This is a genomic window from Sulfitobacter sp. AS59 (genome assembly GCF_038899995.1).
GTDB lineage: Bacteria > Pseudomonadota > Alphaproteobacteria > Rhodobacterales > Rhodobacteraceae > Sulfitobacter.
In genome coordinates this window covers 287,542-511,588 of the sequence record NZ_JBBMQK010000002.1, presented here as the reverse complement: position 1 = coordinate 511,588, position 224,047 = coordinate 287,542, and the positions used below count along the sequence as shown (strand labels likewise).

Annotated in this window: 231 protein-coding genes, 2 tRNA genes and 2 riboswitches (2 of these 235 running past the window's edge); of the genes, 134 read left to right on the top strand and 99 right to left on the bottom strand. The window is 58.1% G+C overall.

The window, feature by feature from the left end; translation table 11 throughout:
• Window positions 1-62, top strand: the 3' end of a protein-coding gene (locus WNY39_RS06800; protein ID WP_342844860.1) for a F0F1 ATP synthase subunit epsilon. It extends 376 nt beyond the left edge of the window; 62 of the gene's 438 nt are visible here — the last part of the coding sequence; its start codon lies beyond the left edge, outside the window; its stop codon occupies window positions 60-62.
• Window positions 63-189: 127 nt separating this feature from the next.
• Complete coding sequence (locus WNY39_RS06795) at window positions 190-531, top strand: H-type lectin domain-containing protein (protein WP_342844959.1); 342 nt, start codon at window positions 190-192, stop codon at window positions 529-531.
• A gap of 24 nt (window positions 532-555) precedes the next feature.
• On the opposite strand, the gene WNY39_RS06790 is transcribed toward WNY39_RS06795, so the two are convergent.
• The gene (locus WNY39_RS06790; RefSeq protein WP_342844859.1) at window positions 556-1,575 is read right to left on the bottom strand and encodes a ribose-phosphate pyrophosphokinase; all 1,020 of its coding nucleotides are present in this window, start codon (window positions 1,573-1,575) and stop codon (window positions 556-558) included.
• 109 nt (window positions 1,576-1,684) lie between these two features.
• Between WNY39_RS06790 and WNY39_RS06785 the strand changes: the two genes are divergently transcribed.
• Window positions 1,685-2,284 (top strand): 2-hydroxychromene-2-carboxylate isomerase, encoded by a 600-nt coding sequence (locus WNY39_RS06785; RefSeq protein ID WP_342844858.1) that lies wholly within the window; start codon window positions 1,685-1,687, stop codon window positions 2,282-2,284.
• Window positions 2,281-3,063 carry an alpha/beta hydrolase gene (locus tag WNY39_RS06780; protein ID WP_342844857.1) on the top strand — a complete coding sequence of 261 codons (783 nt, stop codon included), beginning with the start codon at window positions 2,281-2,283 and terminating at the stop codon, window positions 3,061-3,063. Before WNY39_RS06785 ends, WNY39_RS06780 begins: the two co-directional genes overlap by 4 nt.
• A gap of 9 nt (window positions 3,064-3,072) precedes the next feature.
• On the opposite strand, the gene WNY39_RS06775 is transcribed toward WNY39_RS06780, so the two are convergent.
• The 6 genes from WNY39_RS06775 to WNY39_RS06750 form a co-directional block, all read right to left on the bottom strand.
• Entirely contained in the window at window positions 3,073-4,110 is a 1,038-nt protein-coding gene (locus tag WNY39_RS06775; RefSeq protein ID WP_342844856.1) for a beta-eliminating lyase-related protein, read from the bottom strand.
• Entirely contained in the window at window positions 4,110-4,580 is a 471-nt protein-coding gene (locus WNY39_RS06770) for a YcgN family cysteine cluster protein (RefSeq protein ID WP_342844855.1), read from the bottom strand. The genes WNY39_RS06775 and WNY39_RS06770 overlap by 1 nt, the downstream gene beginning before the upstream one ends.
• Window positions 4,577-5,509 (bottom strand): bifunctional riboflavin kinase/FAD synthetase, encoded by a 933-nt coding sequence (locus tag WNY39_RS06765; protein WP_342844854.1) that lies wholly within the window; start codon window positions 5,507-5,509, stop codon window positions 4,577-4,579. The genes WNY39_RS06770 and WNY39_RS06765 overlap by 4 nt, the downstream gene beginning before the upstream one ends.
• Window positions 5,510-5,650: 141 nt before the next feature.
• Window positions 5,651-6,094, bottom strand: a complete 444-nt coding sequence (locus tag WNY39_RS06760) for a MaoC family dehydratase (RefSeq protein ID WP_341233953.1) — start codon at window positions 6,092-6,094, stop codon at window positions 5,651-5,653.
• A gap of 91 nt (window positions 6,095-6,185) precedes the next feature.
• On the bottom strand, window positions 6,186-7,058 hold the full coding sequence (locus WNY39_RS06755; protein ID WP_342844853.1) for a TIGR01459 family HAD-type hydrolase: 873 nt from the start codon (window positions 7,056-7,058) through the stop codon (window positions 6,186-6,188).
• Window positions 7,059-7,142: 84 nt separating this feature from the next.
• Window positions 7,143-7,715: a TetR/AcrR family transcriptional regulator gene (locus tag WNY39_RS06750; protein WP_342844852.1), complete on the bottom strand. Its 573-nt coding sequence runs from the start codon at window positions 7,713-7,715 to the stop codon at window positions 7,143-7,145.
• A gap of 101 nt (window positions 7,716-7,816) precedes the next feature.
• Here WNY39_RS06750 and WNY39_RS06745 point away from each other — a divergent pair, with 101 nt between their 5' ends.
• On the top strand, window positions 7,817-8,383 hold the full coding sequence (locus WNY39_RS06745) for a carboxymuconolactone decarboxylase family protein (protein ID WP_342844851.1): 567 nt from the start codon (window positions 7,817-7,819) through the stop codon (window positions 8,381-8,383).
• Between the two features lie 89 nt (window positions 8,384-8,472).
• On the opposite strand, the gene WNY39_RS06740 is transcribed toward WNY39_RS06745, so the two are convergent.
• Window positions 8,473-9,393, bottom strand: a complete 921-nt coding sequence (locus tag WNY39_RS06740; RefSeq protein ID WP_342844850.1) for a manganese-dependent inorganic pyrophosphatase — start codon at window positions 9,391-9,393, stop codon at window positions 8,473-8,475.
• Between the two features lie 134 nt (window positions 9,394-9,527).
• Here WNY39_RS06740 and WNY39_RS06735 point away from each other — a divergent pair, with 134 nt between their 5' ends.
• The 4 genes from WNY39_RS06735 to WNY39_RS06720 all read left to right on the top strand — a co-directional run bounded on the left by WNY39_RS06735 (window position 9,528) and on the right by WNY39_RS06720 (window position 13,355).
• Window positions 9,528-10,208, top strand: coding sequence for a DUF2161 family putative PD-(D/E)XK-type phosphodiesterase (locus WNY39_RS06735; protein WP_342844849.1), 681 nt, complete (start codon window positions 9,528-9,530; stop codon window positions 10,206-10,208).
• A 176-nt stretch (window positions 10,209-10,384) separates the two neighbouring features.
• On the top strand, window positions 10,385-10,672 hold the full coding sequence (locus WNY39_RS06730) for a co-chaperone GroES (protein WP_093915555.1): 288 nt from the start codon (window positions 10,385-10,387) through the stop codon (window positions 10,670-10,672).
• A gap of 74 nt (window positions 10,673-10,746) precedes the next feature.
• Entirely contained in the window at window positions 10,747-12,396 is a 1,650-nt protein-coding gene (groL, locus tag WNY39_RS06725) for a chaperonin GroEL (RefSeq protein WP_341233959.1), read from the top strand.
• Between the two features lie 110 nt (window positions 12,397-12,506).
• Window positions 12,507-13,355: a DMT family transporter gene (locus WNY39_RS06720; RefSeq protein ID WP_342844848.1), complete on the top strand. Its 849-nt coding sequence runs from the start codon at window positions 12,507-12,509 to the stop codon at window positions 13,353-13,355.
• Here the strand turns inward: WNY39_RS06720 and WNY39_RS06715 are convergent.
• A complete protein-coding gene (locus WNY39_RS06715; protein ID WP_342844847.1) occupies window positions 13,321-13,773 on the bottom strand; it encodes an NUDIX hydrolase in 453 nt (150 codons plus the stop codon). The genes WNY39_RS06720 and WNY39_RS06715 overlap by 35 nt on opposite strands.
• A gap of 71 nt (window positions 13,774-13,844) precedes the next feature.
• Here WNY39_RS06715 and WNY39_RS06710 point away from each other — a divergent pair, with 71 nt between their 5' ends.
• Together WNY39_RS06710 and WNY39_RS06705 are read left to right on the top strand one after the other, a co-directional pair.
• Window positions 13,845-14,648 carry an alpha/beta fold hydrolase gene (locus WNY39_RS06710; RefSeq protein ID WP_342844958.1) on the top strand — a complete coding sequence of 268 codons (804 nt, stop codon included), beginning with the start codon at window positions 13,845-13,847 and terminating at the stop codon, window positions 14,646-14,648.
• Window positions 14,635-15,777: an alpha-D-ribose 1-methylphosphonate 5-triphosphate diphosphatase gene (locus WNY39_RS06705; protein ID WP_342844846.1), complete on the top strand. Its 1,143-nt coding sequence runs from the start codon at window positions 14,635-14,637 to the stop codon at window positions 15,775-15,777. The genes WNY39_RS06710 and WNY39_RS06705 overlap by 14 nt, the downstream gene beginning before the upstream one ends.
• Here WNY39_RS06705 and WNY39_RS06700 read toward each other — a convergent pair.
• The 3 genes from WNY39_RS06700 to WNY39_RS06690 all read right to left on the bottom strand — a co-directional run bounded on the left by WNY39_RS06700 (window position 15,767) and on the right by WNY39_RS06690 (window position 17,611).
• Complete coding sequence (locus tag WNY39_RS06700; protein ID WP_342844845.1) at window positions 15,767-16,834, bottom strand: 5-(carboxyamino)imidazole ribonucleotide synthase; 1,068 nt, start codon at window positions 16,832-16,834, stop codon at window positions 15,767-15,769. The two genes, WNY39_RS06705 and WNY39_RS06700, sit on opposite strands and share 11 nt — an antisense overlap.
• Window positions 16,827-17,315, bottom strand: a complete 489-nt coding sequence (gene purE / locus WNY39_RS06695; protein ID WP_342844844.1) for a 5-(carboxyamino)imidazole ribonucleotide mutase — start codon at window positions 17,313-17,315, stop codon at window positions 16,827-16,829. The genes WNY39_RS06700 and purE overlap by 8 nt, the downstream gene beginning before the upstream one ends.
• 71 nt (window positions 17,316-17,386) lie before the next feature.
• On the bottom strand, window positions 17,387-17,611 hold the full coding sequence (locus WNY39_RS06690; protein ID WP_342844843.1) for a DUF465 domain-containing protein: 225 nt from the start codon (window positions 17,609-17,611) through the stop codon (window positions 17,387-17,389).
• Between the two features lie 163 nt (window positions 17,612-17,774).
• On the opposite strand from WNY39_RS06690, the gene WNY39_RS06685 reads away from it, so the two are divergent.
• The 3 genes from WNY39_RS06685 (at window position 17,775) to WNY39_RS06675 (ending at window position 19,376) form a co-directional block, all read left to right on the top strand.
• Window positions 17,775-18,191 carry an Hsp20 family protein gene (locus WNY39_RS06685; protein ID WP_341233966.1) on the top strand — a complete coding sequence of 139 codons (417 nt, stop codon included), beginning with the start codon at window positions 17,775-17,777 and terminating at the stop codon, window positions 18,189-18,191.
• 1 nt (window position 18,192) lies between these two features.
• Window positions 18,193-18,411 (top strand): DUF1150 family protein, encoded by a 219-nt coding sequence (locus tag WNY39_RS06680; protein WP_219579607.1) that lies wholly within the window; start codon window positions 18,193-18,195, stop codon window positions 18,409-18,411.
• A gap of 104 nt (window positions 18,412-18,515) precedes the next feature.
• Window positions 18,516-19,376 (top strand): glycosyltransferase family 10, encoded by an 861-nt coding sequence (locus WNY39_RS06675; protein WP_342844842.1) that lies wholly within the window; start codon window positions 18,516-18,518, stop codon window positions 19,374-19,376.
• Between the two features lie 42 nt (window positions 19,377-19,418).
• Here the strand turns inward: WNY39_RS06675 and WNY39_RS06670 are convergent, their stop codons facing one another.
• Window positions 19,419-21,131 (bottom strand): bifunctional sulfate adenylyltransferase/adenylylsulfate kinase, encoded by a 1,713-nt coding sequence (locus WNY39_RS06670; protein ID WP_342844841.1) that lies wholly within the window; start codon window positions 21,129-21,131, stop codon window positions 19,419-19,421.
• Between the two features lie 167 nt (window positions 21,132-21,298).
• A complete protein-coding gene (gene trxB / locus WNY39_RS06665; RefSeq protein ID WP_342844840.1) occupies window positions 21,299-22,303 on the bottom strand; it encodes a thioredoxin-disulfide reductase in 1,005 nt (334 codons plus the stop codon).
• A gap of 228 nt (window positions 22,304-22,531) precedes the next feature.
• On the opposite strand from trxB, the gene WNY39_RS06660 reads away from it, so the two are divergent.
• Window positions 22,532-23,032, top strand: a complete 501-nt coding sequence (locus WNY39_RS06660) for an Lrp/AsnC family transcriptional regulator (RefSeq protein ID WP_341233970.1) — start codon at window positions 22,532-22,534, stop codon at window positions 23,030-23,032.
• Window positions 23,033-23,045: 13 nt separating this feature from the next.
• Here the strand turns inward: WNY39_RS06660 and WNY39_RS06655 are convergent, their stop codons facing one another.
• The 5 genes from WNY39_RS06655 to lgt all read right to left on the bottom strand — a co-directional run bounded on the left by WNY39_RS06655 (window position 23,046) and on the right by lgt (window position 27,199).
• On the bottom strand, window positions 23,046-23,735 hold the full coding sequence (locus WNY39_RS06655) for a Hint domain-containing protein (protein WP_342844839.1): 690 nt from the start codon (window positions 23,733-23,735) through the stop codon (window positions 23,046-23,048).
• 336 nt (window positions 23,736-24,071) lie between these two features.
• The gene (locus WNY39_RS06650; protein ID WP_342844838.1) at window positions 24,072-24,215 is read right to left on the bottom strand and encodes a hypothetical protein; all 144 of its coding nucleotides are present in this window, start codon (window positions 24,213-24,215) and stop codon (window positions 24,072-24,074) included.
• 286 nt (window positions 24,216-24,501) lie between these two features.
• Window positions 24,502-25,257: a peptidoglycan editing factor PgeF gene (gene pgeF, locus WNY39_RS06645; RefSeq protein ID WP_342844837.1), complete on the bottom strand. Its 756-nt coding sequence runs from the start codon at window positions 25,255-25,257 to the stop codon at window positions 24,502-24,504.
• The gene (locus tag WNY39_RS06640) at window positions 25,254-26,318 is read right to left on the bottom strand and encodes an SAM-dependent methyltransferase (protein WP_342844836.1); all 1,065 of its coding nucleotides are present in this window, start codon (window positions 26,316-26,318) and stop codon (window positions 25,254-25,256) included. The genes pgeF and WNY39_RS06640 overlap by 4 nt, the downstream gene beginning before the upstream one ends.
• Window positions 26,315-27,199 carry a prolipoprotein diacylglyceryl transferase gene (lgt, locus tag WNY39_RS06635; RefSeq protein ID WP_342844835.1) on the bottom strand — a complete coding sequence of 295 codons (885 nt, stop codon included), beginning with the start codon at window positions 27,197-27,199 and terminating at the stop codon, window positions 26,315-26,317. Before lgt ends, WNY39_RS06640 begins: the two co-directional genes overlap by 4 nt.
• 96 nt (window positions 27,200-27,295) lie before the next feature.
• On the opposite strand from lgt, the gene WNY39_RS06630 reads away from it, so the two are divergent.
• From WNY39_RS06630 to WNY39_RS06610, 5 genes are all read left to right on the top strand, one after another.
• A complete protein-coding gene (locus WNY39_RS06630; protein WP_342844834.1) occupies window positions 27,296-27,538 on the top strand; it encodes an accessory factor UbiK family protein in 243 nt (80 codons plus the stop codon).
• Window positions 27,539-27,876: 338 nt separating this feature from the next.
• Window positions 27,877-28,377: a YbjN domain-containing protein gene (locus WNY39_RS06625; protein ID WP_341233975.1), complete on the top strand. Its 501-nt coding sequence runs from the start codon at window positions 27,877-27,879 to the stop codon at window positions 28,375-28,377.
• A 37-nt stretch (window positions 28,378-28,414) separates the two neighbouring features.
• The gene (gene proC / locus WNY39_RS06620; RefSeq protein ID WP_342844833.1) at window positions 28,415-29,230 is read left to right on the top strand and encodes a pyrroline-5-carboxylate reductase; all 816 of its coding nucleotides are present in this window, start codon (window positions 28,415-28,417) and stop codon (window positions 29,228-29,230) included.
• Window positions 29,223-29,561 (top strand): tRNA-binding protein, encoded by a 339-nt coding sequence (locus WNY39_RS06615; protein WP_342844832.1) that lies wholly within the window; start codon window positions 29,223-29,225, stop codon window positions 29,559-29,561. Before proC ends, WNY39_RS06615 begins: the two co-directional genes overlap by 8 nt.
• Window positions 29,558-30,508 (top strand): D-glycerate dehydrogenase, encoded by a 951-nt coding sequence (locus tag WNY39_RS06610; protein WP_342844831.1) that lies wholly within the window; start codon window positions 29,558-29,560, stop codon window positions 30,506-30,508. The genes WNY39_RS06615 and WNY39_RS06610 overlap by 4 nt, the downstream gene beginning before the upstream one ends.
• Here the strand turns inward: WNY39_RS06610 and WNY39_RS06605 are convergent.
• The 5 genes from WNY39_RS06605 to WNY39_RS06585 form a co-directional block, all read right to left on the bottom strand.
• The gene (locus tag WNY39_RS06605) at window positions 30,505-31,083 is read right to left on the bottom strand and encodes a thymidine kinase (RefSeq protein WP_342844830.1); all 579 of its coding nucleotides are present in this window, start codon (window positions 31,081-31,083) and stop codon (window positions 30,505-30,507) included. The two genes, WNY39_RS06610 and WNY39_RS06605, sit on opposite strands and share 4 nt — an antisense overlap.
• A gap of 101 nt (window positions 31,084-31,184) precedes the next feature.
• A complete protein-coding gene (locus WNY39_RS06600) occupies window positions 31,185-32,309 on the bottom strand; it encodes a beta-ketoacyl-ACP synthase III (RefSeq protein WP_342844829.1) in 1,125 nt (374 codons plus the stop codon).
• A gap of 330 nt (window positions 32,310-32,639) precedes the next feature.
• Window positions 32,640-33,710: a RelA/SpoT domain-containing protein gene (locus tag WNY39_RS06595; RefSeq protein WP_342844828.1), complete on the bottom strand. Its 1,071-nt coding sequence runs from the start codon at window positions 33,708-33,710 to the stop codon at window positions 32,640-32,642.
• 213 nt (window positions 33,711-33,923) lie between these two features.
• Complete coding sequence (carB, locus tag WNY39_RS06590; protein WP_342844827.1) at window positions 33,924-37,256, bottom strand: carbamoyl-phosphate synthase large subunit; 3,333 nt, start codon at window positions 37,254-37,256, stop codon at window positions 33,924-33,926.
• A 194-nt stretch (window positions 37,257-37,450) separates the two neighbouring features.
• A complete protein-coding gene (locus WNY39_RS06585) occupies window positions 37,451-38,215 on the bottom strand; it encodes an alpha/beta fold hydrolase (RefSeq protein WP_342844826.1) in 765 nt (254 codons plus the stop codon).
• 54 nt (window positions 38,216-38,269) lie between these two features.
• Between WNY39_RS06585 and WNY39_RS06580 the strand changes: the two genes are divergently transcribed.
• Window positions 38,270-38,644, top strand: a complete 375-nt coding sequence (locus WNY39_RS06580; RefSeq protein ID WP_342844825.1) for a hypothetical protein — start codon at window positions 38,270-38,272, stop codon at window positions 38,642-38,644.
• Here the strand turns inward: WNY39_RS06580 and WNY39_RS06575 are convergent.
• Entirely contained in the window at window positions 38,635-39,036 is a 402-nt protein-coding gene (locus WNY39_RS06575; protein ID WP_342844824.1) for a cupin domain-containing protein, read from the bottom strand. The two genes, WNY39_RS06580 and WNY39_RS06575, sit on opposite strands and share 10 nt — an antisense overlap.
• A gap of 192 nt (window positions 39,037-39,228) precedes the next feature.
• A complete protein-coding gene (gene glyA / locus WNY39_RS06570) occupies window positions 39,229-40,506 on the bottom strand; it encodes a serine hydroxymethyltransferase (protein ID WP_342844823.1) in 1,278 nt (425 codons plus the stop codon).
• 169 nt (window positions 40,507-40,675) lie between these two features.
• On the opposite strand from glyA, the gene WNY39_RS06565 reads away from it, so the two are divergent.
• Window positions 40,676-41,431, top strand: a complete 756-nt coding sequence (locus WNY39_RS06565; RefSeq protein ID WP_342844957.1) for an NAD kinase — start codon at window positions 40,676-40,678, stop codon at window positions 41,429-41,431.
• Window positions 41,432-41,540: 109 nt separating this feature from the next.
• Entirely contained in the window at window positions 41,541-41,741 is a 201-nt protein-coding gene (locus WNY39_RS06560) for a CsbD family protein (RefSeq protein WP_341233986.1), read from the top strand.
• Between the two features lie 67 nt (window positions 41,742-41,808).
• Here WNY39_RS06560 and WNY39_RS06555 read toward each other — a convergent pair whose 3' ends face one another.
• The gene (locus WNY39_RS06555) at window positions 41,809-42,051 is read right to left on the bottom strand and encodes a peptidase (protein ID WP_341233987.1); all 243 of its coding nucleotides are present in this window, start codon (window positions 42,049-42,051) and stop codon (window positions 41,809-41,811) included.
• 172 nt (window positions 42,052-42,223) lie between these two features.
• Between WNY39_RS06555 and WNY39_RS06550 the strand changes: the two genes are divergently transcribed.
• Window positions 42,224-42,916, top strand: coding sequence for a DUF4336 domain-containing protein (locus WNY39_RS06550; protein ID WP_342844822.1), 693 nt, complete (start codon window positions 42,224-42,226; stop codon window positions 42,914-42,916).
• 57 nt (window positions 42,917-42,973) lie between these two features.
• On the opposite strand, the gene WNY39_RS06545 is transcribed toward WNY39_RS06550, so the two are convergent.
• A complete protein-coding gene (locus WNY39_RS06545; protein ID WP_342844821.1) occupies window positions 42,974-44,866 on the bottom strand; it encodes a propionyl-CoA synthetase in 1,893 nt (630 codons plus the stop codon).
• Between the two features lie 274 nt (window positions 44,867-45,140).
• Here WNY39_RS06545 and WNY39_RS06540 point away from each other — a divergent pair, with 274 nt between their 5' ends.
• Window positions 45,141-45,269, top strand: a complete 129-nt coding sequence (locus WNY39_RS06540) for a malic enzyme (RefSeq protein ID WP_341233990.1) — start codon at window positions 45,141-45,143, stop codon at window positions 45,267-45,269.
• Window positions 45,270-45,329: 60 nt separating this feature from the next.
• Here the strand turns inward: WNY39_RS06540 and WNY39_RS06535 are convergent, their stop codons facing one another.
• Window positions 45,330-47,603 (bottom strand): NADP-dependent malic enzyme, encoded by a 2,274-nt coding sequence (locus WNY39_RS06535; protein WP_342844820.1) that lies wholly within the window; start codon window positions 47,601-47,603, stop codon window positions 45,330-45,332.
• 228 nt (window positions 47,604-47,831) lie between these two features.
• On the opposite strand from WNY39_RS06535, the gene WNY39_RS06530 reads away from it, so the two are divergent.
• The 5 genes from WNY39_RS06530 (at window position 47,832) to WNY39_RS06510 (ending at window position 52,877) form a co-directional block, all read left to right on the top strand.
• On the top strand, window positions 47,832-48,227 hold the full coding sequence (locus tag WNY39_RS06530; protein ID WP_342844819.1) for a cytidine deaminase: 396 nt from the start codon (window positions 47,832-47,834) through the stop codon (window positions 48,225-48,227).
• Between the two features lie 3 nt (window positions 48,228-48,230).
• Entirely contained in the window at window positions 48,231-49,535 is a 1,305-nt protein-coding gene (locus tag WNY39_RS06525; RefSeq protein WP_342844818.1) for a thymidine phosphorylase, read from the top strand.
• Window positions 49,535-50,728, top strand: coding sequence for a phosphopentomutase (locus tag WNY39_RS06520; protein ID WP_342844817.1), 1,194 nt, complete (start codon window positions 49,535-49,537; stop codon window positions 50,726-50,728). Before WNY39_RS06525 ends, WNY39_RS06520 begins: the two co-directional genes overlap by 1 nt.
• A gap of 146 nt (window positions 50,729-50,874) precedes the next feature.
• Window positions 50,875-51,516: a uracil phosphoribosyltransferase gene (upp, locus tag WNY39_RS06515; RefSeq protein ID WP_341233994.1), complete on the top strand. Its 642-nt coding sequence runs from the start codon at window positions 50,875-50,877 to the stop codon at window positions 51,514-51,516.
• 92 nt (window positions 51,517-51,608) lie between these two features.
• Window positions 51,609-52,877, top strand: coding sequence for an SPOR domain-containing protein (locus WNY39_RS06510; RefSeq protein WP_342844816.1), 1,269 nt, complete (start codon window positions 51,609-51,611; stop codon window positions 52,875-52,877).
• A gap of 3 nt (window positions 52,878-52,880) precedes the next feature.
• On the opposite strand, the gene WNY39_RS06505 is transcribed toward WNY39_RS06510, so the two are convergent.
• On the bottom strand, window positions 52,881-53,603 hold the full coding sequence (locus tag WNY39_RS06505) for an SGNH/GDSL hydrolase family protein (RefSeq protein WP_342844815.1): 723 nt from the start codon (window positions 53,601-53,603) through the stop codon (window positions 52,881-52,883).
• A 9-nt stretch (window positions 53,604-53,612) separates the two neighbouring features.
• The gene (locus WNY39_RS06500) at window positions 53,613-54,626 is read right to left on the bottom strand and encodes a hypothetical protein (protein WP_342844814.1); all 1,014 of its coding nucleotides are present in this window, start codon (window positions 54,624-54,626) and stop codon (window positions 53,613-53,615) included.
• Between the two features lie 108 nt (window positions 54,627-54,734).
• On the opposite strand from WNY39_RS06500, the gene WNY39_RS06495 reads away from it, so the two are divergent.
• A complete protein-coding gene (locus WNY39_RS06495) occupies window positions 54,735-55,208 on the top strand; it encodes a GNAT family N-acetyltransferase (protein ID WP_342844813.1) in 474 nt (157 codons plus the stop codon).
• A gap of 54 nt (window positions 55,209-55,262) precedes the next feature.
• On the opposite strand, the gene WNY39_RS06490 is transcribed toward WNY39_RS06495, so the two are convergent.
• The gene (locus WNY39_RS06490) at window positions 55,263-55,769 is read right to left on the bottom strand and encodes a DUF992 domain-containing protein (RefSeq protein ID WP_342844812.1); all 507 of its coding nucleotides are present in this window, start codon (window positions 55,767-55,769) and stop codon (window positions 55,263-55,265) included.
• 201 nt (window positions 55,770-55,970) lie between these two features.
• Window positions 55,971-57,593, bottom strand: coding sequence for an AMP-binding protein (locus WNY39_RS06485; RefSeq protein ID WP_342844811.1), 1,623 nt, complete (start codon window positions 57,591-57,593; stop codon window positions 55,971-55,973).
• Window positions 57,594-57,726: 133 nt separating this feature from the next.
• Between WNY39_RS06485 and WNY39_RS06480 the strand changes: the two genes are divergently transcribed.
• A complete protein-coding gene (locus WNY39_RS06480; protein WP_342844810.1) occupies window positions 57,727-58,383 on the top strand; it encodes a sulfotransferase family 2 domain-containing protein in 657 nt (218 codons plus the stop codon).
• Between the two features lie 83 nt (window positions 58,384-58,466).
• Here the strand turns inward: WNY39_RS06480 and WNY39_RS06475 are convergent, their stop codons facing one another.
• The 8 genes from WNY39_RS06475 to WNY39_RS06440 form a co-directional block, all read right to left on the bottom strand.
• Window positions 58,467-60,668 carry a 3-hydroxyacyl-CoA dehydrogenase NAD-binding domain-containing protein gene (locus WNY39_RS06475; protein ID WP_342844809.1) on the bottom strand — a complete coding sequence of 734 codons (2,202 nt, stop codon included), beginning with the start codon at window positions 60,666-60,668 and terminating at the stop codon, window positions 58,467-58,469.
• Window positions 60,669-60,693: 25 nt separating this feature from the next.
• Window positions 60,694-60,993 (bottom strand): acetyl-CoA acetyltransferase, encoded by a 300-nt coding sequence (locus WNY39_RS06470; RefSeq protein WP_342844808.1) that lies wholly within the window; start codon window positions 60,991-60,993, stop codon window positions 60,694-60,696.
• Window positions 60,993-62,204: an acetyl-CoA C-acetyltransferase gene (locus WNY39_RS06465; RefSeq protein WP_342844807.1), complete on the bottom strand. Its 1,212-nt coding sequence runs from the start codon at window positions 62,202-62,204 to the stop codon at window positions 60,993-60,995. The genes WNY39_RS06470 and WNY39_RS06465 overlap by 1 nt, the downstream gene beginning before the upstream one ends.
• Window positions 62,205-62,222: 18 nt before the next feature.
• The gene (locus tag WNY39_RS06460) at window positions 62,223-62,861 is read right to left on the bottom strand and encodes a glutathione S-transferase (RefSeq protein WP_342844806.1); all 639 of its coding nucleotides are present in this window, start codon (window positions 62,859-62,861) and stop codon (window positions 62,223-62,225) included.
• Between the two features lie 292 nt (window positions 62,862-63,153).
• On the bottom strand, window positions 63,154-63,366 hold the full coding sequence (locus WNY39_RS06455) for a hypothetical protein (RefSeq protein WP_342844805.1): 213 nt from the start codon (window positions 63,364-63,366) through the stop codon (window positions 63,154-63,156).
• A 50-nt stretch (window positions 63,367-63,416) separates the two neighbouring features.
• Window positions 63,417-65,198 carry an acyl-CoA dehydrogenase C-terminal domain-containing protein gene (locus WNY39_RS06450; RefSeq protein ID WP_341234006.1) on the bottom strand — a complete coding sequence of 594 codons (1,782 nt, stop codon included), beginning with the start codon at window positions 65,196-65,198 and terminating at the stop codon, window positions 63,417-63,419.
• A gap of 49 nt (window positions 65,199-65,247) precedes the next feature.
• Entirely contained in the window at window positions 65,248-65,649 is a 402-nt protein-coding gene (locus WNY39_RS06445) for a MerR family DNA-binding transcriptional regulator (protein WP_341234007.1), read from the bottom strand.
• Between the two features lie 294 nt (window positions 65,650-65,943).
• Window positions 65,944-66,318 carry a MerR family DNA-binding transcriptional regulator gene (locus WNY39_RS06440; protein WP_342844804.1) on the bottom strand — a complete coding sequence of 125 codons (375 nt, stop codon included), beginning with the start codon at window positions 66,316-66,318 and terminating at the stop codon, window positions 65,944-65,946.
• Between the two features lie 118 nt (window positions 66,319-66,436).
• Between WNY39_RS06440 and WNY39_RS06435 the strand changes: the two genes are divergently transcribed.
• The 3 genes from WNY39_RS06435 to WNY39_RS06425 are packed head-to-tail and all read left to right on the top strand — an operon-like array spanning window position 66,437 to window position 68,725.
• The gene (locus tag WNY39_RS06435; protein WP_341234009.1) at window positions 66,437-66,859 is read left to right on the top strand and encodes a PaaI family thioesterase; all 423 of its coding nucleotides are present in this window, start codon (window positions 66,437-66,439) and stop codon (window positions 66,857-66,859) included.
• Window positions 66,856-67,368 carry a PaaI family thioesterase gene (locus WNY39_RS06430; protein WP_341234010.1) on the top strand — a complete coding sequence of 171 codons (513 nt, stop codon included), beginning with the start codon at window positions 66,856-66,858 and terminating at the stop codon, window positions 67,366-67,368. Before WNY39_RS06435 ends, WNY39_RS06430 begins: the two co-directional genes overlap by 4 nt.
• Window positions 67,369-67,426: 58 nt before the next feature.
• Window positions 67,427-68,725: an MATE family efflux transporter gene (locus WNY39_RS06425; protein ID WP_342844956.1), complete on the top strand. Its 1,299-nt coding sequence runs from the start codon at window positions 67,427-67,429 to the stop codon at window positions 68,723-68,725.
• Between the two features lie 48 nt (window positions 68,726-68,773).
• Here the strand turns inward: WNY39_RS06425 and arsC are convergent, their stop codons facing one another.
• From arsC to WNY39_RS06405, 4 genes are read right to left on the bottom strand one after another with little or no spacing between them, the layout of a single operon-like run.
• Window positions 68,774-69,121 (bottom strand): arsenate reductase (glutaredoxin), encoded by a 348-nt coding sequence (gene arsC, locus WNY39_RS06420; RefSeq protein WP_342844803.1) that lies wholly within the window; start codon window positions 69,119-69,121, stop codon window positions 68,774-68,776.
• Window positions 69,118-70,161 (bottom strand): quinone-dependent dihydroorotate dehydrogenase, encoded by a 1,044-nt coding sequence (locus tag WNY39_RS06415; RefSeq protein WP_342844802.1) that lies wholly within the window; start codon window positions 70,159-70,161, stop codon window positions 69,118-69,120. Before WNY39_RS06415 ends, arsC begins: the two co-directional genes overlap by 4 nt.
• Window positions 70,158-70,589, bottom strand: a complete 432-nt coding sequence (locus tag WNY39_RS06410; RefSeq protein WP_342844801.1) for a DUF1330 domain-containing protein — start codon at window positions 70,587-70,589, stop codon at window positions 70,158-70,160. Before WNY39_RS06410 ends, WNY39_RS06415 begins: the two co-directional genes overlap by 4 nt.
• The gene (locus tag WNY39_RS06405; RefSeq protein WP_342844800.1) at window positions 70,586-70,930 is read right to left on the bottom strand and encodes a DUF952 domain-containing protein; all 345 of its coding nucleotides are present in this window, start codon (window positions 70,928-70,930) and stop codon (window positions 70,586-70,588) included. The genes WNY39_RS06410 and WNY39_RS06405 overlap by 4 nt, the downstream gene beginning before the upstream one ends.
• Window positions 70,931-71,095: 165 nt before the next feature.
• Between WNY39_RS06405 and WNY39_RS06400 the strand changes: the two genes are divergently transcribed.
• Entirely contained in the window at window positions 71,096-72,652 is a 1,557-nt protein-coding gene (locus WNY39_RS06400) for a bifunctional metallophosphatase/5'-nucleotidase (RefSeq protein WP_342844799.1), read from the top strand.
• A 76-nt stretch (window positions 72,653-72,728) separates the two neighbouring features.
• On the opposite strand, the gene WNY39_RS06395 is transcribed toward WNY39_RS06400, so the two are convergent.
• The gene (locus tag WNY39_RS06395; RefSeq protein WP_342844955.1) at window positions 72,729-73,010 is read right to left on the bottom strand and encodes a helix-turn-helix domain-containing protein; all 282 of its coding nucleotides are present in this window, start codon (window positions 73,008-73,010) and stop codon (window positions 72,729-72,731) included.
• An 83-nt stretch (window positions 73,011-73,093) separates the two neighbouring features.
• Between WNY39_RS06395 and WNY39_RS06390 the strand changes: the two genes are divergently transcribed.
• Complete coding sequence (locus tag WNY39_RS06390) at window positions 73,094-73,918, top strand: alpha/beta hydrolase (RefSeq protein WP_342844798.1); 825 nt, start codon at window positions 73,094-73,096, stop codon at window positions 73,916-73,918.
• 41 nt (window positions 73,919-73,959) lie between these two features.
• Here WNY39_RS06390 and WNY39_RS06385 read toward each other — a convergent pair whose 3' ends face one another.
• Complete coding sequence (locus tag WNY39_RS06385; RefSeq protein ID WP_342844797.1) at window positions 73,960-74,307, bottom strand: hypothetical protein; 348 nt, start codon at window positions 74,305-74,307, stop codon at window positions 73,960-73,962.
• Window positions 74,308-74,401: 94 nt separating this feature from the next.
• Window positions 74,402-75,295 carry a LysR substrate-binding domain-containing protein gene (locus tag WNY39_RS06380; protein ID WP_342844796.1) on the bottom strand — a complete coding sequence of 298 codons (894 nt, stop codon included), beginning with the start codon at window positions 75,293-75,295 and terminating at the stop codon, window positions 74,402-74,404.
• A gap of 99 nt (window positions 75,296-75,394) precedes the next feature.
• Between WNY39_RS06380 and WNY39_RS06375 the strand changes: the two genes are divergently transcribed.
• Window positions 75,395-76,618, top strand: coding sequence for an acyl-CoA dehydrogenase (locus WNY39_RS06375; RefSeq protein ID WP_341234020.1), 1,224 nt, complete (start codon window positions 75,395-75,397; stop codon window positions 76,616-76,618).
• Between the two features lie 154 nt (window positions 76,619-76,772).
• A complete protein-coding gene (locus tag WNY39_RS06370) occupies window positions 76,773-78,953 on the top strand; it encodes a thiamine pyrophosphate-dependent enzyme (protein WP_342844795.1) in 2,181 nt (726 codons plus the stop codon).
• A gap of 6 nt (window positions 78,954-78,959) precedes the next feature.
• Here the strand turns inward: WNY39_RS06370 and WNY39_RS06365 are convergent, their stop codons facing one another.
• From WNY39_RS06365 to WNY39_RS06325, 9 genes are all read right to left on the bottom strand, one after another.
• Entirely contained in the window at window positions 78,960-79,529 is a 570-nt protein-coding gene (locus WNY39_RS06365; protein ID WP_342844794.1) for a CatB-related O-acetyltransferase, read from the bottom strand.
• Window positions 79,530-79,532: 3 nt separating this feature from the next.
• The gene (locus tag WNY39_RS06360; protein WP_342844793.1) at window positions 79,533-80,771 is read right to left on the bottom strand and encodes a mandelate racemase/muconate lactonizing enzyme family protein; all 1,239 of its coding nucleotides are present in this window, start codon (window positions 80,769-80,771) and stop codon (window positions 79,533-79,535) included.
• Window positions 80,772-80,961: 190 nt separating this feature from the next.
• Window positions 80,962-82,167, bottom strand: coding sequence for a TCR/Tet family MFS transporter (locus WNY39_RS06355; protein ID WP_342844954.1), 1,206 nt, complete (start codon window positions 82,165-82,167; stop codon window positions 80,962-80,964).
• Window positions 82,168-82,171: 4 nt separating this feature from the next.
• Window positions 82,172-83,497, bottom strand: a complete 1,326-nt coding sequence (locus WNY39_RS06350; protein WP_342844792.1) for a lyase family protein — start codon at window positions 83,495-83,497, stop codon at window positions 82,172-82,174.
• 3 nt (window positions 83,498-83,500) lie between these two features.
• Window positions 83,501-84,211, bottom strand: coding sequence for an alpha/beta fold hydrolase (locus tag WNY39_RS06345; protein WP_342844791.1), 711 nt, complete (start codon window positions 84,209-84,211; stop codon window positions 83,501-83,503).
• Window positions 84,204-84,992: a 3-oxoadipate enol-lactonase gene (gene pcaD / locus WNY39_RS06340; protein ID WP_342844790.1), complete on the bottom strand. Its 789-nt coding sequence runs from the start codon at window positions 84,990-84,992 to the stop codon at window positions 84,204-84,206. Before pcaD ends, WNY39_RS06345 begins: the two co-directional genes overlap by 8 nt.
• Window positions 84,993-85,013: 21 nt before the next feature.
• Complete coding sequence (locus WNY39_RS06335) at window positions 85,014-85,985, bottom strand: threonine/serine dehydratase (protein WP_342844789.1); 972 nt, start codon at window positions 85,983-85,985, stop codon at window positions 85,014-85,016.
• Complete coding sequence (locus tag WNY39_RS06330; protein WP_342844788.1) at window positions 85,982-86,806, bottom strand: alpha/beta hydrolase; 825 nt, start codon at window positions 86,804-86,806, stop codon at window positions 85,982-85,984. Before WNY39_RS06330 ends, WNY39_RS06335 begins: the two co-directional genes overlap by 4 nt.
• Complete coding sequence (locus tag WNY39_RS06325; protein WP_342844787.1) at window positions 86,806-87,492, bottom strand: haloacid dehalogenase type II; 687 nt, start codon at window positions 87,490-87,492, stop codon at window positions 86,806-86,808. Before WNY39_RS06325 ends, WNY39_RS06330 begins: the two co-directional genes overlap by 1 nt.
• Window positions 87,493-87,677: 185 nt before the next feature.
• Between WNY39_RS06325 and WNY39_RS06320 the strand changes: the two genes are divergently transcribed.
• Complete coding sequence (locus WNY39_RS06320; protein WP_341234029.1) at window positions 87,678-88,106, top strand: peptidylprolyl isomerase; 429 nt, start codon at window positions 87,678-87,680, stop codon at window positions 88,104-88,106.
• Between the two features lie 129 nt (window positions 88,107-88,235).
• Window positions 88,236-89,348 carry a class I SAM-dependent RNA methyltransferase gene (locus WNY39_RS06315; RefSeq protein ID WP_342844786.1) on the top strand — a complete coding sequence of 371 codons (1,113 nt, stop codon included), beginning with the start codon at window positions 88,236-88,238 and terminating at the stop codon, window positions 89,346-89,348.
• An 82-nt stretch (window positions 89,349-89,430) separates the two neighbouring features.
• On the opposite strand, the gene WNY39_RS06310 is transcribed toward WNY39_RS06315, so the two are convergent.
• The 3 genes from WNY39_RS06310 to fabA all read right to left on the bottom strand — a co-directional run bounded on the left by WNY39_RS06310 (window position 89,431) and on the right by fabA (window position 92,100).
• On the bottom strand, window positions 89,431-90,222 hold the full coding sequence (locus WNY39_RS06310; protein ID WP_342844785.1) for an enoyl-ACP reductase: 792 nt from the start codon (window positions 90,220-90,222) through the stop codon (window positions 89,431-89,433).
• Window positions 90,223-90,231: 9 nt separating this feature from the next.
• Window positions 90,232-91,461 (bottom strand): beta-ketoacyl-ACP synthase I, encoded by a 1,230-nt coding sequence (fabB, locus tag WNY39_RS06305; RefSeq protein ID WP_342844784.1) that lies wholly within the window; start codon window positions 91,459-91,461, stop codon window positions 90,232-90,234.
• 129 nt (window positions 91,462-91,590) lie between these two features.
• Window positions 91,591-92,100 (bottom strand): bifunctional 3-hydroxydecanoyl-ACP dehydratase/trans-2-decenoyl-ACP isomerase, encoded by a 510-nt coding sequence (gene fabA, locus WNY39_RS06300; protein WP_341234033.1) that lies wholly within the window; start codon window positions 92,098-92,100, stop codon window positions 91,591-91,593.
• A gap of 161 nt (window positions 92,101-92,261) precedes the next feature.
• On the opposite strand from fabA, the gene irrA reads away from it, so the two are divergent.
• Both irrA and WNY39_RS06290 read left to right on the top strand, forming a co-directional pair.
• The gene (gene irrA, locus WNY39_RS06295) at window positions 92,262-92,681 is read left to right on the top strand and encodes an iron response transcriptional regulator IrrA (protein ID WP_093915628.1); all 420 of its coding nucleotides are present in this window, start codon (window positions 92,262-92,264) and stop codon (window positions 92,679-92,681) included.
• A 60-nt stretch (window positions 92,682-92,741) separates the two neighbouring features.
• A complete protein-coding gene (locus WNY39_RS06290; protein ID WP_342844783.1) occupies window positions 92,742-93,530 on the top strand; it encodes a phytanoyl-CoA dioxygenase family protein in 789 nt (262 codons plus the stop codon).
• A gap of 105 nt (window positions 93,531-93,635) precedes the next feature.
• Here WNY39_RS06290 and WNY39_RS06285 read toward each other — a convergent pair whose 3' ends face one another.
• Window positions 93,636-94,439 carry a hypothetical protein gene (locus WNY39_RS06285; RefSeq protein WP_342844782.1) on the bottom strand — a complete coding sequence of 268 codons (804 nt, stop codon included), beginning with the start codon at window positions 94,437-94,439 and terminating at the stop codon, window positions 93,636-93,638.
• Between the two features lie 175 nt (window positions 94,440-94,614).
• Window positions 94,615-95,484 (bottom strand): hypothetical protein, encoded by an 870-nt coding sequence (locus WNY39_RS06280; protein WP_342844781.1) that lies wholly within the window; start codon window positions 95,482-95,484, stop codon window positions 94,615-94,617.
• Between the two features lie 114 nt (window positions 95,485-95,598).
• On the opposite strand from WNY39_RS06280, the gene miaB reads away from it, so the two are divergent.
• From miaB to WNY39_RS06200, 16 genes are all read left to right on the top strand, one after another.
• The gene (miaB, locus tag WNY39_RS06275) at window positions 95,599-96,918 is read left to right on the top strand and encodes a tRNA (N6-isopentenyl adenosine(37)-C2)-methylthiotransferase MiaB (protein ID WP_342844780.1); all 1,320 of its coding nucleotides are present in this window, start codon (window positions 95,599-95,601) and stop codon (window positions 96,916-96,918) included.
• A 239-nt stretch (window positions 96,919-97,157) separates the two neighbouring features.
• A complete protein-coding gene (locus tag WNY39_RS06270) occupies window positions 97,158-97,733 on the top strand; it encodes an OmpA family protein (RefSeq protein ID WP_341234037.1) in 576 nt (191 codons plus the stop codon).
• Window positions 97,734-97,739: 6 nt separating this feature from the next.
• The gene (locus WNY39_RS06265) at window positions 97,740-98,063 is read left to right on the top strand and encodes a hypothetical protein (RefSeq protein ID WP_341234038.1); all 324 of its coding nucleotides are present in this window, start codon (window positions 97,740-97,742) and stop codon (window positions 98,061-98,063) included.
• A 160-nt stretch (window positions 98,064-98,223) separates the two neighbouring features.
• On the top strand, window positions 98,224-99,201 hold the full coding sequence (locus WNY39_RS06260) for a PhoH family protein (RefSeq protein WP_342844953.1): 978 nt from the start codon (window positions 98,224-98,226) through the stop codon (window positions 99,199-99,201).
• 70 nt (window positions 99,202-99,271) lie between these two features.
• Window positions 99,272-99,787 (top strand): rRNA maturation RNase YbeY, encoded by a 516-nt coding sequence (ybeY, locus tag WNY39_RS06255; protein ID WP_342844779.1) that lies wholly within the window; start codon window positions 99,272-99,274, stop codon window positions 99,785-99,787.
• Between the two features lie 29 nt (window positions 99,788-99,816).
• Window positions 99,817-100,722, top strand: a complete 906-nt coding sequence (locus WNY39_RS06250; protein WP_342844778.1) for a hemolysin family protein — start codon at window positions 99,817-99,819, stop codon at window positions 100,720-100,722.
• Window positions 100,722-102,209: an apolipoprotein N-acyltransferase gene (gene lnt / locus WNY39_RS06245; RefSeq protein WP_342844777.1), complete on the top strand. Its 1,488-nt coding sequence runs from the start codon at window positions 100,722-100,724 to the stop codon at window positions 102,207-102,209. Before WNY39_RS06250 ends, lnt begins: the two co-directional genes overlap by 1 nt.
• A 38-nt stretch (window positions 102,210-102,247) precedes the next feature.
• A riboswitch (SAM-SAH riboswitch) is annotated at window positions 102,248-102,295 on the top strand.
• 4 nt (window positions 102,296-102,299) lie between these two features.
• Window positions 102,300-103,484 (top strand): methionine adenosyltransferase, encoded by a 1,185-nt coding sequence (gene metK / locus WNY39_RS06240; protein WP_341234042.1) that lies wholly within the window; start codon window positions 102,300-102,302, stop codon window positions 103,482-103,484.
• 149 nt (window positions 103,485-103,633) lie between these two features.
• On the top strand, window positions 103,634-104,335 hold the full coding sequence (gene trmB / locus WNY39_RS06235) for a tRNA (guanosine(46)-N7)-methyltransferase TrmB (protein ID WP_341234043.1): 702 nt from the start codon (window positions 103,634-103,636) through the stop codon (window positions 104,333-104,335).
• A gap of 136 nt (window positions 104,336-104,471) precedes the next feature.
• Window positions 104,472-105,824, top strand: a complete 1,353-nt coding sequence (gene aroA, locus WNY39_RS06230; RefSeq protein WP_342844776.1) for a 3-phosphoshikimate 1-carboxyvinyltransferase — start codon at window positions 104,472-104,474, stop codon at window positions 105,822-105,824.
• On the top strand, window positions 105,824-106,438 hold the full coding sequence (locus WNY39_RS06225) for a d(CMP) kinase (protein ID WP_342844952.1): 615 nt from the start codon (window positions 105,824-105,826) through the stop codon (window positions 106,436-106,438). Before aroA ends, WNY39_RS06225 begins: the two co-directional genes overlap by 1 nt.
• A 116-nt stretch (window positions 106,439-106,554) precedes the next feature.
• Window positions 106,555-106,932: a rhodanese-like domain-containing protein gene (locus tag WNY39_RS06220; RefSeq protein WP_342844775.1), complete on the top strand. Its 378-nt coding sequence runs from the start codon at window positions 106,555-106,557 to the stop codon at window positions 106,930-106,932.
• A 450-nt stretch (window positions 106,933-107,382) separates the two neighbouring features.
• The gene (gene rpsA, locus WNY39_RS06215; RefSeq protein ID WP_341234047.1) at window positions 107,383-109,059 is read left to right on the top strand and encodes a 30S ribosomal protein S1; all 1,677 of its coding nucleotides are present in this window, start codon (window positions 107,383-107,385) and stop codon (window positions 109,057-109,059) included.
• A 271-nt stretch (window positions 109,060-109,330) separates the two neighbouring features.
• Window positions 109,331-109,615: an integration host factor subunit beta gene (gene ihfB, locus WNY39_RS06210; RefSeq protein WP_176249680.1), complete on the top strand. Its 285-nt coding sequence runs from the start codon at window positions 109,331-109,333 to the stop codon at window positions 109,613-109,615.
• Window positions 109,615-109,965, top strand: a complete 351-nt coding sequence (locus tag WNY39_RS06205) for a LapA family protein (protein WP_341234048.1) — start codon at window positions 109,615-109,617, stop codon at window positions 109,963-109,965. Before ihfB ends, WNY39_RS06205 begins: the two co-directional genes overlap by 1 nt.
• A gap of 34 nt (window positions 109,966-109,999) precedes the next feature.
• Window positions 110,000-110,656: a phosphoribosylanthranilate isomerase gene (locus WNY39_RS06200; RefSeq protein ID WP_342844774.1), complete on the top strand. Its 657-nt coding sequence runs from the start codon at window positions 110,000-110,002 to the stop codon at window positions 110,654-110,656.
• Here the strand turns inward: WNY39_RS06200 and kdsA are convergent.
• From kdsA to WNY39_RS06175, 5 genes are all read right to left on the bottom strand, one after another.
• Window positions 110,653-111,486: a 3-deoxy-8-phosphooctulonate synthase gene (kdsA, locus tag WNY39_RS06195; protein ID WP_341234050.1), complete on the bottom strand. Its 834-nt coding sequence runs from the start codon at window positions 111,484-111,486 to the stop codon at window positions 110,653-110,655. The genes WNY39_RS06200 and kdsA overlap by 4 nt on opposite strands.
• Complete coding sequence (locus WNY39_RS06190; RefSeq protein ID WP_342844773.1) at window positions 111,483-113,240, bottom strand: capsule biosynthesis protein; 1,758 nt, start codon at window positions 113,238-113,240, stop codon at window positions 111,483-111,485. Before WNY39_RS06190 ends, kdsA begins: the two co-directional genes overlap by 4 nt.
• The gene (locus WNY39_RS06185) at window positions 113,218-113,877 is read right to left on the bottom strand and encodes an ATP-binding cassette domain-containing protein (protein ID WP_341234052.1); all 660 of its coding nucleotides are present in this window, start codon (window positions 113,875-113,877) and stop codon (window positions 113,218-113,220) included. Before WNY39_RS06185 ends, WNY39_RS06190 begins: the two co-directional genes overlap by 23 nt.
• Before the next feature lie 227 nt (window positions 113,878-114,104).
• Window positions 114,105-115,022, bottom strand: a complete 918-nt coding sequence (locus tag WNY39_RS06180) for a cation diffusion facilitator family transporter (protein ID WP_342844772.1) — start codon at window positions 115,020-115,022, stop codon at window positions 114,105-114,107.
• Window positions 114,994-115,377: a MarR family transcriptional regulator gene (locus WNY39_RS06175; RefSeq protein WP_342844771.1), complete on the bottom strand. Its 384-nt coding sequence runs from the start codon at window positions 115,375-115,377 to the stop codon at window positions 114,994-114,996. The genes WNY39_RS06180 and WNY39_RS06175 overlap by 29 nt, the downstream gene beginning before the upstream one ends.
• 110 nt (window positions 115,378-115,487) lie before the next feature.
• Here WNY39_RS06175 and WNY39_RS06170 point away from each other — a divergent pair, with 110 nt between their 5' ends.
• From WNY39_RS06170 to WNY39_RS06150, 5 genes are all read left to right on the top strand, one after another.
• On the top strand, window positions 115,488-116,075 hold the full coding sequence (locus WNY39_RS06170) for a uracil-DNA glycosylase family protein (RefSeq protein WP_342844770.1): 588 nt from the start codon (window positions 115,488-115,490) through the stop codon (window positions 116,073-116,075).
• A complete protein-coding gene (locus tag WNY39_RS06165) occupies window positions 116,068-116,853 on the top strand; it encodes an SseB family protein (protein ID WP_342844769.1) in 786 nt (261 codons plus the stop codon). The genes WNY39_RS06170 and WNY39_RS06165 overlap by 8 nt, the downstream gene beginning before the upstream one ends.
• Window positions 116,854-116,863: 10 nt before the next feature.
• Window positions 116,864-117,409 (top strand): N-acetyltransferase, encoded by a 546-nt coding sequence (locus tag WNY39_RS06160; RefSeq protein ID WP_342844768.1) that lies wholly within the window; start codon window positions 116,864-116,866, stop codon window positions 117,407-117,409.
• A gap of 94 nt (window positions 117,410-117,503) precedes the next feature.
• Entirely contained in the window at window positions 117,504-118,328 is an 825-nt protein-coding gene (locus tag WNY39_RS06155; protein WP_342844767.1) for an MBL fold metallo-hydrolase, read from the top strand.
• Window positions 118,329-118,368: 40 nt separating this feature from the next.
• Window positions 118,369-119,790 carry an FAD-binding oxidoreductase gene (locus WNY39_RS06150; protein WP_342844766.1) on the top strand — a complete coding sequence of 474 codons (1,422 nt, stop codon included), beginning with the start codon at window positions 118,369-118,371 and terminating at the stop codon, window positions 119,788-119,790.
• Between the two features lie 71 nt (window positions 119,791-119,861).
• Here the strand turns inward: WNY39_RS06150 and WNY39_RS06145 are convergent, their stop codons facing one another.
• Both WNY39_RS06145 and WNY39_RS06140 read right to left on the bottom strand, forming a co-directional pair.
• Window positions 119,862-120,392: an adenine phosphoribosyltransferase gene (locus tag WNY39_RS06145; protein WP_341234060.1), complete on the bottom strand. Its 531-nt coding sequence runs from the start codon at window positions 120,390-120,392 to the stop codon at window positions 119,862-119,864.
• A gap of 108 nt (window positions 120,393-120,500) precedes the next feature.
• Complete coding sequence (locus WNY39_RS06140) at window positions 120,501-121,373, bottom strand: S-methyl-5'-thioadenosine phosphorylase (protein WP_342844765.1); 873 nt, start codon at window positions 121,371-121,373, stop codon at window positions 120,501-120,503.
• 183 nt (window positions 121,374-121,556) lie between these two features.
• Here WNY39_RS06140 and WNY39_RS06135 point away from each other — a divergent pair, with 183 nt between their 5' ends.
• On the top strand, window positions 121,557-123,218 hold the full coding sequence (locus WNY39_RS06135) for a SulP family inorganic anion transporter (protein WP_342844764.1): 1,662 nt from the start codon (window positions 121,557-121,559) through the stop codon (window positions 123,216-123,218).
• Between the two features lie 63 nt (window positions 123,219-123,281).
• Here WNY39_RS06135 and WNY39_RS06130 read toward each other — a convergent pair whose 3' ends face one another.
• Window positions 123,282-123,887 (bottom strand): flavin reductase family protein, encoded by a 606-nt coding sequence (locus WNY39_RS06130; RefSeq protein WP_342844951.1) that lies wholly within the window; start codon window positions 123,885-123,887, stop codon window positions 123,282-123,284.
• 93 nt (window positions 123,888-123,980) lie between these two features.
• Here WNY39_RS06130 and WNY39_RS06125 point away from each other — a divergent pair, with 93 nt between their 5' ends.
• On the top strand, window positions 123,981-124,460 hold the full coding sequence (locus tag WNY39_RS06125) for an N-acetyltransferase (protein WP_342844763.1): 480 nt from the start codon (window positions 123,981-123,983) through the stop codon (window positions 124,458-124,460).
• Window positions 124,461-124,510: 50 nt separating this feature from the next.
• On the top strand, window positions 124,511-125,290 hold the full coding sequence (locus tag WNY39_RS06120; protein ID WP_342844762.1) for an EcsC family protein: 780 nt from the start codon (window positions 124,511-124,513) through the stop codon (window positions 125,288-125,290).
• A 12-nt stretch (window positions 125,291-125,302) separates the two neighbouring features.
• On the opposite strand, the gene modC is transcribed toward WNY39_RS06120, so the two are convergent.
• From modC to modA, 3 genes are read right to left on the bottom strand one after another with little or no spacing between them, the layout of a single operon-like run.
• Window positions 125,303-126,391, bottom strand: coding sequence for a molybdenum ABC transporter ATP-binding protein (modC, locus tag WNY39_RS06115; RefSeq protein ID WP_342844761.1), 1,089 nt, complete (start codon window positions 126,389-126,391; stop codon window positions 125,303-125,305).
• Complete coding sequence (modB, locus tag WNY39_RS06110; RefSeq protein WP_342844760.1) at window positions 126,388-127,077, bottom strand: molybdate ABC transporter permease subunit; 690 nt, start codon at window positions 127,075-127,077, stop codon at window positions 126,388-126,390. The genes modC and modB overlap by 4 nt, the downstream gene beginning before the upstream one ends.
• Window positions 127,074-127,805, bottom strand: coding sequence for a molybdate ABC transporter substrate-binding protein (gene modA, locus WNY39_RS06105; RefSeq protein ID WP_342844759.1), 732 nt, complete (start codon window positions 127,803-127,805; stop codon window positions 127,074-127,076). The genes modB and modA overlap by 4 nt, the downstream gene beginning before the upstream one ends.
• Window positions 127,806-127,913: 108 nt before the next feature.
• Between modA and WNY39_RS06100 the strand changes: the two genes are divergently transcribed.
• The 15 genes from WNY39_RS06100 to WNY39_RS06030 all read left to right on the top strand — a co-directional run bounded on the left by WNY39_RS06100 (window position 127,914) and on the right by WNY39_RS06030 (window position 144,606).
• The gene (locus WNY39_RS06100; RefSeq protein ID WP_341234068.1) at window positions 127,914-128,384 is read left to right on the top strand and encodes an NUDIX hydrolase; all 471 of its coding nucleotides are present in this window, start codon (window positions 127,914-127,916) and stop codon (window positions 128,382-128,384) included.
• 74 nt (window positions 128,385-128,458) lie between these two features.
• The gene (locus WNY39_RS06095) at window positions 128,459-128,914 is read left to right on the top strand and encodes a DUF1178 family protein (RefSeq protein WP_342844758.1); all 456 of its coding nucleotides are present in this window, start codon (window positions 128,459-128,461) and stop codon (window positions 128,912-128,914) included.
• A gap of 147 nt (window positions 128,915-129,061) precedes the next feature.
• Window positions 129,062-130,300: an aspartate kinase gene (locus tag WNY39_RS06090; protein WP_342844757.1), complete on the top strand. Its 1,239-nt coding sequence runs from the start codon at window positions 129,062-129,064 to the stop codon at window positions 130,298-130,300.
• Between the two features lie 161 nt (window positions 130,301-130,461).
• The gene (gene ptsP, locus WNY39_RS06085; protein WP_341234071.1) at window positions 130,462-132,723 is read left to right on the top strand and encodes a phosphoenolpyruvate--protein phosphotransferase; all 2,262 of its coding nucleotides are present in this window, start codon (window positions 130,462-130,464) and stop codon (window positions 132,721-132,723) included.
• Window positions 132,724-132,843: 120 nt separating this feature from the next.
• Window positions 132,844-133,011: a hypothetical protein gene (locus tag WNY39_RS06080; RefSeq protein ID WP_342844756.1), complete on the top strand. Its 168-nt coding sequence runs from the start codon at window positions 132,844-132,846 to the stop codon at window positions 133,009-133,011.
• 50 nt (window positions 133,012-133,061) lie between these two features.
• The gene (locus WNY39_RS06075; protein ID WP_342844755.1) at window positions 133,062-134,228 is read left to right on the top strand and encodes an efflux RND transporter periplasmic adaptor subunit; all 1,167 of its coding nucleotides are present in this window, start codon (window positions 133,062-133,064) and stop codon (window positions 134,226-134,228) included.
• Window positions 134,225-137,287, top strand: a complete 3,063-nt coding sequence (locus tag WNY39_RS06070) for an efflux RND transporter permease subunit (protein ID WP_342844754.1) — start codon at window positions 134,225-134,227, stop codon at window positions 137,285-137,287. Before WNY39_RS06075 ends, WNY39_RS06070 begins: the two co-directional genes overlap by 4 nt.
• 135 nt (window positions 137,288-137,422) lie before the next feature.
• Complete coding sequence (locus tag WNY39_RS06065) at window positions 137,423-138,583, top strand: iron-containing alcohol dehydrogenase (protein WP_342844753.1); 1,161 nt, start codon at window positions 137,423-137,425, stop codon at window positions 138,581-138,583.
• Entirely contained in the window at window positions 138,583-139,017 is a 435-nt protein-coding gene (locus WNY39_RS06060) for a thioesterase family protein (protein WP_341234075.1), read from the top strand. Before WNY39_RS06065 ends, WNY39_RS06060 begins: the two co-directional genes overlap by 1 nt.
• Before the next feature lie 166 nt (window positions 139,018-139,183).
• Window positions 139,184-140,344, top strand: coding sequence for a glutamate 5-kinase (gene proB, locus WNY39_RS06055; protein ID WP_342844752.1), 1,161 nt, complete (start codon window positions 139,184-139,186; stop codon window positions 140,342-140,344).
• A gap of 150 nt (window positions 140,345-140,494) precedes the next feature.
• Window positions 140,495-140,568, top strand: a tRNA-Cys gene (locus tag WNY39_RS06050).
• A 123-nt stretch (window positions 140,569-140,691) separates the two neighbouring features.
• A complete protein-coding gene (locus tag WNY39_RS06045) occupies window positions 140,692-141,387 on the top strand; it encodes an FkbM family methyltransferase (protein ID WP_342844751.1) in 696 nt (231 codons plus the stop codon).
• Between the two features lie 188 nt (window positions 141,388-141,575).
• Window positions 141,576-142,229 carry a protein-L-isoaspartate O-methyltransferase gene (locus WNY39_RS06040; protein WP_342844750.1) on the top strand — a complete coding sequence of 218 codons (654 nt, stop codon included), beginning with the start codon at window positions 141,576-141,578 and terminating at the stop codon, window positions 142,227-142,229.
• Between the two features lie 56 nt (window positions 142,230-142,285).
• On the top strand, window positions 142,286-143,722 hold the full coding sequence (locus tag WNY39_RS06035; RefSeq protein ID WP_342844749.1) for a TolC family outer membrane protein: 1,437 nt from the start codon (window positions 142,286-142,288) through the stop codon (window positions 143,720-143,722).
• Window positions 143,723-143,799: 77 nt separating this feature from the next.
• Window positions 143,800-144,606, top strand: a complete 807-nt coding sequence (locus WNY39_RS06030; protein ID WP_342844748.1) for a hypothetical protein — start codon at window positions 143,800-143,802, stop codon at window positions 144,604-144,606.
• 149 nt (window positions 144,607-144,755) lie between these two features.
• Here the strand turns inward: WNY39_RS06030 and WNY39_RS06025 are convergent, their stop codons facing one another.
• Window positions 144,756-145,076, bottom strand: a complete 321-nt coding sequence (locus WNY39_RS06025; RefSeq protein ID WP_093915679.1) for a DUF6280 family protein — start codon at window positions 145,074-145,076, stop codon at window positions 144,756-144,758.
• A gap of 220 nt (window positions 145,077-145,296) precedes the next feature.
• Here WNY39_RS06025 and efp point away from each other — a divergent pair, with 220 nt between their 5' ends.
• The 3 genes from efp to WNY39_RS06010 all read left to right on the top strand — a co-directional run bounded on the left by efp (window position 145,297) and on the right by WNY39_RS06010 (window position 148,601).
• Window positions 145,297-145,860, top strand: a complete 564-nt coding sequence (efp, locus tag WNY39_RS06020; RefSeq protein ID WP_093915680.1) for an elongation factor P — start codon at window positions 145,297-145,299, stop codon at window positions 145,858-145,860.
• A gap of 243 nt (window positions 145,861-146,103) precedes the next feature.
• Complete coding sequence (locus WNY39_RS06015; RefSeq protein WP_342844747.1) at window positions 146,104-147,729, top strand: amidohydrolase; 1,626 nt, start codon at window positions 146,104-146,106, stop codon at window positions 147,727-147,729.
• Complete coding sequence (locus WNY39_RS06010) at window positions 147,726-148,601, top strand: GTP-binding protein (RefSeq protein WP_342844746.1); 876 nt, start codon at window positions 147,726-147,728, stop codon at window positions 148,599-148,601. Before WNY39_RS06015 ends, WNY39_RS06010 begins: the two co-directional genes overlap by 4 nt.
• A 62-nt stretch (window positions 148,602-148,663) precedes the next feature.
• Here WNY39_RS06010 and WNY39_RS06005 read toward each other — a convergent pair whose 3' ends face one another.
• Window positions 148,664-149,407 (bottom strand): folate-binding protein, encoded by a 744-nt coding sequence (locus WNY39_RS06005; protein ID WP_342844745.1) that lies wholly within the window; start codon window positions 149,405-149,407, stop codon window positions 148,664-148,666.
• A gap of 66 nt (window positions 149,408-149,473) precedes the next feature.
• Here WNY39_RS06005 and WNY39_RS06000 point away from each other — a divergent pair, with 66 nt between their 5' ends.
• Window positions 149,474-150,148, top strand: coding sequence for a TIGR04283 family arsenosugar biosynthesis glycosyltransferase (locus WNY39_RS06000; RefSeq protein ID WP_342844744.1), 675 nt, complete (start codon window positions 149,474-149,476; stop codon window positions 150,146-150,148).
• 12 nt (window positions 150,149-150,160) lie between these two features.
• Here the strand turns inward: WNY39_RS06000 and WNY39_RS05995 are convergent, their stop codons facing one another.
• On the bottom strand, window positions 150,161-152,017 hold the full coding sequence (locus WNY39_RS05995; protein WP_342844743.1) for an ABC transporter ATP-binding protein: 1,857 nt from the start codon (window positions 152,015-152,017) through the stop codon (window positions 150,161-150,163).
• Window positions 152,018-152,179: 162 nt separating this feature from the next.
• Between WNY39_RS05995 and WNY39_RS05990 the strand changes: the two genes are divergently transcribed.
• Window positions 152,180-153,388, top strand: coding sequence for an aminotransferase class V-fold PLP-dependent enzyme (locus WNY39_RS05990; RefSeq protein WP_342844742.1), 1,209 nt, complete (start codon window positions 152,180-152,182; stop codon window positions 153,386-153,388).
• A gap of 39 nt (window positions 153,389-153,427) precedes the next feature.
• Here the strand turns inward: WNY39_RS05990 and WNY39_RS05985 are convergent, their stop codons facing one another.
• On the bottom strand, window positions 153,428-154,531 hold the full coding sequence (locus tag WNY39_RS05985; protein ID WP_342844741.1) for a pyridoxal phosphate-dependent aminotransferase: 1,104 nt from the start codon (window positions 154,529-154,531) through the stop codon (window positions 153,428-153,430).
• A gap of 96 nt (window positions 154,532-154,627) precedes the next feature.
• On the opposite strand from WNY39_RS05985, the gene WNY39_RS05980 reads away from it, so the two are divergent.
• Complete coding sequence (locus WNY39_RS05980) at window positions 154,628-154,792, top strand: Tat pathway signal protein (RefSeq protein WP_342844740.1); 165 nt, start codon at window positions 154,628-154,630, stop codon at window positions 154,790-154,792.
• Between the two features lie 60 nt (window positions 154,793-154,852).
• Window positions 154,853-155,644 (top strand): crotonase/enoyl-CoA hydratase family protein, encoded by a 792-nt coding sequence (locus tag WNY39_RS05975; protein ID WP_342844739.1) that lies wholly within the window; start codon window positions 154,853-154,855, stop codon window positions 155,642-155,644.
• Window positions 155,645-155,852: 208 nt separating this feature from the next.
• On the opposite strand, the gene WNY39_RS05970 is transcribed toward WNY39_RS05975, so the two are convergent.
• Window positions 155,853-158,990 (bottom strand): valine--tRNA ligase, encoded by a 3,138-nt coding sequence (locus tag WNY39_RS05970; RefSeq protein ID WP_342844738.1) that lies wholly within the window; start codon window positions 158,988-158,990, stop codon window positions 155,853-155,855.
• Between the two features lie 185 nt (window positions 158,991-159,175).
• On the opposite strand from WNY39_RS05970, the gene WNY39_RS05965 reads away from it, so the two are divergent.
• Window positions 159,176-161,473 (top strand): xanthine dehydrogenase family protein molybdopterin-binding subunit, encoded by a 2,298-nt coding sequence (locus WNY39_RS05965; RefSeq protein WP_342844737.1) that lies wholly within the window; start codon window positions 159,176-159,178, stop codon window positions 161,471-161,473.
• Between the two features lie 94 nt (window positions 161,474-161,567).
• On the opposite strand, the gene WNY39_RS05960 is transcribed toward WNY39_RS05965, so the two are convergent.
• Window positions 161,568-162,053 (bottom strand): PaaI family thioesterase, encoded by a 486-nt coding sequence (locus WNY39_RS05960; RefSeq protein ID WP_342844736.1) that lies wholly within the window; start codon window positions 162,051-162,053, stop codon window positions 161,568-161,570.
• A 72-nt stretch (window positions 162,054-162,125) separates the two neighbouring features.
• Entirely contained in the window at window positions 162,126-162,992 is an 867-nt protein-coding gene (metF, locus tag WNY39_RS05955) for a methylenetetrahydrofolate reductase [NAD(P)H] (protein ID WP_342844735.1), read from the bottom strand.
• A 95-nt stretch (window positions 162,993-163,087) separates the two neighbouring features.
• Between metF and WNY39_RS05950 the strand changes: the two genes are divergently transcribed.
• Complete coding sequence (locus WNY39_RS05950; protein WP_342844734.1) at window positions 163,088-163,993, top strand: LysR family transcriptional regulator; 906 nt, start codon at window positions 163,088-163,090, stop codon at window positions 163,991-163,993.
• 33 nt (window positions 163,994-164,026) lie between these two features.
• On the opposite strand, the gene WNY39_RS05945 is transcribed toward WNY39_RS05950, so the two are convergent.
• A complete protein-coding gene (locus WNY39_RS05945; protein WP_341234110.1) occupies window positions 164,027-165,067 on the bottom strand; it encodes an NADP-dependent oxidoreductase in 1,041 nt (346 codons plus the stop codon).
• Between the two features lie 184 nt (window positions 165,068-165,251).
• On the opposite strand from WNY39_RS05945, the gene WNY39_RS05940 reads away from it, so the two are divergent.
• Window positions 165,252-166,037: an inositol monophosphatase family protein gene (locus tag WNY39_RS05940; protein ID WP_341234111.1), complete on the top strand. Its 786-nt coding sequence runs from the start codon at window positions 165,252-165,254 to the stop codon at window positions 166,035-166,037.
• 89 nt (window positions 166,038-166,126) lie between these two features.
• On the opposite strand, the gene WNY39_RS05935 is transcribed toward WNY39_RS05940, so the two are convergent.
• Window positions 166,127-166,870, bottom strand: coding sequence for a rhomboid family intramembrane serine protease (locus WNY39_RS05935; protein WP_342844733.1), 744 nt, complete (start codon window positions 166,868-166,870; stop codon window positions 166,127-166,129).
• Window positions 166,871-166,930: 60 nt separating this feature from the next.
• Here WNY39_RS05935 and WNY39_RS05930 point away from each other — a divergent pair, with 60 nt between their 5' ends.
• Window positions 166,931-167,554, top strand: a complete 624-nt coding sequence (locus tag WNY39_RS05930; RefSeq protein WP_342844732.1) for a hypothetical protein — start codon at window positions 166,931-166,933, stop codon at window positions 167,552-167,554.
• A gap of 5 nt (window positions 167,555-167,559) precedes the next feature.
• On the opposite strand, the gene putA is transcribed toward WNY39_RS05930, so the two are convergent.
• Window positions 167,560-170,979: a bifunctional proline dehydrogenase/L-glutamate gamma-semialdehyde dehydrogenase PutA gene (putA, locus tag WNY39_RS05925; protein WP_342844731.1), complete on the bottom strand. Its 3,420-nt coding sequence runs from the start codon at window positions 170,977-170,979 to the stop codon at window positions 167,560-167,562.
• 128 nt (window positions 170,980-171,107) lie between these two features.
• Between putA and WNY39_RS05920 the strand changes: the two genes are divergently transcribed.
• The 22 genes from WNY39_RS05920 (at window position 171,108) to WNY39_RS05815 (ending at window position 190,239) form a co-directional block, all read left to right on the top strand.
• The gene (locus tag WNY39_RS05920) at window positions 171,108-171,563 is read left to right on the top strand and encodes an Lrp/AsnC ligand binding domain-containing protein (RefSeq protein ID WP_219579913.1); all 456 of its coding nucleotides are present in this window, start codon (window positions 171,108-171,110) and stop codon (window positions 171,561-171,563) included.
• Window positions 171,564-171,594: 31 nt separating this feature from the next.
• Window positions 171,595-172,149, top strand: coding sequence for a hypothetical protein (locus tag WNY39_RS05915; protein ID WP_342844730.1), 555 nt, complete (start codon window positions 171,595-171,597; stop codon window positions 172,147-172,149).
• A gap of 41 nt (window positions 172,150-172,190) precedes the next feature.
• Window positions 172,191-172,277: transfer RNA gene (locus WNY39_RS05910), tRNA-Leu, on the top strand.
• 184 nt (window positions 172,278-172,461) lie between these two features.
• A riboswitch (TPP riboswitch) is annotated at window positions 172,462-172,560 on the top strand.
• Between the two features lie 58 nt (window positions 172,561-172,618).
• The gene (thiD, locus tag WNY39_RS05905) at window positions 172,619-173,425 is read left to right on the top strand and encodes a bifunctional hydroxymethylpyrimidine kinase/phosphomethylpyrimidine kinase (RefSeq protein ID WP_342844729.1); all 807 of its coding nucleotides are present in this window, start codon (window positions 172,619-172,621) and stop codon (window positions 173,423-173,425) included.
• Window positions 173,425-174,420 (top strand): FAD-dependent oxidoreductase, encoded by a 996-nt coding sequence (locus WNY39_RS05900; RefSeq protein WP_342844728.1) that lies wholly within the window; start codon window positions 173,425-173,427, stop codon window positions 174,418-174,420. Before thiD ends, WNY39_RS05900 begins: the two co-directional genes overlap by 1 nt.
• Window positions 174,404-174,601, top strand: coding sequence for a sulfur carrier protein ThiS (gene thiS / locus WNY39_RS05895; protein WP_342844727.1), 198 nt, complete (start codon window positions 174,404-174,406; stop codon window positions 174,599-174,601). Before WNY39_RS05900 ends, thiS begins: the two co-directional genes overlap by 17 nt.
• Window positions 174,602-174,604: 3 nt before the next feature.
• Window positions 174,605-175,378, top strand: a complete 774-nt coding sequence (locus WNY39_RS05890) for a thiazole synthase (RefSeq protein ID WP_342844726.1) — start codon at window positions 174,605-174,607, stop codon at window positions 175,376-175,378.
• Window positions 175,375-175,971 carry a thiamine phosphate synthase gene (locus WNY39_RS05885; RefSeq protein WP_342844725.1) on the top strand — a complete coding sequence of 199 codons (597 nt, stop codon included), beginning with the start codon at window positions 175,375-175,377 and terminating at the stop codon, window positions 175,969-175,971. The genes WNY39_RS05890 and WNY39_RS05885 overlap by 4 nt, the downstream gene beginning before the upstream one ends.
• Entirely contained in the window at window positions 175,950-176,966 is a 1,017-nt protein-coding gene (locus WNY39_RS05880) for a HesA/MoeB/ThiF family protein (RefSeq protein ID WP_342844724.1), read from the top strand. Before WNY39_RS05885 ends, WNY39_RS05880 begins: the two co-directional genes overlap by 22 nt.
• On the top strand, window positions 176,963-177,901 hold the full coding sequence (locus WNY39_RS05875; protein ID WP_342844723.1) for an ABC transporter substrate-binding protein: 939 nt from the start codon (window positions 176,963-176,965) through the stop codon (window positions 177,899-177,901). The genes WNY39_RS05880 and WNY39_RS05875 overlap by 4 nt, the downstream gene beginning before the upstream one ends.
• Complete coding sequence (gene tenA, locus WNY39_RS05870; protein ID WP_342844722.1) at window positions 177,901-178,581, top strand: thiaminase II; 681 nt, start codon at window positions 177,901-177,903, stop codon at window positions 178,579-178,581. The genes WNY39_RS05875 and tenA overlap by 1 nt, the downstream gene beginning before the upstream one ends.
• A complete protein-coding gene (locus tag WNY39_RS05865; protein WP_342844721.1) occupies window positions 178,578-179,303 on the top strand; it encodes an ATP-binding cassette domain-containing protein in 726 nt (241 codons plus the stop codon). The genes tenA and WNY39_RS05865 overlap by 4 nt, the downstream gene beginning before the upstream one ends.
• On the top strand, window positions 179,300-180,049 hold the full coding sequence (locus WNY39_RS05860; RefSeq protein WP_342844720.1) for an ABC transporter permease: 750 nt from the start codon (window positions 179,300-179,302) through the stop codon (window positions 180,047-180,049). The genes WNY39_RS05865 and WNY39_RS05860 overlap by 4 nt, the downstream gene beginning before the upstream one ends.
• A 97-nt stretch (window positions 180,050-180,146) precedes the next feature.
• Window positions 180,147-180,989 (top strand): hypothetical protein, encoded by an 843-nt coding sequence (locus WNY39_RS05855; RefSeq protein WP_342844719.1) that lies wholly within the window; start codon window positions 180,147-180,149, stop codon window positions 180,987-180,989.
• Window positions 180,986-181,927, top strand: coding sequence for an adenosylcobinamide-phosphate synthase CbiB (gene cbiB, locus WNY39_RS05850; RefSeq protein ID WP_342844718.1), 942 nt, complete (start codon window positions 180,986-180,988; stop codon window positions 181,925-181,927). The genes WNY39_RS05855 and cbiB overlap by 4 nt, the downstream gene beginning before the upstream one ends.
• Before the next feature lie 10 nt (window positions 181,928-181,937).
• Window positions 181,938-182,927: a threonine-phosphate decarboxylase CobD gene (gene cobD / locus WNY39_RS05845; protein WP_342844717.1), complete on the top strand. Its 990-nt coding sequence runs from the start codon at window positions 181,938-181,940 to the stop codon at window positions 182,925-182,927.
• A gap of 274 nt (window positions 182,928-183,201) precedes the next feature.
• Complete coding sequence (locus WNY39_RS05840; RefSeq protein WP_341234129.1) at window positions 183,202-184,149, top strand: D-ribose ABC transporter substrate-binding protein; 948 nt, start codon at window positions 183,202-183,204, stop codon at window positions 184,147-184,149.
• A 70-nt stretch (window positions 184,150-184,219) separates the two neighbouring features.
• A complete protein-coding gene (locus WNY39_RS05835) occupies window positions 184,220-184,870 on the top strand; it encodes a DUF2291 domain-containing protein (protein WP_342844716.1) in 651 nt (216 codons plus the stop codon).
• Window positions 184,867-186,408, top strand: coding sequence for a sugar ABC transporter ATP-binding protein (locus tag WNY39_RS05830; RefSeq protein ID WP_342844715.1), 1,542 nt, complete (start codon window positions 184,867-184,869; stop codon window positions 186,406-186,408). The genes WNY39_RS05835 and WNY39_RS05830 overlap by 4 nt, the downstream gene beginning before the upstream one ends.
• Window positions 186,408-187,469, top strand: a complete 1,062-nt coding sequence (locus WNY39_RS05825) for an ABC transporter permease (protein ID WP_341234132.1) — start codon at window positions 186,408-186,410, stop codon at window positions 187,467-187,469. Before WNY39_RS05830 ends, WNY39_RS05825 begins: the two co-directional genes overlap by 1 nt.
• Before the next feature lie 8 nt (window positions 187,470-187,477).
• Window positions 187,478-188,494, top strand: a complete 1,017-nt coding sequence (locus WNY39_RS05820; RefSeq protein WP_342844714.1) for a Gfo/Idh/MocA family oxidoreductase — start codon at window positions 187,478-187,480, stop codon at window positions 188,492-188,494.
• Window positions 188,491-190,239, top strand: a complete 1,749-nt coding sequence (locus WNY39_RS05815) for a hypothetical protein (protein ID WP_342844713.1) — start codon at window positions 188,491-188,493, stop codon at window positions 190,237-190,239. Before WNY39_RS05820 ends, WNY39_RS05815 begins: the two co-directional genes overlap by 4 nt.
• Here WNY39_RS05815 and nanR read toward each other — a convergent pair.
• Together nanR and WNY39_RS05805 are read right to left on the bottom strand one after the other, a co-directional pair.
• Window positions 190,236-190,961, bottom strand: a complete 726-nt coding sequence (gene nanR / locus WNY39_RS05810; RefSeq protein WP_341234135.1) for a transcriptional regulator NanR — start codon at window positions 190,959-190,961, stop codon at window positions 190,236-190,238. The genes WNY39_RS05815 and nanR overlap by 4 nt on opposite strands.
• Before the next feature lie 79 nt (window positions 190,962-191,040).
• Window positions 191,041-191,868: a phosphogluconate dehydrogenase C-terminal domain-containing protein gene (locus WNY39_RS05805; RefSeq protein ID WP_342844712.1), complete on the bottom strand. Its 828-nt coding sequence runs from the start codon at window positions 191,866-191,868 to the stop codon at window positions 191,041-191,043.
• A 1,239-nt stretch (window positions 191,869-193,107) separates the two neighbouring features.
• Between WNY39_RS05805 and dctP the strand changes: the two genes are divergently transcribed.
• The 3 genes from dctP (at window position 193,108) to WNY39_RS05790 (ending at window position 196,111) form a co-directional block, all read left to right on the top strand.
• The gene (gene dctP / locus WNY39_RS05800) at window positions 193,108-194,151 is read left to right on the top strand and encodes a TRAP transporter substrate-binding protein DctP (protein WP_342844711.1); all 1,044 of its coding nucleotides are present in this window, start codon (window positions 193,108-193,110) and stop codon (window positions 194,149-194,151) included.
• Between the two features lie 83 nt (window positions 194,152-194,234).
• On the top strand, window positions 194,235-194,801 hold the full coding sequence (locus tag WNY39_RS05795) for a TRAP transporter small permease subunit (protein ID WP_342844710.1): 567 nt from the start codon (window positions 194,235-194,237) through the stop codon (window positions 194,799-194,801).
• Window positions 194,798-196,111, top strand: a complete 1,314-nt coding sequence (locus WNY39_RS05790; protein ID WP_342844709.1) for a TRAP transporter large permease subunit — start codon at window positions 194,798-194,800, stop codon at window positions 196,109-196,111. Before WNY39_RS05795 ends, WNY39_RS05790 begins: the two co-directional genes overlap by 4 nt.
• Window positions 196,112-196,184: 73 nt before the next feature.
• On the opposite strand, the gene WNY39_RS05785 is transcribed toward WNY39_RS05790, so the two are convergent.
• The 9 genes from WNY39_RS05785 to WNY39_RS05745 form a co-directional block, all read right to left on the bottom strand.
• The gene (locus tag WNY39_RS05785; RefSeq protein WP_342844708.1) at window positions 196,185-197,282 is read right to left on the bottom strand and encodes a C45 family peptidase; all 1,098 of its coding nucleotides are present in this window, start codon (window positions 197,280-197,282) and stop codon (window positions 196,185-196,187) included.
• 1 nt (window position 197,283) lies between these two features.
• Window positions 197,284-198,378, bottom strand: coding sequence for a PHB depolymerase family esterase (locus WNY39_RS05780; RefSeq protein ID WP_342844707.1), 1,095 nt, complete (start codon window positions 198,376-198,378; stop codon window positions 197,284-197,286).
• 29 nt (window positions 198,379-198,407) lie between these two features.
• Complete coding sequence (locus WNY39_RS05775) at window positions 198,408-198,824, bottom strand: CopG family transcriptional regulator (RefSeq protein ID WP_342844706.1); 417 nt, start codon at window positions 198,822-198,824, stop codon at window positions 198,408-198,410.
• A gap of 77 nt (window positions 198,825-198,901) precedes the next feature.
• The gene (locus tag WNY39_RS05770; protein ID WP_342844705.1) at window positions 198,902-200,323 is read right to left on the bottom strand and encodes a UdgX family uracil-DNA binding protein; all 1,422 of its coding nucleotides are present in this window, start codon (window positions 200,321-200,323) and stop codon (window positions 198,902-198,904) included.
• Entirely contained in the window at window positions 200,323-201,558 is a 1,236-nt protein-coding gene (locus WNY39_RS05765; protein WP_342844704.1) for a putative DNA modification/repair radical SAM protein, read from the bottom strand. The genes WNY39_RS05770 and WNY39_RS05765 overlap by 1 nt, the downstream gene beginning before the upstream one ends.
• Window positions 201,559-201,665: 107 nt before the next feature.
• Complete coding sequence (locus tag WNY39_RS05760; protein WP_342844703.1) at window positions 201,666-202,037, bottom strand: response regulator; 372 nt, start codon at window positions 202,035-202,037, stop codon at window positions 201,666-201,668.
• Entirely contained in the window at window positions 202,037-203,128 is a 1,092-nt protein-coding gene (locus tag WNY39_RS05755) for an HWE histidine kinase domain-containing protein (RefSeq protein WP_342844702.1), read from the bottom strand. The genes WNY39_RS05760 and WNY39_RS05755 overlap by 1 nt, the downstream gene beginning before the upstream one ends.
• Window positions 203,129-203,365: 237 nt before the next feature.
• Window positions 203,366-205,078, bottom strand: a complete 1,713-nt coding sequence (gene metG, locus WNY39_RS05750; RefSeq protein WP_342844701.1) for a methionine--tRNA ligase — start codon at window positions 205,076-205,078, stop codon at window positions 203,366-203,368.
• 56 nt (window positions 205,079-205,134) lie between these two features.
• Entirely contained in the window at window positions 205,135-206,373 is a 1,239-nt protein-coding gene (locus WNY39_RS05745; protein ID WP_341234148.1) for an MFS transporter, read from the bottom strand.
• A gap of 162 nt (window positions 206,374-206,535) precedes the next feature.
• Here WNY39_RS05745 and WNY39_RS05740 point away from each other — a divergent pair, with 162 nt between their 5' ends.
• The 6 genes from WNY39_RS05740 to WNY39_RS05715 are packed head-to-tail and all read left to right on the top strand — an operon-like array spanning window position 206,536 to window position 212,174.
• Complete coding sequence (locus tag WNY39_RS05740) at window positions 206,536-207,576, top strand: aldo/keto reductase (protein ID WP_342844700.1); 1,041 nt, start codon at window positions 206,536-206,538, stop codon at window positions 207,574-207,576.
• A 22-nt stretch (window positions 207,577-207,598) separates the two neighbouring features.
• Entirely contained in the window at window positions 207,599-208,507 is a 909-nt protein-coding gene (locus WNY39_RS05735) for a 3-keto-5-aminohexanoate cleavage protein (RefSeq protein WP_342844699.1), read from the top strand.
• On the top strand, window positions 208,504-208,998 hold the full coding sequence (locus WNY39_RS05730; RefSeq protein ID WP_342844698.1) for a lipocalin family protein: 495 nt from the start codon (window positions 208,504-208,506) through the stop codon (window positions 208,996-208,998). The genes WNY39_RS05735 and WNY39_RS05730 overlap by 4 nt, the downstream gene beginning before the upstream one ends.
• Window positions 208,995-210,470: a carnitine 3-dehydrogenase gene (locus tag WNY39_RS05725; RefSeq protein ID WP_342844697.1), complete on the top strand. Its 1,476-nt coding sequence runs from the start codon at window positions 208,995-208,997 to the stop codon at window positions 210,468-210,470. The genes WNY39_RS05730 and WNY39_RS05725 overlap by 4 nt, the downstream gene beginning before the upstream one ends.
• On the top strand, window positions 210,467-211,213 hold the full coding sequence (locus WNY39_RS05720; protein WP_342844696.1) for an SDR family oxidoreductase: 747 nt from the start codon (window positions 210,467-210,469) through the stop codon (window positions 211,211-211,213). The genes WNY39_RS05725 and WNY39_RS05720 overlap by 4 nt, the downstream gene beginning before the upstream one ends.
• 43 nt (window positions 211,214-211,256) lie before the next feature.
• Window positions 211,257-212,174: a DMT family transporter gene (locus WNY39_RS05715; RefSeq protein WP_342844695.1), complete on the top strand. Its 918-nt coding sequence runs from the start codon at window positions 211,257-211,259 to the stop codon at window positions 212,172-212,174.
• A 69-nt stretch (window positions 212,175-212,243) separates the two neighbouring features.
• On the opposite strand, the gene WNY39_RS05710 is transcribed toward WNY39_RS05715, so the two are convergent.
• Window positions 212,244-212,939, bottom strand: a complete 696-nt coding sequence (locus WNY39_RS05710; protein ID WP_341234155.1) for an NUDIX hydrolase — start codon at window positions 212,937-212,939, stop codon at window positions 212,244-212,246.
• 49 nt (window positions 212,940-212,988) lie between these two features.
• Window positions 212,989-213,390, bottom strand: a complete 402-nt coding sequence (locus WNY39_RS05705; RefSeq protein WP_341234156.1) for a DUF983 domain-containing protein — start codon at window positions 213,388-213,390, stop codon at window positions 212,989-212,991.
• A gap of 203 nt (window positions 213,391-213,593) precedes the next feature.
• On the opposite strand from WNY39_RS05705, the gene WNY39_RS05700 reads away from it, so the two are divergent.
• The 6 genes from WNY39_RS05700 (at window position 213,594) to WNY39_RS05675 (ending at window position 217,523) form a co-directional block, all read left to right on the top strand.
• Window positions 213,594-214,169, top strand: coding sequence for an EF-hand domain-containing protein (locus WNY39_RS05700; protein WP_342844694.1), 576 nt, complete (start codon window positions 213,594-213,596; stop codon window positions 214,167-214,169).
• Window positions 214,170-214,224: 55 nt separating this feature from the next.
• Window positions 214,225-214,824, top strand: coding sequence for an RNA polymerase sigma factor (locus WNY39_RS05695; protein WP_342844693.1), 600 nt, complete (start codon window positions 214,225-214,227; stop codon window positions 214,822-214,824).
• Window positions 214,811-215,158 (top strand): hypothetical protein, encoded by a 348-nt coding sequence (locus WNY39_RS05690; protein WP_341234159.1) that lies wholly within the window; start codon window positions 214,811-214,813, stop codon window positions 215,156-215,158. Before WNY39_RS05695 ends, WNY39_RS05690 begins: the two co-directional genes overlap by 14 nt.
• 3 nt (window positions 215,159-215,161) lie before the next feature.
• Entirely contained in the window at window positions 215,162-215,668 is a 507-nt protein-coding gene (locus tag WNY39_RS05685; RefSeq protein ID WP_342844692.1) for a periplasmic heavy metal sensor, read from the top strand.
• A gap of 78 nt (window positions 215,669-215,746) precedes the next feature.
• Window positions 215,747-216,265, top strand: a complete 519-nt coding sequence (locus WNY39_RS05680) for a hypothetical protein (RefSeq protein ID WP_341234161.1) — start codon at window positions 215,747-215,749, stop codon at window positions 216,263-216,265.
• Window positions 216,266-216,473: 208 nt separating this feature from the next.
• Window positions 216,474-217,523 (top strand): Hint domain-containing protein, encoded by a 1,050-nt coding sequence (locus tag WNY39_RS05675; protein ID WP_342844691.1) that lies wholly within the window; start codon window positions 216,474-216,476, stop codon window positions 217,521-217,523.
• Between the two features lie 65 nt (window positions 217,524-217,588).
• Here WNY39_RS05675 and WNY39_RS05670 read toward each other — a convergent pair whose 3' ends face one another.
• Genes WNY39_RS05670 through WNY39_RS05660 form a run of 3 tightly spaced genes read right to left on the bottom strand, consistent with a single transcriptional unit; the run spans window position 217,589 to window position 220,115 of the window.
• On the bottom strand, window positions 217,589-218,146 hold the full coding sequence (locus WNY39_RS05670) for a hypothetical protein (protein ID WP_342844690.1): 558 nt from the start codon (window positions 218,144-218,146) through the stop codon (window positions 217,589-217,591).
• Window positions 218,146-218,685: a TadE/TadG family type IV pilus assembly protein gene (locus tag WNY39_RS05665; RefSeq protein ID WP_342844689.1), complete on the bottom strand. Its 540-nt coding sequence runs from the start codon at window positions 218,683-218,685 to the stop codon at window positions 218,146-218,148. Before WNY39_RS05665 ends, WNY39_RS05670 begins: the two co-directional genes overlap by 1 nt.
• Window positions 218,682-220,115 (bottom strand): pilus assembly protein TadG-related protein, encoded by a 1,434-nt coding sequence (locus WNY39_RS05660; protein ID WP_342844688.1) that lies wholly within the window; start codon window positions 220,113-220,115, stop codon window positions 218,682-218,684. Before WNY39_RS05660 ends, WNY39_RS05665 begins: the two co-directional genes overlap by 4 nt.
• A 347-nt stretch (window positions 220,116-220,462) precedes the next feature.
• On the opposite strand from WNY39_RS05660, the gene WNY39_RS05655 reads away from it, so the two are divergent.
• From WNY39_RS05655 to WNY39_RS05640, 4 genes are all read left to right on the top strand, one after another.
• Window positions 220,463-221,893: a Glu/Leu/Phe/Val dehydrogenase gene (locus tag WNY39_RS05655; RefSeq protein ID WP_341234166.1), complete on the top strand. Its 1,431-nt coding sequence runs from the start codon at window positions 220,463-220,465 to the stop codon at window positions 221,891-221,893.
• A 150-nt stretch (window positions 221,894-222,043) separates the two neighbouring features.
• Window positions 222,044-223,297 carry a sarcosine oxidase subunit beta family protein gene (locus WNY39_RS05650; protein WP_342844687.1) on the top strand — a complete coding sequence of 418 codons (1,254 nt, stop codon included), beginning with the start codon at window positions 222,044-222,046 and terminating at the stop codon, window positions 223,295-223,297.
• 77 nt (window positions 223,298-223,374) lie between these two features.
• Window positions 223,375-223,647 carry a sarcosine oxidase subunit delta gene (locus tag WNY39_RS05645; RefSeq protein WP_341234168.1) on the top strand — a complete coding sequence of 91 codons (273 nt, stop codon included), beginning with the start codon at window positions 223,375-223,377 and terminating at the stop codon, window positions 223,645-223,647.
• On the top strand, window positions 223,644-224,047 hold the beginning of the coding sequence (locus WNY39_RS05640) for a sarcosine oxidase subunit alpha family protein (protein ID WP_342844686.1). 2,530 nt of this gene lie beyond the right edge of the window; 404 of the gene's 2,934 nt are visible here — the first part of the coding sequence; it begins with the start codon at window positions 223,644-223,646; its stop codon lies off the right edge, out of view. Before WNY39_RS05645 ends, WNY39_RS05640 begins: the two co-directional genes overlap by 4 nt.

Here is a 224,047-nt window from a genome sequence, read left to right as displayed (position 1 = left end):
TGTCTGACATGGTCGCCCTTGGGGATCACATCGGGTTGTCGAGCAAGCAACCTAACCTCTGATCTTCTGATCGCATAAATGATTAAAGGGCCTCGCAATGCGGGGCCTTTTCTATTTCCGATGATAACACTAAGCTTAGCTAACCTATTGGATTATCGAGCTAAGGCGAAGTGGCACTGCATGAAACGGATGGATGGAAATACTGTAGGCGTCGAAAGCGGGGACACATTGCTTTTCTCGGATTTCGAGGATGGCGGCGAGATGTGGACCGGCACCGGCGAACGTGAACGCCGCCAACGTATTTTATTTTCCACGCCGTTTAAATCACCCCCAACCGTTCAGGCAGCACTGTCCCTGTGGGATGTTGACGCCGGTACGGTGATGCGCGGTGATTTAAGCTCTGAAAATATTGCCGAAGAGGGTTTTGATCTGGTGTTCAAAACTTGGGGTGACACGCGCTTTGCCCGTGCAAAGGTTTCGTGGCTTGCGATCGGGCCGCTGCCCCGTGAGGATGATTGGGACCTTTACTAAAGGCCCCAACAGCCGCCCGCCCGCTTAGCTCGGGTTGTACATACCGTCATAGATCGGTTCGAGGGATTCAGCGTCAAACAGCGACGACACTGAGGTGCCGTTCCAGATGTTCAGGATCGCTTGGGCAAAGATCGGTGCCGTTGGCACGATCCGAATGTTTTCGGCCTGTTTGACAGCATCGGTGGGCTGGATGCTGTCGGTGATGACCAGCGATTTCATGACCGAATCCTTGATCCGCTGAACGGCAGGGCCGGACATGACGCCGTGGCTGATATAGGAATGTACTTCCTTGGCACCGGCCTCCAGCAGTACCTCGGCGGCCTTACAGAGGGTACCAGCCGTGTCGCAAATATCGTCGACGATCAGACATACCTTGTCGGTAACATCCCCGATCACGGTCATTTCAGAGACTTCGCCAGCTTTCTCGCGACGCTTGTCCACGATGGCGAGGGGGGAGTTGATGCGTTTGGCCAATTCGCGGGCGCGCGCAACGCCGCCCACATCGGGCGAGATGACCATCAATTCGTCCATGCGGTCCTTGAACTCGTTCTTGATATCAAGGGCAAAGACCGGCGACGCGTAAAGGTTATCAACCGGGATGTCGAAAAACCCCTGAATTTGCGCGGCGTGCAGATCCATTGTCAGGATGCGTTCGATGCCTGTGCCGACCATCATATTGGCCACCAGCTTGGCTGTGATGGGCGTGCGGGCCTTGGTGCGGCGATCTTGGCGGGCATAGCCAAAGTACGGCAGGACAGCCGTGACACGTGCCGCCGACGACCGGCGCAATGCATCGGCCATGACCAGCAGCTCCATCAGGTTGTCATTGGCAGGGTTCGATGTTGGCTGGATGATAAACATATCCTCGCCGCGGACGTTTTCGAAAACCTCGACGAAAACCTCGCTGTCGTTGAACCGTTCCACCCGCGCATTGACCAACCCGACGTTCACACCGCGGTGCAGAGACATCCGCCGTGCAATCGCTTTGGCCAGTGGCATGTTAGCATTACCTGAGATCAGTTTCGGTTCGGTTGTTTGAGCCATGTGCAAAGGGTCCCCGGTTGCATAACATGTGACAGAATCGTGACGTTGACACCGCTTAACATGACCTTACGGTCTGGCAAAGCTACCCGGGACTGGATCGGAGACCTTAATGCCCCATATCGACTATTTTTTCGCGACTCTTTCGCCATATGCCTATTTGGCGGGAAATCGTCTGGAAGAAATCGCGTCAAAGCATAACGCGACGATTACCTACAAGCCGTTCGATCTGATCACGGTATACGGGCGTACGGGGGGGCAACTGCCCAAGGATCGCCATCCCAGCCGTCAGGATTACCGCGCGGTTGAACTGCCTCGTCAGGCCAAGAAATTGGGCATGCCGTTCAAGCTGCAACCGGCATTTTGGCCCACAAATGGTGCCCCGTCTTCCTATGCGATTATTGCAGCGCAAAACGAGGGTGGCGGCGATGTCGGAAAACTGTGCCAGCTGATCATGCAGGCCGTCTGGGTCGAAGACCGCGATATCGCCCAAGACGACGTGGTGCGTGACTGCCTGACCAAGGCCGGGTTTGACCCCGCCGTCGCGGACAAAGGGATGCTGCAAGCGGCCGACACCTATGCCCGCAATCTGGAAGAAGCGATGGACAAAGGCGTGTTCGGTGCGCCGTTCTATATCCTTGATGATGGTCAGAAATTCTGGGGCCAAGACCGGCTGGAAGACCTTGAAATGTGTTTGGATGGCCGTTTGTGACGCTTAAGACTTTTTCGCGCAGCTTTGGGCATGGTCCCCGCCGCGCATTGGCAATTCACTGTACGCTGGCCCATTCCGGCGCGTGGCGCGGCGTGGCCGAGGCGCTGTCTGATGACCTGACCCTGCTGGCCTATGATCTGCCCTCGCACGGAAAATCTGGCGATTGGGACGGGCAGGGCAATGTGCATGACGTCGCCACCGATATGGCCCGTGCGCTGCTGACCGAGCCGATGGACATTATCGGCCATTCCTTTGGGGCGACCGTGGGCCTGCGTCTGGCCATTGAAAGCCCCGAGCTGGTGCGCAGCCTGACCATGTTCGAACCTGTCTATTTTGCCGCCGCCCTGATCGATGATCCTGACCGCGTGCGCGCAGGTGATCGCAACAGCGCCGCCTTCAACGCCGCCTACGAGAGCGGCAACACGATGGAGGCCGCGCGCATTTTCAACACCGGCTGGGGCGATGGCAGTGGCTGGGAAAAGACCCCTGAAAAGCTGCGTCAGTATATGGCCGACCGCATCCATTATGTTCCGGCCAGTCAGCCGTTCCTGCGCGATGACAGCGCGGGTTTGCTAAAGCCGGGAATGTTTGAACGCGCCACCATGCCGGTGCTGCTGATGGATGGCGAAACGTCGGGCGATATGGCCTTTGCGATCAATGAATCCTTGGCCAAGCGGTTGCCGAATGTCACCTGCCGCACGATTGCAGGGGCAGGGCACATGGCCCCGTTGACGCATCCGGCGGCGGTCGCCGATGAAATCCGGACGTTTCTGGCATAAACCTAGCGGTTAGAAATGCGAAAGAAACTGGTCGATCGCAGGTTTGCCGATTGACCAGTCGCAGACCAGCCGCGCGCCAAGGAATTCTTCGGGATCATCGCCTTCGAGCGACCCGTTCCAGATGTAGTATTTGGCCCCTGCGTCATGCAGCTTTTGATGAATGCGGCGCGGCCAGCTGGCGAAAACCATATTGGCGTCGGGCTGGTGCAGGAACATTGCCCCCGCCGCGCGCAGCCCGGCGACAAGATGCGCCGCGTTGTCGTTGGCCTGCTGTGCCATCTTCATCCACAAATCATCCTGCAGATAGCCCGCCATTTGCGCCGACAGATAACGGTGCTTGGAAAACAGATGCGCCCCGCGTTTGCGGCGCAATTCGAATTCCCACGCTTTGGTGGGATCAAAGAAGACCACCGCCTCGACCCCCATGCAGCCATTCTTGGTGCCGCCAAAGCTGACAACGTCAACGCCCGCTTTCCAGGTCATTTCCGCTGGTGTGCAGCCCAAGGACACCAGCGCGTTGGCAAAGCGTGCCCCATCCAGATGCACGGGCAGGTCATAGTCTTTTGCCACGGCCGTTAGCGCACGGATTTCGTCCAGCGTATGCACCGACCCGCGTTCGGTCACTTGGGTGATCGACACCGGCCCGCGCTGCGCGCCGTGCACATTGCCGTCGGGGTGTTTCTCAATGGCGCGGCGCAAGGCGTCCGGCGTCATTTTGTCGTCTGTGTCGATTACGGTCAGCTTTGCCGCTCCGGCATAGAACTCGGGCGCATTACATTCGTCTTCGTTGATGTGGGATGTCGTTGAACAGAAAATCGTCTGCCACGGCTGGGTATAGCAGGCCAGCGCCAGCGCATTGGCAGCCGTGCCGGTGGCGACCAGATATACCTCTGCCTGAGGGGCCTCAAACGCGGTGCGGATGGCATCGCGTACCTCGTCCATGATCGCATCCTTGCCATAGGGCATCGCGTGCCCCTCGTTGGCTTGCGCCAGCCGCGCCATGATCTGCGGGTGAACGGGGCCTGCGTTGTCAGAGGCAAAAAACATCAGGTCGGCTCCTCAATAATGTGATCTTCCCATTCCTCGAACGGGGTGTCGAATTCTGAAACAGTATCATATTGCACCGAAATACCGGCGGTATGCACGCTGTCCGGATCGCCGGAAATCAGCGGATGCCAATCATACAAGGGCTTGCCCTGCCACAGCAGGCGATAGGCGCAGGTCAGCGGCATCCAATAGGCATGAGTATCCAGATTTTCAGGCTTAAGCACGATGCAATCGGGCACAAACTGATGGCGGTTTTCATAATGGGTGCAGCGGCAGGTGGAATCGTCCAGCAACCGGCAGGCCACGCGAGTCAAAGCGACCTCTTGCGTGTCCTCGTCCTCCAGTTTGTTCAGGCAGCATTTGCCGCAGCCATCACACAGCGCCTCCCATTCGGTGGGGGACATCTTGGCAAGTGGCTTCTTCTCCCAAAACCGTTTGGCCAACCCTTTGGCGGCAATCGGATCGGTCATAGCGCGGCCAAAATGGCACGGGCCTGGGCACTGTCGGCATCCATCTGTGTGATCAGCGCATCAAGCCCGTCAAATTTTTCTTCACCGCGTAAATGTTCAACCAAGGCGACAGAGACATGCTTGCCATATAAATCACCCGAAAAATCAAAGATGAACGTCTCAAGGTTGGCTTTGTTTTCGCCAAACATCGGGCGCACCCCAAGGCTGGCCACACCATGATAGCGCCCGGCTTGCGGCCCTTCCAGCACATCGACCAACACGGCATAGACGCCAAAGGCAGGCGGGTGCAGCCCGTCGATTGACATATTCGCGGTCGGGTAGCCCAATTCGCGCCCCCGCTTTTCGCCGTGCAAGATCGGGCCTTCGACACGGTGCCAATGGCCCAGCATGGCGGCGGCCTCACGGGGTTTCCCGTTTGACAACGCAGTGCGAATTGCCGTCGATGACACGGTGCTTTCGCCCTTTGCCATCAACGGGGCGACGGTCACGCCAAACCCCATCTCGGCCCCGAAATCACTCAGCATCTCGGCGGTGCCGGCACGTTTCTTGCCAAAGCAAAAATCGGCACCTACCACGACATGACGCAAGCCCAACCCATCGACCAAAACATCCTTGGCAAAGCCGCGCGGGCTTAGCGCCGATAGGGCGGCGTCAAACTGCAACTCATACAGCTTTTTCACCCCAAGCTTTTCCAACTGATGCGCCCGCGCTTCGGCACCCATCAGGCGAAAGGGCGGGGCAGAGGCGGCGAAAAACTCGCGCGGATGCGGCTCGAACGTGACAACGCCCAAGGGGGCATCGGGGCAGGCATCACGGGCAAGGTCAATCACAGACCGATGCCCCAGATGTACGCCGTCAAAATTCCCGATCGCCGCCGAGGCCCCGCGATCAGACGCGCTTACAAATTGATAATCTCGAATGATATCCATGGCCAAGGTCGTAGCCCCGTCTGACCTGACTGACAAGCGGCGGCCCTGCTTCTCTGGCTCAAAAATATCCCGGGGGTGCGGGGGCTGGCCCCCGCCCGGCGCAGAATTTGCAAAACGGTCCGTAAACGACCTTGGTCGCGATCAGTCGAATTTGCGCGAGGGTGCCAGAACTGTTGCTTCGCCTACCAGAACCTTCTTGCCCTCGACGGCACAATGGCAGTCCAGCCTGACCCGACGCTTGGCGACATCAATGTCGATCACCTTGACCTCGGCATATACCATGTCACCGGGGCGCACGGGGGCCAGAAACTTCAGCGACTGGCCCATGTAAACCGTGCCATGACCGGGCAGTTGTTCACCAATCACGGCCGAGATCAGGCCGGCGGTCAGCATTCCGTGGGCGATACGCCCCTCAAAGATCGTGTCTTGGGCGTAGTCGTCATCCAGATGCACCGGGTTCCGATCGGTGGAAATCTGCGCGAACATTTCGATATCTTCGTCCGTCACGACCTTTTGCAGGTAGCGGGACATGCCCATTTCGATGTCTTCGATACAGATCGTTCCGCGCGGAAGGTTATCCAACATGCTACACCCTTCAAGTAATAAAGTGACGCGCCCAAGGGCGTTTGAGACACTTAATTACTTTGCAGGCGCAGAAAAGCAAGCGAAAAATGGCTTAGCGCAGGTGCCCGATGGTATAGGTCGGCGATGACATTTCTTTTTCCAAATAGCTGGCCAACGCTTCAGGATCGGGTTGGGTTGTGGTTTTCGTCTCGGTTGCAGCCAAACCGCCCGAGATGAAAAGCGAATCGATATCTTCGCCCATCGCCCCTTTGACGTCGGTTTGGGCACCATCGCCAATGGCCAGAATATCCTTGTCGGAAATATCGCCAGCCACGGTGAACAGCCTGCGCCGCGCCAGATCATAGATGGGCGGATGGGGCTTGCCGAAATACAGGCTCTCGCCGCCCATTTCGGTATAAAGTGCAGCAACAGCGCCGGCGCACCATTCGCGGACATCACCCCGGTCCACCACGATATCAGGGTTCGCGCAAAGCAGCTTCAAGCCCTTTTGCTTGGCGAATAGCAGCTGTGGGCGGAGCACGCTGGGGTCTTCCATCGGGTCAAAGGGCCCCGTGCAAACGATTCCTTCGGCCTCTTCAAGCGGGACTTTGTTAATCGTCACGGGGTTTTCGAGAATGGCGATGGGATCAAAGAAATGTTTGTCCTGTGGTGGCCCAAGGTGCCAGATATTATTGCCCACGGTGCCACGGTACATCGCTGCGCGTGCAGAATCGCCCGAGGTGGCGATGTCATCCCATGCGTCTTGAGGGACGCCAAATTCGGTCATCTGCTTTTCCACACTGGCGCGGGGCCGGGGGGAGTTTGTGACCAAAATCACCTTGCCGCCACCCTTTCGATAGGCCTGAAGCGCTGCAACGGCGTCTGGCAGCGCTTTGACCCCGTCATGCACGCAGCCCCACAGATCGACAAACAGCGCCTCGTAGCGGTCCGAGATTTCGAAGAGGTTGTTGATGATCTGGGTCATTTGGGGCGTTCCGATCTGCAATGTATTTTTACCGCAGAAAGCATACATACCAAGGCGGGGCAACAAGATGTGCGGCCCTTGGGGTCAGAGTGTCGCCAGATTATCCGCGATCTCGGTTGCGATAGCGTTGGCATCCACGCCGTCGCGTTCCGCGGAAACGCGCAAACCCAAAACGTCGGATTGATACCTGCGCGCCAAACTGCGCGGATCACGTGCCGCGCTAATGTCGCCAGCGGCTTGGGCCTGTTCAAACAACTCCGCGAAAAGCTGCTCCATCTTTAACAAATGCTGGTTCGCCTCTTGAGCGAGGGGGTGATTATGCGCCTGAAGCTCAAGCAGGGTTTTTGACAGCATACAGGCCTTGGCCGGGGCTTTTTCGTTGCCGATGGCCATGGCCGGAAAACGCTGTAGCGCCTCAAGGGGTCCGTATTCCTGGGCGAGTTGTTTCAGGCGTTCGGTCCCATCCGAGGCATATTTATTCAAAGCCAGCGCGAACAGGGCATCCTTTGATCCGAACGCCGCGTAAAAGCTGCCGGGTTTCATTTTCAGTGACGCTTCTAGATCCTTGAGGGACGTGCCCGCCCATCCGCGCTGCCAAAACAGATCGCGGGCGCGGTCGATAAGGTCGTTGCGGTCATAGTTTGGTTTGCGTGGCATCAAATCACCTAATTTTGAATGATCACTCAATTATATACTTGAGTGATCGCTCAATAAAGCCTAAATGGACATAACCGACATAAATTAAAGGATGCCGTAAAATGACTTTCCCTTCCCACGATCTTGATTCCGCCCCCGAAGCGTCCAAACCGCTGTTGGAACAATCGCAAAAGGCGTTTGGCCGTTTGCCCGGCCTGCACAAGGTTCTGGCCGAAAGCCCGCAGGCCTATGAAGGCTATCAGGTGCTGCACAAGCTGTTCACCGAAACCGATTTCGATGCCGAGGAACTGACCGTTGTCTGGCAGGCGATTAACGTCGAGAACGAATGCCACTACTGCGTGCCGGCCCACACTGGCATCGCAAAGATGATGAAAGTGTCCGAGGAGATTTCCGAGGCGCTGCGCAATGAAACACCGCTGCCCACGCCCAAGCTTGAGGCGCTGCGCACCTTTACGGTGCAGATGTTCCGTGAACGTGGCAATGTGACCGACGCGCAAATGCAGGCGTTCTTTGATGCGGGTTATGGTCATCGTGCGGTGCTGGACGTTATTCTGGGGATGGCGCAGAAAACCATGTCGAACTACGTCAACCACGTTGCACAAACGCCCGTTGATGAGGTGTTTAAACCCCTCGCATGGACCCGTGGCGATACACCACTCAAGGTCTAATCACGGCGCTGTACCAGCGCTAAACAAACAAAAGGCCCCTTCGATCCGAAGGGGCCTTTTGCGTTTAGCTCGTTAGATTGTCTTGGATATCAGACCTTAAGGTTCGGGATGATCTGCTTTTTGCGGCTCATGATGCCGGGCAGAACGACCGTGTCGCCGGTGACCGTCGCGCCAAAGCTTTTCTCGGCCACGGCTTTTGTCAGCTCGTTCGGGATCAGCATTGTGGCTTCCTCGTTCAGGATATCGACCACGAACAGCAACACCTGATCGGCACCGTCTTGGGTGGCCACGCCGGGCATTGCCGCCATTAGCGCATCTTTGCGGTCCAGCACAGTCTTGGGCGACGTGGTTTCCAGAACCGAAACGCGGAACTGCTTGCCGCCAACTTCGTATTCCTTGCTGTCCATCCGCAGCAATTCAGCCTCGGAAAAGGACGAAACGTCAGATTTCGCGGCAAACATCTGTGCCGCGTATTCTGCGATGTCGATGCCCAGATCTTTGGCCAGCGCATGGGCGATTGCCTTGTCTTCCTGCGTTGTGGTCGGGCTGCGGAATTCCAGCGTGTCGGACAGGATGCAAGTCAGCATCGCGCCTTTGATGTTTGTGGGCATCCGCGCGATGTCGTCGCCGATTAGCTTGTACATGATCGTGGCGGTACAGGCCAACGGCTCCATCGTGATGCTGATCGGGCCTTTGGTCTCAAGCCCGCCCACCAGTTTGTGGTGGTCGATGATCGCCTTGATGTCCGCGTCATTGATGTTGTCGGGCAGCTCGGCTGGGTTGTTGGTGTCTACGATCACGACGGGTTGGTCGGCTTCGACGCCCGAAATGATCTGTGGCTTTTCCAGCTTCCAGTGGTCCAGCATGAACAGCGCTTCGGTGTTTGGTTCGCCCAGCAGGGCAGGGGCGGCATCGACGCCTGCGACCTCGTTTAGGTACCACGCCCAGATGATCGGGCTGCCGGTGCTGTCGGTGTCGGGGGATTTATGGCCAAAAACGAGCGTTGTCATATGCGGTGTCCTGCAAAGGGGAGGGTTGGATTTTCGCGCCTTATAGGGGCAGGTCGTGCACTTGTCACCACCTTGAGCATCTGCACCGTCTTGGGGGTTCTCAGCACCAATGGAATACTGCTAGCAATAGCATCATGAGCACCCCGCGCGAAACCGATCTTTACCCGCCTGTGAAATCCTTTCTTGAGGATCAGGGATATGTGGTGAAAGCCGAAGTTGGTGCCGCCGATGTGGTGGCGATCCGGGGCGAAGAGCCGCCGGTGGTGGTAGAGCTGAAGCTGGGGTTTTCACTGGCGCTGTTTCATCAATGTGTTGAACGGCTCAAGGTCAGCGACGATGTGTATCTGGCCGTCGCGCATAAACCCGGCAAGCCGTTCTACAAAGCGGTCAAGGCCAATACCGTGTTGGCGCGGCGGTTGGGGCTTGGGCTGATGACGGTGCGGTTGTCGGATGGGCTGGTGTCGGTGCATTGCGATCCGGGGCCTTATGCGCCGCGCAAAAACGCCAAGCGCAAGGCGTCGCTGTTGCGGGAGTTCGCTCGGCGGCAGGGTGATCCGAATGACGGCGGGCAAACCCGTGTCGGGTTGATCACGGCATACCGGCAAGACGCGTTAAAGCTGGCGATATACCTGTTCGAAGTCGGTGCCAGTAAAGGGTCAGACGTCGCCCGCGAGACCGAGGTGAAGCGCGCAACAGCCATGATGCGCGACAACCACTATGGCTGGTTTGAAAAGGTCGAAAAAGGCATCTATGGCATTTCGCCCGAGGGGGCAGAGGCCGTTGCGACCAGCGGCCGTGTTCTGGGGTCCGGCTGATAATGGCCGTTCGATCCGACCCGTTACAATTTTTCACAACACAATGGTTGACTAGGACAGGGGACATCCTTAGCTAAACATCGTTAGCACTCAAGGCTACTGAGTGCTAATGGCCACTTCCTCGAACGGGGGAACGTGGCTTGGGAGAATAACTTTGAGCCTTAAGGAGCTGAAAGATGGCATTAAAACCGCTTCACGACCGCGTGTTGGTGCGTCGCACCGAAAGCGAAGAAAAAACCAAGGGTGGCTTGATCATCCCTGATTCCGCAAAAGAAAAGCCTGCTGAAGGCGAAATCGTTGCTTGCGGCGAAGGCGCACGCAAAGACAGCGGTGAACTGATCGAGATGGCTGTAAAAGCCGGTGACAAAGTTCTGTTCGGCAAATGGTCCGGCACCGAAGTCACGCTCGACGGTGAAGAGCTTCTGATGATGAAAGAAAGCGACATCATGGGGATTCTGTCCTGATCCTAGGGCAGACGGGTCATTTCTGACCCCTCACATGACGCTGACATCAAAACAAGAATTTAGGAGAAGACACTATGTCTGCTAAAGACGTAAAATTCGGGACCGACGCCCGTAACCGTATGCTCAAGGGTGTGAACATCCTTGCCGACGCGGTAAAAGTCACGCTGGGCCCAAAAGGCCGTAACGTGGTTCTGGACAAATCCTTTGGCGCACCGCGCATCACCAAAGACGGTGTATCCGTAGCCAAAGAAATCGAACTGGAAGACAAGTTCGAGAACATGGGCGCACAAATGGTCAAGGAAGTTGCTTCCCGGACCAATGACGAAGCAGGCGACGGTACAACAACCGCGACTGTTCTGGCCCAAGCCATCGTTAAAGAAGGCATGAAATCGGTTGCCGCTGGCATGAACCCGATGGACCTGAAGCGCGGCATCGACATGGCGACATTGAAAGTCGTCGAAGCGATCAAAGCAGCAGCACGCCCTGTCAACGACAGCGACGAAGTTGCTCAAGTTGGTACGATCTCTGCCAACGGCGAATCGGAAATCGGTCGTCAGATCGCTGATGCGATGCAAAAAGTCGGCAACGAAGGCGTTATCACTGTCGAAGAAAACAAAGGTCTGGAAACAGAAACCGATGTTGTTGAAGGCATGCAGTTCGACCGCGGTTACCTGTCCCCTTACTTCGTCACCAACTCCGACAAAATGACTGTCGAGCTGGAAGACGCGATCATCCTGTTGCACGAAAAGAAACTTTCGTCGCTGCAGCCAATGGTTCCTCTGCTCGAGCAGGTCATCCAGTCGCAAAAGCCACTGTTGATCATCTCGGAAGATGTTGAAGGCGAAGCGCTTGCAACACTCGTTGTGAACAAACTGCGCGGCGGTCTGAAAATCGCAGCGGTCAAAGCACCTGGTTTCGGCGATCGTCGCAAAGCCATGTTGCAAGACCTTGCAATCCTGACAGGCGGTCAAGTGATCTCCGAAGATCTGGGCATGAAGCTTGAGTCCGTTACAATGGACATGCTGGGTTCCGCCAAGAAAGTAACCATCACCAAAGACGAAACAACAATCGTTGATGGCGCTGGCGAAAAGGCCGAGATCGAAGCACGTGTTGCTCAGATCCGTAACCAGATCGAAGAAACCACTTCCGATTACGACCGTGAAAAACTGCAAGAGCGCGTTGCCAAACTGGCCGGCGGTGTTGCTGTGATCCGCGTTGGCGGCATGTCCGAAATCGAAGTGAAAGAGCGCAAAGACCGCGTTGACGATGCATTGAACGCGACACGTGCCGCTGTTCAAGAAGGTATCGTTGTCGGTGGTGGTGTTGCTTTGGTTCAAGCCGGTAAAAAGCTTGAAGGTCTGACAGGCGACAACGCCGATCAGAACGTTGGTATTGCTATCGTGCGCAAAGCACTGGAAGCACCGCTGCGTCAGATCGCTGAAAACGCTGGTGTTGACGGTTCCGTAGTGGCCGGCAAAATCCGCGAAAGCGACGACCTGAAGTTCGGCTTTAACGCCCAAACCGAAGAATATGGCGACATGTTCAAATTCGGCGTTATCGACCCTGCCAAAGTTGTCCGCACCGCGCTGCAAGATGCAGCATCCGTTGCTGGCCTGTTGATCACAACAGAAGCCATGGTTGCTGATCGTCCGTCGAAAGACGGCGGCGCAGCAGGCGGCATGCCCGATATGGGTGGCATGGGCGGCATGGGCGGCATGATGTAAATCACGCCGTAGGGTTCACGAACCCTTCGCTGACAGAATTAAGGGGCGCATCGTTTTGATGCGCCCCTTTTTCGTTGGCGCGTCCCGTGTCGCTGGCCTAAGCAGGCGTCATGCGTATTTTCCTTTTGACCGCCCTTGTGATGATCGCCTTTGCCGCGAACTCTGTCCTGACACGCTTTGCCATTGCAGGCGGGTATATCGACCCCACGGGTTTTGCCGTGGTGCGGGTCGTTTCCGGGGCTGCGATGCTATGTCTTGTTCTGCTGCTGCAAGGCGCGCGGGTGCAGCTTTTCAACCGTCAACGTGCCTTTGGCGCGCTGACCTTGGCAGTTTATATTATCGGATTTTCGCTGGCCTATCTGACGCTGGATGCGGGGCTGGGGGCGCTGATCCTGTTTGGCGTGGTGCAAATTGCGATGTTCGCCCATGGCGCGCTGTTTGGCGTCACGCCTACGGCGCGTAAGATGATCGGTGCCGCTGTCGCCTTTGCCGGCTTGGTGCTGGTTTTGTGGCCCAGCGCCGCTGTGCAGGTTGACACCCTTGGTGCGGTGCTGATGATCGCGGCGGGCTTGGGCTGGGCTGCCTATACGATTATCGGCAAAGGCTCTGCCGATCCGCTGGCGAACACCGCTGGAAATTTCCTGATCTGCACGCCGATTGTGGCGCTGTTGATGCTGGTGCAGCCGACGTTTTACACCCCGACGGGCCTTGCCGTCGGTATCCTGTGCGGCGCAGTGACATCGGGGCTCGGCTATGCGCTGTGGTACGCGGTACTGCCGAAACTGATGCAATCCACGGCGGCGGTTGTGCAGCTTTCGGTGCCGGTGATCGCGATACTGGCGGGAGCTGTGATCTTGGCCGAACCGCTGGATATCAAGGTAATTGTGGCGACCGTGCTTGTCCTTGGCGGGATCGGGCTGGCGGTCAGCGCACGATCAGCTCAAGCGGGTCGTAGCTGATCGGGGCATCGCCGAATGCGACGTCGATCAAGCTGTCAGGTTTCACCCTAAGCTGCGCCATCTCGCCTTTCGTGACCCAACGCCTGTCCGACACGATATTTTCAATGTCCTGCCATGCGGGGTCGATCTGGGTTGATCCGATCACGGTGCAGCGGAAATAGAAATCAACTTGATGAAACCCACGTGTCGGGTCGTGGAATTCGTTCACCAGACAAGGCGCGCCCACATCAATCCGCAGGCCCGTTTCTTCGAACACCTCGCGGGCCAAGTTGTCGGGCAAGGATGCGCCCACCTCGACCCCGCCGCCGGGTGCGCACATCAGATCGCTTGTGCCGTCAGGATAGGCATTAACCAGTAACAAACGACTGTCGTGCATAATCACAGCTCTTACCGCCAGACGCGGGCCATTTTTCGCCATTTCACGCTCTTTCCGTTATCGCTGCTGTCAAAGCATTTCACATGTCGGAATTTCAGTCTATCTGCACAGATATGAAAATCGTTCTCGCCCTCTTTATTCTGCTCTTCGGGTTCAGCGGTTGCGTCTCTGCGCAATCTGATCTGGCGCGGGCTGGCGAGGGACGCTGCGTTGTGCTGTTGCATGGGTTGGCACGCACCGAAACATCGTTCGCCGTCATGGAAGCATCGCTGGAAAGCGAAGGATACAAGGTCGTGCGCCCCGGCTATCCGTCGACCGAGGCTCCGGTAGAAGAGCTGACCCGTCGCACGTTGCCCGACGCGGTTGCGGCCTGTGGCACCGACAAGGTAGATTTCGTGACCCATTCCATGGGCGGTATTTTGCTGCGGCAATGGGTGTCTGAGGTGGGCGATGCGCGGGTCGGTCGTGTGGTCATGCTGGCCCCGCCCAATCAGGGGAGCGAGGTCGTCGATGCCTTGGGGAATATTCCGGCCTTTGACTGGATGAACGGACCTGCGGGCGCGCAAATGGGGACGGGCGAAAACTCACTCCCGCGAAGCTTGCCGCCGGTCACATTTGATCTGGGCGTGATTGCGGGCACCCAATCCCTGAACCCGTATTTTTCGTCGATCTTGCCGGGTCGTGATGATGGCAAGGTGTCGGTGAAATCCGCGCGGGTCGATGGTATGCGTGATTTTCTGATGCTGCCGGTCACCCATACATTTATCATGATGAACCCGACGGTGATTGCGCAGACGATGATCTATCTGAACACGGGCAAGTTTGATCGGTCGCTGACCTTTATCGATGCGGTTCTGGATTCAATTGGATGTCCCGAAGGGGGCTGTTTGCCGGGGGTTGATGATGTTGAACCTTGATTTGGTCGGGGCGAGGGTGCTGGGGGATGGCGGTCTTGAGGATCGCCCCTTGTCTGTATCAGGCGGGGTGATTGTGGACGCCGCACAGCCACGTCAGATTGATTTGTCAGGCTATATGATCCTGCCGGGTATCGTTGATGTGCATGGCGACGGGTTCGAGCGTCATCTGGCCCCGCGCCGCGGCGCGATGAAGACACTCTCCGAAGGGATGGTCGCCGCTGAAGCGGAATTGGCGGCCAATGGGATTACGACCGCTGTGCTGGCCCAGTTCGTAAGCTGGGAAGGCGGGCTGCGCGGCCCTGAATTCGCCAAACAGGTGTTTGAAGCGATGCGCAAAACGGCACCTGGGTTGGTCACAGATCTGCGCGGGCAGTTACGGTTCGAGACCCATATGCTTGATCTATATGCGGAAATTCCCACGCTGATGCAGGAATATGGGCTGTCTTATATCGTCTTTAACGATCACCTGCCGCATGGGCGGCTTGCCGAGGGGCGCGCGCCGAAACGGATGGTAGCCCAAGCGCTCAAGGCCGGGCGCAACCCTGATGCACATCTAAAACTGATGCAGGAATTGCACGGGAACCGCGACGCGGTGCCTGCTGCCTTGGATGATCTATGCCGCACGCTGGCCGCTATGGGCATTCAGATGGGTAGCCATGACGACACCACCGCGCAGGGCCGTGCTGATTGGCGGGCGCGCGGCGTTCAGGTGGCGGAGTTTCCTGAGACATTAGAGGCAGCCGAAGCGGCAGCAGAGGCCGAAGACCTTGTGGTGCTGGGATCCCCGAATGTGGTGCGTGGCGGGTCGCATAATGGCAATGTGTCTGCGGTCGATTTGATCACAATGGGCATTGGCGCGGCGCTGGCGTCGGACTATCACTATCCGTCGCCCAGACGTGCTGCCTTCATGTTGGCCGACAGCGGCGTTCTGCCCTTGCAGGATGCATGGCGGTTGGTATCCGCCGGACCCGCTGGCGTTCTGGGGCTTGCAGATCGCGGCGATCTGGGCCTTGGCAAAAGGGCCGATCTGGTGGTGCTGGATGCGAAAACGCGCCGCGTCGCCATGACGATGTCAGGCGGGCGCGTCAGCTATATGTCGGGCGATATCGCGCTGCGCTTTACCGCTTGATAATATTGACGTGGCCCATTTTACGGCCCGCTTTTACGTCCGTTTTTCCATATAGGTGCAGCGCTGTATCACGCTGTTTTGCCAGTTCCGGCACGCGGTCCATATCGTCACCGATCAGGTTTTCCATGACCACGTCGGCATAGCGGCTGCCGTCGCCCAAGGGCCAGCCCGCGATGGCGCGAATGTGCTGTTCGAACTGGTCAATGGCGCATCCATTCTGGGTCCAGTGGCCGGAATTATGCACGCGCGGGGCGATCTCATTCACGATAAACCCCTGGGGTGTCACGAATAATTCGACGCCTAGCACGCCCACGTAATCAAGCGCATTCAAAATTTTGGCCGCCATCAAGACCGCATCCATCCGCAGGGATGCAGACAGCGTTGCAGGCACAGTCGTCGTGTGCAGGATACCATCGCGGTGGACGTTTTCACCGGGATCAAAGCAGGCGACATCGCCCGATGGACTGCGGGCCGCGATGACAGAGACTTCGCTGGTAAAGTTGACGAACCCTTCCAAAACCGCAGGGCTGCCTGCCATATCATCAAGCGCCGTTTGCGCGTCATCGGCAGAGCGCAGCCGCGATTGGCCCTTGCCGTCATAGCCAAAGCGGCGGGTTTTCAGGATCGAAGGCGTGCCGATCGTATCAAGCGCCGCGTGCAAGTCAGCGGGGCTGGCGATGTCGGCAAAGGGGGCGACGCGCAGGCCCAGCCCCTCGAGAAAGGTTTTTTCGGTCAAGCGATCCTGACTGGTGCGCAAAGCCTCGCGGTTGGGGTGAATGGTGCGGATGGTTTCAATCACATCCAACGCTTCGGTCGGGATATTCTCAAACTCATATGTGACGACGTCCACGGCGTTGGCAAAGGCCTTGAGCGCGTCGATATCATCATAGCCGGCGGTGGTCACTTGATGGGCAACATCCGCTGCGGGCGGGTTCGCGCCGGGTTCAAAAATATGCGTGCGAAACCCCAGTCGTGCAGCCGCGACAGACAGCATACGGCCCAGTTGGCCGCCGCCCAAAATGCCGATGGTCGCACCGGTTGCCAAAGGATCAGTCATCAACAGGCTCCTGCGGGATAGAGGCGCTGAGCGCGTCGCGCCAAGCTTCAAGGCGTTTGGCCAGCGCATCGTCCCCAAGCGCCAGGATACCAGCGGCCATCAGCGCGGCATTTGCTGCACCTGCGGCACCAATTGCCATGGTGGCAACGGGGAAACCACGTGGCATCTGCAGGATAGAATATAACGAATCGACACCCGACAAAGCTTTGGTCTGAACCGGAACGCCGATCACGGGCACGCGGGTTTTTGACGCCATCATGCCGGGCAAATGCGCGGCCCCGCCAGCACCTGCAATGATCACCTTCAATCCACGATCTACGGCCGTTTTGCCGTAATCCCACAACCGGTCGGGCGTGCGATGGGCGGATACGATCTTGGCCTCATAGGCAATGCCCAATTCATCCAGCAGGTTCGCGGCCTCGCGCATCGTGCTCCAATCGGATTGAGAGCCCATGATGATACCGACGGGGGGATTTTCCATATTGGATATGCCTTTGCTAGATCGCCTAAGAAGCGCGTACTATAGCCATCATAGGTTGGGTGGCAATCGGATCAGGCCGTAATATCGGGTGTAAGGCGATCTTCGATCTGGGCGATCAAATCTTTCAGCCGCAGCTTGCGCTTTTTCAGCCGTTGCAGCGTTAAGGCATCCGCCGTCCCCTTTTCGCCAAGCGCTTGGATTTCATCATCAAGATCGCGGTGTTCACGGCGGAAAACAGCAAGCTCGACGCGCAGGACGTCGTCGTTTTTCATCGACAGGTCAGTTGGGGCATTCATATGGCTAGATGATTCTTCATTTGATCAGGTCTTATAACATAAGCGTTAGCCAATCATTGGCATAGCCCTTGCTTATGCCACGTCTGCTCCCCATATTTAGGAGGTAGGTCGCCGCAATAGGGGCCGCAATGACTGACTGTCGCTTGACTTAAGGACGTGTCTTATGACGAAATTAACACTAGCTTCGTACCCGCATATGCTGGGTTTTGAGCAACTGGAACGGGTGTTGGAGCGTACTGCAAAAGCAGGAAACGAAGGGTATCCCCCTTTCAACATCGAACAGACATCTGATTATAGCTATCGCATCACGCTTGCGGTTGCAGGATTTGCCGAGGACGATCTGTCGATCACCGTCGAAGATCGGCAATTGGTGATACGAGGCCGCCAAACCGATGGGCCGGACGACCGGATTTTCCTGCATCGCGGGATCGCGGCGCGGCAATTCCAACGGTCATTCGTGTTGGCCGACGGGGTCGAAATCGGCGAAGCCTTGATGGAGAACGGTTTGCTTCATGTGGATCTAAGCCGTTCGAAGCCGGAAAAAGTAGTTCAGACGATTAAAATCAGAAAAGGGGAATAAAATGCACAATACAGAAACGCATCTTAAGGACCGGACCGTATACGTGAAAACGATTGCTGTCTCGGACCTGCCCCTTGAAGTGCGCGAACAGGCCGAAGGGCTTGAGCAGCTTTACGCGGTTCACGATGCAAAAGGTCAGCAATTGGCGCTGGTCGGTGATCGCAAGCTGGCGTTTAGCTTGGCCCGCGACCATGATTATGCGCCGGTGATGGTACACTAAACCCCATTGCTGACGACACAAACGGAATGGCCGCGCATCTGCGCGGCCTTTTCTATTTGTGATGCTGTGGTTAGGTATGCGGAAACGTATCTTGAGGTGCCGCGATGACTGAACCTGCGATAGCTGTCTTGCCCTATGGCAGCAAATTGGGAAAAGCGTTGGCAAACCGCAATCTGGACGATCTGGTTTGGCCGTTGGGTCGCCCGGAACGGCTGGCACAGGGGACGGTGGCATCACTGGATGCAACAGATCACCTGATCATTTTCCCTAAAACCAACATGCATTTTCTGCCCAACCTAGGGACAAAGGCGCATATTTCGCCCCTTGTTGTTGAGCCGGCGATTATTCACGCGCGCCATTTACGGTGGCTGCGCTGGACCTATCGACGTTTCTTTAAGGTCTTGGCGTTTCATCAAGAGCTTTTGGAATGCATTCCAAACGGGTTGTTTTTGGCATTCGGAACAACTTGGGTGCCGGAATACAAAGATATATCAGTCGCCAAAACCAAACATATGTCACTGATTGCATCGGGAAAGCGCGACTACGAGGGGCACCTGTTGCGCCATAACTTGGTTGAGTATGTTCAGGGAAAAGGCCTGGACGTAACGGTTCTGGGCAGAGGCTATGCGCCGTTTGAGGCAAAAAGCGACGGGCTGGCCCCTTACCGGTTTTCGGTTGTGATCGAAAACATCCGCGAACCAAATTATTTCACCGAAAAGCTGGTTGATGCCGTGCTGTGCGAGACGGTGCCGATCTATTGGGGCTGCCCGAATATCGGCGACTTTATCGATACGGATGGGATGATCATCTGCGACAGTCAAGAAGACCTCGAGCGCGCCGTCGCGGCTGCATCGGATGAGCAATATGAACAGCTTGTGCCCGCTTTACGTGCGGCGAAATCACAGGCTGCGTCCTTTGCCGACCTTGAAAGACGTGCCGCAGAAACGTTGAAGGCCAGCCTGTAACGGCTGGCTTTCGGAATTTTAGTTCTACCAAGTTCGGTACGCTTACCCTTTAATCAGCCCCATGCTTTCCAGCTTGAGCAACACCTGATGGGCACAGTTGTCGACGTCGACGTTTTCCGTCTCAACGGCCAGTTCCGGGTTCTCGGGCACATCATAGGGGTCTGAGATGCCGGTAAATTCCTTGATCTTGCCTTCGCGTGCCAGCTTGTACAGCCCTTTGCGGTCGCGGCGTTCGCATTCCTCGATAGATGTGGCGACGTGGATCTCCACGAAAGCGCCGAAGGATTCGACGTCTTCGCGCACCGCGCGGCGGGTGGTGGCGTAGGGGGCGATGGGCGCGCAGATCGCAATGCCGCCGTTTTTGGTGATCTCTGATGCGACATAGCCGATGCGGCGGATGTTCAGGTCGCGGTGTTCTTTGCTAAAGCCCAGCTCAGACGACAGGTTTTTGCGGACGATATCACCATCCAGCAACGTAACGGGGCGGCCACCCATCTCCATCAGCTTGACCATCAAGGCGTTTGCGATGGTAGATTTGCCCGAGCCTGAGAAACCGGTGAAGAACACGGTAAAGCCTTGCTTGTTCCGCGGCGGACGGGTGCGGCGCAGCTCTTCGACGACCTCGGGGAAAGAGAACCATTCGGGGATCTCAAGCCCCTCTTGCAGGCGGCGGCGCAGTTCTGTGCCCGAGATGTTCAGGATGGTGATGTCATCTTTGTCTTTGATCTCGTCAATGGCCTCGTATTGGGCGCGTTCCTGCACCCAGACCATGTGTTTGAAATCGACCATTTCGATGCCCATTTCCTCTTGATGCTCGCGGAACAGGTCCTGCGCATCATAGGGTCCATAGAAATCTTCGCCTTTCGAGTTGTTGCCGGGACCCGCGTGATCGCGACCGACGATGAAATGCGTACAGCCGTGGTTCTTGCGGATCAGACCGTGCCAGACTGCCTCTCGGGGGCCAGCCATGCGCATGGCAAGGTTCAGCAGGCTCATCGAGGTGGTGGCGGCGGGGTATTTGTTTAGCACAGCTTCGTAGCAGCGCACGCGGGTAAAGTGATCGACATCGCCGGGCTTGGTGAGGCCAACAACAGGGTGGATCAACAGGTTCGCCTGTGCTTCGCGCGCGGCGCGGAACGTCAATTCCTGATGCGCGCGGTGCAACGGGTTGCGGGTTTGGAACGCCACAACCTTGCGCCAGCCCATCTTGCGGAAATAGGTGCGCAGCTCGTTCGGCGTGTCGCGACGCGCCTTGAAATCATAGTGAACAGGCTGCTGGATGCCGGTGATCGGACCGCCCAGATAGACGTTGCCCGCAGTGTTGTGCAGATAGTTCACGGCAGGGTGGGCACTGTCATCGGCACCGAACACCTTTTCCGCCTCGTTCGCCTTGTTCGGCGTCCAGCGGTCGGTGACGGTCATGATGGCAAGAATGACGCCTTCCTGATCGCGCAGGGCGATGTCTTGGCCAATCTCAAGCCCTTCTGCGAATTTGTCGGACACATCCAAGTTGATCGGCATCGGCCACAGCGACCCATTTGCCAGACGCATGTTTTCGACGACGCCGTTATAGTCTTCTTCGGTCAAGAAACCCTTAAGCGGGTTGAAGCCACCGTTCATCAACAGCTCAAGATCGCAAATTTGGCGCGGCGTCAGGTCATGGCTGACCAATTCGCCCGCTTCCACCTTCAGCTTTTGCGCCGAATCGTAAGAGACATAAAGTTCGGGGATCGGTGCTAGGTTCGGCGTCTGCATATGAGTCTCTCAATATATTAGTACAAATGGCTGTTTTGCCGGGGTTTAGACCAGTGCGTTTGGCCTAATCAAGGCTTGCGGGCTTTTTGCGTTAAATTACGGACAGTAACGTGATTTTTGTTGCGAAACAGCAATTGTTTCCCAACAAACCATCACCAACCCGAAAGTTAGACGCCCTCTTTTACCTCGGCACCGTATCCCAAGGGCAACGATGTGTCTTTACCCTCGTCATCGCCGACCTCGGCGAGGAAGCGTTCCGCCTCGAGCGCGGCCATACAGCCCATCCCGGCGCTGGTCACAGCCTGCCGATACTTATGGTCGGTTAGATCGCCTGCGGCAAAAACACCGGGGATAGAGGTTTCGGTGCTGTCAGGTTTCGTGACGACATAGCCGCCCATATGGGTTTCCAGCACATCTTTAACCAACTCATTGGCGGGGGCGTGACCGATGGCGACAAAAACGCCTTTGGCAGGGATGTCCGTAATCTCGCCGGTTTTGACATTCTTAACCTTAACGCCTTCGACGCCGAGCGGCATGTCGCTACCATACACTTCGTCAAGCTGATGAAACCACATCGGCACGATTTTCGGGTTCTTCTCAAGACGGTCAATCAGGATTTTCTCGGCGCGCAGTTCATCGCGGCGGTGGATCAGTGTCACTTTCGAGGCAAAGTTCGTTAGGAACAGCGCCTCTTCGACAGCGGTGTTGCCGCCGCCGATGACCACAATCTCTTGATTGCGATAGAAGAAACCGTCGCAGGTGGCGCAGGCCGATACGCCGAAACCTTTGAATTTCTCCTCGGTTTCAAGGCCCAACCATTTCGCCCGTGCACCCGTCGCAAGGATCACGGCATCAGCAATATAAGTGGTGCCGCTGTCGCCCTTGGCGTGGAAGGGGCGGCTGGACAGATCAAGATCGTTGATTATGTCGCCAATAATCTCGGTGCCCATTGCTGCTGCGTGCTCTTGCATGCGGATCATCAGGTCGGGGCCTTGAACTTCGCTGTCACCGGGCCAGTTTTCGACTTCGGTTGTGGTGGTAAGTTGGCCGCCCGGTTCAATCCCCTGAACAAGGATGGGGTTCAACATGGCGCGGCTGCCATAGACTCCGGCGGTATATCCCGCAGGGCCTGAGCCAATAATCAAAAGCTTGGTTTTGCGAGTCTCGGCCATGATAAGCCCCCTGAATTGAGTGATCAAAAATTGTTAAGCGCAATATAGCGACGCCTAGGAGGGCCTTAAACCCCATGATTACATAACGGTCGGTAACTGTTTGCTATTTCCCGGCGATGCAACGAAAAGCACGAACAGACATCAGAATCATATTGTTGCGTGCTGGCGAAAGAATATTGCGCCTTACTGCGTGGGTGTTATAACAATCGGAAATAAACTGGGGGTTTTATGGCGGGTACGCGGCTTGATCCGATCGACCGGAAAATTTTAGCCGAATTGCAGGCAGATGGTCGCATGACCAACGTTGAGCTTGCGAAACGTGTTGGCATATCTGCGCCCCCCTGTTTGCGGCGTGTGCGCACACTTGAGGAAAGCGGCTATATTCGTGGGTATCATGCCGACGTAAATGCGCGTGATCTGGGTTTTGAAGTGCAGGTGTTCGCGATGGTCGGACTTGCCAGCCAAGCCGAATCAGACCTGACCACTTTCGAGGAAAAATGCCGCGGTTGGCCGCTGGTCCGGGAATGTCACATGCTGAACGGTGAGGTGGATTTCATCCTGAAATGCGTGGCACCCGATTTGTCGAGCTTTCAAAGCTTTCTCACGGGGCAATTGCTGACCACACCAAATGTTGCCAGCGTCAAAACCAGCCTTGTGATACGGCCTGCCAAGGATGAACCCGGCGTGCCCTTTGACGTGTTGGAAGATAGGTTAAGCACTAGTCCTTAAAGAGGTTAACCCCTTAAGCGGACAGTGCCATGTCTGATCTGGCCGGCGCACGCGGATGGCACAGCGCGCCAAAGTCAACTTCGCTTCTGATATGTGGAAACATTCCCAAAAACTGGTCGCGGTGACGTATTGGGACCTCGCGCAGAAAATCCATGCCAGGGTGGAATGTCTCAACGTGCAGGCCGCCCACTGTAATGGTCGCATGATCCTCAAGGCAAAGATGGTACAGGCGAACGGGCGTCGGCGGCGTAATCTCGATCACATTCACACCATCAACCAGATCGCGCACCGACGTAAGCACTTCAGTCTGGGTGCCGTCGCCGCGCATGTCTAATGGCGTGTGCAAAATCCGTGCAGCTGGACCAAAGGTTAAAAAACCCGCAGGACGTCCGGCCCCAAGGCTGTCAGCCATGACCCGCACCAAGGGCGTGCGCTGACCTGTATCTGCCGGTACGAATGAACTGGACCCGATCCACAGCAGGGGTGCCGCAGTGCCATCGCTCTTCATGATCATGTCACCGGGGTGCAGGTCTTCGACGGGAATGTCGCCGTCGGTCGTGAGGACAGGGGACCCATGGGCAAAAGCAGCGAACGCGTTCTCAAAAACCGGAAGGGCAGGTGCCTGATCTTGACCGATAAACACAGTTCCATCGGCGCGCTTGGCAACGATTTCGTAGCTTCGGCAAGGCTGTTTTATCTGCATTTTCGGCCCTCGTGTTAGGTAAGAGGTATAATAGCCTCGTGCGCTGATGTCATTAGAGAGCGAAATTCGTTTAGATACGATTGAGGGGGATGTCGCGTTCTGTATCATTGTGTCACTTTCGATTTAGGCATCGCATGGGTTAGGCCCGCGCGGGTTCGCACGATAAGAAATATGCATGAAAGGGTGCTGGCTCTTGCATTCGACCCCAAGGCAATTGCGCGGGGCGCAATGCATTGGCGTCGAAGTACAGATGGCTTTTCAGCCGATGCGCCAAACCTTGATCCGAACGCGCCTTGCGCGGCGTGGGTGGTTTAGCGCCTTAGCGGGTGTATTAACTTATGCTGTCTTGCGCACAGGTTGGGGTGCATTGCGTGATGCAATAAAGGCTGCCCGACGTGCACCGCGTGCCCAAGGCATTTGCGTTGTTTCTTTGGCTGCGGCAGCAACTACGGATTTGATAAAGCGTGTGTTCGTCTTCATGATCGTATCCCCTTCGATTGGTGGCGTCTGTTCGTTGGGACCAATATGCAAAGGCTTTTGGGCAGGGATAGGGCGTGAAAAAAGTTCTTTTTCTGTAATTGAAACGCCCGCAGTTAGATTTGTGACGATTTCGCCCCAATCGCATTGATCGCTATGTTTTGTGGGTGATTTCGTCGCCTGCGGTCGCCGGGCTGCGGACCGTCGAGGGCAGGGGGATGGGCAACTGATGGGGTATCTGGCAAAACCATGGCAGATATCCGCCGCATTTTCGTCAAATTATCCCTGCTCAGAGGGTGATTGCCGCGATCAAACGACCATAGTCAGCTTCTTTTGAGTGAGTCGTGCGGCGGTAGGAATAGAATCGGTCGGGATCACCATAGGTACAGTGGCGCGTCCATTCCGCATGGCCCACGCCTGCAGCGCGCAATCGGTTCAAGCCAAAGCCAGGCAGATCAAATTGCATGCGATCATCTGCACCATTGGCGAAATATCGGGCATAGTCTGGATCTTCTGCAAGGAAATCCTCGATAAACTCGGGCCCGACTTCGTAGGCCCGTTGGCTGATGCAGGGGCCGATGACGGCGCTAATGTTGTCGCGCTGCGCGCCCAAAGCCTCCATCGCTTCGACGGTGGCCGCCAGAACCCCATCCAGAGCCCCGCGCCATCCGGCATGGGCGGCCCCGATCACGCCTGCGTCACGGTCGGCAAACAAAACCGGTTGGCAGTCGGCCGTCAAAACCGAAAGCGCAATCCCCGGGGTGGCAGTGACCAAAGCATCGGCCTGCGGCTTTTCATCAAGCGGCCCATCGACGGTGATCGCCGTTGCTGAATGGATCTGATGCACACCGACCAAATGGGTTTCCGGCACGCCCATGGCATCCGCTACCCGGCCCCGGTTGATCTGCACGATCTCGCGCTGGTCCGAACTGCCATAGCCGCAGTTCAACCCGGTAAAGACGCCAGAAGACGCCCCGCCGCGGCGCGTGAAAAAGCCGTGTCGCAGGTCACCCAGACAATCGGATGTTAGAATTTCAAGTGTCATGGTTCCAATCCCGGTGGCGGTATCTGTGTCGGTGGATACACCCCGATTACCTTGAACAGGTTTCCCATTTCAGCCGGGTGCGTCAAGCGCCGATGTGCGGCAATATGCGCCTCAAGCGTGGGGCCGTCCATCGTCTTGGCTAAATCTTGCGCACGCTGCGTGATGCCAAGCCTTTCAAGGAAAACACCCTGCGGGGTCACGCGGGTATGCAGGGCGGGGGATGCGGCTGCGGCCAATTGTTCAAAGTCGACATGCGCGGTCAGATCACTGGTGCCGGGGGCCGTCAGCGGGTTGGTCTTTTCATGGGCGTGTAGCGCTTGGAACGTATCGCCCAAACTGCGCCAATCACCATAGTCTATAATAATGGCCGCCCCATCATGCGTGGCAATACGGGTCGAGAGTGCGTGCATGATTGGCGCAATTTGTGCGCAATCTTCAATCAGGTCGCCCTCGGCAGTATCGTCAAGGCGTTGGGCAAGGGCGGGCTGCGGCATCACTGGCCCCAGCCCAAAGCTGAGCGCACCGTCTGTCACACCGATTTGCCGTTCGCGCCAGCCATCGCCGCTGCGGATGAATTGACGGATGGGCAGCGCGTCAAAGAATTCGTTCGCGACCAAGTAAAGCGGTTGATCGGGCAGAGCATCTGCGGTGTCGGCCCAGCCAACCTTGTACCCCGCCAATGTGGCGGCTTGGATGTCGCGCAGCTTGGGCGACGCTTCGACCAGCGTAATCTGGGCCGCATCAACAAAGCCGGGCACATTCCGGGTCGCGCGCAAGATGTCTGACATCAATGTGCCGCGTCCGGGGCCCAGTTCGGCCAAGGTGAACCGCGTCGGCGCCCCTTGGGAAAGCCATGTCTGGGCAAGGCACAGGCCGATCATTTCGCCAAACATCTGGCTGATTTCAGGGGCGGTGGTGAAATCGCCCTGAACGCCGAACGGGTCGCGTGTGGTGTAATAGCCATGGGTCGGATGCAGCAGGCAGGTCGCCATATATTCGTCGACACGCATGGGGCCATTGGCGTGTATCTGGGCTTTTATATGGTCCAGCAGGTCGCTCATGCGGCGCGTCTGGCCCGCAGAATGAAAAATGCCCCGACCGCAATCATTGGCAGACACAGGATTTGCCCCATGGTCAGACCATAGCCGCCGACCTCCCACGCAAGACCCAGCGGATTACCGGGGGTGATGAACTGCGCATCCGGCTGGCGGACAAATTCGACCATGAACCGCGCAATGCCATATCCGGCCAGAAACGTGCCACCGATCAGGCCGGGGGATTTCAACGCACCGCGCCGCCATGCCATGTACAATAGTAACGTGCCGAGGATCAGCCCCTCGAGCAGAGCCTCGTAGAGTTGCGAGGGGTGGCGGGCGCAGATGCCAAGTACATCGGGACAGTCTTGTGCGGCAACGGTTGGGAATGCCACGCCCCATGGCAGATCGGTCGGGCGTCCCCAAAGCTCTGCATTGATGAAATTGGCCAAGCGGCCCAAAAACAACCCCGGTGCGAGGCCAAGGGCCACCATATCGCCAGTTGAAATTTTATTCAGGCCGTGGCGGCTGGTGAAGACGAACAACGCAACAAGCACGCCAATTGCGCCCCCGTGGAAGGACATCCCGCCCTCCCAAATCCGCAGGATCTGGAACGGATTTTGCAGATAATAGGCAGGCTGATAAAATAGCACATAGCCAAACCGCCCGCCCAAGATCACGCCCAAGATGACCCAGAACAACAAGTCTTCGACCCGTTCTTTGGTCATGACCGGGGTCGCGTCTTTCCAATATTCGGGGTGGTTGACGGTACGCACCACGATGCGCCACCCGATCAGGATGCCTGCAATATACGCAAGCGCATACCAACGCAGGGCAAAGGTCATGCCAAATAATGAAATCGAGAAAATCTCGGGCGATATATTCGGGAAGTCGATCATTGCGTTCATGGAGGCGATTGAGCCTGCCCGTGCGGCGAAGTCAACCTTGCGAGAACACGAATTGAACACCATATAGAGAGTAACCGCTGATCAGGAGAGACCAAAATGCAAACCCGCAACAAGATTTTTGACGATATTTCGCAGATGATGACCAATGCTATGGGCGTCGCACAAGGGGCCAAAACCGAGGCGGAAACCGCCATGAAAGGTATGATGGACCGTTGGTTGGCCGACCGGGATTTCGTAACCCGCGATGAATTCGATGCGGTGCGCGCGATGGCCCAGAAAGCCCGTGAAGAGAACGAGGCGCTCAAGGCACGTCTGGACGCGATGGACGCCAAAGGCTAATCGCCGCTTTGAGTTCCGTTTGAATTCAGCAAAAGGCATCCGGATTTGCGTTCGGGTGCTTTGATTATTTTGTGGGCAGGGCGGTTTCGCGGCGTATCTGCCCCACATCGGCGCGCAAACCTTTGTTAACCATGAAATTTTTGTGACGTTATCCACAAATAACTGCGGTTATCCCCCAGCTTTTGCATCTATCCCCAGAAAAAGACTTGCCAGACCGGCATCATATGCGCACCATATCTTGTATAGGGTGCGGAAATATTCCCCACCCTATAGTGAACTCACCCAAGTATAGAGGTGCCATTGGTGCTGATATACCCAAGAAGATACGAGGTGGTAACATGGCCCTAAGCGAGCAATACCTTGACGACGAAATCCATCCCATCGACATCGTCGAAAATCTGGCTGCTTTCAACGACTGGGATTTTGACAGAATATCCGATGAACAAATCGCAATGGCTGTCGAGGGCCAGTGGCGGACCTATTCGATCACGCTTGCATGGTCCGCCTATGACGAAACACTGCGGTTGATCTGTTCGTTCGAAATGGACCCACCAGCCGAAAAACTGCCCGAGCTGTATCATCTGTTGAACGATATGAACGATCAATGCTGGGCGGGTGCGTTTACCTATTGGTCCGAACAAAAGACGATGATCTATCGCTATGGTCTGGTGCTGACAGGCGGGCAAGAGGCGTCTGCCGAACAGATCGACACGATGATTGGTGCGGCTGTTCTAAGTGCGGAACGTTACTATCCTGCTGTTCAACTTGTGCTTTGGGGCAACCAAACGCCCAAGCAAGCGCTTGAGGTTGCCATTGCAGAGGCCTACGGCCACGCGTAAGTGTTGCCCCCAAATGTAAAAATTGGGGGCTATCGCGATGAAAGATACACGTATTGCTAAAGACGGCTTGGTTCTGCTGGGCTGCGGCAAGATGGGTTCGGCGATGCTGGCCGGTTGGCTGGCACGTGGTTTGCCGAAATCATCGGTTTGGGTCATCGACCCATATCCATCTGACTGGCTGAAAGATCAGGGCGTTCAACTGAACGTCGATCTGCCTGCCGCACCGGCCGTCGTTCTGGTCGCTGTGAAACCGCAGATGATGGGCGATGCCTTGCCGACGCTGCAGGCGATGGGCAACGGTAAGACCGTGTTCGTCAGCGTCGCCGCCGGTACCACAATCGCAACTTTTGAAAAAACCTTGGGGGCGCAAACGCCGATCGTGCGCGCCATGCCCAACACGCCCGCCGCCATCAGCCAAGGTATCACCGCCATTGTTGGCAATGATCATGTCGGGGCCAAGGGGATGGACGAGGCCGAGGAACTGCTAAGCGCCGTGGGCGATGTGGTTCGATTGGACGAAGAGGCGCAGATTGATGCGGTCACTGGCGTCAGCGGCTCTGGACCGGCCTATGTGTTCCACATGATCGAAACCATGGCGGCTGGCGGTGTGGCCCAAGGGCTAAGCCCTGAACTGGCGTTGCAACTGGCAACCGCGACTGTGGCGGGGGCAGGGGCCTTGGCCAAAGCGGCGGACGAAGACCCCACGCAATTGCGCAAAAACGTGACCAGCCCAAATGGCACCACACAGGCCGCGCTCGAAGTATTGATGGATGAAGCAAACGGTTTTCCGGCCCTGCTAAAGCGCGCTGTCGCTGCTGCTGCTGATCGGTCGAGGGAGCTGTCACGTGACTGAGATCAGCTTTGACGACTTTATGGCCGTTGATATCCGGGTTGGTACGGTAACACGTGCCGAACCTTTCCCCGAGGCGCGTAAACCCGCCATCAAGATGTGGATCGATTTCGGGCCGGAGATTGGCGAGCGTAAGACATCTGCGCAGATCACGGTCCACTATACGCCCGACGGTCTGGTCGGCACCCAAGTCATGGGGGTCGTGAATTTTCCACCACGCCAGATCGGGCCGTTCATGTCCGAGGTGTTGGTGTTGGGACTGCCTGATGAGAACGGGGCAGTTGTGCTGACGCGGCCCGCGCAGCCCGTCCCAAACGGAGGACGGATGCATTGACCAAACTCTTGATTGCCCGCCCGGCCCCCGACGAAGTGCGTGCAGCGCTTGCTGATTTTAACGTGACATACCGCGATATCGACACGCCGATGTTGGCTGATGAAATGCGCGCGGCGCTACGTGAGTATGATGGTGTTTTGCCGACATTGGGGGACATGTTTTCCGCCGAGCTGTTCGCGCAGGAAGAAAACCCGCGCTGCAAGATCCTCGCAAATTTTGGCGTTGGGTATAACCACATCGATGCGGCGGCCGCCAAAGCCAGCGGCATCCAAGTGTCCAACACACCCGGTGCCGTGACGGATGCCACCGCAGATATCGCCATGACTCTGATGCTGATGACAGCGCGCCGCGCCGGCGAAGGCGAACGGCTGGTGCGGTCCGGCGCGTGGACGGGGTGGCATCCATCGCAGCTGTTGGGGATGCATTTGACGGGCAAGACCGTTGGTATCGTTGGCATGGGCCGGATCGGCCAAGCGGTGGCGCAGCGTTGCCATTTTGGGTTTTCGATGCCGGTGAAGTATTTTAGCCGCAGCGCCAAGGACCTTGCCTATGACGCCGAACATATCAGCGACCTAAAGGCGTTGGTTGCCGCCGTTGATGTGGTCGTGATTGCCGTTCCGGGGGGCGATGAGACGCACCACCTGATCAACGCCGATGTGCTGGCAGCGATGCAACCTCATGGCCTGCTGATCAATATCGCCCGCGGCAACATCGTCGATGAAAACGCGCTGATTGATGCTTTGCAGGCAGGGTCCATCGGCGGTGCGGGTTTGGACGTTTACGAATTCGAACCGGCGGTTCCAGACGCGTTGCGCGCCTTGGACAACGTGGTTCTGTTGCCGCATTTGGGCACAGCGTCCCACGAGGTGCGGTTGAATATGTGGATGATGGCGGTCGATAATCTAAAGGCCGGTGTCGCAGGGCAAACGCCCCCGAACGCAGTTTAGCGCCCGACGGCCGCGCGCCAGTGGCGACGGCAGAGCGAGACATAAGTCTCGTTCCCGCCAATCTGCACCTGCGCGCCCTCTTTGATGGCTTGTCCCTGTGCATCCTGACGTACCACCATCGTGGCTTTCTTGCCGCAATGGCAGATGGTGCGCACTTCGCGCATTTCATCCGCGAGCGCGAGCAACGTGGCAGAACCGGGGAACAACAACCCCCGAAAATCGACCCGCAACCCGTAGCACATGATCGGCACGCCTAAATCATCGACGGCGCGGGCCAATTGCCAAACTTGTTCTTCGCCCAGAAATTGCGCCTCGTCGATAAAGATGCAGGCGCAGGGGCCTGCCTCCAGACGGTTCTTGATCTTTTCAAACAGGTCTTCGTCGGTGCCGAATGTATCAGCCTCTTGGCCGATGCCGATGCGTGACGCGATACGCCCGTTGCCCGCACGATTGTCAAATTGCGCCGTGAGCAAATACGGGACCATGCCGCGCTCCACATAGTTATGGGCGGCTTGCAGCAGCACAGTGGATTTGCCTGCGTTCATGGTCGAGTAGTGAAAATAAAGCTTTGCCATGGGTCCCTTTACAGGCAGTCGGGGCGGGCGTTCAAGATGGGGGTGGCGAATTGGCGCGTTGGTGACTTGCGGTCACAAAAACCGTAGATATACGCCTGCGCTTACCCGTGGCGTTCAACCAGTACAGAGCCGACGGAATATCCCGCACCAAATGAACAGATCAGCCCGACATCACCTTCGGCCAAATCGCTGGAATATTTGGAAAACGCGATGATGGATCCGGCGGATGATGTGTTTGCATAGTCTTGCAGAATGTTGGGCTGTTCGCCTGCCTCTGGTGCGCGGCCAAGCACTTTGCGCCCGATGAAATCATTCATCGATTTGTTTGCCTGATGCAGCCAAAGCCGTTTCAGATCAGCGGCTTCAACCCCGTCGTCGGCCATGTGGCCAGCGATGTGATCGGCGACCATGGGCAGCACTTCCTTGAACACTTTGCGCCCGTTTTGCATGAATTGCATGTCGCGACGGTCCGCAACACCATCGGGGCGCGACCGGCGCAGGAAGCCGTTGTTGTTGCGGATGTTGTTCGAGAACTGCGTGGCACAGCGTGTCGATTTAATCTCGAAATAGGGGCCGGTGGCATCCTCTGCCCGTTCAATCAAAACGGCCGTGGCAACGTCACCAAAGATGAAATGGCAATCACGGTCGCGCCATTCCAAATGCGCGGAACAAATCTCGGGGTTCACGACCAGCGCCGACCGGATCGATCCGGACCGTATCATGTCGGCTGCGGCCTGAATGCCAAAGGTGGCCGATGAACAGGCGACGTTCATGTCAAAGGCAAAGCCGTTGATTTCCAACAGGTCCTGTATTTCAATCGCCACCGCAGGATAGGCGCGTTCCAGGTTAGACGCGGCGCAAATCACCGCATCTACATCCGCCGCCGTCTTGCCCGCATCAGCCAATGCCTTTTGCGCGGCGTCCAGCGCCATTTCGGCCATTATCCCGGGTTCATCATCCGACCGTTGGCGCAGCAGCGGGTGCATCACCTTTGGGTCCAGAATACCGGTTTTGTCCATGACATAACGTTGCTCAATGCCCGACGCCTTAAATATAAACTCTTCCGAGGAATGATCCTTGGCCGCAAGGGTGCCCGCTGCGATCTCGTCCGCATGTTCGACGTTATAAAGATCGGCATAGGCGTTAAAGGCGACAACCAGCTCGGCGTTGGTGATAACCTGATCCGGCGTGAAAATCCCGCTACCGGTGATGGCTGGTGTGTACATGATGAACCCTTTCTTGCAGACCACCGATAAAGCCCAAAACAAGCAGTAAGGTCAAGCTGAAGCGCCCCGCTTTGCGCCCGTATTCGTGATAAACGGTTGTCATGTCGGGGGCTTGATTGCACTGTCGTTTAAGCCCTGATCAGATTGACGCGGTGTCTCTGACACGCCGCACGGTGATCTTTGTGAAGAGAGAGGCGCAACGGCCAGAGGAAGTGGAGCGGGTAGCGGAGTTGAGGCGGCGGCAGGGGTGATACTATCGCTGGTTCAGTTTTTGCATGCGGAGGTAAGAAGTTCGAAACATAGGAGTTTTCGTTTTTCTTTAGCCAGTTGTTATGAGTTGAACTTTTGATTGAATAGGTCGCTGCAAGCGGTTTCTGTTAATTCAACAAATTCGCGGGCGTCTGAGAAGTAGTTTTTGAAACCAAACCGCACGCTTTCGGCGTCATCTGCTGCAACAAGTACAACATCTGTATTGTCATCTTTCTCGCGTTCAAGTCTGAAGTACTCAGCAACCGCGGTTCTGAAATCTGGATACGATTTAACGGTTACCTCATCGCGAATTTCGTTAAATATCAAAATGGAATTGCGGCTAGATGTAAACTCTTCGTCGGAGGGTTTGACGCCCTTTAGCGTCTTTAACATTCCGTGCTTTTCTTCAAGCTTCATAAACTCTGATACTAGTTCTTGGTTCGTATCTTCAAGCTGTCGGCACGTATGTGGCTCATAACGCCTTCTCAGCAACTCACTCGCTAAAACAAAATATCTTAGATACTCTTCCGGAGCATTTGAAAATTTACCGTGATTATCAGTGAATTTGTCGCATATTTCTACTGCGGTTGCCCACGCATGTTGAACAGTAGTTCGGTACTGAATTTCAATGTTGAGGCCATTCCATTTTTCTCCGCCAGCCCCCTTAAGTGAACCACCTTGCTTAGCTCTGTATTCAAACACGTCGTGCACGCCTCGATATCCGGAGGTTTTTGGATGATCGATATAATTGTATGCATCTAATACTTCATTGCCGTTAGTTTTAACTCTTCTTTTATGTGAAAAGCGTGACCGGTTAAACTCACGTCGAAAATTCTGGAGCTGGTCAAGGCTATCAAACACGATACGGCATCCAACTATGTCATGCATGCGGGAAAGCTGCATAGTTTCAAATCGAACCAGCTTGTTTTGAATGGTATCAAGGCGTTTTATTCTTTGAACCGGTGTTCGAGCCGAAATCAATTTTGCACGGCGACGTAAGTTGGCTTGGAAGGTGTTTAATACGTGATTGTGTGCAGCCCTCCAGTTCTCAATAATGCTTAAGTCTTCGGAGCTCTCTGCCGCCTCAGATAGTCTCTTTCCGGCGCGATTGACGGCACTCTTAGAATGTTCTGGGGAAATATCTTTCGACACCTGTTTAACCTTTTAGGTTTCTACTACTTTTAGTATCGCTATGCTTTCGCCCGGAATCAAGCCGCAGGCACCGGGCCATCGCCTGCCCGCCCCACGGGTAGGCGATTTATCACGGCTGGGCACGCCTTGGATAACACACATCACGGCAGCGGGCATAAAGTGGTCAAATCAACGGTTGCATCGCCTTCTCGCGGGCAGGTGATGCCCCTTGGATTAACCCTGCAAGCTTTTCACGCCAATCTCGTCCTCGGCCTGTGCTTTGATCGCCAGTGCGGCCGCGTAAGAACCCGCGGCGGTCGTGAAGTACGGGATCTTGTCGTACAGCGCGATGGAGCGGATGGATTTGCTGTCTTCGACCGCTTGCGCGCCTTCGGTGGTGTTCATCACCAGATGGATCGCTTCGTCCTTCATCATGTCGGTGATGTCGGGGCGGCCTTCGTAGACTTTGTTGACGATCTGGCACGCTATATCGTGGGATGTCAGCCAATCTGCGGTGCCACGGGTGGCGACAATGGTAAAGTCTTGCTCTAGCAGGATGCGCGCGGCGCTTAGCATGTCGTCGGTTTTGTCCATGTCCTTGATCGACAGGAAGGCGCAGCCGTTGCGGGGCAGCGGGTTGCCGGCACCCATTTGCGCCTTGAGGAAGGCGCGGGGAAAGTCGCGATCCCAGCCCATGACTTCACCGGTCGAACGCATTTCCGGCCCCAGCAGCGTGTCGACACCGGGGAAGCGGGCGAAGGGCAGAACCGCCTCTTTCACGGAGAACCACGGCATGTTCGGGTCGGCCAGCGTCATCGGGTCGCCCAGCGGCAGCACGTCGTCATAGGCGGCGTCGGCGTTATAGGGCGCGCGCAGCGGGAAGTTCGACAGCGGTTCGCCCGCCATGATCCGTGCGGCGATGGATGCGATAGCGCTGTCCGTTGCTTTGGCCACGAAGGGCACGGTGCGCGAGGCGCGCGGGTTGACCTCGATCAGGTAAATCTCGCCGTCTTTGATCGCGAACTGGATGTTCATCAGGCCAACGACATTCAGCGCAAGCGCCAGCGCCTTGGTCTGTTTTTCGACCTCTGTGATGATCTCGCGGGACAAGGAATAGGGTGGCAGCGAACAGGCGCTGTCACCGGAGTGAACGCCCGCCTCTTCGATGTGTTGCATGATGCCCGCGACGTGGACGTTTTTGCCGTCACACAGCGCGTCAACGTCCAGCTCGACCGCGCCGGACAGGTAGTTGTCGAGCAGCACGGGGCTTTTGCCCGAAACGACAACCGCCTCGCGAATATAACGCTCAAGGCTGGCCTGATCGCGGACAATCTCCATCGCACGACCACCCAAGACATAAGAGGGGCGGATCACCAGCGGGAAGCCGATGTCGGCGGCGATTTCCAGCGCCTCGGCGTCGGAATGGGCGATGCCGTTGTGGGGCTGTTTCAGGCCAAGCTTTTTGACCAGATCTGCAAAGCGTTCACGGTCTTCGGCAAGGTCGATCATGTCGGGCGTGGTGCCAAGGATCGGGATGCCAGCATCTTGCAAGGCTTGCGCGATTTTCAGCGGGGTTTGGCCGCCGAATTGCACGATGACACCGTGCAGCGTGCCGTTTTCCTGCTCGACGCGCATGATTTCCATGACGTGTTCAAAGGTCAGCGGCTCGAAATACAAGCGGTCCGATGTGTCATAGTCTGTCGACACGGTTTCGGGGTTACAGTTGACCATGATGGTCTCGTAACCCGCGTCGGTCAGCGCATAGCAGGCGTGACAGCAGCAATAGTCGAACTCGATGCCTTGGCCGATGCGGTTCGGGCCACCACCCAGGATCACGACCTTTTTGCGGTCGGACGGGCGCGCCTCGCATTCGACTTCGTCAAAGGCGGGGGATTCATAGGTGGAATACATATAGGGCGTTTGCGCCTCGAACTCGGCGGCGCAGGTGTCGATGCGTTTGAACACGGCCTTGACGCCAAGGTTCAGGCGGGCGCGGCGCACGTTGTCTTCGTCGCGGCCTGTCAGTGTCGCAAGGCGCGCATCGGTAAAGCCCATCATCTTGAGCTGGCGCATGCCGGTCTCTGTCAGCGGCAGACCGTTGTCGCGCACGGTTTCTTCGGCCTCGACGATCTCGCGGATACGGGCAAGGAACCACGGGTCGAACATGGTCACACCGTGGATATCGACGTCGGACATGCCGTGGCGCATCGCTTGGGCGATGGTGCGCATGCGGTCGGGGGTTTGCTTGCTGATCGCTTTGATAAGGGCGGCCTGCTCGGGGGCACCGGGAATGTCGATTTCGTCAAAACCGGTCAGGCCGGATTCCATCGAGGCCAGTGCTTTTTGCAGGGATTCGTGGATGGTCCGGCCAATCGCCATCGCCTCGCCCACGGATTTCATCGCGGTGGTCAGATAGGGTTCGGAGCCAGGGAATTTCTCAAACGCGAATTTCGGGATCTTGGTGACGACATAGTCGATTGTCGGCTCAAAGCTCGCTGGGGTGACGCCGGTGATGTCGTTATCAAGCTCGTCCAGCGTAAAGCCAACGGCCAGCTTGGCCGCGATTTTGGCAATAGGGAAACCGGTCGCCTTGGATGCCAGTGCGGAGGAACGCGACACGCGCGGGTTCATTTCGATCACGACCATGCGGCCATCTGCCGGGTTCACGGCCCATTGCACGTTCGATCCGCCGGTTTCCACGCCAATCTCGCGCAGGACGGCGATCGAGTGGTTGCGCATGATCTGGTATTCTTTGTCCGTCAACGTCAACGCGGGGGCGACGGTGATCGAATCGCCTGTGTGTACGCCCATCGGATCGACGTTTTCGATGGAGCAGACGATGATGGCGTTGTCGGCGGTGTCGCGCACGACCTCCATCTCGAACTCTTTCCAGCCCAGCAGGCTTTCGTCGATCAGGATTTGACCCATCGGCGACGCGTCCATGCCCGAGCGGCAGAAGAATTCATAATCGTCGCGGTTATAGGCCACACCGCCGCCCGTGCCGCCCATGGTAAAGGCGGGGCGGATGATCGCGGGCAGACCGACATATTCAAGTGCTTCGAGCGCGATGGCCACACCCGCGGCGAGGTCTTTTTTACCCGCAGCATTCTTAGGCGCGGTGACGATGGTGGCCTTGGGGTTTTCGATACCCAGGCGATCCATCGCTTCGCGGAACAGCTGGCGATCTTCTGCCATTTCAATGGCTTCGCGCTTGGCCCCGATCATCTCGACGCCGTATTTTTCCAGCACACCCATCTCTTCGAGAGCAAGGGACGTGTTCAGCCCGGTCTGGCCACCCATGGTTGGCAGCAGCGCATCGGGGCGTTCTTTTTCGATGATCTTTGCGACAATTTCAGGGGTGATCGGTTCGATATACGTGGCGTCCGCCAGCCCGGGGTCGGTCATGATGGTGGCGGGGTTGGAGTTGACGAGGATGACGCGGTAGCCTTCCTCTTTCAGGGCCTTACAGGCCTGAGCGCCGGAGTAGTCGAATTCGCAGGCCTGACCAATCACGATGGGCCCCGCACCAATGATCATAATCGATTTGATGTCGGTTCTTTTTGGCATGGTTCAGGCCCCCGGATATTTGCAAATTCTCCGCGTTATAGGCTTTGGGGGGAGAGGTGCAAGGGGGGATGGCTGCTATCTGGTCGGGTTTTGGTTTTGGGAATGGTGGATTGGGGCGCTGCCCCAAACCCCGGGATATTTAAGAGCCAGAGAAGGAGGGGCGTTTGGCCGGGCGGCAGCGGGCATGTTTGAGTTTAGCTGTGATCCAAGAAGGTGCGTACTGAGGCCTCGAACGCGCGGGGGTTTTCGGCGTGCAGCCAGTGGCCTGCGTTCGGGATTTTTGCGAAATGGGCATTGGGGAATAGGGATTTGATCAGGGGGCGGTATTCGGCCTGTACGTAATGCGACGCCGCGCCTGACAAAAAGAAGGTCGGGCCGTTGAAGGGGCCAGTGACGTTGTCAGGCCATCCGACGATTTGGGGCATCTCGGCCTCGAGCACATCAAGGTTCAGTTTCCATGCCTTGTTGGCCACGTCCAGCGATTGGGTGAAAAAGCTTTGCAATGCGGGTTCGACCCCGGCGGCGGCAAGCTGGTCTTGGGCGTCGGATCGGCGGGTGAGCGTGGAAAGATCAACGCTGCGCATGGCGTCGATAAAGCCCTGTTGGTTATGATCATAGGCGACGGGGGCGATGTCGGCGACGATCAGGCGGCGCACCAGTTCTGGGTGTTGTAGGGTCAAAACCATCGACGCCTTGCCGCCCATCGAGTGGCCGCACACATCCATCGGTGCGCCGATGTGGCGAATAAGCTCTGCCAGATCGGCGGCCATATCCGGATAGGTCTGCGTGTCTGCGCGCGGGCTGTCGCCGTGGTTGCGCATATCAACGGTGATCACCCGGCGGGTGTCGGACAGCCGTTTGGCGATCACGCCCCAATTCCGGCCAGAGCCGAAGAGGCCATGGACAATCAAAAGGGCGGGGGCATCGGTTGTGGTGCCATATTCTGAGAAGTTAAGCATGCTGCGAGATTTAGGGCCATTGCGGCAGATAGACCAGAGTGTTTAGAATATTGCATGCTGAGCCAAAAAGACATTCGCAAGAAAACGCATGTGGTGCGCCGCCAGTTAGAATTGAAGCTGGGTGTGCGGGGGCGTGATCTGGAGCATGCGTTGCGCAAGGCGCGGCGTCGTTTGCCTGTTGCCATCCATGCGCAGGCAAGCGCCTTGGCCGAGGCTGAATTTTTTGCGGAAAACCCGAAGATGGCGCGGCGTTTGGACGGGCGTGAGGTGCGGGCTGCGTTTGACAACGTGATGACGCATTTGCGCGGCATTAATGTGGCCGAGGCCCGTAAGGATCGCATCCTTGGTGTTGTTGGGAGCGTTGCGTTTAGCCTATTGTTCGTGGCGGCGGCATTTGTTGGTTTTCTTTGGTGGCGCGGTTACGTTTGACCGGCGTATTGCGCGTCAGTGACATGCTCTAGCCAGTCTACGGCTTTTCCGTCCAAGGCTTCTTGGATGGCGAGATGGGTCATTGCGCAGTCCGGGGCGGCACCGTGCCAGTGTTTTTCGCCGGGCGCGAACCAGACGGTATCGCCGGGCCGCAAGGATTTGATCGGCCCGCCATGGGATTGGGCCAGACCGGCACCTGACAATACCACTAGTGTTTGACCCAAGGGGTGCGTGTGCCATGCGGTGCGCGCGCCGGGTTCAAACGTCACTGTGGCTGCGCGGATGCGGGCAGGGTCGGGGGCGGAGACGACGGGATCAAGGCGCACGGTACCGGTGAAATAGTCTGGTGATCCTGCTTCGGAGGGGCGGGAGCCTGTGTGCTTGATATCCATGGGGCCCTCTTTGTCATAGGAATGAGTGTCGGAGGATCACGTTAGATCGCGCGAATTGCAAGGTGCATGATATGTGCCCCGGCGGCTGATGCGGCCGGGGCTGTTTTGGTGAGGGTGAGGGGGCGCTGCCCCCGCCCTGACGGGCCCCCCGGGATTTAGATCCATTTGGAAATGGAAGGGGGCCAGAGAGGTTTAGAGGTTTGGGTAAATGGGGAAGCGGACGCAGAGCGCTTCGACTTCGGCTTTTACCTTGGCTTCGACGTCGGCGTTGCCATCGGCACCATTTGCAGCAAGGCCATCGACGACTTCGATAATCCAATCGGCGACTTGGCGGAACTCGGCCTCGCCGAAGCCACGGGTTGTGGCGGCGGGGGAGCCGAGGCGAATGCCCGATGTGATCGTTGGTTTTTCCGGATCGAAGGGCACGCCGTTTTTGTTGCAGGTGATGTGGGCGCGGCCAAGAGCCTTGTCCACGATGTTACCTGTCACGCCTTTAGGGCGCAGATCGACCAGCACGACATGGGTGTCAGTGCCATGGGTCACGGTATCAAGCCCGCCTTTGATCAACTGATCGCTCAGCGCTTGGGCGTTTGCGATGACTTGTTTGATGTATGTTTTAAACTCGGGCTGCAGCGCTTCGCCAAAGGCGACGGCCTTGGCGGCGATGACATGCATCAGCGGGCCACCTTGGATGCCTGGGAAGATAGCGGAGTTGAACTTTTTCGCCAGCGCCTCGTCATTGGTGAGGATCATGCCGCCGCGCGGGCCGCGCAGGGTTTTATGGGTGGTTGTGGTCGCAACATGGGCATGGGGGAAGGGCGAGGGGTGTTCGCCTGCCGCAACCAGACCTGCGAAATGGGCCATGTCGACGTGCAGATACGCGCCGACCATATCGGCGATCTCGCGCATGCGTTTGAAATCGATCTGGCGCGGGATAGCGGAGCCACCGGCGATGATCATCTTGGGCTGGTGTTCTTTGGCAAGTGCTTCGACTTGGTCATAGTCGAGCAGATTGTCCTGTTTGCGCACGCCGTATTGAATGGCGTTGAACCATTTTCCCGATTGGTTCGGCTTGGCACCATGGGTCAGGTGGCCGCCTGCATCAAGGCTCATCCCGAGGATGGTGTCGCCCGGCTGCAAGAGGGCCTGAAACACGCCTTGGTTCGCCTGAGATCCGGAGTTTGGTTGCACGTTGGCAAAACCGCAGCCGAACAATTCCTTGGCACGGTCGATGGCCAGATTTTCCGCCACGTCGACAAATTCACACCCGCCGTAATAGCGACGGCCCGGATAACCTTCGGCATATTTATTGGTCATCACAGAGCCTTGCGCCTCCATCACGGCGGCAGAGACGATGTTTTCGGAGGCAATCAATTCGATCTCGCTGCGCTGGCGGCCCAGCTCGTCTGAAATGGAGCCGAAAATGGCGGGGTCTGCTTGCGACAAGGATTTGGTGAAGAAACCGGACATTTGGTGTTCCTTTTGGAAAGGGTATGAGTTGCGCGTTGTCTATCCCAAACCGTTGACGGGGTGAAGGTCGTATTCCGTCGGACGGGACGACATAAACGGCAAAGCTGGTAGAGCGGTGGATAATGTGGTTCTTTCGCGTCAGAATATCCTCGATTGGAAACATGCACCGATGAAAATCGCCTTTACCGCCAGCCGCGCTGATGTCGCCCAAACTGCGTTGCACGCGCTGAGCAAGCGGTATGGCAATGTGCCCGCGGCCGAGGCCGAGGTGATTGTGGCGCTGGGCGGCGATGGTTTCATGTTGCAAACCCTGCATGACACGCAGGCGTTGAAAGTGCCGGTTTATGGTATGAACCGGGGCACCATCGGGTTTTTGATGAACGAATACACCGAGGACGCGCTGATCGAGCGTTTGAAGGCGGCGGAGGAAGCCGTGATTAACCCGCTGGTCATGGTTGCGACCCACGCCGATGGCACAACGTCTATGGGACTGGCGTTGAACGAGGTGGCGTTGCTGCGCGAGGGACCGCAGGCCGCGAAGCTGCGGATCAGCGTGGACGGGCGCGTGCGTATGGAAGAACTGGTGTGTGATGGCGCACTTTTGGCGACGCCAGCAGGGTCGACGGCGTATAATTATTCAGCACATGGGCCGATCTTGCCGATCGGGGCCGATGTGCTGGCGTTGACTGCTGTGGCGGCTTTCAGGCCCAGACGGTGGCGCGGCGCGCTCTTGCCGAAAACGGCAACGGTGCGGTTTGATGTGCTTGAGCCCGAAAAACGGCCTGTGATGGCCGATGCCGACGGCATTTCCCACCGCCATGTTGTGTCGGTCGAGATTAGATCAGACCCCAAGATTTCGCACAGTATCCTGTTTGACCCGGGCCACGGGTTGGAAGAGCGGTTGATCAGCGAACAATTCACCTGAAGTTGCGCTTTCCGCGGGAACTAAATCAGCGACCAGACGTTTGTGTAATGAGACGCGAAAGGCACCCTGATGGTGCTGGAAACGCCGCTAAACATGATGGAGAACCGCTATGAATTGGGATACAGTCAAAGGCAATTGGAAACAGATGACCGGCAAAATCAAAGAGGAATGGGGCGACCTGACCGACGATGATTTGACCGAAGCTGCTGGCGAACGCGATCAGTTGGTTGGCAAAATCCAAGCCAAATACGGCGTGGCCAAAGACGAAGCCGAAAAGCAAGTCGACAATTTTTTGGCAAAGCATAACTAAGCCGATTTGAATATTGTGGAAAGGCGGTCCTTGGGGCCGCCTTTTTTATGCGCGGGGTCGTGATTGTTTAGATCAAAAAATACCGCGCGATGCCGTACACATAAAGCGCCGAGAACATCATGTTGAGGTATTTAAGCTGTGGTTCGGTCCGCAACCAACCGCAGTAAACCCAAATCAGGCAAAAGGGCAGGCTGAACAGCATCGCTGCCAATTGCCACCCTTGTACCAGACTGATTGTGCTGAAAATGCCCAAGCCGACCGCAGTCCATTTCAACTGCTGTTCAAAGGCGGCAAGCCGTAAAAGTATCATCGTGAAAGCTCTCTGGAAACCAGCGCCGTGAACCCGGCGATCTGGTGGGTTTTTGGTAATCCAATGCGCTTAAGATCGCAATAACGGTTTTCTGGTGGCTCGGGGGATTGGAAAATTGGGCGCTCGCGGTGTAGCTTTGCGATGAAGATGCTTAGGAAGGGACCGATTTATCGTGACACCTTTTGGCTCAAAGCTTTGGCTATGTAATGGTCCGGCGGTCACGGGTGCCGCAGGGTTCAAGTTTCCCACGCGCATGGCTGTCATCCAACTGCCGGGGGACGCCGGGCTGTGGGTTTGGTCGCCGGTCGCCTTGACGCAAGATATTCGCGATGCCGTCGATGCGCTTGGTCCCGTCCGTCATTTGGTGGCCCCCAACAGTCTGCATTATAGTTTTATAGCGGAGTGGGCAGCGGCTTATCCTGATGCGCGGGTGTATGCCGCGCCGGGCCTAACGGAAGAGGTTGCTGGAACAGCAATTCATTCAACGATCAGCGACGAACCCGAAGCAGCTTGGGCCGGCGCGGTGGATCATGTTGTCGTCCGTGGAAACAAGATCACGACCGAGGTTGTGTTTTTCCATAGGGAGTCGGCAACGGTGCTGGTGACGGACCTTGTGCAGCAGATTCCACAAGGATGGTATCGCGGCTGGCGCGCTGTGGTGGCGCGTCTGGATCTGATGACAGCCCCGATTCCGTCGGTTCCGCGCAAGTATCGTATGGCCACAACGGACAAAGATGCGGCGCGTGATGGCATTGGGCGCGTTTTGGAATGGCCGTCCGAGCGTCTGGTGATGGCGCATGGTGCGCCGATACCGTCTGGCGGGAAAGATGCGTTGCAGCAGGCTTTTGGCTGGCTCATGCGGTAGGCTTGGTCGCCTAACCGCTTTGTGCAAAGAGCAAGGCAGCCCTTTCTGCCCTGTCCATCATTCCTTTGCGTAGCCGATTGTCTGAAGCGCCGCTTTGATCTCGTCCAGAATGGCGGGGTCGTCGATGGTGGCGGGCAGTTTGAATGGCTCTCCATCGGCGAGTTTGACCATGGTGGCGCGCAGGATTTTGCCGGATCGGGTCTTGGGCAGGCGGTCCACGACGAGCGTCAGTTTATAGGCGGCGACCGGGCCGATCTGGTCGCGCACCATCTGAACGCATTCGGCGGCGATCTCGCTATGCGGGCGGTTCACGCCTTTGGACAGACAGACGAAACCCATCGGGGCTTGGCCCTTTAGCGCGTCGCTGACACCGATCACGGCGCATTCCGCCACGTCCGGATGCGCGGCGAGGACTTCCTCCATCGCGCCGGTGGACAGGCGGTGCCCGGCGACGTTGATCACGTCATCGGTGCGGGCCATGATATACAGATAGCCGTCTTCGTCGATCATACCTGCATCGCCGGTTTCGTAATATCCGGGATAGGTGGTCAGATAGCTTTTGCGAAACCGGTCTTCGGCATTCCAAAGCGTGGGTAAGGTGCCGGGGGGCAGGGGCAGTTTGATCGCGATGGACCCCAGCGTGCCTGCGGGTTGCGCATGACCGGCCTCGTCCAGAATTTGCACGTCATAACCGGGCATGGGTACGGTGGGCGATCCTACCTTGACCGGTAGCGCCTCGAGCCCTGCTGGGTTGCCCGCGATGGTGAAACCGGTCTCTGTCTGCCACCAGTGGTCATAAACAGGCAGGCCCAGCTTTTCCTGCGCCCAGATAACGGTATCGGGGTCGGCGCGTTCGCCGGCCAAGTACAATCCGCGCAGGCTGGAGATATCGTATTTGGCAATTTCCAAGCCGTCCGGGTCTTCGCGTTTGACGGCGCGAATGGCGGTCGGCGCGGTAAAGAAACTGCGCACGTTATGTTCTTCGATGATCCGCCAAAAGGTGCCGGCATCGGGGGTGCCGACGGGCTTGCCCTCGAACACAATCGTTGTGTTGCCGTGGATCAACGGACCATAGCAGATATAGCTGTGGCCCACGACCCAGCCCACATCGGATGCGGCCCAGAACACATCGCCGGGATCGACGTTATAGATGTTTTTCATCGTCCAGTTCAGCGCGACCAGATGGCCAGCCGTGTGCCGCACGACGCCCTTGGGCGCGCCGGTGGTGCCGGACGTATACAGGATATAGGCGGGGTGGTTGCCGTCGACGGGCACACAATTGGCGGGGGTAACGCCGTCTTGGGCTGCGTGCCAATCCAGATCGCGCCCTGCGATCATATCGCAGGGGGATTGGTCGCGCTGCAGGATCATACAAAAATCAGGCTTGTGATCCGCCTGCTCAATCGCGCTGTCCAGCAGGGGTTTGTATTTTACGATACGGTTCGGCTCCAACCCGCAGGACGCGGCAAGGATCGCCTTGGGGGTGCAGTCATCGATCCGAACGGCCAATTCATGTGCGGCAAAACCGCCAAAGACAACGGAATGCACCGCGCCGATCCGGGCGCAGGCCAGCATCGCCTCCAACGCCTCGGGGACCATAGGCATATAGATGATGACGCGGTCGCCTTTGGTCACGCCATTGGCCTGTAGCGCCCCGGCGACAGAGGCCACACGGGTTTGCAATTCGGCGAATGTGATCTTGGTTTGGGTGCCGGTGATGGGGCTGTCGTGAATGATCGCCACCTGATCCGCGCGGCCGTTTTCAACATGGCGGTCCACCGCGTTATAACAGCCGTTTACCTTGGCCTCGGCGAACCATTCATACAGGCCGTCGCCCTTGTCGAACATCGCTTGGGTGGGGGGCTGATCCCAGTCAATCGCTTTGGCTTGGTCCAGCCAATAGGCCTCTGGATTATCCTGCCAGTTTTTATAGGTGTCTTGATACCCCATGTGCGGCTCCCTCCCGTGATCGCTTGGTCCTTGTGTTAGGCCACAGTCGCAGGGCAGAGCAAGGTTCTTGGCAAGGCTAGGCGGCCATTGTGAAAGAAAGTTTACAGGTTTTGACAGGGGAACGTTGAAGGGATTTACAAAGCATTACGATAATTGATGTCGAAAACAGGCGTCTTTGTCGAATCTGTATCAGTATTGCCGGCGCGCGCTGGTAGGATCATCCGCAGGGGCCGTATCCCACTGGCCTCTCGTCTTTAATCAAAGGTTTAGGACAATGGGTGACAAGATCGCCAACAAAAAGAAAAAGGCCAAAGCAGACGCGCGGCCTGCCAAGCAGCCAGTTGCAGCAATGGCTGATATCAAACCGGTTTTTGCAGCCAAGGGTGGTAAATCTGCAAAGTAAACCGGACTGATTGATGGAATGCACGCCGCCCCAAACCGGGCGGCGTTTGTCGTTTCAGGTTTAACCGTATTCGGTGACTGGCGTGCCCGCAATCGCGCCGACGTTTAGCAAGCCGCGCGCGGTGATCGACGAGGATACGATGTGCGCACGGTTGCCCATGCCCATCAGGATCGGCCCGACCTCTAGGCCGCCCCCCTTTATTTTCAGTATGTTACGCACACCCGATGCCGCATCAGCATGGGCAAAGACCAACACATTCGCGGCCCCTTCCATCCGGTTCGATGGCAGCAGACGATTACGCAGATCTGCATCAAGCGCGGTGTCGATGTTCATCTCGCCCTCGTAACAGAAGTCGTGGTTGCCTTCGTCCAGCATGCGAATGGCGGCGCGCAGACGTTTGCCGCTGCCTTCGCCCTGGTTGCCGAACTGGCTTTGCGAACAGAACGCAATTTTCGGCTCGATCCCGAAACGTCGCACGTGGCGGGCAGCCCCAATCGCGATCTCGGCGATTTGTTCGGGGGTGGGGTGCAGATGCACCTGCGTGTCGGCGATAAACAACGGGCCGTCTTCGAGGATCATCAGCGACAGCGCGCCATGTGGCCGTCTGCCATCGCGGCCTAACACCTGTTCGATATAGTTCATGTGCCAGCGGAATTCACCAAAGGTCCCACAGATCAGACTGTCGGCTTCCTCGCGGTAGACCATGACCGCGCCGATGGCGGTGGTGTTGGTGCGCATGATCGCTCGGGCAATATCGGGCGACACGCCACGGCGCGCCATCAGGTGGTGATAGGTTTCCCAATAGTCGCGGTAGCGTGGATCGTTTTCGGGGTTCACCAGATCGACGGTTTCGCCCAGCTTGATGGTCAGGCCGGCCTTTTCGATGCGCCGCTCAATGACCTCGGGGCGGCCGATCAGGATCGGGCGTTCACTGGTTTCTTCGACCATGGCTTGGGCGGCACGCAACACGCGCTCGTCCTCGCCCTCGGCAAAGACGATGCGGCGTGGGGCTGCACGCGCTGCCTCGAAAACCGGGCGCATCAGGAGGGCAGACTTGAACACCGAACTGTCCAGCTTGTGACGGTAGGCGTCCAGATCCTTGATAGGGCGAGTCGCCACGCCGGTTTCCATCGCGGCCTTGGCCACAGCCGAGGACACCACCCCAATGAGGCGCGGGTCGAAGGGTTTGGGGATCAGGTAATCGGCCCCAAAGGTCAGTTGTTCACCTTGATAGGCGGCCGCAGCCTCGGCCGAGGTGGTGGCGCGGGCGAGGGCGGCAATACCATCGATGCAGGCGATCTTCATCTCGTCATTGATGGTGGTGGCCCCCACATCCAGCGCCCCGCGAAAGATAAACGGAAAACACAGCACGTTATTGACCTGATTAGGAAAATCAGACCGGCCCGTTGCGATGATTGCATCCGGGGCCACGCTGCGCACAAGGTCGGGCATGATTTCCGGTGTGGGGTTCGCAAGGGCAAAAATAATCGGTCTGGGTGCCATTTTCTGCACCAGTTCAGGGGTCAGAACACCGGGGCCGGAGAGACCAAGGAACAGGTCTGCGCCGTCAATGACATCTTCCAAATTGCGCAGATCGGATTTTTGCGCGTATTCGGTTTTGATCGGGTTCATGTCGATCTCGCGGCCTTCGTAGACCAGACCATGAATATCGCACAGCCAGACGTTTTCGCGTTTGACGCCGAGTTTCAGCAGCATGTTCAGGCAGGCGATGCCCGCCGCCCCGCCACCGGTTGAGACAATTTTGATGTCTTCGAATTTCTTTTTGGCCACGAAAAGCGCGTTCTTGACGGCGGCACCCACAACAATGGCGGTGCCGTGCTGGTCATCATGGAAAACCGGAATATTCATCCGCTCTCGGCAGATTTTTTCGACGGTAAAGCAATCGGGTGCCTTGATGTCTTCTAGATTGATCGCCCCAAAGGTGGGCTCTAGCGCGCAGACCAGTTCTGCCAGCTTTTCGGGATCGTTTTCGTTCAGCTCGATATCAAAGCAATCGATATTGGCGAATTTCTTGAACAGGACGGCTTTGCCCTCCATCACCGGTTTGGAGGCCAGCGCGCCGATGTTGCCCAAGCCCAGAACGGCGGTGCCATTTGTGACCACGCCGACCAGATTGGCGCGTGTGGTATAAAGCGCCGCAGTGGACGGATCCGACTTAATCTCGAGACAAGCCTCGGCGACGCCGGGGGAATACGCGCGGGCCAGATCACGACCATTGGCCAAAGGCTTGGTCGCGCGGATTTCCAGCTTTCCGGGTTTTGGAAAGGCGTGATAATCAAGCGCAGCTTGGCGCAGGTTTGGCGCATCGGTCATAATTTTGGGTCCTTTTGGCGAATGGTTTAGCGTTAAACTATATTCTCAGCCGCGCCAACATGGCATTTGACGTGGCGTCGTCTGGCGACGAAAAAGGGGGCCAGCCCCCTTCGCGGCAAGCCGCTCATCCCCCGGAGTTTTTTTGGCAAAATGAACGGGAAAGGTTTTTATTCTTTTGCCATCGCAACTTTGAACAAAGCTTTTTATACTTTCGTGAACGGAGGCCCGATGACACAAGATCTAAGAGATAAAGCCAGCGCAGTTCAGGCAAATGCCTATGCGCCCTATTCAAATTTCAAAGTGGGCGCGGCGCTGCGCGGGCGTTCCGGTGCGCTTTATGTGGGCTGCAATGTCGAGAATGTCGCCTATCCCGAAGGGACTTGCGCTGAAGCAGGGGCAATCGCGGCAATGGTGGCTGCCGGCGAGACAGAGTTTACCGAAGCCTATGTGATTGCAGGCAGCCCGATGCCGATCACGCCCTGCGGCGGCTGCCGGCAAAAGCTGGCAGAATTTGGCAAGGGCGACGCGCGCGTCACCATGGCCACGCTTTCAGGTGTGGAAGAGGTCATGTCGCTGTCTGAGTTGCTGCCGGGCGCATTCGGTCGCGCCCATATGGAAACATAACCCATGGATGCGCGTGGAATTCTAGGCAAGCTGCGGCACCAGCAGTCGCCCGATCATGACGAATTGGTGTGGTTTGCGCGGGCTTTGGCCGATGGGCGCGTCAGTGATGCGCAGGCGGGCGCCTTTGCTATGGGGGTCTGTCAGGTCGGCTTGAGCGATGCGGGCCGTGTGGCGCTGACCCTTGCGATGCGCGACAGTGGTCAGGTTCTGTCATGGGATTTAGACGGGCCGGTGTTGGACAAGCATTCCACCGGCGGCGTGGGCGATTGTGTCAGCCTGATACTGGCCCCGGCTTTGGCGGCTTGCGGTGCTTATGTGCCGATGATTTCGGGGCGTGGGCTGGGCCATACCGGTGGCACGCTGGACAAGATGGAGGCCATTCCGGGCGTATCGACTCAGATGGACGAGGCGCAGTTACGGCAGATCATTGACCGGACCGGTTGCGCGATTGTCGGAGCCACGGGCGACATCGCGCCTGCGGACAAACGGCTATACGCGGTGCGCGACGTGACTTCGACCGTCGACAGCATGGATTTGATCACGGCATCGATTTTGTCAAAGAAGCTGGCGGCAGGTTTGCAGGGTCTGGTGCTGGACGTCAAAGTTGGCAGTGGCGCGTTCATGAAAGATATTGAGCAGGCGCAGATGTTGGCCAATGCCCTGACCAAGACCGCCAATGCCAGCGGCTGCAAGACGACAGCGATCATCAGCGATATGAGCCAGCCCTTGGTGCCAAGCCTTGGCAACGCGCTGGAGGTGGCTGAGGTGATGCAGGTGCTGACGGGTCAAACCGAAGGCCCGATTGTTTCTGTCTGTGCGGCTTTGGGCGGCGTTTTGTTGGCCAACGCAGGCCTTGCCGACGACGTCGAAAAGGGCGCGGACGCCATTTGCAGCGCCATTCGAGACGGCCGCGCAGCCGAGCGCTTTGGAAAGATGATCGCCGAAATGGGCGGGCCTGTGCCGTTTGTAGAAAACTGGACCCGGTTTTTGCCTGAGGCCACGATCATAGTCGCAATCCCTGCGCCGCAGGCCGGTTATGTGTCGGCGATAGACGGCGAGGCGTTGGGCATGGCTGTGGTGGCGCTTGGCGGTGGACGTATGTTGGAAACCGACCAGATCAACACAGCCGTGGGGCTGTCAGAAGTGGTGCGGCTGGGGACGAAAGTGGCCAAGGGCGATCCTTTGGCCGTCATTCACGCCGTCCGGTCAGAGGATGCTGAAAAAGCGGCTAAAGCCGTGCGCAGGGCTATTACGCTGTCGGACAAGCTTGTTGCATCACCCGATCTCATTCTTGAGCGGGTAGGCTGATGGCACGTGTATTTTTGGTGGTGATGGATTCGGTTGGCATTGGCGGCGCGCCAGACGCTGATGCGTTTTTCAACGGTTCCGTGCCCGATGCCGGGTCCAACACCCTTGGACATATTGCGCAGGCCTGTGCCGATGGTCGCGCAGAAGAGGGGCGGTCTGGCCCCTTAAAGCTGCCCAATCTTGTATCATTGGGTTTGGGGGCCGCGACCAAGCTGGCCAGCGGGCTTGAGGTGGAAAGTTTGGCCGGAGAGGTCACCGGAACCTGGGGAGCCGCGACGGAGGTGTCGCGCGGTAAGGATACGCCGTCGGGCCATTGGGAGCTTGCCGGTTTGGTGGTCCCTTGGGAGTGGCACTACTTTGAGGATACCAGCAATTCGTTTTCACCTGAGTTGGTGGCGCAATTGGCAGCGCTGGCCGGTGTCGACGGAATATTGGGCAATCGCCATGCGTCCGGCACTGCCATCATCCAAGAATGCGGTGTCGAGCATATCAGGAGCGGCTATCCGATTTGCTATACCTCGGCGGATAGCGTTTTGCAGATCGCGGCGCATGAGGAGCATTTCGGCCTGGATCGGCTGATTGAGCTTTGTGCAAAGGTTGCGCCGATTGCCCATGAGATGAAGGTTGGGCGGGTGATTGCGCGCCCCTTTATTGGCGACGCCGAGACCGGATTTACACGCACCGCCAATCGCCGCGACTTTGCCATTGAGCTGCCTGCACCTGTGCTGAGCAATTGGGTTCAGGATGCAGGGCAGCGCGTCTATGCGGTTGGTAAGATCGGCGATATTTTTTCGATGTCGGGTTTCGACGAATTGCGCAAAGGGCCAGACGAAACCTTGATGCGGCATCTGGCGGATCTGGTCGACCGTGCGGTGGATGGCAGCCTGACCTTTGCCAATTTTGTCGAGTTTGACAGCCTTTATGGCCATCGGCGCGACGTGTCGGGCTATGCGCGGGCGCTGGAGTGGTTTGACGTCGAGATTGGCAAGATCAGGTCGAAACTGCGCGACGGGGACATTCTGGTTCTCACAGCCGATCATGGGAATGATCCGACCTGGGTGGGAACCGACCACACCCGGGAACGCGTGCCGGTCCTGGTGGACGGTCTTGGCCAAGGGCATTTGGGGGTAATCGGGTTCACGGATGTCGCAGCTTTGGTGGCAAAGCATTTGGGCGTGAACATACCAGACTAGCGTTGGAAGGGGGCCAGCCCCCATCGTGGCAGGCCACGATTCCCCCGGAGTTTATTTGGCAAAATGAACCCAGAGGGCCGCGCTGTGGTTGCGGGTCGTGGCATTTCAAGGCAAGAGTCTGGGCAAGCAAAATGGAGAGCGCAGCTATGCCCGATACATCTGAACATCTTACCGTGGTGAACCATCCGCTGGTGCAGCACAAGCTGACCATCATGCGTGACAAGGAAACGCCGACAGCCGTGTTCCGTCAATTGCTGCGCGAGATTAGCCAGCTTTTGGCTTATGAAGTGACGCGCGGCTTGCCGATGACCACAAAGCGGATCGACACACCGATGCAGCCGATGGATGCGCCCACGCTGGACGGTAAGAAGCTGGCGTTGATATCGATCCTGCGGGCGGGCAATGGTTTGTTGGACGGCGTTCTTGAGCTGATCCCGTCGGCGCGTGTTGGGTTTGTCGGGTTGTACCGCGATGAAGAGACGCTGAAGCCTGTTAAATACTATTTCAAGGTGCCCGAAGGCATGGATGACCGGTTGGTGATTGCGGTGGACCCGATGTTGGCCACGGGCAATTCATCTGTCGCGGCCATTGACATGTTGAAGGAAGCGGGTGCCACCAATATCCGGTTCTTGTGCCTGTTGGCGGCACCTGAGGGCATCAAGCGCATGCAAGAAGCCCACCCTGATGTGCCGATTGTGACGGCTGCAGTAGATGAGAAGTTGAACGAATTGGGCTATATCGTACCCGGGCTTGGTGATGCAGGGGACCGGATGTTCGGCACGAAATAATGACGTAAATGTGGTGCGGCCGCTATAGGGAGCTTTACTCTGACTAGGGGATGACGCATTATTTAAACTATATGTTGTGTTTGGGGGCGCGGATGAAGTTTAGAAATGTTGTCGCAATCGCTATCGTTTTCGGAACTGTCAGCATCGGCGCAGTGCAGGCCCAGTCCTTTCGGGAGCAACCCAAAGAGTTTCCTCCGGCTTCCTATAAGGGCAAGCAATATGTGGACAGTGCCGGCTGTGTTTTCATCCGTGCTGGCATTGATGGGAATGTGACATGGGTGCCGCGTGTGACGCGCAAGCGCGCTGGCGTCTGTGGGTTTAAACCGACGAATGTTGGCACTGCTATGGCGTCGCCCACGCCGCAAGCGACAGGTGTCGCCCAGATCGCGCTAAATGCGCCGTCCACGCAGGCGACCCCCGTCGCCGTGAAACCGCGCCCCGTTCCCAAAATCCGCCGCGCCGCGCCTGTTGTTCGGCAGACAGCGCCGACAGTGGTGCGCCAAACCGCGGCACGTCCGGTTGTTGTAGCGTCGGCACCCCCTGAGACTGCTAGGGTCTGTCCTGACAGATCGCCCCTTGCGCAGCGGTATATGGCCGGTGCCAAAATGCCCGTGCGATGCGGCCCCCAGACAGAGCGGATTGCACCTGTACCGCCCCACGGGACGCACAAGACATCGCAGCGCAAAATGCGCGCAGGTACTGTGACGGTGACCCCGAACACCCGCATCGTCCCCAAACATGTCGCGGTGAACCGCATCAACACCTACAACACCGTACAGGTCCCGACAGGGTACAAACCGGTTTGGGACGACGATCGTTTGAATCCCAAGCGGGCCGAGCAAACGCTTGCCGGTCGGGCGCAGATGAATTTGATGTGGACCAACACCGTGCCGCGCCGCTTGATCAACCAGTACACGGGGCAGGATGTGACGGCGAAAATGCCGTTGATTTACCCCTATACGTCGATTGATCAGCAACGCCTTGAGATGGGGAAGGTAACATTGTCCACGCGCAATGGTGTGGTGGTCAAGCGGGTCGTGCGAAACCGGGGTGTGGCCTCTGCCGTGCGCAGGCCAACCTATTCCAGTCGCTCCGCTGCCAAGCCTGATACCGCTGCCACGGTGCCAACGCGTAGTGGTGCCAGTGCTTATGTGCAGGTGGGTGTCTTTCAAAATACGGCCAATGCGCAGCGGGCGGCCAAGCGTATTGCGGGCATGGGCATGGGCGCGCGCATCGGTAAGTCGGTGCGCGGCGGCAAGACCTATCTATCGGTTCAGGCAGGGCCATTTGCCAAAGCATCAGCGCCTCAGGCATTGGGAAAGCTGCGCGGCAGCGGGTATGGCGACGCCTATATCCGCTAGGGCTTAGGTCTGATTTGAGACAAGTGGCCAGTCGGTGTTGATCCGGCTGGCCATTTCTTTTGCCCAAATCGCATAGATTTCAGGACCGGGGTGAAAACGGTCAGCCGCCATTTGCGTCGGGTCCAACGGTAGGTCAAACCCGATGTGATGCCAGCGTTTTTCAGCGGCGAGTGTTGTGGCTAAAGCCGCGTTAAAGCGGTCCGCCTGCCTGCCCAATGTCCAGCGCAAGGGCTGTGGCAGGATCGGGAAAAGACCCAGCGGTGGCACGCCTGTCATATACACAAGACGCGGCGCAAAAAGCTGGTTGATCCGCGCCCGCAATGCCTGTTGGCGTTGTTGCCAAGCCTTGAAGGGGACAGCATGGGTGACATCATTCACGCCCAAGGCCGTCACAACAATATCGACGGGGTATGGGGCTTGGCCCTCAAGATGTTTAAGGGTGCTGGCGGTCGTCGCGCCGGTTTTTGCAATCAAGCGCCAGTTGAGGGTGAAATCCTGTGACAGCTGTTGGGATAATTGACCTGCAAGCGCTTGATCTTGATGCGAGACGCCGACGCCAGCCGCAGATGAATCGCCCAGTATTAACACCGACAATGCAGGGCCGCTGCCGATTGTGCCTTCTCTGGGTCCGCTTGCCTCGGGCAGTTGCAGGGCACGGGCGCGCACCATGGCGGCCTGCATCAGCAACACAGGTGACAGGGCAATGCGTAGGCTCGTATCCAGCATGAGGTTCCTTTATCCGCCGCAGATGTTTTGCAGGCGCAGCCAATCGGCATCGTTGATCAAGGGGGATGTATCTTGGCCTGCCATGGGGTCGCCCTCGATCAAGGCCAATGTGGTCTCGCCGGTGATATCAAGTGCTTCTGCATATGGGGTGCTGTGCAGGCGTTCTTCGTTGAACCGCGCCAGCAGTTGATCCACCGGCGCAGGGGTATCCCGCGCGGCCATCAGTATCTCGGCATAGCTTTTAAGTGCCGGTTCGGATATTTCACCGGTCGTGAGCAGGCGGAAGTTTTCGCGCAAACTCAGATCAGCCAGCATATCGCGCAACGGGTCGCTTTGCGCACGTTTGACCACCTCGGAGAGGATGAAACCGGCCGCAACATCGGGGGATTCATAATCTTCGAACATCGTTTTGTTCAGCACGATCAACCCGCCGGGCAGGTGGATGCTGTCACGGGTCATGGCGGGCAAGACGGTCAATGGCCCGGCTGACAGGCGCGTGCCAAGCTTGGCCAAAGCGACACGGCCACGCGGATTATTGCAGGCCACCCCGGAAACCCGTTCGATCTGGCGCAGCAGCGCAGTCCCGATCGAGGCACGTTTCACCTTTGGCACCACTTTCAGCGTGTGATCCTGCATTGCACCGGGCAGCCAGAACAGGGCCAAGGCAACGACCGTTAGGATCGACCCCAACACGCCGATCAGGCGCAAGCGACCGGGGTGCGGGCGGCCGCGTTCAACGGCGCGGCGCAGGGTTTCAATGGCCTCAATCATCTCGCTGTGGGTGTCTGCGATTTCAAGCGTTTCGGCGGGGTCGCCGTCGGGGTGAAATATCGCAGGCCGGATGCCGGGGTTTGCGCGGGCGACAGCGGCCAGCGACCAATGCGCGATGGCTTGGTCCTTCATGTCGGAAATCACCAACGTCGCGTCCCCGATCGACACGATAACCTCGCGGCGTTGATCTTTGGGATCGGCACGCCAAAGGCCCGTCGCTTCGATGCGCGCGTATTTCGTTAGGGCCGTCATGAGCTGTGATATACTGCCTAGTTATTTTACTGTACTTTAGCATCTGATAAGACTTGAGCAATGGGCTGCGCGGGTCAGCATGGTCCAATCGCGCAGGAGATCAACTTAATGGATGTAAAAACTGCGGTATCTGCCGACGTCCCGGCGATTGCGGCGTTGTGGCGCGAGGGATGGATGCAGGGGCATGGCGCTGCGGCACCGAAATCCCTGACCCAGCAGCGCACGGCAGACGAGTTTTTGACGCGGACCAAGGCGCATGTGCAGCAGACGCAGGTCGCGTGGATTGATGGCCAAATGGCCGGGTTCTTTATGATCGAGGGTAACGAGCTGTATCAGTTCTATGTCGCGCCGGATTTCCAAGGGTCAGGCGTCGCGCGCGCGTTAATGGCAGAAGCGGAGACTGCGCTTGGCACCGGGTTAAAGTGGCTGGCCTGTCTGGTGGGCAACAAACGCGCGGCACGTTTCTATGAAAAATCCGGCTGGGTTCTGGCCGCGACAGTACCGTATGAGGTCGAAACCGAAGAGGGGCCTCAAGTAATTAATGCGTGGCGCTTTGAAAAACGTCTAGGCGCGGCGCCCTAGAACGAAAAAAGGGTGGCACGACGCCACCCTTTTCTCTTAAGATTTCCGAAGGGGTTAGCCTTCGACGCGTGTCAGGTTGATCTCGCCCACACCTACGGCAAGGTTCATGCCGTTTTGCGTGTTCACGCTTACTGGCTGCAGGGCCAATGTGTTTTCCGAACCACCGGTCATGACGTTTGCACCAAGGCCAACACCGAATGTCGCTTCGGCAGATACGCCTTTGTACGAGCCGTTCAAGCCACCTTCGCTATATTCGGATTCGGTTGGTGCCAGAACAAGCCAAGACATTTGGCCGTTGTGCGTCTCGCCGATATCCAGACCCCAGCGGTTGATCTCGCCGACGTATTTTTCGTCTGCTTGACCTTCTTCAACAGGGTTAAAGATACAGGTCAGTTCGCGGCTTGAGCCTACGATGAAACCGCTACCGTCGCCAACATCACAGCTCAGCGATCCGACCTCTGTATGATCCACTGTTTCGTTATCCGCAGCCAAGGCCGCGCCGCCAAACATCGTGCCAGCCAAGATTGCAGTGCTTAGGGTAAGTTTCGAAATCCGTGTCATGTTATTCGCTTTCCGTCACTCGTTAAAAGTGTCTGTTACTGAATTATCAGGCAGCGAACCTTCGTCCGCGAGCGCCCTTCGTTACAGGGAGACAACCAGCGCGGTCGCCGTTTGTTCCAAGGAATTTCAAACAGGTTTATGGGACCGGCGACCACTTGGGCCCGGCCGAACAGCGCATTGCTGCGATACGCAGGCAAAACGTTAAAGCGTGGCCGCTTTCTTGCGCAGTTCGAATTTCTGGATTTTGCCGGTCGATGTCTTTGGCAGATCTTGGAACACGACCTTTTTGGGGGCTTTGAACCCCGCCAATGTTTTGCGGGCAAAGGCGATCATCGCAGCCTCGTCCCCGGTTTGGCCGGGTTTCAGCTCAACAAAAGCGCAAGGCACCTCGCCCCATTTGTCATCCGGCTTGGCGACGACGGCGGCTAGGTTCACATCCGGGTGCCCCATAAGCACACCTTCGATCTCGACCGAGGATATGTTTTCACCGCCCGAGATGATGATATCCTTGGCGCGGTCGGCGATCTGCATATAGCCGTTCGGATGTTGCACCGCCAAATCGCCCGAATGGAAATAGCCGCCTTCAAACGCTTCTTTCGTGGCTTCGGGGTTTTTGAAATACCCTTTCATCACGGAATTCCCACGGATCATAATCTCCCCTTGGGTGGCCCCGTCTTTGGTGACTTGGGTCATGTCGGGGTTCAACACCGTGATGTCCTCCATCATGGGCATCGGCACGCCTTGGCGGGCTTTCACGGCTGCGCGGTCTTCGCCTTGCAGCGCATCCCACTCATCGCTCCACAGGCATTCGGTGACATGGCCATAGGTTTCGGTCAGGCCGTAAACCTGGGTGACGTTGAACCCCAATGCCTCGATCTTGCTCAGGGTCGCGGGGGCGGGGGGCGCACCGGCGGTAAAGACTTCGACAACGTGATCGAACGCACGGCGTTCGCTGTCGGGCGCGTTAACAATCATGTTCAACACAATCGGCGCGCCACCGAAATGTGTCACGCCTTCGACTGCGATCGCGTCGTAGATGACGCCGGCGGTGATGTCGCGACAGCAGACCAAGGTACCGCCCAGCAGGGGCATCATCCACGCATGGTTCCAGCCGTTGCAATGAAACAGCGGCACAATCTGCATAAAGACCGGACGCATCACCATACGCCAGCTGACAACGGTGCCCATGGTCATCAGATACGCGCCGCGGTGATGGTAAACGACGCCCTTGGGCCGGCCCGTGGTGCCGGACGTATAGTTCAAGGCAAGGCTTTCCCATTCGTCTTGGGGCATGATCCACGCATAGGCAGGATCGCCCTTTGTCAGCAGATCCTCATAGGTCGGGTGTCGTCCGGTCGCGGGGAAACCGGCATGCGTATCCGGGACTTCGATCAGGGTCGGTGGCGTGTCCAGCGCGGCACAGGCGGCTTCGGCCAGTTCTATAAACTGGGTATCAACTAGCGCGACTTTAGCCTCACCATGGTCAAGGATATAGGCGACGGTATCGACGTCCAAACGGGTGTTGATGGTGTTCAAGACGGCACCGCAGGCGGGCACGCCAAAATGCGCTTCGGCTTGGGCGGGGATATTGGGCAAAATGGTCGATACCACGTCGCCGGGCACCACACCCATATCCGCCAGCGCTGATGCCAAGCGGGTGCATCTGGCGTGATACTGGGCATAGGTCGTGCGATGCGGGCCATAGGACACAGCCACTACATCGGGAAACACATGGGCCGCGCGTTGCAGGTGCGACAGCGGGCTAAGCGGCACATAATTGGCGCGGCACTTTTCCAATCCGTCTTCGTTTGTCATCCAACCCATGATGTATCCTTTGGCCTTGCGGTTTTTCTGCTTGAGTATTGCGCCAGTTGCGTAAAGTTAAAAGTATGAAACACAGCGAACCAAAAGATGACGTTGCACAGCGGGCCGCGATAGGCGCGCAAAGGCCCGTGCGATGATCATCAGCCGTGGCCGCAATTACATCTTTGTGCACATCCCCAAAACCGGCGGCACGTCGCTGGCGCTGGCGCTAGAAGCGCGCGCCATGAAGGATGACATCATGCTGGGCGACACGCCCAAAGCGCTGAAGCGTCGGAAGCGGATGAAGGACGCGCAGGCGGCAGGGCGGCTGTGGAAGCATTCGACGCTGGCCGATATTGAGGGGGTGGTGACGCGCGAAGAGATTGCGCAAATGTTCTGTTTCACCTTGGTGCGCAATCCGTGGGACCGGATCGTAAGCTATTATCACTGGCTGCGCGGGCAGTCCTTTGATCACCCCATGGTCCGGCTTGCGCAGCAAACCAGTTTCGCCGCATTCCTTGAAACACCCGCATTGCAAGCCAGCCTGCAAAACGCACCCTATGGCAGCTATCTGCAAGACGGCGCAGGGGATGATCAGGGTAATCTGTTCATCCGGCTTGAGCATTTTGCGCAGGATGCCCAGCCCCTTTTTGATCATCTGGGGTTCGAATTAACGCTGCCGAATGAAAATGCCTCTGACCGCGATGCCGCATATCAAAGCTATTATACGGAAGCGCTTTCGCAGATCGTGGCGCGGATTTGTGCGGCCGATATTGCGCGGTTTGGCTACCGCTTCGGGGATACGGATTAACTGCAGCCACCGAACCAGTGCGATAGATGCAAAAACGGCCAGCAGTCACCTGCTGGCCGTATGTCATTTAGATGTGCTGCCGATCAGGCGGCTTTGGCATCCGGTCCGAAGCGGCCATAGAATGTCTGACCTTTGTCTGCCATCTCGCGCAGCAGGGCAGGGCATTCGAAACGATCGCCAAACTTGGCTTGCAGCTGATCACAGCGCTCGGCGGCATAAGGTGCGCCGATGATGTCGAGCCAGCTGAACGGACCGCCGGACCAAGGCGCAAAGCCCCAACCAAGGATCGCGCCAACATCGCCTTCGCGGATGTCTTCCAGCACGCCTTCTTCCAACGCGCGCACAGCTTCAAGCACTTGAACGAACATCAGACGGTCCTGCACATCGCGCAGATCAGGCTGGGTTTCGGCCAGTGGGAACTTGTCGTGCATCCCCTTCCAATAGCCCTGACGCTTGCCCTTTTCATCATAATCGAAGAAACCAGCCTTGGCCTTGCGACCCAGACGGCCCAGATCTTCCATCCAGAAAATCAGATCGTCCGCTTGGGACGCAGGATAGGCATTACCCATCGCAGCCTTGGTCGCGCGGGCAATCTTGGCCCCCAGATCAATGGATGTCTCATCGGTCAGTTGCACGGGCCCAACAGGGAAGCCCAGCAATTGTGCCGCGTGATCCACCAATTGTGGTGCGACACCTTCGGTGATCATCCGCGCGCCTTCGTTGGCATAAGGGATGATGCAGCGGTTGGCATAGAAGAACCGCGCGTCGTTCACCACGATGGGCGTCTTGCGGATCTGGCGCACATAATCGAGCGACTTGGCCACGGCACGATCACCGGTTTCCTTGCCTTTGATGATCTCGACCAGCAGCATTTTCTCTACCGGAGAGAAGAAGTGGATACCGATGAACTGATCCGCGCGGCTTGACGCTTTGGCCAGTTCGGTGATCGGCAGGGTCGAGGTGTTGGAGGCAAAGATGCAATCCTCGGGGATCACGGCTTCGACCTTTTTGGTCATCTCGGCCTTGACGGCAGGGTCTTCGAACACCGCTTCGATGATCAGATCGCAGCCTTTCAACGCGTCCAGATCGGTGGTCGCGGTGATCAGCTCCAATGCGGCCTGCTTTTTCTCTTCGGTGGATTTGCGACGTGCGATGCCCTTGTCAAAGAAGCTGGCGGAATAGGCTTTGCCCTTGTCCGCGGCTTCTTGGGTCTGGTCGATCAACACCACTTCGATACCGGCCTGAACCGATACCAGCGTAATGCCTGCACCCATCATGCCCGCGCCCAAAACGCCCAGTTTTTTTACGCGTTGGTCTGGCACACCTTCGGGACGTACCGCACCTTTTTCCAATGCTTCCTTGTTCAGGAACAGCGACTGGATCATGGCGGATGACGACGGGTTCATCAGGATGTTGGTGAACCAACGCGCTTCGATCTTGAGCGCTGTATCGAAGGGGACCAATGCACCTTCATAGACTGCACTCAACAGCGCTTTGGCTGCGGGAAACGCGCCTTGGGTCTTGCCGTTGACCATGGCATTGGCACCGACAAAGGTCATGAAACCGGCAGGGTGATAGGGCGCGCCGCCGGGCATTTTATAGCCCTTGGCATCCCATGGTTTCAGAATATCCGCGTCCTTGGCATTCAAAACCCACTCTTTCGCTGCTGCAACCGGATCGGCCACAACCTCGTCGATCAGGCCTGCAGATTTCGCCGCAGCAGGGGCAACCATCTTGCCTTCAAGCAAGAACGGCGAAGCACCCATCGCGCCCAGCTTGCGTGTCAGACGCGTTGTGCCGCCCGCACCCGGGAAAATGCCAACCATGATTTCGGGCAGGCCGATACGCGCCTTGGGGTTGTCCGCGACAAAAATGCGGTGCGTGGCCAATGGCAGTTCCAGACCGATACCAGCGGCAGTGCCTGGCAGGGCAGACGCAATCGGTTTGCCGCCCTTGTTGGTTTTCGGGTCCATCCCTGCGCGTTCGATCTTGCGCAGCAGGGCATGCATTTTCATGGTGCCGTCGAACAGGCCTTGGGCCGGATCGTCGCCTGCGTCTTCGCGCATTTTGGCCAGCAGGTTCAGGTCCATGCCACCCGCGAACGATCCTACCTTGCCGGATGTCACAACGGCACCCTTGATGCTGTCGTCGGACAATACGGTGTCGATGATCGCGTCCAGTTCGGACAGCCCTTCGATCGACATGACGTTCATGGATTTACCGGGAACGTCCCAGGTGATGATGGCGACGCCGTCGGCGTCCTTGGTCATTGTGAAATCGGTCATTTATCTCTCCCTGATTTGGAGTGTGTTACGAGCGCTGAGGTGTGTAATCAGCGAATTTTTCAAGCAGTGATCGGATCAAAGCAATCGTGGCCTCTGGGCCTTCGGCGCAATCCTCTTCGCTTAGCAATATCCGTTTGAAGTCGTTGAAACTCTCACGGTCAAAGCTGTCGCTGGGATCATTGCGATGCTTAAAGAACAGCGGCGGCGTGTTCTGATACAGGCGCACATAGGCACCGCCGCGTTCTTCTTTGATCTTCAGATCTTTCAGCCCACGTCTTGTCGCCAATTCGGCGACAGCGTGGAACGGATGGGGTTGATCGCCCATTAGACCCGCTCGATTATTGTGGCGGCACCCATGCCGGATGCGATGCAAAGCGTGGCCATGCCGACTTCTTTGTCGGACCGCTCAAGTTCGTCCAGCAATGCGCCGATAATCATGGCACCGGTTGCACCCAAGGGGTGACCCATCGCGATGGAGCCGCCGTTGACGTTCACCTTGCTGTCGTCGACGTCGAACGCTTGCATGAAGCGCATCACAACAGCTGCGAATGCTTCGTTAACCTCGAACAGATCAATGTCGCCGATCTTCATACCGTTGTCGGCAAGGATTTTCTCGGTCACGGGCACGGGGCCGGTCAGCATGATCGTTGGATCGGTGCCGATTTTGGCAGTGGCGCGGATACGGGCGCGCGGCTTGAGGCCGTATTTCTCGCCGAATTCCTTGTTGCCGATCAGCACAGCCGCCGCACCATCAACAATACCCGAGGAGTTACCCGCGTGGTGGATGTGGTTGATTTTCTCAAGATGCGGGTACTTCATCAGCGCGATCTTGTCGAAACCGGGCATGACTTCGCCCATCTGCTGGAATGCAGGGTTCAACGAGCCAAGCGACTGCATATCTGTCTGGGGGCGCATGTATTCATCGTGGCTCAGGATCGACAGGCCGTTCTGATCCTTGATATCGATGACGGATTTGGCAAAGCGGCCTTCGTCCCAAGCCATTTTTGCGCGTTGCTGGGATTTCACGGCCAGTTGGTCGGCTTCTTCGCGGGTGAACCCGTATTCAGTGGCGATAATGTCAGCCGAAATACCTTGCGGCACGAAGTACTTTTCCATTGCCAATGTTGGATCAACGGCAATCGCGGCACCATCGCTGCCCATCGGCACGCGGCCCATCATCTCAACACCACCGGCGATATAGGCCATGCCGGCACCGCCTTTGATTTGGTTTGCGGCGAGGTTAACGGCTTCCATACCGGACGCACAGAAACGGTTGATCGCAAGGCCTGGAATGCGTTCATCCAGATCGGACGCCAATACGGCAGAGCGCGCAAGACAACCGCCCTGTTCCATCACTTGAGTCACGTTGCCCCAGATCACGTCCTCGACCGCGTGACCCTCAAGGTTGTTGCGGTCTTTGAGTGCGTTCAGCGTCAGCGCGGACAGGCGCAGCGATGTCAGTTCGTGCAGCGCGCCGTCTTTGCGGCCCTTGCCGCGCGGGGTGCGCAATGCGTCATAAATATAGGCTTCGGTCATTAGGTGTCTCCCTTTAAGTCAAGCACGGTCAGCGGGGCTGCCGGGCATCAGGTCATACGGGGCTTTCCAGCCCGGTGTTTCGCTCAGACGCGTAAGCCACGCGTCGATATTGGGCCAATCCTTGCGGTTGAAGCCGAAAGGTTCAGGGTAATACAGATAGCCGCAGCAGCTGAGATCGGCGTTGGTGATCCCGTCGCCCACGATCCAGTTGCGCCCCTCAAGGTGATCGTTAAGCACGGCATAAGCAGCGGCCAGACGCCCCTGCATAAAGCCGATAACTTCTTTGGGTTGCTTGTCTGCGGGTAGGAAATTCATCAGAAAACGGGTCATGCCGGCAATTGAGCTGAGCTTGTGATTATCCCACAGCACCCACCGCAAAATCTCGCGGCGTTCCGTGGAATCCTTCCCACTAAACTTGCCGGATTTCTCGGACACGTAGTCTTGGATCACGCCGGATTGGGTCAGGCGGATATCGCCGTCGATCATCACAGGTGCCTCGCCCATCACGTTTGTGGTGTTGCGATAGTCCGGCGTGCGCGTTTCACCCCCAAAGAAATCGACTTTGACCGGTTCCCAGGCAAGGCCTGACAGTTCCAGCGCAAGGGCCGCTTTGTAAGCGTTTCCGCTTTCTCCGAAGCAATGCAATTTGATGGTCATTTGAACCTCCCTAAGGTCGTTTTCTGTCTCTCTGGTCGACGTGGGGGTTTCACACCCCCACACCCCCGTGGAGTTTATTTGGCAAAATGAAATCAAAAGGTTTCAATTTTAATATCTTCTTAGTGGCTATCTTTTATCAAACAGACGCGCCGCAGGCTGGAGAGCTGAGCAGCGTGCAAAGTGAAACCCTGTCTCTTGCTTGGTTTAAACTAAGGTTGAGGCAGGGCCTTTCCGCCCGTTTCATTTTGCCAAGTAAACTCTCCCCGAAGGGTCGGTATCATCCTATTTGCCGTTATTTTTTACGATCATCTATTTCGGCGTTAAAGAGCCGAAGGCGTGCTGTCAGGTTTTCCTCGTTCATCACGCTGTTGAAGTTTTCAAACAGAAACGACAGCGCTTCGCCTTCGTCCAATCCCGCCTTGGCCGAGAATTTTTTGAGCCGTCTGTAACCGTCTTCGGTCATGGCGACGGGGAAACGGCGGGTAAGGCGAAAGCGTTTGGGCATCGGGAACCTTTCAAAAAGCATGAGGTGGGGTTGCCCCCACCTCGGGTAGCTTAGAAGTTTGCCGCGTCCAGCGCCATCACCGTATCCGCGCCGGTTTGGATGCGGGTCAGGTGCAGGGCGGTGGCTGGCAATTGGCGCGCCATATAATAGCGACCGGTGGCCAGTTTGGTCTCATAGAAGGCGGCATCGCCTGTGCCTTCTGCAAGCGCCTTTTTCGCGGCCAGACCCATTTTCGCCCACATGTAGCCCAAGCATACCTGCCCAAACATGTGCATGAAGTCTGTCGAGCCAGCCAAGGCGTTGTTGGGGTTTTTCATGCCGTTTTGCATGAAATACATGCCAGCTGCTTGCAGGTCCTTGCTCGCGGCTTTTAGTGGCTCAAGATAGGCCGCGTCGAATTCGGCGTCTTGGCCTGCGTTTTCCTTGATAAAGGTCTTGAGCATATCAAAGAACGCCATCACGTGCTTGCCACCGTCTTGCGCCAGTTTGCGGCCCACAAGGTCAAGCGCTTGGACGCCATTGGCACCCTCATAGATCATCGCAATCCGGGCATCGCGGGTGAACTGGGACATGCCCCATTCTTCGATATAGCCGTGGCCACCGTAAACCTGCTGCGCTTTCACCGTCATGTCATAACCGACATCGGTCAAGAAGCCCTTGATCACTGGCGTCATCAGGGACACCAGCCCGTCGGCGTCTTTATCGTTTGAGCGGTGTGCGGCATCGATCAGGTTTGCACCCCAAAGGATGAAGGCGCGTGCACCTTCTACAAAGGATTTTTGATCCATCAGGCTGCGGCGGATATCGGGGTGAACGATCAGCGGATCAGCCGGACCATTGGGGTTTTCGGTCCCAGTCACGGCGCGGCCTTGCAGGCGGTCCTTGGCGTAGTCCAGCGCGTTTTGGTAAGCCACGTCGGCCTGTGCCAACCCTTGCATACCAACGCCAACGCGGGCTTCGTTCATCATCGTGAACATGGCGCGCATGCCTTTATGCTCTTCACCCAGCAGATAGCCGACAGCGCCGTCATAGTTCATGACGCAGGTGGAGTTGCCGTGGATGCCCATTTTCTCTTCGATGGAACCGACGGAAAGGCTGTTGCGATCACCAAGGGAGCCGTCTTCGTTCACCATGAACTTGGGAACGATGAACAGCGACACGCCTTTGATACCTTCGGGGCCGCCTTCGATTTTGGCGAGCACAAGGTGGATGATGTTATCGGCCATGTCGTGGTCGCCGGAGGAGATAAAGATTTTCTGGCCCGAGATTTTATAGCTGCCGTCTTCTTGGGGGGCTGCTTTGGTGCGCATCAGGCCCAGATCGGTGCCGCAATGCGGTTCGGTCAGGTTCATGGTGCCGGTCCATTCGCACGAGACCATGTTCGGCAGGTAGGTGTCCTTTTGCGCGTCGGACCCGTGGGCCAGAATTGCAGAGGCCGCGCCGTGGGTTAGGCCCTGATACATGGTGAATGCTTGGTTGGAGGCCGAGAACATTTCGCCCACGGCGGTGCCCATGACGTAGGGCATATTTTGGCCACCATATTGTTCTGGCATGTCCAGACCGGGCCAGCCGCCTTCTTTGACCTTGGCAAAGGCGTCTTTAAAACCGGTTGGCGTATAAATCACGCCATTTTCCAGACGACAGCCTTCTTTGTCGCCCACGGCGTTCAGCGGGGCCAGCACTTCCGAGGTCAGCTTGCCTGCTTCCTCAAGAATAGCCGAGGTGAAATCGGCCTCAAGCTCGTCATAGCCTGGGATGGTCTGCTCGGTGACCTTTAGCACGTCGTGAAGCACGAATTGCATGTCTTTGATGGGGGCTGTGTAGCTAGGCATGTTGGTTTCTCCCTTGGGCGGATGTCTGAGTATCTGTTGGTTTTGCTGTTTATTCTGCCGCTTTGCGCGGGCTGTTGATTGAGGCGATCATCTTTTCACCCCATTTTAGCTGGTTGCGCAAATCGTCGATGGCTTCGTTGATTTCGTCGCGCTGTGCCTCAAGATCGGCAAGCCGATCGCGGGCGATGTCATAGGTGCGGGCCAGTTGTGTCTGTTGCTGGTCACCCATGTGATACAGGTCAAGCAACTGACGGATTTCTTCCAGGCTAAAGCCAAAGCGCTTGCCGCGGATGATCAGTTTCAACCGCGCGCGGTCGCGTTTGGTGAAAAGACGTTTTTGCCCGTGGCGTTCGGGAAACAGCAGTTCCTTCGCCTCGTAAAAGCGCAATGTTCGCGGGGTCACATCAAATGTGTCGCACATCTCGCGGATGGTCATTGTTGTGGTGTTCATCTGTCGCTGCCACTCTCGCATCATAGGTCGTTCGAGACCGATTTGGGGGTTTCGAGGACGCATTACAACAGACAGTGTGGTTGACGTAGTAGTACGTCACGTCACTTTTAAGTTTACCTAAGGTAAATTAACGTCAACTTTTAAAATGATCGTCAAAAGACCCACCGGTGTAGAGTATTTCACACGGGTGCGCATATTTTGCGACACAAATTTCAAGCGGATTTGAGAGAGTTAGTACTGATGCTGCTGGCGTGATACCGGTGCTAAGGGGCGACCTTTTCCCGGTGTTGCTGGCTACATGTCTTTTAGGGCATCTGCCGTTTCGTCGCGCAGACGTTGCAGTTCGTCTATTGCGTCATCAAGTTGGGCGCGTTGGTCCGCCAGTTCTAGCAATTGCCGGTCGGCGCTGACGACCCATGCGCGCATTTGCGCCTCGGTGCCTTCTTTTTCATAGATCAGCAACCATTGGCGGATTCCTTCAAGGGAATAGCCGAATTTGCGGCCCCGCATGATCAATTTCATACGCGCAATTTCCCGTGGCCCATAGCTGCGGGACCGGCCATCGCGTTCGGGATGCAGCAATTCGATATACTCGTAATACCGCAAGGTACGCGGCGTTACATCGAACTCGGCACACATCTCCTTAAAGGTCAGGCGTTTCTCGGACATTGCTTTCTCCTTGGTTCGGGAAACTAAGCGCAAGCTGAGGCGAGCGCAACAGGCGGGGTTGCTCTTTGCGACGCGGATGGTTGATATATGCGTAAGGTTTATGAAAAGGGACTGACAAATGTCAGACAAAGCACGGATCGCCGGACAATTCATCTCAGCTTTGCCCTTTAGCGAGGCCCTGAACATGTCCCTAGAGGACCTAAGCGATGGCGTTGCGGTTATTTCGATGCCTTACGACTCCAAGCTTGTCGGGGACCCGCGCACCGGGGTTATCCATGGCGGCGCGGTATCGGCGCTGATGGACACCTGCTGTGGCGCTGCGGTGATGAGCCATCCCAGCAACCCCGGCGGCACCGCGACGATTGACCTGCGTATCGAATATTTGCGGGCGGCCAAACCGGGCCAGAAAATCACCACGCGCGCAGAATGCTATCACGTCACGCGGTCCGTCGCCTTTGTGCGCGCAACCGCCCATGACGAGGAAGACGGAAGCCCGGTGGCAACAGCCACAGGCAGTTTTGTAGTAGAGGGTAAACGATGAGCGGACGTACCAAGCCAGAGACCGTTCAGGTCATCAAAAAGCGCCGGGACGGCGCATTGAATGCGCTGGTCAGTGGCGTGCCCTATATCAATTTTCTGGGCATTGAATTTGACCGTCGCGGGGACGAGCTGACCGCGATTCTGCCGTTTTCGGAAAAGCTGATTGGCAACCCAATCATCAAGGCGATTCACGGGGGGGCCACCGCGTCGTTTCTTGAGGTGACGTCGATTATCACCCTCAGTTGGAGCTACCTTTGGGAAGATCTTGAATCCGGCGCGCTGGACGTCGACAAGATGGACAGCGAACACATGCCACGCTTGCCCAAAACCATTGATTTCACCGTTGATTATCTACGCTCTGGTCTGCCGCGCGACGCCTATGCACGGGCGACAATCAACCGGTCCGGGCGTCGCTATGCATCGGTTCATGTCGAGGCATGGCAAGACAACCGTGCCAAATTGTTCGCACAGGCGACAGGGCATTTCCTGATGCCGCACAATCGTGGCTGAACCGGCTTCGCCTGCCCATGATCCTGTAGGTGTTTCGGCTAAAACCGATGCACGCGCAGTGGTGACCCACCGCCGTGTTTTGAACATTGCCATTCCAATTGTAATTTCTAACGCGACGGTGCCGATACTGGGTGCAGTGGACACGGGCGTTGTGGGGCAGATGGGCCTTGCGGCCCCAATCGGTGCGGTTGGCATTGGTGCGATCATTCTGTCAGCGCTGTATTGGATATTCGGGTTTCTGCGGATGGGGACTGTCGGGTTGACGGCCCAAGCCGCCGGCCATGGCGATGATGCCGAGGTTGCGGCGCTACTGACTCGCGGCTTGCTGATCGGCGGCGTGGCAGGGCTGGTCGTTATCCTGCTGCAGATCCCGCTATTCTGGGCGTCCTTTCAGGTGTCGCCCGCCAGTGCCGAGGTCGAAGGTCTAGCGCGGTCCTACATGCAGATCCGCATCTGGTCGGCCCCTGCTGCGATTGCGATTTATGCCATCACCGGCTGGCTGATTGCCCAAGAACGCACCCGTGCGGTGCTGGTCATTCAGGTCTGGATGAACGGGCTGAACATCCTGCTGGACCTGTGGTTTGTTCTAGGGCTCAACTGGGGCGTCGAAGGGGTGGCCTTGGCCACGTTCCTTGCGGAATGGACGGGGGCGGCATTGGGCCTTTGGTTCTGTCGCGCGGCCTTTGCCGTGCCAGCATGGCGCGACTGGCCGCAGGTGTTTGATGGCCCTCGTTGGGTTAATATGATGAAGATCAACGGGGATATCCTGATCCGGTCTTTGCTGCTGCAAGCGATCTTTGTGTCGTTCCTATTTCTCGGCTCGGGTCTTGGCGATGTAAAGCTGGCGGCCAATCAGGTGTTGCTACAATTCTTGATGATCACCGCTTATGCGCTGGATGGCTTTGCCTTTGCGGCCGAGGCGCTGGTCGGGAATGCCATGGGCCGCAAGCAACGCGATATCCTGCGGCGCAGTGCGCTGCTGACCAGCGGTTGGGGCTTGCTCGCCTGCGTGCTAATGACGGTCGGATTTGCGCTTGTTGGGGGCGCGGTCATCAATTTGATGACGACGGCCCCATTGGTCCGGGCCGAGGCATTGGCGTTTCTACCCTACGTCATAGCAGTGCCGGTTCTGGGCTGGGCGTCATGGATGCTGGACGGGATCTTCATCGGGGCCACGCGGTCGCGGGACATGCGTAACATGATGGTGGTTTCATTCGCCGTATATTGCGTTTGCGTGGCGGCTTTGCTGCCTATGCTGGGCAATCACGGGCTATGGATTTCGCTGTTGATCAGCTTTGTCGCGCGCGGCGTGACGCTTGGGTTGCGCTATCCGGCGCTTGAGCGGGCCGCGGCGTAGCGCGTTTTCTTTGAAGAAAACGGTCCGGAATTTTTGAAAAATTCCGCCTCAGCCCGCTAGCAAAGCATTTACGGCTTCTGGCGGACGGCCGATTACGGCTTTGCCGCCCTTAAAGACGATAGGGCGTTCAATCAGGATTGGGTTTTCAGCCATGGCTTGCAGCAAAACCGCATCCTCGCTGTCTTTGCTCAGCCCCAGCTCTTTGAACCGTGCCTCGCCTTTGCGCATCATCTCGATGGGGCGCAGGCCAAGCGCGGTGGCAGCCGCTTCCAGCTCTGCCATTGTGGGTGGGTTGTCCAAGTAACGCCGAACAGAGACCTCAGCCCCGGCGGTCTCGATCAGTGCCAAAGTCTGTCGCGACTTTGAGCAGCGCGGATTGTGCCATATGGTGATCACAGCCAGTCCTCGCGTTTGGTGCCCACGGCATCGGCCACCGATGCAAAACCGTCGCGGGCCAGCAGGTGATCCAGCCCCCGCGCGATATCAGCGGCAAGCGACAGGCCGCCGTAAACCAAGGCGGTGTAAAGCTGAACGGCCGATGCGCCTGCGCAAATCTTGGCATAGGCGTCTTGCGCCGATCCGATGCCACCGACGCCCACCAGCGGAATGTCGGTCAGTGTCGATAACCGGGCCAATACGCGGGTCGATTTCTCAAACAACGGCGCACCCGAAAGCCCGCCCATTTCATCGCGGTGCGGGCTGTGTAATCCGGCGCGGTCTAGGGTCGTGTTCGTTGCAATGATCGCCGCGACACCGGCCTGATTGGCCACATCGGCGACGTCCGTGATTTCGGCTTCAGTCAGGTCAGGTGCGATCTTCAGGAATACGGGCGTTGACCCACGCACGTCCATCACACCCGCCAAAAGTGCGGCCAGCGCGGCCTTGCCCTGCAAGTCGCGCAGCTTTTCCGTGTTGGGGGACGACACATTGACCGTGGCAAAATCCACGTGGTCGCGGGCGGCTTCCATGACGCGCGCGAAATCGGCGGCGCGGTCTGTGCTGGTTTTATTGGCCCCTAGGTTCAGGCCCACGGGAATGCCGGGCGCGCGGTCACGCAAACGCGCGCAAATTGCTTCCATGCCTTCGTTGTTGAACCCGAAGCGGTTGATCGCGGCACGGTCTTCGGTCAGGCGAAACAGGCGGGGTTTGTCATTTCCGGGCTGGGGCAGGGGCGTGGCGGCACCGACCTCGATAAACCCAAAGCCCGCTTTTGACAGTGGCGCAATGGCGGTCGCGTTTTTATCAAATCCGGCCGCCAGACCCACGGGGTTGGGCAGCGCCATTCCAGCCAATGTGGTTTTTAACCGGTCCGAGGTGACAGGCCCCGGCATAGGTGCCAACCCCATCCGCAAGGCCGAGATCGCGAGGCCATGCGCGGCCTCTGGGTCGATCTGGCGCAGGGCGCGCAGGCCGATGGTTTCCGCGAAACGTTTCATGCAAATTCATCCGTTATGGGCAGCGGTCCGCTGCGGATCAGCCGCGATGTGATGACAGCGGCCTGACGGTGTATCACGGCCTGCTTGTAGCGGGGGTCTGTTATCATCTGCAAAAATGCATGGGCGTTGGGATAGTTGGCGATGAACATGATATCCCATGCCTCGTCGCTTGGGCCGATCAAGGTCGTCTCGAACTGACCACGCCAGATGATGGACCCACCAACGTCAGCCAACACAGGGCCGCTTGCGGCACCGTAGTTCTTATAAGCTTCGCCACCGCTCAGCCCCTTGCCCGATAGCGCATGATCGCTTTGGTAATCCGCAACATCGCGCAATCGAACAAGGTTAAGCATGTTCAAAGGCGTGTCGCGGTCCAGCCCCTTGAAGGCATCAAATTGCGCGCGGTCGGGGTCCAGATAATTGGTCACGCTGTTTCAAACCCCGCCGGAAACTGATGGGCACCGTCGTGCAGGGGCAAAGGTTGCGCCCAAGCGACGTCGGACAATAAAAGATCGCGATAAAGATGGGGGAATTCGGCACCGCCGCGCGACACCTCCCATTTCAGGGCGTCACCCAACCGGTCTGTTTCTACGGCAAGCAGAAATAACCCATCCTCGCCCGCGAAATGTTTCGCTGCCGTTTCGGCGGCTTGGGTCGCGGTTGAGAAATGGACATAGCCATCAGCCACGTCAATCGGCGCGCCTTGGGTCTTGCCCGCGTTGCGCAGTGTTTGCCATTCGTCGCTACGAAAGATTTTGTATATCAACATGGATGCCGTGATGCCTTGGTGGCGGCAAACGGTCAAGACCTGTGCAGGGCAGGGTGTCTTGTGCGCCTTGACCTTGGGGCAAGCCATGGTTGGTGCAAATGATCTTTGACAGATGGCAAGACGGAGGCCACGATACAGCATAATTACAACTCTAAGGGGACCACCATGAAACGATTCCTGACCGCCACCGCCGCGCTTGCTTTGACAGCGGGTGTTGCGCAGGCCGATTACAACCTGACCATTCTGCACACCAATGACTTTCACGCCCGGTTTGAGCCGATCAGCAAATATGATGGTCCGTGTTCATCCGATGACAACGCCGAGGGCAAATGCTTTGGCGGTACGGCCCGTTTGGTCAACGCGATCAAAGATGCCAAGGCGCGGACCAACAACTACATTCTGGTAGATGGGGGCGACCAGTTCCAAGGGTCGCTGTTCTATACCTATTACAAGGGCCAGATGGCCGCCGAAATGATGAACAAGCTCGGCTATGACGGCATGACCGTCGGCAACCACGAATTCGATGACGGCCCAGAAGTGCTGGCCGGATTTATGGACGCGCTTGAATTCCCGATCCTCATGTCCAACGCCGATATTTCTGCTGAGCCGCTTTTGGCGGGCAAGCTGGCAAAATCAGCCGTGCTTGAACGTGGCGGCGAAAAAATCGGCCTGATCGGTTTGACGACCGAAGACACGAGCGAATTGGCCAGCCCCGGCGAAAACGTGATCTTTACCGATTCCGTTGCGGCCGTGCAGGGCGAAGTTGACCTGCTGACCGCACAAGGCGTGAACAAGATCATCGTGCTCAGTCACTCCGGCTATAGGGTCGATCAGATGGTCGCGGCAAACACCACCGGTGTTGACGTGATCGTTGGCGGCCACTCGAACACGTTGTTGTCCAACTCCAACGACCGTGCCGAAGGGGCATACCCCACGATGGTCAACGAAACGGCCATCGTGCAGGCCTATGCCTATGGTAAGTATCTGGGCGAATTGAACGTCACCTTCGATGATGACGGCAACCTAAAAGAAGCATCAGGTGAACCTGTGTTGATCGACGCGGCTGTTGTCGAAGACGAAAGCACCGTGGCGCGCATCGCCGAACTGGCGCAACCGCTGGATGAGATTCGCAACAAGGTTGTGGCTGAAACATCCGAGATGATCGAAGGCGACCGTTCTGTTTGCCGGGTTATGGAATGCGCAATGGGCAACCTGATTGCCGACGCGATGCTGGCCCGTGTGGCCGACCAAGGCGTGCAAATCGCGTTCCAGAACAGCGGTGGTATCCGGTCCTCGATCGACGCGGGCGAGGTTACTATGGGCGAAGTTCTGACGGTGCTGCCGTTCCAGAACACGCTGTCCACGTTCCAGGTGACGGGTGCTACGGTAATCGAGGCGCTTGAAAACGGTGTGAGCCAGATCGAAGAGGTTGCAGGCCGTTTCCCACAAGTGGCGGGCATGACCTATGCCGTTGATGCAAAAGCCGAAGTTGGTAGCCGTATCAGTGACGTGATGGTCGCTGGCGAACCGATTGATCCGGCCAAGGTCTACGGTGTTGTGTCCAACAACTACGTACGCAATGGCGGCGACGGCTATGCGATGTTCAAGACAGCCGAAAACGCCTATGATTACGGCCCTGACGTCGCAGATGTCACCGCCGAATTCATCGCGGCCAACGGGGCCTACACGCCCTATGTCGATGGTCGCATCACGCTGAAATAATATAGACCTTCACAGCTTTAAGGCGCGCCATCGCGAAATGGCGCGCCTTTTTTCTTGGCGTTTATGCCCCCGATGCTCAGGCCGAAAGCTCTGCCCGCAGCCACAGCAGATAGTCGTCGATACCTGTCTCATCCCGTTTACAATATGACCATTTCTGGTGCTTCTGAACCATGATGAAACCGGCCTGTTTTAATAGGTCTAAATGCCTGCTGGCGGTCGGTTGCGCGACAGATAGCGCCTCTGCGATCAGTGTCATGCAAACGCCAAATTCTACAGGATCCGCCGACCACTGGTCCCCAAAATGCTGCTGCGGCGCTGACAGCAGACGCAGGATTTTCATCCGCGTCTCACTCGCCATCGCTTTTATCTGTATTGATCTACTCATTTCACCATCATATCGTAAGTTAGCTAAATGACAATGTGATAGTGAAAGATGCGCCAATGCTGGAATTGCCGAACACATCAATCATTGAAAATAATGCGGTGAAATGGGGCGTCTGCGGCTCCGGCCCACCGCTTGTTGCGATCCACGGGACGCCGTTTTCATCGCAGGTCTGGCGCAGGATCATTCCGCAGCTGGCCGATCTAAGAACCGTCTACTTCTTTGATCTGGTCGGCTATGGGCAGTCCGAGATGCGCGAAGGCCAAAATGTATCATTGGGTTTGCAAAACCGGGTTCTGGCCGCACTGTTTAAGGAGTGGGGCATAAGCCGCCCCGACGTGCTAGCCCATGATTTCGGCGGCGCGACGGCCTTGCGCGGCTATTATATCGACCAACTGCGTTATCGCTCTTTGACGATCTTTGATGCTGTTGCCATGGCACCTTGGGGTTCGCCCTTCGTTCAGCATGTGCGCAAACACGAGGCCGCATTCGCTGGCATGCCTGACTATATGCACCGCGCATTGCTGGCGTCATATCTGCAGACCGCAGCGCATAATCCGCTCTCGAAAGAGGCGTTGGAAATATACAGCGCCCCGTGGCTCGGCCCGGTCGGGCAGCCCGCCTTTTATCGGCAAATCGCGCAGATGGACCAGAAGTTTACCGACGAGGTTCAGGGGCTATATGCGCCGCTGGATTGTCCCGTCACCGTCCTGTGGGGCGAGAACGATGACTGGATTCCCTATGCAAAGGGGGAGGCGCTGGCCGGTCTGATCTCGGACCGCCCGTGCGTTCCGGTCAAGAACGCAGGGCACCTTGTTCAAGAGGACCGGCCGGAAGCTATCGTGGCTGCTATGTTAAAGCAGATAATGCCGGTATCCCAGTAATCCTGTCCCCTGCAACGAAGGTTCAACAGCAGTATCGTGACCTAGTTACTTAGAGGCGGTTCATCAAAGCTGATGGTGCCCTCGAAGGCACCGTTACCCGTGGAGCTGGTGAAAACCAGTGGCGACGCTGCATCAACCACATAGCTAAAGGTACTACCCGTGCTCAACGCCTCTGACTGCCAAGATTCATCGGCCGCTTTTACCGTTCTTGAACCCTCGGAGTTGTTGGTAAAGTTGATTGTATCGCCGGCATCAACATAGGTGACAGCGGGAAAGAACGCCTGATCCAAAATCATAACGTCATGTGTCTGGGCAAGAACGGCAGTGCCGTTCGTTGCCAAAGTGAATGCTGCAAAGGCTGCAGCGGCCTTGCGAAAAGAAATAGGCATAGTGAATGCTCCTGACAGCGGCCCCACCCGGTTACAGTTAAGTATCGCTTAAAATGGAATTGTGACGGAAATAGGGCGTTGTGCGCGGTCGCTCCTAAAGGTTTTCGCCCGTCTGGGTGGCGAGCCACGCCTTGAATGACCGCAACGCGGCGGTTTCCACGCGATCCTCAGGCCAGACCAGATAATAATTCCCAATGCTTTGTGTCGTCTGGGTCGATGCCAGAACCAACTGTCTCGTGCGCAAATAGGGATCAGCCGAAAAGGTGGGCAGCAAGGCAACGCCCAGCCCGTGCACCGCCGCCTGTGCCATGGTCGAAAACTGGTCAAAGATCATGCCGGACGGGGGCGTGTCAGTAACCCCAAGCGCCTCAAGCCAGCGCGCCCAGCCCCTTGGCCGGGTCTCAAGATGCAATAGCGGAAAGCGCAGGATGTCGGCGGGGCTGTCCAGCGGCGCATTCAGTAATTCGGGCGCGCAAACCGGCACAACGGTTTCCGGCATCAAGTGCAGATAGGCGGCACCGGGCCAGTCTTCCTTGCCAAAATGTATGGCCGCATCAAAGGGGCTGTTTTGGAATGAGAACGGGTTGAGCCGCGTGCTCAGGTTCACGGTGACCTCTGGGTGGGCTTGGGCAAAATCGCGCAAACGCGGTGCCAGCCAGTGCATGCCAAACCCGGGCAGGATGGCAAGGTTCAGCGCCCCGGCCATTGGGTTTGTACGTGCCGAAATAGACGCCTGCGCCAGCCTGTTCAGGATTTCGCGCACCTGAATGACATAGCTTTTCCCGGCTTCTGTCAGCACCAATTGTCTGCCTTGCCGGTCCATCAGCGCGACGCCAAGCTGGTCCTCAAGGGTCTTCAGCTGCCTGCTGATCGCGCTTTGGGTCAGGGACAGCTCAAGCGCCGCTTGGGTTGCGCTGCCCAGCCGTGCAACAGCCTCAAAAGCCAGCAATGCGTTGATCGAGGGTAGAAAGCGACGGGGGGCTATCATATGACTAAAACTCATAAGGCTAGGATAAAGCAGCGATAGTATTCCGCGCCGGTTTTTGCAATAGTTCGCTCAAACCTACACCCCTTGGGAGGATACAGAATGAACGCCGAAGCTCCAGTTCTTAAGGCCAAAGATGCGCCAAACATGAGCAGCTTTGATTGGACGGACCCGTTCCGTCTGACCGATCAGCTGACCGAAGACGAACGCATGATCCAAGAGAGTGCGCGCGCCTATGCTCAAGAAAAGCTGCAACCCCGCGTAATCGAAGCCTTTGCGAACGAAAGCACAGACCCTGCGATTTTCAAGGAAATGGGCGACATGGGCCTGTTGGGCGTCACAGTGCCTGAGGAATACGGCGGGCTGGGCGGCAACTATGTGTCCTACGGTCTGGTTGCACGCGAAGTTGAACGTGTGGACAGCGGATACCGGTCGATGATGTCCGTGCAGTCCAGCCTGGTGATGTACCCGATCTATGCATACGGGTCCGAGGCGCAGCGCAAAAAGTACCTGCCCAAACTGGCAAGTGGTGATTTCATCGGCTGTTTTGGCCTGACGGAACCGGATGCCGGGTCTGACCCCGCAGGTATGAAAACACGCGCCGTGAAAACGGCAAATGGCTACAAGCTGATCGGGTCCAAAATGTGGATTTCGAACGCGCCGATTGCGGATGTTTTCGTTGTTTGGGCAAAATCCGAAGAACATGGCGGAAAAATCCGCGGCTTCATCCTTGAGAAAGGCATGAAAGGGCTTTCCGCACCAAAGATCGGTAACAAACTGTCCCTGCGTGCATCGATCACCGGTGAAATCGTGATGGATAACGTCGAAGTCGGCGAAGACGCCCTGCTGCCGCATGTTGAAGGCCTCAAAGGTCCGTTCGGCTGTCTGAACCGCGCGCGCTATGGCATCAGCTGGGGTGTTCTGGGCTCGGCTGAATTCTGCTGGCACGCGTCTCGTCAATATGGCTTGGACCGCAAGCAGTTCAACAAACCGCTGGCACAAACCCAGTTGTTCCAGAAAAAACTGGCCGACATGATGACGGAAATCTCGCTCGGGCTTCAGGCATCCTTGCAGGTTGGTCGCTTGATGGACCAAGCCAATGCCGCGCCCGAGATGATCTCGATTGTGAAACGTAACAACTGCGGCAAGGCCTTGGACATCGCGCGCATGTCGCGTGACATGCACGGCGGCAATGGCATTAGCGGCGAATACCAGGTGATCCGCCACATGATGAACCTTGAGACGGTGAACACCTATGAAGGTACACATGACGTCCATGCGCTGATCCTGGGCCGTGCCCAAACCGGCCTTCAGGCGTTTTTCTAAAGACGGAATGAGGGGGCTGTCTGCCCCCTCAAACTCCCCCGAGGATATTTTAAAGCCAGAGAAGCGCGGAAGAGGTTCCCTTTTCTCTGGCTCTTAAATATCCCCGCCGGAGGCACCTTTTGGATGGGCCTTTGGCAAACTCGGAAGGGTGACGATGGACCGCGTACAGATTGTTCATGACAATTTCCTGCGTCGCGTTGCGGCGCAGGATTTTCCTGTTGGCGGGCCGGTGACACCCGGTTTGGATAACGCGTCGGCTGTTGGGCTGTATCGTGCGCAGGTTTTGTCCCGTGCACTGGATCTGCAAAGCCGTGTGATGCAGGCAAATAAACAGGGTTTCTATACCATCGGGTCCAGCGGGCACGAAGGTATGGCCGCCGTTGCCCATGCCCTGCGGCCTGATGATATTGCGTTTCTTCATTACCGGGATGCAGCGTTTCAAATAGCGCGTGCGGATCAGGTCGGCGGGCAAGATATGTTGCGCGACATGTTGCTGTCGTTTGCCTGTTCTTCGGATGACCCCACCAGTGGTGGGCGTCACAAAGTATTGGGCAGTCGTCGGCTGATGATCCCGCCGCAGACCTCGACCATTGCCAGCCATCTGCCCAAGGCTGTTGGCGCGGCCCATGCGTTGGGTCTGGCGCGACGTAATCCGCCCGAGCATAGATTGCTGCATCATGATGGTATGGCAATGTGCAGTTTCGGGGATGCATCAGCGAACCACTCCACTGCGCAGGGGGCCATCAATGCCGCCTGTTGGACTGCCGTTCAGGGTGTCCCTTTGCCCTTGCTCTTCGTGTGCGAGGATAATGGCATTGGCATTTCCACCAAAACCCCAACCGGGTGGATCAAGGCTTCTATGTCGGCGCGCCCGGGTCTTACGTATTTTGAAGCGGACGGATTGGACCTGTTCGGGGCTTATTCCGCTGCCAAAGCGGCGGCTGATTTCGTGCGCAAGCACCGCAAGCCTGCCTTTCTGCATCTGCGCACTGTGCGGCTTTATGGGCACGCGGGGGCCGATATCGCGACAAGTTATCTGCCGAAATCCGAGGTCGAGGCCGACGAGGCGAATGATCCGTTGTTGCATACTGTGCGTCTGTTGATTGAGGCTGGTGCTTTGACTGCAGGCGAAGCATTTGCGATTTATACCGAAACATTGGACGCCGTCGCAAAGGCTGCAGATGATGTGGTGACCCGCCCTCATCTGAAATCAGCCGCAGATGTGATGGCCAGCATTGTGCCGCCAAAACGCCCCTGTGCGCTGGTCAATGGCCCATCCGACGCGCGCCGCGCAGAGCTGTTCGGGGGTGAAATTAACCAGATGCCTGCCCCGCAGCCGCTGTCCAAGATCATCAATTGGGCGCTGCATGATCTGATGCTGGCCCATCCCGAAACGCTGATCATGGGCGAGGATGTCGGTCGCAAGGGCGGCGTTTACGGCGTCACGCAAAAGCTGCAAACGCGCTTTGGTCCGGCCCGCGTGGTGGATACTTTGTTGGATGAGCAATCCATTCTGGGTTTCGCCATTGGTGCCGCGCATAACGGTTTTGTCTCGATGCCCGAGATTCAGTTTCTGGCCTATCTGCACAACGCCGAGGATCAGTTGCGCGGCGAGGCGGCAACCTTGCCGTTTTTCAGCAACGGGCAATGGACCAATCCGATGGTGCTGCGCATTGCGGGGCTGGGCTATCAAAAGGGGTTTGGCGGGCATTTCCACAATGATAACTCCTTGGCTGTGTTGCGAGATATCCCGGGCATCATCATCGCTTGCCCTTCGACGGGTGCCGATGCTGCGATGATGCTGCGCGAGGCTCATCGTCTTGCGCGTGAAGAGCAGCGGGTCGTTGTCTTTGTTGAACCCATTGCCCTTTATCCCATGCGAGATCTGCTGGAAGCTGGTGATGGCGGCTGGATGACGTCCTATCCCACGCCCGGCCAACGCATTGGTTTGCAAGACATTGGCGTGCATGGGGATGGCTTGGATTTGGCAATCGTGACCTATGGCAATGGCCACTACCTTAGCCGGCAAGCTCAGGCCGATTTGGCTGCCCAAGGGGCGGCCGCAAGGGTGATCGACATGCGCTGGCTTGCCCCCTTGGCCGAAGATGCGATCATCGCCGCCATTGGCGACCGCCCCGCTCTGATCGTGGATGAATGTCGCCGAACAGGTGGCCAAGCCGAAGCCATCATGGCGCTGATGCGCGAACGCGGCGTCGTCCGTTTCGCCCGCCTCACGGCCGAAGATAGCTTTATCGCGACGGGGCCGGCCTACGCGGCGACACTGCCCTCTCGCGAGGGTATCGTTGCCGCGTCATTGGCGTTGCTGAAGAGCTAAGTCGGTTTACGCGCCCAGTTCCGCGATAATCCTAGCGGCGTCATCACGGTCACTCAGCCACCATTCGCTGTCTGTGATCTGCTGTGCTCGACCTGCATCAAATCGGGTTTTGATCACACGCGCCGGGCTGCCCGCGACCACCTCGAAAGGGGCGACGTCGCGGGTGACAACCGAGTTTGCGCCGATCACGGCACCATTGCCGATGGTCACGCCGCGCAGGATAATACTTTGCGCCCCAATCCACACATCGTGGCCGATGACGCAGGGATCGCGGGTCAGGCTCTCAAATGCATCGCTTTGAAATTCGGTCGAGGTGGAAACGTGGGTCATGTCATGTTCGCCCGGTCCGATAATCACGCTATCCCCAATCGAACAATACCTGCCGATTTCTGCGGCTGATACCGAACAGTTTTTGCCCAGATAGCTATAGCTGCCGATGCTCGAATGTTTGTCGACAAACGTGCCCCGTTGTATTTTAACGCCTGCGCCAATCGCGGCACGCAAGGATACATCGATACTTTTAATCCGGGTGCCGTGTTTGCGATTAAAGAGCTTGAGTGCCAGTTGTTTTATCATCGCTCATGTTCCTTTCTGGTCCACGGGTGCGCCGCCCTGAAATGCGTTCCCATTGGCGTAATCACAGGGGGCTTCCTGCATTTGCAAATGCAGATCTGATCCCGAATAGGGATGCGCACGCGCCAGTCCTTCGTCCACATCGATCCCTAAACCGGGGGCGGTCGGGGCATCGATAAATCCGTCGTTGACGCGTATGCTCCCCTTGATCAGTTGATCGTGAAATGGTGTTTCGATGCATTCGCACATCAGGATGTTGGGAATTGAAACGGCCAGATGAATATTCGCGGCCCACTCAACCGGACCTGCATACAGATGTGGCGCGATCTGCGCATTATACACTTCGGCCATGGCTGCGATCTTCTTTGTCTCCCCAATGCCCCCTGCGCGGCCCAATGCGGGCTGCAAGATCGCAGCAGCACCGGCGCGCAATACAGGCGCGAATTCCGCCTTCGTGGTCAGGCGCTCACCTGTCGCGATGGGGATGCCGACGCTGCGCGCCACGACGGCCATTTGTTCGACCGCGTCTGGCGGGATCGGCTCTTCGTACCACAGCGGGTTATAGGGGGCGATGGCTTGACCTAAACGAATGGCCCCTGCGGTGGTGAACTGCCCGTGGGTGCCAAACAGCAGATCGGCCTTGTCGCCCACCGCCTCGCGGATTGCTTTGCAAAACGCAACCGACTGGCTGATATCGGTCATCGCAGGCATATGCCCGCCACGCAGGGTATAGGGGCCGGCAGGGTCAAACTTGATCGCGGTATAGCCCCTTGCTACGCAATCAAGCGCCGATTCCGCGGCCATTTCGGGCGAGGTCCAGAAGGTTGCGATGTCATGATGGGGCAGCGGGTACAGATAGGTATAGGCGCGCACGCGGTCATTCATCTTGCCGCCAATCAGCGCATAGACAGGGCGGTCACGGTCTTTGCCCAATATGTCCCAGCATGCGATCTCAAGCCCGGAAAACGCCCCCATCACCGTCAAATCAGGCCGCTGGGTGAAGCCCGACGAATAGGCGCGGCGAAACATCAACTCTATGTCTTCGGGGTTCTGACCTTGCATATGCCGCTCGAACACATCCGCGATCACCGCGCGCATCGCCTCTGGCCCGACTGACGACGCATAACATTCGCCCCAGCCCACAATACCTGTATCCGTCGTCACCTTCACCAAAATCCAATACCGCCCGCCCCACCCCGGTGCAGGGGGTGCCGTCACAATTACATCCAAATCCTGAAGCTTCATTTTGCGGCCCTATCTTCCAAATGGATTAAAATCCCGGGGGTGCGGGGGCTGGCCCCCGCTTTTGGTGTGTGTGGGGGCTGGCCCCCACTGGTGGCGTGTGTGGGGGTGGCCCCCAATTGGCGATGTCATTACGGCAAAGGTGGCTGGGCTTGGCCCAAGACGCAAGCGTGAACCTACGCCAGATGAACCCTCACGCGTTAATCTTTGGGGCGCGCCATCGCATGAAAATTGCCACAGCAATAAAGGTGAGCAGGACCGATAGTAGAAACGGCGCGCCGGGGAAATAATATGCAGTGTCGGGCGCGGTGAAGGCCGCAAATGTGCCGGTCATCGCCAGCGGTGCGATTACCATCGCCAAGGCCGATGCCGAGGTCAGCACCCCTTGCAGTTCTCCTTGGGCATTTTGGGCCACCGATTGCGACATGATCCCTTGCAAGGCGACGGGGATCACCCCGGCAACCGCCGCCATTGGTGTCAGGATCAAAACGGCTGTGCTGGATGTCACCACCGCGATCAAAAAGAACGTCACCACGCTAAAAACATATCCGAAGAAAACGGTGCCGCGTTCGCCCAGCTGTTTCAGCACAGGGCGGATGATACCGGCTTGTACGATGGCGATGGATAGCCCGAACAGGGCAAGCGACCCGCCGATCATCGACGGCGACCAATTGAATTGCGCCTTGCCAAAATAGCTCCAGACTGACGGATAAACGGCAAAGGCGAGGTGATAGAGGAAATAGACCAGTAACAGACGTCTTATGCCCGGTAATTGGCCCAGATGCTTGACGGCACCCAAGGGGTTGGTGCGGTGCCATGACAGGGGCCGCGCGTTTTCGCGCGTTACGGTCTCTTTCAATACGAACCAGCCAAAGGCGACATTGCTGGTGGCCAGCACGGCGGCGGCCCAGAACGGTGCGCGGGTACCGAACTCGGCCAGAAACCCGCCTGCGACGGGCCCCAATACAAACCCGATGCCGAATCCCGCACTCACCAGCCCGAAATTTGCCGCGCGGTCTTTCGGGGCAGAAATATCGGCCATATAGGCGCTGGCCGTGGCTGCGGTCGCCGCTGAAATGCCGCCGATCACACGGCCCAAAAGCAGCAACCAAATCGACCCGGCCAGTGCCATCAACACATAATCCAAGGCCATCACTGTCAGCGAGGTCAGCAAGATCGGGCGGCGTCCGAACCGGTCCGACAGGCTGCCGACCAAGGGGCTGAACAGGAACTGCATCACTGCAAAGGTGGTTGCCAAAACCCCGCCCCACAGCGCCGCTTGGGATAGATCAGCGGCGCGGACTTCTTCGATAAGATCGGGCATGACGGGGATGATCAGGCCGATGCCCATGGCATCGATCATGACGGTCGCTAGAATGAACAGCGTTGCCGGCCGCACGAAGTCAGAGCGCCTGCGCGCGTGCGACAAAGGCTTGGGCATCAGCGGCGGCATGGCCCATTTGCTGGGCCGGGTCGAACAGGTCGGCTGGCAGCGCGGGGTAATCGGCGCGGGCCAGATCACCCAAGGGCACCTGTTTGTCCTGCGCCTCGCGGCACAACCGTTTGGTTACGGCTTGTGCGTCGGGGCGGGGCATAAGCTCTGCCAATGCAAAGCTGAGCGCCTCTGCGTGGATAAGACCCAACCCGCCAGTCAACGCGTTGTGCATCTGAACCGGATGCGGCGCGAGGCCGTCGACTAAGGTTTTTGCATGGTGCAGGGCGGACGCAAGGCACAGCGCCAGCTGCGGCACCGCCATCCATTCGGCAAACCACGCCCCGCCATCGCGCTGATGCTGATGGGCCGCAGCGGCCTGCAATGTGGCGCGCTGGCCGGTGAATTGATGGCCAAGCGCGATGATCGCCGACGGTCCAACGGGGTTTTGCTTTTGCGGCATGGTCGATGACGCGCCGGGCGCACCAAGGGCGATTTCCCCGATGCCGGTCATGGTCAGACCCACCATGGATTGCGCCATATGCGACAGCGCCGCCATGACCCGCCCTTGCCAATCGGCGATGCGCAGGATCGGGCCGCGATCAACATGCCAGCTGCGTTTGGGATCGTTTAGGCCAAGCGCTTTGGCCAGTGCCGCGCGGGTTTCGGCGGCTTGGAGGCCAAGCGCAGAGCCCGTACCCGCAGCGCCGGACAGGGACACGAACAGCGATGTTTTGCGCAAGGCGTCCAGTTCCTCAATCGCGTCGATCAGCGGCATACCCCATTCGGCCAGAACCGCGCCCCAGCTGGTGGGGGTGGCGTGCTGCCCATAGGTGCGCGCTGGCAGGGGGAGGGTTTTGTGATCCTCAGCCGCCGCCGCAAGGGACGCGACGAGGGCGCGCAGGTCGGTTTCAGCCAGACCCAATGCCTGACGCAAGCGCAACATCAACGCGGTGTCGATGATATCTTGGCTGGTGGCCCCCCAATGCACGTGTTGCGCAAATTCAGGGGCCTGCATTTCGGCGCGGAACTGCGCCAGCAGTCCCGGTACGCTGACCCCGTTTTCGCCCGTGGATTTGGCGATGGCACCGGGGTCGACCTGAATTTCCAATGACGCACGGTGGATCGCCGCCGCACTCATCTCGGGGATCACCCCAAGCGCGCCTTGCACCTTGGCCAGCGCCCCTTCGACCAGCAGCATCGCGCGGATCGCGGCGGTGTCCGAAAACAAGCGTCCGGCATCCCCCGTCGGGAACAGTTGCGCATAAAGGGGGCTGTCGAAAACGCTGGCGGCCATGGGTTACCTCTTGAGGATCGTATCAATAATCTGCGCCAGCCCTTTGGGGTCAGCAAAGAACGGCGAATGCCCGGTCGACATCTCATAGACATCCGCGCTTGGCCAGTCTTTGGTCATGGTCACCTGATAGGCGGGCGGAATGGTCCGATCATCCATACAGCGGATATAGCTGCGCCGTTTGGCGTCGGCGCGGCTGGTATCGGGCAGGGCGGTAGTGGTCGGGGCAACGGCCTGCGCGCATAGCTGCGGATAGGCGAAAGCGGCAACACCTTCGGGGCAGTCGTTATAGAACAGCCCTTCGGTCATGGTCGGATCAAGGGTAAAGCTTTTGCCATCCTCGCGCATCCTAACTGCTGGCATCAACGGCTGGCTGGGCGCCTGTTTGCGCATATCGGCCAGTGTCAGGCCGGGGGCGGCGACATAGGCGCAGAGATAGATCAACTGCGCCATCGCATCGGGGTTCTTTTGCGCGGCAGCGCTGATCACAAATCCGCCCATGGAATGGCCCAAGACAACGGTGTCCGGCGTGCATGCCGCCAGCACGGCATCAGCATAGCTGTCCAGCGTGACGTCATTCACGGGCGTCTGATCCGCCCCGTGGCTGGGCAGGTCAATGGCGCGGGGGCTGTGGCCAAGCGCGGTCAGTTCGGGGATTAGATCGCGCCAGCACCATGTACCGTGGCACGATCCGTGCACCAAAAGGATATCAGACATGCCCGACGCTTTTCAGGAAATCGGTCAGAATCTGCGCGTATTCCACGGGGTTTTCGACGCAAGGCAGGTGGCCGGTTTTGCGGATGATGTGGAATTTCGACCCCGGTATCAGATCAACGGTTTCACGTACCAGATCGGGCGGGGTCGATCCGTCTTCGGACCCTGCGATGCCAAGGCATGGCAGGCGCAACCCGGCAGTTGGCGTATAGAAATCCGTGCCGGAAATCGCGGCAGAGCATCCTGCATACCCATCCCGTTCCTGACGGGTCACCATGTTGCGCCACAGCTCAAGCTCGGGCGTGGCGCGAAAATCTGCCGCGAACCAGCGTTCCATGATCGTGTCCGCAAGGCTTTCAATACCGTTTTCTTGAACCGCTTTGATGCGATCCGCCCACATTTCGGGCGTGCCGATCTTGGCTGCAGTATTTGACAATACCAACGCGCGGATCAGGTCCAGCCGCTTGGTGGCCAGCCCTTGGGCGATCATGCCGCCAATCGACAGGCCCACAAAGACGCTGTCTTTGACGCCCAGAAAGTCCATCAGTTTTTCTGTGTCCGAGATAAGCGCACCCATCGAATAGGGGGCAGGCGGGCAAGTGGACAGGCCATGCCCGCGCTTGTCAAATCGGATGATCCGCAGCCCCTTGGGCAGCAGGGGCAGGATCGGATCCCACAGGCGCATGTCGGTGCCAAGCGAATTGGCGAACACCACGGGTGCCCCATCATCGGGGCCATCGACGCGGTAATGCAGGCGGACATCGCCAGTATTAAAAAGCTTCATGGGGCAGGGTCCTTTTTTAGGTCACGTAAGGGTGGCAAGGGCGCGGGCGAACATATCGGCATCCACATTCCCGCCGGAAATCGTAACGATGACATCCTCGCCTTCGATCTGATCGCGCCGGAACAGGGCCGCCGCAAGGGCAATCGCACCGCCGGGTTCAGCGACCACCTTAAGGCGGTTGAACGCTTGGCCAACGGCCTGCAGCGCCTCGTCATCCGTGGCGACAAGGCCGGGGCCACACAGCCGTTGCATGATCGGAAAGGTCAGATCGCCGGGTTGCGGCGTGACGATCGCATCGCAAATCGACCCAGACGGCGCAGCATTCCGCACGACGCTGCCTTGGGCCAGTGACCGCGTGACATCGTCAAAGCCTGCGGGTTCGGCGGGGCGCACGCGCAGGCCGGGGGCATCAGCCTCAAGTGCCAGCGCAATGCCCGAGGTCAGCCCGCCACCACCGCAACACACGACCACATCGGCGGATGTGATGCCCAGTTCGGCGGCTTGCTGCGCAATCTCCAGGCCGGTGGTGCCTTGGCCGGCAATCACTTGCGGATCGTCATAGGGCTTGATCAGCGTCAGACCGCGCTCGGCCGCTAGTTTGGCACCGATGGCGTCACGGTCTTCGGTTGCACGGTCATACAGCACCACCTCGGCCCCAAGGGCGCGGGTGTTTTCGACTTTCAGACGCGGCGCATCTGAAGGCATAATAATAACGGCTGTCACCCCATGTCTTTGCGCGGCCAAGGCGACACCTTGCGCGTGGTTGCCGCTGGAAAACGCGATCACGCCCTTGGCGCGGGTGGCCGGGTCAAGGGCCGACAACGCCGACCAGCCGCCGCGAAATTTGAAACTTCCGGTGTGTTGCAGGCATTCGGGTTTCACCCAGACGCGGCGACCCGCGATTTCATCCAGAAACGGCGAATTCAGCAGCGGCGTGCGGCGCGCGTGGCCCTCAAGCCGTGTTGCGGCGGCGCGGATCATCTCGATATTCATGCCATGGCCTCTATCCATTTATGCAGGGCAGCAACTGCTTCGGGTTCGTCCAGAAACGGGATATGCCCGCGCCCGGGCACGCGGCCCACGATCATATCAGGGCGACGTTTTTCCATCTCTGCCAAGGTTTCTTCGCTCAGCAGGTTGGAATTCAGCCCTCGAATACATGCCACTGGCAGCCCTTCAAGCGCATCGAAATAGGGCCATAAATCAGGCGACGGGGCGCTGAACGCTTTCGCCACCGCGTCGCGCAGGTGTTTGTCATAGGTGATTTTCAGGCCCGTGTCGGTCTGGGTGTAATGCTTGACCGCTTCTTCCATCCAGCGGCTGTCTGGCACGCCCTCGAAATCGGGGAATAGGCCGGGCATGGCCGCAGCCAGTTCGGCATGGGATTTGGCGGCAGGGTTCCGGCCAATGAATTGCATGATATCATCCAGCCCCATCGTTTCGATATGCGGCCCCACGTCATTGAACGCGACGCCCAGCAGGCGGTCTTTGGCCCCCATCGCCAAGCCCATGGCGTTCAGCCCCCCGCGTGATGTGCCAAGGACCGCGACCTTGTCCAGCCCCAGATGCGCCAGCAGTTCCAGCGCATCGCGGCATTCAACGGGCGGTGAATAATGCGACCAGTCAGGATCGAAATCCGATTGCCCGCGCCCGCGATAATCCATCTTGATCAGACGATTGCCCGCCAGATGCGGCGTGACATAATCGAAATCAGCCGAGGTGCGTGTCAGCCCCGCCAAGCATAAGATCGGCAGGCCCGCGCCTTCGTCGGTGTAATATAGGTTTAGCCCGTCGGAAGAGGTGAAATGCGGCATCAGGCACCCGCCAACGCTGGAATTTCGCTAAGCTCTTTGAGGGTGTGCACGGGCGTCCAGGGTACACGGTCCATCGGCTCCGCGTTGCGGTTCACCCAAGCGGTCGTAAACCCGTATCCGGTGGCCGCGGCAGCATCCCAGCCATTGGATGACACAAACAGAACCTCGTCTTTGGCGCAGCCGAAATGCTGGCTGACCAGATCATAGACCCGCGCATCAGGCTTGAAGACGCCGACGCTTTCGACCGACAAAAGCGCATCCAAACTGTCATGTAGCCCGGCGGACTTCACCGCACCTTCCAGCATCTCCGGCGATCCGTTTGACAAAATCGCGGTGTTCAGCCCGGCCGCTTTCAACTGGCGCAGCATGGCGGGCACCTCTGGAAAGGCCTGAAGCTCCCAATACAGCGCCAACAGACGGGCACGCAGCGCCGGATCGCCGTCATGCCCTGTTTTCTCTAAGGTCCAATCCAAGGCATTTTGGGTGACCTCCCAAAAATCGACATGGGCATTTGCGACGGCGCGCAGCCATGAATACCCCAGCTGCTTTTGCCGCCAATAGTCCGCGACCTCTGGCCAGCTGTCCTTGAGGGCTGCAAAATCCGGCTCGCTTGCCGCCTGACGTGCCGCAGCGGTTACATCGAATAATGTGCCATAAGCGTCAAAAACGCAGGTGGTGATCGGCATCCTACCCTCCCTTGGTATGTCCAAATCCAAGATTGGCACGGGCGGGGGGGACAGAAAAGGCCGAAAACTGGCCCAATAAGGGTTTACGCCAGCGCGCAGGCTTGAAACACTGGGCACCGAACCCCAGAGCACCCGCGCAGACACGCGGCCTCTTGCATTTATCCCCATCCAGATCGGAGAGTTTTATGACGCAGGTTAAATCCGGCGATACCGTTGCTATTCATTACACAGGCACGCTGCTGGACGGCAGCACCTTTGACAGCTCGGACGGTCGCGAACCGTTGGAGTTTGTGGTCGGTTCAGGCCAGATCATTCCCGGCCTTGACGTGGCACTGCCCGGCATGGAAGTCGGCGACAAGAAAGTTGTCAAAATTGCCAGCGAAGACGCCTATGGCCCGCTGAACCCCGAAATGCGCCAAGCCGTGCCGCGCGAAGGTATCCCCGCCGATATCCCGCTTGAGGTCGGCACACAGTTGCAGATGCAAACACCTGACGGCCAAGCCATGCCTGTCATGGTGGTCGAAGTGGACGACGCGACCGTAACCTTGGATGCGAACCATCCCTTGGCGGGCAAAGACCTGCAATTTGATATCGAGCTGATGAAAATCGCCTAAGATATCCCATGCCAGCGCGGGGCATCCTGCGCTGGCACCGCAAAATTCGCCTTTTGCGACCCAAGCCGACAGGCACCAGTTCAAAAGAAACCGCTCGAACTGTGCGACGCAGCACAGTAAGCAGCGTCTATGAACCCAGATACCAACTTTGATATATTTCTCGTCGCGACACCCGGCCTAGAAGACATGCTCTTGGCCGAGGTCGTTGAAAAAGGCTTTGCCAATCCAACGCTGTCGCCCGGTGGTGTGACAGTGCAAGGCGGCTGGCCCGAGGTCTGGCGCGCCAATCTGGAACTGCGCGGCGCATCGCGTGTCTTGGCGCGGATCGGATCGTTTATGGCGTTCCATCTGGCGCAGCTTGATAAACGCGCGCGCAAATTTCCTTGGGCCGATGTGCTGCGCGCTGATGTACCTTTGCGGGTTCAGGTGACAACCAAAGCGTCCAAGATTTACCACGCCGGTGCCGCGACCCAGCGGATCGAAACGGCCCTGCGCGAAAGCCTAGGTGCTACGATCTCACCCGAGGCGTCGCTGGTCCTCAAGGTGCGCATTGACGACAACGTCGTAACGCTCAGCCTCGATACATCAGGCGAATCCCTGCACAAACGCGGCCACAAAGAAGCCATCGGCAAAGCACCGATGCGCGAAACTCTGGCCTCCCTGTTGCTGCGCCAAGCGGGCTATAGCGGAACCGAAACCGTCGTGGACCCGATGTGCGGGTCTGGGACATTTGTGATCGAAGCGGCCGAGATCGCCATGGGCATGAACCCCGGCCGCAGCCGCAGCTTTGCCTTCGAAAAACTCGCCAGCTTTGATCCCAAAGAATGGGAGGAAATGCGCGCTAAACCTCCGGTCGCAACTGACCTTCGTTTTTACGGATCAGACCGCGATGCAGGTGCCATCCGGATGATCACCGCCAATGCGGAACGTGCCGGGGTAGCAGACGTCGTGCATTTTGAAAACCACGCCGCGGGCGAGCTGACCCCGCCTGACGGCCCACCGGGCCTAGTTATCGTGAACCCGCCCTACGGTGGCCGCATCGGTAATAAAAAACTGCTCTATCCGCTGTATGGTACGCTGGGCCAAACGCTGCTGACCCGCTTCAAAGGCTGGCGAGTGGGCCTTGTCACGTCCGAACCACCCTTGGCCAAAGCAACGGGACTACCGTGGAAACCCCAAGGCCCGGCGATCGCCCATGGCGGCATGAAGGTCTGGTTCTACCAAACCCCACCGCTACGCTAGGCGCGGCACCCTATTTCCAAATGGCCTAAAATCCCGGGGTCCGGGGCAGCGCCCCGGTCCGCCGGTATAATCTGGTGCGCCTTTACAGGTTTTCCGCCTGCGGCATCCCCAGAACATGAAATCCACCATCAACGCGAATAATCTCGCCCGTGGTGCAAGCCCCTGCATCCGACGCCAGATAGACGGCCGTGCCACCCACAGCGTCAAGCGTGGCGTTTGACCGCAAGGGCGCGTTCATGTCGGTGTGCTTGTATGTCTTGCGCGCCCCGCCAATGGCAGCACCGGCAAGGGTCTTCATCGGGCCGGGGCTGATCGCATTCACGCGGATGCCCTCAGGGCCCAGATCATTGGCCAGATACCGCGTCGCAGATTCCAGCGCCGCCTTGGCCACACCCATAACGTTGTAATTGGGCACAACGCGGTTTGACCCTTGATAGGTCAGCGTCATCAAAGTGCCGCCGTTTTCCACCATCAAAGGATGCGCGCGGCGGGCGATTTCGATGAAGGAATAGGCCGAGATATCCAGCGAATGTTTGAAATTCGCACGCGACGTGTTCAGGAAACGGCCCGTAAGCTCGGATTTGTCGGAAAACGCGATGGCGTGAACGACGAAATCAATCGTCGGCCAACGCGCGCCAAGCTGTTCGAATGCGGCGTCCAAGGACGCATCGTCGGTCACGTCAACATCGACCATGAAATCGGACCCGACGCTTTCGGCCAGTGGTTTCAGGCGCGTGCCAAAGGCGTCACCCTGATAGGTGAACGCCAGTTCAGCGCCGGCTTCGGCCATCGCTTTGGCAATGCCCCAAGCGATGGACCGTTCGTTCGCGACACCCATGATCAGGCCGCGTTTTCCCTTAAGTAGATATGACATCTGCTGTCCTTACTCTTTAAACTTGGAAAGGATCATCGACCCGTTGGTGCCGCCAAACCCGAATGAGTTGGTCATCACAGAATCCAGCCCTGCATTATCGACCCGCTCAAGTGCGATCTCGGACGCATCCAGTTTGGGGTCCAGTTCGACCACGTTGATGGATTTTGCGATAAAGTCTTGCTTGAGCATCAGCAAACAGAACACGGCCTCAAGCGCGCCAGCGGCCCCTTGGGCATGGCCGGTCATCGACTTGGTCGAACTCACCGGCGGTGTTGACCCTTGGCCAAAGACGCGGCGAACCGCTTCGATCTCGCCCACATCGCCCACGGGGGTCGATGTGCCATGTGCGTTGATATAGCCGACCTTGCGACCTTCGGGTAGGGATTGCAGCGCCAGACGCATGGCGCGTTCGCCACCCTCGCCGGACGGGGCAACCATGTCGTGGCCGTCGGATGTGGCCGCGTAACCGGTCACTTCGGCATAGATCGTGGCACCGCGCGCTTTGGCATGCTCCAATTCCTCAAGCACCAGCATGCCGCCGCCGCCCGAGATGACGAACCCGTCGCGGTTGGCGTCAAAGGCGCGGCTCGCGGTTTCGGGGGCGTCGTTATATTTGCTGCTCATCGCGCCCATGGCGTCGAACAGGCAGGACAATGTCCAATCCAACTCCTCGCCGCCGCCGGCGAACATGACGTCTTGTTTGCCCATCATGATCTGCTCTGCTGCGTTGCCGATGCAGTGCAGGGATGTGGAACAGGCGCTGGTAATGGAATAGTTGATGCCTTTGATCTTGAACGCCGTGCTCAGGTTGGCACTGACGGTCGAGGACATGCATTTCGGTACGGCGAACGGCCCGATCCGTTTGGTAGCACCCGTGTCACGCACCACGTTATGCGCGGTGAACAGCGCCGATGTCGACGGTCCGCCCGACCCCGCTACAAGGCCGGTACGCGGATTGCTGATCTGATCCTCGCTCAGGCCCGCGTCAGCGATGGCTTGGGCCATGGCGATATAGGCATAGGCCGCACCGGCACCCATGAACCGCAACGCGCGTTTGTCGATGTGATCTGCGACATTGATCTTAAGCGTGCCTGCAACACGGCTGCGAAACCCGTGTTCGGCCATTTCGGGGCTCGCAACGATCCCGCTGGTTCCGGCCTTGAGCGATGCAAGCACCTCTTCAGCGTTGTTTCCGATGGATGAGACAATCCCCAACCCTGTGACGACGACGCGGCGCATGGCGCACTCCCTTAGTCCTACTGGGCGTATCGCCCTCGTTTAGCAGCCCCCATGCAGATGATCGGGCAAGGGGCCGCGTTGTTCTTTCGTTTGCCGCCAACATGGCGACAAATCAAGTCATCTCTCGGATCAGCTCTCCGACAGGGCGACTTTCATGTCTTTGACCATATAGATCACTTCGCCGTCGGCCTCGACGATGCCGTCGGCCACGCCCATGGTCAGGCGACGGGTCTGGATCGCTTTGGTGAAATCAATCTTGTAGGTCAGCATCTTGCGCTCCGGGCGCACCATGCCGGTCAGTTTGACCTCGCCCACGCCCAAGGCATAGCCCCGCCCCTGCCAGCCGCGCCAGCCAAGGTTAAAGCCGGTCAGCTGCCACAAACCGTCAAGGCCCAGACAGCCGGGCATGATCGGGTTGCCGGGAAAGTGGCAATCGAAAAACCACAGGTCCGGCGTGATGTCGAATTCAGCCGTGATATGGCCCTTGCCATGCGCGCCGCCATCGGCGGACACATCCGTGATCCGGTCCATCATCAGCATCGGCGGGGCAGGAAGCTGCGCGTTTCCGGGGCCAAAAAGTTCACCACGGGCGCATTTCAGCAATGCCTCTTTGTCGAAACTGGTGGGGTAATCGGCCATAATTCTGCGGCTCCTGCTGGCTATAATCAAAGTCGCGTTTGGTCTAGCATTGTGCCCGCTATGCCTGCAAGGGTTGTAGCGACATGGGCATTTCGGGTTTTTGTTTGAAAAGAGGGTGGTTTGCGCATTATATACATCCTTGAACAGACAATGAGTATGTAATGAACAAAGCGATGCAAGAGACCAGTTCCAAATGGCTCGCCACGGCGGGCCTGCGTCCGACACGGCAACGCATGACGTTGGCACAGTTGCTTGTGGGCGACGGTCATCATCGCCATGTCACCGCAGAAAGCCTGTTTGACGCGGCCAAAGGGCAGGGCGCTGCGGTGTCGCTGGCCACGGTCTACAACACATTGCGGGCGTTCTGCGAGGCGGGTCTGTTGCAAGAAGTCACCGTTGACGGATCAAAAAGCTATTTCGACACCAACACCCACGACCACCCCCATTTCTTTTGGGAGGATGAGGCCCGCCTGACCGACGCACCGTCCGACCAGTTGGTGATCGCACAGTTGCCCGACGCGCCCGAAGGCGCGGAAATCGCATCGGTTGATGTTGTGATCCGGTTGCGCCGCAAAAGCTAAACCGCTGGACGGTTCGCGCGGCGCTGCTTAGGCTGATGCAAAACAGCAGCGGGCGGGCAGATGCATCCTTTAGTTTCTCAAGACGATATCGACAGCTACCAGCGTGATGGCGTGGTGCTGATCAAGGGGCTGTTTGCCGATCATGTGGACACCTTGCGTGCAGGTGTCGCGCGGAACATGGAAAACCCCGGCCCCTATGCGTCAAATAACGACAAGCCGGGCGAGACCGGACGCTTTTTCGACGATTACTGCAATTGGGAACGGATTCCCGAATTCGCCCAAGTTATTCATGGGTCGGATGTGGCACAGGTGGCTGCCGATCTGATGCAAAGCAAAACGGTGCAGCTGTTTCACGATCACGTGCTGGTCAAGGAACCCGGCACATCCATGGCAACCCCGTGGCATCAGGACGGGCCGTATTATTTTGTCGAAGGGCGGCAGAACGTCAGCTTTTGGTCGCCGCTTGATCCCGTGACCGAGGCCACACTGCGCTGCGTTGCCGGATCACACCTGTGGGAAAAACCGGTGCTGCCAACGCGGTGGGTCAAGGGCGACGCATTCTTTGACCCCGCGCCCTATATGCCCGTCCCTGATCCCGATGCCGAAGCGATGGACATCCGCGAATGGCAGATGGAACCGGGGGATGCAGTGGCGTTCAACTATGGCATTTTGCACGGCGCGCGCGGCAACCAGTCAACCACCCGCAGACGCGCCTTTTCGCTGCGGCTGCTGGGCGACGACGCAACCTATACCAAGCGCCCCGGCCCCACGTCGCCGCCCTTTCCGGGGCATGACATGGTGCAAGGCCAACGCCTGAGGGAAGATTGGTTTCCGATGTTGATGGGGTGAGTGGGGCTAGGTGTTACCGTCTGCAAGCTGACGCGACTGGTTCTCAACTGGCTTTGAGACCCGCAGAAGTGCTAAGATGTGGCTCTCGGTTCCGAAGGGATAATTCTATTCCAATGGCCCTACTGGATCACGGCTTATCTCACCGGTAAACATTTCCACCCGAGCATTGACTGCAGTGAGATACTCAACAGCAGCGGAAATACAGGTTGCGCAAAGGCCGAGTTGGAAAGGAGAAGGAGCGCTGAACGAAATTTCCTGCTCATTGGCATTTAATAGGCTGACCGGGTGGGAATGAATGTGGTTTGAGAAGTAAGTGTGGAAAAAATCAAATTTGTTTACGTCTATTTTTGCTTCGCGTACTGCTCCGCGAACTCCGGAAATGAATACGACTTGACCGTTCTTCAGGTCGCCCCGCTGTTCAAAGCTGATCTGTAACTCTTCGCATCTCTGGTCGATGACGGATTTAAGACCGAGTTTTATCTCCTCATAATTCTCAAAAAACGGAACGTTGGTTCCGTCTGCCTGTATTTTCTTTAAAGATGTGAGAAATCGCTTCCGATTGGTGAGGGCGTGTAAAAAGAGTAAATGGCGACGAAGGTCCCATTGTGGAAGCGTAAGGGACGGCTCAGACAAGTAAAGTGTCATGATAGCTGAATCAATCACACAACGCGCAAGGGCTGCGACTGAAAAATGGTCAAGTAGCTTTGCGCCCTCGGGCAATGTCTGGTGCTTCCTGCAGAGCGCTTGTAGCGACATGCAATGAGTGATCATCTTCGCATAAGAGGTTAGGACACGATTTTGTCTTCCGGTGTGTTCAATTCCGATCCTGCCGCCAGATAACCCCGTCGCGGTGAGTAAGCACTCGTCCAGTTGTTCGAGTGCAGTATCAAATACCTTCTGCTCATCCATCTTATTGATGCCTCAAGTGGTGCGCGTGCAAAGCAAATAGCCGTTCGATGGTACTATAGCTCAGCATAGCCGCCGCATTTGTTAGCATTAACTTAGCATACATCCGGAGAGTAATACGTGCTCGAAGCAGACCGTCACCCGCTCTCACCTCGACCAACCCACCAAAACCACCCACTCAAAACCACTGCCCCGGCTCTATCAGCCCCAAGTCCAGCAACTGGCGGGAATGCCATTCAAAGGCGGCGGAGTTGTGCCATTTGAAGGTTTCGATGTCGAACGTGCTGCCGGGGTTCTTTTTCAGGGCTTTGGCCGTGCGGAACGAACAGACGGCGGCGGTGATGTTGTGGTGCCACGGGCAGGAATAGGTGTTATATTCCTCGTCATTAAATGTGTGATCGGCGCGGATGCGCAGGCCGGGCTTGGCGCGGAAAAGCGAAATGCGGTCGATCTTGCGGCGGGCGGGGGGCACGTGCTCTTCAAAGCGCCAGCGCAAGCCGCCAAAGAAATCCAGCTGGCGTTCTTTGGGATGGTTTGACGGCGTGCCATCGGGGCGGGCCTGCGCGTAATAGCCCGAGCGGTCCAGATGGGCAAAATCCAGCGACACCGCGTCGGGCTGGGCCGTCAGATCATCTGCATATAGGTCGATCACGTAGGACAGCATGGCATCGCGGCGCTCTTCGCTGTGAAAGGCCAGCATTTCGATGACATTGCGGGTCTCGCAAAACGGATAGAACAGGTATTCGGCGTTGTAGCAGTAGTACAGCCATTCGCCGTTGGCGGCCTCGATCATCCGGTTGATCACCGTCTCCATCGCGTGGTCTTGGGCCATGGAGTAATCCACGCGGATCACCAGTTCCTCCACATCGCGGGCCAGATCGAATTCCGCGGGCATGAAGGCGATGATCGTGGCAAAGCCCAATTGATGATGGTGGCGCAGGGCGGTGTCGATTTCGACGTCATCTTCGACCAGAACCATCGCAATCGGCCCTTGGGTCAGCGCGTCTTTGCCATCGGTCAGAAAGTGATCAAGGCTGCGATAGTGCATGGGGACCTATTCGTTTATGCGATCCTTTGTAAATCAGCCAAATCGGCACGCATTGCAAGAGAACGCTGGCGCTGCTAGACCGCGATTTTGCATATCGTAACAACGGACCTTGCCATGACCGCGCCAAAAAAGCTGTTCATCAAAACCTATGGGTGCCAGATGAACGTCTATGACAGTGAACGCATGGCCGAGGCCTTGGGCGACAGCTATGTCGAGACCAAGACGGCGGATGACGCCGATATGATCTTGCTCAATACCTGCCACATCCGTGAAAAAGCCGCCGAAAAGGTGTATTCCGAGCTGGGGCGCCTGAAACCGCTCAAGGCGTTGAACCCGGACCTGAAAATCGGTGTGACCGGCTGCGTCGCGCAGGCCGAAGGGGCCGAGATCATGCGCCGTCAGCCCGCCGTTGATCTGGTGGTCGGGCCGCAGTCCTATCACCGTCTGCCCGCGATGGAGGCCCGCGTGCGCAGTGGTCAAACCGCGCTCGACACGGATTTCCCCGAAGAAGACAAATTCGAAAAGATGAAAGGCCGTGGCAAAGCGGCCCGCGCGCCGTCGGCATTTCTGACGGTTCAGGAAGGCTGCGATAAATTCTGCGCCTTTTGCGTTGTTCCCTATACCCGTGGTGCCGAAGTTTCCCGCCCTGCGACGCGCATTCTAACCGAGGCGCGCGAGTTGGTCGAAAACGGCGTGCGCGAGATCACCCTGCTGGGCCAGAACGTCAACGCCTATCACGGTGCCGGGTCCGAGGGCGCGGATTACACGCTGGCCCGCCTGATCCGCGAGCTGGCCAAGGTCGACGGGTTGGAGCGCATCCGCTATACCACCAGCCACCCCAACGACATGGATGACGCGCTGATCGCCGCCCATGGCGAGGTCGACAAGCTGATGCCTTATCTGCACCTGCCTGTGCAATCCGGCTCAGACCGCATTCTGAAACGGATGAACCGCAGCCACACCGCCGACAGCTATCTGCGCCTGATCGAACGCATCCGCGAGGCGCGGCCAGACATCGTGATGTCGGGTGATTTCATCGTGGGCTTCCCCGAAGAAACCGATGCCGATTTCGAGGCGACGATGGATTTGGTCCGCGAGGTCAAATACGGCTACGCCTATTCGTTTAAGTATTCCACGCGTCAGGGCACCCCCGCGGCCGAGCGTGAATTGGTGGATGCAGCCGTGGCCGATGAACGCTTGCAACGTTTGCAAGGGCTGATCACCGAACAACAGCGCAGCATCCAAAATGCAATGGTCGGGCGCGATCTGTCGGTTCTGGTCGAAAAATCCGGGCGCGAAGCAGGGCAGATGGTCGGTAAGTCGGAATATCTGCATTCGGTCCATATCGATGATGCTACTGCCAAGGTCGGCGAAGTGGCCCGCGTAAGAATCGTCGATGCGAAAACCAACTCTCTCACCGCGGTTCAGCTGTAGATCACCCCATTGTCCGCAGTTTCGCAGTAAACCCTTCGGATAGGGCTGTATTGTAGCGCATTACGTCCGAAATTGCCTAAACATGGCCGAAATATGGCGCATGTTTCGGTTTTCAGCCTTCACAGGCTTAGTTTTACCTCCTATCCTCACCACATATAGCGAGGGGCCCTGCCGCGTTGCGCAGCGATGGTATCTTTCGCGAAAGCATAAGTTAAAGAATAAAATAGGGAACGAGGGCTGTGTTACACACAATTTCCAAAGCACTTCGGCTGGTCGCGGGGGCATTTGTTGCCGTGGCCTTCGTACTGCAGGCGTCTGCCGCTGACGCACAAACACGATCACAAGCGGGCCGTGACAAAGGACAATACATACCGACAATCTGGGTCGACCCTGATGGCTGTGAACACTGGGTGATGGATGACGGTGCCGAAGGGTACATGACACCCCACGTAAGCCGTCAGGGCATTCCTGTATGTCGTCGCGGCAATATGTGCGGTGTGATGAACACCGATCAGTTCTTTGCGACCGACAGCTACCGTATTAGCGCGCCGGGCAAGCAACGTTTGGCTGAATTCTTTCAGTCCACTGGTGCGATTTCCTATATCATCACCGGCCACACAGACAGCCGCGCCTCTGACGCGTATAACATGCGATTGTCACAGAACCGTGCCAATGCTGTTGCATCCGTTGCGGCGCAAACCGGTGCGCGGATCGCGGATGTGCGGGGGTATGGTGAACGCATGCCCGCTGCATCAAACGGTACAGCGGCAGGCATGGCAAAGAACCGCCGTGTCGAGATTATCTGCATTCGCTAAGGGGATATGAAAGTGTTTAGAACGAAAATTATATTGGCAACAGCCTGCGCTTTTGGCCTGACAGCCTGCGCTGATGTTAGCGATGTTTTTGGTAAATCGGCTGATAAAACCTATGATGGCGGCTTTGATCGTAAGCATCTCAGCCAACTCCAGGCGGGCATCTGGGTGGATCCAAACGGCTGTGATCACTGGATCATCGATGACGGCGTCGAAGGCTACCTGAGCCAGCGACTGGATAAATACGGCAAACCCGTTTGCTCCGGTGTGGCGCAGCCCACATATACTGCGGGCGACTTTAAAAGCGGCTCGAAAATCGGGGATCCGAACTGATTTCTTGTCATAGATACATCAATTCAGGCCGGGGCGTTTACGCTCCGGCCTTTTTTGTCTCTAACCGGGGTATTCAACCTGCCCATAAGCCCCATATAGATAAACAGACACTTCAAAATAGGAATTGGCATTGACGTCCACCGATATCTCCCCCCCGTCTATGAACAGCGCGCGTTTGTTGGAATTCCAAGACAACCGTTTGCTGATTGATCTGTGCGGCGCATATGATGCGCATCTGGCCGCGATCGAAAAGACACTCAGTGTGCAGATCGTGCGACGGGGTAATCAGCTGTCTCTCATCGGTGATGATGATGCGACCGCGCGTGCAGAAACCGTTCTGAATGCGCTTTATGCACGTTTGGAAGGCGGCCGCACCGTCGAACCCGCCGATGTGGAAAGCATGTTGCGCATGGGCGATTCCGCTGCTGGCACAGGTGTGCGGGCGGGTGACCAGATTGAAATGCCGATTTTGGACGGGATCGAAATCCAGACCCGCAAAAAAAGGGTTGAGCCGCGCACCGCTGCGCAAAAGGACTATGTCCAATCCCTGTTCGACAACGAACTTGCCTTTGGCATCGGCCCTGCGGGGACCGGTAAAACCTATCTCGCCGTGGCTGTGGGCGTGTCGATGTTCATCGGGGGACATGTCGATAAAATCATCCTGTCGCGCCCCGCCGTCGAAGCCGGCGAAAAACTGGGGTATCTGCCGGGCGATATGAAGGACAAGGTCGACCCCTACATGCAGCCGCTGTATGATGCGCTCAATGACTTCCTGCCGGGCAAACAGCTTGCCAAGCTGCTTGAGGATAAAAAGATCGAAATCGCGCCGCTGGCCTTTATGCGCGGCAGAACCCTTTCCAATGCTTTTGTGGTGCTGGACGAGGCGCAGAACGCCACGTCGATGCAGATGAAGATGTTCCTGACCCGTCTGGGCGAAGGGTCGCGGATGGTAATCACTGGGGACCGCACGCAAATCGATTTGCCGCGCGGCGTCCCGTCAGGCCTGCAAGACGCCGAACGCCTGCTGAAAACGATTCCCAAAATCAGCTTCAACTATTTCACGTCCAAAGACGTGGTGCGCCACCCGCTGGTTGCTGCAATCATCGAAGCTTACGAAGCAGATACCGGTCACAGCTAATGCCCGCCTTTGCTTTCATTTTGCCAAATAAACTCCGGGGGTCCGGGGGCTGGCCCCCGGTCTGCCCTTTATGAACGCGCTCGACATCGCCACTGAGGATCCGCGTTGGGACGACTTGGGCCTCGAAACCCTTGCCGATCGTGCAGTTACCGCTGCCCTGACGCATCTGGCCATCGATCCGGATCTGGCCGAGGTTTCCATTCTGGCCTGTGATGATGCCCGCATCGCAGAGCTAAACGCCGATTTTCGCGGCAAGCCTCAACCCACAAATGTTCTGAGTTGGCCCGCCGATGAGCGCGGCGCGGAACATGACGGCGACAATCCGCTGCCGGTCGAACCCGACTTTGACGGCGCTTTAGAGCTAGGCGATATCGCGATTTCCTATGACACATGCGCGGCCGAGGCTGAAACGGCAGGGAAATCAATGGCCGATCATGTCTCGCATTTAACCATTCATGGCCTGCTTCACCTTTTGGGCTACGCTCACGAGCGTGACGCGGATGCAACGCTCATGGAACGGATCGAAGTCGAAATACTTGGCAAATTGGGCATTGATGACCCATATAGGGATCACGCAAGCGCCTAGCTTGCCTTAACAAATAAAGACAGGACCCGATGGGCGATACAGACGGATCATCTGAGGCGGCGCAGAGCGCGCGGTTCGAGGACGAATTTGACAGCATAGAAACCGTTGAAGAAGGCGCACCAAAGTCAGGTGGTTTCTTTTCCCGCGTTATTGGCGCGCTCAGTGCACCCGAGGCCCCAGAAGAGGACGATACCGTTTCTCCGCAGGCGGACCGGTTATCGGCGCGGGGTATGATGAACCTGCGCCGCATGCGGGTGGATGATGTGGCTATCCCCAAGGCGGATATCACGGCGGTGCCTATCACCTCGACGATGGACGAACTTGTGGCGGTGTTCAAAGACAGCGGCCTGACACGTTTGCCGGTCTATGATGGCACGCTTGATACGCCGGTTGGCATGGCGCACCTCAAAGACCTTGCCTTGACCTATGGCTTTAATGCCAAGACGGATGACTTTGATTTACGCTCAATGTTGCGCCCGCTTGTGTTCGTGCCGCCGTCGATGACGATTGGCGTGTTGCTGACCAAGATGCAGGCGGAACGGCGTCACATGGCGCTGGTGATTGATGAATATGGCGGTGTTGATGGGCTTGTCACCATCGAGGATCTGATCGAACAGGTCATCGGCGAGATCGAAGACGAACATGACGTGGACGAAGGCAAAAACTGGACGCTTGAAAAGCCCGGTTGCTACATCGCCCTCGCCAAGACCCCGCTGACAGATTTCGAGGCCGAGATCGGCCATTCGCTGACCGACCATGATGATGTCGACGAGGAAGAAATCGATACATTGGGCGGGCTTGTGTTCATGTTGTCGGGGCGTGTGCCCACGCGCGGCGAAATCGTTGTGCATCCCGACGGGCCCGAGTTCGAAGTGATCGACGCCGATCCGCGCCGTATCAAGCGCCTTCGGGTGCGTGTCTCCGGATCAGCGTAATGTCTCCCCAAGCGGCTGCTTGGCTGCGTTTCGCGGCAGCTGTCGGGGCAGGGGCTGTGGCCGCACTTGGCCAAGCACCCTATGACCAGCCGCTTTTGCTGTTGGTGGGTTTGGTGGTCGCGATCACCCTGTTCCGACGCTGCGCGCGCCCATGGCAAGCCGCAGCGATTGGTTGGGGCTTTGCCTTTGGCTATTTCCTGCATGGTTGGGTGTGGCTGGTATCGCCCTTCATGGTCGATCCTGAACGATACGCTTGGATGGCCCCTTTCGCGCTGATTGGCATGTGTGGCGGGCTGGCGCTGTTTTGGGCGGCGGCCTTTGGTGTGTCGCGCTGGGCGTCTGATCGCGTCTGGCCGCTGATCTTTTTTCTGTCTGCTGCCGAAATACTGCGGGGTTATCTGTTTACCGGCTTTCCTTGGGGCATGTTCAGCCAAAGCTTGGTCAATGTCTGGCCGGGACAGGGGCTGGCATTTATTGGCCCTTATGGCATGACGCTGATCTTTGTCGCGGCGGCGGCTGTGTTTGTGCGTCCGGTGCGGCCAGTTTTCGCAAATCGTTTTGCTCTGTTGGGTCTCCGCCTCGTGGTTCTGATGGCAATGATCGTTCCGTTCAGCACTGCGCCATCCGCCGTCACCGAACACACGGTTCGGCTGGTGCAGCCTAACGCGGCGCAAAAGGACAAGTGGGACCCCGTTATGATAACGGAGTTTTACGAGCGGCAACTGGCATATACTAGCGCGCCACCTGCGAACCTTGATGCCGCGCCTGACCTGATCCTGTGGGCGGAAACCGCGATCCCTTGGCCCTTGGACATGGCCGATGGGGCGCTCAGCCAGATCAGCTTTCATGCGGGCGGCACCCCGGTTTTTCTGGGGGTCCAGCGTCGCGACGGGATGCAGTATTATAACTCAGCCGTTTTGCTGGGGCTATCGGGTGAAGTCATCCAGACCTATGACAAACATCATTTGGTGCCGTTCGGTGAATATATCCCCTTTGGAAATGTCATGGCCAAATTTGGCATCCATAGCTTTGCCGCACAGCTTGGCAACGGCTATTCCTCGGGCGTTGGTCCGACACTGATCGATATGGGCGCGCTTGGCATGGCCTTGCCGTTGATTTGCTATGAGGCCGTGTTCGCGCGCGACGTGAATGGCGCACCAGAGCGCCCCGCATTCCTGATGCAGCTAACCAATGACGCATGGTTTGGAAAAGGGCAGGGGCCGTTGCAACATCTGGCACAGGCCAGAATGCGCGCAATTGAACAGGGCCTGCCGATGGCGCGGGTGGCCAATACCGGTGTGTCCGCGATGATTGATCCCAAGGGGCGGCTCACCTCCAGCCTTGCCCTGAATACGGCGGGCTTTTTGGACGCCGCTTTGCCTGACCCCCTCGCACCGACGCCCTATAGCCGCTTTGGGGAATGGCCGTTTTTGGTGGTGTTGCTGATTGGCTTGGGCTGCGCGCTCTTGTTACGGGATCGAAAGTAACTATTTGACCCTCACTACGGGCAAAGTTAAGTCCGATGCACCGGCCACAACGGCTTCCTGACGTGGCTATGAAATCTATTGGAGCACTACATGTCCCGGAAAAACTATACATTTACTTCGGAATCCGTTTCCGAAGGCCATCCTGATAAGGTGTGCGACCGTATTTCGGATGCCGTTTTGGATGCATTCCTGACGGAAGAACCCGAAGCGCGCGTTGCGGCAGAAACATTTGCCACCACCAACCGGGTCGTTATCGGCGGCGAGGTAGGCCTGTCGAACAAAGATAAGCTTCACGAATACATGGGCAAGATCGAAGACATCGCCCGCGCCTGTATCAAAGACATCGGCTATGAGCAGGACAAATTTCACCACGCGACATGTGAAATCACCAATCTGCTGCACGAACAATCCGCCCACATTGCGCAGGGCGTTGACGCGTCCAGCGACAAGGAAGAAGGCGCTGGCGATCAGGGCATCATGTTCGGTTTCGCAACCACCGAAACACCTGAGCTGATGCCGGCCCCGATCCATTATTCCCACGCGATCCTGCGCCGTCTTGCCGAAGTGCGCAAAGACGGCACCGAACCGACATTGCGCCCTGATGCGAAAAGCCAGCTGTCGGTGCGCTATGAGAACGGCAAACCGGTTGGTGTGTCGTCGATTGTTTTGTCGACACAGCACGCGGACGAGACGCAAACAAGCGCGGACATCCGTGATATTGTTGAGCCCTATATCACCGAAGTCCTGCCCGAAGGGTGGATCACGGCTGACACGGAATGGTGGGTGAACCCGACCGGCAAGTTCGTCATTGGTGGCCCTGATGGCGACGCGGGCCTGACCGGGCGCAAGATTATCGTCGACACCTATGGCGGTGCGGCACCCCATGGCGGCGGCGCATTTTCTGGCAAAGACCCGACAAAGGTTGACCGGTCGGCAGCTTATGTAGCGCGCTATCTGGCAAAGAACGTCGTGGCTGCCGGTCTGGCTGAAAAATGCACGATCCAGCTAAGCTATGCGATTGGGGTGTCCAAACCGCTGTCGATCTATTGCGATACATTTGGCGGCGACGCTGATGTTGCAGACTCCGCGATTGAGCGCGCGATTGGCAAGATCATCGACCTGACCCCACGCGGCATCCGCGAGCACCTGCAACTGAACAAGCCGATCTACGAGCGCACAGCGGCCTATGGCCACTTTGGCCGCGCCCCCGAGGCCGACGGCGGGTTTAGCTGGGAAAAGACCGATCTGGTTGATGCGTTGAAAGCCGCGATTTAACGGCTGACGCGATATGCGTGGCCAGTTTGGCCTAGAATAAACCGGACCGCTGACCCGATCAGCGGTCCGTTTTCGTTTGGGGCGTATTGTCCTGCGCCCTTTGCCGTGGGCCGTTGCGTTGGCGCAGGTGTCAGGCTAAAGGCAACCGCATGACAGATCCGATACGCCCCCGCAGAAACTTTTATGGTCGCCTCAAAGGCAAATCCCTCAAGCAAAGCCAAAAGGGCTATATTGAGGAAGACCTTGACGCGCTGTCGCCTGGCCCCGTCGATTGGGAGGCCAACCCGTCACGCACGCCGCTTGATTTGCCCGCACTGTTCGATGGCAAACCTGTCTGGCTTGAGATCGGATTTGGCGGTGGTGAACACATGGTGCATCAAGCCGCCCAGAACCCGGATGTCGGGATCATCGGCTGCGAGCCGTATATCAATGGCGTTGCGATGCTGCTGGGGAAAATTCGGCGTGCCGGTGTCAGCAATGTTGCGATCCATCCCGGGGATGCCCGTGATATTTTCGACGTGCTGCCCGAAGCATCTATCGACCGCGCGTTCCTGCTGTATCCCGACCCATGGCCCAAAACACGCCACCACAGGCGCCGCTTTGTCACGCCAGAGCATCTAGAGCCTTTGGCGCGGGTGTTGAAGCCCGGCGCAATCTTTCGGGTTGCCACGGATATCGAAGACTATGTGCGCCAGACGCTGGAACAGGTGCCGCGCCACGGATTTGAATGGCTGGCAGAACGTCCAGCCGATTGGAAAGAGCCGTGGGACGACTGGATTTCCACCCGCTATGAGCAAAAGGCCCTGCGCGAAGGCCGGGTGCCGCATTATCTGACGTTCCGCAAACGTTAAGCGTTGCGCGGCGGGGGCTGATTGCCCCCGGACCCCCATGGATATTTAAGAGCCAGAGAAGATAGGCCCCGCGGTTATGGACGGCACCTGCGGGCTGGTTTATGACATCGGTCAGAATTCAGATTGAGGTTGCCCCATGTCCAGTCACGCCACGCCTATTCCTATGACCTCGTCTGCTTGCGGCCCTTTAAGCGGGGTGGCCGAGGTGCCGGGGGATAAATCCATCTCGCACCGGTCGCTGATCTTGGGGGCGATGTGTGTGGGCGAGACCACGATTAGCGGTTTGTTGGAAGGCGATGATGTGCTCGACACGGCCCGCGCGATGCGGGCGTTCGGGGCCGAGGTGACGGATTTGGGCGGTGGCAATTGGTCGATGCACGGCGTTGGTGTTGGTGGCTTTGCCGAGCCTGAGGGCGTGATCGATTGCGGTAATTCCGGCACCGGCGTGCGGTTGATCATGGGCGCGATGGCGACATCGCCGATCACCGCGACATTTACCGGAGATGCCAGCCTGAACGGGCGGCCCATGGCGCGGGTCACGGACCCGTTGGCGCTGTTTGGTACGCAGGCCGTTGGGCGCAAGGGCGGGCGTTTGCCGATGACCATCGTTGGCGCGGCAGAGCCAGTTCCGGTGCGCTATGTGGTGCCGGTGCCATCGGCGCAGGTGAAATCGGCGGTATTGTTGGCCGGGTTGAATGCGCCGGGGCAAACCGTGGTGGTCGAGGCCGAGGCGACGCGCGATCACACCGAACGTATGTTGGCGGGGTTCGGGGCCGAGATCACGGTGGAGGATACCGATGAGGGTCGTGTTATTACGTTGACGGGCCAGCCGGAGCTGCAAGCCCGGCATGTGGATGTGCCGCGTGATCCGTCTTCGGCCGCGTTTCCGGTGTGTGCGGCGCTGATCGTGCCCGGGTCCGACGTCTTGGTGCCGGGGATTGGCCTGAACCCGACGCGGGCGGGGTTGTTTACCACGCTGCGCGAGATGGGTGCCGATCTGACCTATGAGAACGAGCGCACCGAGGGCGGCGAGCCTGTGGCTGATCTGCGCGCCAAGTTCTCGCCCGATATGAAGGGTATTGAAGTGCCACCCGCGCGGGCTGCGTCGATGATAGATGAATATCCTGTGCTGTCCGTGGTGGCGTCCTTTGCCCAAGGCCAGACTATGATGCGGGGCGTCAAGGAATTGCGGGTCAAGGAAAGCGACCGGATTGATGCGATGGCGAAGGGGCTGCGCGCCAATGGGATTGAGGTTGAGGAAGGCCCTGACTGGTGGGCCGTCACGGGGCTGGGTCATGGCAATGTTCCGGGTGGTGCCACTTGTGCCAGCCAGTTGGATCACCGCATTGCGATGTCCTTTATGATTATGGGCATGGCGGCGAATGCACCGGTCAGCGTTGATGACGGTGCGCCGATCACCACGTCGTTCCCGATATTCGAGCCGCTGATGGCACAGCTTGGTGCCAACGTGACACGGGGCACTGCGTGATGGACGGCTTTACGGTTGCCATTGACGGGCCTGCGGCAGCAGGCAAGGGTACGGTTTCGCGCGCGGTGGCCGAGCATTTCGGCTTTGCGCATCTGGATACGGGGCTTTTGTACCGCGCCGTTGGTGCAAAGGTGCTTGAGGGGATGTCGGCCGAAGAGGCCGCTTTGACCTTGGTCGCGGGTGATCTTGAGAATGACCAGTTGCGCACAAATGCTGTGGCCGAGGCCGCCAGCCGTGCCGCCGCCATTCCGGAAGTGCGGGCCGCGTTGGTAGATTTTCAGCGCAGTTTTGCGATGCGCGCCGGTGGGGCCGTGTTGGACGGGCGCGACATCGGGACGGTGATTTGCCCTGACGCGCAGGTGAAACTGTTTGTCACCGCCACGCCCGAGGTCCGCGCAGAGCGCCGCTTTGCCGAACTGACGGCGAAAGGGTTCGACGTCACGCTTGCCGATGTTCTGGCCGAGGTAGAGGCACGCGATGCCCGCGATAGCACCCGGGCCGAGGCCCCGCTCAAGCCCGCCGAAGATGCCGTTGAAATGGACACATCGACCATGGACATCACCACTGCCGTGGCCCGCGCGATTGAACTGATTAAGGCGCGCATCACGGGATAGGCCCGCGGGGCAAAGTAATTCCGCGACAATGGAACGGTATGAGAAACTGGCGCGTTCTTACAGTGAACGCCGCGATATCCAAGAACACGGCACACCGAATTATAAGGATCATCCCAATGAAAACCGCACAAGATTACCTAGATGCTGCTAATGCAGTTGTCCCGAAAATGGATGCTAAGGACGCGATTGCCAAACACGCCGAAGGCAATGGCGTGTTTATCGACGTCCGCGATTCATCTGACATTGCAAACAGCGGCACCATCAAGGGCGCGCACCGTGTGCCACGCGGCATGATCGAATTCCGCGCTGATCCGAAGGTAGAGGCGCTGTACAACCCGATCTTCCAAAAAGACGCCGAGATTTATTTGATCTGTGGTGCAGGCGGTCAGGCGGCGCTGTCGGGCAAAACTTTGCACGATATGGGCTATACCAACGTGACCAATATCGGCGGCTTTGCCGGCTGGAAAGACGCGGGCGGCCCGACTGAGGCCTAAGCCAACACCCTCTGTGCTCGAACGCGGGCGCAGAGGTTTACCTTTTCTACCGAAGCACTGCCTGTATGCGCCTCCAAGTTAATTCTGGAGGCTTTTTTGCTTCGGAGGATGGGGAATTCTTCGGGGTATAGTACTGCACCGGCCTTGCGCCCTATATTTTCCCGTCATTTCAAGGTAGCGCTTCGATCAAGGTCGAGAGGCTTGAAAAGCATACTCTCTCAGCTGCAAGCGGATGCCTAACCACCCTTGCCATTCGCGGAAAACAGGCCTATACGCGCGACTGTCTAAGGGGCGGATACACGTTTCGGGCGCATTATATCAGGCAGGGTCGGTTTTATCCGGCCCTCTTTGCTTTGCGTACGGAATCCATCACGGACGACATTTTTAATCACAGACCGGCGGAGACAACCGCGCGGCCAGAAACCAAATGCTAAAGGAAAATCAAGCTACATGGCTATGAACTCAATGGAAGACTTCGAAGCACTTTTGGAAGAAAGCTTTGAAATGGACACGCCCGAAGAGGGCTCTGTTGTCAAAGGCAAGGTAATCGCGATTGAAGCGGGCCAAGCCATCATCGACGTAGGCTACAAAATGGAAGGCCGCGTCGAGCTGAAAGAATTTGCCGAGCCAGGCGAAGCTCCCAAAGTTGAAGTCGGCGACGAAGTCGAAGTGTTCCTTCGTCAGGTCGAAAACTCCCGTGGCGAAGCTGTTATCTCTCGTGAGATGGCGCGCCGTGAGGAAGCTTGGGACCGTCTGGAAAAAGCCTATGCAGCAGAAGAGCGCGTTGAAGGCGCAATCTTTGGCCGCGTTAAAGGTGGCTTTACTGTTGATCTGGGCGGCGCTGTTGCGTTCCTTCCCGGTTCGCAAGTCGATGTGCGCCCCGTGCGCGATGCTGGCCCATTGATGGGTCTGAAGCAGCCGTTCCAGGTTCTGAAAATGGACCGTCGCCGTGGTAACATCGTTGTATCGCGTCGTGCGATCCTCGAAGAATCCCGTGCCGAACAGCGTGCCGAAGTTATTGGCAACCTCACCGAGGGCCAAGAAGTTGACGGCGTCGTCAAGAACATCACCGAATACGGTGCGTTCGTTGATCTGGGCGGTGTTGACGGCTTGCTGCACGTCACAGACATGGCATGGCGCCGTGTGAACCACCCATCCGAGATCCTGACAATCGGCGAGACCATCAAGGTTCAAGTCATCAAGATCAACAAAGAGACGCACCGCATCTCCTTGGGCATGAAGCAATTGCAAGAAGATCCATGGGATCTGGTTGCTGGCAAGTACCCACTGGAATCCACGCACACCGGTCGCGTTACCAACATCACCGACTACGGTGCATTTGTTGAGCTTGAGCCCGGCGTTGAAGGTCTGGTGCACGTGTCCGAGATGTCTTGGACCAAGAAAAACGTACACCCCGGCAAAATCGTGTCCACTTCGCAAGAAGTCGAAGTCATGGTTCTGGAAATCGATGGTGCCAAGCGCCGCGTTTCCCTTGGTCTCAAGCAGACCATGCGCAACCCATGGGAAGTGTTTGCAGAAACACACCCTGAAGGCACCGAAGTCGAAGGCGAAGTCAAAAACATCACCGAATTCGGTTTGTTTGTTGGCCTGCCAGGCGACATTGACGGCATGGTTCACCTGTCCGACCTGTCCTGGGACGAACGTGGCGAAGACGCCATCCAGAACTACCGCAAGGGCGACATGGTTCAGGCCGTTGTGTCCGAAGTCGACGTTGAGAAAGAGCGCATCAGCCTCTCGATCAAAGGTGTTGGCGGCGACAAGTTCGCAGAAGCAGTGGGCGGCGTTAAGCGCGGTTCCGTTGTAACTGTGACAGTGACCTCCATCGAAGACGGTGGCATCGAAGTCGAATATGAAGGCATGAAAGCCTTTATCCGTCGCTCCGATCTGTCGCGTGACCGTGCCGAACAGCGCCCCGAGCGTTTCTCGGTTGGTGACAAGGTTGATGTTCGCATCACCAACGTTGACACCAAAGCGCACCGTTTGGGCGTGTCGATCAAAGCACGTGAAATCGCAGAAGAGAAAGAAGCAGTCGAGCAGTATGGCTCCTCTGACTCCGGTGCATCCTTGGGTGATATCCTTGGTGCCGCTCTTAAGGGCGACGAATAAGCCTAAGCGCTTAATTCGCAAAATTACGGGGCCTCGCAATGCAAATTGCGGGGCCCTTTTTCATGCGAATCGGGGTGGCCGTGTTAGGGGCTGTCAGGTGGTTAAGGATGGGTTTAATACCCTCAAAGCGTGATTATGGTGAAAAAATGACCATAAATCAGCGGGTTCGCGCTGGTAAAAGCGCCAATGGTTGATTTGTGAGACTTCACGAACGCGTTGGAGTTGGTATAGTCAGCTGAATAATAAAACGCATCGCGGGGGAGAATTTTACATGATCCGGTCGGAACTGATTCAGAAAATCGCAGACGACAATCCACATCTTTACCAACGTGACGTGGAAAGAATTGTGAATACCATCTTTGAAGAGATCACAGGCGCGATGGCCCAAGGTGATCGTGTCGAGCTGCGCGGATTTGGCGCGTTTTCTGTGAAGAAACGTGATGCCCGTGTGGGCCGGAACCCTCGCACAGGCGAAACAGTTCATGTAGAAGACAAGCACGTGCCGTTCTTCAAGACCGGTAAGTTGCTTCGTGATCGTTTGAACGGGAATTCCTAATGCGTTACGTCCGCTACCTTTGCATTGCGATCTTTGCCTTGGCATTGATCGCTGTCGCCTTGGCCAACCGGTCAATGGTGTCGCTCAGGCTGTTGCCAACAGAGGTGTCGGGCTTTTTCGCGATGAACCCCGAAATTAACGTGCCGCTGTTCATTGTGATTTTGGGCAGCATTATTGCTGGCCTGTTGGTGGGGTTCGTCTGGGAATGGATCCGCGAATATAACCAACGTGCCGAAGCCGCGCGTCAGGCCCGCGAAATGCGACGTCTTGAGCGCGAGATTGCGCGCCTGAAGGGCGAGAAATACGAAGGCCAAGATGATGTTCTGGCCTTGTTGGATCGCGCCAGCTGATTATCTGTCTGTTCTGGCGACCCAAGGAAATTCAATGTCGACAAAAGTGCATGTAAAGTTCTGCGGTCTGCGCAGTGCCGCTGATATTGCGGCGGCGGTGGCCGCGAATGCCCGCTATGTCGGGTTTGTCTTTTTCCCCAAATCCCCTCGCAACGTCAGCTTTGAAGAAGCGACCGCGCTGGCGCTGGAGGTGCCTGACGGCATTTGCAAGGTCGCCCTGACCGTAAACGCGGATGACGCGTTTCTGGATGCCCTGCTGGCCGTTGTGCCAATCGATATGTTGCAGCTGCACGGCTCCGAGACCCCTGCGCGCGTGCGCGAGGTCAAAGTACGCTATGGCCTGCCAGTGATGAAGGCCGTGGGGGTCGCGGATGCGGGTGATCTGGATCAGCTCGATCAATACATGGCTGTAGCGGATCAGATATTGGTCGATGCAAAGCCGCCCAAGGGGGGCGATCTGCCCGGCGGGAATGGTTTGGCGTTTGACTGGCGTTTGATTGCCGGTCGGAAATGGCCCAAGCCGTGGATGCTGGCAGGGGGGCTGACATCCGAAAACGTGGCCGAGGCCGTGCAGATGACCGGCGCGCGTCAGGTTGATGTGTCATCGGGTGTGGAAACGGCACCCGGCATCAAGGACGCAGGGTTGATCGCGGGCTTCGGCCAAGCGGCGCAAAAGCCCGCGAAAGTTTAGATTTCGATCGGGTCGGCCTTGGCCAGCGCATCAAACTTCATCAGCGATGCGATCAGCGCTGGCATTTTATCCAGATAGATCATGTTCGGGCCATCCGAGGGCGCATTGTCGGGGTCTTCGTGCGTTTCGATGAATACCGCGCCCACACCAATCGCGACGGCAGCACGGGCCATGACGGGCGCAAACTGACGTTGCCCGCCGCTTGATCCGCCCATGCCACCGGGCTGTTGCACCGAATGGGTCGCGTCCATCACCACGGGGTAACCTGTGGCAGCCATCTGGGGCAGGCTGCGCATGTCGGCGACCAAAGTGTTATAGCCAAAAGACGTTCCGCGTTCGGTCAGCATAATGCGTTTGTTGCCGGTCGATTCGATCTTGGTCACGATATTGGGCATTTCCCACGGGGCCAGAAACTGACCCTTCTTAACGTTCACGACCTTGCCGGTGTTGCCCGCGGCCAACAGCATATCGGTTTGGCGGCACAGGAAGGCGGGGATTTGCAAAATATCGACCGCCTCGGCCGCAATGGCGCATTGCGCTTCCGTATGCACGTCGGTCAGAACAGGCACGCCGTTGGCTTTGCCGACGGATTGCAGCACACGCAAACCTTCCTCGATGCCCAAGCCACGCTTACCGCCCAGCGAGGTGCGGTTTGCCTTGTCATAGCTGGCCTTGAACACATATTGCGCGCCAACGGCATCGCAGGCTTCTTTCATCTGGCCGGCGATCATCTGGGCGTGCGTTTCGCTTTCCAACTGGCAAGGGCCCGCGATTACGGTCAACGGGCGATCATTCCCGATGACGACATTACCCACAGTGACTTGGATCATTTTGTTACCTGTTCCTTAAGGATCGACGCGGTCAGCGACAGCATGAGGTAGATGCCCGCAAAGATCAGGAATGTCAAAATCGTGTTCTCGAACTTGCGCGGATAAGAGGCCGATTGCGACGCAACAGGGCGCACCGCGATGGTCAGATAGCGGACCTGACGTTGTGCTTCGGTGCGGGCCTGTTCCATCTGTGTTTGCGACGATTGCAGCGCCATGTCCGCCGCTGCAAGGTCGGCCTGCGCCAGTTGCAGGCTAACCGCTTGCTGCGCCAGTGAATTGGTGCCCTCGGTTGCGTTGTTCATCCGCTCGTTCAGCCGCTCAAGCTGCACGCCAATACGTCGCACGTCGCCTTTAACACCATCTACTTTGGCTTGATTGGGCCGTGGGTTGTCCATCAGGGCCGCCAGCTCAAGCTCTTTTTCAAGCAAAACCGTTTCATAGGTGCTGATCTGGCCGCGGATCGACGCGATCACCGCCTCGGGGTCCACGCCGTTTTCAACTTGCAACTTGATCAGCGCCTCTTGCGCGGCGCGGCGCTGGTCGACGGTTTGCTCATAGGCGATCCGGGCATCGCGCATCCCGTCTTCACGTTTTTGCTGCGACAGGCCGTTCACGCGCTCTTCTGCATAGGTCAGCAGGTGTTCGGAATACACGGCCGCGACTTGTGGATCGGCAGCGACGACCTCCATGCGGATCATGCCTTCGGTGGGGTCGTAGCCGATTTTGACGTTCTTTTTATAGAATTTATACGCCTCTTCGTTCGAGGCCTCAGGGTCCAGCCGCTGGATCGGATCAATGCTATCCTGCGAGAAATGCGAGACGAACCCGACATCTTTGTTGAGGCGCAGCATCGCATCCTTGGACTGTAGATAGCTTTGGGTGGCGATACTGTCGGCCGAGTTCGCAAATTGCGTCGGCAGCAAGCCGCCCAAGGGACCAACCCCGCCACCGCCTTCGTTCTGGATGATCAGGAACTGGCTTTCTGTGGCGTACATGGGGGTGGCGACGTTGTAGAAATAATAGCCGCCCATAATCGTGGGCAGGCCGACGAAAAACATCAGACGCACCACAAGCAGCATCATTTTACGACGACGGCGGCGGCTGATATCTGACTGAATGTCAGAAATCTCGCGCATCCGACGTTCCATCGGATTAACCTCGGTCGAGGGTAGGTTGCCAGCAGCACCGACGGGCACGGTTTGCGGCAGTTGCACCCGATCGGTGCCGGGGTTACCGCCCGCTTGTGGCACGACCAGCTCTAGCATGTTGGAACGTTGGAAGGGGTCAATACCCGCATCCCGCAGCAAGCGCACCGCGTCGAAATCCGAGGTCGGGGCCAGCCCGTGCTTTTGGGCCACGCGGCGGGCCATTCGCAACTGGCGGCCAGTCAGCCCTTCGCGCCGGATCGCGTCAATGTCTTGTTCGCCCCTCACCTGAGTTGAGGAGGAAACCTCGCCCGTTTGTGGTGGTGTCCGGGGGGGCGTTGCCGCCGATGGTGTGGCCTGTGTGGCGGAAGGGGGGGCTGATGGCTTCGCTGTCGACTGCGTCGCCTGATCCGCAGATGCAGATGCCGGCGTGGCTGATGGCTGCTTGGGCGTTGGCTGGGCCGCTGGCTTGGCAGGGCTTGCACTGACGGGGCGGCGGCGATCAACGGGGGCCTCGCCGTCACCTGACGGCGCGGCTTTGCTGGGGGCTGCAGCTGCCGGAGTGCTTCGCTTGATGCGAAATTTTCTAGCTTTGGGTTTCGTAGTCATAAACCTGCTTAGCCTCTTCCAGCGTGTCGAATAAGTGAAGCTTTCCGCCCAGTAGCACGCCAGCGGAGCGCGCATATTTCTCAAGCGTCTCTGCCTGGTGTGATACGATAATGATGGTCGTCGTGCGCAGCCGCTCTCTCAGGATTTCGCCGGCTTTGCGGTTGAACTCAACATCTGTTGTGCTCGGCATGCCTTCGTCGATCAGATAGATATCGAAATCCAGCGCCAGCAACAACGCAAAGGAAAACCGCCCGCGCATGCCGGCGGAATAGGTGCCAACCGGCTGATCGAAATATTCACCCAACCCGCACAGCCAACGGCAAAAGCTTTCCACATAGTCGGGGTCCAACCCGTAAAGCCGCGCAATATAGCGGGCGTTTTCCATGGCCGAAACCTTGCCAACAACCCCGCCCATAAAGCCAAGCGGAAAGCTGATTTTGCAGCCGCGCCGGATTTCGCCTTCGTCGGCTTTTTCCAGACCTGCCATCATGTTGATCAGGGTCGATTTTCCGGTGCCGTTTGGTGCCAAGATCCCCAACGAATTACCCAATTCCACACGGAATGACACATGGTCCAGAATGACCTTGTGCTGTGTGCCCGTCCAAAAGGACTTGGATACATTGTCGAATTCCAGCATGACTGCTCCGGTTGCGCCGAAAGATGTTGGCTCCTCCTTGTAGGCCGGAGGTATCGCCGTCACCTATCGGATGAATTAGGCCATATTATGTCGCATCGTGAAACAGATGTACAACCAAGACTGCCGCGCCGGACCCGCAGGTTTGCGTTTGCGGCGATCACAATCTGGCGCGCGGCTATATCTATATCTTCTGCACCCGGCTTTGGCTAAGGCGTGGCCTGTACCCGTTACGGAGGCAATCGTTCGTGGCCAATAATTAAGGGATCGATACAGCGGTCCGTTTCGGTCTCAAGCTCCAGCGTGGTGTGGTGCAAATCAAAGCTTTGCAGCAGATGTGCTTTTATGGCTTTTCGCAGCACGCCGGCGTCGGTTCCTGCCGCCGCGACGATATGCGCGTCTAGGGCATTGCCATGCTCTTGCATGATCCACAGGTGCACATGGTGCACATCAATGACACCGGGCACCGACTGCATCGCGGCAATGACATCTTCGGTTTCCATGCCTGCGGGCCGTGCCAGCATTAAAATGCGTGCTACCTTGGGCAGTTCCGTGGCCGATAACCAGAGGATGTAGCCCGCGATCATCAGTGTCACCAGCGGATCAACCCACGTCCAGCCGAACAGCAGAACGAGCGTACCCGCCACCATGACCGCCACAGACCCCAAGGCGTCGGCAACATTGTGCACGAACGCCGCGCGAATGTTCACGCTGGATTTCGACGCGCGATAGGTCAACGCCGCTGTGCCTATATCGACCAGCAAGGCAAACCCCGCCACTGTAACGATAATCCACCCCGTAACCGGTTCGGGTTCGGCAAATCGCATGATGGCCTCATAGGCCAGATACAGCCCGATCACGATCAGGGTGGTATAGTTGATCAGGGCGGCCACGGCTTCGATCCGGCCATAGCCAAAGGTCATATCCGCATTCGCCGGACGCCGGGCAATTTTGCGGGCCCCAAAGGCGATGATCAGCGAAATGGCATCGCTAAAGTTATGCAAGGCATCGGCGATAAGCGACAGGCTGCCCGAAACCAAGCCGCCAACGATCTGCGCCAGCGTCAGGCCAAGGTTAATCGCAACCGCTGCGGCGATTTTGCCGTCGCCCGCATCGGGGTCAACGTGATGATGATGAGCGTGTGACATCGGGCGCTTTCTGAAGGTGAGAATGATCGGGGCAGGGGGCATCGGCGTCTGCGCAGCATTCAGTCAATAAAAACTGCGACATTTCGTTGATCGCCGCATGGGCGACAGCGGCGCAGATGATATTGCGCCCTTGTTTTTGCTGCTGCACCAGACCGGCGGCGACCAGTAATTTCACATGATGGGTCAGCGTTGATCCGGTGATGGTCGATCTTTCGCCAAGCGCGCCAATCGTCAGCCCCTTTGGGCCAGCCCGCACAAGGGTGCGCATCACGTGCAAACGTTGTTCTGACCCTAGGGCCGCAAAACGTGCAGCGGCAAGAGTGAGGTCGGAAGGGGGCGGCGGTAGTGTTTCCATGTTTTTAGAAATATCGAAATGAAGGTTCGCGTCAAGATCATTTCTATAAATATCGAAATGAATTTACCCATCCAGATTGAAACCTGCGTTTACGCTGTTATCTCGGATATATGACCGACATCCGCCCCCAGTTGCGCGCCTGTACCCTATGTGCCGACCGCTTTGCCCAGACGGCAACGGCGCATCGGCCCAATCCGGTGGTCTGGTTCCAGCCGGGTGCACGTTTGCTGATCGCATCGCAAGCACCAGGGGTGCGCGTACATGTTGCGAACACGCCGTTTTGGGATGAGTCGGGCAAGCGCCTGCGCGACTGGTTGGGGCTGGACGAAGACGCCTTTTATGACCGCAGCCGCGTGGCAATCATTCCGATGGCGTTTTGCTTTCCCGGCTATGATGCCAAAGGCAGCGACCTGCCGCCCCCACCGATTTGCGCCAAAACATGGCGGGCAGGGGCCTTGGCGACCGTGCCTGACGTGCGGCTGACGGTGCTGATTGGCGGGCACGCCATGCGCTATCATTTGCCGGGTTTCACCACCGTGACCCAAGCCGTTGCCGATTGGCAAAGCCATCCGCCGGGCGTCTTTGCCTTGCCACATCCGTCTTGGCGCAATACCGGTTGGCTCAAGAAAAATCCGTGGTTCGAGGAAAACGTTCTTCCTGAGCTGCGTAAAGCTGTAAGGGATGTGATGCATGACTGACCCAACACCATTGGACACCGCACATGCCGCTATGATGGCGGATGATGGGGACGATACCGCGCGTTTGCGTTTTTATGAACGCATGGCTGATGTGGAGCTGTTCATGCTGCTTGAGGACGAGCCCGACGATGATCAGGTCAGCCCGGTGTTGCTGCAAGATGCCTATGTCCTGGTTTTCGATCGCATCGAACGGCTGGCCGCTTATGTCGGCCACGCGGCCCCTTATGTGGCGCTGTCGGGGCGGGCGATTGCTGGTATGCTTGAAGGGCAACCCCTTGGCATGGCCGTGAATATGAACGTCGCACCGTCCGCCATTTTATTGCCCGACACTGCCGTGGCGTGGCTGCGCGATACGCTGGCCCATACGCCCGGGCAGGTCGAGGCCAAAATCACCCGCGTCATCCCGCCCAAGGGGCTGCCCGAAACCCTGATCGCCGCGATTGACGCCAAGCTGGCCACCGCCACCGGCATGGCTGCGGGGGCTTGGTTGGTCGGCGTCGAATATGAAGGCGGCGCTCGCGGGCATCTGCTGGGATTTGTCGGCGCGATCCCGCGTGCCCAAGATGCGCTGGTGCGTGCCGCCTCCGAAGCGTTAACGTTCTCGGGGATCGAAGCGGGGGCCATGGACGTCGGATTTTTCGCGCCCTCTGACCCGACTGTCGAAAAGCTGTCCAAGGTGGGCCTGCGTTTCGATCTGCCCCAAATGGAACCCCTGCAAAAGACCCCCCGGATGGAGGCACCGGGGTCTGACCCGTCAAAGCCGCCGATCTTGCACTAGAGGTGATGCCATGAAGCTAGAGTTCACATCAGATTTCGCGGGCCGGGAGGCCGAGATAGCGCGGCTATGCACCGACAGCTTTACGGTGTCCGATAGTGTTGAAGAGGGCAGGTTGGTTGGCCAACTCGTTCGGGCCTTGATGGATGACACCCCGCGCGATGACGTGATTATGTGGGCGGCGTTGGAGGACAACAAAGTCACCGGCTGCGTGTTCTTCTCCCGCCTGCGCTTTGATGGTGACGACCGAACGGTTTTCATCATGGCACCAGTGGCCGTGAAAACGGAATCCCAAAACATCGGCGTAGGGCAGAAAATGATATCGCGGGGGCTGGAGGATCTGCGCCAAAGGGGCGTTGATTTTGCCCTCTGCTATGGCGATCCGAACTACTATATCAAAACCGGCTTTGAACCGATCAGCGCAGACATGGCACAGCCGCCGCTCACCCTCAGCATGCCATTCGGATGGTTGGGTCAGCCGCTGTCGACCAAAAGTGATTGGCCGCTGGTCGGCCCGTCACACTGCGTGCCCGCGCTCCACAAACCGGCGCTTTGGTAGCCCTTTAGCCAGGCCTTCGGGCATCCGGTCCCATAATACCTAACGACAGACGGCACATTTGCGGTATCCTTTTGAGATCAAAGGAGGTCCGCCCATGTTGTTTCGTTTGATACTTGTACTGTCGTTGCTGGCCCCGATGGCCCATGCGCAGATAGAAACCCGCACCCCCAGCCATTGCATCGCTTTGGCAGAGGCAACGCCGGGGATGGAATATCTGACCCTCGCCAACCTGCCCGATGTCGCGACTGAAACGGTGCATTTACACTATATCGCCCATGCCAGTTTCCTGATCCGCAGTCATGGCGGGCTGAATATGGTGACGGATTTCACCGGGTTCACGGGCACGCTGCCGATGATCCCCGATGTGGTCACGATGAACCGCGCCCATGAAAGCCATTTCACCCAATCACCCGACCCCGCGATCCCGCATGTCCTGCCCGGCTGGGGTGAATTTGGCCAAGGCATCGATCATTCTTTGGATTTGGGCGAGGTTCTGATCCGCAATGTGTCTACCGATATCCGGTCGCAATTCGCGGGGGTCGAGGTCAAAGGAAACTCGATCTTCATCTTCGAGATGGCAGGCCTGTGTATTGGCCATTTGGGGCATCTGCATCACGAACCGGACGCGGCCCAATATGCGGCCATCGGGCGGCTTGATGTGGTGATGGCCCCTGTTGATGGCGGTTATACGCTTGATCTGCCCACCATGATCCGCATTCTAAAACGTCTGAAATCATCGGTTGTGATCCCCATGCATTGGTTCTCAGACTTTGGGCTCAGCGACTTTCTAACGGCCATGTCGGATGAATTCACGGTGATCAACGTCGAAGGGCCCGCATTGCAATTGTCGCGCGATCGGCTGCCGTCACGGCCCACGATCATGGTGCTGCGCCCGCAATATTTACGCAGCGACAATTAAGCCGCTTGCAAGTTTTGTGCGTCAGCGCGATCAATGCACCATGAAATTAAACGCCGCTGATCCCGCATTCGAGGCCGCCTTGCGCGCCGATCTTCCCTCTGACGTGTTTCGCCCCGTCGAGCCGCGATATCTGGAAGAACCGCGTGGCCTCTATACCGGGCAATCCGCCATTCTCGCGCTGCCCCGTGACGTGCAAGAAGTCGCAACCCTGATCCGCCATGCAAATGCTGCGCGCGTGGGCGTGATCCCTTATGGCGGTGGCACCGGGCTGGTCGGGGGGCAGGTCGCGGAACATGGCCCCGCCCCGCTGATCCTGTCGCTTGAGCGGATGAACAAGGTGCGCGCCGTCTACCCGGATGAAAACGTGCTGGTGGCCGAGGCGGGCGTGATCTTGTCGGATGTTCAGGATGCCGCCGAGAATTCAAACCGGTTGTTCCCGCTCAGCTTGGCCGCCCAAGGGTCGGCCCGTATCGGTGGCAATCTGGCAACAAATGCCGGGGGCACCGGCGTCTTGCGCTACGGCAATGCCCGCGATCTGTGTCTGGGGCTCGAGGCGGTTCTGCCGGACGGGAAAATCTGGAACGGTCTGACCCGGCTGCGCAAAAACAACACCGGCTATGACCTGCGCCATTTGCTGATCGGGGCCGAAGGCACCTTGGGCGTCATCACGGCCGCAGCTCTCAAACTGTTCGCGCGCCCTGCCAAATCAGGGACGGCGTTGCTGGTGGTAAAATCACCTGCCGCGGCTTTGAAACTGCTTTCAATGGCGCGGGATCAACTGGGCGAAATGGTCAGCGCCTTTGAGATTGTGAACAAAATGGGATTTGATTTCCTTGTCGAAACCATGCCCGAAGTGCGCCAACCTTTCGATACGCCGCCTGAATGGTGCGTCTTGATTGAACTGGGCCTTAGCGGTGATCTGGACCCCGCCACGTCGCTCGAAACCCTGTTCGAACACGCGATGGAGGCTGATCTGGTCACCGACGGGCTCATCGCGCAAAGCCAACAGCAATCAGATGATTTCTGGGCAATCCGCGAAATGATCCCCCATGCGAACCGCAAGGTGGGCTCGGTCTCAAGCCACGACATATCTGTACCGCTAGGGGCCATCCCCGAGTTTATCTCCAAAGCCGGTGAAAAGATCGCCGCCTTGGGAGATTTCCGCATCAACTGCTTCGGCCATGTGGGCGATGGCAACCTGCACTACAATATCTTCCCAGCCGTCGGACGATCACGTCAGGATCACGAGGCCGAGCGCGAACAGATCAAAACAACGATCCACGATCTGACCCACGCACTTGGCGGATCTGTCAGTGCCGAACATGGGATCGGCCGTCTCAAGGTCAAAGACCTCGAACGCTACAGCGATCCGGCCAAACTCTCCGCCATTCATGCGATCAAAGCGGCACTAGACCCCAATGGCATCATGAATCCCGGCGTGATCGTTCCCACACCAAGCTAACCCGTATTCTCTGGCTCTAAAATATCCCGGGGGACGCCCCGCAGGGGCGGGGGGCAGCGCCCCCAAACCTGCTACATACCGTCAAAAGCACAAAGCGCGTGAACATCCATCCCCATGGCTTCCAAACGCTTGCGCCCGCCCAGTTCCGGCAGGTCAATAATAAACGCACATGACACGATCTTGCCGCCCAGCTTTTCGATCAACTTGATCCCCGCCTCGGCAGTGCCACCGGTGGCCAGCAAATCATCCACGACCAGAACCCGCTCACCGGGCTGGATCGCGTCGTCATGGATCTCAACTGTCGCCTCGCCATATTCCAGGACATAATCCTGCGCGATGGTCTTGCCGGGCAGTTTGCCTTTTTTACGGATCGGCACAAACCCGACCGACAACTGATGCGCAATTGCGCCGCCCAGAATAAAGCCACGCGCCTCAAGGCCCACAACCTTATCAATCGCAATCCCCGCATAGGGGTGCAGCATCTGATCAATCGCCATGCGAAACCCGCGCGGATCGGCAAAAAGCGTGGTCACATCGCGAAACATGATCCCCTCATGGGGAAAATCAACGATGGTGCGAATATAGTCCTGAACCTGTTTCATCTGGTTCTCCCAAAACCCAAGGAGCGGCGCAAAGGGTACTCCCTTCGTCTTCACCCTTTTAAAAATACTCATAGCCCCGCGCCAGCCGGGCCTTGATCGGTTTACTGCTTAAATCACCCGGCCTGCAACCGCATCCAGTTTCGCCATCAACGTGGGGTCACGCATTTCGGGCTGCGTCAGGATTGCGTATTCCAACGCGCGGTCACAGCCATGGGGGCAGACATCCCGCTCGGCTCCCAGCAGCGCTGGCAAGCGCGCGACCATTTGGCGGCCCTTGTCGGCATTGCCCATCAGGGTCTGAATGATTTTGGTGACGTCCACTTCGCCGTGGTCCGGGTGCCAGCTGTCATAATCGGTGATCATCGCCACGGACGCATAGCAAAGCTCGGCTTCGCGGGCCAATTTTGCTTCGGGCATGTTGGTCATCCCGATCACATCTGCGCCCCAGCTGTTGCGGTACATGTTGGATTCGGCCAGCGTCGAAAACTGCGGGCCTTCCATCGCCAGATAGGTGCCGCCGCGGTGCACGTTGATGCCAGCGTCCCGTGCGGCGGTCTCGCAGGCATCGCCAAGGCGCGGGCAGGTGGGGTGGGCGACGCTGACATGGGCGACACAGCCGGTGCCAAAGAATGATTTTTCCCGCGCAATGGTCCTGTCGATGAATTGGTCCACGATCACGAAATCCCCGGGTGCCATTTCCTCGCGAAACGACCCGCAGGCCGATACGCTGATCACATCCGTGCAGCCCAACCGTTTGAGCGCGTCGATATTGGCGCGGTAGGGGACGGTTGATGGCGCATGCACATGTCCACGCCCGTGACGCGGCAGGAATGCCATTTCCACCCCATCCAGCGTTCCGGTCAGGATTGCATCAGAGGGCGCGCCCCACGGGCTTTCGACGGTCAGCCATTCAGCGCCCTCAAGCCCGTCGATATCATAGATGCCCGATCCACCGATCACAGCGATTTTTGTCTTTGTCATGGGGAAGCCCTTGGATTGATTTGCGGGCAGAGTATCAAGGATCACCGTGATGAAAACCCCGAAACCTGCGCCGCGCCGGGCCTACGCACCCGCCCCGCCTTTTCTTCTGCTGTGCTTTGGTCTAGTGAGCGCGAAATAATACCCTATCCCTTACCCCGACTCCCAAATATGAAGGATGCCCCCATGGCGCGTTCCACGTTCCGCAGTTTCGCCAAGAACCTTAATGTGACCGACTTGCGCTGGATGCCCGGCGAGGGGCTGTCGCCGTCGCGTTTGCGGATTGAACTGCTGTCGGGGCTGACCGTTGCCTTGGCTTTGGTGCCCGAAGCGGTGGCGTTTGCCTTTGTTGCGGGGGTTCACCCGCTGGTCGGGCTTTATGCTGCGTTTTTGGTGGGGTTGATCACAGCGTTGATCGGGGGCCGTCCGGGGATGATTTCGGGGGCCACGGGGGCCTTGGCGGTTGTCATGGTGGCGCTGGTCGCACAGCATGGCGTCGAATACCTGTTTGCCACCGTGGTGTTGATGGGCCTGATCCAGATTTTCGCAGGTGTGATGCAATGGGGTAAATTCATCCGATTGGTACCGCATCCGGTTATGCTGGGCTTTGTGAACGGCCTTGCGATCGTTATTTTTCTGGCGCAATTGGGCCAGTTCAAGGTGCCCGGCACGATGGTTGATACGGGCCACGGCATGGGCGGCGGTGAATGGCTGTCAGGCCAGCCCTTGATGCTGATGCTGGCGCTGGTGGCCGCGACCATGGCGATCATCTGGGTCATGCCGCGCATTACCAAGCTGGTTCCGGCACCGCTGGCAGGCATTGGTATTGTGGCGGCTGTGGTTATTGCCTTTGGTATGGAAGTGCCGCGCGTCGGTGACCTTGCCTCGATCGAGGGTGGCTTCCCAACCTTCCACATGCCCTTTGGCGAGGGTCTTGGGCTGTACGGCACAGCACTGGCCCCGTTCAATCTTGAGACGTTTTATATCATCCTACCCTATGCGGTAATCTTGGCCGCCATTGGCCTGATTGAATCGCTGCTCACGTTGAACCTTGTCAGCGACATGACCAACACCCGTGGCGGTGCCAGCCAGGAATGTATCGCCCAAGGCGTTGCAAACACGGTTACCGGCTTCTTTGGTGGCATGGGCGGCTGCGCGATGATCGGTCAGTCGATGATCAACGTGAAATCAGGTGGCCGGACCCGTGTGGCTGGTATCGCAGCCGCGGTATTCTTGCTGCTGTTCATCCTAGTTGGGTCTTCCATTATCGAGCTGATCCCGCTGGCCGCATTGGTGGGCGTGATGTTCATGGTGGTGATCGGGACCTTCGCGTGGAATTCGCTGACCATCCTGCGCAAAGTACCGCTGATGGATGCCTTTGTTATTCTGCTGGTGACAGTTGTGACCGTCTACGAAGACCTTGCGGTGGCGGTGGTTGTCGGGGTGATCGTGTCGGCATTGGCCTATGCGTGGAACAACGCGCGGCGCATCCATGCCAAAACCTATACCACGCCTGAAGGGGCCAAGGTCTATCAGGTGCAAGGGCCGCTGTTCTTTGGGTCGTCCGAAGGGTTCGCAGAACTGTTTAACGTCCGCGAGGATCCGTCCGAGGTGATCGTGGATTTCGCCGATAGCCGGGTGGTGGATCAATCGGCGCTTCAAGCGATTGAGACCATTGCCGGGAAATATGAGGCGGCGGGCAAGCGCGTTCAACTGCGCCACCTCAGCCGCGATTGTCACCGTCTGCTTAAGAAAGCGGGTCACCTTGCGATCGATAGCGACGACGATCCCGATTATCAGGTCGCCGTCAACTATCAGGTGCGCACCGGTATTCTGGGCGGCCACTGATCCGGCGTCGCCGTTTTCTTTCGAAGAAAACGAACCGGAATTTTCAAAAATTCCGCCCGCGCGTTAATCGTCCGGGCGGATTATTTCAAACACATCCGTGACGCGGGCGTAGTCGCGATAGCCCAACCGTGACAGCGGTTGATAGGTCGTCACGTCAAAGCGGCCATCCTTGATGCAATCGTCGCGCATGTGAACGCCCACGACTTCGCCAAACACCACATAATTGCTTTCGCCCTCGATCTTGACGATTTGGGTCATGCGGCATTCAAGGCTGGCGGGCGCGTTTGCCACGCGGGCGCAGGCGATTTCACCGCATTCCGCCTTTTCTATGCCTGCGTGACCAAATTCGTCCGTCCCATGCGGCAGCGTCGCCGAAGACGCGTTCATTGCGTCGCGCATGGCGTATTCCACCACATTCACGCAAAACACGCCGGTGTCGCGGATGTTGGCCATGCTGTCCTTGGTCCCGTCCACATCGGCTTTGGTCCCGGTGGAGGCAAACATCACCTGCGGTGGCACATAGGCGACGCCATTGAAAAAAGAATAGGGGGCCAGATTATCGCGCCCTTGCGCATCGCGGGTTGATATCCAGCCAATGGGGCGCGGTGTCACGATAGCATTAAACGGGTTGTGTGGCAGGGAATGGCCATCTTTCGGGCGATAGAACATCAAACTCTCCTCAAGGTTTGCACCCATGGCTAGCGTCATGTTAGAGGCTTTGCTACCTCAAATCCGCCGACAGGGCCGCGACACGTGTACCAGATGAAACCAGAATCGGCGGCTGACCATTGGGAAGTCGAAGCACTTTATGACACGTGCTTTGCCCCCGGTCGCGAGGCGTTGTCGTCTTACCGTCTGCGCGACGGCGTGCCGCCTGTTGTGGGGCTCAGCCATGTCGCACGCGATGCGGATGGTATTCTAGCGGGGGCGATCCGGTATTGGCCTGTGCGCATCGGTGCGGCTGATGCCTTGTTGCTGGGCCCCGTGGCCGTCCACCCCACGCGTCAGGGCGAAGGGTTGGGCGGTATGCTGATCGAAGGCAGCCTGAGCCAAGCCGTGCCATTGGGCTGGTCACGTGTGATGCTGGTGGGCGATGCACCCTATTACAAACGGTTCGGATTTTCGCTGCTGGACCATGTCGTAATGCCCCCGCCGACCAACCCCGCCCGCGTCTTGGGCCGTGCATTGATTGCGGGCGCTTGGGACAGCATCGCTGGTGATGTCACCGCCTGGACACATTGAAACGGCACGCAGGTCGCACCACATCTATAGCGAACAGCCGGAGAGACCCTATGCAAATCGAAAGCGCCCTGCCCAAGACCGTGGATGTCGAGGCGCGGCTTGACCAGCTTGCTGCGCGCTATAAAGGCGCAGGCGGGGTTGGTATCAATGTGCTGAACCTGATCGGCGGCAGTGCCGAAGGGTTGATCGACAAGCTGCCCGGTGCCGTGCGCCGCAATCTGGAAACCGCGACGATCAAAGCACTGGGTCAGGCGATGAAGGCTGCGACCTCTACACGCTCCATGGTGCCGGATCAGAAAAGCTGGCTGAACCAAGCGGTAAGTGCCGCGATGGGGGCGGCAGGCGGTGCAGGTGGTTTGCCCACGGCGTTGGCCGAACTGCCGGTGACCACGACATTGCTGTTGCGGGTGATCCAAGGGGTTGCTGTGGAACATGGCTTTGATCCGCTGGCCGAGAACGTGCAGTTTGATTGCGTGCAGGTCTTTGCCGCTGCCGGGCCTTTGTCCGACGATGATGGTGCCGATCTGGGCTTTCTGTCGGCGCGCATCGCTCTGAGCGGCCGTGCCATGCAGGCCGTGATTGCCAAGGTCGCGCCAAAACTGGCTGTGGTACTGGGGCAAAAACTGGCGGCACAAGCGGTGCCTGTGTTGGGGGCCGTCGCCGGTGCCGCGACGAATTATGCTTATACCAGCTATTACGAAGACATGGCGCATGTGCATTTCGGTCTACGCAAACTGGCGATTGATGCGGATATCCCGCACGAACACCTGATTGACCGTTTCCGCGACAAGGTCGGGCGTAAACAGCTGCCGCAACGCCCCAAGGTCTAAACGCGCTAAGCCCTAGCGCCCGATGCTGCCTGGTGCGACGGTTGTGGCCTTGAGGATCGCAAAGCACTGCGTCCCCTTTGAAAGCCCCAATTCGGAAACAGCACGTGCTGTGACGCGGGCCAATAGCCGGTCCGTCCCGGCACGCAGGGCAATTGCGGCACCGGGGCCATCACCCGGGTGAATATCCTCGACCTGCACCGGCAAGACATTCACGGAACTTAACCCTTCAGGGCGGGTGAGCGAGAGGATCACATCCTGCGCCAACACCCGCAGCCGTACCCGCGCGCCGATAGGGGCCTGAACGCCCGGCAGTTCGATCTCTCCGGCACTGATGCGCAAGGTGGAAATGCCGTCGGTGCCGTGGGCAATGACATCGGCCTCGATCACGGCACCAGCCTCGCGGACACCCAGCAGGGGGACCGCGGCGGGGTTGGACATCACCTCGAACAGCGGGCCTTGGGCTTGGACCTGACCGTTTTGGATCAGCACCAGCCGGTCGGCGAGGCGGGCGATCTCGTCCACTGCGTGGCTGACATAAAGGATGGGCAGGCCAAGCGGCCCGTCGCGCAGACGTTCCAGAAAGGGCAGGATCTCTTGCTTGCGGGGGCCATCAAGGCTGGCAAGGGGTTCATCCATCAACAACATGCGCGGATGGCTCAGCAACGCGCGGCCCAAGGCGACGCGCTGTTTCTGGCCGCCCGATAGGGTCGCGGGGGCACGGGTTTGCAGCCCCTCAAGGCCCAACAGGGACACCACGTCGGATAGCTCGGGCCCAACGCTGCCCTTGGGCGCATAACGCGCGCCGAACATCAGGTTTTGCGCGACGGTTAGGTGCGGAAACAGGCGGGCGTCTTGGAACACGGTGCCAAGGCGGCGCTTGTGGGGCGGAACGAAAATGCCGCGGGACGTGTCCAAAAGGACTTCGCCATCGACGGCAATGGTACCGCTGTCGGGGCGTAGCAAACCGCCAACGGCGTTGATGACCGTGGTTTTGCCCGCACCCGACCGCCCGAACAAAGCGGTTATGCCCGGACCGGCCTCAAGCGTGATATCAAGGGCGAATTCCGCAAAGCGGTGCGACAGGGACAGCGACAGGGTCATGTGCCCGCGATCCTTGCAGCGACGCGGCGGGCCAGCATTTCGGACAATAGAACAGCCGATACGGCCACAGCACTTGCCATCAGCACCATGGCCACCGCCTGACCCTCACCGCCCGGTATTTGCAACGCAGACCAGATGGCACTGGGCAGGGTCTGGGTCTGGCCGGGGATGTTGGCGACAAAGGTGATTGTCGCGCCAAATTCGCCCATTGCCTTGGCAAAGCCCATGACAGTGCCCGCCAGAATACCCGGCAAGATCAAGGGCAGGGTCACCCGGCCAAAGACCGATTGCCGCGATGCACCCAAGGACGCGGCGGCCTCTTCAAGCTTGGGATCAACCGCTTCGATGGCAAGGCGCATGGCACGCACCATCAGCGGAAAGCCCATGATCATGGCCGCTAGCACAGCGCCGGACCAATGAAAGGCCAATTGCAAGCCGATGGCTTCGAGGGCGCGGCCAAGCGGTGCGTTGCGGCCAAAGGCCATGAGCAGCAGATAACCAGTGACCACAGGCGGCAGGACGAGCGGCAAATGCACCGCTGCATTCAGCAGCGATTTCCCCCAAAAGTCGCGCCGTGCGAGCACCCAAGCAACCCAAAGCGCCAGCGGAATGGCCAGAACAGTTGCCCAGACCGCCACCCAAAGCGACAGGCGCAACGCGTCCCATGCGGCGGCGTCGGGCGTCATGGGGTAGTCACCGGCGTAAAGCCATAGCTGGCAAAAACAGCGCGGCTTGCGGGCGTTTGCAGATGGGCCAGAAAGGCGGCTCCTGCCTTGGTCAATGCGGTTGCGGGATAGGTGATCGGGCTGTGCAGATCGGCGGGCACGTCATATACGATACGCACATCGGGTTCGGCCAGCGCATCGGTGCGATAGACAATACCCAACGGCGCATCCCCGCGCGCAACAAGGGCCAAGGCGCTGCGGACATTATCGGTTTCGGCTAGACGGGCCTGCAGGTCATCCCATTGGCCGGTGGCCCGTAGCCATTCAGCCGCGTAAATTCCGGCGGGTACGGCGTCGCGTTGACCCATTGCCAGACGCCCGTCACCCAAGAATGCCGCAAGGTTAGCGGGATCGGGGACTGTTGATGTGCCATTTGGGGCGATCAGAACCAGACTGTTGCCCAGTAAATCAATCGGATCACCCTGGGTGGTCGGGCCGTTTTCAACCAGCCAGTTCATCCAGATTGGGCTGGCCAGAATAACGACATCGGCCGGGGCACCGGCTGCCACTTGGCGCGCCATCGTGCCGGAGCCACCGAAAGAGAGCGCAACCGGCGCACTAAAGTCAGTGGCGACCTGATCCAACGCGCCGCGCAGGCTTGCAGCGGCAAATACCGTGACCTCTGCGGGCTGCGCCTGTGCCGCATGCGGCACCAAAAACGCCAGAATGATAAGCAGTTTCTTGATCATTCCCGCACTATCCGCCAAGCCTATTACACACGCAAGGGGATCACTGGTCATAGTCGACGCAAGACAGTAGATAACCAAGGAAACACAGCGCCTTATTTCGAGACCAAGATGATCAAACAACTGCCAATTTCGCTGCAAGGTGCCCGCAAAGGCGAAGCCCGTTCGCAATTTGCCGCACTGTGCTATCGGATCCGGCAGGGCAAACTGCAGTTTTTATTGATCACATCGCGCAAATCCAAACGCTGGATCGTGCCCAAAGGCTGGCCGATGCACGCCAAAACCCCCGAGGCCGCAGCATTGCAAGAGGCCTGGGAAGAAGCGGGCGTGCGCGGGCGCGTCACAGGGGGCTGTCTGGGCGTCTATTCCTATGCCAAGGAAATGGGCGATGATACGTTGTTGCCGGTCATCGCGATGCTGTACCCGGTCGAGGTAAAGGTGAAGGCGAAACAATACCCCGAGGCCGGCCAGCGGCGTCGCGCGTGGATGTCGCGCAAGAAGGCGATGAAAATGGTCAGAGAGCCGGAGCTGCGCCGCATGATCCGCGACTTCGACCCGCGCCCGGGCCTGCCTGACGCTTGAACCTGCCAGCGCGCGCACCATCTTTTATGTGTATGCGTTGTTTATAATGACGAAAAAGGGCAAACTGCAGGAAGATGATCCAATTTACCTTGAAATGTGACCAAGACCACCGCTTTGACAGCTGGTTCAAATCGGCTGCGGCTTTTGATGCGCTGGCCAAGGCCGGGCATATCAGCTGCGCCGTTTGCGGGTCGTCGCAGGTCACCAAGGGGATGATGGCACCGCGGGTGTCGACCGGAAAATCGCAGATTGAGGTCGAGCCGGTGGTGAAGGATGCCGCGCCGACCCCGGTTCTTTCGGAGCCAAAAGGCGAGGTTGAGGCGGCCATTAAAGCCTTGCGCGAAAAGGTCGAGGCGACGTCGGATTATGTTGGCGCTGATTTCGTCAAGGAAGCACGCGCCATGCATGCGGGCGACGCACCGGAACGGTCAATCTATGGCGAGGCGCGGTTGGATCAGGCCAAAGAGCTGGTTGAGGAAGGCGTGCAATTGATGCCGCTGCCGTTTCGCCCCAAACGGTCAACGCAGTAGATTTATGCCACACGCCGGGGCTTTGCCCCGGACCCCAGGATATTTGTAAGCCAGAGAAGCAGCGGTGTGCTTGGGATCGGTGCGCGCGGGCTTGCTAAGGCTGACGCTTGCGCGTAAACCGCGCCGGAGTTTTGCAACGGGGGACCTATGCCTGTTCTGGTGATGAAATTTGGTGGCACATCCGTGGCCACATTGGACCGCATCCGCCGCGCTGCCAAGCGCGTCGGCGTTGAGGTGTCCAAGGGCTATGATGTGATTGTGATCGTATCGGCCATGTCGGGTAAGACGAATGAGCTGGTCGGCTGGGTGAACGAGACATCCCCGTTATATGATGCACGCGAATATGATGCGGTAGTGTCGAGCGGTGAGAATGTAACCGCCGGTCTGATGGCGTTGACGTTGCAAGAGATGGAAATTCCTGCGCGCAGTTGGCAAGGCTGGCAGGTGCCGGTCAAGACGACCTCGGCGCATTCGTCGGCCCGGATCGAAGACATCCCGCCTGCCAATATCATGGCGAAATTCGGCGAAGGCATGAAGGTCGCGGTGGTTGCAGGCTTCCAGGGGGTCAGCCCCGAGGGTCGGATTACCACGCTGGGGCGCGGTGGGTCTGATACGACAGCTGTCGCCTTTGCCGCCGCGTTCGAGGCTGAGCGTTGCGATATTTATACGGATGTGGACGGGGTTTACACGACTGATCCGCGTGTCAGTGCCAAGGCGCGCAAACTGGACAAGATCGCGTTTGAAGAGATGTTGGAGCTGGCATCGCTGGGGGCCAAGGTTCTGCAGACCCGGTCGGTCGAGCTGGCAATGCGGTATAAGGTCAAGCTGCGCGTGCTGAGCAGTTTTGAGGAACAGTCAGACGAAGCTGGAACGCTGGTCTGCGATGAGGAGGAAATCATGGAAAGCAATGTCGTTTCAGGGATCGCGTTTTCACGTGACGAAGCCAAGATGACCCTGGTGTCTGTTGCAGACCGTCCGGGCATCGCGGCGGCCATCTTTACCGCGCTCAGCGAGGGCGGTGTGAACGTTGATATGATCGTTCAGAACATCGCCGAGGAAGGTCGCACCGATATGACCTGGTCCTGCCCTGTCGATCAGATCAAGCGCGCGGAAAAAGCTATGGACGCGGCCAAAGACACCGGCGACATCAACTTCCACGAACTGATTGCTGACACGGATGTGGCCAAGGTTTCGGTGGTTGGCATCGGCATGCGCAGCCATACAGGCGTTGCGGCCAAGATGTTTCAGGTGCTGTCGAACGAGGGCATCAACATCAAGGTAATCACCACCTCCGAGATCAAGATTTCCGTACTGATCGACCGCAAGTATATGGAGCTGGCTGTTCAGGCGCTGCATGATGCGTTCGAGCTGGATAAAGCTGCCTAAAATCTGTGCATCCTTGGGAGCGGGGGCAGGGGACTGGCAGCTTTTGTTGTTGCCAGGCCTTTTCGTGACGTCAACGCTGGAAGACAAGCGTTTATGACAACAGGCGTTTCATTTCGCCATGGCCTGTGGTCTAAGCTGGCCTTGCGGAGGAGAAACTTACCATGGCCGATGGGTTTGAAACAGAAAGTCGCAAGCTGCTGGGGCGGTTGCGCGATGCGATGGCCAGCGATGACGCAGGCCAGGCTCGGCTGGACAAGATCACACATCTGATTGCGACATCCATGGGATGCGAAGTGTGTTCGATATACCTGTTCCGGGACGAAGATACGCTTGAGCTGTGCGCCACAGAAGGTCTGAAAGCCGACGCGGTGCACGAAACGCGAATGAAGCTGGGCGAAGGTCTGGTTGGGCGCGTCGCAAAACGCAAACAGATCGTGAACACACCTAACGCGCCGCAAGCCCCCGGTTTCCGGTTCATGCCAGAAACGGGCGAAGAGATTTATTCGAGCTTTCTGGGTATCCCGGTGCAGCGCCTTGGCGAAATGCTGGGCGTGTTGGTCGTGCAGTCCAAAGCCGCGCGGGAGTTTTCCGCCGACGAAGTCTATGCGCTTGAGGTCGTTGCCATGGTGTTGGCTGAAATGACCGAGTTGGGTGCCTTTGTGGGCGAGGGGGCCGCAATGTCGGCCCGTCACAGCCAGCCGGTTCTGGTGCGCGGGACGGTCGGACAAGAGGGCGTTGCAGATGGCCATGTCTGGCTGCACGAACCGCGTGTTGTGGTGTCGAACCCTGTGGCGGACGACCCGGTTCGTGAAAAAGAACGCTTGAACGAGGCGGTGGACGAGCTGCGCGTCAGTGTCGATCAGATGTTGTCGATGGCCGGTGGCGACAAGGATCAGCGCCAGGTCCTGGAAGCGTACCGGATGTTTGCCAATTCCAAAGGCTGGATGCGCAGGATGGAAGAGGACATCGACCGCGGCCTGTCAGCCGAAGCCGCTGTTGAAAAAGAACAATCCTTGGCCCGGTCGCGCATCGGGCAGGCCAGCGATGCTTATCTGCGCGAACGGCTGTCGGATCTGGATGACCTGAGCAACAGATTGCTGCGCATTCTGACCGGGCAAGGGTCCGATACAGGGGCGGAAATGCCTGCTGACCCGATATTGGTCGCGCGCAATATTGGCCCTGCAGAGCTGCTCGAATACGGGCGGTCGTTGCGCGGCATCGTGTTGGAAGGCGGATCGGTTGGCAGCCACGCGGCAATCGTGGCGCGGGCCTTGGCCATTCCGTTGATTGTGCATGCGTCGCATATCACCAACGACGCGCTGAACGGCGACCGGATCATGGTCGATGGCGAACAAGGTATCGTGCATTTGCGGCCGGACGAAACCGTGGCGTCTGCGTTTCGGGACAAGATTGCGATGCAGGCCGCGGCGCAGGAACGCTATGCCTCGATCCGCGATAAACGGGCAGAGACGCGGTGCGGAACAGTCGTGGGTCTGCAGATGAATGCGGGTCTGATGGCCGACCTGCCATCGCTTGAAGGCTCGGGTGCCGAGGGCGTTGGCCTGTTTCGGACGGAGCTGCAATTTCTTATCCGCAGTAAAATGCCAAAAAGGTCCGAGCTATCAGCGCTTTACGCGCGTGTCTTGGATGCAGCAAATGGGAAACGTGTCGTGTTTCGGACCCTCGATATCGGGTCAGACAAGGTGCTGCCCTATATGAAGGCCAATGACGAGCCGAACCCCGCTTTGGGGTGGCGCGCCATTCGTGTGGGGCTGGATAAACCGGGTATCATGCGCATGCAGTTGCAGGCGTTGATCCGCGCGGCAAACGGGCGACCGTTGACGGTGATGTTCCCCTTTGTGGCGCAATTCGAGGAATACCGTGCCGCGCGTGCCGAGATGGATAAAACGTTGGCCCGCGAGGCGCGGCTGGGGCACAAACTGCCCTCGCATCTTGAGGTTGGCGCAATGCTCGAGACGCCATCACTGGCCTTTGCGCCGAAGAAATTTTTCGAGGAAGTCGAATTTTTATCCATTGGTGGCAATGACTTGAAACAGTTCTTTTTTGCCGCTGACCGCGAAAATGAATTGGTGCGCCGGCGTTATGACACGTTGAACGTTAGTTTTCTGACGTTTCTTGAAGGTATCGTTGAACGCTGCCGTGAAACCGGCACGCCGCTGTCATTCTGCGGCGAAGACGCGGGCCGTCCGGTTGAGGCGCTGTGCTTTGCAGCGATAGGGATTACCAACCTGTCGATGCGCCCGGCGTCTATTGGCCCCGTTAAAAACCTGTTGCGCCGGTCCAATCTGGATGAGGTGCGCAAGGTGATCTATGAGGCGCGCGACCGCGGCGACCAATCTGTGCGGGCGGCGGTCATGGATTATTTGCGTCATCAAACGCCCGAGCCGCGTAAGCTGCCATAGGGTTCGCCGGTTAACCAAGTTCGTTAATTCTCATCCATCGCTTGAGCTTTTCTTGCGAGGGTATTGGATTCGCTGTGCTTTCTTTCAAGCTGGCGCTGACTAATTGCGCGCACTTGACGGATGCGGGTCGAAAAGGGTCTGCTGACGGTCGTGCAGGATGCGGATCACCGCGGGGGAGAGATTGATATGCACTGTGGCTTTCCGGGCGATGTCGCGGCACTGCACGGTGCAAAAATGCAGGGGAGCTGGGCATCAACGCACCTAATTCGCGATGCGATGCCATTGTAATTCGGTCCAAACCGCTCAGATATCACAGAACTGACAAGACGGAGCTTGCGATGAAGATGTTTTTGGCACGGCGCTTAGGAGCGGCTTTGATGGTTGCGGTCTCGGCGCAAGCATTATGGGCGCAAGAGGCTGACTTGCAACGCGTCCCAAGTGTGACAGTCGCAACGGCAACGCAGGCAGAGGTGGTGAACCGCGTGTCGATTTCCGGCACATTGGAACCCTACCGCGAGGTTTTGGTCTATCCGCTGGTCACGGGCTTTCCCATCGAGGTATTGATGGTGGACGTGGGCGCAGAAGTCGCCAAGGGCGATACATTGGCCCAGTTGAACGTCGACACGCTGAACGCGCAACTGTCGCAGGCCAAAGCCGAATTTGCCCGCGCCGAAGCGGGTGTTCGCCAAGCACAAAGCCAGATCACGTCGGCCAAAGCCTCCGCCGCGCAGGCGCGCAGTGTTCTGGAACGTAATCAGCAGCTTGACCGGTCGGGCAACGTAACTCAGGCGGCCTTGGATCAGGCGGTTGCCAACAGTCAGACGGCTGATGCGGCCGCGGCCTCCGCCGAAGACGGGCTTGAGGTCGCCAGGGCGCAGGTCTTGCAGGCGCAGGCGCAGTTGGACATTGCCCAGCTGGATTTGGATCACGCCACGATCAAGGCCCCCACCGCAGGCATTATTTCGGCCCGCAACGCGCAAGTGGGCGCGATTGCCAACAACAGCGCGGAGCCGTTGTTCCGCATGATCCAAGACGGCGTGATCGAAGTGCAGGCCGACGTGATCGAAACCGAATTGGCGCAGATATCCGTGGGCGACCCCGCGCAGCTTGAGATCCCCGGCGCAGGCACTGTTGAGGGCACCGTGCGGCTGGTTGCCCCGACGGTGGATGCTACCAACCGGCTGGGCGACGTGCGCGTGTCCCTTGAGGGGAGCAACATGTTGCGCACCGGGCTTTTCGCGGGGGGGTGGATCATCACCGACCGGCACGAGGGGCTGACTGTGCCGACAACCGCAATCCTGACCGACGCCAAGGGTGATTATTTGCTTGAGGTGCAGGACAACACCTTGATCCGGCGCGATGTCACCGCGGGGTTCATCTGGAATGATATCCGCGAGGTTATCTCCGGTCTGGACGATGGGGCCATCGTCGTCGCCCGCGCCAGTGCGTTTTTCTCGGACGGGGATAAGGTGAACCCGGTCCCGCAGAAGGTTGATGTAGAATGAATATGTCGACATGGGCCATCCGGTCCCCCGTGCCGTCCATGGCGCTATTCTTGGTGCTTTGCGTGGTCGGTATCGTAGGGTTCCTGCGGCTGCCTGTGACGCAGTTTCCCAACATCGACATTCCGATTGTGACTGTGACAATCGGACAGTCCGGGGCAGCACCGACCGAAATCGCGACCCAAATCGTCAAACCCGTTGAAAGCGCCGTTTCCGATGTCACAGGGGTCAAACATGTGACGGCTGTCGCGGCGGACGGCACAGCAACCCTGACCATCGAATTCGAGCTAGAGACCGACAGCGCCACCGCCCTGACCGACGTCAAAGACGCCGTTGCGGGCGTGCAGGGCGATTTGCCGGAAAACGCCACCGAACCATTGGTTAAGCGTTTGGATGTGACAGGGCAGGCGATCCTGACCTATGCGGTGTCGGACCCCACACAATCCATTCAAGAGCTGTCCTATTTCGTGGACGAGATCGTCGCGCGCGAGCTGCAGGTCGAAAAAGGTGTCGGCAAGGTGACCCGCATCGGCGGGGGCGACCGCGCGATTGAGGTTGAATTGGACCCGGATCGTTTGCTGTCGCTTGGGTTGACCGCGACAAATGTGAACAATCAGCTGCGCCAAAACAACATTGATTTGGGCGGTGGGTCGGGTGATCTTGGCGGGCAGGAATATTCGATCCGCGCCCTAGGCAGCGCCGATACGGTGGCGCAATTGGCCGCAACACCGATCACCACATCGCCGGGCCGTACCGTGCGTTTGGATGATCTGGGTACGGTGTTCGACGGGTCCACCGAGACGACCAGCTTTGCCATGCTGGACGGGCAGCCCGTGGTCGCCTTTGGTATTTTCCGGTCTACGGGTGCCAGTGATCTGACGGCGGGGGATAATGCCAAGGAACGGCTGGCCGAACTGGGCGAAGAGTATCCGAACGCCAGTTTCTCGCTGATTGACGACGCCACCACCTATACCGAAGGCAATTACCATTCGGCGATGGATACCCTGTACGAAGGGGCTGCTTTGGCGATCATTGTGGTGTTCTTGTTCCTGCGCAATTGGCGGGCCACGATCATCACGGCGGTCGCCTTGCCGCTGTCGATCATTCCGACGTTCATGGTCATGCAATACCTTGGGTTTTCGCTGAACACGGTAAGCTTGCTGGGCATCACCTTGGTGACAGGCATTTTGGTCGATGATGCGATCGTCGAGATCGAAAATATCGTGCGCCATATCCAGATGGGCAAGCCCGCCTATGAGGCGTCCGAGGAAGCCGCATCAGAGATCGGCCTTACGGTCATCGCGATCAGTTTCACCATCGTTGCGGTGTTTGCGCCGGTCAGCTTTATGTCCGGTATCGCGGGGCAGTATTTCAAGCAGTTCGGCCTGACGGTCGCCGTGGCGGTGCTGTTTTCGCTGCTGGTTGCGCGTTTGATTACGCCGATGATGGCCGCCTATTTTCTGCGTGACGGCATCGCCCCGGAAGAGGAAAAAGACGGCTTTCTGATGCGGCGGTATATGGCGTTGCTGGGGTGGACCCTGCGCAACCGTACTGTGACCTTGTTGCTGGGGCTGGGTATTTTTGCCGCGTCGATTTTTTCGGCGACGCTTTTGCCGACGGAATTTGTGCCAGCGTCAGACCAAGGGCGGTCGACGGTGTCGCTGGAATTGCCACCCGGTTCAACGCTTGATCAGACCCGCGCAACGGGCCGCGAGGTGTCGATGATCCTTGGGCAGATATCCGAGATCACCAATGTGTTTGTCGAAGGCGGCACATCTTCGGATACCAAGGCGAATGTCGTGGTGAACTATGGGCAAAAAGACACGCGCGACCGGTCGTCCTTTGCCATTGAGGACGAGATGAAGGCGCTCTTGCAGGACATGCCCGACGTCAAGATAAACGTGTTGGCCGAGAACGGTCAGCGGGACATCCAGCTAAACGTGCTTGGCGATACCGAGGCGGCAGCGTCCGCCGCAGCGATTGAACTGGCCAATCAGATGAACAGCCTGCCGGATGTTTTGAACGCGGCCACAACCGCATCCTTGGTGCGCCCTGAAATCCAGATTACCCCACGCCCGCAATTGGCAGCGGAAATGGGTGTGACATCATCGGATTTGGCCAGCACGATCCGGATCGCAACCTTGGGCGAAACCGATAGCAATGTGGCCAAGTTTAACGCGGGCGACAGGCAGATCCCGATTTTGGTGCGCCTGAAAGAAGACGTTCGGAATGACCTAAGCCGCATGGCAGGACTGCGCGTGGCGTCAACCACGGGCAGCCCCGTGCCCATTAGCGTTGTGGCCGATATGAAGCTGTCGTCCGGTCCCAGTACCATCGAACGCTACGACCGCCAGTACCGCACAAGTGTGGAGGCGGACCTGGCCCCCGGTGGATTGCTGGGCCCTGCAACGCAATCCGTGATGGCATTGCCGATTGCGATGGACATGCCCGAAGGAACCGCAATCCAAAGCGCGGGCGACGCCGAGGTCATGGGCGAGGTGTTCACCCAGTTCGGTCTGGCCATGGGCGCTGGCATCTTGTTGGTCTACGTCGTTCTGGTGCTGTTGTTTGCCAGCTTTGTTACCCCTGTGACGATCCTGCTATCGCTGCCCTTGGCGATTGGTGGGGCGATCTTTGCGCTGTACCTGAATGGGTCGGCAATTGGCTTGTCCGTTGTGATCGGTTTCCTGATGCTGATGGGGATCGTGACCAAGAACGCAATCATGCTGGTCGAATTCGCAATCGAGGCGATGAAGGACGGGGCCACGCGATCTGAAGCGATGCTGGAAGCCGGGCATAAACGCGCGCGGCCAATCATTATGACGACTGTGGCGATGACAGCGGGCATGGTCCCTTCGGCCCTTGCCATCGGGGCGGGCGGCGAATTCCGCGCGCCTATGGCGGTGGCTGTGATTGGCGGGCTGTTGCTGTCGACGATGCTGTCGCTGCTGTTCGTTCCGTCGCTGTTCAGCGTGATCGACGGGCTTAAGGAACGGATTCGCTGGGGCTTGGTTGCTGTGCTGGGCGCAAACCGCCCGCGTGACGCTGCGTCTGACGGTTAAAGGGGGCACCATTTTGCAGCGTAAAAGAATTTTTAAAACAAAGCGCTAGGCGCGGCGCGCAATATTGCCTTTAATGACGGGTGTCTTTGTACGGACGTGCAAGGGCACCCAGATTTTGAAAAAAGGCCGTGTCACGTGACCCCATTTGTCTTCAACACCACCAAATCAGTCGTCTTTGAAAACGGTGCTGCCCTGCGCCTTGCCGAACTTGCAGGCGGGCTTCTGGGGCAGAACTGCCTGCTGATTACGGACCCTGGCTTGCGGGCCTTGGGCCTGTGCGATCCGGCGATTGCGGCGCTGGAAACGGCTGGGCACACGGTCACGATATTCGATGCGGTTGAGGCCGACCCATCCCGCGAGACATTGATGCAAGCGGTCGAGGCGGGCAGGGCGGCAGGCACCACTGGGGTGATCGGCTTTGGCGGTGGCTCGTCGCAAGACGTGGCCAAGCTGGTGGCACTGCTGCTGGGGGCTGACGAAGACCTAGACAGCGCGTGGGGCGTTGCACAGGCCAAGGGGCCGCGGCTGCCGCTGGTCTTGATCCCCACGACCGCTGGCACAGGGTCCGAGGTGACGCCCGTGTCGATCATCACCGTAGGGGCCGAGGAAAAACGCGGCGTGTCCTCGCCCGTGATCCTGCCCGATATGGCCATTCTGGACGCTGAGCTAACCTTGGGCCTGCCTGCGCATATCACCGCTGCCACGGGCGTGGATGCGATGGTCCACGCGATCGAGGCCTATGCCTCGAAAAATGCGAATAATAATCCTGTCTCCAAACTGCTCGCCCGCGAGGCGTTGCGGCTGCTCGGGGCTAATATCGAGGCTGTCGTGGCCGATGGGTCGAACCTAGAAGCACGCGGCGCGATGCTGCTGGGGTCGATGCTGGCGGGGCAGGCTTTTGCCAACTCTCCGGTCGCTGCGGTCCATGCGCTGGCCTATCCCATCGGCGGCACGTTCCATATCCCGCACGGGTTGTCGAACGCGCTGGTGCTGCCCCATGTGCTGCGCTTTAACGCGCCTGACGCTGGCACGCTGTATGCCGAAATCGCCGCCGATGCCTTTCCCGAGCTGGCAGTGGTCGAAGGTACGCAGGCCCGAACGGCGGCCTTTATCGAGGCCTTGGCGGACCTGTCAGCGCGTGTCGGGTTGCAGACCCGCCTGCGCGATGTGGATATCCCGAAAGAGGCGATTGATAAGATGGCAGCTGATGCCATGCTGCAAGGCCGCTTGCTGGTGAACAACCCCCGCGAAGTGACCCAAGCCGACGCACATACGATCTATACGGCGGCGTGGTAATGTCAGACCGCCCCGTCGCCCCAACACGCGCTGATTTCAACGACTTTTACCCGCTGCAAACCCGCTGGAACGACAATGACGCCTATGGGCACATGAACAACGTCGTCCACTATGCGCTGTTTGATACGGCTGTGAACGGCTGGCTGATCGAACGTGGCTTGCTGGACCCGCTGACCAGCCCTGTGTTCGGGTTGGTCGTGGAAACGGGCTGTCGTTATTTTGGCGAAATGCAGTTTCCGGATCGGGTGACGGCAGGGTTGCGCGTTGCCAAACTGGGCCGCAGTTCGGTCCGGATGGAGCTGGGATTGTTCCGCAACGACGATGATACCGCGTCGGCCGAAGGGTTCTTTGTGCATGTCTATGTTGACCGCACGAACCACCGGCCAGCCCAATTGCCAGACGCCACACGTGCGGCCCTAGAAAGCCTGCAATAGGTCCGCACCTGCGGGCCGCTGTCTGCCGGTGTTTGGGTTAGCCGGTTGCATCTTGTGCTTGTCCACATGTTATAAACCCGCGAATCACACCAATTTTCTGCTGTGCAGCAATTCATGCTGCGCCCGCATGTTGTGTTAAATATTGAACAACCGGAGCGTATTCCCCGTGGCCAAGAAGAAACGTATCGTCGTCAAAATCGGATCCAGCCTGCTGGCAAATGAAGAGAAGCTTACTTTGCGTTTTGCCTTCATCAACGGCTTGTTGGCTGACCTCGCCGAATTGCAGACCCAGGGCTATGATATCATTCTCACGTCCTCGGGCTCTGTCGCGTTGGGCCTGAACATGATCGGCAAACGCCCCGAGGATGCGGGCATTCTGGATAAACAGGCCGCCGCTGCTTGTGGTCAACCGTTGCTGATGAATGCCTATCGTCAGGTCGCCTCGGAATACGACATGGGCGTGGCGCAGATGCTTGTTACCGTCGAAGACATGGAAGAACGCCGCCGGTTTCTGAACATCAAGAACACCATGCTGCGGTTGTTTGAAAATAACATCCTGCCGATCATTAACGAAAACGATTCAATTGCGACGACAGACCTGAAGGTTGGCGATAATGATCGTTTGTCGGCAAAGGTTGCGCAGATGATCGAGGCCGATCAACTGATCATCCTGACCAGCGTCGAAGGCCTGTATGACCGCGACCCGTCCGAGCCGGGCGCGCAATTCATCGAAGAGATCGAGGACGTCAGCGAACATCTGGAATCCACCAAAAGCGTGAGCGAGTTGGGCAGTGGCGGCATGATGACCAAGATGCTGGCCGCCAACATGGCGCAAAACGCGGGGGTCGAAACGATCATTGCCGAGGGCTTGATCGAGGCACCGGTATCCTCCGTACTGCGCCGTGAACGCCGTCACACCCGCTGTCTGGCGCGCGACAAAACCGGATCGCCGCTGATGATCTGGCTCAGCAACCGTTTGCAGGTGGCGGGCACGCTTGTCGTATCCAACGCTGCTGTTGCCGCGATTTCATCCAAAGAACGCGGGTTGGCGCGCAATGATCTTGTGTCCATTCAGGGCGAGTTTTCCAAGGGTGATGTGCTGCATGTCTATGATGAAGAGGGCAATGAATTCGCCCGCGGCCTGACGAATTTCTCGTCCGAGGAAACGATCCTGATGGCGCGCAACCCTGACATGCTGGTCGAAGACGTGATCGGCTATAAGACAAAAAGCGATATTATCGGGTCAGAAAACATCCTGATCCTCGAAGATCACCACCTGCAACTGGATGCGCCCATAGACGACGCGCAGCCGGTGATCTCGGTCTGAAAGTACCCTCTGGGCCTTGGCCCGTCTGCACCATTAAGATCACGGTGCGTTTGTCGCAAACTGGGCTAGACAAACCCCGCAAAAGTCGGGATAAGCCGACACGCATCAGGAACTGACCACCCTGATGAACCATCGCGGCAACGCGGTCGAGGCGAGTTGGCGGAGTGGTTACGCAGCGGATTGCAAATCCGTGTACAGGAGTTCGATTCTCCTACTCGCCTCCAAATTACCTCTCCAGTTGATCGCCCCGCCTTCACCGCTTCCATTCAATTATTGCGCTAGATGCTTTGGCGGTGTCTAATTGGCTAAAACGAGGGCCTTTGCGGGTCTGAAAAATGGGCAGGGCGATGGGCACAAGCACCAAGAATGATGTTGTCGCGACCTATCATGGGGTCGAGGTGTTGAGTGCGCCGCATCTTGGGCCGAACATGATCGTTAACATGGGCTTGGGGAAGTATGAGCGGCGGGAGGTTCTGTCAGCGCTCAAGTTCATTGAAGAAGGTGATGTCGTTGTCGAGATGGGGGCCGGTGCGGGGCTTGTGGGTGCTGCAGTTGCCAAAAACTGCGCGCCTGAAAAAATCATCTCGTTCGAGGCGAACCACAAGCTGATCTCATCGATCAATGCGCTTTATGAACATAATGGCATCGCGGATATAATTGAGGTGCACAACCAGATTGTCATCTCTGATCCTGAGGCACCGCAGGCCGTTGATTTCTTTATCAGGGGCAATTTCCTGGGGTCCGGGATGACGATCACCAAGGGGATCGAGCGGGCTGAAAAGGTCTCGGTTCCGGTGGTGGCTTGGGCGACAATAAAAGAGCAATTCAAGCCGACGGTCTTGTTGATGGATATCGAAGGGGCCGAGCTTGAGTTTTTTCGCCATGCGGATCTAGGTGGTATTCGCGTGATTATTGCGGAGCTGCATCGCCATATCTATCATCGCCCCGGCATGCGTGAAATCCGAGAAGGTATTGCTGCGAAAGGATTTATTGAGGACAGGGAGGCCTCGGGCGGTGGCGTGTTCGTGTTTACGGCAGTTTAACATTATACTGCCTTGATGGCCGTAACCCTGCTGGAGAAAGCCTGCTGCGGCACTCAGCCCGTAGCGCGAATATGCATCATTCTCAAATGAATTTGCTCAACTTCAAGTGAAACGGGCATCTTGGCGTTGCTGATAGGCTTGGGCTATGGCATTGCATACACCTATATATGAACGAAAGAGTTTAGCCGATGTCCGACTTTTCCGCCCGCCGCACGATGATGGTTGATACGCAGGTTCGCCCCTCTGATGTGACAAAGTTCCCAATCATCGATGCGATGCTGACTGTCGCCCGCGAAGATTACGTGCCCGCCGCACAGCGCGAAGCTGCGTATCTGGGCGAAAACCTGAACCTAGGCGAGGGGCGTATTCTGCTTGAGCCGCGGACGCTTGCGAAAATGCTGGACGCGCTGGCCATCGGCAACGACGATCTGGTTCTCGATATCGGCAGTGCCTATGGGTATTCAACGGCGGTGATCGCCCATATCGCAGAAGCTGTGGTTGCCGTCGAAGAAGACGAGCAGATGGCCAAAGAGGCACAGGAAACCCTCACAACATCCGGCGTGGACAACGCGATTGTGCACATGGGGCCGTTGGTCGAAGGTGCGGCGAAGCATGGCCCCTACGATGTTATCTTGATCCAAGGCGGGATCGAGGTCGTGCCAGATGCGATTTTGGACCAGCTCAAGATCGGCGGCCGCATTGCCTGCATCTTTATGGAAGGTGTGCTGGGTGAGGTACGCATAGGATATAAGAGTGAACACGGCGTCAGTTGGCGCGCAGACTTTAATGCCGGTGCACCGGTGCTAAGAGGCTTTGTTCGTGAAAAGGCCTTCCAACTTTGAGAGCATGAATTAACGGTCCCCGCGAATAGAGGGCCGGATTGAGGGAGTGGGTTTTGATGAGACAGGAAAAGCAAGCATACAGTTTGCGCCGTACATTTGCGGCAGGCGTGATGGGGATAGGTCTATTGTTCCCCGCCGCGTCTTGGGCCGAAACTTTGGCCGACGCATTAGTAGGTGCCTATAATAATTCGGGTCTGCTGGATCAGAACCGCGCCGTATTGCGCGCAGCGGATGAAGACGTGGGCATCGCCAAATCGGCGCTAAAGCCGGTTGTGCAGTGGACAGGTACCATAACGCAAAATATTAACCGGTCGGTGAGTGGACCGGGAAGCAGTACGGCAGCCGGAACCGTCATAAATACGGATTCTCTGACAACAACCGCCAACTTGATCGCATCGCTTTTGGTCTATGATTTCGGTGCCACACGCTATGGCATCGAAGCGTCCAAAGAGACGGTTTTGGCAACACGCGAAAATCTAGTCAGCGTTGAACAGCAAATCTTGCTGCGTGCCGTCGACGCCTACATGAGCGTGATCCAGTCCCGCGAGCTGGTGTCGCTGCGTGAAAACAACGTGCGCTTGCTGACCCAAGAATTGCGCGCCGCACGTGACCGTTTTGAAGTTGGCGAAGTCACACGGACCGACGTCGCCCTAGCCGAAGCAGGGCTTGCACAAGCGCGCAGCGGTCTTGCTGGCGCGCAGGGTGATCTGATCTCGGCAAAAGCGTATTTCAAGGTCGCTGTTGGCCGTGAGCCGGGCAACCTGAGCGCGCCGCCCAGCTTGCCCAGCATCTCTGACATCAACACTGCCAAAGCTTTGGCCGTGCGCCGTCACCCCGATATCTTGGCTGTGCAGCATCAGGTTGCCGCAGCCGAGCTGTTGATCCGCAGAAGCGTCGCCGCGATGGAGCCACAGGTTTCTGTTCAGGGTTCCTTGGGCGTGACAGAGACATTCGATACGCCATCTTCGACCCGCAGCGGGGCGGTGGCGCTGCAGCTTAGCCAGACGATTTACCAAGGTGGGGCATTGTCTGCTGGCGTTCGCAAAAGCCAAGCGCAACGTGACGCGCAACGCGGCAATCTGCATGTGGTCGTCAAAGATGTCGAACGTGCGGTCAGTGACGCCTATGCGGGGCTTGCCGCCGCGCGCGCGCAGATCGAAGCGTCGCAACGCCAAGTCCGCGCGGCAAGAATCGCGTTTCAAGGTGTGCGCGAAGAGGCCGCCTTGGGGGCTCGCACCACCCTTGACGTGCTGGATGCAGAGCAATCCTTGCTGGATGCGCAATCCAGCAGTGTGACCGCGCAAACCCAGATTTATGTCGCAGCCTATTCGGTTTTGCAGGCGACAGGCCAGTTGACGGCCCGCAATCTAAAACTGCCTGTACAGGTTTATGATCCCGCGGCCTATTACAATCTGGTCAAAGACAGCCCAGCCAAATTGTCTAAAGAAGGCAAGCAGTTGGACCGCGTTTTGCGGGCGCTGCAAAAGGACTGACAATTTTGACGATGGTGTTGTGAGAATCTGCACCATCGCCTAAGTTGATTGTTAAGAATGAATGGTTAGTAGAAAATATGTCTGATGCTGTGTCCAACGCAGAGGTAGAGGATGTGCTGTCTTCCATACGCCGTTTGGTGTCTGAAGATCGCCGCCCAGTGAGCAAGGTAACCGAAAGCGCTCCTTCGGAGGAGAAGCTGGTGCTGACCCCGTCGTTGCGGGTGTCCAACGACGCCCCCGTGGCTGGTGCGCGCCGCAAGGCTGACCCTGTTGACGCTTCGGGCCAAGACAATGGCGATGAGGGTGAGGTGTCAGCGGATGCTGATACCACGGATGCCGCATCGCAGCCCGACACTGTGACCAGTTTCAAACAGCGTTCTGACATCCTGAATCTGGGCGCGTCCGAACTGGTGGATGACAATGTGAAATCCAGCGGGTCCGACCGGCTAAGCGCCAAGATCGCCGCGCTTGAGACCGCCATTGGACGTATTTCTGACGGCTGGGACGCGGAAGAGCGTGAGGTAGACGATTTCATGTCACCTGAACCACTTGCCATGGCTTGGGAAGACGATGTTGAGCTGGACGCCACCGGCGCGCCAATCCCTGCATCACAGAATGAAGAACCGACCGAGGCGACAGCTATGCGCGATGAAACAATCGTCGAGGCCGAGTCTTATGTGGAGGAGGAGGCTGCCGCCCCTCAAGACGCAGCTAAAGGTGCTGCTGCAGAAGAGTATTTGGACGAGGACATGCTGCGTGAGATGGTCGAAGAGATCGTGCGCAAAGAGCTGCAAGGCGTGTTGGGCGAACGCATCACGCGCAATGTACGCAAGCTTGTACGCCGTGAAATCCACCGCGCTATGACGGCGCAAGACCTCGAATAACGCTATCGTCATGTTCTATGTATAAGGGCGGCATCTGCGGGGCAGGTGCCGTTTTTATTTGCAGCACGGGTTTTGATAACCATCGCCTGGTGGCAATAAAAAACGCGGCCCCAGGGCCGCGTTTTTTAACACTGAAATCTTCAGGTTAATCAGGCTGCTTCGGCCTGTTGTGCCGCGTGGCGACGTTCTGACTCTTCACGAGACAGGGCAACAGATGTACGTACACCTTTACCAACAAAATCCATCAGGCCAGACACGACGCGTTCGTTCGGGTCGATACCGGCACAGCTCAACACTTCACGGCCGTCGCGCGAACGCGCCCAGCGTGCAATCTGCTCAGGACCATTGCCATATTTCTTGTCATCGGCAATTGCATCGTCCAATGCGGCCAGTACCACGGCAGCAAAAAGTTTGCGGGCACGGTTACCTTGTTCATTGTTAAAGGCAGTGCCATCAACGAAATCTTTCATCTCGTCGTCCTTTCTATTATTCTTGCTCTTGTCATTTAGGCGAGGCGTTCCTTATGACTGAAAGAGCGCGATTCGGATACACATATTTCGCATAGCACCTATGCGTCTTCTGCATGGCTCTTTGCGCTTTTGGCAGGCGCTTGGCTGCCTTGCGTGGCCAGTCCTTAGAAGATATAGGTCGCCTGAATTAATCTTCAACATTTTGCAATGGTGTCCCCACATGCCTAAGATCAATGGAAACGAAATTCGTCCCGGAAACGTGCTTGAACACAACGGTGGTCTATGGGCTGCGGTTAAGGTTGATCACGTCAAACCGGGCAAGGGCGGTGCCTTTGCGCAAGTCGAGATGCGCAACCTGCGCAACGGGTCAAAACTGAACGAGCGCTTTCGCAGCGCGGATAAGGTTGAAAAGGTCCGTCTTGAGCAAAAAGACCAACAATTCCTATACGAAGACGCCGGAATGCTGGTTCTGATGGACACGCAAACCTACGATCAGGTTCAGCTGTCGGCAGAGCTTTTGGGCGAACGTCGCCCGTTCTTGCAAGACGGTATGATGGTCGTTGTCGAGTATCACGAGGACGAAGCGTTGAACGCGTCCTTGCCTCAAAAAGTGACCTGCAAGATCGTCGAGACCGAGCCGGTCGTCAAAGGCCAGACAGCGGCAAATTCTTTCAAGCCAGCGATCTTGGATAACGGTGTCAAAGTAATGGTGCCGCCCTTCGTCGGCCAAGACGAAGACATCATCGTGAACACCGAAACGATGGAATATTCTGAACGCGCCTAAGGCCCAGAATTGACCCCACGTCATGACTGCGCAATTTTGAAAAGCCTCGGGTCTTCCGGGGCTTTTTGCTGTCTGGGCTTTGGGGTGTGGCGCGCAGATCTCTGCCACGGCGCGGTGTGTGTTGCCGTTCCGCAACGCCCATTTCCCGCTAAAGCTGTGGACCTGCAGCGTGGTGCGGGGCGGTAAAACTATTCTTCCGCAGAACCAAGCTGTTATAGCTGTTTTGGGGATATAGGGGGAATCATGTCAGACATCGTTGTTTTTGCCGCCAAAAAGATCATCACAATGGATATCAACCGGATGGAAGCGACCCATGTCGCCGTCCGTGGCGGAGAGATACTGGCCGTTGGTGATGCGACATGCGCTGACCAGTGGGGCGCTGTGACCCATGATGACAGCCTGAAAGACGCGGTGCTGATGCCCGGCTTTATCGAAGGGCACGCACATATGATGGCGGGCGCGATGTGGGAATATGCCTATGCGGGGTATCACGACCGGATCGACCCCAATGGCAAGCTGTGGCGCGGTATGGCCGACAATGACGCGGTGATTGACGGGCTGCGCGACTATTCCGAAACGCTGGAGGACGACGCGCCGCTGGTCGGCTGGGGGTTTGACCCGATATTCCTGACGTCAGAGCGGCTGAGCAAAAAGCATCTGGATCAGATCAGCCCCACGCGGCCCATCGCGATCATTTACTCGAATTTTCATCTGATGTGCGTGAACTCTGCCGCGCTTGAACTCGCCGGATTCGATCAGACCACCAACGCCGAGGGCGTGATCAAAGGGTCTGACGGCCAGCCCACGGGTGAGTTGCAGGAAATGGCGGCGATGTTTCCGGTCATGCGGCGCTTGGGGATCGATTTTCGGGGTCTCAGCCAGAAAGAAGGCTCCATTCGCGCCTACGCAGATGTGGCGCGCCGGGCAGGGGTGACCACGGTCACCGATCTGTATTCCCAGATGGAGGAAGACGACCTGACCGCCATGTTGCGCGTCACCGGCGCGGATGATTTCCCACTGCGCATCGTTCCAGCATTGGGCGCAATGGAAGGGCCAAAGGCCATCGCAGACAAGGCGCAGGCGCTTGCCAAGCGCAGCACCGACAAGCTGCGGCTGGGGGCGGTTAAATTGATGACGGACGGAGCGATCCAAGGGTGGACCGCGCGGGTGAAAAGCCCCGGTTATGTGGGCGGGCAGCCCAATGGCATCTGGAATACCTCGCCCGAGATGATCTTTGCGCTGGTCGAAGAGTTGAACAGCCGTGGCATCCAGATGCATATCCACGTCAACGGTGACGAGGCCGCCGAGGTGACGTTGGACGCGATCGAGGCGGCGTTGCGCAAGAACCCTTGGGCTGGGCACCGCCATGTCCTTCAGCATTGCCAGTTGATGGGGCGCGACCTGTTTACGCGGGCCGCTGATATGGGAGTGTGCTGCAACATCTTTGCCAACCACGTCCATTACTTTGGCGACCAACACGTGGCACTGACCATCGGGCGCGACCGGGCTGAACGCATGGACGGGTCGCGCAGCGCGATTGATGCCGGCGTGAACATCGCGATCCACTCAGATGCCCCCGTCACGCCTATGGCACCGCTGTTCACCGCATGGTGCGCCGTGAACCGGCAGACCATGTCGGGGCGCACCTTGGGGGCCGCGCAATGCATCGACGTCGAAGAGGCGCTGTTCGCGATCACCATGGGTGCTGCCTATACCTTGAAGCTGGACAGCGAGATCGGCAGCATCGAGACCGGCAAGCGCGCCGATTTCGTGGTCTTGGGCGATGATCCCTTGGTCGTTGATCCGCTGGCGTTAAAAGACGTCCCGATACTGGGAACGGTCTTTGGGGGCCGTGTTCACCTGCTATGAGACCACGGCTGCCACTGACCGTAATCTCGGGCTATTTGGGCGCGGGTAAAACAACCTTGATCAACCGGCTGCTGGCCGAGGATCACGGGTTGAAGCTGATGGTGATGGTCAATGATTTCGGTGCGATCAATATCGACGCGGCACTGATTGCCGAGGCGGGCGAAGATACCATGACCCTGACCAACGGCTGCGTGTGCTGCACCATGGGGGCCGATTTGTTTATGGCCATCGGCGATGTTCTGGATCGTGCGCAGCGGCCCGACCATCTGGTGATCGAGGCGTCGGGTATCGCAGACCCCGCGCGCATCGCCCAAGTGGCGCAGGCAGAGCCGGAGTTGGCTTACGGCGGCATTGCGACCGTGGTGGATGGGCAAAGCTATGATGCCTTGGCACGTGATGATCAGATCGGCGCGCAGGTGGCGGGGCAGGTCAGCGCCGCTGATCTGGTGCTGGTCAGCAAGCTGGCTGCGCCCGATCCGGGGCTGGCATTGCGGCTGCAGGTGCAGTCACGGGCGTTGGTTGTCGATCTGGCGCAGGCGGATGCTGTGGCCCCAATCATTTTCGGCGTGACAGAGCGAGCGGTGCCAAATGTATCGCTGGCCCATCACGCCGCGTATGTGGGGTGGAGCGATGCCAGTGATGTAAGGCTGGAATACCCAGTATTAATGGAGAAACTGGAAAGCCGCCCCAAGGGCTTGTTCCGTTTCAAAGGGTTTGTCAGCCACGATGCATCCAGCGCTTGGGAAGTGCATTGCGTGGGGCCCAGCGTAGATGTGAAGCCGATAAAGGCATCGCAGCCGACCCAGGTGGTCGGGATTGGCCTAAAGGCTCAAATAGGTGCAGATGAGATTTCAGCATGGTGGCACAGCTGAAGTGCGGCCGGAGTTTTCCAAAAACTCCGAGCCAAAATTTTTGAAAAATTTTGATCCCTGCCTTAGCCGTCTGTTACCATTGTGACGGTTGCGCCATCTGCCTGCATTGCTGCCTTCGCGCGGTCATAGCGCAGATAGGCCAACGCCTCGGTGCCCGCTTGGGTGAACACCGTGCCTGCCGGTTTGCCGTTCACTGAAATCTCGGTACCTGCATCGACGGGCGCGCTGATATGGACCTTGGCCAACCCTTTGCGCAGCTCTGTCTTATGCTTCATCCGCGCGGTGACTTCTTGGCCGACATAGCAGCCTTTGCGGAAATCAACGCCGTTCAGCCGTTCAAATCCCATCTCAAGGATAAAGCTGTCTGGCGTCAACTCGGCCCCGGTTTCGGGGATCATATAGGCCACGCGCAGGGCGTCCCAATCGGTTGTATCATCCGTCTGCGGCGCATCGCGGTAGGCGCGCCAGCCCATGCCCGGGTCGCGCGGATCGGCATAGCCGTCGGCGGGCGCATCACCCAATCCGCGGTGCACATGTAGGCCGGTGGCCTCGATCTTCACGTCGGCGCGCAGTTTGTACATGTTCAACCGCTGCACCAGCGCGTCGGCGCTGGCGTCTGTGACGTCCAGCAGCACGGCATCGTCGTCTGCGGACAAAAAGAAATCAACGATGAACTTGCCCTGCGGCGTCAAAAGCGCCGCGTAGATCGGGCCTTGGTCCAGCTTGGTGATGTCATTGGTCACAAGCCCCTGCAGAAAGCTGCGGGCGTCTGCACCGGAGAGTTTCAGGATGCGGCGGTCGTTCATATCGCGTTTCCTTGCATTTGATGTCATGACATATATCAGGCCGACCAGAAGCCGAAAGGGGCAACCATGCCTGCGCCAATAACCGTGATCATTCCGACCTTGAATGCGGAGCACAGCCTGACCGGCTGTCTGACCGCGTTGATGGAAGGCGTCGATGCTGGCCTGATCTGCGAGCTGATCGTGTCGGATGGCGGATCGCAGGACGCAACACGGGTTATCGCGGATGCGTGGGGGGCTGACATCATCGAAGGTGCGGCATCGCGCGGCGGGCAGTTGCGCCGGGGCTGCGCCAAGGCCAAGGGCGAATGGCTGCTTGTGTTGCACGCTGACACGCAGCTGGAACAAGGCTGGACCGGCCCGGTGATTTCACATCTGAAGGGGCAAAAGGCCGGGTGGTTTAAGCTGCGTTTTGACCGGGGTGGCTTTGCCGCGCGGTTTGTGGCGGGATGGGCGCATTTGCGCAGCCTCATGGGGCTGCCTTATGGTGATCAGGGGTTGTTGATGCCGCGGGCGCTGTACCAATCTGTGGGCGGATACCCAGACCAGCCGCTGATGGAGGACGTGGCCATGGCGCGGCTTTTAAAGGGGAAGCTGACGCGCATTGACTGTGCTGCGATCACATCTGCCGACAAGTATCACAAGGCCGGATGGCTGCGCCGGGGTGGGCGCAATATCTGGACGCTGATCCGGTATTTCGCAGGGGTATCCCCGCAAAAGCTGGCTAAGGCCTACGCCAAATAGCGGGCATTTGATCTAGCCGAACAACCGCTGCCCGATCCGTTGCAATAGATTAGGCTCGGTTGGCTTTAGACCCTTTTCCAACGCGCGCAATGCCCGTGAATTGCGGCCGTCCGAGATGATTTTACCATCCTCGAACTGCAATCTGTACAGATCGGCATAGATGCCGCCACGGGCCAACAGCTCTTCGTGCTTGCCTTGGTCCATGATCTGGCCACGGTCCATCACCACGATCTTGTCCGCGCCGCGAATGGTCGATAGCCGGTGCGCGATAACGATTGTGGTGCGCCCTTGGGACAGACGGTCCAACGCTTGTTGCACAACCTTTTCCGACTGGGCGTCCAGCGCGCTTGTCGCTTCGTCCAGCAGCAAGATCGGCGTGTTGCGCAGCAAGGCGCGGGCAATCACAACCCGTTGACGTTGCCCGCCTGACAGGGCCGATCCACGCGGACCGACGCGGGTCTCAAGGCCATGCTCTAGCTTGGGCAGGAAATCAGCGACATGGGCGGCCTCAAGCACAGACTGCAATTCCGCATCCGATACGTTCTCGCGACCCAAGACAATGTTTTCACGCAAGGTTTCATCAAACAGCAGCGCCTCTTGTGTCACCACCGAGAACAGGCCGCGCAGGGCGTTGATATCCATATCCTTCAGCGGCACGTCGCCAATGGTGACGGTCCCGGATTGCGGATCGATCAGACGGGTCAGCAGGTTAAATATCGTTGATTTACCAGCACCAGAGGCCCCCACCAGCGCCGTCGTTTGCCCGGCTTTTGCGACCAGCGACAAATCATCCAGCACTTTGGCGTCGCCATAGGACAGGCTCACGTTGCTTAGCACGATATCCGACGACCCGGCAGGCGTGGCCACAGGGTTCTTGGGGGACTTCAACGTAACCGGCGCGTCCATCAATTCCTTGATCCGTTCTAGGGCCGCCGCAGCGGTTTGCCACAAACCACTGATGGCACCCAACCGGCGCAGCGGGTTAAAGGTGAACCCCATCGCAGTGAAAAAGGCCATGAACTGGCCAATGGTCTTGTCGCCTGAAATAATCTCGGACCCGCCATAGAGGATCACGGCCATGAAACCGACGCCTGACATGATGTCGATCATGCCCGGAATGGCCGAGTTACCAAAGGCAGCACGCACTTCGGTTTTGACATATTTCTTGGTCAGGTCACGGTATTGGCTCGATTGATACCGCTCAAGCGCGTTCAGCTTGATCTGGACAATGCCATGGAACACTTCGTCCAATCGTGTCGACAGATGTGCGCCCAGATCGCGCGCCTCGCGGGACCGTGCGCGCACGAAACGTTGTGCAAGGGCGGCGGGCATGACCATCAGCGGCACACCGATACAGGCCAGCAGCGCCCAGACCGGATCAATGGAGATTGCCACCCCGAGCAAGACAATCAAGCCAACCAGATCGCGCCCGGTGCCGGTGATGATCGCCCGCCATACATCATTGACCGCGTTCACATCGGACTGGACCCGCTGGATCAGAAACCCCGGTGGGTGTGCTTGATGAAATGCGCCGTCCTGCATCATCATGCGGTTCAGCATATCGATCCGCATATCTGCGGCGGATGTTTGCGCGATCCGCGTCAAAAGCACCTTTTGCGCAATGCTTGCCACGGCGCGCAGCACGAAAATACCCACCAACACCAGTCCGACCCAGATCAGAGCGGATTCCTGACCCGCGACGAAAACCTGATCGAACATCGGCTGCATCAGCTTGGCCAACGCACCAAGGGTCGCCCCTTCGATGGCCATGAAAACAACGGCCAGTCCAAGCATCCAAATGTGCTTTTTCAGGTAATCGCGCCAAAGCCATTTCAGCAGCTCTTTGGAAGTATAGGTGACATCACTCATGAATGCGCCGGGGTCCTTTGGTCAAATATTTGACTGGTGTACGCAGCCCGGCGGGGCAGGGCAAGCATGACGGCCTGCTTTGCGTGGCGGATTGTCCGATTGACGCCGCGCCGCACGGGGATAAGTTGGCCCGGAATACTGTTGTTGAAAGGCGTATCGTTCATGTCATCCCGCACAAATCTATCGCATGGGCGCGGTTATCTCGCCATTCCCGGCCCCTCTGTCATGCCAGAGGCCGTGTTGAACGCGATGCATCGCCCTGCGCCAAACATTTATGCGGGCGAATTGGTCGATATGATGCCGCCGCTTATGCAGGACCTGCGCGACGTCGCCAGAACACAGCACCACGTTGCAATGTATATCGGCAACGGCCATGCGGCATGGGAGGCGTCACTGTCCAACGTCATCCGTCCGGGTGACAAGGTGCTGGTGCCCGCGACGGGCCGCTTTGGCATCGGCTGGGGTGAAATGGCGACAGGCCTGGGGGCCGATGTCGAGGTCATGGATTTCGGCAAGCAGTCCGCGATGGATCTGGCCCGGATTGAAGAGCGCCTGAAAGCGGATACCGCACATGAGATCAAAGCCGTGCTGGCCGTGCATGTGGATACGTCGACCTCTGTCGTGAATGACATTGCCGGGGTGCGCGCCGCATTGGACAGCGCAGGGCATCCGGCGCTTTTGATGGCCGATTGCATTGCATCACTGGCCTGCGACCGCTTCGAGATGGACGCCTGGGGTGTCGATATCATGGTAACGGGATGCCAAAAGGGGCTGATGGTGCCCCCCGGCGTTAGTTTCGTGTTTTTCAATGACCGCGCGGCGGCGGTGCGGGCATCCATGCCCCGCGTCAGCACGTTCTGGGATTGGGAACCGCGCGCCAACCCCGATGATTTTTACCAATACCACTGCGGTACGGCCCCCACACACCATATTTACGGCCTGCGAGCAGCACTGGATATGATCAAGGCCGAAACGATCGAGGCCGTGTGGGACCGTCACACGGTTCTGGCCCGCGCCGTTTGGGCGGCCTGCGATGCGTGGGGCAGCCAAGGGACGCTGGCGTTGAATATCGCCGACCCCGCCTTGCGCAGCCACGCGGTTACGTCGCTGCGGCTAGAGGCTCCTCAGGCGACGCAATTGCGCGAATGGGTGCAGGAAAACATTGGCCTAACCTTGGGCATCGGCCTGGGCATGGCCGCGCCGGGCAGCCCTGAAAGCCACGGGTTTTTCCGGTTGGGCCACATGGGGCATGTGAACGGTCAGATGATCATGGGGATGCTCGGCGGGATGGAGGCCGGTATGGCGTCGCTCGGCATCAAACGCGGTTCAGGCGCCTTGGACGCCGCAGCCAAGGTGATCGGCGGGGTCTAACCCTCGCCGCGCGTTGGCCGTTCACGGAAGTGGCTTGGGCTACGTTTTTTGCGCATCCGCTAGAGCTAGGGGCAGCGCAGCGGCGAATGCATCGAGATCAGCGGGCGTGCCACAGCTGACCCGAATACAACGGTTTTGCGGGGCGGCAAAGGGCATGCGCACAAAGATGCCCCGCGCCACCAACCCGTCAAGGACAGACTTGGCAAAGGCCCCATCGCGCCCGCAATCAATCGCCACAAAGTTTGCCGCAGAAGGCAGCGGCGTCAGGCCGTTGTCGCGGGCAATCTCGGCAATCCGGTCCCGGGCGGTGGCGATTTGCGTTTTTACATGGGCGAGCCAATCGGTATCTTCCAGCGCCGCCAATGCGCCCGCCTGACCCGCGCGGTTCATGCCAAAGTGGTTGCGCACCTTGCCAAAGGCCGTGATCAGTTCAGGGGCCGCGATGGCATAGCCCACCCGCGCACCCGCCAGCCCGTGTACCTTCGAAAATGTCCTCATCCGGATCAGCCGCGGATCGTCCGCATCCAACACGGGCGCGACCCCCTCTGGCGCGCAATCGACATAGGCTTCGTCCAGCACCAACAGGCAACCCTCTGGCAGGGCCTCCATCGCCTTGACCAGATCAGCGCCCGAATGCCAACTGCCCATCGGATTGTCGGGGTTGGCCAGATACACCAGCTTTGCGTCGACTTCGGCAGCCTTGGCAAACAGCGCGTTTGGGTCCTCGTGATCGCCAAGATAGGGCACTTTGTGCAGCACGCCGCCAAACCCTGCAACATGGTAATTAAACGTCGGGTACGCGCCATCGGACGTGACCACCGCATCGCCCTGCGCCACCATCAGCCGCACCAGATAGCCCAATAGGCCATCAATGCCTTCGCCCACGATGATGTGGTCCGGGGTGATGCCGTGATGCGCGGCCAAGGCCTGACGCAAATCATAGCTTTCGGGATCGCCATACATCCACTGCTGTGTGGCGGCCATCGCCTCAACCGCGCGGGGCGAGGGGCCGAATACATTCTCATTCGCGCCCAACCGCGCGTCAAACACCCGGCCAGCGGCGCGTTCTTGGGTTTCAGGACCCACAAACGGCACGGTCGAGGGCAGGGATTGGGCAAGCGGTGTAAGGCGAACATGTGTCATGCCACCCGATTACTGCATCCCTATCGGTCTGGGCAAGCATTGAAAAAGCAGACCTGCGCCCCTAAGTAATAATCATTCGCAATTGGAGGCTGTATCATGGCCAAACTCACCCGACGCGGCTTTGTCGCAACAGCACTGGCCGCCAGTGCGATCCGTACGGTCCCCCTTGCCGGCGCCAAGCTGGGCGGACGGCGTATTCTAACGCTGGCCTATGATAAATCCCTTGGCATGATGCGGGCGATTGAGCGCTGGGTGCCGTAGCGTTTTGCTTTGCACGGGCAATGATATAGGTCCAGATGGTGAAAATTACCGGAGGAACCTATGGCCCGCGTCACAATCACCTATGAAAATCACATCGCTCATGTGCGCCTGACCCGCGCCGATAAAATGAATGCCGTGGATCAGGATATGATCGACGCAATCATTGCAGCGGGCAACGAAGTCGCCGCATCTGACGCAAGGGTCGTTGTGCTGTCGGGCGACGGCAAAGCATTTTGCGCCGGAATCGACATCAGCGCGATGGGTGCGCTGGCTGGGGGAGATCCCAAAGAGCTTATGATGCCACGCACCCATGGGGGTGGCGCAACAAACCAATGGCAAGAAGTCCCGATGATCTGGACCCGTGTTGGTATTCCGGTGATTGCCGCGCTGCATGGCAAGGTCTATGGCGCAGGGCTGCAATTGGCCCTCGGGGCGGATATCCGCATCGCTGCACCAGACGCGGAACTGGCGGTAATGGAGATGAAATGGGGCATCGTCCCCGACATGGGCGGCATGGTGCTGCTGCCTAAACTGGTACGCGGCGATGTGCTGCGCTTGATGACCTACACCGCGCAACCGATTGACGCGGCACAGGCCGAACGCTGGGGGCTGGTCACACAGCTTGCCGATGACCCGCTGGCCGCCGCAATGGAGCTTGCGGCGACCATCGCAGGCAAAAGCCCAAGTGCCATTAAAGCCGCCAAACGTCTTACGGCTTTTGCCGAAACGAACGGGGCAGACGCGGTTCTGCTAGAAGAATCCCGTGAGCAGGCGGAACTGCTGGGCCGTCCGCACCAAATGGAAGTGATTGCCGCCGAGTTCGGCAAACGCCCCGCTGTTTTCAAAGACTAAAAAACGGTCAGCCCCGCCTGAGCTAACAGACGGGGCTTTCCAAATGGACGATCTTCGCTTCCCAGCTAGGACCGCAGCGTTAAGATCACCGATCTTGGTTTCCAAATGGTGAAAAATCCTCGCCGAAGGCTTAAAATCTCTTTTGATGGTCCAGAAGAGAAGAATGCCTTCGGCGAGGATTTAAGTCCATTTGGAATAAAGACCCGTATTACCCCAATTCAGCCAAGCGATCCAAGGCGGCCTGCAGCTGGTCTGCTTCTTCCTGACGCGCGTCCAGATTACCTTGGGCTTCGGCAACGACTTCTGCAGGGGCCGAGGCGGCGAATTTGGGGTTGTTGAGGCGCCCCTTAAGGCCGCCGATTTCCTTGCCGAGTTTATCGAGCGATTTTTGCAGGCGTGATTTTTCCGCGTCGATGTCGATCAGCCCGGCCAAGGGCAGGCCGAAGGTGGCACCTGGGGCTGCGATGGATACGGTGCCTTTGGGGAAATCATCTGTCTTTTCGATGCTTTCCACGCGGGCTAGGCGTTTGATCATCGCCTCATTTCCATCCCATGCTGCTTGCGCGGCGGCGTCCATTGACGTGCAGAGCATCGGCACTTTGAGCCCCGCGGGCACGTGCATTTGCTGGCGGGCGGAGCGGATGGATTCAATCAGGCCGATCACCCAGTTCAGCTCGCGGTCGGCATCTGCGTCCAGCATGTCGGCCACGGTATAGGTGGGCCAGTCGCCGTGGATCAGCATCTTGCTGCGCGCATCCGTGTTTTGCCACAGTTCTTCTGTGATGAAGGGCATGATCGGGTGCAGCAGCGTCAGGCACTGGTCCAGTACCCATTTCAGGGTTTGGCGGGTTTCTGCGGCCTCTGGCGCGTCGTCTTGCAGCAGGGGTTTGGACAGCTCCACGTACCAGTCGCAGACCTTGCCCCAGACGAAGGCATAAAGCGCGTTGGCCGCATCGTTGAAGCGGTAGTTTTCAAGGGCCGCGTCGACTTCTTCGCGGACGCGGGCGGTTTCGCCGATGATCCATTTATTCAACGTGTGATCGACGTCCGCGTGGCTGGTGTAGTTCACCGATGGAACGCCGTCTTCGAACACGCCGTTCATTTCCGCGAAGCGGTGGGCGTTCCAGATCTTGGTGCCAAAGTTGCGGTAGCCCGCGATGCGCGCGGTATCGAGTTTGAGCGCACCGCCCAAGGATGCCATGGCGGCGTTGGTAAAGCGCAGGGCGTCGGCACCGTATTCGTCAATGATTTCCAGCGGGTCGATGACGTTGCCGACAGATTTCGACATCTTCTTGCCCTTGGCATCGCGCACGAGGCCGTGGAGATAGACGGTATCGAAGGGGATTTTTCCCACAGTATCAAGCTGCATCATCATCATGCGGGCGACCCAGAAGAACAGGATGTCTTGGCCCGTGATCAGATCGGAGGTGGGGAAGTATTTTTTGTAGGCTTCGGTTTCTTCGGGCCAGCCGAGGGTGCCGATTGGCCAGAGGCCGGAAGAGAACCATGTGTCGAGGACGTCGGGGTCGCGGTGGATGAACAAGTTTGGGTTACCATCCGCCAAAGTAGCGGCTTCGACATCACTAGATACTATAACATTTTCAGCGGACGAATTTTTTCCAAGACGTCCATAATACTCTTGGACACGCTCAGGATTAGGTCCCTCGACTTCTTTAACGGGTGTAACTGTTGCTGTTTCAGAGAGGTGTTTTCTATAGTATTCTTCGGCAAGAGCGATTGCTGACTTTTCATCAGCCGCGCAAAACTGCTTATCGTTTGTATCAGAGAGCGTACCATCTTCTCCGATGCTCGGGCCAAACCAAACCGGAATCTGATGCCCCCACCACAATTGGCGCGAGATGCACCATGGTTCGATGTTGTCGAGCCAGTTGTAATAGGTTTTTTCGCCGCTTTCGGGCATGATTTTGACGTCGCCATTACGTACGGCATCCAGTGCGGGGCCGACGATCTGGTCAGTGTCCACGAACCATTGGTCGGTCAGCATCGGTTCGATTACGACCTTCGAGCGGTCGCCAAAGGGCTGCATGATCGGTTTGTTTTCGACGTAGGGGATGAGGGCGGGCTCTTCGTTTTCGGCCTCATCAGGTGGGTTGTCACCCACCCTACGGGGGTTTTCTGTCATGACGGCGAGGCCTTCGGCGGTGATCGCCTCCACGACCTTTTTGCGGGCTTTGAGCCGATCAAGGCCACGGTAGTCTTCGGGCACAAGGTTCATCGCGGCGATCATTGCCTCGTCGAACTCCAGCTCTCCGTTCGCGATTTTCTGGGCGGTTGCGGCTTCCTCAGCATAGGGTTTGCCGTCGGCGCGCATGGCGGCCTTGGTGTCCATGAGGTTGTACATGGGGATGCCGTTGCGCTTGGCGACTTGGTAGTCGTTAAAGTCATGCGCGCCGGTGATCTTGACCGCGCCCGAGCCGAAGTCTTTATCGGGGTATTCATCGGTGATGATCGGGATCAGGCGGCGGTGTTCTTTGGGGCCAACGGGTATTTCACAGAGTTTCCCGATGATGGGCGCATAGCGTTCATCGGACGGGTGCACAGCAACCGCGCCGTCGCCCAGCATGGTTTCGGGGCGGGTCGTTGCGATGGCGATGTAATCGCGGGTCTCGCGCAGGGTCACGTTGCCGTCCTCGTCTTTTTCGACGTATTCATAGGTCGCACCGCCCGCGAGGGGGTATTTGAAGTGCCACATGTGACCGGGGACTTCGATGTTTTCGACCTCAAGATCGGAAATCGCGGTTTCAAAGCGCGGGTCCCAGTTGACCAGCCGTTTGCCGCGATAGATTTTGCCGGCGTTGTACATATCAACAAAGACTTTGATCACGGCGTCATGGAAGTTGGGCGAGTTTTCATGGCCCACGCGGGTGTCGCCGGGGGCACCGGACATGGTGAAGGCGTTGCGCGACCAATCACAGGAGGACCCCAGACGTTTGAGCTGGCCGACGATGGTGTCAGCGGTGCTTTCTTTATAGGCCCATGCGTGTTGCAGGAATTCTTCGCGCGTTAGATCCGTGCGTTTGATCTGGCTTTCGGCGAGCTTGTTTTCGACGGCCAGTTGCAAGGCGATGCCAGCGTGGTCTTGGCCGGGCTGCCAGAGCGTGTCGAAACCGCGCATGCGGTGCCAGCGGACCAGAATGTCCTGAAGCGTGTTGTTGAAGGCGTGGCCGACGTGCAGCGATCCGTTGACGTTGGGCGGCGGGATCATCACGCAATAGGTGTCATCACGGCTGGCATTTGCACCGGCTTTGAAGGCACCTGCGGTCTCCCATGCTTCGTACAAACGGGCTTCGGCCTTGGCGGCGTCAAAATTCTTATCAAGTGCCATGATCAGCGTCCTTCTTTAAACTTGATGATGATCTAGCGGAGCAAGGCGCAAAGGGGAAGGCTGGCGGGCGGAAAACTTGGGCGCGGGGGCCGACGTGGTGTTTTGCCCGTGGGCGGCTGGACATCAGGTTTTTCGGGGCTAATGTCGGCATCAACAGATGATGGATTTCCAAAGGATGCGCGCAGATGGATAAGTTCGGAAAAAGCCAGCCGGTCAAGCGGGTTGAAGATCTGCGGTTTCTGACGGGCGAAGGGCGCTATGTCGATGATATTGCGCCTGAAAATTCGCTGCATGCTTATTTCTATCGCTCGCCCGTCGGGCATGGGGTGATTGCATCGCTTGACGTGTCTGATGCGCGCGAGGCCGATGGGGTACACGCGGTGCTGACCATCGATGATCTGGAGGCGTCAGGCATGGATATTTCCATGGATGGTGCAATTTTGAAAAACCGTGATGGCACGGACGGTGCCAAGCCGCTGCGCCCGATGCTGGCCAAAGGGCGTGTTCGCTTTGTGGGCGAACCGGTGGCCATCGTGATCGCAGACACCCTGGATCAAGCCCGCGATGCGGCTGAATTGATCCTGCTGGATGTGGATGATTTGCCCACACATATGACGCTGGAGCGGGGCGGTGAGGCCCTGCACGAAGAAGCGCCTGATAACCTGGCCTTTGACTGGGGGCTGGGCGATGAGGAAGCCACGCAAAAGGCATTCGATGCGGCGGCCAAGACCGTCAGCCTTGATGTGGGCGATAACCGGATCATCGTCAATTCGCTTGAGCCGCGCGGCTGCTATGCCGAGTGGGAAGACGGCAAGCTGCACGTGTCTAACAATGGCCAGGGGGTTTGGGTCCACAAGGGCAACCTGAAACGTGTGTTTGCGTTGGAAGACGAACAGGTGCGGGTGACGAACCCCGATACCGGTGGCGGCTTTGGCATGAAGGCGATGGCCTATCCTGAATATTTCTCGGTGGCGCAGGCGGCGCGGGTTGTGGGACGCCCGGTGCGTTGGATGTCGGACCGGACCGAAGCGATGCTGAGCGATAATGGCGGGCGCGATCTGACGTCGCTGGCCGAATTTGCATTTGACGAGAACAACAAGATCACAGCCTACCGGGTCAGCACAAAATGTAACCTTGGTGCTTATAACAGCCAGTTCGGCCAACCCATTCAGGCGACGCTGTTCAGCAGGGTCTTGATGGGTGTGTACGACGTGCAGACCACTTGGCTGCAGGTCGAAGGGTATTATACCAACACGGTGCAGGTTGACGCCTATCGCGGTGCTGGCCGGCCCGAGGCGATCTATGTCTTGGAGCGCCTGATGGACCGCGCTGCGCGCGAGCTGGGCGTGGACCCATGGGAATTGCGCCGCATCAACTTTATCAAGCCGGACCAGTTTCCCTATACCTCTGCCACCGGCGAGACTTATGACGTGGGTGAATTTGACCGCCTGCTGACCCGCGCCGCGGTCGAGGCTGACCGCGACGGGTTTGAATCGCGCAAGGCTGCGGATGCGGCCAAGGGGCTGCTGCGGGGGCAGGGGCTGTGCTATTATATCGAGAGCATCCTTGGCGACCCGTCAGAGGGCGCGAAGGTCGAGTTTAACGAAGATGGCACCGTGTTCATCTACGTCGGTACACAGTCGAACGGGCAGGGGCACGAAACGGTGTATGCGCAGTTCCTATCGGATCAGACGGGTATCCCAGCCGAGTTGATCCATGTGATCCAAGGCGATAGCGACTTGATCAAGCAAGGCGGCGGCACCGGCGGGTCACGATCCGTCACGACGCAGAACACGGCGACCTTGGCAACGGTTGCCAAGATGACCGAAGTCTTTACCGCGTTTCTGGCCGACGAAATGGGCGTGCCTGCATCCGAGATCAGCTTTGACGATGAACGGTTCCGCGCGGAGGGGTCTAACATGACACCCACAATGCTGGAGGTCGCCGATCTGGCCCGCGAAAAAGGCCGTGACGACCTGTTGGTACATCATGAACGCGCGACATTGCCCGGGCGCAGCTATCCCAACGGGGCGCATGTGTCAGAGGTGGTGATCGACCCCGAGACGGGCGTGGTGACGGTGGACAGCTATACTGTGGTCGATGATTTCGGCAATCTGATCAACCCGATGCTGGCCGCGGGCCAAGTGCATGGCGGGGTTGTCCAAGGCATCGGGCAGGCCATTCAAGAGCACGTCGTCTATGACGAGGACGGCCAGTTGCTCACGGCGTCTTTTATGGATTACGCGATGCCCCGCGCGGCGGATGTGCCCTTTATCACGTTCAACTCTGAACCCGTGCCCTCGACCGCGAACCTGATGGGGATGAAAGGTTGCGGTGAAGCGGGCACTGTTGGCGCATTGGCGGCTGTGTCGAATGCGGTGCAAGATGCGTTATGGGACCGTGGTGTGCGTCAGGCGGATATGCCGTTCACGCCGCATAAGGTTTGGGCGCTGCTGAAGGATCAGGCCATCGCGGCAGAATAGGCGGCGGTTTTTAGATCGAGGGGGAGAATGGGGCGCTGCCCCCGGCCCTGACGGGCCACCCCCGGGATATTTTTGAGCCAGAGAAGCAGGCGGGTTATTTTACTATTTGCATGACGATGCAGGTGGTGGAGCCTGTGGCGTAGAGTTTGCCATCTTCGATGCCACGGATTTCGCCATGGGCGATGCCGGTGGAGCGGCCCACGTGGTCAACCGTGCCGATGCATTCGATCTGGGTGCCCAAGGGAATGGCGCGCAGAATGTTGATTTTATATTCGAGCGTTGTGTAGATCGAGCCGCGTGGCACTTTGGTTTGCACCGCACAGGCCATCGCTGAATCAAGCAATGTGCCATACCAGCCGCCATGCACCGTGCCCAAGGGGTTTGTCACGTTGAACTCGGGCGCACCGCGAAACACAGCGCGGCCTTCGGCAACTTCGTGAATGATATAGCCCATGGTTTGGCCAATGGGCGGGCCGGGGTTGGTGCCGTCCAGAATTTTCTGCATGAATTCAAGACCCGACAGCTTGAGCGCTTCTTCGCGGGGGAGCAGGTCTTGGGGGCCGTTGGCGACACGTGGCATAAAAAATCTCCGGCAGTTGCGTGCCGGAGAAGCTTGTTGAATTTGGAGGTCTAGGGCAAGACGTCTTTGGTCTTACGCCACGTCCGACAGGGTTGTTTGGGCTGTGACGTCCAAGGCGCGGCAGACGCTGCGGGTCAGTTCGGGGCGATTAAGCGTGTAGAAATGCAGGTTTTCAACGCCCTCATCCACCAGCGTGCTGCACATTTCGGTGCACAGCGCAGTTGACAGCAGATCGTGGCGGTCATCGCGGATCGCGGTTTCAAAGGCGTCGTCCAGCCATGTTGGCACTTGGGTGCCACAGCGTGTGGCAAAGCCTCGGGCGGATTTCCAGTTGGTGATCGGCATAATGCCCGGTGTAATGGTTTTGGTGATGCCAGCCGCCGCGCAGTCATCGCGGAACCGCAGAAAGGTGTCGGCGTCAAAGAAGAACTGCGTGATCGCCTCGTCCGCGCCGGCGTCGAACTTGCGTTTCAGCCATTCGATGTTTTGCGCCTGATCCACGCTTTCGGGGTGCGGTTCAGGATAGGCCCCGACGCGCAGGGTGAATTTGCCCGTGGCGGCCAAAGCTTCGATCAGTTCGACACTGTTGGCAAAGCCGTCGGGATGCGGGGTAAATACCTTGGCCCCGTTTTCAGGATCGCCGCGCAGCGCCACAATATCGGTCACGCCGATCTCGGCAAAGCTGTTGGCGACGTCCATGGTTTCGGCCTTGCTGGCCCCAACGCAGGTCAGATGCGCGGCAACGGGCAGGCCCGAGGTGCGGCGCAGAACATGGGCGGAATCATGGGTCAGATCACGGGTCGTGCCGCCCGCGCCATAGGTGACGGAAAAGAAACGCGGTGACAAAGGGGCCAGTGCCTGCGCGGTGTCCCAAAGCCGGAACGACGCATCGACGGACTTGGGTGGGAACACTTCGAAAGAGACGGCGGGGCTGGGCATTTTTAGGTTCCTGTTCTGGCTTTCATGTCTTGTCGCACAGATTTAGTTGTGAAACAAACTCATAACTTTCATCTTCAACATGAGGAACGCCTCATATGCATATTGAGTTCCGCCATTTGCGTACCATTCAGGCCATTCACAAGGCAGGTGGTCTGGCGCGTGCTGCCGAGCAGATGAACATCACCCAATCGGCACTGTCCCACCAGGTGAAGGGGCTTGAGGATCAGGCAGGCGTCGAGCTGTTTGTGCGCCGGTCCAAGCCGTTGAAGCTGTCACCGGCAGGGTTGCGGCTGCTGAAGCTGGCGCAGCAGGTGTTGCCGCAGCTGGAGGCGGCGCAGGCCGAATTTATGGGGCTGCGGGCAGGCAGCACAGGCCGGATGCATATCGCGATTGAATGCCACGCCTGTTTTGAATGGCTGTTCCCGGTTCTGGAGCAGTTTCGCAAGCTATGGCCGGATGTGGATGTGGATATTCGCCCCGGTCTGGCCTTTGATGCCTTGCCTGCATTGCTGCGCGAAGAGGTTGATCTGGTGGTGTCGTCAGACCCCGAAGAATTACCCGGCGTCGAATTTGTTGAGCTGTTTGATTACAGTCCGGTGTTTGTCGCGGCCAGCACGCATCCGTTAGCCGCCAAGCCCTACGTCGAGGCGCAGGATTTTCGTGCCGAGACATTGATTACCTATCCGGTGGAGCGGACGCGGCTGGACGTGTTCAGCCAGTTGCTGATCCCGGCTAAGGTCGAGCCTTTGGCGATCCGGCAGGTGGAATTGACGGCGGTGATTTTGCTGTTGGTTGCGTCCAATCGCGGGGTGTCGGTGCTGCCGGATTGGGTGGTGCGCGAGGTGAAATACAGTAGCGACTACGTCACGCGGCCGCTGACCGAGAGCGGGATCACGCGCAGGCTGTATGCAGCGGTGCGGCAGGATGATTTGGGCAAGCCCTATATGGAAAAACTGCTGAAACTTGCTGGGCAAGAGGCGCGCAAGCTTCAGCAGAGCTAGAGATCGGGTGGGGATGATCCCCACCCGACGGGCTTAGACGACCTTGACGATGGCCTTGCCGTTGTTGCCACCGGTCAGCAGATCCATGAACGCTTGCGGTGCGTTTTCCAGACCTTCGGTGATGTCTTCTTGGACAGCGATTGAACCATCCGCGACCTTTGGTGCGACTTCTTTGAGGAAGTTGGGGAAGTTGCCCCAGTGGTTCGAGATGATGAAACCGTTCACGCTGAGGAAGTTCACCAAGATCGTGCGCCACAGTTTGGGGGCGGTCAGCGCTTCTTCGGCTGCGTTGGCACCCAAGCCACCTGCGTTGTACCAAGCGATCATGCCGCAAATCGGGATGCGGCCATGGGGGTTCATCAGGGGCATCACGGCCTCAAGCACTTTGCCGCCGACGTTTTCAAAATAGATGTCGATGCCTTTGGGGCAGGCTTCTTTCAAGGCGGCGCGCAGGGATTTTGCATCCGGATAAGCGCGGTGATCAAGGCATTCATCAAAGCCGAAATGGTCTTTGGCCGTGGCGCATTTATCTGCACCGCCCGCAATGCCTACGACGCGCAAACCGTGCGCCTTGGCGATCTGGCCGACCATGGACCCGACAGGGCCGGTAGCAGCAGCAACGACTAGCGTTTCGCCTGCTTTGGGGCGGCCGTATTCCATCAGACCCTGCCAGCCGGTAAAGCCGGGCATGCCCAAGACACCCAATGATGTGGTGATCGGGGCCTGTGCGGGGTCAACCTTGCGCAGCATTTTGGCAGGCTGCACGCCATGGGTGGACCAGCCGAACATGCCGAAGACAAAATCGCCCGGTTTAAAGTCGGGGCTGTTGGAGGTGATCACTTCGCCAACTGATCCGCCTTCCATGGTGCCGCCGATGGGCACGGGGGCGGCATAGGATTTCGCATCATCCATGCGACCGCGCATATAAGGGTCAAGCGACATGTAATGTACACGCACCAGCACTTCGCCGTCGCCCGGCGTGGGCACGGCGGATTCCTCTAGGCGAAAGTTATCGGCTGTGGGCGCGCCATCGGGGCGCGATGCCAAGACGATATGTTTCATTGTATCGGTCATTTCGGGGTCCTCCATTTAAATCCTCAGGGGTACCGTATCTGGAAACCCTAACGGCGCAAGGCAGGTTCAACCGACACGTTGCGTCAGAGCGATGTTTACCCTGACGGTCCTTTGACAATGAGGCCCTTGGCAATCTGGGCTTGCGGGCTTAAAGGGAGGGCTGATTGAATGAAGGGCGCGGAAAATGGTTGGCAGTGCAAATCTAAATATCATGATCAAGGCCGCGCGGCGCGCTGGCCGTGGGCTGGTCAAGGATTTCCGTGAGGTAGAGAACCTTCAGGTGTCCAGAAAAGGGGCCGGTGATTTTGTCAGCCGCGCCGACATTCAGGCCGAAAAGATCATCAAAGAAGAATTGATGGGCGCGCGCCCGACCTATGGCTGGTTGGCCGAGGAAGGTGGCGAAGACGAGGGCCAAGACCCCACACGCCGCTGGATTGTTGACCCGCTGGACGGCACGACGAACTTCCTCCATGGTTTGCCACATTGGGCGATCTCGATCGCATTGGAGCACAAGGGCCAGATCGTTGCGGGCGTTGTGTTTGATCCGGCCAAGGACGAAATGTTCTTTGCTGAAAAAGGGGCCGGTGCCTGGATGAACGACATGCGTTTGCGTGTGTCTGGCCGTCACCGGATGATCGAATCCATTTTCGCCACGGGCCTGCCCTTTGCCGGGCGTTCCGATTTGCCAGATACCCTGCGTGAATTGGGGCGGATGCTGCCCGTCTGCGCTGGTGTGCGTCGCTGGGGGTCTGCTTCGCTGGATTTGGCCTATGTCGCTGCGGGCCGTTTTGACGGCTATTGGGAGCGCCGCCTGAATTCTTGGGATCTGGCTGCGGGCATGCTGATCGTGCGCGAAGCGGGTGGTATGGTGGAGCCACTGAACCCAGCGGGTGACATCCTTGCCGACGGTGAGATCGTTTGCTCGAACGAGGCGCTGTTCAACGGATTTGCAAAAGTCGCACGCGGCTGATTGCGTTGCCGGGGGCGGGATGCCTTCGGCGAGGATTTAAGTCCATTTGGAAAACCGGCGTTGATTTACCTATCAACTGATGGGGCGCGTTATTTGCGCTTCACCTTTGGGATATGGCTGCGCCGTGTTCGATAGGTCGCATCGGGGTGGGGCGGATGCCCTTGGGTTTGTGACCAGAACCTTGGCCCGCCCAAGCGCAGCCAGATCGGGATGGTCAGGACCACACCGACGATAAAACCGCCTGCATGCGCCCAATAGGCCACGCCGCCCGACGATGGGTCCGCGCCGACGCCGCCGATAAATTGCATGCCCAACCACAGGCCCAGCATGATCCACGCGGGGATCGGTAGAATGCGGAAAAATACGATAAAGATGATCAGAACATCGACTTTGGCCTTGGGGTAGAGCAGCAGGTAGCCGCCCATCACGCCCGCGATGGCCCCCGACGCGCCCACGGTCGGCACGCCCGACATCGGGGCCGAGATTACATGGGCGGCCGCCGATAAGATACCGCAGGCAAGATAGAATCCCAGATATCCCATATGGCCCATCTCGTCTTCGATATTGTCGCCAAAAATGTATAGAAACAGCATGTTACCGGCCAGATGCATCCATCCACCGTGTAGGAACATCGACGTGAAGACGCCAGTATATCCGCCGCCCATGGTCACGCGTTCCGGCAAAAGCGCCCAGTTGTAAAAGAAAAGGTTGATCGCCCGGGGATCGTTCATCAAGCTGACATAGCTTAGAAACACGCCGATGTTCACCGCCATCAGCAGGTAGGTCACATAGGGTGTGCGCCCGGATGGGTTATGGTCGCGGATTGGAAACATGACGCGACCCTTAGCCATCGCTGGGGCAGGGTCAAGACTTTGGATGAGGCGGGGTATCGAATGACGATCACATGTTTGCACACGGGACAAAGCCATGTGGACGGGTTCACCCGGCTTTTCGTCGCCGAAGGGTGGGATGGCGCGCTGGAGCATATCGTCCGCGAGGATTTATTATCGCGCGCCCAGACCGACGGGATCGAGGCTGTGGCGGCAGATGTGGCCGCAGTGCTTGAGCAGTTTACGCAGGACGATACGGTGCTGTGCACCTGTTCGACCTTGGGCGCGCTGGTTGAACGCTTGGGCGGCGACAACGTGTTGCGCATCGACCGACCGGCGATGGAGGAGGCTGCATCCCATCGGTCAGTGATGTTGGCGATTTGTCTGGAAAGCACGCGTGGCCCGAGTGTCGCGTTGTTTCAGGACTGCAACAAAGGGACCGTGCCGGATGTCGTGTTTTGTGAAGACGCGTGGCCGTATTTTGAAGCAGGTGATATGCTCGGTTTCAACCGTGCGATTGCGCAGTCGGTGGGGGCTGCGATGGTTGCCGCCCCACAGACCGATTGCATCGTTCTGGCGCAAGCGTCGATGCAGGGGGCGGCCCCCTATTTGATGGATATTGGCGTGCCTGTGCTGGCAACGCCGCCATTGGCGGTTCGGCGGGCAATCAAGATCGCCCGCCGGTAGAGGTTTTATCCGGCAGCGCCCAGCAGTTTCGCGTTGCCACCAGAGGCCGTGGTATCCACGCACAGGTGCCGTTCGGCGCGGACATGGGCCGTATCTGGCAGGCCGCGGATCAGAGGCACAATCGGGCCGTCCCGTTTGGCCAGTGCCTGTTCGATGGCGCGCGCGGTTTCTGCGTCGCCCCACCACAAGATACCGCCATAGCTGGGCCCCTCCGCAAGGGAGGCGATGTCGATCTGGCCTGTCAGTTCGAGCGTGTCGCCGCCAAGCGCCGAGACTGCGCGGGCCTGTTCGGTGGCGGTGGCTGTGCCCGGCCCCATGCACAACAATGCCGGCCGCGGCATTGAGCTGAGACGGTTCGTTTCGCCCGTTGGTCCGGGCAAGGTGACCGTGTCAATCACAGCGCCGATATGATCCGGCAGCTTGGGCAGGGTTGATTGCGACCCGCCCCATGTTTCATCTACCGATTTCATATCCGGCACGTCGAAACGCAGCAGATAGTTCGGGCCGCCCGCTTTGGGGCCGGTGCCAGAAAGGCCTTCGCCACCAAAGGGTTGCGATCCGACGATGGCGCCGATCTGGTTGCGGTTCACATAGATATTCCCTGCCTCGATCCGTTCAGAGACATGCTGCACCCGGTCGTCGATGCGGGTTTGTAGGCCAAAGGTCAGGCCGTAACCGGTGGCGTTGACGTCATCGATCACCTTGTTCAACTGCGTGGATTTGAAGGTTGCGATGTGCAGCACGGGGCCGAAAATCTCGCGCTTCAGGTCCGAGATGCTGTTGATGCGGATCATGGTGGGCGGAATGAACGTGCCTTCGGTCGGGGCCACCGTTTCGGCGATCACGCGACCCTCAGTGCGGGCCGTGTCGATGTGGTCGGCGATGGTTTTGCGGGCGGCCTCGTCGATGACGGGGCCGATATCGGTCGAAATAGCCCACGGGTTGCCCATGACCATGACCTCAATCGCGCCTTCAATCATCTCGATCAGCTCTTTGGCGATGTCCTCTTGGACATAGAGGCAGCGCAGGGCGGAACAGCGTTGCCCGGCGGATTGGAACGCGCTTTCCACGATGGCTTGGACGGCTTGTTCGGGCAGGGCGGTGCTGTCGACGATCATGGCGTTCAGCCCGCCGGTTTCGGCGATCAGCGGGGTGCCGGGGGCGCAATGGTCTGCCATCGATTGGCGGATTTTCAGCGCCGTCGCGGTCGAGCCGGTGAAAGCCACACCGTTTACCCGAGGATCAGAGGTAAGCGCCGCGCCCACATCGCCGCCACCGGGCAGCAATTGCAAGACATCGCGCGGGACGCCAGCCTCGTGCAGCAGCGACACGGCTAGGAACGCGATCAGCGGGGTTTGTTCGGCAGGTTTCGCCAGCACGGCGTTGCCAGCGGCCAAGGCGGCGCTGACCTGCCCACAGAAAATCGCCAGCGGGAAGTTCCACGGCGAAATGCAGGTAAAGACGCCAGCGGGCGGCACGTTGGTTGCTTGCGAGGCGTAATAGCGCAAGAAATCAACGGCTTCGCGCAGTTCGCCAACGCAGTCGGGCAGGCTTTTGCCAGCTTCGCGGGTCAGCAGCGCAAAGATTTCGCCGTAATGCGCCTCGAGCATATCAGCGGCTTTCAGCAGCACCTCTTGGCGGGTTTGCAGCGGGGCATCCCAGATTTGCGCCTTGTCAAAGGCGGTTTTCACATCGGCGTCTGATGCATTGCGCACGGTGCCGGGGCTGCGGCCTGCGGCGGCAGGGTTTTGCAAACGCACGGCTTTCTTCGGCTTTGCCTCGGCAGCGATCAGCGGGGTGGCAGCCCAACGATGTGCTCTCCACGGGGCGCGGGCGGATTCAATCATATCCAGCGTGGGGGTGTGGGTCAGATCGAAGCCCAGCGAGTTCACGCGCGTCGGCTGGAACAGGTCGGGTCCGGTCGGGATTTGCATAGCGGCGTCAGACAGGTTTTCGAACGGGTCGGCGGCAACTTCTTCGGGGGAGACATCTTCGTCAACGATCTGGTTCACAAAGCTGGAGTTCGCCCCGTTTTCCAGCAAGCGGCGGACCAGATAAGCCAGCAAATCTTTATGCGCCCCCACAGGGGCATAGACCCGGCAATGGGTACCGTGTTTTTCCATGACGATGTTATGGAGCGTTTCGCCCATACCATGCAGGCGCTGGAATTCGAATTTTTCCTTGTCTTCCGCCATGTGCAAAACGGCGGCGACCGTGTGCGCGTTGTGGGTGGCGAACTGCGGATAGATCCGGTCGGTCATGTTCAGCAATTTGCGCGCATTCGCGATATAGGAGACGTCAGTTGCCGCTTTTTGGGTGAAGACAGGGAAACCATCGACGCCTTTGACCTGTGCGCGTTTGATTTCGGTGTCCCAATAGGCACCCTTAACCAGACGGACCATGATCTTGCGATCGTGGCGGATGGCCATGTCATAAAGCGCGTCAATCACAACGCCCGCGCGGGGGCCATAGGCCTGCACAACAACACCAAAACCGGCCCAACCAGACAATGCAGGCTCGGACAGCACTTTTTCGATAACATCCAAGGACAGACCCAGACGGTCGGCCTCCTCTGCGTCGACATTCAGCCCCATGCCTGCGGATTTGGCCAGTAGGGCCAGCGCACGCAGACGCGGCACCAGATCGCGCATAACGGATGCTTCTTGTGCCACCTCGTAACGGGGGTGCAGCGCGGATAATTTGACAGAGATACCGGGGTTTTTGCGGCTGTCCTTGTGGGTGCAGGCCACCGCAATGGCTGAAATCGCGCGGCTATAGCTGAGGTGATAGCGTTTGGCATCGGCTTCGGTACGGGCCGCTTCGCCCAGCATATCATAGGAATAGGTATATCCCTTTTTCTCCATGCCTTTGGCGCGTTCCATCGCGGCGTTGATGTTTTCCCCCAGCACAAACTGGCGGCCCATTTCCTTCATCGCGCGGCTGACGGCGGTGCGGATCACGGGTTCGCCCAGACGTTTGATCGCTGCGCGGATGTGGCGCACGGGGCCGGGTTGTTCATCATCCAAAACGCGCCCTGTCAGCATCAGCGCCCAAGTCGATGCATTCACCAGCGGCGATGTCGAATGCCCCATGTGGCGACCCCAGTCGGAGGGGGCGATTTTATCCTCGATCAGCGCATCAATGGTATCGGCATCCGGCACGCGCAACAGCGCCTCGGCCAGACACATCAGGGCCACGCCTTCATCCGTGGACAGGCCGTATTCAGCAAGGAACACTTCCATCAGGCCGGGGGCGGTGTGGCTGCGAATGGCACGCACGATATCTGCGGCGTCTTTGGTGATCTCTACCCGATCTTCAGGCGACAACTGGCTGTTTCGGATCAGTTCACGCAGAACATGTTCCTGATCGGCGTAGGTGCCTGCATCGATTTGATGACGCAAAATCGGGGAAGAATCACGTGCCATTTTGGGCTCCTATGTTTAATTGGACTAGTCTAGCGCGCAATTTGAAGTAAGAGTGACTGATTGCCCGCTATTTGCTAGGCAAACCGATTTAAAATTGGGTGTTCGACGTGACAAATGATGATTTCAAGATGGACCGCTTTGACGCGGCGATTCTAACGGTTCTGGCCGAAGATGGCCGGATTAGCATCACTGATCTGGCCAAGCGGATCGGCCTGTCCAAATCGCCCACTCAGGCGCGTCTGCGCCGGCTAGAAGTTGCTGGCGTTATTCTGGGCTATCGCGCGCTGCTAGACCCGATCCGGCTAGGGCTGGACCACGTTGCATTTGTCGAGGTCCGGCTGAGCGACACGCGGGAAGTCGCGCTCAAGGCGTTTAATGCCGCCGTCCTTAAGGTCCATGAGATCGAACAGGTTCATATGATTGCGGGTAGCTTTGATTATCTGCTCAAGGTACGGACCCGCGATATGGCCGCCTATCGGAATTTTCTGGGCGAAACGATTACCACGCTGCCCTACGTGTCCAATACATCGACCTACGTGGCGATGGAGGCGGTTAAGGAAATCATGCTCGCAGATGTGACTTGACTGAAACGGGGCGGCTGCGCTCCACTGGGGCATGCGCCTTTCATTTGCCCTTGTTTTGATCTGTGGCCCTGCTTTCGCAGCAGATTGTCCGCCGCCGCCTGATATCACAGCCGAGCTGACGCAGCTTTTTGAAAAGTCTCAAGCTGCCAGTGATTTTCGCCAAGGGCAGGCCCTGTCAAATGAGATGTGGGAGGTGTGGCTGCGGGCACCTGATGCCGCTGCCCAAGAAGTGTTGAACCGCGGCATGCGCAAGCGCGATGTTTTCGACTTTGTCGGTGCGCTGGCTGATTTTGATCGCCTAGTGGCCTATTGCGGGGATTATGCCGAAGGGTACAATCAACGGGCCTATATCCATTTTCTGCGCGAAGACTATGATAACGCATTGATTGATCTGGATATTGCGTTGGAACTACAGCCGTTGCACGTGGCTGCACAGGCGGGCAGGGCGCTGACCCTGATGAGGCTTGGCCGCATCCCCGAGGCCCGCGCGCAGCTGCTTGTTGCCGTCGAAAACAACCCGTGGCTGTCAGAAGCCGCACTTTTGGCCAAAGGTGCGCCACTTGGACCGGTCGGAGACGACATCTGACCATTTACACTGCCGGCAACCAAGCTATTGTGCGCGTCGCTGCGGGCGTGATGGAATGGTAGACATACCAGACTTAAAATCTGTTGGGCCTTGTGCCCGTGTGGGTTCGAGTCCCACCGCCCGCACCATTCTGCTCCTTGGCCCACCGCCTTCGGCTACTTGAGGCCTGTTTGGTTCTTGACCTTTGGCTCCAAGCCCTTCCCAGAATTAACGGCAGTCTTACACAAAAGCCTATTGCAGTCTTGGAAGCGCCGAACTAGCGTCCGCCCTTGAGTGTAGTCGGCGCTTTTTAAGGTCGTCAGCTACCAGAAATATTATCCGTCGGGGGGCCTTAGGGCTGAGAGGTGCATGCACCGACCCGTCGAACCTGATCCGGGTCATACCGGCGTAGGGAACGGGTATTCTGCGAATGACATCGCAGGCTCTTTCTTGCGTCCGTACGTCCCGCCCAAACGGAGACATGTGCGCAATGATACCCCAAACCCCCATCGCCCTGACAATCGCCGGCTCGGACAGTGGCGGCGGTGCTGGCGTGCAGGCTGATATAAAGGCGATGTCGGCGAACGGCTGCTATGGTGCCAGCGTTATCACCGCCATCACCGCGCAGAACACGACGACCGTCACCGCCATTCACGAGGTGCCCGCAGATTTGGTGGCGGCCCAGATCGAGGCGGTTCTGTCAGACATTGATGTACGTGCGATCAAGCTGGGTATGCTGTTTTCCGTGCCCATCATTGATGTGGTTGCAAAGGGCATTGCGGGGTTCGCGGGGCCTATTGTGGTTGATCCGGTCATGGTCGCCAAAACGGGTGACACGCTGCTGCAGCGGTCGGCCATAGACGCGATGATCGACAAGATTTTGCCGCTTGCGACGCTGGTGACCCCGAACCTGCCCGAAGCGGCGCAGCTGTTGGGCGAGGCACCAGCCCGCACCCCAGATGACATGGCCGCGCAAGCGATGCGGCTGCTCAGCATGGGGCCCGGCGCGGTTTTGATGAAGGGCGGCCATGCCGAGGGCGACACCTGCACAGATGTTTTGGTCGACGAAAGCGGCATCTTGGCGACGCTGGCCGCAGACCGGGTGGCGACGCGCAATACCCACGGGACAGGGTGCACCTATTCTGCGGCGATTGCGGCGAACCTGTCCAAGGGGTTGGAGCTGGACGTCGCGGTGTGGGTCGCGCACCGCTATTTGCAGGGCGCAATTTCAGCGGCTGACCAGTTGCAGATCGGCAAGGGCCATGGCCCCGTGCACCATTTTTACGGCCAGTGGTAATGGGGAAGATCACGATCATAGGCGCGGGCGTTGCGGGGCTATGCGTGGCCCGCGCACTGTTGGATCGGGGGGCCGATGTCAGGATCGTGGATCGCAATGCGGCCCTAGGCCCGCAGGCGTGTTCGTGGTGGGCAGGGGGCATGCTTGCCCCCTATTGCGAGGGCGAAAGCGCCGAAGAACCCGTTGTGCGTTTGGGCCAAGAGGCTGCGGATTGGTGGGCGGCGAACATTGGTGCCGTGCACCGCAGCGGGACGCTGGTTGTTTCACCGGCCCGAGACCGGGCAGACCTCAACCGCTTTGCCCGCCGCACACAAGCGTTTCGCGAAGTTGACGCGGATGAGATATCGCTGCTGGAGCCTGATTTGGCGGGCCGTTTTACCAAGGGCTTGTTCTTTGAGAACGAGGCACATCTGGCCCCGCGCGAGGCTTTGGCGCAATTGCGTGCGGGTCTGGTTGCGGATGGTGCGGCGTTTGAGGTGGGAGATGCCAATCCGGATGATTTAGCGCAGCGCGGGCTAACCATAGATTGTCGGGGTTTTCAGGCCCGAGACCGCGTCACCGACCTGCGCGGCGTTAAGGGCGAGATGCTGATCCTGTCCTGTCCCGAGGTCACACTCAACCGCCCCATACGCATGCTGCATCCGCGTGTTCCGCTCTACATCGTGCCGCGCGGGGACGGAGTGTTTATGGTCGGGGCGACGATGATCGAAGGCGGAAACGGCCAACGTGTCACCACTCGATCCCTGCTCGAAATGCTCAGCGCTGCCTATGCGCTGAACCCTGCGTTTGGAGAGGCAGAGGTGGTCGAGATCGGCGTCGATAGCCGCCCTGCCTTTCCCGACAACCTCCCCCGCATCAGCCGCAGGGGAAATCTGATCTGTGCCAACGGGCTGTACCGGCACGGGTTTCTGCTGGCCCCTGCGATGGCGCGGATGGTGACCGAGCTGATTTGTGACAATAAAATACCGGAGATATTGCATGAAACTGCTGCTTAATGGCGAAGCGATCGAGGTCGAGGCCGCGACCTTGGCTGACCTGCTTGAACGAACCGGCTTTGGCGGTGCCAAGGTTGCGACGGCGGTGAACGGCAGTTTCGTCGCCGCACCAGCGCGCGCGGACCATGTCTTGGCCTCAGACGACCGCGTTGAAGTCCTCGCTCCGATGCAGGGGGGCTAGGGGATGCGTGATTTTTACGGCACGACGCTGGCCAACGGCCTGATGCTGGGCACGGCACAATACCCGTCGCCCGCGATTTTGGCCGATGCATTCACGCGCAGCGCCGCAAGCGTGGCGACGGTCTCCCTGCGCCGCGAAAGCGGGCAGGACCGCGGGGGGCAGGATTTTTGGACATTAGTGCAGGGCCTTGGCGTTCACATTCTCCCCAACACTGCAGGGTGCCATTCGGTCAAAGAGGCTGTGACCACCGCGCATATGGCGCGCGAGGTATTCGACACCAAGTGGATCAAGCTTGAGGTGATCGGCGAGGAAGACACCCTGCAACCGGATGTGTTCGGCTTGGTCGAAGCGGCGCGCATTCTGACCGAAGACGGTTTTCAGGTATTCCCCTACACCACCGAGGATTTGGTGGTCGCGGACAAGCTGTTGCAGGCGGGATGCGAGGTGCTGATGCCATGGGGCGCGCCCATCGGATCGGGTTTGGGGTTGAACAATCTTTTCGGGTTGCGGGCCATGCGTGCGCATTTCCCTGATGTGCCGTTGGTGATTGATGCGGGTCTTGGGCTGCCATCGCAGGCCGCGCAAGCGATGGAGATGGGTTTTGACGCGGTGTTGTTGAACACTGCCGTGGCCAAGGCGGGCGATCCTGCGGCAATGGCCGAGGCTTTTGCGATGGCGGTCAGCGCCGGGCAGCTTGCTCATATCGCCGACCCGATGGAGCCGCGCGATATGGCGGCCCCGTCCACGCCCGTGATCGGAAAGGCGTTCCTGGAATGACGCTGGATCGGTTTTACCCCATTTTTGACAGTGCCGACTGGTTGGAACGTCTTGTGCCGCTTGGCATCAAGCTGGTGCAACTGCGGATGAAAGACGTCCGCCCAAAGGTGCTGCGCGATCATATTCGCCGCGCCAAAGCGATCTGTGCGGAACATGATTGTACGCTGATCATCAATGACTACTGGCGCATCGCGATTGACGAGGGATGCACCTATCTCCACCTGGGTCAGGAAGACCTTGATGATGCGGATATGGCCGCCATTCAAAGCGCGGGCCTGCGCCTTGGGATCAGCACCCATGACAGGGCCGAGCTTGCCCGCGCGCTGGACTTGCGCCCCGATTACATCGCGCTTGGCCCGATATACCCCACGATCCTGAAACAGATGAAATGGCATCAGCAAGGTGTGGAAAAGCTGACCACATGGCGTGCCGCAATCGGGGATACGCCGTTGATTGCCATTGGCGGCATGAACATCGACCGTGCGGCGGGGGCCTTTGCCGCCGGGGCGGATGTGGTCGCGGCGGTGACGGACATCACGTTGCATGACAGCCCCGAGGCTCGGGTTCGCGCATGGCTGGTGGCGACACGATGAGCAGGTACATCCGCCAAGAAACCCTTGCCGAGGTTGGTCCTGCCGGGCAGGCGCGCCTGCGCGCGGCCCGTGTGTTGGTTGTGGGGGCAGGCGGGCTGGCCGCGCCGGTGCTTCAGTATCTGGTGGGCGCGGGTGTCGGGCATCTGACCCTTGTTGACGGCGATCATGTCTCGCTCAGCAATCTGCACCGTCAGGTTCTGTTTCGCGAAACCGATATTGGCCAGCTGAAGGTGGAGGCAGCGGCAGCAAGCCTACGCCGTCTGAATGCCGAGTGTGAAATAGTGACCGTTCCGCTGCCGCTTGACCCCGCAAATGCGCCGCAGCTGGTGGCGGGCAGCACCCTTGTGCTGGATTGCGCCGACAGTTTCGCCGTCAGCTATATTCTGTCTGATACTTGCCGCGCGGCGGGCATCCCGTTGATCAGCGCGTCGGTGTTGGGGTTTGCGGGTTATGTAGGCGGGTTTTGCGGCACGGCCCCGTCGCTGCGCGCTGTGTTTCCGGACCTGCCGGACCGCGCGGCCAGCTGCGCCACGGCGGGGGTCATGGGGCCAACAGTGGGGCTGATCGGGGCGGCGCAGGCGCAGATGGCGATTGCCTGTCTGATCGGGCAATCACCGTCCCCGCTGGGGCAATTGATCAGCTTTGACATGCACAGCTTTCGTATGGGCGGTTTTCGTTTTGATACCGCACCCGAGCCTGACACCGCGCTTGGTTTCATCGCAGCATCCGCCATCGCGGTGTCTGATTTTGTCGTGGAACTGCGTGATGCGGCTGAGGCACCTCTGTCCATCACCCCCTTCGCGCAGCGCATGACCGTCGCGCAATTCACCCAGCAGCAAAACGCGCCTCCAGAACAAAGCAGACGCGCCGTCTTTGCATGCCGATCCGGTCTGCGGGCCTGGCAGGCTGCCACACATCTACGGTCCTATTGGGCTGGCGAAATCTCCCTTGTTGCCGCTGGCGACACAGTACCCTTTGAAAGGCAAACCACATGAAACTACCCTCGTTCACCGTCGCACTATCGCTGGCGGCATCGCCCTTGATCGCCGCTGATGAAATGACCGTGCTGCTGGATTGGTTCGTGAACCCCAACCACGGCCCGATCATTATTGCGCAGGAAAAAGGTTACTTTGCCGATCAGGATCTCGACGTGACGACCATCGCGCCAGCCGACCCGTCCGACCCGCCCAAGCTGGTGGCGGCTGGCAAGGCGGATCTGGCAATTTCCTATCAGCCGCAACTGCACCTGCAAATCCACGAAGGTCTGCCTCTCAAGCGGGTCGGCACCTTGGTTGCGACGCCGCTTAACTGTCTTTTGGTACTGGCAGATGGGCCGATCAAATCCCCTGCGGATTTGGCCGGAAAAAAGGTGGGGTTCTCCGTGGGCGGTGTGGAAGAGGCGGTTCTGGGCGCGATCTTGCGCCACAACGGGGTCGCGCCGGATGCCGTTGAACTGGTCAACGTGAACTGGTCGCTGTCGCCGTCGCTGATGTCTGGTCAGGTGGATGCGGTCATTGGCGCGTTCCGGAACTTTGAGCTGAACCAGATGCACATCGAAGAGATTGAAGGCACCTGTTTCTTTGTCGAGGAAGAAGGCCTGCCATCCTATGACGAGCTGATCTATGTTGCCAATAGCGACAGCATGGACAAGGATATGATCGCCCGTTTTCTGGCCGCGACCGAACAGGCGACCCAGTATATCGTGAACAACCCCCAAGAAAGCTGGGCGCTATTTTCCGGCACCTCGGCCGAATTGCAAGACGAGCTGAACGCATTGGCATGGGCCGATACCATCCCACGTTTCGCGCTGCGCCCCGCCGCCATGGATGCCGGGCGCTATGCCGCGTTCGAGACGTTTTTGAATGAAGCCGGGTTGATCCCAAGCCAGAACCCCGTGTCTGAGATCGCCATTGATGTGACGGCGGATTGATGGCCCCCGACTATGGCAAGACCTTTGCCCATTGGCGGGCCAAGGCGGCAGGGCCGTGGCGGGACTATACCCACCATCCTTTTGTTGAAGGGCTGCGCGACGGGTCACTGCCGCGCCGCGCGTTCCTGCATTATCTGGTGCAGGACTATGTCTTTTTGGTGCATTTCGCGCGGGCGTGGTCGCTGGGCGTGGTGAAGTCCGAAACGCTGGACGAGATTAAGGTTTGTTCAGCCACCGTTGATGCGCTCGTCAATCACGAAATGGCGCTGCATGTTCAAACCTGCGCCGCAGTGGGCATCGACGAGCAGATGCTTTTTGACGCGGCTGAGGCGTCTGAAAACCTGGCCTATACGCGCTATGTGCTGGATGCTGGGCATCAGGGTGATTTCCTTGATCTGATGGCGGCATTGGCCCCTTGTGTAATGGGCTATGGTGAAATCGGTCTGCGGCTGGCGCGGGATAAGAACCCCGATACGCCCTATGCCGATTGGATCAACACCTATGCTGATCCCGGCTATCAATCGCTGTGCGCATCGGTCGGCGCGATGATCGATGACGCTGTTGCACGGCGTATCGGTGAACTTGCCACATCCCCCCGCGCTGCTGTGTTGCAGAACCGGTTCACGACGGCCACGACGCTAGAGATCGGGTTTTGGCAAATGGGATTGCGCGGCCAATGACCGTGCCGCCGGGGATCAGTTTTGCAGGACAGCACCACATTGACGGGCGGCTGTTGTTTGATGCCGATATCCAACTGCCCGGCGGCCAGTGGACCTGTCTGCTGGGGCGATCCGGTGTGGGGAAATCCACCATCCTGCGGCTGATCCTTGATCTGGAAACAGGCGGGCGGTTCACGGGTCGTATTACGGCCACGGATGGGGCGGCTTTGGCGGGGCGCATCAGCTATATGGCGCAGTCGGACCTGCTGTTGCCATGGCTGTCAGTGTTGGAAAATGTCTGCATCGGTGCCCGCCTGCGCGGTGAGGCTCCAGACGCAGCCCGTGCCGCTGATCTGTTGGCACGGGTCGGGCTGGCAGATCACCTAGGGAGCAAGCCAAACACATTGTCTGGCGGGATGCGCCAGCGCGCCGCCCTTGCACGGACCTTGTTCGAGGACCGCCCGATCGTGTTTCTGGACGAGCCGTTTTCAGCCCTTGATGCGGGGACCCGCGCAGATATGCAGGACTTGGCCGCCGAGGTTTTGCACGGGCGCACCGTACTTTTAGTGACGCACGACCCGTCAGAGGCGACCCGTTTAGGGCACCGGATTATAATCATGTCCGCCCAAGGGACAACGCGCTGGCCATTGCCCGACACTGCCGCCCCGCGCGCCATCGACGATACGCAAACCCTTGCCTGTCAAACCCGTCTGTTGGCGCATTTACGAGGGGTCGCCGCATGAGGGGGCGCGACATTCTGATGGCGGTCTTGCTGGGGTTGGCGCTATGGCAGGCCGTTGTGATGCTGACAAACGCGCCGCATTTCATCCTGCCCTCGCCGTGGCGCGTGGCGCAGGCGGCCTATCACAGCCGTGCGATCATTGCGGAAAACGCGTGGGTGACCATCGTTGAGGTTCTGTTGGGTCTGACGCTTGGCACCGTGCTGGGCGCTGCGACCGCGATCCATCTGGCGCTGTCGAAAACCGCCGAGCGGCTGATGCTGCCGCTTCTCGTCTTTACCCAAGCGGTGCCGGTGTTTGCACTGGCCCCGTTGCTGACGCTTTGGTTTGGCTACGGCATGGGGTCAAAGATCGTGATGAGTGTTCTTATCATCTATTTCCCCGTGGCCTCGGCGTTTCATGATGGTCTGACGCGTCTTGATCGCGGCTATCATGATTTGTCGGTCACCATGGGGGCAGGGAAATATCATTTCATGCGCCATGTCCAGATACCAAGCGCGTTGCCCAGCCTTGGCACAGGGCTGCGGTTATCTGCGGTCTATGCCCCGATTGGGGCCGTGATTGGCGAATGGGTGGGCGCGTCCAAAGGGCTGGGGTACCTGATGCTGCTCGCCAATGGCCGCGCCAAAATTGATCTGATGTTCGCAAGCCTGATCGTGCTGGCCTGTCTGACTGTGGCGCTGCACATCGTGGTCGGCCGTCTCGCGGATCGTTTGACAAATTATGCTCACGGGTCCGGCCATCCTTAACGTGCCGCGCAAATCTGCCGTCTTGGCGGTTGTCGTTTCATGTCCAATGATTAATATGACTTGATCTTGATAAGGTAGTTCTGATTTGAGCAATCACATGCAGATGTTTAGCGAAAACACTCAGCCAATCGGGCGTACTGGCAGGGCTGCTGGGCATTTCGGTGAATGGTTGCAGGGGCGGCTTGGGCCGGACGGGCCGGTGGTTGTGATAACGATGACCTGTGATGTGCTTTATGCGCAAGCAACCTATACGCCCGCCTCGGATTTGCGGTTGCACCATTCGGGCGTGGCTGCGGTGACCCAAGACCAGTTGAAAGCTTTGCTAGCCGCTGTTGGAAAACCGCCGAGCGGTGATTTTATGCTATCTCGAAATGTGGTGCCTGGCGTGGGGGCCGGGTCGTCTACGGCCAGCCTGATTGCGCTGGCGCGGGCGGCAGGCGCGGATGAGGCGTTGCTGCCAGCGGCATGTTTGCGGGTCGAAGGTGCGACGGATCCTTTGATGCTGTCCCAGCCGGATACGGTGCTTTGGTCCTCTCGCCGTGCGGAAATCTGTGCGGAGTTTAAGGCCCCGCCACTATGCGAGATTGTTGGCGGCTATCTGGGCGATCCGATTAGAACCGATCCGGCGGATAGCGATTTTGCGGATATTTCTGACCTCGTGCCGCTTTGGGCGGATGCCGCAAACGGGTCTGACTTGGCCAAGCTTGCGACACTGGCCAGCGAAGCGGCAGATCGCACGACCCGTCTGCGTGGGCCAATGGGCGACCCAAGTGCGGCACTCGCGGGGGAGTTGGGTGCGTTGGGGCATGCGCGGGCGCATACAGGATCAGCGCGTGCGTTCATCTTTGCGCCAGGAACGGTTCCTGAGGCGGCTGAAGCCGTATTGACGCGCGCAGGGCTGTCCGGGGTGTTCCGGTTTTCAACGGGATCAGAGCGTTGAGTTTCGCAGCAGCCCTATTGATCGGTTTTCTGATCGAGGCCGCGCTCGCATGGCCCGCGCCGCTGTTTCGCCTGATAGGCCATCCGGTGACGTGGCTGGGGCGCGCCATTACTCTGCTTGAGGGGCGGATGAACAATGCCCGCCAGTCTGCGCGCGTGCAAAACCTGCGTGGCGCGGGGTTGGTTGCCATTATCCTGACGGGCGCGGTGCTTCCGTGTATTTTGCTTAGCTCCATTCTGCCAGACGGATGGGCCGGCGTCGTGATCGGTGGTGTTCTTGCGTGGCCGTTCTTGGCGGCGCGGTCGCTTTATGATCATGTGGTTGCCGTCGCCAAGCCGCTTGGCCAGGGGGACACGGACGCGGCCAGACGCGCAGTTTCGATGATCATCGGGCGCAATCCCGAGACACTGGATGACGCCGCTATTGCGCGCGCATCTTTGGAAAGCCTGGCCGAGAACGCATCGGACGGGATCGTGGCACCGGTGTTTTGGGGCTTGGTCTTTGGCCTGCCGGGGTTGGTGGGGTACAAGGCGATCAACACGATGGATTCAATGATCGGGCACCGGTCCGAACGCTATGAGAATTTCGGAATGGTCGCCGCACGGCTGGATGATCTCGTCAACTTGATCCCCGCGCGGCTGACAGGGCTGCTTTTTGCGCTGTGCTCGGGTACGGCTTCCCATTCCTTTCGCGTCATGCTGCGGGATGCGGGCCACCATAGGTCGCCGAATGCAGGTTGGCCTGAATCCGCCATGGCGGGCGCGTTGAATGTGCGGCTGTCCGGCCCGCGCATCTATGGCGATAGAATAGCGGACGAGCCATGGCTGAACGCCTCGGCCCCCCATGCGGATGCAGGGTCTATCGCGCGCGGGCTTACGCTTTATCTGCGGACTATGGTCGGGCTTGCGGCTATCATTGCGCTGTTTGCGATTGTTTAAGGATCACGGAATGCGAGACCACGGCGGCAATATGGGCATGGCGATAGCGGAGTTTGGCGGCGATCCTGCGGATTGGATCGATTTGTCGACGGGTATCAATGCGGCCCCTTATCCGGTGGGACAGGTATCAGCGGCGGCATGGGCGCGGCTTCCTGAGAGGGGCAGTATGATCGGGCTTGAGCGTGCCGCGCAGCGGGCCTATCGCACGTCGCTTGATGTTGTGGCCGTGGCGGGTGCCCAGGCGGCGATCCAACTGGTGCCAATGTTGAAACCCGTCGGGCGCGCCGCAGTTTTGACGCCGACCTATAATGAACACGCGGCCGCCTTGCGGTCAGGCGGTTGGGACGTGCACGATGTCACAGCGTTTGATGCGCTTAAGGGGTATGACCTTGCCGTGGTGGTGAACCCTAACAACCCTGATGGCAATGTGTACACACCCGACGCCTTGCTGGCGCTTGCCGCGCAGGTCGGCCTGTTGATCGTCGACGAAAGCTTTGCCGATCCTGCGCCCGAGATGTCATTGGCCAGCACGGCGCAAGACCTGCCTGAGAACGTGGTGATCCTGCGGTCGTTTGGGAAGTTTTATGGGCTGGCCGGTGTGCGTCTTGGCTTTGTGCTGGGGACGCCTGTGGTGGCGGATAAGATCAGGGACATGGTTGGCCCATGGCCGGTATCGGGTATGGCGATCGAAGTCTGCAAGCGCGCGTTTGAAGATGACGCTTGGGCGGACAGGACGCGGGCACAGTTGCAGCGCGACGCTGACCGTCTTGATCTGTTGGCGCAGGATGCGGGATGGACCCTCGTTGGGGGAACACCCTTGTTTCGGACCTATGCAACACCGGACGCGGCCAAGGCGCAGCGCGATCTGGCCGCCTGCCATATATGGACGCGGATTTTCCCATACTCGGAGACATGGATACGGCTAGGCCTGCCCGGGACCGAGGCTGATTGGTCACGGCTTGAGGCGGCGCTGAAGACGTCCGCACCCGTCGCGACATAGCGATCCATCAACGTGGGGCTGCTGCAACGCTGGTCCCACGCCGCTCTTCACATCATCAAATGCCGTAAAGGCCTTAGCCGTTTGCGCGGCTAACGTCACCGGATGTTCCAGTGCGGCAGCGCCGTTTTGCGCTGTCCGATGGCCGCGCGCCCATTCGGCGAGACAAGTCAAGACGCTTACTCATCATACCTGTTGACAATATGACCAAACTGTAAAAAAGTGAAGGCCAGCTCGCTTACTTCAGTAAAGCTGGCATTTTGGGAGGAGAGATAAAATGAATACGAACCGCCGCGTTTTTGTGTCCGGTCTTGCAGCCGCAGTGACACTGGCATCCACGTCTATCGTGCGTGCACAAGGCAAAGGTCTGATCGCAATTATCACACCAAGTCATGACAACCCGTTCTTTAAAGCCGAAGCCGTAGGTGCCGAAGCGCGTGCGCAAGAACTGGGATATGAGACCATCGTGCTGGTGCATGATGATGATCCAAACAAGCAATCCGAACTGTTTGACACGGCCATCGCCCGTGGCGCGGACGCGATTGTGCTTGATAATGCTGGTGCCGACGCAACTGTCGCCGTTGTAAAACGTGCGCTTGATGCGGGTATCCCGTCGTTCCTGATTGACCGTGAAATCAAGGAATCCGGTATCGCAATCAGCCAGATCGTTTCAAACAACTACCAAGGTGCACAGCTGGGTGCCGAAGAGTTCGTGAACATCATGGGCGAAGAGGGCAACTATGTTGAGCTTGTGGGCCGCGAAGCGGACACGAACGCGGGCATCCGGTCCTCCGGCTATCACGACATCATCGACCAATACCCCGATCTGGTGATGGTCGCGCAGCAATCTGCGAACTGGTCCCAGACCGAAGCCTTTGAAAAGATGGAATCTATCCTGCAGGCAAACCCTGACATCAAGGGTGTGATCTGTGGCAACGACACGATGGCGATGGGCGCATGGGCCGCACTTGAGGCCGCTGGCCGCAGCGAAGTGATCGTTGTCGGTTTTGACGGCTCTAACGATGTGCGCGACAGCATCCTTGCAGGTGGTATCAAAGCGACTGTTCTTCAGCCCGCGTACCGTCAGGCGCAGATCGCGGTTGAGCAGGCGGATCAGTATATCCGCACCGGGTCCACTGGCCTGGAGGAAAAGCAGCTGATGGACTGTGTTTTGATCAATGCCGATAACGCTGCCGATCTCGAGACTTTCGCGCTAAGCTCGTAACCAAAGAAGAAAATCCATGAAAATATGGGGTCCGCCGCCGCAAGGCGGGCTCCTTCTTGGGGGAGTCCGCATGCGTCGCACGCTACAAATTTCTGTTTTTCTGCTGAGTAGCCTTGTGGCGTTGGGCGGTTGTAAAATCGTTAAAAATCCCGATCCGGGCGCGGCAGGTCAGGCCCAAGAGGCACAGACTGATGAGGCCCGTATGGCGGCCTTGGCCCGCGAGATTTGGGAGCCGCAGGTTCTGCCTGCCGTTGCCGCGCTATTGGCCCCGCTCGACGAGGTGCGCGCCGCACTTGCGCAAGATGTTGACGCCGCCGGTGCGAAATATGGCTACAAGCCCGTGGGCGAGGCCAGCGCATGGAACTTTGGCGTGACCGGCACCGGGGTGATCGTCGAGACAAAGATGAAAAGCCGTGCGGCGAAGCTGCAGGTTGATACGGTTGGCGATGGCAAGGCGGATGTGACCATCCAGCTAGGCCCGATCATTCGCGGGACCGCCTTGCGCGACGCGATGTCGTTCCTGAGCTTTAGCGATTTCCGCGACCAGATCGAATTTGCAAAGCTGGCTGGCGGGTTAAACGCGATGGCCCATGAAAACCTGACCATCCCCACCGAAGATCCGATTGGGAAAACGGTCACCTTTTCTGGGATTTATACGTTTAAGGATGTTGAAACCCGCCCCGAAATTGTGCCAACTGACCTATCGTTTGGTGCGCCATGACTGCCCATGAGATTGGCCTTTCCATCCGCAGCGGCACCAAGGTGTACCCCGGTACGATTGCGCTGAAGGCGGCAGATTTTGACCTGCATATGGGGGCGGTCAATGTCCTTGTCGGTGAAAACGGCGCAGGTAAATCCACGATGATGAAGGTCATTGCGGGCGTTGAACAGCTGACGGATGGCAAGATTATTATCGACAACCAAGAGGTTACATTTCGCACCACAGAAGAGGCGGCGCGCAGTGGTATTGGCATCGTGTTTCAGGAGCTGAACCTGTTTCCAAACTTGACCGTCGCCGAAAACATATTTGTAGCGCGCGAAAAGACCCGCGGCGGCATTGATATCGACAAGGCCACCCAACGGGCCAGAACCCGCGAGCTGATGAAGCAGCTGGAGCAGGACATCGACCCCGATGATCTGGTCGGTGATCTGCGTGTGGGTCAGCAACAGATCGTCGAAATCGCCAAATCGCTGGCCCATGACGCCCGCATTCTGATTTTGGACGAACCCACCTCGGCCCTTTCTGCGGCTGAGGTCGAGATTTTGTTTCGGGTTATTGCTGATCTCAAAAAGCGCGGGGTCGGGCTGGTTTATATTTCGCACCGGTTGGAAGAGCTGATCAAAATCGGCGACTATATCACCGTGCTGCGCGATGGTGTGATCACTGGTGCGCGATCCATGGAAGGGGTGGATATCGATTGGATCATCCACAACATGATCGGCGAAAGCGGCAAGGATTTTGCCAAGGAAATTGAACATCCCTTTGGGGATGAAGTCTTTCGCGCCGACCACGTTTCGCTGCCCGGTGCGGGTGGTGATCTGGTGGTCAACGATGTGTCCATGTCCTTGCGCAAAGGCGAAATTCTGGGCGTGTATGGGCTGATGGGCGCGGGCCGGTCAGAGTTTTTGGAATGTGCGATCGGACGGCACCGCTATGCCACGGGAAGCTTTGCGATTGATGGCGTCCCCCTAAAGGAAAAAGGCGTCGCGGCACGGATCAGCCGTGGCCTTGCCCTGATCCCCGAGGACCGCAAGAACGACGGGTTGGTGCAAATTCTGTCGATCCGCGAGAACATGACGATGTCCAGCTTGTCGCGCTTTACCAAGGTGGTGCACCTAAGCGTTGTGCGCGAAAGGCAGACGGTCGCGGATTTTGTGAAGCGCATGACGATCAAAATCGCATCCCCCGAACACGAGGTTTCATCCCTGTCCGGCGGCAACCAGCAAAAGGTGGTTATTGCCAAGGCGCTGATGACCGACCCGAAGGTGCTGCTGATGGACGAGCCATCCCGCGGCATCGACATTGGCGCAAAGGCCGAGGTGTTTCGCGTCATGCGTCAGCTGGCTGCCGAAGGGCTTGGCATCATCTTTGTTACCTCTGATCTGGACGAGGTCATGTCACTGTCCGACCGAATTCTGGTCATGTCAAACGGCCGTATCACCGGTGAATTCACCCGCGACGAGGCAACGAATGCCAAGCTTATCGAAGCCTCGGCTGTCGGGCACAAAACAGAACATAAAAGTAAGGAATCCGTCTGATGGCTGATCAAACCACCAACATGTCATCATGGTCAGGATCGGATGCATTGCTTGTGCTGCTAAAGGCGCGGACGTTCATCGCACTGATTTTGGTCTTTGTGTTTTTCGCGCTGAATGCGCCTAATTTCATGTCCACCGCCAATATGGTGATCATGTCAAAACACGTGGCGTTAAACGCGTTTCTGGCGATTGGCATGACCTTTGTCATTGTGTCGGGCGGGATTGACCTGTCGGTCGGGTCCATCGTGGGGCTGTGCGGGATGGTCGCAGGCTATCTTGTGCTGAACGGGATCGACGTCGGGCTGGGCTGGTCGATCCAGTTCAATACGTTCGAGATTTGTCTGCTGGTGATCCTTGTCGGGGTTGCGATCGGGGCCTTGAACGGGTTCTTGATTACCCAGCTTAACGTGGCCCCCTTTATTGCGACGCTGGGCACACTTTATGTGGCGCGCGGTGCAGCGATGCTTAGCTCGGATGGGCGCACCTTTCCGAACCTGAATGGCAATCCTGAATACGGATCAGATACATTCCGCTGGATCGGCACAGGCGACATTTTCGGTATTCCGTTTTCGATTGCGCTGCTGATCGTTGTTGGATGTCTTGCCGGATATATCGCTGCGCGGACGCCGTTGGGCCGGCACATCTATGCGGTGGGCGGCAATGAACGCGCGGCCGGTTTGTCGGGGATCAAAGTCAACCGCACCAAGTATTTCGTTTACATTTTCTCCGGCTTCTGTGCGGCTTTGGTGGGGCTTATTATCTCGTCCCAACTGGTTGCCGCGCATCCCGCGACAGGCGATACGTTCGAGCTGAACGCCATTGCGGCGGCTGTTCTGGGCGGCACGTCAATGTCTGGCGGGCGCGGGCGTATCATCGGCACAATCATCGGTGCCTTTGTGATCGGTGTGCTTTCGGACGGGCTGGTGATGATGGGGGTTTCGTCATTCTGGCAAACCGTCATCAAGGGCCTTGTGATCATCGCGGCTGTGGTCATCGACCAAGCCCAGCAAAAAGTTCAAGCCCGTGTTGTGCTGCGTGCCCAAGCGGCCATGGATAAGTAGGGGGGAGTATGAAGGGTGCATTGATCGGCTGCGGGTTCTTCGCGCAAAATCAACTTCATGCATGGCGTGATACCGACGGGGTCGAGATTGTCGCCCTGTGTGATCAGGATGCCGGGCGTTTGGCGCAAACGGCTGCGGATTTTGACATTACGCGCACCCACAGGGATGCCGCCGAGATGTTTGCCAAAGGCGGGTTCGATTTTGTCGACATCGCCACCACGGTGCCATCGCATTTGCCGCTGGTGAAAATGGCGGCAGAGGCGGGCGTTCACATCATTTGTCAAAAACCCTTTGCCGAAAATCTGACGGACGCGCGCGCGATGGTGGCCGCTGCGGATGCTGCGCAAAAGACGCTCATGGTGCACGAGAACTTCCGCTGGCAATCGGCCATTCAAGCGGCACTTTATGTGGTGAAATCCGGGTCTATCGGGGATCCGTTCTTTGGCCGTTTCAGTTTCCGCTCCGGCTATGATGTGTTCTCAGGCCAGCCCTATCTGGCGGAAGGCGCGCGCTTTATTATCGAGGATCTGGGCATTCATATTCTGGACATCGCCCGTGCCTTTCTGGGTGATGCGGATCGCATTGCCGCGACAACCAAACGTATAAACCCCAAAATCAAGGGCGAGGACGTTGCGACGATGTTGTTGACGCATAAGGGTGGCGCAACCAGCGTTGTCGATTGTTCCTATGCCACCCGCCGCATGCCGGAAACCTTTCCACAGACCTTGTTGGAAATTGATGGGACCGATGGCACGGTCCGCTTGGATGCGGGTTATCAATTGTCGGTGACAGGCAAGGAAACCCATAGCGTGGATGTGAACCCGCCTGTGCTGCCTTGGGCCGAAAAGCCTTGGCATAATATTCAGGAAAGCGTGCTGACAATCCAACAGCATTTCGTCGACTGCGTGACCAAGGGCCGCCCGCCGCAGACATCGGGGGCGGATAACCTGCAAACGCTTGCACTGGTCGAGGCTGCCTATCTATCTGCCGCTGAGGGCCGGACAGTACGGCTGTCAGAGCTTTGAGCGAGAACGCCATCCTATACGGGACCGACCAGCCTGCGGTTGCCAGCACCCCATTGGCCCGTGCGCCGTGGTCCTTTACATTCGAGGCGGGCAGCCTGCGCCATATTAAGCTGAACGGGGCAGAGGCGATCCGCAGTATCGCGTTTCTGGTGCGTGATCGCGACTGGGGCACCTTGGTGCCGCAGATCCAAGACGAGGTCACCAGCCAGACCGAAACCGCCCTGTGCATTTCTTATACCGCCACATACGAAAGCGGCAGCGCGCAGTTGATCGTCGATATTGAGGTCGAAGTCACCGAAGGCCGCTTATCCATGCGTGCCGAGGGCATCACCAAGGGCGATTTTGAAACCAACCGCGCCGGCTTTACGGTTCTGCATCCTATCGACGGGGTGGCGGGGCAGCCCGTGCATGTGGGTCACAGCGATGGCACGATAGAGGAAGCCACCTTTCCAATGCTGATCGAGCCTTGGCAACCCTTCATGGATATCGTGTCGCTGACCCACACCGTTGGCAATAATTCTGTGACCTGTCGGTTGGTGGGTGATACATTCGAGATGGAAGACCAGCGGCAATGGGGGGATGCCTCTTACAAGACCTATAACCGCCCGCTTGCGAAACCTTGGCCCTATCAGATCGCCGATGGTAACGGGTTGTCGCAATCCGTTGTTCTCAGCATTGGCGCACCGTTGCCTTATGCCCCAGCCCGGTCAAAGGGGCACAAGGCGGTTAAGGCCATTTTCCCCGATATGGCGCTGGTGCTGACGCCGGATGACGCGCGGCGGCTTGCTGCATCCCCCGGTGATTTGGCACAGGTTAATCCGCAGCGGTTACTTTGCCATCTCGATATGGATTTGGGTGGGCTGGACGCGCAAATACAAGCCTTTTCGGCGGCGCAATTGGCCTGTCCGGATGTGGTCTTTGATCTGGAGCTTATTCTGGCCTGCGCCGATCCACCCGCAGTTGAGCTGGGCGCGGTAGCCGCACGGATGCAGGCCTTGGGCTTCGTTCCCGCCAGTGTGATGGTGTGCCCATCGGTTGACCGGCAATCGACACCGCCGGGATCAGACTGGCCCGATTGCCCACCGCTTGAGGACATCCACAATGCGGCGGCAGACGCTTTTCCCGACATTGTGCGAGGCGGTGGCATGGTCAGCTTTTTCCCCGAGCTGAACCGCAAATGCCCGCCGTTGGAGACGCTGGATTTTGTCAGCCACGGGCTGTGCCCGATTGTCCATGCTGCCGATGATCTGTCGGTGATGGAGACATTGGAAACGATCCCCCACATTACCCGATCTGCGCAGGCGATTTTCGGCGATATGCCCTATCGCATCGGCCCGGCCACGATTGCGATGCGGCAGAACCCTTACGGTGACCGTGTCATCCCGAACCCCGATGGGCTGCGGGTTTGCATGACAGATGACGACCCGCGGCATCGCGGTCAATTTGGTGCGGCCTATGTTGTGGGGCTGGCGACGGCACTGGCCGCTGCGAATATCGCCGTTTGGACGCCCGCGGCGCTCTATGGCCCGCGCGGTATCGGGGGCACGCGCGCCGATTGGCCCATCGCGCAGGCATTGGCGATGTTGGCAACGCTTGCCGGGCAGCGGGTAAAATGCGCGCAGATCAGCGACGGTATTGCGCAGCTGTCCGTCGGCGATACCGTCATCAGGGCCAATTTAACGCCCAATGATAACGGCGGTCTTGGCCCGTTCGAGTGGCAGGCGACAGCCGAGACCAGCGATTAGGTTTGGTTCGTGGATGAGAATTTGGAATCCGCGCGGCTCAGGTGGTCTTCCAACGCGCGTTCCGTGCCGTCGGCATCGTTCGCCCTAAGGCGTTCCACGATAACCGCATGTTCGCTAAGCGTTGTTTCTTCGCGGCCAGACCACAAAAGCAACGACGAATGGTATTCAAACAACCACGTCAGCATCATTTCGGTGATCGCCTTGATCAGCGGGTTGCCGGTGATTTCTGCCAATCTGGTGTGAAAGGCGATATCGGCCTTCATAAAGGCGTCGGCGTCGCCAAGCTGCGCGCGCTGAAGCTCGATCAGTTCAGACAAATCATTGGCGTCTTTCGACGTGCATTTGGCGGCGGCGAGCCGGGCGGTGCCACGCTCAAGAATGTGACGGATGACTTTCAGGTGGTCGATGTTGGCCGGTTCGCTCGACAGCAGCAGCTTGGCAATGTCGTCCAACTGGCTGAATGCCACGCCAGCGGTCAGCGCGTTCACACGGCTGCGACCGCCATGGGTGATGGTGATCAAGCCCTTGCTTTGCATGGCTTGCAAGGCTTCGCGCACCGCAGGGCGGCCCACGCCGAACCGTTCCATCAATGTCCGCTCAGACGGTACAAAGTCGCCGGGGGCCAGCTCTCCGCTTGCCACCAGTTCGCGTAAACGTTCGAAAACCTGATCAGACAGCTTCAGCCGGACGATCTTGCGGTCCTGAGCACCTTCTTTGTTCATGTCGCAACGCTTCCTTGTTAGGATATGCGCCAACTGTAAAAGTTATTCACTGGTGCTACAAGTGGATAGCTTTGGTGCCTTAGGTGATCCGTTCGATGCTGGCGGCAATTTCTTCAGGCTCGAACACGCGCTTCCAGTCATCGCGCATGAGCACCGGTTTTCCGAACTCAATCGCCTTGTTGCACGCGTCCGAGAATACGCCGTCGATCTCTTCGAAAATGACCGCGCCCAGAATGTTCATATGGCCGAGTAGGAAATCGCGTGCTGCTTCTTTGGGAACGCCGCGCGCCACCACTTCGTCCATGGCCTCGCGCATGATGTCCAACAAGGATGCGCAGACGGTTTCGGACAAGCCGGGTTCCAGCAGTGCCATTTGTTCAACGGTCACCCTGTGGGACCGCGCAACGGGTGCATATATCGCCTTACCGACAGCTTCGCCTAGGGCGTAATCGGCTTCGGGGCCCTGCATAAGTGCGTTTACAATACCTTGCTGTGCAGCCACCCCGCCAAAGTAATCCTTGCGGCCTGCCTCGGTTTTCTCGTCGTTAAAGATCGGCGGATGACAGGGGTGACTGACGAAATACGTAACATCATCGCGCTTGGGCAAATGACCGGCAAAGGGGGCGGCTGCATCAAGGCAGATGATCATGGCACCGGATTTCACCTTGTCGATGATGCCCGCAGTCACCTTGCCAATTGCCGTATCGGGAACGGCCAAAACGATCACATCGGCGTCTTTCAGGGCGGTATCAGGGTCTTGGCAGTCAAAGCCCAGCTCGGCCTTTAGCCGCTCTTTACCGATGTCGGAAACTTCGACATGGGCGGTCAGAAATTCCGTTGCCGCGAGGTTGCGCGACAAGCGAACCCCCATCTTTCCGCCGGCCCCAAATAATGCGATTTTCGTCACGCTCGTCCTCCCGAGAATATCGTAAGCGCCAATTCTACGCTGAATTAGCAACTGGTATAATAAGGTACTAAGCACACCGATAAGTCAAGGGCATCGAGGACAAAATACGGGCGTGATATCGCGGCTGGCACCAAGGGGGGACTTGGGTCGTTTTTGGTGAGTGTTTTATGTGAGATTGCGCGGCTAAAGCGTGGGCGTGAGCGGTCTCATGCAGGCGCACGTAGCTGGGCGGCTACGTGCCGCCTCAGGATTTAGCGATTGATTGGGGAGCCGGACATTGTTCCGCAACGCCGGGAACGAAACCCGCCCTGCGCCTATCAACTAGGTCGCAGGGCGCAAAGGTTAGCGTGGCGGTGTTGCTGGTCCTGTTCCGGGCGTCCTAATCGGGCACGTGTTCGACGCTCTGCGGTGATCGCGAATGCGTTGCGCGGTGCAGACCCATAGCTTGAACAGCAGTGCGACGATGGCAGTTGCAGCTGCACCACCAAGCCAGAAAACCAGCAGTCCCTGCCAAATGGGTTGATTTATTGCGTAAATACCGCTGGCGACAGCACCAAAAGCATATCCGATTGCGAGAACTATTACGTGTCTGTCCACTATTACTAACTATCCACTATTACTAACAAAACTCATTACACTCCCAGCGTAATCCGGCGCGAAACACTCTCGCCTGATCTACTCGTCCCATTCTCGTGCTAGGTGGGTCAGCGATCACGCCACCCTGAAAACTGGGGGGCGTTAATCTATCAGCCATATAACCCTGCTGAGAAGTGACGCGAAATTTATGAAAGCCCTTTTTTATCCGTCTGACTGTTAAAAGCTTCACATAAAAGCGTTCACTGGATCGTATTTTCGCATAATTTGCAGGATATTCAACCCATAATGGAAATTTTAGGTACTGAGTATCGGTATGCGGACGTAATCCTGTGGCACCCATGCGGTGGTCGGGTCGGCTGCAGCGCGTCGAAATTGGCATTATCGCGAAAATCGCGGCGCTAATGTCGATATCAAAACGCAACTAATGGGGTATGATTGCATCATATGCACCATCCATTGCGGGAATTTCGATCCTTTTTGCGCCCAATTTCGGCCATAATTGTTTTTACAAACAATTCAGTTGAGGTTCAACCGGACATTTGTCAGGATTACGTTACGGGAGGAACGCCCGCCGGGCATCTTGGCGGGTCAGACGGGCCAAAAACGCGGCTCGTAGAATTATGAAATCAACGGGAGGAAGACATGACAAAAGAGAATATGAAGCTGAACCGCCGGTCCATGCTGCGCGGCGCGGCTGTTGCGGCCGTCGCATCGCCAGCGCTTGTCGGCAAAGCGATCGCTGCGGGCGAGGTCACTTGGCGCGTTCAGGCGCATTGGCCCAAAGCATCCAGTTCGTTCACCGACAGCTTGGGCGTTGTCGCGTCGCAGCTTGAGGAAAAGACCGAAGGTGCGTTCAAGCTGGAACTGCTGGGCGCGGGTGAATTCGCCAAAGGGCCCGACATTTATAACATCGTGCGCAAAGGCGTTGTGCCGATGGGGACAATCAGCCCGTCATATATTGCCGATCAGGCAGAAGCCGCGACATTTGCCTACGGCATCCCCGGCACCCTTCGCCAAGCTTGGGAAATGGAGCACGCGATCAAGAACCTTGGCGTCGAGGCGCTGGTGAACGAGGACCTGAACGCAGACGGCGTGCATATGATGTGCGAGAAAGTCCTGCCGACGGAAATGGTTCTGTCCAAAAAGATCGAATCTGCCGCCGACTTCCAAGGTCTCAAGATCCGGTCCTCTGGCGCGATGCTGGATTATCTGGCCGCTGCCGGTGCGGCACCGCAATACATCCCCGGATCAGAGCTGTATCAATCGCTAAGCTCGGGTGTTGTGGATGGTGCGCATTGGGGTGCTGCCATCGGGGCGCAATCCATGTCGCTGTGGGAAGTGTGCAAATACCACTACAAACCGGTTCTGGCACAAACCACCGACGCGTTCATCCTGAACCAAGACGCGCTTGAGGGGCTGCCGGACGATCTGCGCAGCGCCTTGGTTGATACGATCACGACGCGGTTCTTCCTGCGGTCGGCTGAGTATCAACATTTCGAAGCGATTGCACTGACCGAAGGTGTGGCCAATGATGGCGTCGAAGTGATGCACTTGCCGGATGATGTGTTGGAAATGCTCGCGGCTGCGTCAGCGCAGATCCTCGAAACCGAAGGCCAGAAGGGCGAGAAAGCAGCCAAAGCAGCTGACATCTATCGCACGCTGATGAAGGATATGGGCTACGCCTAAGCCCCGTTTCCTGTAGCTTTGAAAAATAGGGCGGCGCGCATGTGGTGCGCCGCCCCCTTTTCGCACTAAAGGAGCATGCCGCCATGATGCAACTGGCCCGTACTATAACGCGTGTGAACCAATTTATCGGGCGATGGGTGTCGCTGGGTGTCTTGGTGATTTTTGTCCTGCTTCTGGCGGATGTCGTGATGCGATATCTGGTGGGAAGCCCGACAATCTGGACAGCAGAACTGGCCACCTTGATCTTTGGTGTCTATGCGATCATCGGCGGCGGCTATCTGCTGACCGAGCGCGGGCATGTGAATGTCGATATCTTCTATGGTCGCATGACGCGCAGACGCAGGGCGTCGGTCGATATCCTGACATGGCCGCTGTTTTTGCTGTTTGTGGGCGTGCTGCTTTGGCAAGGCTGGGACATCGCATCCGAGGCGATAGCCGATATGGAGCGGTCAAATTCCGTCTGGAAGGCCCCGCTATGGCCGACCAAAGCACTGATCCCCGTGGCCGCGATTTTGCTGTTGTTGCAAGGCATCGTGCGTCTGTGGTCGGACATCCGCGTGCTGCGTGGGCTGCCGATCCCCGAGGATGTGTTCGGTAAACCCGGTGATCCGGACCGAGATGAAATAATGACTCAGGAGAAGCAAACATGAGCGTCGAACTCCTTACCTTGCTGTTTTTCGGCGCATTGCTGTTGTTTTTAATGCTGGGAACGCCGCTGGCCTTTGTGCTGGGCGGTGTTTCGGTGGTGTTCTTGTATTTCGAGATGGGAACAATCGGGTTCTATCTGCTGGCCTCCAAGATGTGGGAGACGATGCAATCGCCGACCCTAATGGCGGTGCCGCTTTTCGTGTTCATGGCCATCTTGTTGGAAAAATCAGGGGTCGCGAATGACCTTTACGATATGATGCTCCAATGGTTCGGGGGCCTGCGCGGCGGCTTGGCCATTGGTACGGTTCTGATCTGCGTGATCTTTGCTGCAATGTCGGGGATTTCCGGTGCCGCTGTGGTGACAATGGGCACCATCGCGTTGCCCAAAATGCTAGAGCGGGGGTATGATAAAAAGCTCGCGCTCGGGGCCATTAACGCGGGGGGCGGATGGGGCATCCTGATCCCGCCCTCGATCCTGATGGTGCTCTATTCACTGCTGACCGAGGTATCAGTTGGCCGTCTTTTCGCGGCGGGCATCGGGCCGGGGTTGACCTTGTTCGTGCTGGTGTCGCTGTACATCGGCGGGCGTTGCTGGCTTCAGCCGCACCTGGGGCCCGCCTTGCCCGTCGAGGAACGTGCAGATTGGTCACAAAAGATCAGATCGCTCAAGGCGGTGATCTTGCCGATTATGATTGTGGTGATTGTTCTGGGCGCGATCTTTGGCGGTTTCGCCACCCCGACCGAGGCTGCGGCGATTGGTGTCTTCGGGTCGCTGGTTGCGACCTTGATCAACGGGCAGCTGACTTGGAGGGTGTTGCACGATGCGTCGATTGCCACGCTCAAGCTAACTGCGCTGGTGATGTGGATCTTGTTCGCGGCGCATGCGTTTTCGACAGCCTACACAGCCTTGGGCGCGCAAAGCCTGATCTCTGATTTGATGGGCTATATTCCGGGGGGCCGTTGGGGCGCGCTGTTCTTTATGCTGGTCTTGCTGTTCTTCTTTGGCATGGTTCTGGACCCTGTCGGCATTATGCTGATCACCTTGCCGGTGTTCTTGCCCGTGGTGCGCGATGCAGGGTTTGATCCGATCTGGTTTGGCATCTTATTCATCATCATGATGGAGGTCGGATATATGACGCCGCCCTTTGGCTTTAACCTGTTCTACCTCAAGGGGGTGGCCCCGCCCGATGTCACCATGGGCGACATCTATGCGTCGGTGTTCCCCTATGTCGTGGTCACGCTGATCGGGGTCGCGCTGATCATCCTGTTCCCCGAGATCGCGCTGTATTTCCCAAGGCTGTTCTACGGCTGATCTGGGCGCGAGACGCTTATTGAAACGGAACACGCCGGCCCGGTATCAATCGGGCCGGCGTTCTTATGCGCCCTTATGCGACGTCCACCCCGCTTGGTAGGAACCTGCGCCAGTCGGGGTATCGCCCGGCGGCATAGTCCATGCCGATTTTGACCCAGTCGATATCGCCTGCTTGATGCACAGCAGTTGCGCCCACGGCACCATAACGCACATCGCGGGTACCTTCCTCGAACGCGTCGAGCGATTGCGCCCAAACCTCGCCATCCCAATGCAGAGTCATCTGGCGACGCAGGGGTTCGTATTCCGCGGTAAACAGCGTGCCAAAACCTTCGGCATAGCGATCCTGTTTGAGCGGGGCTTGGGTGAATTGACCCACGAGGGTGGCGGGCGCGGCCCCGTCGGACAAAACGCCATTCAGGTGCTTTGACCGTTCAAACGTGCGGGTAAACGCACCGCGATCTGGCGTGCTGCCATCTGTCTGATGGTTGGTTGCAACAAGGCGCGGCTGCACCTTGGCACCGCCACCGGCATACATCTCGACGCTCGCTGCAGCGCCTGACGCATCTGCAACCACTACGTTATAGGGCATGTGCGATGGTACGCGTTGCAAGACCCGCAAGGCCTGAGGGACCGTTTCGCAGGTCTCGAGCACATAGCGCAGGATCGTAGTAATCCCGAACCCGCGCCCGGTTTCCTGCCGCCCGCCATAGGCCAGCGCGATACTAAGGCCTGCGTCGTTGATCCCGTCGGACAATCCCCACAGGAATTCCACCATGCCCATGACGCGCCGACCCGTCCAGGCGCTGTGGAACAGTAACCCTTCGTTCAGGTCCGGCGACAGATCGTAATTGCGCACAAGGCGGATGTCGTCGCGGGACGTGGCGACGGCCAGCGAACAGCCGCCAAGATAGCTGGGCGGGCACCATGTCGACAGGAACCGCGCCGCGCGGTCCGATCCGCCAGCCAGCTTGGTCAGCTTGGCATGTACAGGTGCAAGCTCGGGCATATACTTGTGCAATGCGGCCTCGCAGGCGGCGCGGTCGGGGCCGTTGTCGCCGCCGCGTGCAACAAACCAAGCCTCGTAGGCGGGCCATGAACGCTGCCAGCGGGCGGCCCATTTGGGGCCGGGGGTTGCTTCGCTAACGGCGTCAAAGGTTAGGGAATGGGTCACGTTATGCGCCTTTCATAGGCAAATTAAGGAAGAACCGCACCATTTCGGCGCTGGCAACGGGGCCGTCGGGATCGGTGTAGGAACCGGTGCTGTCGCCGCCCGACCACGCGTGGCCCAGCCCGGCGATTGTCCAATGCTCCATCACAGCATGGCCTTCGGGGGCTAGGGTCGTGCTGCGGGTGAAGGCGCGATTTCTGACGCTGCCATCGTCGACCACTTGCGCGCCCGTTGCGGCGTCTTCGGCGATATGCTGACCGTTTTTTACATGCACTGTGGCGTCGGCATCGCCGTGAAACACAATCGACGGGATCGGTTGCGTGTCATGGTTGCGGTTGCTGCCCGTGCCCATTGCGGCAAAGGCCGATGGCACGTCATGCGCGGCCTTATAGGGCAAGCCGGAATGGGCACCGATGGCGCTGAACACGTCAGGATGGGTCTGCCCCAAAACAACCGACATTGCCGCGCCGGCAGACAGGCCCGCGACGAAAACACGGCCCTTGGCCACGCCATGATCGGCCTGCATTTGACGCGCCAAACCGGCAAGGATCGCGGGTTCGCCCGCATCCCGCGTCTGGTCGCTGGTGGCGTACCAGTTCCAGCAGGATTGCATATTCGCGCCGCGTGATTGCGCAGGGTACACCACGATCATCCCATGCGCATCAGCCAGCTGGTTCATCCCTGTCCCCTTGGCAAAATCAACGGGTGATTGTTTGCAGCCATGCAACATCATGATCATGGCCGCGGGTTTGCGGCCTTTCAGGTCAGGGATATAGACCCGGTAGTCGCGGCGGCCTTCGGGACACTCAAAAGTTGCCGCTTCAAAACGCGCGCCCGGTGTCAGCGGCGGTTCTTTTACGTCTGCCGCCGTCGTGGCCGATTGCGCCATGCCTGCGTTAAGACTGGCAAGCGTGTCGCGCAGGCTTCGCCCGACCCTCGGCCTCCCGAATGGTTTTTTCGAGGACTTCGCCATTTCATCCAGCGCGGCCATCCCACCACCCCGCAAGGCGGTTTGTATGGTTTTTGTCGCATCCACAGGGTTTCCTGCGCGGACCAGTTTGGTCGCGCGACGCAGGGCTGACGTAAACTTATTTGTCATTTGGTTTCCTTAAAAGAATGAGACATGGGTTAGCTGATCCGCGCGCCAAGGGCTTTTTTCACCTCGGGGCTGGCTTGCAGCGCACCCATCACATTGATTGAACCGATGGTGGCCAGCGCAAGTTCCGGTGTCACATCATCAGCGATCCGGGCAAGGCCCACGACCTTGATGTGCAACAGCTCGTTGGCGGCGCGCACGGCCTCAAGATCGGCGGCGGTATAGTCACGCAGGCCCATTTCCATGGTGTGACGGTCAATCGATTGGGTCACGCTGTCGGACTGGTGATCCAGCTGCTTGCGAATGGCGGTGCGAATGAAATCACTGCGGTTCGAATAGAACCCTTCCTGCACCAACAGATCGATCCGGCCCAGATCGACAAAGCCCAGATTGATGGTGATCTTTTCGTTGTCCGGCATCTTGTCCCGGAGCTTTCTGACGTTGCTCATGATGTTTCTCCATCCATGTGGATGGTATATGGATGTCATTTGTGCTTTTGCAACCGGCGTTCGGGATTTAATGCCGGCTAGGCCAACATCCGCACAGCCATGCGCAGATCATCCCTGAACTGTGCCGTGGCGTCTGCTTTGATCTGTGGGTCGGGTACCCGCAGTAGGTACGATGGGTGCAGCGTCAGCAGAACGGGCGTGCCGGATGGTGTTGCCTCAACCTTGCCGCGACGGGCAAGGATCGCATCGCGTCTACCCGTGAGTGCTTCGGCGGCGGTGGCCCCCATGCCAAGGATCAGCTTGGGCCGCACTTGGGTCATTTCCGCGTTCAGCCACCAGCGGCAGTGGTCAATCTCTGACGTGTTGGGGCGCTGATGGATGCGGCGTTTGCCACGTGGCGTGAATTTGAAATGTTTAACCGCATTGGTGACGTATGCCTGCGTCCGGTCCAGCCCTGCCTGTGCTGCGATCTGATCAAAAAGCTGCCCAGCCGGGCCGATAAAGGGCCGCCCGCTCAGGTCCTCTTGGTCGCCGGGTTGTTCGCCGACAATCATCAGACCGGCGTCCATCGGCCCTTCGCCCGCGACGGCTTGGGTCGCGTTGCAATGCAGCGGGCAACGCGTGCATGCAGCGATGTCCTTGGCCAGTGCGTCCTTCGGTCCGTCCCACGCTGACTGATGCGCGGCCAGTTGCGCCTGCACCTGCGCCATGCGGGCAGGGGGCAGGGACGGGGCGGCGTCGGCCATCGCGCGGGCACGGGCGGGGGCGTCTGCGATCATCTGGGGGATGAACGCGGCCTCGGGCATGTTTTTCCAGTATTTCTTGGGCATCTCCGATTGCATGGCTTTGACCATCAACCGCGCGGGGTTAAAGATGTTTTGGAAATAGGTGATCCACAGTTGCTCGCTGGCGTCTTCGGGCAAGGCCGGTTTTTCCTGCCCCTCACTAAAGGTCAGCTTGCCGTCTTCGAAAATCGCGCAAACGTCCGGTGTTAGAATGCGCCAATCCATATCGCTGAACCGCCGCACGAAAAAATCCGCTGTGGGTTCTACCGTGTGATAGGTCGGTTCAAACCACGCGGCAAAGGACCGGCGGGGGGTGTCGGGCTGCCCGATTTCGCGAAAGCGCACGAAAGCCTTCATCTTGTGCTGGCAGCGATGCACGTTCTTTTCCATCGTCCGCAGGCGCGACAGGTCGGCATCGCCGCGATCCGTCATCAGATGCGGCGCGTCTTTCAGCCGCCAGAGAAACGCATAAAGCCGGGCAAAGCGTTCAGGATCGCTGTGCCAGACCACGCTACTGGCCATCGAGATAAAGCTGCGCGGCACGGTGACCTGCCTGTTTGGCCGCAGGGGCGTATCAATGCCGAACAGATCAGGCGCGGTGGCGGTATCCCCCCACAAGATATCCTCGGGCCGGATGCCTGCCGCTAGAAACTGCCGTGCTGCGTCACGCCACGCCTGCGTTGTGCCGATTTGCGGCATGATCGCGCGGTGCATCAGAACAAGGTCAGCTGTTCAGGCGGCGGCGCGAAACGCGCGCGCAGATCAATACTGTCAGTAAGGCGACCGGGGGACCAGCCGCCTGCGGTAACAAAGCTGCGCGCCTTTTTCATCGACGCGCCCATGCGCAACAAATCCTCGTAGCGCAGGGTGCGGTGGCGGCGGGTGGACAGAATACGGGTGACAGTTTTTACCCCGAACCCCGGCACCCGTAACAACATCTCGCGGGTGGCGCGGTTAACGTCCAAAGGGAACACTTCGCGGTGCACCAGCGCCCAGGCGAGTTTGGGATCCACCTCAAGATCAAGGTTTCCGTCGGCGGTCACGGACGTGATTTCATCCAGCTGAAAATCATAAAAGCGCAGCAGCCAATCCGCTTGATAAAGCCGGTGTTCGCGTTGCAGCGGCGGTCGGATCAGCGGGAGCTTTGACGAGCTATCAGGGATCGGCGAGAAGGCGGAATAATAGACGCGCTTGAGTTTATAGCTGGAGTACAGCCGCGTGGATTGCCCCAAGATCGCGGCATCGTTTGACCCATCCGCCCCGATGATCATCTGGGTCGACTGGCCTGCGGGGGCAAAGCGGGGCGGGCGTTTTCCTGTGTGGGACCTATCCTTTGACACTTCCTTGCGCAGTCGGAAATCTGCCATCGCCTTGCGGATCTGGTCGGGCTTTTTCTCGGGCGCGTATTGCTGGACCGCGGCATCGGTCGGCAGTTCGACATTGATCGATAAACGATCCGCCAGCAGTCCGGCCTCTGCGATCAGCTCGGGGGATGCATCGGGGATTGTTTTGAGGTGGATATAGCCGCGAAAGTTTTCCTCGTGCCGCAGCTTGCGCGCGATCTGCACCATGTCCGACATCGTGGCATCAGGTGACCGGATCACGCCCGAGGACAAAAACAGCCCTTCGATATAATTGCGGCGATAGAATTCGATGGTCAGTTTCACCACTTCATCAACGCTGAACCGCGCACGGGTCACGTTCGAGGACGCGCGATTGATGCAATAGCTGCAATCGTAAATGCAGAAATTGGTCATCAGGATTTTTAGCAAGCTGATGCAGCGCCCGTCGGGCGCGTAGGCGTGGCAAATGCCGCTGCCCTCGTTCGATCCCAATCCCTTGCCATCGCGCGAGTCGCGTTTTGTCGACCCCGAAGAGGCGCAGGACGCGTCATATTTCGCTGCATCGCTTAGGATTGCGAGCTTTTGTTCTACTGTTTGTTTAACCATGTGTTCACTATATGTTCTTATCACTATAGTGTCACGCAAATAGGCCACGACGTGATGTCGTGGCCTATCAATTACAGTTCAATTTTCGGTGATTAGACCCCGGTGCGTTACGTTTCGAGGTTGGGGTACACGCGGCGCAAGGTTTCGATCAGCTTTTGGCTGCTGACCGGCTTTTTCACCACGCGGTCGTCGGGGCCAAGAAAGCTGATCTGATCCGCATCATAGGCGGTGATGAACACAAACGGGATGTCGCGTTCGCGCAGGATGTCCGCAACGGGTTTGGAGGTTTTGTTATTCCCCAAATTCACGTCAAGAAAGGCAATATCGATGTCGCCTTCGCGTGCCTTTGTTTTCGCGTCTTCAAGATGAATAGACGGACCAATGACGTTAAAACCAATATCCTCAAGGATATCCGTCATCTCAAACGCCACAACGACCTCGTCTTCGACGATAAAAATATTCTGCGGTGTATTGCTCATTAGTTTGCCCGGTCTTCCGTATGTTCCGGCATTCTGAGATGCCATTTATATCCGTCAGGCCCGAAATCGGTTATGATCTCTCCGCCTGTTTCCATTTGCAATGCGCGGCCCGTGATAAAGCTGCCAAAACCGGTTTCACTTGGTTTTTCCGCAGCGGGTCCGCCTTCCTCATTCCAGTGGAGTTCTATAACTGAACCATCCGCAGTATCAGTTTGTTCCCAAGACAAATTGACGCGGCCGTCGGGTACCGACAGCGCGCCGTATTTCATGGCGTTGGTTGCGAGTTCGTAAAACGCCATCGAGAAGGACAACGCCTGCCGCGATGGCACCTCGACCTTGGGGCCGCTGAGCACGATACGGCCGTTTCCGATTGGTTCTAGAACATCTGCGGCAACGGCACCGATCTCGGCGCGGTCCCACGATGTGCCGACCAATTTGGAGTGGGCCAAGGCATAGGCATTTAGCCGTTGATCAATGGTTTCACGCAGCCCGCGCTGGATGCTCATCTTGCGCAAAGACTGGCTGACGATGGATTTGACCACGCTAAAGGCGTTTTTCACGCGGTGGTTAAGCTCGGCGATCAAGATGTTCTGCGCCTCGCGCAGGCGGCGTTCTTCGTCGATATCGATAAGTGCTACCGACGCACCAATGCGGGTGCCGTTGGCGTCGATTACCGGCTTGCCGATGATGCGCATCCAGAACCGCGTGCCATCGCCCCGTTGGTAATTCACGTCGATTTCAGAATGCGCTTCGCCATCACGGATAACGCGCGACAGGGGGTATTCGTGGCTTTCGACCTGGCGGCCATCCTCGTGGAAAGACACCCAGGCACCGTAATCTTCGGTGTCTTCGGAATGTATAACCGGGTGGCGCACCATCTTTTCGACATGGCTGTTGCCATAGATGATCTGGCCGGTTTCATCCGCCATCACGACGCCGACCGGCACGGTTTCCATCATCGCCTCAAGAAAGGTCAGGCGAAGGGTTTTGCTGCCGGAGCTATCCTTGGCTTTTTCAGCTTCTATGGCTGCCAATGCGCCTTGCAGGTGCACAAGTTCTGCGGCCATCTCCTCAATAGATCGTGTAGGCATTTTATCCCCAGGCCCTTTCGCTGTGTTTCATGTGACATAAGGCGCGTTAACGATCTGTCCAACGCAATGATGGGCAAGTGGACCGAAAACGATGCGATTTTATCGGGCGTTTTCGCTAACTGACTGAAAGCGCCCGATATTCAATTTTCTAACTGGTAAAGACCCAAGCTGTTTTTTGCCCGCGCCACTGGTTAAAGCGGCGCGTGGCAATCAAATCTAAGGGTTGGATCGGATATTTTAGGTGCGCACGCCCGCGAATCGTTCAGCCCATTCCTCACGCTGTTCGTCGGTGATTTTGGCAAACAAAACCTCTGGCACGTCAAAGGCATGGCCGGGGGCAAGCTGGCCTAGTGCGGCGGGCACATCATCGGGCCATTGGGCGTTTTTCACATGCATGCTTTCCAACATGCTGGCGGCTGCGGTGGGGATGAAGGGCGCAGACAGCACCGCATAAAGCGGGATCAGGTTCAGCGCCAAACGTACTTGGGCGGCGGCCTTGTCCGGGTCGGTTTTGAAGGTGGTCCAAGGGGCCTCGGCCTGAAGGTATTCGTTGCCAGCGGCCCAGATCGCGCGCAGTTCGGCGGCGGATTTGCGGACTTCCATCGCCTCCATCGCGGTTTGATAGCGGGCGACGCGTTCGGTCAGGTCGGCGATCAGCGCATGTTCGGCAGGGCCGTATTCGCCCGCTGCTGGCACGTCTTCGCTGAATTTCGAGCGGCAGAATTTGGTGATCCGGCTGATGAAATTGCCCAACACATCGGCGAGGTCTTTGTTGACCGATGCTTGGAAATTTTCCCACGTGAATTCCGCGTCGGATGTTTCCGGCGCGTGGGACAGCAGCCACCAGCGCCAAGTGTCAGCTGGCAGGATTTCCAGCGCCTGATCCATGAACACACCGCGCCCGCGCGAGGTTGAGAACTGACCGCCGTCATAGGTCAGGTAGTTGAACGATTTGATGTAATCGACCAGTTTCCACGGCTCGTTCGACCCCATAATCGTGGCCGGAAAGCTGAGCGTGTGGAACGGCACGTTGTCCTTGCCCATGAACTGGGTATAGCGCACGTCGTCAGCGCCTTTGTCGGTGCGCCACCAGCTTTCCCAATCGCTGCCTTTGCCCGCATCGACCCATTCTTGGGCGCAGGCGATGTATTCGATGGGCGCGTCAAACCAGACATAGAACACCTTGCCCTCCATCCCCGGCCAGTCTTCGTCGCCGCGTTTGACGGGCACGCCCCAGCTTAGGTCACGGGTGATGCCACGATCCTGAAGGCCGTCACCATCATGCAGCCATTTCTTGGCAATGGATGTGGTCAGCACGGGCCAGTCGGTTTTCGAATTGATCCATGCGTCCAGACGGTCTTTCATTTGGGACTGTTTTAGAAACAGGTGTTTGGTGGAGCGCATTTCCAGATCGGTGGCACCGGACACGGTAGAGCGTGGGTTGATCAGGTCTTCGGGGTCAAGCTGCTTGGTACAGTTGTCGCATTGATCGCCGCGCGCGTCCTCGAACCCGCAGTTGGGGCAGGTGCCTTCGACATAGCGGTCGGGCAGGAAGCGGCCATCTGTCTCGGAGTAAATTTGGCGCTGTTCGACTTCTTCAATCAGGCCTTGGTCGTACAAAGCGCCCGCGAAATGCTGGGTCAGCTTTTGGTTTTGCAGGCTTGAGGACCGCCCGAAATGGTCAAACGACAGGCCAAACCCTTCGGCAATCCGCGCCTGAACCTCATGCATCTCGGCGCAGTATTCGGCGACGGGTTTACCGGCTTTGGCGGCGGCCAATTCGGCGGGGGTGCCGTGTTCATCGGTGGCGCATAGGAACAGCACCTCTTGGCCGCGGGCGCGCAGATAGCGGGCGTATAAATCGGCGGGCAGCTGGCTGCCCACAAGATTGCCAAGGTGCTTGATCCCGTTGATGTAGGGGATGGCTGAGGTGATAAGGTGGCGTGTCATGGTAAGGGGCCCCGAAAATGCTTTGGCATGTCTCTAACGCAGCGACGCGCCAAGGGCTAGGGGGCGTTGTTGCTGCTGCCGTCACGCTGGCGGCGCATCAGACGTCCGATGGTAAAGGACGTGCGCGGGGCATAGACATAAGGCGTGCGTTTGCGTGCTGTGGGGCGGGCGCGCATGCGGGTCAGGCCAAAGATCACCAAGACCCCATGGCCGACGGATATCATCGTGAACAAGGCCGCCGGGCCATAGCTGTCGATCAGTACCGACGCCAGATAGGGGGCAAAGATCGCGCCCACAGCAAACCAGAACATCAACGCTGCCGACAGTTCCACCCGTTCTTCGCTGGTGGCAAAGTCATGGGCGTGTGCGGCGGCGACCGAATAGATCGGGAATGTGGTCAGACCAAAGAACGTCGCCGCGAAAAACACCGCTTGGGTGCCCATGCCTGCGGACATGACCGTGACGGCGCAGCTGACGATGGACGCGGCTGACAACCAGATCAGCACCCAGCGTCGGTCGAATTTATCGGCCAGCCAGCCAATGGGGAATTGTGCCAGCGCGCCCCCCAGAACAAAGGCCGACAAGAACCACGCGATTTGACCTGCGCTAAGGCCGACCTCTTGGCCATAAATTGGCCCGACCATGCGAAAGGATGCACTGGATAGCGCCGCGACAACCACGGCAGCAACGGCGAGGGGGGACCGGTCGATCGCCAGCCGCGGGCGCAGGCGTGGCTGCGCCGGTGTTTCGGGTTGTGGCAAAGTGGTGAGGGTCAGCGGGATCAGCGCTGCACAGCACAAGATCGCCAGCAGGTTATACGACACATAAGATGCAGGGGCTAAAACGCCGATGATCATCTGCGCCGCCAGTGATCCGCTCATGTCGACAACGCGGTACGCCCCCATGGTGCGGCCCCGCGTTTCATTGGTGACTTTGGCGTTCAACCATGCCTCAACCACGGTATAGCACCCTGCGACACACAAGCCTGACGCGACGCGCATCAGCGCCCATGCATAGGGATCAAGCACCAGCATATGGGCCATTAGCCCGATGGCACCCGATGCAGTGAACGCGGCGAAGGCGCGGCTGTGGCCAACGCTGCCCATCAGACGCGGTGCCCACCAACATCCAATGAAAAAGCCCACGAAATGCGCCGATCCCAACAGGCCGATCTCTTGGTTGGAAAACCCGATCATGGTGCCCGAAAGTACGTCCAACGGCCCCACACCGCCCGATGACAGCTGTAGCAAGATAACGGACAGAAACAGGGCGGCAAAGGAAATGAGCAAACGCATGGTTTGTACTGTGTCGTCATACAATCGGGAAACCAACGGTCAAAACGACATCGCCTTGGAAAAAACGACGTAAATGGTGTTTTGTTGCGCGGTGCTGAAAATGCACTTGCGATGGGGCAGTCGAAAAGAGAGGGTGGCCCAAACCAAGACGGGGACAAATCGATGAAGATGAACAAACTGGGCCGCACAGATATTGAGGTGTCGGATTTCTGCCTTGGCTCAATGACATGGGGCACACAGAACACGCCTGAGGAAGGCCACGCACAGATCGACCGCGCCTTGGCCGCGGGCATCAACTTTGTCGACACAGCTGAGATGTATCCGGTGAACCCGATCAAAGCCGAGACCGTCGGCCTGACCGAAGACATCATCGGCCAATGGATCGCGAAAACCGGCAGGCGTAAGGAATTCGTGCTGGCGACCAAACATTCGGGCGCAGGGGCTGCCCCGCGTGACGGCGCGCCCATTTCGTCAAAGACGATCCGCGAAACCCTTGAGGGGTCGTTGAAACGTTTACAGACGGATTACGTCGATTTGTACCAGTTTCACTGGCCCAATCGCGGCAGTTATATGTTTCGCAAGAATTGGGACTATGACCCGTCCTCGCAAAACCGGGCCGAGGTGATCGCCCACATGGAAGACTGCATGGGCGCGCTGCAAGACGAGGTGCAGCGCGGCACGATCCGCAGCTTTGGCCTGAGCAACGAAAGCGCATGGGGGCTGACCCAATGGGCCAATGCCGCTGAACGCACCGGCGGGCCGCGCCCCGTATCGGTGCAGAACGAATATTCGCTGCTATGCCGTCTGGCCGATACCGATCTGGCTGAAACCTGCCATAACGAAGACATCGGGTTGCTATCCTTTTCGCCCCTCGCGGCGGGGATGTTGACGGGTAAATACCAAAACGGCGCGGTGCCCGACGGGTCGCGTATGGCGATCAATGGTGATCTGGGCGGGCGCAAATCCGACCGCGTGTTTGATGCCACAGCCGCCTATCTGGATATCGCGCAGAAACACGGGCTGGACCCGACGCATATGGCGCTGGCTTGGGCACGGCAGCGGCCGTTTATGACGTCAATTATCTTTGGCGCGACGTCTTTGGACCAGCTTGATGTCGCCCTGGGTGCCATTGATCTGGAACTAAGCGAAGACGTCATGGCCGACATCGCTATCGCGCATAAAGCGCATCCAATGCCGTATTAACCCGATCCAAAGGAGCAACCAAATGCCACTCACCATGAGCAAAGACGTGTTTATCACCTGTGCTGTGACCGGATCGGGCGCAACGCAAGACCGCAGCCACCATGTGCCGCGCAGCCCTGAACAGATCGCCGACAGTGCGATTGCGGCGGCCAAGGCGGGCGCGGCGGTTGTGCATTGCCACGTGCGGGATCCGGAAACCGGCGCGCCCAACCGCCGTCTGGATTTGTTCCGCGAAGTCACCGAACGTATCCGCGAGTCCGAGACGGATGTCATTTTGAACCTGACGGCGGGCATGGGCGGGGACATCGTCTTTGGCCCCACCGAACACCCGCTGCCGCCCATCGAGGGGACGGATATGGCTGGCGCGTCAGAGCGTGTGCAGCATATCGCGGAATGCCTGCCCGAGATTTGTACACTTGATTGCGGCACCATGAACTTTGCCGAGGCCGACTATGTCATGACCAACACGCCGGGCATGCTGACCGCGATGGGCCAGATGATGACGCATCTGGGGGTGAAGCCCGAGATTGAAGCCTTTGACACCGGCCATCTGTGGTACGCCAAGCAGTTGGTCAAAGACGGCGTGCTGGACAGCCCCGCCTTGGTGCAGCTGTGCATGGGCGTGCCATGGGGCGCGCCGGATGATCTGAATACCTTTATGGCAATGGTGAATAACGTGCCGGACGACTGGACGTTCAGCGCCTTTGGTCTGGGGCGCAATCAGATGGCCTATGTCGCGGCATCCGTGCTGGCGGGTGGCCATGTGCGTGTGGGTCTCGAGGATAACCTGTGGCTGGACAAAGGCGTTTTGGCCGAGAACTGGCAACTGGTGGAACGCGCGGGCACCATCGTTGAAAACATGGGCCCGCGGCTGATGACCCCCGCACAGGTCCGTGAAAAGCTCGGCCTGACCAAACGAGCACCGAAGTGAAGCGTGCGCTGCTGGCGCTGCTATTGCTGGCGGGCTGCGGGGCAAAGGGCCCGACGCTGAACGAAGGATACCGCGACCCGTCGGCGCTGATCGGATCAACCAGCCGCTATGATGCGGCGCGGTTTAAAGGGGCATGGGTCGTTCGCGGCAGCTTTGAGGCGGCGGCACCGGCGACCGTTGCCCTTGTTGACAGCACCGGCGGGCCTGCCTTTCAGGTCTGTGATGACGGGGGCAACTGCGATGGCCTTTGGTTGGCAACGTCCACAGGGCAGGGGCGTTATTCCCTGACCCGACCAAACGGCGAAACACAGTCGCTTTGGGTACTTTGGGCCGACGAAGGGTTCCGTACCGCTGTCGTCGGTAACCCGGCGGGGGATTTCGGCTGGATACTGGACCGTAAGCCCACGGGCGGAGCGGACCGGATCAAGGCGGCACAAGAGATATTGGATTTCAACGGCTATGACATCAGCCAGTTAAGGATGCGAAAATGACAAAGATTGCAGCAATTATTGGCGGTGGTGTGATTGGTGGCGGCTGGGCCGCGCGGTTTGCGCTGAACGGGTGGAACGTGCAGGTCTTTGATCCTGACCCCCAAGCCGAACGCAAAATCGGTGAAGTCATGGCAAACGCCCGCCGTTCTATGCCCGGCCTGACCGATGTGGCCCTGCCGGACGAAGGTGCGATCAGCTTTCACGACAGCATTTCAGACGCGGTGCAGGGCGCGTCGTGGATCCAGGAAAGCGTGCCTGAGCGGCTCGAGATCAAGCACACGACTTTTGGTGCGATCCAGCAGGCCTGTGATCCCGACGCGGTAATCGGATCGTCCACGTCGGGTTTTAAACCATCCGAGTTGCAAGAGGGCATGGCGCGCCCCGATCAGATTATGGTCGCGCACCCCTTCAACCCTGTGTACCTGCTGCCGCTGGTCGAATTGGTGCCGGGCAACGGCATTGACGGGCCGCTGGTGGAAAAGGCCAAGGAAACCCTGACCTCGATCGGGATGTACCCGCTGCACCTAAAGAAAGAGATCGACGCTCATGTCGCGGATCGGTTCCTTGAGGCCGTCTGGCGAGAGGCCTTGTGGTTGGTCAAAGATGGCATTGCCACGACCGAAGAAATCGACAACGCCATCCGCTATGGTTTTGGCATCCGCTGGGCGCAGATGGGTCTGTTTGAAACCTACCGCGTTGCGGGCGGCGAGGCGGGGATGAAGCATTTCATGGCGCAGTTCGGCCCCGCGTTGAAATGGCCGTGGACCAAGCTGATGGATGTGCCAGAGTTCAATGACGAATTGGTGGACCTGATTGCGGGGCAGTCTGACGAACAGTCCGGCGCTTACGGCATTCGCGATCTGGAACGTATCCGTGACAACAATCTGGTGTCGATGATGCGCGCGCTAAAGCAGCAAGACTGGGGCGCTGGGCGGTTGATGAAAGCTCACGAGGCGACATTGCGGGCGGGCACCGTTTTGGCCGCGCGGGCGGACGATATCGTGGATGCCAGCCAGCCTGTGTTGACCGTGCGCCGCGCTGTGCCGCTGGATTGGACCGACTACAACGGCCACATGACCGAGGCGAAATACCTACAAGCCTTTGCCGACGCGACAGACCGGTTTATGGAACTGATTGGCTGTGATGCCGATTATATCGCGTCGGGCGGCAGCTATTTCACCGCCGAAACCCATATTCGCCACGTGGACGAAGTACACGCCGGCGCGCTGATCGAAATACGCACGCGGGTGTTGATGGGGGCCGGCAAAAAGATGCATCTGTGGCACGAGATGTATGAGGGCGACCGCTTGCTGGCCACGGGGGAACATTTCCTGCTGCACGTCAGCTTGCAAACGCGCAAGCCGTCTGACCCCAGCCCCGAAATCGAGGCGGCACTGGTGCGGTTCGCCCAAGGCCACGCCAGCCTGCCGATGCCCGAGGGTGTTGGCCGTTTTGTCGGCGCACCACGTTGAAACGGGTTCTGATCACTGCCGGTGCTTCTGGCATCGGGCGCGCCATGGGCGACGCGTTCGACGCGGCAGGGTTCGAGGTCTGGGTGACCGACACCGACCGCGCGGCTCTGGATCATTGTCCAGCGCAGTGGCATCACCGCTTGGCCAATGCCACCGACGAGGCCGCGATGGCGTCGATCATTGCCGAAATGGGCCATATTGACGTGCTCTGCGCCAATGCGGGCATTGCGGGGCCGACGGCGTTGATCGAAGATGTGGCACTGGATGACTTCCGCGCCTGCGTTAGCGTCAATCTGGAAGGCGCGTTTATCGCGGCGAAACATGCCGCATCGCTGATGAAAGCGGCAGGCAGCGGCGCAATCATCGTAACGTCGTCCACGGCTGGCATCTATGGCTATCCCAACCGCACGCCCTATGCGGCGGCGAAATGGGCGATGATCGGGCTGATGAAAACCCTCGCGATGGAACTGGGACCGTTCGGCATTCGCGCGAATGCGATCTGCCCCGGCGCGGTCGAAGGCCCGCGCATGGAAGGCGTGCTGAACCGCGAGGCCGCGGCCAAGGGCATGACCCGCGATCAAGTCTATGACGGCTACGCGGCGGGCACATCGATGCGCAGCTTTGTCGAAGCACGTGATATCGCGAACATGGCAGTGTTTCTGGGATCAGACGGCGCGCGGCTGGTATCGGGGCAGGTGATCGCGGTGGATGGTCACACGGAAAACCCTGATCCCAAAGTCTGATTGAAGGCTGGCACGCGGCAAAGAATAGCGCATAAGGTGCCGCATGACATTCGTATTGCCCGATCTTTGGATCCTCGTCACCCTTGCCGCCGCGATCTTTCAAACCGCGCGGTTCATGCTACAAAAATATCTGGCGACAGCCACGCTGTCGGCGGCAGGGGCGACGTTTTCGCGGTTTCTATATTCTGCGCCGTTTATCGTCGGGGGGCTGGCGGCCTATCTGGGGGCCAGCGGCACGCAGCTACCGCAGATTGGGCCGGGGTTCTGGGCCCATGGCTTGCTGGGCGGGACCGCGCAAATATTGGCAACGATCTGCGTTGTCTTGCTGTTCAAGCAACGCAATTTTGCCGTCGGTATTACCTTTAAAAAGACCGAAGTTATTCTGACCGTTCTGACCGGTTGGTTGATCCTGGGCGAAGGCGTGACAATCTGGGGCTTTGCCGCGATCGGATTGGGTGTCGTGGGGCTGTTGCTGTTATCCGCCAAGAAAGGTGAAAACGGTTTCCGTCTGCGCGATCTGGGGAACAAGGCGGCGGGCTTGGGCATTGCCTCGGGCTTCTTGTTCGCGATCTCGGCGGTGACCTATCGCGGGGCGACATTGGCGGTTTTGTCGGACATGCCGGTGTTGCGGGCGGGGGTGACGCTTGCGGCAGTCGTGTGCATGCAGGCGGCCATCATGGCAGTGTATCTAAGGCTGCGCGAACCGGGGCAGATGAGCGCGGTTTGGCAGGCGCGCAAGGTGGCTGTGTGGATCGGGCTGATGTCCTTGGGTGGATCGCTGTGCTGGTTCATCGCCTTTACGCTGCAAAACGCGGCCTATGTCAAAGCGTTGGGACAGGTTGAACTGATCCTAAGCGTTGCAGCATCGACGCTGTTCTTCCGTGAAAAGATCACAGGCCGTGAATGGGCCGGGATGGCGATCTTGGTGGGTTCAATCCTGATGTTGGTGCTGATCACCTGAGGGCGCGGGTGGAATTTTTCTAAAATTCCGGTCCGTTTTCTTTGAAAGAAAACGATGCGCCGCGCGACGTTAGCCCGTCATGGGCCGTCCACGCAGACGCAGGAACAGGCTTTCCTCGTCGTTGTTTTTAAAGAACGGAACAGATTCTGGCGGGGTCAGCTCTTTTGCGCGGGCCTCGACCTCGGCCAAGACGACTTCGGTGATAAAGGGCATGTCGAAAGACCGCGCGTCCGACAGCGCGACCCATTGCAAATGAGAAAGCTCGTCGCAGGCGGCGTCGAAATCATCAAGGTTCGTGGCCACATCATCGGCATCGACCAAAAAGAACCGCGCGTCAAAGCGGCGGGGCCTGCCGGGGGGTGTCAGGGCGCGGAACACAAATTGCATGGGGGCGGCGTTGGGCAGGTATCCTCGCTGTGCGAAGGTTTCCCAATCTGCGGGGGGCGTGCCTTGCCATTCGCCTTTTTCACCCAAGATAAGCCCGGTTTCCTCCCACAGCTCGCGAATACCTGCGACGGCTAAAGCATGTGCAAGGGACGCGTCTGCATCTTCGGCCAGACGGTTTCGGCAGGTGTCGGGAAGGGGGCTGGCCAATGGAATATGCGCATCGCCTACATCCAGCGCGCCGCCGGGAAACACGAACTTGTTGGGCATAAAGACCGCCTGCGCGCCGCGCTGCCCCATCAGGATACTGGGGTTTTCATGGCGGTCGCGGATCACGATTACCGTGGACGCGTTGCGGATCTGGCTTTTATCGATGCTCATCTAGTGGCCCTTATTCTTGTACTCAGTAGGGCCGGGGCGGTGTTGCGCGTTATTCGCGACCAAACCCGCCCATGCCCTTTGCCCATTGGAAACCAATCAAGGCCCCCTTTAGTCTGGGCAGAAGGTAGAGCGACAAGCCGACACAGCCAACCGCAAACATTGTAAACAGCGTCAAAGGTTCAGGGCGCCATGTCGCAAATACCACGTGCAGCATGGGGGCCATCAGGTGCCCGACGATCAGAATGGTCAGATAGGCAGGGCCGTCGTCTGCACGATGATGAAAGAATTCTTCGCGGCAGACGGTGCAGCTGTCATTGACCTTAAGGTACCCCTTGAGCAGGGGGCCGGCCCCACAGTTGGGGCATTTACGCCGCCAACCGCGCAAAAGCGACGGGGCCATCATGCGCTGGTCTGTATCTGTGTGGGCAATATCGGTGCTGTGATCTGTCATGTTCTCAATCCTGATGCCCTACTCATATGCGGGCGTTTGGATGCAATTGAAAGGTGGCATACCCGTATTGCGTCGCGATGTCGCAAATTGATCCGTGAAAGTTTTTCACATTTTTTGCGACGGAAGTTTCCGGCCCCGACGTTTGACCCAGTATCACCACGCCAAAAGGGTGGGTGAAACTGAGATCACCAAAGGAAAAACAAATGACAAACCGAGCAAATTTCCAAATCGCATTGTTGACTGGCTTGATTGCCTTGGGCGGTACCGCCTTGGTGGCGCAGGAAACGCCAAAGCAAGATCGTTTTGTTCAGCTTGATACAAACGGCGACGGTCAATTGACGCAAGAAGAAATGAAAGCGCATGCTGAGGCACGTTTCACCAAAGCTGACACAGACGGTGACGGCTTTCTGAGCGCGACTGAAATGCAAGCCGCCGCTGCCGAGCGCCGCACGGAACGTGCCGAGCGTATGCTGACCAAGTTGGACGCAGATGGTAATGGTTCTTTGTCCGCAGAAGAGCTGGAAGCCATGGGCAAAGGCAAGATGGGCAAGCGGTCCGGCAAAATGATGCAGCGGATGGATGCCGACAAAGATGGCAAACTGTCGATGGAAGAAATGACAGGTCGCCGTTCACCTGAGAAAATGTTTGCCAAGCTGGATACTGACGGCAATGGCACCCTAAGCGCAGAAGAGTTCGAGAAAGCGCGGATGGGTGGCAAGCACGGTAAACACCGCAAGCATGACGATCACGGCAAGCGCCACGGCGACAAGTCCGAGTGATCTAGTGGCGCGGGCGCGCTTGAATGGTGCGCCCGCAGCCGTTAGCCCTAAGCTTATGAGCTTTGACGCCTCCATTGACGATGTGGTCGAGGACCCTAATGCCGCGCTTTTGGTGCGTTATGCAGAGGGCGACGAGGCTGCCGCGCGTTTGTTGACAGTACAACTGTCGCCGCGCGTGTTCGGTCATGCATTTCGGGTATTGGGCGACAGGGCCGAGGCCGAGGATGTGACCCAAGAGGCGCTCATGCGGCTGTGGAAAATCGCGCCGCAATGGCGCACGGGCGAAGCCAAGGTTTCAACCTGGCTGTACCGGGTGGTGGCAAATCTGTGCACGGACCGGCTGCGCAAGCGCCGCGGCGGTGTCCCGCTTGAGGATATCGCAGAGCCCGCAGACCCCGCCGAGAGTGCCGAGGCCAAATTGCAACGCGGCGCGCGTGAAGATGCGCTTCAGACCGCATTGGACGCCTTGCCGGAACGCCAAAGACAAGCGGTTGTGCTGCGCCACATCGAAGGTTTGGCCAACCCAGAGATTGCCGAGATCCTTGATATTGGGGTCGAAGCCGTGGAAAGCCTGACAGCGCGGGGCAAACGCGCTTTGACTGCTCTGTTGTCCGGACAGCGCGACGCATTAGGATATGATGATGACAAAACCTGACACAGATATGCTTGAGGCCTTGTTCCAAGACGCGCGGGCGACCCCGCCTGCCATGCCCGACGGGCTGATGGACAGGATCATGGCGGATGCCGTGGCGCAGCAGCCCAAGGCCAAGTCGGGCGGTTGGCGTGCCATCTGGCAGGCCATTGGCGGCGCACCTGCATTTGGCGGGTTGGTCACAGCGACGGCTGTCGGGTTCTGGATCGGGGTGGCCCCGCCCAGCAATCTGCCGGATATCGCGACACAGATTATTACGGGAACGGAGTATGCATCGTTCGATGACACCTCGTTGCCCGACTTCTCAGCCTTTGGCTGGGACATTGAAGAAGGATAGACCATGGCATCGGAAAAGACAGGAAACGGCAGATGGATGCGGTGGGCGTTGGGGCTTTCCCTTGGGGTGAACCTTTTGATCGCTGGACTGGTTGTCGGGGCGGCGTACCGCTTTGACGGTCCGCATGGCGGTGGCAGTAGCAGCATGCGCGCCTATGGCACCCCTTACATCATGGCGCTTGAGGATGAACGCAGGCGCGATCTGTTCAAGGAACTGCGGCAAAACAAGCCGGCAGGTCATTTGACCCGGCGCGCCCGGCGCGCGCTTTACGAGGAAGTGGTGTCGACCATTCGCGCCGAACCTTTTGACGTTGCCCGCGTCCGTGCGGCGCTTGATCAACAGGCCAACGCAAGTGTTGCGGTTCAACAGGCCGTGCAAGATGTTTGGCTGAAAGAGATCGAGACCATGGATGACGCCGCCCGCGCGGCTTATGCAGATCGCCTGCAAGAGGTGCTGTCCCGTCCGCCCAAAAGGCAATCGGACCGCCGCAAGCCACCGATCAGAGATTAAGCTGGTCAAGCGACCAATAGGCTTGCCAAACAGGGACAGGGCAAGGTACGCAAAGCGACCCGAACCGGAGGCTTTGCCATGACGCTTGAATTCCCTGAAGACGACACTGTTCTGGCCACTGCGCGCGCCTCGTCGGGGCGGCGGTTGATTGGGCTGGTTTCGCTTGGATTTCTGGGCATCTTCCTGATCTATGTGGCGTTCACGTCATCGCCGGGTTTGGGCTGGCAGCTGTTTTTGCTGGTTGCCGGTGGCGGCGCAATCTGGATGGCCGAGTTTATGCGCCGCGCGACCGAAGGCACGATAGAGCTGACAGCGACTGTGTTACGCGGCAGCGACGGCACATTGATCGCCCGTGTCGAAGACATCGAACACATCGACCGCGGCGTTTTCGCGTTCAAACCGTCCAACGGTTTCTTGCTGCGTACAAAACCGGGCACAGGTACTGACAGGGTTTGGCGTCCCGGTCTTTGGTGGCGGATGGGCCGCCGGATTGGCATCGGCGGGATGACACCGGGCAATCAGACCAAATACATGGCCGAGGTTATTTCGACGATGATGGCCGTGCGTGACCAGCCGGATGAAACAGGCAGGCTCTAGCTGATCATTGCAAAGCACTAGGACATATGCCCAAGTGTCCGAGCGCGGTGACGGATGATGACGTAGGCAGTGGGTCTGTAACCCAAAATCCCCCCACTAGCATTTATCCGGAATTAGAGATAAAGATCTTGCACTGGTAAAATTTTGCAACTTAAAGCAATGCCTTAACAGCGATGAGTTCTCAATTCTTGTATCGAGGAGCCCAGACATGCCCATAAATACGTTTCAAATGTATACGGCAGGTGCGCTCAATATCACCGGGTCCACGATAACGCTTTCTTCGTCATACGATGATACGACGGATGTATTGCTTGAAATCAACGACGATGATGACAACATTTTGGGCGGTGACCGGAACAGGAACGAAGACGGCGACGATAGGAATCAATTCGGGACGCTTACGGACTTAAACGGTAACTATATTTCCGGCGGATCGAACACGACGGTATACTCCGAATTCCAATATGAACTCACTGCATCAGATGGTACCCAAATCACGGTCTACTATATGGAGATGGATTCAAATCCGAATTCAACTTCTGGCGACGGCATTTTCATTGGGTATTTGCCATCCGCACCGCTCGTCCCAGGCGTAACTTATACATATTCATCGGCCAACACCGTCTCTGGGAACTCCCCCCAGTATGACGATATTGAAGGCGCTATTTGTTTTTCATCAAGCTCTTACATTCAGACGGACGAGGCAATCGTCCAGATATCTGAGCTTGAGACGGGCATGCGCATCAGAACCCGTGACAATGGGTTTCAAAAACTCCTCTGGGTTTACAAGCGCGTCATTTCCGAGGGTGAGATGGCCGAGAACCCGTGCTTGCGACCAGTGAAGATCAAAGCAGATGCATTCGGCCCCGGCAAACCACGTCGGGACATGCGCCTGTCGCAACAGCACAGGCTGCTACACAGCGATCAGAACAACGAAATCCTATTTGCGCAATCTCATCTGCTGGTACCGGCCAAAGGCCTTGTTAATGATGATACCATCGCGATTGATCACGAGGTTTCCACGATTGAATACGTGCATCTTTTGTTTGATGCGCACCAAATCGTCTACGTTGACGGTATTGAGGCAGAGAGCTTTGCCTTGGGTAAATGGTCGTATGACAGTCTGACTGAAGAGGCGCGCGAGGAGATCAATACAATCTTCCCTGAGCTTTCCAGCGATGTGATGAAGCATTTCGAAACGGCTTACCCGACGCTTACCGTCAATGAAACGGTTGTGTTGCCATCAGTGTCTGCGTGACCTTGGTGGGCTTCGGCCGGGCGTTTGAAATGGCTACTTCTATCTGACAAATACCGCATGCCCGCCTAGTTTCCGCTGAACAGAACGCGGGGGGCATAGCGGGGGCGGGTGAAGACAAAGTTCATGATCTCGGGTTGGCCAATGCCGATGTTGAACGGCGGCGTGAACGTGGTCATCGTTTCGGTTACCACGATATATTCGTCGTCGGGGATGCTGGGCAGGCGGTCTGTCCATGCGGCGACGTCAGCGTTTGTCACGGCGGGCTCTGCTCCGCGTGCGCGGGACCAATGCACATAGAACCTGTTTTGTCTTTTGTCATACTGAAGCGAGGTGACCCGCAACGTCGATGGCCCCTCAGACTGGGTGACGTAATCCAAAAGGTCATGCGCGCCGTCCAGATAATCACCGTCGATGGGCAAGGTCTCGCGCGAGATCATATCGCCGATTGTATAGGCCGCTTTTTGGTTCAGGCTGTATTCTTCGTAGGTTTCGAAGATCGAAAACATCGCGGCATAGATCCACAACACCAGCGGCGTCAGGATCAACGCTTCCAAGGATACGCTGCCGTCGTCTTGGCGGGCGAAGCGGCGCAGGTTCGGGATCGTCAGGCGTATCATACCCATTACCCTGGCTCCTGCACAAAGGCCGAAATGGCATACATGGCCGATTGGCCGGAACCATCCGCCGCGAATTTGAACCCCAGACGCGACGTGGGAAGCATCGGATCAAATTTCAGGCACGCGCGTAGAACCATCAGGTCATGCTGCTGGCCGAGGCTAAACCCACGTTCTGGCGTCACGGGTTCTGAGCGGTCAATACAGTCGATATCTGTGGGCAGTCTTTGAAAGTTGCGCGGATCGACGCTTACCATTTCAAGGCGCAGTGTTTCGCTGCAATTGGGCAGGTTACCGGCCTTTTCACAGATCATATTTTTGATCTTTGCATGGTTCATCTCGGCGCGGGTGTTCAACCGCACATAACGCACGGCGTCCTCTAGCCCACGGTTCAGATACACCTGACGCAATGAATACAGGCTCATCTCGATCGAGGCGAGGAGGATGCCAAACATCAGCGGAAAGAGGATCACGAACTCGATCATGAAAACCGCCCCGCTTTCATCTTTGCGAAAACGCCGGATGGATTTTTGCATGCGGCGGCTCATTCGATCAGCCTCAGTTGGTTGATCTGGCGGGCAATGGCGCGGAACGCTTCGGACAACTCCACCCCGTCGACGTCAAAGAAATGGCTCGGCGACGAGGCGCAGTTGCGCATGACATCGGCCCCGTCATCGTTGCTATAGGGGTTGTCTTCGACTTCGAACCCGATGGTCCAGATCACGATGCGTTTTTCCTTGGCGGCGGTGCAGATGTCGTTCAGCAGTCGGTTCCCAATCGACCGGTCGTATTTCCGCCAGTGGAAATCGTCGCGGTCCCGATAGGATACATATCTGTTCAGGTACCAGTTCAGATTGTACCTGTTCCATTGCACATATTCGCTGTCGCTGTTGTAGTATCGGCTGGTGATCCGGTTGGAGGTGGCGTTTTCGCCGTCGGTCATCAGAATGACGGTCTTGAGCGTTTCCACATCGTCGTAATCGACGGGGCGGCCTTGGAATTCGCGGTCGATTTCACCTGCAGATACCAGCGAATTGCTGATCGTGCGGAAGGACGGGTCAAGCATGGCAGCCGCCCATTTCATTCCGATAAAGATCGATGTGCCTGCGCGGGGCTTAAGATCATCGATCTGGTTTCTCAGCGACCGGCTGTTTTGCGAAAACGGTTTGATGCGCTCATAGTCGAAGCGTGGGCAGACGGTATCGTCGCGGTCATTGTTCCGACCATCATAATTCCACTGAAAATGTTGGGCTTGGTCGTGCCACTTGTTCATGTCCAAGGCCGCATTTTTGAATTCGTCATCGTCAAATTCAACGCAGTACGAAAAATCGTGTTTTTTGTACATTTTCATGCGGCTGGTAATCAGCGGGCCAGCGTTCACATGTTCTGAATAGGGGATCAAGGATATCGAAATCAGATCCTCGTTTTCGTCGCGCAAGACAGTGTCGATAAAGACCTTGGCCGCATCGCGCATGTCGGAGATGCGCGATCCTTGTGCCATCGACCCCGAGATATCCAGCACCAGCGAGATTTCGACATTAGCAACGCGTTCTTCGGCCTTGCTGTGGGCGGGGACATCCAAGGTGTCAAAGCCGAACTTGCGCAGGTACGGCGTGTCGAGCGGTTTGGTCGCATCAACCGTGACGGTGCGATAGTTCAACCCGTCGTCGACGGTGACCTTGGACAGATAATCCGTCATGCCCGATTTGGCGAAATAGTCTTTTACAACGTCTTCGGGGTCTAATGTCTGGTCCAGATCGGATGCCGCCAGAACAGCACGATCCGACACGGCCTGAAGCTTTGAACGTTCAAGCTCGTGGCGCATAAAGTCCAACTGGATGCCGCCCACCATGATCATCATCAAGACCATGAAAAGCACCCAGATCGTCATGATCCCGTCTTCTTCGCGGGCAAAGCGCCGTGTTCGGGCGGCAATTGCATTTTGCAGCGTTTTCATCGTCAGCAATACAGGCGGCATTTCAAATCCCTTATAACCCATTCGGCATCAGCGCATGTGTCCATACCGAAGGCCTTGATCATTGTCATGTAGAGCTGGAACATGGCCCAAATGGGGCGGAATTTTCTGCAAATTAAGGCGATTTTGTGGGTTTAGGGGGCAAACAGGCCCGAGGAAGGCTATTGTTTCGAATTAAAGCGCGCGGCGCTGCATCCCGTTTTTCGAAGAATTTGCATGATAAAAGTTTTCATTATGCCTATTTTATATGCATTTTTTAACCTTTGAGGGTTCTAAAATCACGTGGTCCGTGCTCAAGGTAGAGCTAGTGATATTTTACCTTAGGTCACATTGCCAAATAGGAGCACTCTATGACCCCCGTAAATGAACCCAGCTTTCGCGACAGTGTTGACATCATGTTTAACAGGGCCGTTGCCCTGATGGACCTGTCCCCCGGTCTTGAGGAGAAAATACGGGTCTGTAACGCAACCTATACCGTGCGTTTCGGGGTGCGTCTGCGGGGGCGTATCCAGACATTCACCGGTTACCGTTCGGTTCATTCGGAACATATGGAACCGGTGAAAGGCGGCATTCGCTATAGTCTTGGCGTGAACCAGGACGAGGTTGAGGCGCTGGCGGCCTTGATGACCTATAAATGCGCGCTGGTCGAAGCGCCCTTTGGCGGGTCCAAAGGCGGGTTGTGCATTGATCCGCGCGAATACGACGAAAACGAGCTGGAACTGATCACCCGCCGTTTCGCCTATGAGCTAATCAAGCGCGACATGATCAATCCGGCGCAAAACGTACCTGCGCCCGATATGGGCACCGGCGAACGGGAAATGGCGTGGATCGCGGACCAATACAAGCGGATGAACACGACCGACATTAACGGGGTCGCCTGTGTGACCGGCAAGCCGATCAATGCGGGCGGTATTCAGGGCCGGACCGAGGCAACAGGCCGCGGCGTTCAATACGCGCTGCATGCATTCTTCCGCGATGCCAAGGGCCTTGCGAAGGCAGGACTAGAAGGCAAGCTGATCGGCAAGCGGGTGATCGTTCAGGGCTTGGGGAACGTGGGCTATCACGCGGCCAAGTTCCTAAGCGAAGAAGACGGGTGTCTGATTACAGCCATCATCGAACGCGACGGCGGGTTGCATAACAGCGCGGGTTTGGACGTCGAGGCGGTTCATCAGTGGATCGTAAAACACGGCACGATCAAAGGCTATCCCGACGCCAAAATGGTCGAAGACGGGGCGTCTTTGTTGGAACAGGAATGCGACATTTTGATCCCTGCGGCGCTGGAAGGTGTGATTAACCTTGGCAATGCGGATAAGATCAAAGCGTCCCTGATCGTTGAGGCCGCGAATGGGCCTGTCACCGCCGGTGCCGATGAAATCCTGTGTGCCAAGGGTGTGGTGATCATTCCTGATATGTACGCAAACGCGGGCGGTGTGACGGTATCTTATTTCGAATGGGTCAAAAACCTAAGCCACATCCGGTTTGGCCGCATGCAGCGCCGCAACGAAGAAAGCCGCCACCAGTTGCTGGTGGACGAGCTGGAACGCCTAAGCTCGGACAGCGGTGTCGGTTGGCAGCTAAGCCCGAATTTCAAAGACAAGTACCTGCGCGGGGCGGACGAGCTGGAGCTGGTGCGTTCTGGGCTCTACGACACGATGGTTGAAGCCTATTGGTCTATGGCGAACATCTGGCACAGCCGTGATGATGTGACTGATCTGCGCACCGCCGCCTATCTGGTGAGCATCACCAAGGTTGCCGCAAGTTACCGCGCAAAAGGATTGTAGGTCGACGAAACGCCTAAAAGACTGTCGCGGACGGACCTGTCCGCGGCGCAAAATGCCCCCCATTGGTTTTCCGGCCATTGCACCTTTGCAATGGACTTGATTGAGTAGACCAAAGGCACTGTCATCACGGCAGATGAACTGGGGGACGTAATGCGGTTTTCAGGATTGCGCGTGCTGCGCGAAGGATTGACCGGAAACAAGGGATGGGCACCGCATTGGCGCGACGCCGAACCCAAAGCCGAATATGATGCGATCATCATTGGCGGCGGCGGTCACGGTCTAAGCACCGCATATTATCTGGCCAAAGAGCACGGGCTGACGAATATTGCCGTTCTCGAAAAGGGCTATCTGGGTGGGGGCAACGTCGGGCGCAACACGACGATTGTGCGGGCGAATTATTTCCTTCAGGGCAATTCTGAGTTTTATTCCCATTCCCTAAAGCTGTGGGAGGGGCTAGAAGAAGACCTGAATTACAACGTCATGCATTCGCAGCGGGGTCTGATCAACCTGTTTCATTCCGACGGCCAGCGCGATGCCTTTGCGCGGCGCGGCAATAGCATGATCAACCAAGGCGATGATGCTGTTCTGCTGGACCGCGAAGGCGTGCGTAAATACCTGCCATATCTCGATTTCGACAATGTGCGGTTTCCGATCTACGGCGGGCTGCTGCATCCGCGGGGCGGCACCGCACGCCATGATGCCGTCGCTTGGGGCTATGCGCGCGGCGCGTCTGATCGTGGTGTCGATCTGATCCAGCAATGCGAAGTTACCGGGATCGACATCGAAAACGGTCAGGTGCGCGGTGTGCAAACCACGCGCGGGGCGATCCGCGCCAAGAAGGTCGGCATCGTGGTTGCGGGGCGTTCCGGTCAGGTGGCGGCCATGGCGGGCATGCGCCTGCCGATTGAAAGCCATGTTTTGCAAGCCTTTGTCACCGAGGGGCTGAAACCTTGCATCGATCATGTGGTGAGTTTCGGCATGGGGCATTTTTATATTTCGCAATCCGACAAGGGCGGGTTGGTTTTTGGCGGTGATCTGGATTTCTATGCCTCTTACGCAAGCCGGGGCAATCTGCCCATGGCCGAACATGTGATGGAAGCGGGCATGACGCTGATGCCGATGATCGGCAAAGCCAAGGTGTTGCGCAGTTGGGGCGGGATCATGGACATGACGCCAGACGGCAGCCCGATCATCGACAAGACCGATACCAAAGGTTTGTTCATTGATTGCGGCTGGTGTTACGGCGGCTTCAAGGCCGTGCCCGGATCAGGGTTCAGTTTGGCGCATCTGATGGCGACGGGTAACCACCATGAGCCAGCGGCGAAATTCCGGTTGGACCGGTTCCGCACCGGGGTTGGCTTGATGGATGAAGAAGGCACTGGTGCGCAGCATAACCTTCATTAGGGCGCGTTGGTTGAAATGTTGGAATTGAGTATTTTTAAAAGGGTGAAGGGGCAAAGGCCCGTTCTGGGGGAGTTGGCATGAGACTGGACTGTCCGATTTGTGGGAGCCGCGACCGGCGCGAGTTTTATTATCAGGGCGATGCCGTGATGTTGGCCCGTCCTGCGGTGGACGCGGGGGCGGATGCTTGGGACAGTTATTTGCATTTGCGCGATAACCCGGCGGGTCAGACGCGCGATTTGTGGCACCACGAGGCGGGCTGTGGCGCGTGGTTGGTGGTGACGCGCGATACGGTGACCCACGCGGTGTCGGCGGTTGAGCTGGCGTCGGACGTGAAGGGGGCCATGGCATGAGGATCGCGGGCAAGGGGCTGATTGATCGGTCGAATACCGTCACGTTCAGTTTCGACGGGCGCAGCTATGACGGGTTTGCGGGGGACACGGTCGCCTCGGCCCTGTTGGCCAAAGATGTGACCTTGATGGGGCGGTCGTTTAAATATCACCGTCCGCGCGGTGTTCTGACCGCAGGCAGTGAGGAGCCGAATGCGCTGGTCACGGTGGGGAGTGGAGCCGCAACCGAGCCTAATGTGCGGGCCACGATGCAGGAAGTATATGACGGGTTGCAGGTGCGCAGCCAGAACGTCTGGCCGTCGCTGGATTTCGATGTCATGGCCGTGAATAACCTGGTTTCGCCGTTTTTGGGGGCGGGGTTTTATTACAAGACCTTCATGTGGCCCCGCAAGTTGTGGGAGCG

Excerpts from the sequence above, each read along its gene's own strand:
- WNY39_RS06730 (WP_093915555.1), top strand. The coding sequence starts at position 10,385 with ATGGCATTAAAACCGCTTCACGACCGCGTGTTGGTGCGTCGCACCGAA.
- WNY39_RS05950 (WP_342844734.1), top strand. The coding sequence starts at position 163,088 with ATGCATATTGAGTTCCGCCATTTGCGTACCATTCAGGCCATTCACAAG.
- WNY39_RS05690 (WP_341234159.1), top strand. The coding sequence starts at position 214,811 with ATGACAAAACCTGACACAGATATGCTTGAGGCCTTGTTCCAAGACGCG.
- WNY39_RS06685 (WP_341233966.1), top strand. The coding sequence starts at position 17,775 with ATGACGAAATTAACACTAGCTTCGTACCCGCATATGCTGGGTTTTGAG.
- WNY39_RS05865 (WP_342844721.1), top strand. The coding sequence starts at position 178,578 with ATGACCGTGCCGCCGGGGATCAGTTTTGCAGGACAGCACCACATTGAC.
- WNY39_RS06190 (WP_342844773.1), bottom strand. The coding sequence starts at position 113,240 with ATGACTACGAAACCCAAAGCTAGAAAATTTCGCATCAAGCGAAGCACT.
- WNY39_RS06370 (WP_342844795.1), top strand. The coding sequence starts at position 76,773 with ATGGACCGCGTACAGATTGTTCATGACAATTTCCTGCGTCGCGTTGCG.
- WNY39_RS06385 (WP_342844797.1), bottom strand. The coding sequence starts at position 74,307 with ATGCCTATTTCTTTTCGCAAGGCCGCTGCAGCCTTTGCAGCATTCACT.
- WNY39_RS06600 (WP_342844829.1), bottom strand. The coding sequence starts at position 32,309 with ATGTACACACCAGCCATCACCGGTAGCGGGATTTTCACGCCGGATCAG.
- rpsA (WP_341234047.1), top strand. The coding sequence starts at position 107,383 with ATGGCTATGAACTCAATGGAAGACTTCGAAGCACTTTTGGAAGAAAGC.
- WNY39_RS05985 (WP_342844741.1), bottom strand. The coding sequence starts at position 154,531 with ATGACACATGTTCGCCTTACACCGCTTGCCCAATCCCTGCCCTCGACC.
- WNY39_RS05770 (WP_342844705.1), bottom strand. The coding sequence starts at position 200,323 with ATGCACCGCGCGATCATGCCGCAAATCGGCACAACGCAGGCGTGGCGT.
- WNY39_RS06455 (WP_342844805.1), bottom strand. The coding sequence starts at position 63,366 with ATGCCCAAACGCTTTCGCCTTACCCGCCGTTTCCCCGTCGCCATGACC.
- WNY39_RS06525 (WP_342844818.1), top strand. The coding sequence starts at position 48,231 with ATGGATGCGCGTGGAATTCTAGGCAAGCTGCGGCACCAGCAGTCGCCC.
- WNY39_RS06435 (WP_341234009.1), top strand. The coding sequence starts at position 66,437 with ATGTCAGACAAAGCACGGATCGCCGGACAATTCATCTCAGCTTTGCCC.
- WNY39_RS06705 (WP_342844846.1), top strand. The coding sequence starts at position 14,635 with ATGTTGAACCTTGATTTGGTCGGGGCGAGGGTGCTGGGGGATGGCGGT.
- WNY39_RS06000 (WP_342844744.1), top strand. The coding sequence starts at position 149,474 with ATGCCTGCGCCAATAACCGTGATCATTCCGACCTTGAATGCGGAGCAC.
- WNY39_RS06480 (WP_342844810.1), top strand. The coding sequence starts at position 57,727 with ATGATCATCAGCCGTGGCCGCAATTACATCTTTGTGCACATCCCCAAA.
- groL (WP_341233959.1), top strand. The coding sequence starts at position 10,747 with ATGTCTGCTAAAGACGTAAAATTCGGGACCGACGCCCGTAACCGTATG.
- WNY39_RS06090 (WP_342844757.1), top strand. The coding sequence starts at position 129,062 with ATGCCTGTTCTGGTGATGAAATTTGGTGGCACATCCGTGGCCACATTG.
- WNY39_RS05935 (WP_342844733.1), bottom strand. The coding sequence starts at position 166,870 with ATGTTTCCAATCCGCGACCATAACCCATCCGGGCGCACACCCTATGTG.
- WNY39_RS06735 (WP_342844849.1), top strand. The coding sequence starts at position 9,528 with ATGAGCACCCCGCGCGAAACCGATCTTTACCCGCCTGTGAAATCCTTT.
- irrA (WP_093915628.1), top strand. The coding sequence starts at position 92,262 with ATGAACAAAGCGATGCAAGAGACCAGTTCCAAATGGCTCGCCACGGCG.
- WNY39_RS06260 (WP_342844953.1), top strand. The coding sequence starts at position 98,224 with ATGAACAGCGCGCGTTTGTTGGAATTCCAAGACAACCGTTTGCTGATT.
- WNY39_RS05860 (WP_342844720.1), top strand. The coding sequence starts at position 179,300 with ATGAGGGGGCGCGACATTCTGATGGCGGTCTTGCTGGGGTTGGCGCTA.
- efp (WP_093915680.1), top strand. The coding sequence starts at position 145,297 with ATGCCTAAGATCAATGGAAACGAAATTCGTCCCGGAAACGTGCTTGAA.
- WNY39_RS06345 (WP_342844791.1), bottom strand. The coding sequence starts at position 84,211 with ATGTCTGATATCCTTTTGGTGCACGGATCGTGCCACGGTACATGGTGC.
- WNY39_RS06440 (WP_342844804.1), bottom strand. The coding sequence starts at position 66,318 with ATGTCCGAGAAACGCCTGACCTTTAAGGAGATGTGTGCCGAGTTCGAT.
- WNY39_RS06470 (WP_342844808.1), bottom strand. The coding sequence starts at position 60,993 with ATGGGCGATCAACCCCATCCGTTCCACGCTGTCGCCGAATTGGCGACA.
- kdsA (WP_341234050.1), bottom strand. The coding sequence starts at position 111,486 with ATGATCCAAGTCACTGTGGGTAATGTCGTCATCGGGAATGATCGCCCG.
- WNY39_RS05980 (WP_342844740.1), top strand. The coding sequence starts at position 154,628 with ATGGCCAAACTCACCCGACGCGGCTTTGTCGCAACAGCACTGGCCGCC.
- pcaD (WP_342844790.1), bottom strand. The coding sequence starts at position 84,992 with ATGAAGCTTTTTAATACTGGCGATGTCCGCCTGCATTACCGCGTCGAT.
- WNY39_RS05940 (WP_341234111.1), top strand. The coding sequence starts at position 165,252 with ATGGTTGGCAGTGCAAATCTAAATATCATGATCAAGGCCGCGCGGCGC.
- modB (WP_342844760.1), bottom strand. The coding sequence starts at position 127,077 with ATGACGCCCGACGCCGCCGCATGGGACGCGTTGCGCCTGTCGCTTTGG.
- WNY39_RS06465 (WP_342844807.1), bottom strand. The coding sequence starts at position 62,204 with ATGACCGAAGCCTATATTTATGACGCATTGCGCACCCCGCGCGGCAAG.
- WNY39_RS05790 (WP_342844709.1), top strand. The coding sequence starts at position 194,798 with ATGAGCGTCGAACTCCTTACCTTGCTGTTTTTCGGCGCATTGCTGTTG.
- WNY39_RS06325 (WP_342844787.1), bottom strand. The coding sequence starts at position 87,492 with ATGCCGATCACCACCTGCGTTTTTGACGCTTATGGCACATTATTCGAT.
- WNY39_RS06400 (WP_342844799.1), top strand. The coding sequence starts at position 71,096 with ATGAAACGATTCCTGACCGCCACCGCCGCGCTTGCTTTGACAGCGGGT.
- WNY39_RS06135 (WP_342844764.1), top strand. The coding sequence starts at position 121,557 with ATGGCGCGTTCCACGTTCCGCAGTTTCGCCAAGAACCTTAATGTGACC.
- nanR (WP_341234135.1), bottom strand. The coding sequence starts at position 190,961 with ATGAACAAAGAAGGTGCTCAGGACCGCAAGATCGTCCGGCTGAAGCTG.
- WNY39_RS05740 (WP_342844700.1), top strand. The coding sequence starts at position 206,536 with ATGAAGATGAACAAACTGGGCCGCACAGATATTGAGGTGTCGGATTTC.
- WNY39_RS05650 (WP_342844687.1), top strand. The coding sequence starts at position 222,044 with ATGCGGTTTTCAGGATTGCGCGTGCTGCGCGAAGGATTGACCGGAAAC.
- WNY39_RS06220 (WP_342844775.1), top strand. The coding sequence starts at position 106,555 with ATGAAAACCGCACAAGATTACCTAGATGCTGCTAATGCAGTTGTCCCG.
- WNY39_RS06545 (WP_342844821.1), bottom strand. The coding sequence starts at position 44,866 with ATGGGGTATCAAGACACCTATAAAAACTGGCAGGATAATCCAGAGGCC.
- WNY39_RS06005 (WP_342844745.1), bottom strand. The coding sequence starts at position 149,407 with ATGAACGACCGCCGCATCCTGAAACTCTCCGGTGCAGACGCCCGCAGC.
- WNY39_RS06775 (WP_342844856.1), bottom strand. The coding sequence starts at position 4,110 with ATGTTTTTTGCCTCTGACAACGCAGGCCCCGTTCACCCGCAGATCATG.
- WNY39_RS06680 (WP_219579607.1), top strand. The coding sequence starts at position 18,193 with ATGCACAATACAGAAACGCATCTTAAGGACCGGACCGTATACGTGAAA.
- WNY39_RS05945 (WP_341234110.1), bottom strand. The coding sequence starts at position 165,067 with ATGACCGATACAATGAAACATATCGTCTTGGCATCGCGCCCCGATGGC.
- WNY39_RS06630 (WP_342844834.1), top strand. The coding sequence starts at position 27,296 with ATGCAAACCCGCAACAAGATTTTTGACGATATTTCGCAGATGATGACC.
- WNY39_RS05745 (WP_341234148.1), bottom strand. The coding sequence starts at position 206,373 with ATGCGTTTGCTCATTTCCTTTGCCGCCCTGTTTCTGTCCGTTATCTTG.
- WNY39_RS06130 (WP_342844951.1), bottom strand. The coding sequence starts at position 123,887 with ATGTTCTATCGCCCGAAAGATGGCCATTCCCTGCCACACAACCCGTTT.
- WNY39_RS05875 (WP_342844723.1), top strand. The coding sequence starts at position 176,963 with ATGAAACTACCCTCGTTCACCGTCGCACTATCGCTGGCGGCATCGCCC.
- putA (WP_342844731.1), bottom strand. The coding sequence starts at position 170,979 with ATGGCACGTGATTCTTCCCCGATTTTGCGTCATCAAATCGATGCAGGC.
- WNY39_RS06535 (WP_342844820.1), bottom strand. The coding sequence starts at position 47,603 with ATGACCGATGCGCCAAACCTGCGCCAAGCTGCGCTTGATTATCACGCC.
- WNY39_RS05715 (WP_342844695.1), top strand. The coding sequence starts at position 211,257 with ATGACATTCGTATTGCCCGATCTTTGGATCCTCGTCACCCTTGCCGCC.
- WNY39_RS05930 (WP_342844732.1), top strand. The coding sequence starts at position 166,931 with ATGACGATCACATGTTTGCACACGGGACAAAGCCATGTGGACGGGTTC.
- ptsP (WP_341234071.1), top strand. The coding sequence starts at position 130,462 with ATGGCCGATGGGTTTGAAACAGAAAGTCGCAAGCTGCTGGGGCGGTTG.
- WNY39_RS06715 (WP_342844847.1), bottom strand. The coding sequence starts at position 13,773 with ATGGCGAAAAATGGCCCGCGTCTGGCGGTAAGAGCTGTGATTATGCAC.
- fabA (WP_341234033.1), bottom strand. The coding sequence starts at position 92,100 with ATGGCCGATTACCCCACCAGTTTCGACAAAGAGGCATTGCTGAAATGC.
- WNY39_RS06675 (WP_342844842.1), top strand. The coding sequence starts at position 18,516 with ATGACTGAACCTGCGATAGCTGTCTTGCCCTATGGCAGCAAATTGGGA.
- thiS (WP_342844727.1), top strand. The coding sequence starts at position 174,404 with ATGAAACTGCTGCTTAATGGCGAAGCGATCGAGGTCGAGGCCGCGACC.
- WNY39_RS06030 (WP_342844748.1), top strand. The coding sequence starts at position 143,800 with ATGTCTGATGCTGTGTCCAACGCAGAGGTAGAGGATGTGCTGTCTTCC.
- WNY39_RS06010 (WP_342844746.1), top strand. The coding sequence starts at position 147,726 with ATGAGACCACGGCTGCCACTGACCGTAATCTCGGGCTATTTGGGCGCG.
- WNY39_RS06415 (WP_342844802.1), bottom strand. The coding sequence starts at position 70,161 with ATGAAACGTTTCGCGGAAACCATCGGCCTGCGCGCCCTGCGCCAGATC.
- WNY39_RS06320 (WP_341234029.1), top strand. The coding sequence starts at position 87,678 with ATGACGCAGGTTAAATCCGGCGATACCGTTGCTATTCATTACACAGGC.
- WNY39_RS05670 (WP_342844690.1), bottom strand. The coding sequence starts at position 218,146 with ATGGGTATGATACGCCTGACGATCCCGAACCTGCGCCGCTTCGCCCGC.
- WNY39_RS06095 (WP_342844758.1), top strand. The coding sequence starts at position 128,459 with ATGATCCAATTTACCTTGAAATGTGACCAAGACCACCGCTTTGACAGC.
- dctP (WP_342844711.1), top strand. The coding sequence starts at position 193,108 with ATGACAAAAGAGAATATGAAGCTGAACCGCCGGTCCATGCTGCGCGGC.
- WNY39_RS06200 (WP_342844774.1), top strand. The coding sequence starts at position 110,000 with ATGTCGACAAAAGTGCATGTAAAGTTCTGCGGTCTGCGCAGTGCCGCT.
- ihfB (WP_176249680.1), top strand. The coding sequence starts at position 109,331 with ATGATCCGGTCGGAACTGATTCAGAAAATCGCAGACGACAATCCACAT.
- WNY39_RS06170 (WP_342844770.1), top strand. The coding sequence starts at position 115,488 with ATGACCGACATCCGCCCCCAGTTGCGCGCCTGTACCCTATGTGCCGAC.
- WNY39_RS05840 (WP_341234129.1), top strand. The coding sequence starts at position 183,202 with ATGAATACGAACCGCCGCGTTTTTGTGTCCGGTCTTGCAGCCGCAGTG.
- lgt (WP_342844835.1), bottom strand. The coding sequence starts at position 27,199 with ATGAACGCAATGATCGACTTCCCGAATATATCGCCCGAGATTTTCTCG.
- WNY39_RS06690 (WP_342844843.1), bottom strand. The coding sequence starts at position 17,611 with ATGAATGCCCCAACTGACCTGTCGATGAAAAACGACGACGTCCTGCGC.
- WNY39_RS06505 (WP_342844815.1), bottom strand. The coding sequence starts at position 53,603 with ATGCTGGATACGAGCCTACGCATTGCCCTGTCACCTGTGTTGCTGATG.
- WNY39_RS06360 (WP_342844793.1), bottom strand. The coding sequence starts at position 80,771 with ATGAAGCTTCAGGATTTGGATGTAATTGTGACGGCACCCCCTGCACCG.
- WNY39_RS05970 (WP_342844738.1), bottom strand. The coding sequence starts at position 158,990 with ATGGCACTTGATAAGAATTTTGACGCCGCCAAGGCCGAAGCCCGTTTG.
- WNY39_RS05830 (WP_342844715.1), top strand. The coding sequence starts at position 184,867 with ATGACTGCCCATGAGATTGGCCTTTCCATCCGCAGCGGCACCAAGGTG.
- WNY39_RS06390 (WP_342844798.1), top strand. The coding sequence starts at position 73,094 with ATGCTGGAATTGCCGAACACATCAATCATTGAAAATAATGCGGTGAAA.
- WNY39_RS06710 (WP_342844958.1), top strand. The coding sequence starts at position 13,845 with ATGAAAATCGTTCTCGCCCTCTTTATTCTGCTCTTCGGGTTCAGCGGT.
- WNY39_RS05915 (WP_342844730.1), top strand. The coding sequence starts at position 171,595 with ATGCGCCTTTCATTTGCCCTTGTTTTGATCTGTGGCCCTGCTTTCGCA.
- WNY39_RS06640 (WP_342844836.1), bottom strand. The coding sequence starts at position 26,318 with ATGAGCGACCTGCTGGACCATATAAAAGCCCAGATACACGCCAATGGC.
- modC (WP_342844761.1), bottom strand. The coding sequence starts at position 126,391 with ATGACCCTGTCGCTGTCCCTGTCGCACCGCTTTGCGGAATTCGCCCTT.
- WNY39_RS06790 (WP_342844859.1), bottom strand. The coding sequence starts at position 1,575 with ATGGCTCAAACAACCGAACCGAAACTGATCTCAGGTAATGCTAACATG.
- WNY39_RS05665 (WP_342844689.1), bottom strand. The coding sequence starts at position 218,685 with ATGAGCCGCCGCATGCAAAAATCCATCCGGCGTTTTCGCAAAGATGAA.
- WNY39_RS05735 (WP_342844699.1), top strand. The coding sequence starts at position 207,599 with ATGCCACTCACCATGAGCAAAGACGTGTTTATCACCTGTGCTGTGACC.
- ybeY (WP_342844779.1), top strand. The coding sequence starts at position 99,272 with ATGAACGCGCTCGACATCGCCACTGAGGATCCGCGTTGGGACGACTTG.
- WNY39_RS05885 (WP_342844725.1), top strand. The coding sequence starts at position 175,375 with ATGACGCTGGATCGGTTTTACCCCATTTTTGACAGTGCCGACTGGTTG.
- WNY39_RS06510 (WP_342844816.1), top strand. The coding sequence starts at position 51,609 with ATGAAGTTTAGAAATGTTGTCGCAATCGCTATCGTTTTCGGAACTGTC.
- WNY39_RS06770 (WP_342844855.1), bottom strand. The coding sequence starts at position 4,580 with ATGACCGATCCGATTGCCGCCAAAGGGTTGGCCAAACGGTTTTGGGAG.
- WNY39_RS06375 (WP_341234020.1), top strand. The coding sequence starts at position 75,395 with ATGAACGCCGAAGCTCCAGTTCTTAAGGCCAAAGATGCGCCAAACATG.
- WNY39_RS06720 (WP_342844848.1), top strand. The coding sequence starts at position 12,507 with ATGCGTATTTTCCTTTTGACCGCCCTTGTGATGATCGCCTTTGCCGCG.
- WNY39_RS06070 (WP_342844754.1), top strand. The coding sequence starts at position 134,225 with ATGAATATGTCGACATGGGCCATCCGGTCCCCCGTGCCGTCCATGGCG.
- WNY39_RS06445 (WP_341234007.1), bottom strand. The coding sequence starts at position 65,649 with ATGAACACCACAACAATGACCATCCGCGAGATGTGCGACACATTTGAT.
- cobD (WP_342844717.1), top strand. The coding sequence starts at position 181,938 with ATGCGAGACCACGGCGGCAATATGGGCATGGCGATAGCGGAGTTTGGC.
- WNY39_RS06310 (WP_342844785.1), bottom strand. The coding sequence starts at position 90,222 with ATGTCATATCTACTTAAGGGAAAACGCGGCCTGATCATGGGTGTCGCG.
- WNY39_RS06760 (WP_341233953.1), bottom strand. The coding sequence starts at position 6,094 with ATGTTGGATAACCTTCCGCGCGGAACGATCTGTATCGAAGACATCGAA.
- WNY39_RS06285 (WP_342844782.1), bottom strand. The coding sequence starts at position 94,439 with ATGGATGAGCAGAAGGTATTTGATACTGCACTCGAACAACTGGACGAG.
- WNY39_RS06740 (WP_342844850.1), bottom strand. The coding sequence starts at position 9,393 with ATGACAACGCTCGTTTTTGGCCATAAATCCCCCGACACCGACAGCACC.
- WNY39_RS05900 (WP_342844728.1), top strand. The coding sequence starts at position 173,425 with ATGGGGAAGATCACGATCATAGGCGCGGGCGTTGCGGGGCTATGCGTG.
- WNY39_RS06555 (WP_341233987.1), bottom strand. The coding sequence starts at position 42,051 with ATGATACTTTTACGGCTTGCCGCCTTTGAACAGCAGTTGAAATGGACT.
- WNY39_RS06155 (WP_342844767.1), top strand. The coding sequence starts at position 117,504 with ATGTTGTTTCGTTTGATACTTGTACTGTCGTTGCTGGCCCCGATGGCC.
- WNY39_RS06330 (WP_342844788.1), bottom strand. The coding sequence starts at position 86,806 with ATGCCGCATTTCACCTCTTCCGACGGGCTAAACCTATATTACACCGAC.
- WNY39_RS06460 (WP_342844806.1), bottom strand. The coding sequence starts at position 62,861 with ATGACCATCAAATTGCATTGCTTCGGAGAAAGCGGAAACGCTTACAAA.
- WNY39_RS06180 (WP_342844772.1), bottom strand. The coding sequence starts at position 115,022 with ATGTCACACGCTCATCATCATCACGTTGACCCCGATGCGGGCGACGGC.
- WNY39_RS06080 (WP_342844756.1), top strand. The coding sequence starts at position 132,844 with ATGCGGGTCGAAAAGGGTCTGCTGACGGTCGTGCAGGATGCGGATCAC.
- WNY39_RS06485 (WP_342844811.1), bottom strand. The coding sequence starts at position 57,593 with ATGGGTTGGATGACAAACGAAGACGGATTGGAAAAGTGCCGCGCCAAT.
- WNY39_RS06395 (WP_342844955.1), bottom strand. The coding sequence starts at position 73,010 with ATGGCGAGTGAGACGCGGATGAAAATCCTGCGTCTGCTGTCAGCGCCG.
- modA (WP_342844759.1), bottom strand. The coding sequence starts at position 127,805 with ATGATCAAGAAACTGCTTATCATTCTGGCGTTTTTGGTGCCGCATGCG.
- WNY39_RS06750 (WP_342844852.1), bottom strand. The coding sequence starts at position 7,715 with ATGCCACGCAAACCAAACTATGACCGCAACGACCTTATCGACCGCGCC.
- WNY39_RS05890 (WP_342844726.1), top strand. The coding sequence starts at position 174,605 with ATGCGTGATTTTTACGGCACGACGCTGGCCAACGGCCTGATGCTGGGC.
- WNY39_RS05675 (WP_342844691.1), top strand. The coding sequence starts at position 216,474 with ATGCCCATAAATACGTTTCAAATGTATACGGCAGGTGCGCTCAATATC.
- WNY39_RS06175 (WP_342844771.1), bottom strand. The coding sequence starts at position 115,377 with ATGGAAACACTACCGCCGCCCCCTTCCGACCTCACTCTTGCCGCTGCA.
- WNY39_RS06700 (WP_342844845.1), bottom strand. The coding sequence starts at position 16,834 with ATGACTGATCCTTTGGCAACCGGTGCGACCATCGGCATTTTGGGCGGC.
- WNY39_RS05990 (WP_342844742.1), top strand. The coding sequence starts at position 152,180 with ATGTCATCCCGCACAAATCTATCGCATGGGCGCGGTTATCTCGCCATT.
- WNY39_RS05835 (WP_342844716.1), top strand. The coding sequence starts at position 184,220 with ATGCGTCGCACGCTACAAATTTCTGTTTTTCTGCTGAGTAGCCTTGTG.
- WNY39_RS06315 (WP_342844786.1), top strand. The coding sequence starts at position 88,236 with ATGAACCCAGATACCAACTTTGATATATTTCTCGTCGCGACACCCGGC.
- lnt (WP_342844777.1), top strand. The coding sequence starts at position 100,722 with ATGTCTCCCCAAGCGGCTGCTTGGCTGCGTTTCGCGGCAGCTGTCGGG.
- WNY39_RS05755 (WP_342844702.1), bottom strand. The coding sequence starts at position 203,128 with ATGCCTACACGATCTATTGAGGAGATGGCCGCAGAACTTGTGCACCTG.
- WNY39_RS06365 (WP_342844794.1), bottom strand. The coding sequence starts at position 79,529 with ATGATAAAACAACTGGCACTCAAGCTCTTTAATCGCAAACACGGCACC.
- WNY39_RS06350 (WP_342844792.1), bottom strand. The coding sequence starts at position 83,497 with ATGGCCGCCAGCGTTTTCGACAGCCCCCTTTATGCGCAACTGTTCCCG.
- WNY39_RS06565 (WP_342844957.1), top strand. The coding sequence starts at position 40,676 with ATGAAAATCGCCTTTACCGCCAGCCGCGCTGATGTCGCCCAAACTGCG.
- WNY39_RS05780 (WP_342844707.1), bottom strand. The coding sequence starts at position 198,378 with ATGACAAATAAGTTTACGTCAGCCCTGCGTCGCGCGACCAAACTGGTC.
- aroA (WP_342844776.1), top strand. The coding sequence starts at position 104,472 with ATGTCCAGTCACGCCACGCCTATTCCTATGACCTCGTCTGCTTGCGGC.
- WNY39_RS06795 (WP_342844959.1), top strand. The coding sequence starts at position 190 with ATGGATGGAAATACTGTAGGCGTCGAAAGCGGGGACACATTGCTTTTC.
- WNY39_RS06225 (WP_342844952.1), top strand. The coding sequence starts at position 105,824 with ATGGACGGCTTTACGGTTGCCATTGACGGGCCTGCGGCAGCAGGCAAG.
- WNY39_RS06205 (WP_341234048.1), top strand. The coding sequence starts at position 109,615 with ATGCGTTACGTCCGCTACCTTTGCATTGCGATCTTTGCCTTGGCATTG.
- WNY39_RS05760 (WP_342844703.1), bottom strand. The coding sequence starts at position 202,037 with ATGAGCAATACACCGCAGAATATTTTTATCGTCGAAGACGAGGTCGTT.
- WNY39_RS05705 (WP_341234156.1), bottom strand. The coding sequence starts at position 213,390 with ATGACAGATCACAGCACCGATATTGCCCACACAGATACAGACCAGCGC.
- WNY39_RS06785 (WP_342844858.1), top strand. The coding sequence starts at position 1,685 with ATGCCCCATATCGACTATTTTTTCGCGACTCTTTCGCCATATGCCTAT.
- WNY39_RS05700 (WP_342844694.1), top strand. The coding sequence starts at position 213,594 with ATGACAAACCGAGCAAATTTCCAAATCGCATTGTTGACTGGCTTGATT.
- WNY39_RS06475 (WP_342844809.1), bottom strand. The coding sequence starts at position 60,668 with ATGACCGATTTCACAATGACCAAGGACGCCGACGGCGTCGCCATCATC.
- WNY39_RS05765 (WP_342844704.1), bottom strand. The coding sequence starts at position 201,558 with ATGGTTAAACAAACAGTAGAACAAAAGCTCGCAATCCTAAGCGATGCA.
- WNY39_RS06495 (WP_342844813.1), top strand. The coding sequence starts at position 54,735 with ATGGATGTAAAAACTGCGGTATCTGCCGACGTCCCGGCGATTGCGGCG.
- WNY39_RS05645 (WP_341234168.1), top strand. The coding sequence starts at position 223,375 with ATGAGACTGGACTGTCCGATTTGTGGGAGCCGCGACCGGCGCGAGTTT.
- WNY39_RS06145 (WP_341234060.1), bottom strand. The coding sequence starts at position 120,392 with ATGAAACAGGTTCAGGACTATATTCGCACCATCGTTGATTTTCCCCAT.
- WNY39_RS06040 (WP_342844750.1), top strand. The coding sequence starts at position 141,576 with ATGTCCGACTTTTCCGCCCGCCGCACGATGATGGTTGATACGCAGGTT.
- WNY39_RS05825 (WP_341234132.1), top strand. The coding sequence starts at position 186,408 with ATGGCTGATCAAACCACCAACATGTCATCATGGTCAGGATCGGATGCA.
- WNY39_RS06075 (WP_342844755.1), top strand. The coding sequence starts at position 133,062 with ATGAAGATGTTTTTGGCACGGCGCTTAGGAGCGGCTTTGATGGTTGCG.
- WNY39_RS05995 (WP_342844743.1), bottom strand. The coding sequence starts at position 152,017 with ATGAGTGATGTCACCTATACTTCCAAAGAGCTGCTGAAATGGCTTTGG.
- WNY39_RS06045 (WP_342844751.1), top strand. The coding sequence starts at position 140,692 with ATGGGCACAAGCACCAAGAATGATGTTGTCGCGACCTATCATGGGGTC.
- WNY39_RS05960 (WP_342844736.1), bottom strand. The coding sequence starts at position 162,053 with ATGCCACGTGTCGCCAACGGCCCCCAAGACCTGCTCCCCCGCGAAGAA.
- WNY39_RS06660 (WP_341233970.1), top strand. The coding sequence starts at position 22,532 with ATGGCGGGTACGCGGCTTGATCCGATCGACCGGAAAATTTTAGCCGAA.
- glyA (WP_342844823.1), bottom strand. The coding sequence starts at position 40,506 with ATGTCCGGTTTCTTCACCAAATCCTTGTCGCAAGCAGACCCCGCCATT.
- WNY39_RS06655 (WP_342844839.1), bottom strand. The coding sequence starts at position 23,735 with ATGCAGATAAAACAGCCTTGCCGAAGCTACGAAATCGTTGCCAAGCGC.
- WNY39_RS06755 (WP_342844853.1), bottom strand. The coding sequence starts at position 7,058 with ATGACCCAGATCATCAACAACCTCTTCGAAATCTCGGACCGCTACGAG.
- carB (WP_342844827.1), bottom strand. The coding sequence starts at position 37,256 with ATGCCAAAAAGAACCGACATCAAATCGATTATGATCATTGGTGCGGGG.
- WNY39_RS05660 (WP_342844688.1), bottom strand. The coding sequence starts at position 220,115 with ATGCCGCCTGTATTGCTGACGATGAAAACGCTGCAAAATGCAATTGCC.
- WNY39_RS05680 (WP_341234161.1), top strand. The coding sequence starts at position 215,747 with ATGACGCTTGAATTCCCTGAAGACGACACTGTTCTGGCCACTGCGCGC.
- WNY39_RS06035 (WP_342844749.1), top strand. The coding sequence starts at position 142,286 with ATGAGACAGGAAAAGCAAGCATACAGTTTGCGCCGTACATTTGCGGCA.
- WNY39_RS05965 (WP_342844737.1), top strand. The coding sequence starts at position 159,176 with ATGGATAAGTTCGGAAAAAGCCAGCCGGTCAAGCGGGTTGAAGATCTG.
- WNY39_RS06670 (WP_342844841.1), bottom strand. The coding sequence starts at position 21,131 with ATGCAGACGCCGAACCTAGCACCGATCCCCGAACTTTATGTCTCTTAC.
- WNY39_RS05725 (WP_342844697.1), top strand. The coding sequence starts at position 208,995 with ATGACAAAGATTGCAGCAATTATTGGCGGTGGTGTGATTGGTGGCGGC.
- WNY39_RS05920 (WP_219579913.1), top strand. The coding sequence starts at position 171,108 with ATGGACCGCTTTGACGCGGCGATTCTAACGGTTCTGGCCGAAGATGGC.
- metF (WP_342844735.1), bottom strand. The coding sequence starts at position 162,992 with ATGCCCAGCCCCGCCGTCTCTTTCGAAGTGTTCCCACCCAAGTCCGTC.
- WNY39_RS05795 (WP_342844710.1), top strand. The coding sequence starts at position 194,235 with ATGATGCAACTGGCCCGTACTATAACGCGTGTGAACCAATTTATCGGG.
- WNY39_RS06140 (WP_342844765.1), bottom strand. The coding sequence starts at position 121,373 with ATGACAAAGACAAAAATCGCTGTGATCGGTGGATCGGGCATCTATGAT.
- pgeF (WP_342844837.1), bottom strand. The coding sequence starts at position 25,257 with ATGACACTTGAAATTCTAACATCCGATTGTCTGGGTGACCTGCGACAC.
- WNY39_RS06380 (WP_342844796.1), bottom strand. The coding sequence starts at position 75,295 with ATGATAGCCCCCCGTCGCTTTCTACCCTCGATCAACGCATTGCTGGCT.
- WNY39_RS06585 (WP_342844826.1), bottom strand. The coding sequence starts at position 38,215 with ATGCTTAACTTCTCAGAATATGGCACCACAACCGATGCCCCCGCCCTT.
- WNY39_RS06450 (WP_341234006.1), bottom strand. The coding sequence starts at position 65,198 with ATGCCTAGCTACACAGCCCCCATCAAAGACATGCAATTCGTGCTTCAC.
- WNY39_RS06125 (WP_342844763.1), top strand. The coding sequence starts at position 123,981 with ATGAAACCAGAATCGGCGGCTGACCATTGGGAAGTCGAAGCACTTTAT.
- tenA (WP_342844722.1), top strand. The coding sequence starts at position 177,901 with ATGGCCCCCGACTATGGCAAGACCTTTGCCCATTGGCGGGCCAAGGCG.
- thiD (WP_342844729.1), top strand. The coding sequence starts at position 172,619 with ATGATACCCCAAACCCCCATCGCCCTGACAATCGCCGGCTCGGACAGT.
- purE (WP_342844844.1), bottom strand. The coding sequence starts at position 17,315 with ATGGAAAATCCCCCCGTCGGTATCATCATGGGCTCTCAATCCGATTGG.
- WNY39_RS05820 (WP_342844714.1), top strand. The coding sequence starts at position 187,478 with ATGAAGGGTGCATTGATCGGCTGCGGGTTCTTCGCGCAAAATCAACTT.
- miaB (WP_342844780.1), top strand. The coding sequence starts at position 95,599 with ATGACCGCGCCAAAAAAGCTGTTCATCAAAACCTATGGGTGCCAGATG.
- WNY39_RS06290 (WP_342844783.1), top strand. The coding sequence starts at position 92,742 with ATGCATCCTTTAGTTTCTCAAGACGATATCGACAGCTACCAGCGTGAT.
- WNY39_RS06120 (WP_342844762.1), top strand. The coding sequence starts at position 124,511 with ATGCAAATCGAAAGCGCCCTGCCCAAGACCGTGGATGTCGAGGCGCGG.
- WNY39_RS06520 (WP_342844817.1), top strand. The coding sequence starts at position 49,535 with ATGGCACGTGTATTTTTGGTGGTGATGGATTCGGTTGGCATTGGCGGC.
- WNY39_RS05695 (WP_342844693.1), top strand. The coding sequence starts at position 214,225 with ATGAGCTTTGACGCCTCCATTGACGATGTGGTCGAGGACCCTAATGCC.
- WNY39_RS06765 (WP_342844854.1), bottom strand. The coding sequence starts at position 5,509 with ATGGATATCATTCGAGATTATCAATTTGTAAGCGCGTCTGATCGCGGG.
- upp (WP_341233994.1), top strand. The coding sequence starts at position 50,875 with ATGCCCGATACATCTGAACATCTTACCGTGGTGAACCATCCGCTGGTG.
- WNY39_RS06605 (WP_342844830.1), bottom strand. The coding sequence starts at position 31,083 with ATGGCAAAGCTTTATTTTCACTACTCGACCATGAACGCAGGCAAATCC.
- WNY39_RS06160 (WP_342844768.1), top strand. The coding sequence starts at position 116,864 with ATGAAGCTAGAGTTCACATCAGATTTCGCGGGCCGGGAGGCCGAGATA.
- WNY39_RS06015 (WP_342844747.1), top strand. The coding sequence starts at position 146,104 with ATGTCAGACATCGTTGTTTTTGCCGCCAAAAAGATCATCACAATGGAT.
- WNY39_RS06530 (WP_342844819.1), top strand. The coding sequence starts at position 47,832 with ATGACACAAGATCTAAGAGATAAAGCCAGCGCAGTTCAGGCAAATGCC.
- WNY39_RS06500 (WP_342844814.1), bottom strand. The coding sequence starts at position 54,626 with ATGACGGCCCTAACGAAATACGCGCGCATCGAAGCGACGGGCCTTTGG.
- metG (WP_342844701.1), bottom strand. The coding sequence starts at position 205,078 with ATGACACGCCACCTTATCACCTCAGCCATCCCCTACATCAACGGGATC.
- WNY39_RS06280 (WP_342844781.1), bottom strand. The coding sequence starts at position 95,484 with ATGCACTATCGCAGCCTTGATCACTTTCTGACCGATGGCAAAGACGCG.
- WNY39_RS06100 (WP_341234068.1), top strand. The coding sequence starts at position 127,914 with ATGATCAAACAACTGCCAATTTCGCTGCAAGGTGCCCGCAAAGGCGAA.
- WNY39_RS05775 (WP_342844706.1), bottom strand. The coding sequence starts at position 198,824 with ATGAGCAACGTCAGAAAGCTCCGGGACAAGATGCCGGACAACGAAAAG.
- WNY39_RS06405 (WP_342844800.1), bottom strand. The coding sequence starts at position 70,930 with ATGTTGATATACAAAATCTTTCGTAGCGACGAATGGCAAACACTGCGC.
- WNY39_RS06265 (WP_341234038.1), top strand. The coding sequence starts at position 97,740 with ATGAAAGTGTTTAGAACGAAAATTATATTGGCAACAGCCTGCGCTTTT.
- WNY39_RS06060 (WP_341234075.1), top strand. The coding sequence starts at position 138,583 with ATGTCAGACCGCCCCGTCGCCCCAACACGCGCTGATTTCAACGACTTT.
- WNY39_RS06150 (WP_342844766.1), top strand. The coding sequence starts at position 118,369 with ATGAAATTAAACGCCGCTGATCCCGCATTCGAGGCCGCCTTGCGCGCC.
- WNY39_RS06745 (WP_342844851.1), top strand. The coding sequence starts at position 7,817 with ATGACTTTCCCTTCCCACGATCTTGATTCCGCCCCCGAAGCGTCCAAA.
- WNY39_RS06540 (WP_341233990.1), top strand. The coding sequence starts at position 45,141 with ATGGGTGACAAGATCGCCAACAAAAAGAAAAAGGCCAAAGCAGACGCG.
- WNY39_RS06650 (WP_342844838.1), bottom strand. The coding sequence starts at position 24,215 with ATGAAGACGAACACACGCTTTATCAAATCCGTAGTTGCTGCCGCAGCC.
- WNY39_RS06185 (WP_341234052.1), bottom strand. The coding sequence starts at position 113,877 with ATGCTGGAATTCGACAATGTATCCAAGTCCTTTTGGACGGGCACACAG.
- trxB (WP_342844840.1), bottom strand. The coding sequence starts at position 22,303 with ATGGCCGAGACTCGCAAAACCAAGCTTTTGATTATTGGCTCAGGCCCT.
- WNY39_RS05855 (WP_342844719.1), top strand. The coding sequence starts at position 180,147 with ATGCAGATGTTTAGCGAAAACACTCAGCCAATCGGGCGTACTGGCAGG.
- WNY39_RS05880 (WP_342844724.1), top strand. The coding sequence starts at position 175,950 with ATGGCTGGTGGCGACACGATGAGCAGGTACATCCGCCAAGAAACCCTT.
- WNY39_RS06490 (WP_342844812.1), bottom strand. The coding sequence starts at position 55,769 with ATGACACGGATTTCGAAACTTACCCTAAGCACTGCAATCTTGGCTGGC.
- WNY39_RS05685 (WP_342844692.1), top strand. The coding sequence starts at position 215,162 with ATGGCATCGGAAAAGACAGGAAACGGCAGATGGATGCGGTGGGCGTTG.
- metK (WP_341234042.1), top strand. The coding sequence starts at position 102,300 with ATGTCCCGGAAAAACTATACATTTACTTCGGAATCCGTTTCCGAAGGC.
- trmB (WP_341234043.1), top strand. The coding sequence starts at position 103,634 with ATGACAGATCCGATACGCCCCCGCAGAAACTTTTATGGTCGCCTCAAA.
- WNY39_RS06250 (WP_342844778.1), top strand. The coding sequence starts at position 99,817 with ATGGGCGATACAGACGGATCATCTGAGGCGGCGCAGAGCGCGCGGTTC.
- fabB (WP_342844784.1), bottom strand. The coding sequence starts at position 91,461 with ATGCGCCGCGTCGTCGTCACAGGGTTGGGGATTGTCTCATCCATCGGA.
- WNY39_RS06165 (WP_342844769.1), top strand. The coding sequence starts at position 116,068 with ATGACTGACCCAACACCATTGGACACCGCACATGCCGCTATGATGGCG.
- WNY39_RS05975 (WP_342844739.1), top strand. The coding sequence starts at position 154,853 with ATGGCCCGCGTCACAATCACCTATGAAAATCACATCGCTCATGTGCGC.
- WNY39_RS06560 (WP_341233986.1), top strand. The coding sequence starts at position 41,541 with ATGAATTGGGATACAGTCAAAGGCAATTGGAAACAGATGACCGGCAAA.
- WNY39_RS06575 (WP_342844824.1), bottom strand. The coding sequence starts at position 39,036 with ATGGATATCAAGCACACAGGCTCCCGCCCCTCCGAAGCAGGATCACCA.
- WNY39_RS06335 (WP_342844789.1), bottom strand. The coding sequence starts at position 85,985 with ATGAATATCGAGATGATCCGCGCCGCCGCAACACGGCTTGAGGGCCAC.
- WNY39_RS06430 (WP_341234010.1), top strand. The coding sequence starts at position 66,856 with ATGAGCGGACGTACCAAGCCAGAGACCGTTCAGGTCATCAAAAAGCGC.
- WNY39_RS06625 (WP_341233975.1), top strand. The coding sequence starts at position 27,877 with ATGGCCCTAAGCGAGCAATACCTTGACGACGAAATCCATCCCATCGAC.
- WNY39_RS05655 (WP_341234166.1), top strand. The coding sequence starts at position 220,463 with ATGACCCCCGTAAATGAACCCAGCTTTCGCGACAGTGTTGACATCATG.
- proC (WP_342844833.1), top strand. The coding sequence starts at position 28,415 with ATGAAAGATACACGTATTGCTAAAGACGGCTTGGTTCTGCTGGGCTGC.
- WNY39_RS06580 (WP_342844825.1), top strand. The coding sequence starts at position 38,270 with ATGCTGAGCCAAAAAGACATTCGCAAGAAAACGCATGTGGTGCGCCGC.
- WNY39_RS05710 (WP_341234155.1), bottom strand. The coding sequence starts at position 212,939 with ATGAGCATCGATAAAAGCCAGATCCGCAACGCGTCCACGGTAATCGTG.
- WNY39_RS06025 (WP_093915679.1), bottom strand. The coding sequence starts at position 145,076 with ATGAAAGATTTCGTTGATGGCACTGCCTTTAACAATGAACAAGGTAAC.